Source organism: Natrialba magadii ATCC 43099 (assembly GCF_000025625.1).
Lineage (GTDB): Archaea > Halobacteriota > Halobacteria > Halobacteriales > Natrialbaceae > Natrialba > Natrialba magadii.
In genome coordinates, this window is sequence record NC_013922.1 from 2,208,664 (window position 1) to 2,435,182 (window position 226,519).

Here is a 226,519-nt window from a genome sequence, read left to right on the forward strand (position 1 = left end):
TAACTCCGCGGTTTCTCATTCGTTTTTCGCAGATCAGTAGCAGTAGCGTCGCTTGTGAAGAACAGTTCGCGTACTTTCTCTACGACTACCCGGCTAACGGTAAGTACAGTCTACTCATATAGCGATTCCGTAATGAAGACCTCGTCTTTTTGCAGTTCTCCGTGGGTCGCCCCCTTATGGTAGCGACCAATCAAATTCAGTCCGTTTTCATCATCTTTGGCCTCGCACTACTGGTGGTTCTGATCAGAGCGATTGCACTTCGAATGACTGGTCTCTCACCGGACGTGGCCACATTTCAGGCAGCATCGGCATTTTCGGGAGCGGGGTACACGACCGAAAAAGCAGAGTTTACGGTCTCCGGGTCGAGCAGACGGACTATTGGGCTCTGGTGAATCGCCAGGCAGCGTGGAGTTGAACCGTCACAACTAGGGAGTTGAAGCGGGAAACGGCGGATGCTCTCTGTCCAAAATCTCCCGCTTCACTGGGAAGGTCGTGACGTTGGCTAAAAGTACTGTTGGTGGCCGAGGCGAATCTGCCGCCCCGCAGGGTGGCGGCGGATTCGCCGACTATGCGGTCGTTTCGCTGCATTGTCTGCGGATTTACCTGAACAAATCCTACCGCGAAGCGCTTGACCTCTTGAGCGAGATGCCACAAATATTGGCTAAGATAGGCCCCAAAGCGGCGAATCTCCCGGATCACTCGACGCTAGTAAAGGCGTTTGATAGGATCAAGATGACAGTCTGGCGAGTGCTGCTGCGCCTGTCGGCGTTCACAAAAGCGCAGCTTTTGTGCAACCCACAAAACCGCGGAGCGATTTTGGGACGCAGCTTCACGACCCATCTGGTCATGCAGCGATGGACGCGACGTTTTTCGACCGCGAAAACGCGAGCAAGCACTACTGCCGACGAACGAATTACCGCGTGCAGACGCTCAAAACTACTGCTCTCGTCGATACAACATCACAGGCTGTCCTTGACGTTCACTGCACGACGAGAAAGCGTCACGACACCCAGATCGGCTGGCAACTCGCCCGCCGCAACGCGGGCGAGTTGCTCAACCTCGCTGCAGACAAAAGCTACGACTGGCAACGATTACGCGAGAAACTCCGGGAAAAAGGCGTGAGACCGCTGATCAAGCATCGTGAGTTCCGGCCCATCGATCACGCGCATAACGCACGGATCGATGGGACTCTTTACGGTCAAAGAGCGCTGTCTGAAACTGTCTTCTCGGTGATCAAGCGCACGCTCGGCGACGCCGTGCGTGCGCGAGCCTGGTACCGAGAGTTCCGTGAAATCGTCCTGATGTGTGTCGTCTACAACATCAAGCGTGCCATCAACCAGTGAAATCAACCGCCGTATGGCGATTCACCACGGCCGACTATTGTCATCTGGCTCATTCGAATCGGAAGTATCGGGGTGGTGGGTGCGCTTGCGTCAGTCCTTCTATCGTTCATCAACGCCGAGGGCGAGGACTTTCTTACCCTCATCTACGTTCTCAGTGGCGTTGTCGGGATTATTCTTCTCGCTCGTAGCCGACTACTGAACCGAGCAGTGACACCAGTTATCGAATGGGCACTTGACCAGACGACGGATCTTGCCATTCAAGATTACACGAAAGTTCTCGGTCTTCAGAGTGAATATCGCGTCGCCGAAGTCGAGATCAACGAAGACGAATGGTTGGCAAATGATACAGCCAGCGGATTGAATCTCTCTGACGAAGGGGTGATCCTGCTCGGGATTGAGCGAAATGGTGACTGTATTGGTGCCCCTGGTCCTGATACAGAGATTCAACCGGGAGATACCGTTGTCCTCTATGGGAAAGAAGGTCGATTACAGGAACTCGCATACCGAGACGAAGGAGACGTTGAGGCGCACAAGGAGGCGCGTGACGAACACGAAAAAATCCTCTCTGAACAAGAACAAATCATCGATCAGTAAGCAGGCCGACTGACCCGAAATCCATCGAAAACTCGGTCGAAATCGATCCCTCGAAAACCCCTATGCACCCTTCACTCCCTATTAATCCGCCGCAGGCCCCTCACCGCCGACATAGTCTCGAGTCGCGTCCACGAGCACTTGGCGGTAGCTGCTCGAATCGGGGTCCCGCGTAGCTCTCGGAACCGGTGTTGACCCCTCGAAGAGGTCGCGAGCGCCGAGAAACGAGATGTGGAGCCGGGGCCTTGGACGTGTATATCGCTGCTAATGATTTGTACAGTGACGAAGAACGTACGAGAGGTAATCAATTAGGGGTAACATATATACATCTTTCAATATTGCTTATAGATATGGGTTACGGTGTCGTACTTGCAGAACTATTTGCTTCATCAGCTCGATACGAGATTCTGCGAAAGCTCACACAGTCTCCAAAGACTGTTTCGGAACTAGAAGAGACAGTTAATACGACACGACGGACAGTCCTACGAAATCTGAACCACTCGAAAAAGAAGGGTGGATTCGACAGTCAAATGATCGGATTTACCTTGTGCCTCTCGTAGAAACAGCGGTGAGTGATTTTGTTGAGGAAATCGAACGCGCAGAAAAGCTTCAAGATTTAACTACGATCGCTAGATATGCGCCAGGCTACTTCGAAGAGATCTCTACAGACATTCTTATCGAATGTGAAGTGATTATTCGAGAACCAAGGTATCCGAATGGACCACTCGAGAAAGTTATCGAGATCATTCAATCCGCATCTGAGGTACACACGTTCGTACCGGCCGTTACACAGCAACTCCTTGATGCGCATCGGACAGTCTTGGAGCGGGACCAGCAAGTCGAGTTGATTATCGGATCAGCCGGACTAGAAGGCATTCGATCCAGCAGCATGGTCGATCTTTCTACTACCATTGGCGATGTGACATACGCATACGACGAGTTCACGGAGCCGATTGGCCTCGTCTGTACGGACGATCACGTAATTGTACTAGTTTATGATGATTACAGCACAGTTCACGGCATTGTTTTTGGAAGTCACGAACAATTCCTGACGTGGTGTACATCGCTCTATGAAAAGTATCGCAAAAAGGCATCTATTGTTTCACAGACTGATCGTTGAGCATGATACTCATTCAGTATATCGTCTTCAGACGATATTGTAACCATAATAACTTTATGGATCTAAATTCAAATGGGTATACCTAATGGCGAATCAGAAGAATCGAAGTGGTTTAATAAGAGATTACTGCCGGACTTTTCTGGGAAACTACGACCCCCGTCGTCCATATCAGGTGTTTCTACTCGAGTGCCAGTTGATCAGCCGGTCGACGACAAATCTCGTTATTGCTGCTGCCGTGTTCGTTGTTTTCGTTGCACCAATTGCGTGGGTGTCGGGAGAGACGAGCGGGTCGTCCGAATGGTCAGCCTTCGTTGTTCTCGAGGAAGGGCATACGATTTCAGCCGCCTACTGGTTTCACGGTATCGATATTTATGTCGTTTTGCTTCCGCTGTTCGCGTTCCTTTTCGGTTACGGTACAATTGCGTCAGAACGAGATGACGGGACGCTTACGGTGCTCGGATCACTTCCGATAACTCGGTTCGATATATACATTGGAAAGGCGCTCGCGCGAATATTCGTCTTTTCAGGAGTTGTGTTCGTCGGTGTTCTTGCCGGATCGCTCGGGGTATTCGCAGCGAATCCGATGACGGCGTCACCGCATGCCCACCTCCTGGCGAGTGTTCCGACTGTGCTTTTCGGCACTGCACTCGTCTCCATCGCTATCGCCGTGTCTGCACTTCTCTCCAGTCGGTTACACGCATTGAGTGGCGCGATTGTCGGCTATTTCGGACTGGTATTTGGCGCAGTGTGGACGCTCGGTTCTGCCCCACTGGCAATCGTCGGACATCCGTTTCACGGATATTCAGTGCTGATTGCAACACTCTTCGACACGATGTATCCATCACTCGGGGTCGCCCTCTCGAGCGGAAGCCAGTCACCGGACACCCTGTTGTTGCTGTTCGTGACGAAGCCGGTTGCCATCCTCGTTCTCTTCGCATGGATCTGCGGTTCGCTCGCGATCGGATACCTCGGATTTCGACGAGAGGTGATTCTATCGTGAAGTTGAGTACTTTCGTCGAATCGTCCGGTGGGACTGAGCGGACGACACCAACAAACACAGCCGCACAAGCGCGAATAGCGGCCGCAATCGCGACGATGGAAATTCGCCAGTTTCGATGGTCACGGCTGGTGGCTCTGTTCGTCGCTTTCTTCGGGTTCTCTGCTTGGCGAATTGCAAGCAGTATCCGCCCCGTCGAAGGTGAGGGAGGAAGGGGCAGTCGGTATACGTTCCTCGAATATCCGGAGACGTACGATGCCGCCTACGCCGTGTACGGCTTCATGAGTTATACGTTCCACGTGAATTCGTTCGTGTTCCTCGTTCCGCTGCTGGGCTTAGTACTCGGGTACGGAGCGGTCGTTACTCCTCGAGCGACCGGACAACTCAAAACCGTGCTTTCGTTCCCCTGTTCGCGCGCGGCCATACTACTGGGAACAGTACTCGGCAGAGGGATCATTCTTACAGCCGTGATCGGTACCGGTCTCCTCGTCGGCTGGATAACGATTCTCGTTCAATTCGAGACCGCCCAAGCCGGATTCTACGCCGCGTTCTCCGCGGCGACGATCGGGTACGGATTCGTCTGGTTGAGTATTGGGTTCGCCCTGTCGTCGCTATTCGCGACGCCACGACGAGTGGCGGCTGCGGTGTTCACGGTGTTTATCGGTTTCACGTTCAACTGGCACGAAATCGCCGTTAACGCTCTTGGGTTATTCCCTGACGCGTATAGTGTCGACCCACGACAGGCGTACCTGATCCTTGCTTCGGCCCCCTACGAAGAAATCATTCCGAAGGTCCACCTCGCGCCGCACGAGGATATCGACGGCTTCGGTACCACCGTTGTCGGAACACAGATCGCGGAGGTGGCCACGGTACCGCTACATCTTTCTTGGCCGGTTGCCGTCTGTGTCCTCGGGCTGTGGATTGTCGTCCCGCTGGCATTCACGTACAACAGACTCCGACGGCTATCACTCACGTAATTCACAATGACAGACGATACTCCCGCAATAGAATTCGATTCGGTAACTCGAACGTTCGGTCACATTACTGCCCTTTCAGACCTCTCACTCGAGGTTCGTCCTGGAGAACGATACGGCTTTCTCGGTCCGAATGGAGCCGGAAAAACGACAGCCATCGGCTTGTTGTTGAACTTCCTGCGCCCAACTGATGGAGCGGTTCGCGTTTTCGGTCAGGACGTACAGGCAAACGAACTCGCAGTGAAGTCCCGAACGGGTGCTCTCCCACAGGGATTTACCCCATACTCGAATCTCACGGGATACGAACATCTCGAGTTCGCGTGTTCGGTTCGCGGAGTCGACACTGACCCTGAAGACGTCCTCGAACGCGTTGGATTGCTGGATGCTGCGGAACAAAAGGCAGACGGGTACTCACAGGGTATGGTCCGTCGGCTTGGATTTGCGATGGCGCTTGTCGGCGAGCCCGACCTGCTAATTCTCGATGAGCCGATTGCCGGACTCGATCCGAGCGGCGCAGCTCGCATCCGAGAACTAATCCGCGAACAGAACGAGCGCGGAGCCACTGTGTTCGTTTCGTCGCATCAGCTTGCCCAAGTCGAGACCATTTGTGATCGAGTCGGCATCATCTCTGAAGGGACGATGGTCGCCGAAGCATCCGTGTCAGAACTCCAGGCCCGTATCGACGGAGGGCCACGACTCGTCATCACGTTGACGAACGAGCCGGTATCGGTGCCTGACGCTGTAATGCCAGTCGAGGGCGTCGAAGATGCGTGGATCGACGAGAGCCGAGTGATTGTCAGCTGCGAATCCGCAGGCGTTCGAACCGACGTACTCGTCGCTCTCGAAGAAGCTGGAATCGACGTCATCGATTTCGAGACCGAACGTGCATCACTCGAAGACGTCTTTGCTACGTACGCGGATACGGAAAACGTGTAAGCCGAAAACTCGAGATATGGGTATCAAACACGAGATACCGAGTGTCTCGGGAAGTCAGGTGACGTCTCGAAAGTAGGAGGGAAATCAGTAAAAGAGGACGCCAGCGTCACTCCCTAAGAAGAAATCAATTATTGTACGGAACCCAAGGGTACCCGAGTGATCAACTGTTCCTTCCACGTTCAGTTCGTTCCCATCGAACCACGTATCTTGACTGTGATCGGCGGTCGATTCCGGAATGATGGGGAAATCATTGTTGTAGTATTCAGCTTCCGCAGACGTAAGGGAGTCGTCCGAGCTGTCGACGTGCCACGTCGTGTTGAATGCATCCGGGATATCACAGTCGACTCCCGGCGGAAGATCACTACAGGGGAACCGATCGCCGAACTCCTCGCCGTCACACGTCTCCCCGTCAGCTGTTTCGAAAATGCCAATAGAGTCGTCGATATCGTAATCACCGCTAGTCGGCGTATACTCGATCGCGAGGTTTGTTCGGGCAAGGGGACCACACTCGCTCGATTCGGTTTGAACCCACGTTGCCGCGTCACCGAGGTTGCCGAGTTCCGGTTCCTCAGGGATGTTTATTTCAACATCGTCGCTCTGGTGTAGCGAATTATCACGCAAATGTTCCGCCAGGGTCGTCGTAGTCTCGGTTCGTTCAAGCGTGAAATCATTGCTTTCCAGCCGAGCCACGTCTTGCGCTTCAGTGACTTCGACTCCGCCCATCTCGTCGTAAGAGAGGCTGTAACTGACCTTCGTCGGATCGGCGTCTTCGTCTGCTCCCTCCGGGTTCACTTCGTGTACCGAATGGATTTTAGTGCGGACGATCTCGCGCTCTTTCCGTTTCAAAAATATTATCGAAGCTTCTTCTAGGTCGTCGTACCCGTCAGTATCGAGTGAGACCTCGTTTACTACACCCTCCTGCAGGTCGTCCGTTGCAACAGCACTTCCGGTCGCTCCGAAAAGTGCAACGGCAGATGCGGCGCTCGTTCGTTTAAGTAACGTTCGTCGGTCGATATTGAACCGTCCGTGACTATCATCAGACATTGCATTTTACGAGAATGTTGAGAGTTTAATAAATATAATTCGTGACGAACGACGTTGATCGACGTACGACATGGGCCAGCACTGTGATATCGAGTGTCTCACCCGCAGGACTGACGTGGTGTCTGATGAACGCTCAATTCACGAGAACAGACCGTCTGGATCTCAAAACCGGTTCCTTCGCGCATCGAAGGCAGGATCACCCGGGGCAGTCCACCACTCTTGAATCAGTCCGCCGCAGGCCCTTCTCCACCGACGTAGTCCCGCGTCGCGTCGACGAGCACCTGGCGGTAGCCGCTCGAGTCCGGATCCGCCGCCAGTTCCCGGAACCGACGCTTGAAGCCCTCGAAGTCGACCCCGGGGGCGTCCATCGCGGCGACGCGCGCGAGGTCGTACAGGCGGTGGTCGTCATCGACGAGGTCGTGGCGCTCGGTGAGCGCCAGCGCGAACGCGGCGTTGACGGCCGTGATCTCGGGATCGGCGCTCGCCGAGAGGCGCTCGTGTCCCGGTCGAGCGGGCGTCGGCGGCCGATCGGCGACGGCCATCGCGAGGCTGGACTCGAGGTACGAGAGGAGTTTCTCGCCGGGGCCGACGGCGAGCGTGATGTCGTCGGCGTAGATGTCTTTCATGTGGTTAGCGATCTGGTAGCAGTGAGCGAGTTTGCGTCGTTCGACGCTCTTGCCGGCGAGCGCGAGGTAGAGCACCTCCTCGGTCGACTGCGTGTGGGAGGGGTGTTCTTGCTCGTGGCGGGCCATGTGGGCGAACTCGTGGAGAGCGAGTTCCCGGGCCATGGCGCTCGAGGCGGCCTGTCGGGAGATGTTGAGCACGTGTCGGTCGTCGTAGTGGCCAGCCCAGGTCCGCTCGTCCGGGTCGTCGCGCAACTGGACGTACACCGGCAGCGAGAGGTCGTGTTCGGTTTCGAAGAGGTCGCGGGCGCTGAGAAACGGAGACGTGGGTCCAGGGCCTTGGACGCGTATATCCATGTGTGTAGGTACCAAGGGTTAGGACTGTATGTCTCTTACGCCCGCTCTCGCGGGCCACGATGGCATCGGCAGGCGACGAGTGGACACCGTAACGAGGAGACTCGTTGTGTGGCATTCACTCACGCAAACTGGATATTCAGGTCCGAGAGCGGAGGTACGCGTCGGATTCCGACGCCGACGAAACACTACCCTTTTGACCCCGCTAGCGGTAATGAGGGGTATATGGGCCGACGCAAGAAGATCGTCCAAGAGTGTGAACGGTTGATGGACGAACCGGAGAACATCCGGAACATCGCCATCGCCGCTCACGTCGACCACGGAAAAACGACCCTTTCTGACAACCTCCTCGCGGGTGCAGGCATGATCTCCGACGAGACTGCCGGCGAACAGCTCGCGATGGACACGGAGGAAGACGAGCAGGAACGTGGGATCACCATCGACGCAGCAAACGTCTCGATGACCCACGAGTACGACGACACCAACCACCTCATCAACCTGATCGACACGCCAGGCCACGTCGACTTCGGTGGCGACGTGACCCGTGCGATGCGCGCCGTCGACGGTGCGCTCGTCGTCGTCGACGCCGTCGAGGGTGCCATGCCACAGACCGAAACGGTCCTGCGCCAGGCACTCCGCGAGGGCGTCAAGCCGACCCTGTTCATCAACAAGGTCGACCGCCTGATTTCGGAACTGCAGGAAGGTCCCGAGGAGATGCAGCAGCGACTCGTCTCGGTCATCGGCGACGTCAACGAGCTTATCCGCGGCATGACCGAGGACATGGACGACGTCGACGACTGGACCGTCTCTGTCGAAGACGGCACCGTCGGCTTCGGATCCGCCCTCTACAAGTGGGGTGTCTCGATGCCCTCGATGCAGCGTACCGGCATGGACTTTGGCGACATCATGGAACTCGAGCGCAACGACGAGCGCCAGGAGCTCCACGACCGGACGCCGCTGTCGGACGTCGTGCTCGACATGGTCTGTGAGCACTTCCCGAACCCGGTCGACGCACAGCCACGCCGTGTTCCGCGTATCTGGCGCGGTGACGACGAGTCCGAACTCGCAGAGGGCATGCGCCTCGTCGACGAGTCCGGCGAAGTCGTCTTCATGGTCACTGACATCGGAATGGACCCACACGCAGGCGAAATCGCCTCCGGTCGTGTCTTCTCGGGCTCCCTCGAGAAGGGCCAGGAGCTGTACGTCTCCGGGACCGCGGGCAAGAACCGCGTCCAGTCCGTCGGGATCTACATGGGTGGCGAGCGCGAGGAAGTCGAGCGCGTCCCAGCAGGGAACATCGCAGCTGTCACCGGTCTGCGTGACGCCATCGCCGGCTCGACCGTCTCCTCGGTCGAGATGACGCCGTTCGAGTCCATCGAGCACATTTCCGAGCCCGTCATCACGAAGTCCGTCGAGGCACAGAACATGGACGACCTGCCAAAGCTCATCGAGACGCTGCGCCAGGTCTCCAAGGAGGACCCGACGATCCAGATTACCATTAACGAGGACACTGGTGAGCACCTGATCTCCGGACAGGGTGAACTCCACCTCGAGGTCATCACCCAGCGTATCGAGAAGAACCAGGGCATTCCGGTCATCACTGGTGAACCGATCGTCGTCTACCGCGAGCAGCCACAGCAGGCAAGCCCGGAAGTCGAGGGCATTTCGCCAAACCGTCACAACCGCTTCTACATCTCCATCGAACCGATGGCGGACGACCTCGTCGAGACGATCAAGCTCGGCGAAGCCTCGATGGACATGCCAGAGCAGGAACGCCGTGAAGCCCTGCAGGACGCCGGCATGGAGAAAGACGACTCCCAGAACGTCGAGCACATCCACGGGACGAACATCCTGCTCGACCAGACGAAGGGTATCCAGCACCTGAACGAGACGATGGAACTCGTCATCGAGGGATTCGAGGACGCCCTCGACAACGGCCCGCTCGCAAACGAGCCGGTCCAGGGGACGCTCATCCGTCTGCACGACGCCCGTCTCCACGAGGACACCATCCACCGTGGTCCGGCGCAGGTCATCCCTGCAACCCGTAACGCGCTTCACAACGCGCTGATCCACGGCAAGATCAAGCTGCTCGAGCCGATGCAGGACGCCCGTATCGACGTGCCAAACGACCACATGGGTGCCGCCTCCGGCGAGATCCAGGGTCGTCGTGGCCGCGTCGACGACATGTACCAGGAAGGAGACCTCATGGTCGTCGAGGGTATCGCACCCGTCGGCGAGATGATCGGTTTCGCGAGCGACATTCGCTCCGCGACCGAGGGTCGTGCTTCCTGGAACACCGAGAACGCCGGCTTCGAAGTCATGTCTGACTCCCTCCAGAGCGAGAAGATCATGGAGATTCGCGAGCGCAAGGGCATGAAGCTCGAACTGCCGGAAGCGATCGACTACCTCTAAGACTGGAACTGGACTGGGGCTTTGCCCGCAGTCAATTGGGTTCATTTTTTCGGTCGATGACTGCGATACGGTGAATTGTTGTGCCGTTCTGTGAGCGACTGTACCGTTGACTCTCAAAGTATTATGATCCCGTCATAAACGAGTTGCTGAGTTGACCGAACGTGTCGGACGACAGGACCATATCGTGGCCGTCAGTCGGTGTCCCCGTTTCTGTCGTTGCCGTTCTCAGCATTGCCGTCTTTCTCTGCAACTATCCGGACGTGAACTGCCGTTCGAGTGACGGTAACGGCACAGCCGCTGTATGTAAACGAGAGTTCCGCTTGTACCGCGTCGGACGTCTTCTCGTACAGTTCGTCCAGTTGCGTCGGATCGATGACGGTGTACAGGGGCGCGAGATCAAGTACAGGTGTGTTCGTGAGCGCGGCAACACCGCGAATAACCGTTTCGCTCGGTGACTGGTCGTCGGTAATCTCGTACGTCGATCGTGTGGCCGCCGGTACCGGTTCACCCTCACCGTCGTCACCGTTGCCACCGTCGGAGCGGAGTTCATCAGTCATCGTTAGAGTTCGAACGGGAGTTCACCGCTGAAGTGGTCGCTCTGGTAGTCCAGATGATCGAGGCGTGGTCCGAGCAACTCTCGGACGAGCACAACGAGTGGATTGGTCTCTCCCTCGCCGATCATCGCCGTCTCTGCCTTCGACCCGGTCGCCACCGGTTTGTCCCGCAGCGAAAGCATCACCTTATCGCGGTCGGCGACGATGAGTCGGCTAATCCGTGGATACCGCGACGGCTCGTTCATCCAGTCGAGTTGTGGCTCCCAGATCGTCGTTTCGGGAACGTGTTCACGGAAGAACTGACGGACATCGGCGTTCTGCGATCCGACACAGAACTCGACGCCGCGGTCCATCGCCTGCGTCGCGTGTGGCAGACAGCCCTCGTCGAGGAGATCGTCACTCCTGTAGATGAGAAAGAGTTCATCTTCGGCTCGATCGGCCAGTTCACGGCTGTAATCGTAGACCGCACCCGCTCCTTCGATCACGCCGATCGCGTCCGTATCGGTACTCCGTCTGCCGGCGAACCGCGAGAGAAACTCGTCGATCAGATCGAACGTCAGCCACTCAGGATCGATCGCGTCGTCTCGAGTGGACACGAGATTCTCGTCGGCGTCGTACTCGACCAGCCCTGCCTCCTTGAGCTGTGGAAGCTGGCTGTGGTGCAACGAGAGCGCCGTCCGGTCGAGTTCCCGATCGTAGGTCGTGGCATCGACGACCGTCGTGTCCCGTTCGACGAGTCGATGCGTCAGTTCGTCGACGGTGAGCGGGGCCGACGCATCGTCCAGGCAAGAGAGGATCGCACGGGTCTCTGGATCGGCGATCAGTCGAACCAGCTGTTCCTCGGGCATCGCCATAGATCGCTTTCGGTTGTTGGACAAATAAGAGTATTCGACTATTTTGTTTGTTGTTCAATAATCAATACTATTGTTGCTTGATGGATCTATCAGTGTGTCTGAAATGGAGAACGCCGGTACCGGTGGACTCGAGTATGGCCTCTCAGAGCGTGACTGCTCTCCGTCCCTCAGGCGGTCAGGAGTTTCGCGAAGAAGGGGACCATCGTACAGAGTGCGAGCAAGGCGAACCACCACGGCGAAAGGAAGACGATCATCGTGGCGAACCCGAGGCCGACAATCGAGGCGATGAGTTTCTGCTTGAAATCGATGTACATACTCGGTACTCGTTCTTGTGATCGAATCTCACTCCCGTACTACTACTCTGCCGATTTTGCCAGCCCCTCGTTCGAGCCGCGATACGTTTACCAGTTAACGTCGGATTTTATTAATAACTCGAACGACCATCGAACCATGGGAGTAGCGCAGCACGAAGTGACCGCAGACGACGGAACGACACTGAATCTCTGGGAGCTATCAGCGGATCAATCCGACACCGCCGTCCTGTTCGTACACGGCGCGTTGACGTGTTCTCGCGCGCTGTTCGCTCCACCGGTCGACGGTGACGACTCGTACTCGTGGCTTCACGCGGCGGCCGACGACCGAACCGCCTTCGCGCTCGACATTCGCGGGTATGGGGAGAGCGACCTCCCAGCAGCACTCGAGGAACCACCCGAAGCGAACGGGCCGCCAGTTCGTGCGACTGACGCGGTCCGAGACATTCGGGCGGCGGTCGAGTTCGTGAGCGAGCGGTTCGAGACGGTTCACTTCGTCGGGGTCTCCTGGGGGACGATAACGGGCGGAACGTATCTCGCCGAAAACGATCACGATTTCGCCTCGGCAACGCTGTGTGCGCCGGTTTACAAACCCGAGTACGAGTTCGAAGTCGGCATGCAAGGATTCGGGCTGGAGACGGATCTCGACGCCTACTTCGTTGAGCGGCGCGAGGAGGTCGAAGCGAGACAGGATCCCGATAACGAAGCGCTGTTCGAGGCGGTCTGGAATACGCAGGTCGAATCGAACCAGGGGCTGGAAGACGGCGACGGGTACCTCGCTCAGACTGGTGCGCTCGCCGATGTCCGAGAGGGATGTGAGGGGAATCCGGTGTACGACGCCAGCGAGATCGACTGTCCAACGCTCGTCGTCAGAGGGTCGGTCGACCAGGTCGCTGGTCGTGGCGACGCGCTGGCGCTGTACGACGAACTGTCGCTCCCGAACGACCAGAAGGAGTACGTCGAGATCGGTGGCGGCGACCACTTCGTCATGCACGGAGCGCGCCGCCACACGCTGTACGACGTGGTCGACACGTATCAACGCAGACACGAGGACGAAGCGGTCTGAGGCACTCGGTTTCTCGCTGGATTAGTGTACCACGAGCGCAGCCACGCTGTTCGATGGTAGATGTCTGACTTACCCTGGAGCCGAGTCGCAGGTTGACATATGAACATGATGTGTTTCGTACTAGTAGCGTCTAATTCATTGTTATGGCACGTCACACCACGAGGCGCAGTGTTCTCAAGGGTTCGACTGCAGCAGCTGCGGTCGGAACGACGCTGCTCGCGGGTTGTGTTACCGACGAGGGAAATGGTACCGGCGACCCGGACGAGCAGACGATTCGAATCGGCGCGTTCCAACCGACATCGGGGGACCTGGAATATTACGGCCAATCAGCGCTACAGGGATTCTACTGCGGGCTCGCGTACAAGTACGACGACGTCGAACCGGTCGACACCCTCTCGGCGGGCGAGTACACGGTTGACCCTGCGGACGGGCCGACGTTCGAGATAATCCTCGAGGATACGGCGTTCGATCCGGACACTGCACGGCGCGTGGCGGAAGACCTCGTCGTCGACGAGGATGTCGACATCCTGTTTGGGGGGACGTCGTCCGATAGCGCACGCCGTGTAATCGACACGATCGTCCCGGAGACTGACATTCCGTACCTCTGTGGACCGGCAGCGGATGGGGACATCACCGTTTCGGACGAGTACTGCCACGAACGCGTGTTCCGTGCAAGCGAGCACACCTCGATGGACGCGCGGTCCGGTGCGCGGTACGTCGCCGAGGAGATGGATATTTCGACGGTACAGCTGTTTGGCTCGGACAACGCGTTCGGTCGCGGCGGCGTGGAGAACTACACGGCCGTTCTCGAACAGTCCGACGACGTCGAAATTCTCGAACCGCGCTTTACGGAAGTTGGCTACTCCGAGTTCGAGGGAATGATGGACGAAGCCGTGGACGAAGGGGCCGACGCCGTCGGTGGCGTGTACACGTTCCAGACGCTCCCGCAGTTCATCGGCACCGCGATGGCGTACGACGTACAGATTTTCGGCGGCTTCGCGGAACTGGTCACGACACAGGTGCTTGGCGGTGCAGTCGTGGAGGCACTCGGCGAGGACTTCACCGCGGAAGATATCGAGGAATCCGGCTTGGGCCCGTTCACGACGCGATATCACTGGAACCAGTACGACAACCCGATCAACGACGCGTATATCGACATGAACGTCGAGACCTACGAACAGGTCCCGGACCTCCTCAGCGCCGGCACCTTCACGATCGCCTCCGCGCTGGTGCAGGCGCTGGAGGAGGCCGAAGACGCTAGCTCCGATGCGATCATCGACGCCCTGACTGGTATGACCGTGACGGACACGCCGAAAGGCGAGAACGGCTATCAGTTCCGCGAGGAGAATAACCAGGCGACTTCGGATATGACCGTCGCCTATCCGGTGCCGACGTCCGAGGAGTTCGAAGAGACCTGGGACGCTCCAATCATGCCGGGCGAACCGATCGAAACCGTGGCTGCCGACGAAGCGATGGTGCCGGCCGACGAGCTGGGTTGTGACCGCAGTTAGAGTCAACAATGTTACTCTCGACCACCAATTTGACGAAACAGTTCGGTGGGATCACTGCCGTCGACGGCGTCGATTTCACGCTCGAAGACGGACAGCTCTGTTCCGTGATCGGTCCGAACGGCGCCGGCAAAACGACGTTCTTCAATCTGATTACGGGTGAACTCGAGCCCACGTTCGGGACGATCGAGTTCGACTCCTCCGACGCGGGAACCGTCGAGATCACGGACGCCGATCCGGCGACGACCGCCCGGCTGGGACTCCACCGATCGTACCAGATAACAAATATTTTCCCGACGGTCTCGGTTCTCGAAAACGTCCGAATCGCAGTACAGGCCCACCGTGGCAACGACTCGTGGCGGTTTTGGCGGAACGTCAACAGCTTCGACGAACACTTCGAGGAGGCCCACACCATTCTGGAGCGGATCGGCCTGGACAACGACGCCAACATCGCTGCCCAGAACTTGAGCCACGGTGAGAAACGCAGTCTCGAGATCGGAATCGCGCTCGCCGGTGATCCGGACGTGCTGTTGCTCGACGAACCGACCGCCGGCGTCTCGAGCGAAGATATCGGGCGGCTCACCGACCTCATCGATGACGTCGCCGATGATCACGCGATCATGCTGATCGAACACAATATGGACATCGTGATGGACATCAGCGACCGCGTCGTCGTCCTCGACAACGGCGAACTTATCGCGGACGGGGTTCCGTCTGAAATTCGCGAGAGCGATCGGGTCCAGCAGGCGTATCTCGGCGGGTACGGGCAAGACGACGAAAGTGACGAACCCGCCGACGACTCGGAGACGGGGGTGGCGGCCGGATGAGTGTTCTCGAACTCGAGGACGTTCACACCTACTACGGCGAGAGTCACGTGTTACAGGGAGTTTCTCTCGATGTCGAAGAGCAAGAGATCGTCGCACTGATCGGGCGTAACGGCGTCGGGAAGACGACGACGCTCCGATCGATCCTCCAGTTGACGCCGCCTCGAGAAGGGACGATCCGTTACAGGGGCGAGGAGATCGTCGGGAAGGACACGCACGAAGTTAGCAACGACGGGATCGGCTGGGTCCCCGAAGAGCGGCGGATGTTCGGGTATCTGACCGTCGAAGAGAACATTCGGGTTGCAGTCAAACCGGACGACGACTTCGAGGCCCAGCGAGAGTACGTCTACTCGCTGTTTCCTGCGCTCGACGAGTTCAGCGAGAAGGAAGCGAGGAACTTGAGCGGCGGCCAACAGCAGATGCTCGCCATCGCTCGTGGCATGGTCGGACAGAACGAGTTATTGCTCGTCGACGAGCCGAGTGAGGGGCTGGCACCGATGATCGTCGACCAGGTCGTCGACGCGCTCGAAACGGCCTCGGAAGACACGACGATGATCCTCGTCGAGCAGAACTTCCCCCTCGCGATGGAGCTCGCAGACCGGTTCTACCTCATCGACCACGGGACCGTCGTCGAGTCCGGTTCCACGGAGGGTGTCACGGCCGATGACGAACGAATACGGAGGTATCTCAGCGCATGAGTCGTCGCGAGCGAGCTACCGTGAGAGGGCGACGCCGACAACCAACCCACTGTACAGGAGGTCGAGACGATGACGATTGAACTCACGACCGAGGTTCCGCTGGTAATCGATACGCTCGAACGGCTGTTCCAGCCGAGTACGATCGCACGGATCATCGTCGAAGGCCTCGGCAAGGCGGCCGTCTACTTCGTCCTCGCGGTCGGATTGACGCTCGTCTTCGGTCTGATGGGTGTGCTCAACTTCACCCACGGTGCGATGGCGATGCTCGGTGCGTACATCGGGGGACTCGTCATGGTCCTTTCCGTCTCCGACGGCACGGGTGCACTCGTTCGGATCGCGCTCTTCATGGTCGTGCTGGCGGTAGTCTTTGCACTGCTCACCGGCTTTGGGAGCGCTTTCGAGTACTCGCTGATCCGTCCGATCTACGATCGGACGCCGATGTACCAGATCCTTCTGACGTTTGGCGTCGCGCTGATACTCGAGGAGGTGACGCGGATCGTCGTCCTTTCGCAGGGAATTCAGCCCGAACCACCGTGGTCGGGAGCGATGGCGACGGCGCCGGCGGCCTTCACCGAGCGGTACGATATCCTCGGTGCACCAATCCGCGGCCTGTACGCGTTCGAAATCGTCCTCGGGATCGTAGCCGTTGTTGGCGTCTGGCTGTTCCTCAACCGGACGCTGTACGGGCTCTATATCCGTGCCGGGAGCGAGGACCCGGAGATGGTCGAGGCGCTCGGCATCGACGTTCGCCAGGCGTTTACGATCGTGTTCGGTCTCGGTACGGGTCTCGCCGGTATCGGTGGCGTGTTACTCATGTGGGACCCACTGTGGGGACCAAGCGCCCTGCTCGCCATCGACGTGTTGCTGTACGCGTTCGTCGTGGTCATCATCGGCGGCCTCGGCTCGTTCAAGGGCACGGTCGCGGCGGCAATCCTGGTCGGTATCGCAGACTCGTTCACCACGTGGCTGTTCGCCACCGGGATTGTCACGTTCACCGGGCTCCCGGAACTGACGATATTCGGTTTACTGGTAATCATGCTCATTATCCGTCCACAGGGACTGTACGGCGTCGAGGAGGTGGGGGGCCATTAGCCCGACTGACCGCGATCGTGACCGTGGCCGCGACCGCAACCCCGACCCCGACCCCGACCCCGACCGCAGCCGCGACCGCGAGCGAACCGCAGACGGCGGCGTCGAGACCACATCAGACCAGTCCGCCGAGCAGCGCTCGGCGACGGCCGTGAGTTCCAGCGACGAACACTGGATCAGGTCGTACGGCCGCGACCAGTTCCCACACGTGCTGGTCGTGCTCGGATTCGCGCTGTATCCGATACTGCTTGGCGTCCTCAACCGGACGCCGCTCGCGTCGGAAGCCAGCGCGTTCCTTCCGGGGCTCACCTTCATGATCATCGTCCTCTACATGGGACTGTTCGCGATCAGCTTCGACTTCATCAGCGGCTACACCGGCTACCTCTCGTTCGGCCACGCCGCGTTCTACGGAACGGGAGCGTACTTCGTGGTGCTCGCTGCGAACGGACAGGTCCCAGGCGTCCCGGAAGGGACACCGTTCATGGTTACGATGGTCCTCGGTGCGACCCTGGCGTTCGTCGTTGCGCTCGCCATCGGTGCCGTTTCGTTCCGGCTCACGGGCGTCTACTTCGCGATGCTTACGCTCGGCTTCGCGCAGGTGATGTACGAGTTCATCCGCCACTGGGGGTACGTCAGTTCGAACCCGACTGAGGGGGCGACGATTTCCTCCGGCGCAGACCTGTCGATCGGCGTTCCGTTCGTCGACTCGCTCAACTTCGCTGTCGGCCGCCTCTCCGGGGACAGCTTCGAGAACGTCCTCGGCCTGGGAATCGACGTTTCGGCGACGATGACGTCGTACTACGCGCTCGGCATCGTCGTCCTTCTGTCGTACTTCGTAATGCAGCGGATCATCCACTCTCCCTTCGGCAAAGTCATGATCGCGATCCGCGAGAACGAAGAACGTGCCAGAGCGGTCGGCTACAACGTCTTCTGGTACAAGATGGGTGCGTTCGCGACGAGCGCGTTCTTCGCCGCTATCGCCGGTGCACTGTTCGCCGCGTACGCGGGCGGGGCCTCGCCGGACAATTCCTTCTACTTCCTCGTCACGGCGGACGCGCTGATCATGGCGATCATCGGCGGTATCGGAACGCTCGCCGGACCACTGTTCGGCGCGCTGTTCCACGAGTGGTTCGAAGACATCCTCTCGACGGAGAGCGACGGACTCTCCACGTACCTCGAACAGCTCCTGCCGGAGAGCGTCCTCACCGCCGAGGTCGCGGGACTGACGATCAACGACTTCATCGGAACGTTCCTCGACGGTCGCGCCCCGCTGTATCTGGGGATCATCTTCGTGCTGTTCGTGCTGTTCGTCCCCAACGGACTGCTCGGTTCGATTCGAGATCGGCTCGGCGGGACGGTAAGCAAGCGGTTTCCGGCCGTTCTCGATCGTTACCGGCGATAAATCAGTTCTCTCTTTCCGCGTCCGCCGATCGATGTATCCGTCAGAAAGCGTGCGTCGAGCGATGTATCCGTCAGAAAGCGTCCGCCGATCGCTGTTCCGTCAGAAAGCGTCCGCCGATCGCTGTTCCGTCAGAAAGCGTGCGTCGATCGATGTATCCGTCAGAAAGCGTGCGTCGACCGCTGTTCCCGTGACAACGTGGTCGTCTTTCCGTGTGGCAGGCTTTCGGCTACTCCCGCTCGCCCGCACCGAGCGCCGACTCGCCGACCTTCTCGTGGCCCTCGATAACCTCCTGGCCACCCATATACGGCCGCAGCGCCTCGGGTACCGTGACAGTACCGTCCTCGTTCTGGTAGTACTCGAGTACCGCAACCATCACGCGCGGTAGTGCGAGCCCGGAGGCGTTCAGCGTGTGGAGGTAGTCGGCCGATTCGTGTCGCTCTGGGCGGTAGCGCAGGCCGGCGCGGCGGGCCTGGAAGTCTTCGAAGTTCGAGGCCGAGGAGACCTCAAGCCAGCGGCCGCCTTCGTCGGGCCCGTCGTCCATGTCGTCGGCGGGAGCCCAGATTTCGATGTCGTAGGTCTTGGCCGAGGCGAAGGTGAGGTCGCCGGTACAGAGTTCGAGGATGCGGTAGGGGAGGCCGAGTTGCTGAAGCACTTCTTCGGCTTCCGAGAGTAGTCCCTCGAGGCGGTCGTAGCTGTTCTCGGGTTCGACGAAGTTGACGAGTTCGACCTTGTTGAACTGATGGACGCGAACGATGCCGCGGGTTTCGGTGCCGTGCTCGCCGGCTTCGCGCCGGAAGTTCGGGGTGTATGCCTGGTGTTTGAGCGGAAGGTCGTCTTTGAGGAGGATGTCGTCGGCGTACATGTTGGTGACCGGCACCTCGGCCGTCGGGCAGAGCCAGAGATCCTCGTCCTCGTAGTCTTCCTCGTTGCTGCCGCCGAGTCGGTAGGCGTCGTCGGCGAACTTTGGCAGCTGACCGGTACCGCGCATCGATTCGCTGGTAACCGGCACCGGCGGGAAGAGGTCCACGTAGTCTTGCTCACGGTGGATATCGAGCATGAACTGGATCAGCGCGTGCTCTAAGCGTGCGCCGTCGCCCTTCAGGAAGTAGAAGCCAGAGCCCGTGGTTTTCGCGCCACGAGCCTCGTCGATGATGTCCATTTCCTCGCCGAGGTCGTAGTGGGGGACGATGTCGTCTGGAAGATCACGCATGTCGTCGAAGCCCCAGCGGCGGTCCTCGACGTTGTCGTCTTCGTCCTCGCCGACCGGGACGCTCTCGTCGGGAAGCTGTGGAATCTCGAGGAGCCGCTCGTCGAGTTCATCGCGGAGCTCGGCGGCCTCGGCCTCGACGTCCTCGATTTCGGCTTTGAGCTCCTTCGATTCCGCGATGGCTTCCTCGCGTTCCTCGTCTTTGCCTTCGGCGACGAGTTCGCCGATTGTGTCCGTGATCTCGTTTCGCTCGTGGCGGAGTTCGTCGCCGCGGGCTTTCAGTTCGCGCCAGCGCTCGTCCGTCTCGAGAAGGTCGTCGAGGTCAATGTCCGCGCCCCGGTTCTCGAGTGCCTCGCGAACGGCCTCGGGCTGTTCACGAAGCGTCGTTTGATCGATCATTGCCCGTGGGTTCTTTGTGGCCATCCAAAACCGTATCGGAAGGCGTCGTTGGCTGTGTCTGTCGCCGTGGTCGTTGTCTGTCGCCCGTCGGTTGCCGTCCGCCGTCTATTGCCCGCCGTTCGGAACGAACCCGTCCAACGCGGGAAACGTTTTTTTCGACGCGGCGGGTTTGTCGACGTATGGACCCGTTCGAGGGGGAAGCGGCGGTACCGATCGAGTACGAGCCACGGAGCGTCAAGGACGTTCTCGTCGAGATGAAAGACACCGCGGAGCTGCTGATCGACCTCTCGTACTCGGCGGTGCTCCACCGCAACGAGAACCTCGCGCGGGAAGTGCTTCGACTCGAAGAGCGCATGGACGTACTCGAGTTACAGGCGCGCATGAGCCTCATGCTGGCCGTCCGGAACCCGGACGATGCGGAGCAACTCGCGCCGGTGCTCGGCATCGTCGCCGCGGCGGACGATATCAGCGACGCGGCGGGCGATATCGCGAAGATCGTTCTGGAGGAGGTCGGCCTTCCGGAGGCGATGCGCGCGGCGCTGCCAGAGGCGACCGAGACGCTCGTTCGCGGTGTCGTCGCGTCCGATTCCGAGTACACGGGCCGCACGCTGGTTGATATCGACCTCGAATCCGTCACCGGTGTCCGGGTAATCGCGCTCCGGCGCGGTGACGAGTGGCTGTTGAACCCCGGTCCGGAGACGCAGATCGAGCGCGATGACGTCGCCGCGAACGCTCATATCAGTTCATCACTCAGTCGTTTGTTAAACGTATCGGGACCGTTACCGCGGAAACTGGGCTCACGAGGTGTCCCTCACAGCCACGCGAACTCGACCACAGTCGGATTCAGCGCTGGTGTCGTGCCTGTGTGGCTAAACCACATATCGATCCCCAAAGGGAAACAGTTTTTGAACAGTCTAGTAATTCTGCACCGTATGCTGGATACTAATCACAGCAGTCGATACGGAACTGAAATCGCGATCGCCGATGCTGCCGTCGCCGACGGGATCGAACGTCGGCAGACACTCGAGGAACTCGTGCTCGACCTGCTCGAAGGAGAGTTTGCAGGCGTTATTCGGTCCCACGTCCGAGGTGAGGTATATGGGGGCTGCTGAGCGGACTACTGAGTTCCACGCGGACCGCGTCTTCGAAATCACCGACGACGAATACGTCGCCGTCACCCAGGAAACGTTCGTCGGCCCTGCAATCGAGGAATTTCGTCACTTCGAACCGATCGACGACGAAACGACCGTCTATTATCTCTACGTCACCGACAACTCCGGCCGATTAGTCGGCGTCATGTCCCTCCGGGAACTGCTCAACGCCCCAGAGGACGACGTGGTTGAGGAGCACATGCATACCGACCTCGTGACGATCGACGCCGATGCGGACCCCGAGTACGCAGCCGACGAGATGGCTGATCGGGACTTCCCCGCACTACCGGTCATCGACACCGACGACGTGCTGATCGGCGTCCTCCGTACCGACGACATGCTCGAGGTTGTCGAGGAGGAAGCCACCGAGGACATCATGAAGAGCGCCGGCTTCTCGTTCGCCGACGTCGAGAGCTCCCGGAGTTCGGCGATCCTCGAGTCTTCGATCCCGAAGATCCTCCGACTGCGACTGCCGTGGCTGATCGTCGCGTTGGCCGGCGGTCTGATGGCCGGCGGCGTCATCGAGCAGTTCGAGGACACGCTCGAAGCCGTCGTGGCGCTCGCCTTCTTCGTCCCGGTAATCATGGACATGGGCGGGAACGTCGGCACGCAGGCGTCGACGATTTTCGTCCGCGGTCTCGCACTCGGTCACATCGACGATAGAAACGCGATGCGTCACTTCGCCCGCGAGGGGCTAATCGGCCTCCTCATCGGGCTGATCATCGGTGGCATCGGTGCCGGTGCGGCGTACCTCTGGCAGATCGACGAACCGTACGCACTCGAGTTGGCGACAGTCGTCTTCGTCGGCCTCGTCACCGTCTGTGTGGTCGCGTCGGTCGTCGGCTACGTCATCCCGTGGATTATGAACAAACTCGGCTTCGACCCCGCGGCGGCGTCGGACCCGCTGATCACGACGGTCAAAGACATCACCGCGCTGCTGATCTACTTCGGACTGGCGGCGGTGCTGCTGAGTGAACTGATCTAGGCCATCGCCCCTGCAGGGGCGCTCGTAGCGAAGTACATTTTTTGGAACTGCCGCCGTAGTCGTCGTATGACCGAGCACATCCTCGTCCCAGTCGATGGCTCTCAGCCAGCGACGGCGGCACTCGAGTACGCCCACGAGCGGTTCCCCGAGAACCGACTGACAGTGTTGTACGTCGTCGATCCGATGGCGGACTACAGCCGCGAGCGGTCGTATCCGGGGTATACGGCGGACGACGAGTTCAAGACAGAACACGAGAAGGGAGAAGCGGTACTCGAGAGGGTGCGCGAGCGACTGCCGGACGACGCGACTGTCGAGACTGCACTCGAGGCTGGCAAGCCTTCGAGGGTGATCGTCGAATACGCAGACGACCACGATATTGACGGAATCGTCATCGGGAGCCACGGTCGGTCGGGTGCCGTCCGCTATCTACTTGGCAGTGTTGCAGAACAGGTCGTTCGCCGGGCTGCGGTGCCGGTCACCATCGTTCGTGGCTCGCCCGACGACGAACCCTCAGATTAGACGACGGCGACGACCACCCACGCGAGGCCGATGCCCGCAAGCGAGAGAGCGAGGTTGACGACCGCGTTCGCGACGGCGAGGTGTTTGTCGCCGCGCTCGTAGAGTTGGACCGTTTCGACCGAAAAGGACGAGAACGTCGTGAACGCACCGCAGATGCCGATTCCGACCAGCTGAAACACCGACTCGCTCGCGCCCGCGAACGTCGCGAGCGCGAAGACGAAACTCCCGACAACGTTGACGAGCAGTGTCGGCCAGGGGAACCGGTCACTCGAGAGCTGCCGGTACACAGCATAACGCAGCATCGCACCGATTGCGCCGCCGGTGCCGACGATGTGGGCCGGTTCGGGGTCGAGGGTGACGAGGTCGGAAGTGAGTGCCAGTACCAGTGCTAGCGCCAGTGTCGACAGTTCGCTCACGCCGTCTCACCTCCAGCCGCTGTGGCTTCGGGACTGCGAACCCGACGGGCGAGTTCGCGGCTCGCGAGCACGCCGGTGAAGCCGAGTCCGTAGTTCCCGAGGACGATGGCGGCGAGCAGGAGCGGGTCGGCGGCGAGCGCTGACTGGAGGGCGAACGTACTGTAGGTCGTCAGCGACGAGAGAAAGCCGGTCGTGAAGACGAGCCGCGATTTCCGCTCGACGATTCCCGAGTACTGGGCCTCGTAGGCGATGAAGCCGAGCGCGAAGCAGCCCAGGACGTTGACGAGCAAGACGGCGATGACATCCGGGAAGATTCCAAGTGCAAAAAACCGGAGGTTCGCGCCGGCGAAGCCGCCGATGCCGACCAGCGCGAGCGTTTCGAGTCGAACGAGAGGGTGAGAGTGGGATCCTGCCATGGCTACCGAAGCAGGGACCGTTAGCCGGCCGTGGGGTACAGGCTGAACGCGCAGCGTGGATCCGACTAGCCAATCGGCCGATCGGCCGACCAACCGATTGTCCGGCTAGCCGACCAGTCGAATACTCGAATAGCCGACTATCCGAACAGCCGAAAGCGTCTCGCGTACACAGTCTGCCCACAGCACCGACAGTTGGGTCAGGCGGGCCCCATCGCCCAGTGTCTGTGACGCCCTTCTCAGAGCTAGCCAATGAGCGTTGTGGAACTGTGAGCAGGGGTGTATTCGAGTCCATTGCCGAAGTCCACGTCGCCAGCTACCCTACCCAGCAGCCACGGCGAAGGAAAAGACTCAAGTTTAGACTGACTCTAAAACATTCATGGTCGAGGCCGCCGAGGAGCGACGCGGGTTTGCGCGGGCGTCGTGGGCCAACGTGCTCGGAAACGCGGCGAAGATTATCGTCGAGGGTGCAGTTGGGTTGTTGTTCGGCAGCGTCGCGTTGCTGGCCGACGCGGCCCATTCCGTCGCGGACCTCGTCGCGAGTATCGTCGTCCTCGTCTGGGGACGGAGTACGTTCGACGAACCCGACGACACCCACCCCCACGGCCACGATCGGATCGAACCGCTGACGGCGCTGTTCGTCGGTGCGGTGATCGCCCTGCTAGGGCTGAACCTGCTCTATAGCTCCGTCGAGGGACTCATCACCGGCGTCGATGTCACGTTCAGTCCGCTCCTGCTCGGCGCGCTCGCGTTCGCAATCGTCGATATGTACCTCGTCTACCGCTACACCGAGGCGATCAACGAACACCTGCAGTCGACCGCACTCGAGGCGCTCGCGACTGACTGTCTGAACGATATCTACACTTCCTTCGCCGCCGTCGTCGGCGTTATCGGCGTCTTGCTCGGCCAGCCGCTGCTCGATCCGCTCGCTGGCGCGCTCGTCAGCGTGCTGGTCGTCTATCAGGGCGTCGTGATTGGCCGTGAGAACGTGAACTACCTCATCGGTGCCGCGCCGACGCCAGAGAAGCGCGAGGCGGTGTCCGAGGTCCTTCGCGAGCATCCTGACGCGCACGGAATGCACGACCTGACGGTCTTCTACGACGGCCCCGTCCTCGAGGTCGAAGTCCACGTCGAGGTCGACGGCGACCTCCCGCTCCGGCAGGCCCACGACATCGAGTCCGACCTGGTCGACGAACTGCGGGCACTCGAGGACGTGGGTGACGCGCACGTCCATCTCGATCCGTCGGGGATCGGGGAGTGGAAGGAGCAATCGGACGAGACTGGCCTGTAGTGGCGCGGGTTCCGCCGGAGAACGGCGGACTTGCTGTGATACGTGCTTTTATGTCGTCGTCGGACGCGCATTCGGTATGGCTATCGGAGACGTTCGCGAGGTGACGGTCGGCGACTGTTCGGATCTGTACTACCTGGATACCGGAATGTACGAGACGGAGGGATACGGTGCTGTCTACATCCTCGACGACGAGCGACCGGCGATCGTCGAGACCGGCATCGGAGCCAACTACGACCGGATTCTCGACGCGCTCGCGGAACTCGACATCGCGCCCGAGGATGTCGCGGTCATCGCCGTCACGCACATCCATCTCGATCACGCGGGCGGCGCGGGACTGCTCGCGGAGTCCTGTCCGAACGCCGACGTGTACATCCCCGGCGTCGGCGCGAGCCTGCTCGCTGACCCCGGCAAACTCGTCGCCGGAACGAAAAACGCCGTCGGCGACCAGTGGCAGTACTACGTCGAACCGAAACCGATCCCCGAAGACCGAATCGTCGAACTCGAGGACGGCGACGTGATTGACCTCGGCGAGCACGAACTGCGCGTCCACGCCGCCCCTGGCCACGCGTTCCACCAGGTGGTCTTCGAGGATCCCGCGAACGACGCGGTCTTCACCGGCGACGCGGCGGGGATCTGGATTCCCGACCGTGAGGAAATCGTCGAGACCTCGCCGCCGTCTGACTTCGATCTCGAGCAGTGTCTCGCGGATGCTCGAACGATTGCCGACATCGATCCCGACGTGCTCCTTTACACTCACTTTGGCCCACGGTATGTCGGCGACGACGCTGACCAGGCACTCGATGAGTACGCTACCGTCCTCACCGAGTGGGTGGGGGCGGTCGAGGCGAAGCGGGACGAACTGGATGACGAGGAACTCATGGACCACTTTGCGGCAGCGACCGACCACGGTGACGCCTGGAGCGACGAGAAGGCGAGCGCCGAGGCGGCGATGAACGTCCGTGGCGTCGTCGGCTATCTTGACGACCGGGAGTAAACTGCGAGCACGGACTGACGTCCCTCGAACGAACTCGCCGAGGCTGTCGACAGATCTTCGGCAACAGGTTCTCCAGCGCGAATAAACGGAAATTCGACCGAAATCAGTTTCATCACGTTTTATCGCGTGGGCCTCACTCTCATTGGATATATGAACTGGCGGGACGCCGAACGCGAGTACGACGACGAGGTGATCGGGACGACGACACTCGGACGGATGTTCGAGGAGTCGGCCGAACGGAACAAGAGTCGGCCAGCCCAGCGCTACAAGGGTGGTGTCTACGACCGATCGCTCACCGACGACGTACTGCCGTCGGCTGCTCCGGGTTCGTTCAACGCACTCTCTTACGCCGAGATGCGCGACATCGTTCGCAACCTCGCCGCCGGCTTTCGAGACCTCGGCATCGAGTCAGGCGACCGAGTCGGCATCTTCAGCAACACCCGGATGGAGTGGGCCCAGACCGACTTCGCACTGCTGAGTGCTGGCGCAGTCGTCACCACGGTCTACACGAGTTCCTCTCCCGATCAGGTCTCCTATCTGCTCGACGACCCCGACGCGGACGGCGTCGTTGTCGAAAATCAGGAACTCTTAGAGCGCGTGCTCGAAGTCGAGGACGAACTCGATCTCGAGTTCATCGTCTCGATCGACAACTTCGATGGGTACGACGACCGGGACGATATCCTGACGCTCGCGGAACTCCACGACCGCGGCGCTGGGGCGTTCGACGAGGAAGCCTACCAGACGTGGGTCGACGAACCCGCAATGGACGATCTGGCGAGTCTGATCTACACGAGCGGAACGACCGGCAAGCCGAAAGGCGTCCAGCTCACGCACGGTAACTTCCGGTCGAACGTCAATCAGATTCGCAAGCGCTTCGCGCCGCGGCCGGATCGCGACGACGACGTTCCGGTGATCGATTCGGAGAGTCAGGCGATGTCCTATCTGCCACTGGCACACGTCTTCGAGCGCACGGCGGGACACTTCCTGCTGTTTGCAAGCGGTGCCTGCGTGGCCTACGCCGAGAATCCGGACACGCTGCAGGAGGACTTCAGCACCGTTCAGCCGAACACGGCGACCAGCGTCCCGCGCGTCTACGAGAAAATCTACGACGCGATCCGAGAACAGGCGAGCGAATCGTCAGTCAAGAAGCGCATCTTCGAGTGGGCGACCGACGTGGGTGTCGAGTACCAGCGTGCCGACTCGCCCGGCCCGATTCTGAACGCGAAACGCGCGCTCGCGGACAAGCTCGTTTTCTCGACGGTGCGCGAGGCACTGGGTGGCGAGATCGAGATCCTGATCAGCGGCGGTGGCAGTCTCTCGCCAGAACTCTGTCGACTCTACCACGCGATGGGGCTCCCGATCTTCGAGGGGTACGGCCTGACCGAGACGTCGCCCGTCATCGCGGTCAACCCGCCAGAGGAGCCGAAAATCGGTACGATCGGCCCGCCGGTGGTCGACGTGGACATCTCGATCGACGAGAGCGTCGTCAATCAGGACGCGTTCGACGATCCGGGTGCAGTCGGCGAACTCCTCGTCCGTGGACCGAACGTGACCCAGGGCTACTGGAACAAGCCGTCGGCGACCGACCGGGCGTTCACCGAAGGTGTACAACCCGACGGTGGCGCCGCTCTGGAAGCACCACGCGAGGATGGCGACGCCGACGCCGACGACGACGGTCTGTGGTTCCGCACCGGTGACGTCGTCCACCTGCGCGACGACGGCTACATCTCCTTCCGCGACCGCGTCAAACAGCTCATCGTCCTCTCGACCGGCAAGAACGTCGCCCCCGGTCCGATCGAGGACGCCTTCGCCGCGAGCGAAATCGTCGAGCAAGCGATGGTCGTCGGCGACGGCGAGAAGTTCATCGGCGCGCTGCTCGTTCCGAACACCGAGCACATCCGCGAGTGGGCCGACGAGGAAGGCATCGACCTGCCCGGCGATGCCGAAGCGCTCTGTGACGACGACCGCGTTTGCGAGTACATCCAGCAGGAGGTCGACCGGGTGAACGACGACTTCGAGAAACACGAGACGATCAAGCAGTTCGAACTCGTTCCGCAGGAGTTCACCGAGGAGAACGACATGCTGACGCCGACGATGAAGAAGAAGCGCCGCGTCATTATGGACCGGTTCGAAGACCGCGTCGACCGAATCTACGAGTAGTCCTCACTCGTCGTTTCACGACCGGACCACTCCAGTTGGAAGCCGACGCCGCCAGGTTTTCTCGAGTTGCATCGACTCGCCCCCGCTATTCTGCTCACCCGAACACGTCCATACACGCCGACCACTCGCTGTTAGGCTCGCCTAAAACGATGCACTTTCCAGTAATTAGGCTAGCCTAAAACACGAACAGGCGGTCCTGTTCGGTACGCTATGAGCAACAACACGAACCACCTGCACCATCACCCTTCCTCGACATCGCCGTCTGCTGCGCGAACACGAACCGGCCGGTCCGCCGCGCGCGAGTCCGATGAGATCACCACTACTATAGTAACAACTGCAACTAGTTACACACTGATCACCGAGCAGACTGGCGATCAGGTGTGCAGCGACTTGCAGTGGCTACTATAGCCCGCTCGCCGACGGTGGCACTCACTCTGTCCCGCGATCAATCGATTCCGCTGCTAACGACCACTCGAGTCCCACCGCTGACGCCGGCGAGGTGCACTCGAGTCGGTTGGTTGGCGACGACCTCGCGATTGGCTACCCGACGACCGAGGAGCCGGTCGTCGAGGTCGACCGGATCGATCTTCCAGCGGGCGAGATTACGGCGCTCGTCGGACCGAACGGGAGCGGCAAGTCGACGCTGCTGAAAGCGCTGGCCCGCCAGCATGCGCCCGAACACGGTACTGTCCTCCTCGACGGGGACGATATCGACGATTTCGATAGCAAGCCCTTCGCTCGCCGTGTCGGGATGCTTTCCCAGGAGTACGAGTCGGCCGGTGGGATGACTGCCGAGGAGTTGATCTACTACGGACGGTATCCGCACATGGGGTTTTTCGATACACCGACCGAGTCCGACGAGGCGGCCGTCGAGCGGGCTATCGACCCCGCGGATGTCGGCCACCTGCGCGAAGAGGAGGTCGGGAACCTGAGCGGCGGCCAGAAGCAACTCGTCTGGATCGCGATGGTGCTCGCCCAGGAGACGGATGTGCTTCTGCTCGACGAGCCCACGACGTATCTCGACCTGCAACACCAGCTACAGGTGATGGAACTCGTCCAGACGCTGAACGACGAACGCGGCGTGACGGTGGGACTCGTTCTCCACAATATCTCGCAGGCAGCACGGTTCGCAGACTATCTCGTCGCGATACGCGATGGCGAACTGTACGACTGGGGTCCGCCACGAGAAATTGTGAGCGAACAGTTGCTGGCGGACGTCTTCAACGTTAAAGCGACAGTCGAGCACGATCCCGAGATACGGATTCACCCCGCGCGTGCACTCTCTGATCAATAGGTGCAACCGGACGTGATTCCGGAATCGCTTTTGTCCGTGTCACGAACGGATGGTGGATCAGCGAGCGCCTCCCTGGCGACAAAAAATCGCTATTTCTGGCCACCGACGTTTCAAACGCGGTAGTGGCCTGTGTACTCAGCTGTATACGGTCCTTCGTTTCCGACGAACGCGTAGTAGTCACCGGACTCTTCAACCTCGAAGCTAACTGACCCTTGTCCGTCTGATTCTTCCGTACAGATGATGTCACCGTCGGCTGTCATAATACCAAGACAGAGATCAGAGTCGGCGGCGTCCCACGACACGTCGACAGTTAGCGTTTCTCCGGGAGCGAGTGAATGCGTGCCGTACGCAGTCGCCTCTCCTGGGTCAATCGTTCCGTCGATGTCGTACGTTGCAGCCGGACCGACATCGGCCACACTGTCGACTTCGTCGGTCGTCACGTCGAATTCGTCAGAAGCGGTCGTCCTGTTGTCATGCGCTTCGTGATCGAGCGCCGTCGGCTCGGTGTCGTCCGAACGCGGCACTATCGAATCATCGGAAGACGTGTTCTCGTCGGCGGTAACCGTCACCGACAGTTCCTCGAACTCGGTCTCATCGATCTGTTCGAGCGTGAACTCGTCTCCGTGTTCCACCTCAGCATCGTCCGCATCGACGAGTTCGACGTCGACGTCGATACCATCCGTCGCAGCGACACCACCGCCGCTGAGCGCAATCGCGACCATCGCCACGAGTGCGAGCGCAATCGGGAGTCGGTTTCGTTTCATCGTTGTCATGTGATTGTCTTCGAGACCGGTTCGGAACGGGCTACAGCAGTCTGTGATACCGTTTCGACACTGCTCGTCGTCTCGTCGTTCCGAACCGACCTCAAACGGGTGTTGGGAGAAACACCTGATAATCACCCGTTGGAAAGCCGTTTCGGAACGGCTGAAATACTCGTTCCAGCTGTTGTGACACTGAATTCACAGAAGGAACACGACGTTTCCCATCCCTCGACGTTTTCGCTCGACGAGGTTTTTGCTCTCCAGCCGATCGAGTTTCCGACTGACTGTTGCTTTCGAATGGTCCGTTTGCTCGACGATGAGGCGCTGCTCGAGAACACCGTCAGCGTCGAGTATCTGTTCGTAGATGTCTTGTTCTGCTTGGGAAAGTTTCGCCGCGGTCGTTTCCCACTCGCGTTTTCGTCGCTCGAGGAGGTCGTCAGACGTCGCTGTCGAACCAGGTTCATCTTCACCTCTCGCCGATCTTGTAGTGGTCTCCGCGCCGTCTTCCGATGGTATCTGGGTCGTTCCTGCCCGCCAGTCGAGAAACAGGTAGGCACTGCTCGCACCGAGGACGAACGACGTACCGAGGATGACGCCGACGTCACGATAAGAAAAAAAGCCAGGGAGTCGCGTCGTCTCCGAACCCGTGCCGTCCACAGAAACGACGACCGGTGACGGATGTGCTAACTGCAACCCCAGCACGACCGACGCGACGACGACCGTCGCCGCTACCAACCCGGGACCGAGGCGTGTGCGTAACTTCATCGCTCGTGGCTGATGGTTGCCCCCAGTATGGTTATAAGACTGAGGATTTCACGGTACGTATGAGTCAGTCAATAGATTTTGGCGAGAGAGAACATATACTGTTGCTATAGCCAAAATGAAACAAGATGAAACAAGCACGAAACACGAGTGAAATACGCTGAAACAAATAACTACATAGTATTTCACGCAGAGTCACCGACCACGTCACGAGAACGAACTACCCGACGATGAGAGAAATTCCGCTCCGGTCGATTCTTCGCGGCCGTTCGCCTCGAGTACTGAGTTTACTCCGTGTCGGCGCAGTGGTCGCGCTGGTCCTCTCGAGTGTGAGTCTCGGTGTCAGCGTCGGAATCGATGGACCGATCGACCGAACTCCTGCAGCAGAAGTTCAGGTAACGAACGAAAGCGTTTCACTCGAGTCCGAAACGCTCACCGAACCTGTCGACGTACACACGATGTCAGGCACGCCAGACGAACAGATCAGTATCGCCCGAGACGGCGATACTCTTGCGATTACGGCCGAGTCGCCACCGATCAACGAAAGCGCGCTCGAGGGCGAGCCAATAGCCCCGAACGAAACGCACGTACAGGAAATCGTTCGAGCCAACGAGACCGTACAGTCACTCATCGACAACAGTAGCGACCACGATCTCTCGACACAGATAGCGGTTGATCTGTCGTACGAGGGCGAACGAGAACCCATGTCCGTAGAACGGGGCCAGCCAGCGTTCGACATCACTACAACCAGTGAAAACGAAATCCGTATCTGGCAAACAGCGCCAACAGCTCTCGATACTATCACTGCAACGTTGATTCTCCAGGACGATGGACACGCAACGACAACTGCAGTGACGGTCGATACAGTGAACGAGACGGTGACCGACATCACTGCAACTCCGTCGGAACGTCCTGTCGCTCACGGTGACGCAAGTCAGTGACGGACTGGTGTGGACGAAACGAAGCGGTTCCTTCTGGCGAAGAGCACCGGCGACAGTCAGGTCGTCGTCCAGCGGCCACCGCCGGAGTCCGAATCGCTCAAGTACGACAGTCGTGTATCACGTATCGTGTCGAAGCAGGTCCAGCAGGTCGAAACCATCTTCTGCCACGAAACCGGCGGCGACTACCTGATCGTCGTCCAGCGCGACGGCAAGCGGCTGTTCCGGGCAAAGCTCGGACTCTCCGAAACTTCCGCCGGGCCCCGCCCCGCGAAGTTCCGCCTCAAAGACGGCTCGAGCGAGGAGCCACGCCAGCCCGACGAGTTCGTCGAACTCGCACGCCGCGCGAAGCGAATTCGCATTTCAGAGCAGACCTCCCACACTGGCCGCGAGGAACTCCTCGAGATGCTCTCGGGCTACCAGCTCGAGGAGAAGGCCAAGGCCGTTCGGACCTGCCGCTACTGCGCCTCCGCGGGTCGTTATTCGCCGATCACGACCGACACGGCGGTCAAGGACGACGAAGACTGGATCTGCCAGGACTGTGCCCGCCAGGAACTCGAGCGTCAGTTATCGTACTCCGGCGGCGGTAAGGTCACGGGCGCTGCGAAAGACCGACTCGAGGACCTCATGATCGAAGTGCAGGACCTGGATCGGATCGTCAACCTGTTGCAGGGCCAACTCGACCCCGATCTGACGAAGTTCGATACCATCTCTGCGACGACCGACGAGGTCGATCCCGTCCGGGTCGACTCGCTGAATCTCCACCCCGGCCTCCAGAACCTCCTCGAGGACCGGTTCGAAACGCTGCTCCCGGTGCAGAGCCTCGCGGTCGAGAACGGGCTCTTTGACGGCGACGACCAGCTGGTCGTCTCCGCGACGGCAACCGGGAAGACGCTGGTCGGCGAGATGACCGGCATCAACCGCGTGCTAAACGGCAAGGGGAAGATGCTCTTTCTCGTCCCGCTCGTCGCACTCGCGAATCAGAAACACGAAGACTTCGAGGACGAGTACGGCGACCTCGTCGACGTCTCCATCCGCGTCGGTGCCAGCCGCATTGCGGACAACGGCAACCAGTTCGACCCCAACGCAGACGTCATCGTCGGCACCTACGAGGGGATCGACCACGCCCTCCGAACCGGCAAGGACATGGGCGATATCGGCACCGTCGTCATCGACGAGGTCCACACCCTCAAAGAAGACGAGCGCGGCCACCGCCTCGACGGCCTCATCTCGCGGCTCAAACACACCTGCGAGCAGCGAGCAAAGCGACGAGACGACTACCAGGGTGCCCAGTGGATCTCCCTCTCCGCAACCGTCGGCAACCCCCATCAGCTGGCGGGCGCACTCGAGTCCACCCTGATCGAGTTCGAAGAGCGCCCGGTCCCCATCGAGCGCCACGTCACCTTCGCCGACGGCCAGGAGAAGGTCCGTGTCGAGAACAAACTCGTCAGACGCGAGTTCGACACGGAGTCCTCGAAGGGGTATCGCGGACAGACGATCATCTTCACGAACTCCCGCAGGCGGTGTCACGAAATTTCGCGGAAACTCGAGTACTCCTCGGCACCGTACCACGCGGGTCTCGATTACAAGCGCCGCAAGAAGGTCGAGCGCCAGTTCGGTGACCAGGATCTCGCGGCGGTCGTGACGACGGCGGCGCTCGCAGCCGGTGTGGACTTCCCCGCCTCGCAGGTCGTTTTCGATTCGCTGGCGATGGGGATCGAGTGGCTCTCTGTGCAGGAGTTCCACCAGATGCTCGGGCGCGCGGGTCGGCCGGACTACCACGACAAGGGGACGGTGTACGTTCTCGTCGAACCAGACACCGCCTATCACAATTCGATGGAGATGACGGAGGATGAGGTGGCGTTCAAGCTTCTCAAGGGTGAGATGGAGTCGGTGATGACCCACTACGACGAGAGCGCGGCGATCGAGGAGACACTCGCGAACATTACTGTCGGTGGCAAGGCAGCGAAGGCGCTCAACGACCGGATGCTTGGTGACGTCCCGACGAAGCACGCGGTTGGCAAACTGCTCCAGTACGACTTCATCGACGGCTTTGAGCCGACGCCGCTGGGGCAGGTCGTGACGGAGCACTTCCTCGATCCCAGCGAGGCGTTCATGCTGCTCGATGGTATTCGGAAGGACGCGCATCCGTATGAGCTCGTAGCGGATATCGAGCTTCGCGATGCAGATCTCTGATGCGGTCCGTTGTTTTTGAACCGACTCGTTGACTCGCGAGTTCTTCGCAGTCAGTACGTCGATTCGTGGATTCCGAGCGGTCAGTAGCGGGTGCGATATGAGTTGGCAGAAACAGGTGGGGGAAACGAACGGCGAACGGCAAACAGCGAACGGCGACCGACGAACAGCGGTCAGCGGTCAGTGATCGGTGATCAGTATCACGGAACGAACGCGATCCCGAACAGCGGTCAGCGGTCAGTGATCGGTGATCAGTATCACGGAACGAACGCGATCCCGAACAGCGGTCAGCGGTCAGTGATCGGTGATCAGTATCACGGAACGAACGCGATCCCGAACAGCGAGAGCAGGATGACGAGCAACGAACCGGGGAAGCCGCCGATCGCAACGATCGCGAGCGCAATCGGAGTGATCGCGACGGAGAGCCCGAAGACAGTCTGGGCCAGAAAGAGGACGAGCAGCCCCACGACGGCGTTGACGATGAAGGGGCGAATCGTCTGAATAATGGTCGTTGCGCCGATGAGCGCAGCGAGAACGAGGACCAGCAGGAGGATTTCGAGTCCTGTAACCATAGACAACTCTAGTGTCGCGAGGAACAAAACCGTTCGGAACAGAACGAAACCCTTTATGCAATGCACCCAAAAGTGGGAGGTACGGGATCGTGGGTTAGCCTGGTATACTTCGGGCCTTGGGTGCCCGTGACCCCGGTTCAAATCCGGGCGATCCCATACTTCTGTTGCGAACAACTTCGTGAGGGACACCGCTTTCGTATTGAGCGAGTTGCTCCCTGCCAGTCACAGCGCGTGAGCACCAGGAATCCAACTCGTTGGAACTGTTCTGTGGAGGGGCGCAGTCAGCAGTAGGCCGAACGGTTTACTGCGCCTCCCCTGTACAGTCTGCTGCATGGTCGAGTTTTGGGCACGTCTCCAGTCTTCTCTCAAGCGATGGCTCATCAACGGCATCGCGATCACGATACCGCTCGTTATCACGCTCCTCATTCTGATCGTGGTCGTCGATTTCGTGCTCGGCATTCTCTCCCCGATTGTCGAGGGCATCATCTTCTTGCTGCCGAACGATCCGCCGACCACTGTCGTCCAGTTCGTGACGCTGGCGTCGCTGGTCGGGTTCTTCCTGCTCGTCGGGATCGTAGCGGAGTACACACCGGGTCGCCACATCTCGAAACGGCTCCACGCAACCATGGAGACGATTCCTGGTATTAGTACCGTTTACAAGAGCATCCGTCGCGCGAGTCACATGCTGCTCGACGACGATACGGACCAGTTCGAGGACGTGAAACTCGTCGAGTTCCCGCACGAGGGCGCGTACATGCTTGCCTTTCTTACCGCACAGACACCACCTGTCATCGAGGCGCAAGCCGACGAAGGGAAGATGGTGACGATTATGGTGCCGCTCGGACCGAACCCGACCACGAACGGCTTCGTTATGCACGTGCCCGCGAAGAACGTCTACGACATCGACATCACCGTCGAGGAGGCAATTCGATCGATTGCAACGCTCGGTGTCGCCTCCTCGGAGCTCGGGACGCAGGCAGCTGCGTCCTCGTCAGAACCGGCTGACAATCTGGACACTGAGAGTAGCCGCCACTGACGGCTGTGGGGTCCTGTAACTCGACGACTGGGGTAATGTAACTGTTACAGAATTCAGTATCTATAAGTATCTACCAGTAGTAACCAGTAACATCAGGATGCCGCGGTCGTACTCGATTGGCGAGTTCGCGGACGAACTCGGTGTTCACCCCCAGACCGTCAAACGCTGGTGTCGCAACGACGATCTCGACTACACCCGAACACCCGGCGGCGAACGTCGGATTCCACACCGAGAACTCCGCCGACTCGCAGGCGACACTCGTCCAACAGACCGTGTTGCCCTCTACGCCCGCGTCTCAAGCCACGGCCAGAAAGACAACGGCGACCTCGACCACCAACTCGACCGACTCACAGACTACGCTCACGACCACGGCTGGAGCGTCGAAAACACCTATACCGACGTTGGCAGTGGCCTCAACGAAGACCGCCGTGGCCTCAACTCCCTCCTCGATGACCTACAGGAAGCCGACTACGGACGCATTCTCGTCACCTACGAAGATAGACTCACTCGCTTTGGGTCCTCGTATCTCAAACGGTATTTCGACTGCTACGGCGTCACAGTCACCGTCATCGAAGACGAGACGGACAAATCTGCACAGGAAGAACTCGTTGACGACCTTATCAAGCTCGTCGCCAGCTTCAGCGGCAAACTCTACGGGATGCGCTCATCGAAAAAACAACAGGTCGTCAATACCGTCGAATCAGAGGTAAAACCCGATGAGTGACCACCTTTCACTCCCAATTCGCTTGCCAGACGAGGAGGACAACCGATTCGGGCGACTGGCAACACTCACCCGTCGTGTCGCCAACCATGTCCTCGAAGACCACTGGACGCCAGCCCATCTTGACGGGATTGCTGACGCATCGCATCAAGCGTGGAAATATTTCGATGAACACGAACCGTTCGACGAACTCGGCCTGTATCTCCCCTCGCGGTTTCGACGGTGCATCTTGCAGAAAGTCGGGGAAACGCTCCGGAGTCACGCCGACAAGCGAGACGCCTTTCAGTCCATCCAAAGCGTGTTGCCCGCCCACAAAATCCGACGCATCCACCGTCGTCGCATCAAAGAACAACTCTGGGATGACGGTGACTACCTCTCGTCGGGATACGTGGACATCCTCATCGACCAACTCACCAGCTACTGCGACCGTCATGGCACGCATCCTGCCACGTATTTCGAACTGCAGGACTGTCCAGAGTACGATAGCGGCGTGCTACCGTTTTCTGCGGACGACGGCCCAACGAGCGGCCAAGCCGTCAAATACCAGTATGACGCCGACAGTGAGACGCTGACCATTCGCCTCAAGACACCGGACACGCTGTCGCCGGAGACACGAGGTGACTGGTCGTGGACGGAGTACGAGCGTGACGGCTACGAGGCGTTTCATGACCTCCTCGCTCACGGCGATCTCTCGGCTCCCGAGTTTCAGCCCGCTCGCCGAAAGACCGGTGACACCTATTACGAACTGTCCTTCCCCGTCGAAGTCGACCACGCGGAGACGACTGACGGCACAGACTGCGTACTGGCGCTCGACGCCGGGATGCGAAAAGACATGACTGTCGTGGTGGCCACAGACGATGGCGAGCAACGATCCACGCCACAGTTCATCCAGTTCACAGACCGCGAGAAGATGCGACGACTCCACCGCGAACGTACCCGCCTGAACGACCGCCTTGCCGCGTTGCGCCGTGGCGCTCGCTCGCATACTGACGAGTTCGCCCACATCCACAGTGAGTACGAGCGAGTGAACAGCAAGATCCAGCACAAGCGCGATCAACTAACACACGACGTCGCAAACCAAGTTCTCGCACTTGCACTCGCCTACGACGTAGACGCCATCGTCCACGAGGACTTGCGGTCGCTCTCCCCGCCGAGTGACGAAGGCACGTTGTCGTGGGAATTGTCGTCGTGGGCGCGGCGGGACATCATCAAAAAAATCGAATATCGGGCAGAGTGTGCCGGTCTCGCTGTTGAGCGAGTCTATCCACAGGGAACAAGTCGGTCGTGTCCCCGGTGTGGCTCAACCGGCCACACCTGCAAGTCACCCGACCACCACGAAGAACACTGGTGGGGCGGGCACTTCCGGTGTGACAACGCGCGGTGTGGGTTCGAGGGCGACCGGGACTACATCGGGACACTGAACGTAGCTCGCGTGTTCTTCAGCGAGACGGACGAGCTAGACCACGGTTTCACCTCCTCCTACACGGGGGATTCTGAAATCGTGCTAGCTGGCCGTTCCGCTGGTGAGCAGTCCGATGGACTGCGATCCTCGTCAGAAGCGAGTTCTGACGCTGGCACGCGGCTCACGTTCGGATCTGGCATCGTCGCCTACGAACCTGAACAGGCAGCGGCGACCACTGGTGGTGGGTCGGCTGTCATAGCACCCGCTGTCGCCTTGCCCGAGTCGAATGCGGATGGGAGTGATGGACGCGGCCCAGTCGTCCAACAGTGTACCCGTTTCTTACGGTGTCCTACTGAAAGCTACTGAAAATTGGAACGGTGAACGGGCTGCGCTACGGTGAACGAAAACGCGACACGCGGCCACACACAGACTCCCGTTTCAGTTTCGGTCTGCTTTGCGACCATTTATACCCGATGGCGAACTTAGGACAGTGCAATGGCGCAAGCGGGAAATTCTGAACTTGTCGACGCGTTCGAGCAGTTCTTCCGCAACTACTACGACAACGAAATCAAGCAGCTTGCGCAGCAGTATCCCAACGAGCAGCGCTCGCTTCACGTCGACTGGCAGGACCTCTACCGGTTCGATCCCGACCTGGCCGACGATGTTCTGGCCCAGCCTGAACAACTCCAGCGCTACGCCGAAGAGGCGCTGCGGCTCTACGACCTGCCAATCGACGTCAGCCTCGGACAGGCCCACGTCCGCATCAAGAACCTGCCCGAGACGGAAACGCCCGAGATCCGCGAGATTCGCGCGCGCGATATGAACTCGCTGGTCGAGGTCCACGGCATTGTCCGCAAGGCGACGGACGTCCGTCCGAAAATCGAGGAAGCAGCCTTCGAGTGCCAGCTCTGTGGCACGCTCAGCCGCGTCCCGCAGTCGAGCGGCGACTTTCAGGAACCCCACGAGTGCCAGGGCTGTGAACGCCAGGGCCCGTTCAAGGTCAACTTTGACCAGTCCGAGTTCGTCGACTCCCAGAAGCTCCGTATTCAGGAGAGCCCCGAGGGACTCCGCGGCGGCGAGACGCCGCAGGCGCTCGACGTCCACGTCGAGGACGACATTACCGGCGAGGTCACGCCGGGCGACCACGTCTCTGCGACGGGTGTGCTCAGACTCGAACAGCAGAGCAACCAGGGCGAGAAGACGCCGGTGTTCGACTTCTACATGGAGGGGATGTCCGTCGACATCGACGAAGAGCAGTTCGAGGACATGGACATCACCGACGAGGACAAGAAGCGAATCTACGAAATCTCGAATCGGGACGATGTCTACGAGAAGATGGTCGGTTCCATCGCGCCCTCCATCTACGGCTACGATCAGGAGAAGCTCGCGATGACCCTCCAGTTGTTCTCCGGCGTTACGAAGCACCTCCCCGACGGGTCCCGAATTCGTGGCGACCTGCATATGCTTCTGATAGGGGATCCAGGTACCGGAAAGAGTCAGATGATTGGCTATATCCAGAATATCGCGCCTCGATCCGTCTACACCTCCGGGAAGGGGTCGTCCTCGGCGGGACTTACCGCTGCGGCTGTGAGAGACGACTTCGGCGACGGCCAACAGTGGACACTCGAGGCCGGTGCGCTGGTCCTCGCCGATCAGGGAATTGCGGCGGTTGACGAACTCGATAAGATGCGGTGCGTGACTGGTGACACACTGGTTCATACTGGTGACGGCATTAAGCCGATCCGTGAACTCGCACACGAAGCGGTACCGAGTGGTTCAATTGAAGAACTCAAGAACGGGCGAACGATCCGGGACGTTGATGTGGATGTCTTGACGATGACAGAGGATGGATCTATCGTCAAGCGCGACGTTTCAGCGATCCACGAGTACGACGCACCTGATGAACTTCACGAGATTACGCTAGAGAGTGGGGAACAACTGACAACGACAGCCGATCACCCGTTCTTCGTTCTGAACGAGGGCAACCGGGAGGAACGCCAGGCACAGGATTTGAACGAAAACGATTGGATATTTGTTCCCGACACGATTCCCGCGACAGTGGCCGATGGCGGAGTCAGCGTACTCCCATCAGCCGACGCCGAAACGGAAACGAATCGACTATCTCCTTCGCACGGCGCGATCCTCGGATATATCGCCGGTGATGGCAATATCTTCTATGACCGTGACGAGGGGTGCTATGGCTTCCGCTTTACGAACAACGAGGAAGAATTGCTGAGCGACTTCGAAGAGACGTGTACGAACGCGTTCAGTACCCAGGCTGTTCGCCATCCGAGCGAACAACGAGCTGACGGTGTCGAGACGGTTCGAGTACACGGAAAACAGTACGTCGACGAACTCCTCGATTCAGGTGCGAACCTCGAAAACTACGATGGAAAACGGCTCCCGGAGGCGGTAACAAGCGCGTCTCGCGAGACGAAATCTGCCTTTATTCGTGCGCTCGCGGATTCGGAGGGAACAGTTGACAAGCGCGCTGTCAAACTCTTTTCATCGAGCTATGAACTCTTGCTCGGAACGAAAATGTTGCTCCTCGAGTTCGGAATTTCGAGCCAGATCCAGACACGACCTCGAGATGGCGGACGCGATCTGTTCATTCTTGCAATCACGTCCCGCGAATCGCTGGAAGCGTTCAAGCGTTCCATCGGATTTACACTTAAACGAAAACACCGCGCGTTGGAACGTGCCTGCGAACGGACGACAGGAGACCGGACCATTCTCGACGTACTTCCGGAGTGTGGTGAGCTGTTTGAACAGGCGCGGGGAGCACTTCGCCTCTATCAATCCGAGTGTGGCCTCGAAAATGATTCAACTTACTGCAACTTCGAAAACGGGGACGCAAATGCGTCTCTCCGTCTCTCAAGACCAATACTCGAAGCGTTCGAAGATCGGAAATTAGCTGCGAAAGAACACTATAGTGAGCTTATATCTGAGGCGTCCTGGGAACGACTTGCTGAACTTCGGGAGCAATATCATATCTCCCAGCAGGAGTTAGCTGCCGAGATGTCAATCTCACAGCAACAACTCTCGGCCCAGTGGGGTGGTGATTTTGAACTCCAAGAACAAGTTCGATATCGACTTCGCGACTTGCTCGAGACCCCGGCTTCAGTCGATCTCGATCCGCTTCGAGGGTTAATCGAGAGCGACGTAAAGTGGCGGCGCGTCGAAACTATTCGACGAATCGATTCACGAGAGCACACCGATGCCAGAGTACGGGTTCTCGAACAACGCCTTGCTGATGAAATCGGTGCTGAAACCGTCGACTCAGTTCGTGAGTCGGCTCGGTCTCTGATCGAAACAGAGAACTCGGCTGAAACGTGGGATGAACTCCGAATTCGACTGGAAACGTATGGCATCTCATTCCAGCAGGTCGCTGCGGAGATGGATGTCGCAGGGTCGACCGTCTCACGATGGTTCTCTGGAACCGTAGATGTTGACAACTTCGAGGCCGTTAGATCCGTCTGCGAAGAACTACTTAATGCGAAGCGTCGTCGAATCTCGGAGCTTCTTCAGGAAATCGACCGACGTGATCAACCAAGAGTATACGACCTCACGGTCGAGGGCACGCACAACTTCGTCGCCAACGGCATGGTTGTCCACAACTCCGAAGACCGCTCTGCCATGCACGAGGCCCTCGAGCAGCAGAAAATTTCTGTTTCCAAGGCAGGGATCAACGCCACCCTCAAGTCCCGCTGTTCGCTGCTAGGTGCGGCGAACCCCAAGTACGGCCGCTTCGACCAGTACGAACCGATCAGTGAACAGATCGACCTCGAACCGGCGCTCATCTCGCGGTTCGACCTGATCTTCACCGTCACGGACACGCCAGACGAGGAGAAAGACCGCAATCTGGCGGAACACATCTTGACAACCAACTACGCGGGTGAGCTAACCACTCAGCGCGAGCAGATGACCAACCTCGACGTCAGCCAGGAGGAAATCGAGGAGATGACCGAGCAGGTTGACCCGGAGATCGACGCCGACCTCCTTCGGAAGTATATCGCCTTCTCCAAGCAGAACTGTCACCCGCGGATGACCGAGGAGGCCCGCGAGTCGATCCGGGACTTCTACGTCAATCTCCGCTCGAAGGGGACCGATGAGGATGCGGCTGTGCCCGTTACGGCCCGAAAGCTCGAGGCGCTCGTTCGCCTCTCGGAGGCGAGTGCGCGTGTCCGACTCTCGGATACGGTCGAGCAATCCGACGCAGACCGGGTCATCGAAATCGTCCGCTCGTGCCTGCAGGATGTTGGTGTCGACCCCGAAACGGGTGAGTTCGACGCCGACATCGTCGAAGCCGGGACTTCGAAGTCCCAGCGCGACCGGATCAAGAACCTGAAGCAGCTAATCAGCGATATCGAAGAGGAGTACGACGACGGTGCGCCGGTCGACATCGTCATGGATCGGGCAGAGGAGATCGGTATGGATCACTCGAAAGCAGAGCACGAAATCGAGAAGCTAAAGCAGAAAGGCGAGGTCTACGAGCCGAGTACGGATAATCTGCGGACGACGTAACGAATCGGCTTCGGCTGCTCTCACAGCCACCGATTCCATTCAGTCGAACCGTTCGAGACTACTCCGGTGCTGATTCCCCCTTTGTCTCTGTCTCTGTCTCTGTCTCTGTCTCTGTCTCTGTCTCTGTCTCCGACTTTGACTCTGTCTCGAGTGCACGAAGTTTTTTGACTGTCGCCCGGACCGTTGTGGGGGCGACATCTGCGACATCGGCGGCTGCGACTTGCGTGATGGTCGGCCACGAATCGCGTTCACCGGCAGCGTGGTAGAGACAGGCTGCGGCGACGCCGCTTGGGTTGCTGCCACAGATCTGGTTTGCCTCCTTGAGTGCCGTGACGTGTTCGTATGCGCGTCGTTCGGTGGGCATCTCGAGGTCGAGTTCTGAGGCGAACCGTGGGAGGAAGTGGCTGGGATCGATCGGTCCAGTCTCGAGTCCGAGGTCGCGATTGAGGGCGGCGTAGGCGGCTTTGAGTTCGGCTTCGTCCGCGCAGGCGATGGCAACGATTTCGTCGATCGTCCGCGGGAGCGAATGGACACGACAGATCGCGTAGACAGTTGCGGCGGCAAACCCCTCGAGTGACCGTCCCTGTAAGAGGTTTTCCGACTGCGCGGAGTCGAACAGGGAACAGGCCTGTTCGTGGATGGCCTCGGTTAGTGAGAGTCGAGCGACGATGCGTTTGATCTCGTTGAACGCGCGGACCTGATTGTAGGCAGCTTTCGTCGGGATCTGTGAGCGGGTGTGTTCACGCCGGAGGCGAGTTATCTGGCGGCGCTTCCGGCCGGTGATACGAGTGCTGCGGTCGAACTGCGAGCCGGACCCATAGCCGATGTTCGTCGAGAGGCCTCGGTCGTGTCGCGAGCGTGTAAGTGGGGCACCAGTTCGGCGGCGGTCGGTCGGATCGTCGTCGAACGATCGCCATTCGGGACCGTGGTCGATTGGATCGTCGTCGACGACGACGCCGCAGTCTTCACAGAGCGTTTCCGTTCCTCGCTCCCGGAGCACTCCATCGCACTCCGGACAGCGGGTCGGCGAATCGTTGCTCTCCATTGCTTATATCGCTTCGTATTGTTCTGGGGACTGTCTTATATTTAAAACAATCGAATAATTGGAAACATAACACGATGGTCGAGGAGAGAACACTCTACGATGGCAACGGTCGGTAGTCGTGCATACCGGCAGCAGGAGTGGTACTGCGTGGGTAGCGGTTGACAGCGGTGGAGTGTCTGGACGGGTTACGAGCTGAATGTGATCTCAGCGCCCGTGAGGACTTCCCCGAATAACCAGTCGGCGTGGTCGAGGGCGTACTCGTGGTGCTCGTCGTCAATCGCACCGATACAGTCTTCCACCATGAGCGGCCGGAAGTCTCGCAGACCGGCACTTCCGCCAGTGTGGAGTACGCAAACGTTTGCGAGCGTGCCACAGATAACCAGGTCGTCAATTCCGCGAGCGTTCAGCCAGCCCTCGAGTTCAGTATTATAAAAGGCGTCGTAGGTGTGCTTTTCGACGACGTGGTCCTCCGTGTGGACCTCGAGTTCGTCGACAATCTCGGCCTCCCAGGTGTCCTCGAGGACGTGTTCGCCCCACTGCTCGAACTCGTTGTAGTAGTATGCCCCGTCGAACTGTTCTGGTGGGTGAACGTCTCTGGTGTAGACGATGCGCGCGCCTGCGTCGCGAGCGCGGTCAACGAGTTCAGCGGCTGGCTCGATGACTGTCTCGCTGCCGGGCGCGTACAGCGTCCCGTCGGGGTGACAGAACCCGTTTTGCATGTCGACGACGATCACGGCCGTACGGTCTGGTTCCAGTGTGACGGACATATGTGATGGTACGAACGCTTCTGTCAAAACGTTCGCGGCGGAGATCCGTTCGGCCGACCGTCGGTCTTTTTACGGTTGCTTTCGTACAGGTTGGCAGCTACAAGCTATCCCTGATGAATCCGACGCGAACGCAACTTACGGCGGGTCTTGCCGTCCTCGCAGCACTCGTCCTCCTCGGTGCGGCGATCGGCGGTGTCGCTATCTTTTCGCCGGGCGACGATCCGGGTCCGGGCCCTGATTCGGACTCGGGTGCCGGCGACCACGAACAGAACGGACTCGAGTCAGAGGTCCCACAGGAGGACCGGCCGGACGATCCGGCGACAACTGAGACTATTGGCTACGTCGACGGCTACTGGTACGACGACGAGTTACCAGTCGACGACCGGGACGACGCTGTCGTGGAGTCAGACGAACTGGACGCTGTCGTCGCCCGGTCGATGGCGCGTGTCGAACTCATCCGTAACCTGACCTTCGAGGGCGAGGCTGACGTCGACGTCATTTCTCGCGAGGAGTATCAGGCGGAGCACGGTGACATGTTCGCGAACGTGACCGGTGACGAGCACCTGCAACAGAACGTCAACTACGAGGCGCTGTTCATGGTCGACCGCGAGACCGACGCCACAGATGCGTTCGAATCGCTCTATGGCGGTGCCGTGGACGGCTTCTACGATCCAGCGACCGACGAAATCGTCCTCGTCTCGGACAACCCCGACACTCCTGAACTGGACGAGGTCGTTCTGGGCCACGAGTTACTCCACGCCCTCCAGGACCAGCACTTCGATCTCCGGAGCTACGACCGCGAGACGATCGATCAGGATAACGCCAAAAACGGCCTCATCGAGGGCGACGCGGTCTGGGTCGACACCGCGTACGAACAGCGATGTGAGGCTGACTGGGACTGTCTTCAGCCGGATCGAATCCCACCCGCTCCGGACGATCTCAACTGGGGGCTGTATCTCACCATGTACCAGCCCTACGACGACGGTCCCGACTACGTCGACTACCTGCTCGAACAGGATAGCTGGGACGCCGTCGACGCAGCCTACGACGACCCACCCGCGAGCAGTTCCGAAGTGATCCGCCCAGGCGACGACCGGGAGCCAACTGCAATCGAGGTCGAAGACCAATCGAACGACGAGTGGACCCAACTCGAGTTGGACGACGATGTTGCGAGCGAATCTGTCGGCGAGGCGGGGATGGTCGCAATGTTTGCAGGCGGTGCGTTCGACCCCCAGCGGCCGACCGTGATCGACCGCGCTGACTTCGTTGGCTCCGAGATGGGATACGAGTTCGATCACGCCATCACCGACGGCTGGGCCGGTGACGAACTGGTAACGTACGTCGCGACGAACGACGGGGAGACTGCTGACGATGCCGACGTCGACGTCGGCGACACCGGCTACGTCTGGCAGACCGAGTGGACCTCGACCGAGGACGCCTCGCAGTTTGCCGACGCCTATCTCGAGTTACTCGCGCTGTACGATGGCGAGTCGGTCGATGACTCGCAGGATACCTACGTGATCGACGACGGCTTCCCCGGTGCGTACCACGTCGAGCAGGACGATGAGACGGTCACCATCGTCCGCGCACCGACCGTCGACGACCTCGATGCAATCGACCCAGGCGCTGTCCCGGGGAGTGCGGAGCCGGCTGGATCGAACTCGACGGATTCTGACGCAACTACAGCCAGTACTACCGACGACCAGGAGGGTGCCGTACTCGCGGGGCTCGATCCTGGCTTCGGAACGGTGACGGCCGTCTTCGTGTCCGTCGCGCTCGCAGCAACGGGTGGCTGGCTCGTCATCCTCAGAACACGCGCTCGGCCACGGATCGACTCACTCTCACCCGTTTCGGGCTCGCACGGCGCACGCCGGGTGGCTGTGGCGGGCGAAAAGCCGACGAAGCTTTGATTGCACCGGCGAAAGGCAAAACCGAGACTCGATGACGAAGCGACAGGGGTCGAACTCCCAGCAGGTCGGCAGAGGGCTGCGTACTCGAGTACGAAGTCTGCCGCTGGGGCTCGTCGCTGTGCTCTTTCTCGTCGTTCTTGCGGGGTGTACGCTTCCAGCGTCGCCAGACCAGTTCGGCACTGACCGCGAGTACGGCGACCTCGGCGAGTACTCACCCGAAGACAGGTTTGCGTTCGACGAGGGGGCCACTGCTGACCTCACCGAGACCGAACTCGAGCAGGCTAAATATCGTGCGATGGCTCGTATCGAAGTCATCCGCGGCTTGCGGTTCGAGCACGACGTCGAACTCGAGGTAATCACCCGTGAGACGTACCGCGAGCAACGCGGCGATTCCGGCACCGCGTCGCCGTTCGTCAACGAGTTCTGGCGTGGCACGTTCGTCGTCGACGGTGAGACAGACGTGAATCAGGAACTCGACGCCCTCTACGCTGGGGCTGTACAGGGGTACTACACTGACGACCGAATTGTCATCGTCACCGACGTAGCGGACGATGGCGTCCGGATCGACCGGGATACGCTGGTGCACGAGCTCGTCCACGCGCTGCAGGATCAGCACTTCGGCCTCACACGTGAGGGAGAGACGCTCGACGAGCGCCGTGCCGAACTCGGCCTGATCGAGGGGGAGGCGAACTACGTGCCGGAGCTGTACGACGAGCGCTGTGGCGAGCAGTGGCAGTGTCTCGATGCCACCGTTCCGACGGATGCGTCTACTCCTGACGCAGCCGATGGCACTGGGGGTGAAGCCGATGTCGATGACGATGACGAGGCCAATTCCGATACCGACGCCAACGAGATCAACCCCGGACTCTTCCTCTCCATCTACGCTCCCTACGCCATGGGACCGGAGTTCGTCGCCAGCCTCCACGAGCGCGGTGGCTGGGACGCTGTCGACGCGGCCTACGACGATCGGCCGACGAGCACGGCACAACTGATCGATCCCGAGCGCTATCCCGACGGCGAACCGGTCACCGTCGACGTTCCCGACCGCTCCAGTGCGGCGTGGGAGCCGATCACAGTCGGCGGCGAGAGCGACGAACCGCGAACTGATACCGTCGGCGAGGCGACGCTGTTCGCAACGCTGTGGGCCAACGGCGTCATTGATCGCCCGCTCGCCGCGGGCGCACCCGAGCACTCGCCGTACAACTACTCGGCACCCGAAACTGACGGCTGGGAAGGCGATACGTTTCAGGTGTATCAACAGGTGAACGCGGACGCGGACGCGGACACAGACGCAGATACAGACACAGACGCAGATACAGACACAGACACAGATACAGATACAGACACAGACACTGACGTGGACGTGGACGAGGACGAGGACGAGAGCGGCGGTAGTGACGACGATGACAGCGGTGAGCGCGACGACAACCATGAAAACGACGACTCACAGCACGCCTTCGTCTGGAAACTCACCTGGGACAGCCCCGACGAGGCAACCACATTCGCCGACGCCTACCGGACCCTCCTCGCCACCCACGGCGCAACGCTCGAGGACACAACCTCCCCTACAGCCACCCAGCAAACCGTTCACCACATCCCCGACAATGACCCGTTCGCCGGCGGCTACGCCGTCTCGGTTTCCGACGACACGGTGACTATCGTCGGCGCACCGACGACGGCAGCACTCGAGTCCGTCCACGACACAGTCCCCACACCGATACCTGAATCCACAGCGATCGCTGCTCCTCCGTCCGCTTCCACTGCTGGTAACACAGGACCGTCCGCGAGTCCGGTTCCAGCCGCGCCGTAATCCACGCTCTTCTGTCAGTCGTTCTCCCCGCACGCTCGCTGCCAGTGTACAAATGTCCGCCACAACGACGCCGAAATCGACCGGAGACGGGTAGATTTTTGGCTCCGCGCAGGAAATCGACGCTATGTCAAACCCGTTCGGAACCATCCCTGACGAGGCAATTCTCGAGGGGACCGCGACGGACGCCTACTTCGACCGCACCCGGTCGACACTCGAGTACGCCGGGAAGAACCCTCACGTCGTCGCCGAGGTCACCGCCGACCAGTTCCCGACTGGGTCGTTCGATGTCTTCACGGGCGTCAGAGACGTCGCAACGCTCTTCGAGGGCCGCGCCGTCGACGTCGACGCGCTGCCTGACGGCCACCTGTTCGATGGCGGCCCAGTCATGCGAATCGAGGGCCCCTACCTCGAGTTCGCCGAACTCGAGACGTCGCTGCTCGGCTTTCTCTCTCAACCAAGTGGGTTCGCGACGGCAGCACTCGAGTCCCGACTGGCTGCACCGGAGTCGACCGTCCTCTCCTTCGGTGCGCGCCACGTTCACCCGTCGATTGCGGCGACGGTCGAGCGGGCGGCGTTGCTCGCTGGACTCGATGGCTTCTCGCACGTTGCAGCGGGCGAGATTCTCGACCGGGAGGCGGGCGGCACGATGCCCCACGCGCTCATGTTCTGCTTCGGCGAAGGGAACCAGGCCGAGGCCTGGGAGACGTACGATGAGGCAGTTGCTGCGGACGTTCCCCGGATTGCACTGGTCGACACGTTCTGGGACGAAAAGAGCGAGAGTCTGCTGGCCGCAGAGACGCTCGGCGATGACCTTGACGGCGTTCGAATCGACACCACGGGTTCACGACGCGGCGACTTCCGTCACATTATCCGTGAAGTTCGCTGGGAACTCGACGCACGGGGATACGAGGACGTCGATATTTTCTGCAGCGGCGGGATCGGTCCTGACTCGATGCGTGAACTGCGAGACGTCGCGGACGGCTTCGGCGTTGGCAGCCACATCACCAGTGCCGACTCGGTCGACTTCAGCCTGGATATCGTCGAAATAGAGGGCGAACCGATCTCAAAGCGCGGCAAACTTTCCGGTGTGAAGCAGGTGTACCGGACCGCAGCTGGTGGTCACCACGTTGTGCTGGCTGACCGCGAGGCGCCTGCCGATGCGACGGCGCTACTCGAACCACTCGTCCGCGATGGCGAACTCGTCCGCGAGTTCGACCTCGATGAGGCGAGTGAACGGTGTCTGGCCGACGCCGAGGCGGTTAGCTTCGGCGACCAGAATATCTGATTTGACCCGCTGTTGTGTTTGTTGGTCTGTAGAATCTGAGAATACGCGCTCTCGATCCTGACTTCACTCTTTGACCAGTACGAGAATCGATGCAGAATTCGTTTGATTAGAGCTCTTCGATACTGCCGTCTGCTTCGCGCTCGCGGAACACTTGCCCTTCGAAGAGTGTAACGACAACGTCGTCGTCCTGCCAGGCACCGGGGGCGAGTTTGGCCTTGCGGCAGGTTCGATCGAGATACTCACGTTTGCTCCAGCCGTTTTCGACGGGCACTGTCGGGTAGAGCCAGCCGCCCTCGCCGCCGTCGATGGCAACCCCGTGCGTGCCGAGTTCGAGATCTGCAAGCGGGTCGTCGGTGAGGACGACGTTCTTGACCGTACAGACCGAGACTGTGAGATTCGGTAGTTCGGAGGGACTCACTTCGGAGCTACAGGAGTCCTCGCTCGCGGCTTCGATCGCTGCATCGACGATGACGTGACCGAGTTGCTCACCAGAGCGGTAGCCGCCGGCGCAGCCGCGCAGGCTGCCGCGACCGCGAGTGGACTCGAGACGAACGAACGCACCAGTTCGCTCGTAGAAGCTCTCGCGCATGCTGCCTGGTTGTTCTCGTTGGCCATGTTCGACGTAGGATTCGACGGCTTCACGCGCGAGTTCAACCGCTCGTGCACCGTCTTCGTAGGAAAGGTTGACGCCCTGTCCCTGGGACATACACGTGTACATGAGACAGTCGTCCTAAAACGCTTCCATTCGTTTCGACCGTCAAACCACCGGGTGGTATCATCCTACTGGTGACATGTATTGCGAGTATCGACAGTCGGCTGCGGGTTCGACCGAGGGACTTATTCACCAGTAGCACCTAGAAATGGTGGAGAGAGAGCCTGGCTGCCGCGGCGGCCATGCTGGTAACAGGATGGCTGTACAACGCGGGCCACCCCGCTGGGGTGTCCCGCGCTGACCGTTGGCCAACCCTCTGGGTTGCCCAGCGCTCTTACCGTTGCCCGACTCTCCGAGTCGCGCAACGCTCGCGAGGAAAGTCCCCCCACCTGTTCGGGCAGGTGACCGGACGCAAGTCCGGAGCGGGAGACCGCTGGCTCTGGAACAGAAACGACACGTCTCGGCCTGACCGATGATGCGCGCGAACCCGACCGAGAGGAAGGGGAGCTGACCCGCAGAGGGAGGGCGACTCAGAGCGCCTCCGGCGCGAAAGTCACCTTATGCGAGACGGCGTGAGCCGTCGAGCCCCGTGTGGTCGATCGATCGCGGTTCGAAACCGCGGGTTGCGCACGTCGTAACCGACCGCACGGAGACGGCCGAGGATCGATGGAACGGCGAACCCTCACCGGTGCAAGTCCGCGCCGTGGTAGCCCGAACACCGCGGCCTCGCCGCGACGGCGCGGACGCTCAGCCGAATGCCGGGATGAACAGAAGGGGGCTTACTCCTCTCACCGTCTTACACCCTGTACCGATAGGTATACCCTGTGTCTGGTGGCTCGCTTGTGCGACTCGCTGTCTGTATTCTTTGAGCGGAGTGACGAACCGACAGTCGAAGAACGGGTGGTACGCCAGCGCTACTCTGTCACTTCAACAGAGAGCTGTGTTTCGGTTCGAACGACCGTTACCGCGTACCCGTCGTAGCTAAACGAAACCTCCGGCCGAACGCCGGTTTCGGTCTGTTCTGAGAGCAGCGCATCGAGTGCATCCGGATCAATCGTCTCGTACAGGGGTGGCAGTTCGGTCGGGTCGCGGTCGGCAACAGCCGAAACTGCGTTGATCACCGCGAGTGAGGCGGTGTGATCGACATCGTAGTCGTGCTGTCCCATTGCTGTTGATCCCGCAGTCGAGTTTGTCCGTTGGTGTACTTTCGAATCCATCCCACTTCTTGGAAGATGGGCCACATCGTCTCATAAAAAACTATCTAAATCTCGCACTCATTCTCCCAGTTTGGGAAATAGCCAATGGAAATAATTCAAATTCAAGTGAGCACCATCAACCCCAGAATCAGACTCTGGTGGCAACGACAGCTGGGCTCACTACTCACACAGCAGATATCTAGTATGGGTCATACTACTCACAGCAGCTACGAGAGGCTCGGCCACCGTTCTCACGCTTGTGTTCGGAAAACCGTCCTGACGGAGTCCAACGCGAGCGGTAGCGAGCGTTGGGCACGTCAGGACCGAACGCAAAAGCGGACGCTGAGTAATGCGAAGCGTCCGCGATAAGTAAGCGTCCTGACGGAGATTTGAACTCGCCAAGATGTTCCGGGCGTGCGGCGCAAAGCGCCGTTCCGGGCTGCAACTTGTCTGCTCAAATCTCCGGATACGTTTTGACGCGACAGCTACTCCCGACGCTACGCGTCGCTCGTGATGTTGTCGCGTCAGAAACGTCCTGACGGAGTCCAACGTGAGCGGTAGCGAGCGTTGGGCACGTCAGGACCGAACGCAAAAGCGGACGCTGAGTAATGCGAAGCGTCCGCGATAAGTGAGCGTCCTGACGGAGATTTGAACTCCGGTCCCTGGCTCCGCAAGCCAAGAGGATAGTCCACTACCCTATCAGGACTCATCTCTTCGTAGCCGCGTGGACATTAAAGCCCTTTCGAAAGCGACCGGCGAACGGGCCTGTTTCGGCCGATTGTGCCTGTCTTACTCTCCCACGACGCCATTCCGCGTTTCAACCCACCGTAAAACGCGCTGGCGGCAGCACGAACACCTGTACTCGAGTACCAACCCTGATCGACGCCCGGCTCAACATTCATATAGGATGATAGACCCAATACGTGGTGATCACGATGAAGCAGGAAATCGATACGGTTTGGACTCGAGTGACGCCCGGCGCGCGTGGGACACTCGAGACAGTCAGTCCGTTTGAGGTACCCGACTATCCCGGCGAACGTGATACGCTCGTCACGTCGAGCAGACACCGCCGCGGACGACAGCCCACGCGTGCACATCGAATGGATAACGCTTATGCGCGGGCTACGCATGCACGAGCATAGAATGAGCGATATCGAGGGCGTCTACGAGGATCTCGAGGCCGACGTTTCTCTCGAAGAGTTTCGCGAGGCCGTCGAAGAAAAAGTAGAGCAGATGGGGGGGCTCGCGGACGAGGAGACCGCGGCGATGCTAATCGCCCACGAAATTGGTGAAAGCGAAGTCGGCGGTATCGCCGATATCGAACCCAGCATGGAGGTGGCGAAGTTCGTCGCCAAGGTGCTCTCGATCGGTGAGCGCCGCACCTTCGAACGCGACGGCGAGGACGAAGACGGACAGGTCGTCAACGTCGAAGTCGCCGACGAAACTGGTTCCGTGCGCGCAGCGTTCTGGGACGAACACGCGGAGGCCGCACTCGGGGAACTCGAGGAGGGCCAGGTGCTCCGAATCAAGGGCCGGCCAAAGGACGGCTTCAGCGGTGTCGAGGTCAGCGTCGACGAAGTCGAACCGGATCCGGATACCGAGGTCGACGTGCAGGTTTCGGATACACACACTGTCGAGAGCCTTTCACTCGGTCTCTCGAACGTCAATCTCGTCGGACTGGTTCTGGATACCGGCACCGTCCGCACGTTCGACCGCGACGACGGCTCCGAGGGGAAGGTTTCGAATCTCGTCCTCGGTGACTCGTCCGGCCGCGTCCGCGTGACGCTGTGGGACGAGCAGGCCGATCTCGCGACCGAAATCGAGGCCGGGACGACCGTCGAGGTCGTCGACGGCTACGTCAAAGAACGCGACGGCAGTCTCGAACTCCACGTCGGCAACCGTGGCGCGGTCGAAGAAGTCGACGCCGAGGTCGAATACGTCCCGGAGAGTACGTCTATCGAGTCCATCGAAATCGGACAGGAGGTCGACCTCGCCGGCGTCGTCCGCTCGGCGGACCCGAAACGGACGTTCGACCGCGACGACGGCTCCGAGGGACAGGTCCGGAACATCCGGGTCCAGGACGCGACCGGCGACATTCGTGTCGCGCTCTGGGGCGAGAAGGCCGATATCGACATCGGACCCGGCGACGAAGTCGCACTCGGCGACGTCGAAATTCAGGACGGCTGGCAGGACGACCTCGAAGCCTCCGCAGGCTGGCAGTCGACAATCACGGTACTCGAGTCCGATTCCGACTCCGAGCGCACGACGGGCGGCGATGAGAGCGGCGGTGGCGATGAGAACGCGGGACTCGGTGCGTTTGCCGGCGATGCGTCCGGTGGCTCTGAAACAGCTGACGCGACAAGCGGTGGTGGCGCTGACACGGCCGCGACAACAACAGCCGATGAACACGGCGATGCGGCTGCAGCCGACGACGGCGAGGAAACCGAATTCACCGGCGTCGTCGTCCAGGCTGGCAGCCCGGTCGTCCTCGACGACGGCGAGACGACGATGAGCGTCGACACCGACGTCGACGTGGGCCTCGGTGAGGAAGTCACTGCACGAGGCGTCGTCCGGGACGGCCGGCTGGATGCAAACGACGTGTTCTAAGCAGTCCTCGCGCTGCGAAGCGGCGAGGAAAAGCGTTAAGGGCGTTAGCTTCACCTATGGTTGTATGAACGTCGAACTCCCGTTCGCCCCCGTGGATACGATTATCCGGCGGAACGCGGGCGAGCTTCGGGTGAGTGCCGATGCGTCCCAGGAACTCGCAGCCCGGATCCAGAACCACGGGAGCGAACTCGCAATCGACGCCGCGGAATGCGCCACCGACGACGGCCGAAAGACGCTGATGGCCGCCGACTTCGGCGTCGAAACCGTCGTCGACAAGGACGAACTCGAGTTACCGGTCGCACCGGTCGACCGGATCGCCAGACTGGAGATTGACGATCAGTACCGTGTCTCGATGGACGCTCGCGTCGCGCTCGCTGATATTCTCGAGGATTACGCCGACAACGTAGCAGGTGCGGCAGCGATTCTCGCACACCACGCAGACCGACGCACGATCATCGACGACGACATCGAGACGTACTTCTCGCTGTTCGAGTGACAGCAGATGCAATTCGGCTACAGCGAGGTCTGCCTCGCACACGATCCCGGTCCGCGCCACCCGGAGTCGCCAGACCGGCTGCGTGCCATTCGAGAGCGCCTGAAGAAGAAACACGGCGTCGAGTACGTCGAGGCCGACCCCTGTCCGATCGACGACATTGCAGCGATTCACGACCGCGACTACATCGAATCGGTCAAGGAGTTCTGTGAGGACGGCGGCGGGAACTGGGACCCTGACACGACGGCGGTCGAGGAGACCTGGGACGCGATCTGTGCCAGTGCTGGGCAGGCCTGCTGGGCCGTCGACGCTGCCCTCGCGGGCGATTCAGGTCGCAAGACGCCATTTGCGATCGGCCGACCACCGGGACACCACGCCGTCCCTGACGACGCGATGGGCTTTTGCTTCGCAAACAACGTCGCGATCGCCGCCCAGCACGCACTCGACCACGACGAGTACGACGTCGACCGCGTCGCGATCTTCGACTGGGACGTCCACCACGGCAACGGCACGCAGGACATCTTCGAGGACCGCGACGACGTATTCTTCGTCTCGATCCACGAACAGGGCCTGTATCCCGGCACCGGCGATGTCGAGGAGACCGGCTCCGGTGACGGTGCAGGGACGACGATGAACATCCCGATGCCCGCGGGAACGAGCGACGCTGGCTACCTCGCCGCGTTCGACGGCCCGATTACGGCCGCACTCGAGTCGTTCGATCCGGACCTTCTCCTCATCAGCGCAGGGTTCGACGCACATCGCCACGACCCAATTTCTCGAATTCGTCTCTCGACGGAGGCCTACGCGCTGTTGACCGACCGCGTTCGAACCCGTTCCGACGAACTGGATGCACCGCTTGCGTTTATTCTGGAAGGGGGGTACGGGCTCGACGTGCTCGCTGACAGCGTCTCGATCGTCCACGAGACGTTCGACGGCCGCGAACCGCTCGGGCCGGACGACGACGAGGAGATTGACGAGGCAGTTGAAGACGCACTCGAGGCGGTTCTCGAGGAGCACGAGTTAGATGCCGATAGTGGCCTGTAGCTGTTCTAGCGAATCGTCCCCTCCGTATTATTTCCTTGACAATCCTCGATCGGTCCGTCTCTCGAACTGAGCCGCGTACGGGTCACATCCCTACTGCGACAGCCACACCAGCGAACATGAAGAATCCGCCAATTAGTCTGTAGAACAGCGCACCAGCACTGGACAGGGTCCCCTCCTGGAGGAGCCCGAAAAAGAACACTCGGAGCAGCTTTTCGGGAAACGTCACGACCGCAAGCCCAAACAGAAACAGCAACGCACCTGCAGGATTCATGACAGATACGTCATTCTACCCTTGCATATTTGTTCCTCTATTCGGGCGTCTGTTACTAACCCAAAACTCGAGACGAACTCACGGCCGCGGCTCGAAGTACGTCCTGAGCTCGCGACCGAACTCCTCGAGTAGCACTGCCACATCGTCACCCACCAGCACCTCGTAGTCGGACTCGAGTGCCGTCTCGACGTGTGCGCCGAGGCCGACATCGAAGAGGCGCTGACTCTCGAGAAACTCGCGTGCGCTCGTGAACTCTCGCTCGCGCTCGGTGATGTAGCGGTCGCCGTCGATGAACGGGCCGTACGCGTCGGAATCGTCCGCGTACGCGTCGTAGAATCCTCCGGCGTGGCCCTGCACGTGAACTGGTGGCCCGTCGTGGCGCTCGACTGCGGGGCGCTCGGCGACGGCGAGTTCGGCGAACACGACAGCAGCCTCGTCTGCGAACGCTGCAGCGCGGAAGACGTCGAAGCCGCGGTTATCGAGCCCCTGTGTGATCCCGTCGAGCGATTTCTGAAGCTGGGGGTAGAGCTGGTCTTCCACGAGGTCCGGCGCATCGAATCGGATCGCAACCGGCGTCGTCTGGCGGCGCTCGAGATGCTCGCGAAGGTCCGTCTCAGATAGTGGCTCGGGGTCGGCTGGCTCGAAGCACTCGAGTGCCGGCTCCTCGAGGAACGCGCGGGCGTAGTGCTGGAGTCGGGCGACGTTCTCGGGGGCGCAGACTGCGGCGACGTTGCGGTCGGGATCCGTGGGGTCGATGACGATGAGCGGGTCGGCAAAGGTTTCACGGCCGTGATTCTCGGGGTCGAGTTCGACCGGTGGCTGCCAGTCCGCAGCAGCTTCGAGAAGTGGCCGAAAGCCGCCGTACTCGCAGACGAGCAGTTCGGTCAGGTACCCGCTGAACCCACGCGTTCGGAGGTCGCTGCCGTAGGCACCGATTCCCTTCAGAAACTGCTTCGTGACGCGCACGTCGGCGGCGAGGTCGTCGTCGAGTCGCTGGCGCAGGTATGTCGTGTGGAACGGTGTTCGGTCGACGGCCGACCTGATTTCGGTGGCCGACTCGAGTCGAAAGCAGGGGACGACGTCGACGTCGAATCCTTCGACGGTGCCCTTGACGTAGGGGTGTTCGGCGTACTCCTCGTGGCCCCCGGGGAGGGTGGTGTGGCCAACCTCGAGGCCGTAGGACTCGAGTGTCTCCCGGTCGAGTTCGGGTGGGAACCGAACGAAGACGTCGATGTCGCGGTCGCCGCTGATCCAGGTGCCTCTCGCGGTGGAGCCGACCTGGATGACATCCGCGTCGTTGCATAGCTCGGTCGCTGCGGCTTCGGCGCGGGTGGTGAGCCGATCGGCGACTGCGCGCAGTCGCTCGCGTTCGTCCTCGTCGGGGTCGACGCGGTCTCGGACGGTGGCGACGACGGTGTTGAACTCGTCGCTGGCAGCGTCGCCGCTGTTGCTGCCGTTACTGTTACCGTTGCCGTTGCCTTCGTCTCGAGTTCCTCCGGCATCACGGTCGCCGCCGGTTGCGTCAGCCTCGGCGTCTGCATCAGCGTCGGCGTCTGCATCCTCGTCGCTCATTTTCCCGCATCTACTCGTGCGGTGCGTGAAAGGGTGTCGAACCGCCGGAAGCGAAAACGAAAGCCCTATCAAATGAACCCTCCAATCACAAGTTGAGCCGAAGTAGCTCAGATGGTAGAGCACCTCGCTGTTACGGCGACTCAGGTACTGCCTGTCCGCCGCAGATACGAGGTTGTCCCAGGTTCGAGTCCTGGCTTCGGCGCTGTTTTTCGAATCGTTACTTGCGAGGAGCGATAGCTTCGAGCAAAAATACGAGAGAAAACAGCGAAACAAGGAAGACTCGAACACGCGAGTCGCACGCGGCCGAACATAGTGAGGCCGACCGCCTCGCACCTGTTCGAGTCCTGGCTTCGGCGCTCTTTCACTTTCATCGTTTAGTTGGTTCACCGATCGGTATCTAACTGATGATTTATATCATATACCGCATCGAATAGCGGTATGTCTGATCGGACGACATGGTATGAGTCACTCAACGAACCGCAAAAGCGCGGTCAAGCAACCGAGGCGATCATCCGTTCTGCGTTCGTACTCCGCGACGTTCCGGTTCTCGTTCCAGCCTACGATAACGAACCGTATGATCTGGTCGTCGAAATCGCCGGTAAATTCCTCCGAATTCAGTGCAAAACAGCGTACCAGAAGAGCGAGGGCACGGTCGCGTTTGAGACGGTAAGCACACGCCGCCGGGGGGATGGATACGATCGGACTGGGTACGATGGCCGTGCCGAGTACTTTGCGGTCTACGACCCAATCAACGACAATCGGTATCTCGGACCCGTTTCCGAGGCTGCAACTGGGAAAATGGAAATTCGGTTTCGAGACTCAGCAAACGGGCAACACGCTGGGATCAACTGGGCAAAAGAGTATCTCTTCGACAAACGACTCGCAGCACTGAGGCCATAATTCCGGCAGAGTGTTCCAGTGTCGCTGTTTTTCTCGGGTTTTTGCTCGAAGCTATCGCTCCTCGCAGGTAACGATTCGAAAAACAGCGACACAAGCAGACTCGAACACGCGAATCGCATGCGGCCGAACACGGTGAGACCGACCGCCTCGTACCTGTTCGAGTCCTGGCTTCGGCGTCCACCACTTCTTCGGAATGGGGGCCTCTCTCGCTACACTCGAGTCGATCTGTCGTCAGCTTTCAGTGCAGCTCCTCGAGTGCACTCGCGACGGCATCCGCGACAGCTGCCCACTGCTCTTGCCGAACGTCCATCGGCTGTTCGAGCTGAATCGTTTGCCCAATCGTTCCGACCTCGTTGAGCACGTTCTCGGGTGCTGCACCGGCGTAGCTGCTCGCGTCACTGCTCGCGAGTTCGACCGGCGTCTCGGGCAGGGCCTCCTCGAGTGCAGTGGCGACGAGTGCCCGGTCGTCTTCGCTTGCGGTCCCGCCGACGAGGATGGTGTTGTTCGTGTAGCCGTGGAAGGCGACACTCCACTCGAACTCCCCGTGGCGGATGTCGTCGAGGGCTGGAAACGAGGCGTGGTGGATATCCGTCGAGTGGATGTGCCACCGGTCGAGCGCGCCGCCGACGTCGTTGAAGCCCGCACAGATCCAGGCGAGGCCGTCGGCCGTGTCGGCGACACGTTTTGCCTGCCAGTCGGTTCCGTACTCTATGTAGCCGCCGTGGGGGGCGAGTGCGAGCACGTCGGTATCGACATCACCGCCATCGACACCGTTCTTGACATTGCTATCGCCATCGTCGCCGACAAGATACTCCGCGTACTCGTCGTTGAGACGCGCACTCTGTCGCGTGCCGTAGTTTGGGTGAGCCGCAAGCTGGCCAACTGTCACGGTGTCGCCGCCTTCGGCACCGATGCGGCCGAGACCGCGGTCGGTTAGCCAGAGGTGTTCGCTGTCGTGGTCCGACGCGATGGTATAGATAGCGTTTGCAAAACCGCCGCCATCGTCGTGAAACAACCGAACCTGCTGGCCAATCTCGAGTGTACTCGAGTCGAGGAGCTCACATGGGAGCGAGCAGTAACGATCAGTTGCAGCGCGGGTCGTCCATTCGTCGTCGACCTCCTCGACGGTTCGGTCCCAGTAGGTCGTTTCGCCGTTACAGCTCAGTGGAGTGGTCATGGTCGTTCGTTTGGTCGTGATAGCTGTCGTCTTCGTTCCGGTCCCTGTTTTGGTCGCCGGATCCGAGTCGGCTGCCAGTGCTCGGGAACCGAATCCGGACCCGCCGACTGCAGTTGCCGCGATTCCGGTTCGAAGCAGTTGGCGGCGGCGATAATTGTGCTCCGAATTCGTCTTTGAATGCTGGTTCGTAGCGGGGCGCTTTTTGCACATCTGTTGTTAATTTCCGAAAGTCGCTAGTTGTAGTCGTACTCACACGTTCTCATTGCGGTGTGTCTTTCGAGACCTGCAACCGATCCAGATCGCAGTGAAAAACTGTCGGGATTAGGTGTGGTGCCGTGGTGTCGTGGTGCCGTGGTGTCGTGGTGCCGTGGTGTCGTGGTGTTGTGGTGGCGTGGTGTGTCGCTCCCAGCGAACTGCTCAGCAGCTATGTCGCTGCATCAACACGACGTCGTCGGAGAGTCCAGCGGCGACGCCGAGCGAAATCTCCTTCCAGTAGGCTCGTCGAGCGTCGTAGCTCTGTGCGAGGTAGATGGTTTCCGCAGCGAGGCGGTTGCTGAGCAGTTCCTGGTTGGTTCCGCTCTCGTCATCGGCAAGCGTCGCCGTCACCGAACAGGTTGGCAACGCATCGTTGATCGAATCGCGCACGGCTTCGCGGCGTGCTCGGTCAGCCGTCCCGCCGACGACGATCCCCGTCTCACAGACGCCGCTGAAGTCGACGGCGAGCTCGAACTCCTCGTCGGTGACTGTCGCGAGTTCGGGGTAGGACGACGGCGAGAGTTCGCTCGTCGGGACGTGCCATCGGTGGAAGGCGTTGACTCCGTTTGGGCCCCACCCCTTCGTCCGCCAGCACGTTGCCTCGGCAAGCTCACCGGCGTGTTCGGCCTGCTGGTCGGTCTTTGGCTGGACGGCTCCGCCGTGGGGTGCGAGAAAGAGGAGGTCGGACCCCCGATCGTCCAGCCGTTCGATCAACTCGCCCTGTTCGCGCGCTTCGTCTTCGGAGAGGTCCGGATTTGGAATCATCGTCGAAATCGTGACGTCGATTTCCTTATCGTCGCCAGTATAGGCTTGGAGGAGCTCCGGACAGTCGTCGTTGCCAGGATCAGTCGGCTCGACCGACGCGAGATCGAGCCGCTTGCGTGCAGCGGCCCCACCTCTGATGATGTCGGACGGATTCTCCGGGCGCTCCTCGACGATCGTGTAGATGGCGAACTCGTCGTCGGTGTCGTTTCGGACGAGCCGGACCTGTTGTCCCGCCGAGAGCCCGTGGGCCGAGAGCAGCCGTGGATCGGCCGAGATTGCGGTTTTCTCTCCCTCGAGCGACGGTTGGTTATCAGCGAGCGGACAGAGGATTCCGGTCTCGGACTCGTCGCCGTCGCTGACTCGCGTCGCTGCCTCGTACGAGCCGACGGCGAGGCCGAGCAACGCCGGTGTTCCGACTGCGGCGGTCAACGCCGATCGGCGGGTTAGTTTCGGGGTGTCGATTCGTTCGGTTTTGTTTGTGTCGTCTGTCATTGGTTTGTTTCTGTGAGCATGGGAGATGCCCGTCTCCCTGCGGTTTTCTACCGCTCGATACCTCTGTTCCGTCGCCGTGTTCCCCGCCAGCGGCCAGCGGCTATTGAGCCGGGGCACGCTGCTCGGGTTCGGGCTCATGCCCGGACTGTGTGTCTTCCCGACCGTCGGCGGTCATCGCGGCGTCTGCTGGCGCGTTCGACTGTTGATCGCGTTCGCGCTCGCACCTGGCAGTGCCGTCGCTCGCAGCCTCACGTTCGGGTTCGGACTCGAGTTCGCGCTCGCACACGGCCGCCGGATCGGTTGCGTGGCGCTCAATCTCGTCGTCGAGATCGCGCATGAACTCGGCGACGGTATTCCCCATCACCAGCACCGGCCAGTCCTCTTCGAGCATCTCGTTGAGGACATCGATCGCAGCCTCGGTCTGCTCGTCGTGACAAATTACGGGAAACGACGCCTTTGCTGCGAACAGGTCTGTGTGGCTGCCCGCAACACGGGCCTGCTCGAGTGCATCCTGCTCGAACAGTTCCTCGAGATACTCGTGGAACGACGCTGTCCGGGCGCGACGGTCGCGGCGCAGGTAGACGAACGGCTGAATCTGTTCGCCGTCCTCGACCAGCGACTGTCGGACCATTTCGGTACTCTCGACGTCGTTGACGTCGGCCGCGTTGTAGATGCGGCCGCCGAGGGCGTGCACCCAGTCGACGGCGAGGGCGTCGAGCATCGACGCTCGACGCTCGTCGGACATGGCCGGTTCGCCGATCGTCTCGAGGACGCAGTCGATGGCGTAGACGCACTCGGCTCCCGGGACGTGCTGGTGGCAGTCGGGAACATCGACGTGCGTCACGGTCGCGCCGATCTCCTGTAGTTCACGCTCTAGGTACGAGCGAAGCTCCGGGTCTTGCTCACCGTTTACCACGTGGGTGCCGGGTGGCGCAGCCCGCGCGAACGCTCGGGCGATCGTCTCGCGACTCTTGCCGAGCGTGTCGCGGTGATCCTGACGGATGTTCGTGATGACGAGGACATCGGGTTGGCCGAACGCCTCGTTCATCATTCGCGTCGTGTAGTCCGTGATCCCCTGATTCTCGAGGACCAACGCCTCGGCGTCGGCGTACTTGCGAAGCTCGCGGACGTTCTCGTAGAGCGTGACGCGCTCGCCGCGATCGATAGCGTTTTCGTCCCCGTCGTACAGCGACAGGGGATGGTTACCCGTGACTTTCGCGTAGGCGTCGTACTCGCGGGCCCGAAGGACGTCGTACAGTCGCTCGATGGTACCCGATTTGCCGCGGGTTCCCGAGACGACGATCTTGACGTCGATGTCCGCGAGTCTGCGACGGTGTTCGAGACCGCGGGTGAACGGCGACAGGAGGTGCCGTCCAGCCCGCATAAGCGGTCCAGAGAGGGTCGTGATCGATTGCCGGAGTGCTGTGAGGGGTGGGTTTGACATAGTCTGGTTGAGACGACGTGTCAGAGTGGGAACGCTATCGGTGTGTCACCATACAACGTGTTAGGCGGTGGTGCGTGGGGTGCCATTCGTGTTTAGAGGGGACTCTCAATCGCGTGCTCAGGTGTGTCTACTCCGGAACATCGACTGCTGGACTCGATCCGGTGAACGGAGCCACTCGAGACGGAGCGCCGTGAGGCCACCAGCAACGATGGCAACGACGAGCACGCTCATCTGGAGTGGAACGTGTGTCACGAGCAGCCCGTTCGGGCCAGGAGCGACCGTTGTCCGGAGGGCGATGGCGAAGATCGCGAACGCGCCTGCGGAGAGCCGAATCGATGTCCATCGGTGTTTCTGGGGCATTCGATGCAGGTTGTATGCACCGATGCCGATCAGGATCGCTGTGAAGAACACGTGCATCGCGGAGTCGACCGGGGCCACCATCGCCACGGGGACTGCACCCAGAAGCGAGATGACGAGTCCGGTTGAGAGCAACACGCGTCCGTACAGCAACGTTGTCCGGTGGACGAGCGTCAGCAGGGCGTAGACGATGGCGATGCCGCCGATGTACAGCGGAACGATCGCAGCCGACTGGAGCGCGAACAGTGCGAGTAACGGGAGTGCGATGATCCCGTTGAGCCTGATTCCCCAGCGGCCGTATACACCCTCCGAAACGAGCATCCCACAGAGCAACACGGCCAGGATGAGGCCGAACGACGCGTCGATGAAGAGGTTGGGATCGGTGGTGATCTCAGCCCCTCGTGCGACGGCGATGTCAGATCCCGATGCGTAGAGCAACGGTGGTGTGAGTTCTCGAACGGTAGGCGTCAGCGTGATATTCACGAGACTGACACCGAGTGCGACGAGCCCGATGAGTGCGCCACCGCTTACCAGCACGTCCTCGCGTCGTCGCTCGGAATCGAGCTGGTGGTAGTTGTACGCGGCGACACCCGGGAGGATACTCCCGACGAAGGTAAACGACGAGAGCGCCAGCCCGGGAACGCCGACAGCGGCGAGCCCTCCGAAGACGGCGAGCGGCACGGCCATACTGATCGCCACGCTCGCGAGGAGCAACTGACGACCGAACAACAGTGTCCGCTGTTGGAGCACCGTGAGTCCGACGTACGCAGCAGCAGTACCGAGTACGAACACTGGGAGTGCGAGGAAGTCATACAGTACGTACACTGCGAACAGCGGTACGACGAGGACGCCGGACAACCGGAGTCCGTACGACTGTACGAGGCCGATACCCAGGAGCAATCCGAGCACGGTAAGGGTGACAGCAATGATCATTGTGTCCTCGTTCTGGCACGGGCCGTTCGGAGGTGATCACTGTCACCATCACGGTGCGCGGATAACTGCTGGACCGACGAAAACGACTGGCGTCGGTCTCCTCGACTCGGTTCACCTGCAGCCGCAGCTATCGGACCGCTGCACGGTGCTGGAGGGCTCATACTTCCACCTACAACGAGGATGTTTGATAAAGATTTCTTACTAGTATTTAACCATTCTGGCCGTTGTTTGAGATATTCCTCTTATCGGTATTCCAGTGGTACAAATAGAACGTTTCTATTGGAAATCGCTATGAGATATTCTCATAAAAATAGGATTATGGTGGACAAATAGTCAACGTCACGGTTTTTAGTTGGTCTTCTAATAACAATTCTGGGAGAGCATTGCCAGTCTGGCACACTTGGTCATACTCCAGTCGTCTCTAGCGGCACTAGCGAGTATTCCACCGTCTGGACGCCGTCAATCGCTCGGAGTTTCCCGACAACCGTCGCCAGTTCGTCGCGAGCGGTTTCGAGTACCAGGACGTCGAGACAGGAGTCACCGACGTGGCTGTGGGTGATCGAAGCGATACTGTCTTCGTATTCGTGACGAAGCGCCGTTAGCTCTCGCTCGATAGGCTGAGTTTCGAAATCGGAGAAGACACTGACAGTTCCGGCGAGTTGCTGATTCGCCGGGCGGTCGTCTTCGAATTCAGTGAGGAGAACTCGCGATCCCTCGCGGACGACTTCGCTTCGCCCTGTATACCCGTGGCGCTCGGCGACAGAGTCGAGTCGGTCGATCAGTTCCGCGGGCATGGAGACGCTGATGACGGGCATCTGTAGTTGTGAAACTCTACATAAAAAATATTAATATTTGTTATTCTCTAACGGGCTGGGGCATAATAACTAGTATTAACAACACTGGAGATCATATTCATAACTGACGCATGACTGACGACCCTATTCCAGTGACCGTCCTCAGTGGTAGCCTCGGTGCGGGAAAAACGACCGTCTTGAATCACGTACTGACCGCGGATCACGGCCTCGACGTCGCCGTTGTCGTCAACGACATGGGTGAGGTGAACGTCGACGCCGAACACGTCACCCAGCAGTCCGACCTGGGCGGCGAAGAAGAGGTTATCGAACTATCCAACGGTTGCATCTGCTGTCGCCTGCGAGGTGACATGCTGGATGAAGTCGGCCGACTCGCTGAGCGGCGCGAATTCGACTACCTGCTGGTCGAATCGTCCGGTATTTCCGAGCCGATTCCGGTCGCCCAGACGTTCGCGATGGGCTTCGAAGACGCCGAGTTCGATCCGACCGGCACTTACGAACTGGACACGATGGTGACGGTGGTCAACGCCCACAGCTTCTGGGAGTCGTTCGACTCCGGCACCGCCCTCACAGAACAGGAACTCGAGGGCCAGTCTGGCCGCGTCCCTGAGGAAGTCCTACTCGATCAGATCGAATTCTGTGACGTACTGTTGCTAAACAAGTGTGACCTCGTCCCTGACGACGCGCTTGCAGAGATCGAGTCAGTTCTCGAGCGCCTTCAACCACGCGCAGAGATCATCCGCACGGAGTTCGGGAACATCGACCCGACCGAGATTCTGGGGACCGGAACGTTCGACTTCCAGCGTGCCCAGAACTCGGCGGGCTGGAAACACGAACTCCAGCACGATCATCACCACGACCCACAGGAGGAACACGGTGTTACCTCCTTCGTCTACGAGCGCCGACGGCCGTTCCACCCCGAACGCATCGCCGCATTGCTATCGGACATGCCGGACGAAATCGTCCGCGCCAAGGGGTTTCTCTGGAGTGCGGGCCGCGAAGACGTCTCGATGGGCGTCGACAAAGCCGGTACCTCCGTCCGTGCCGGCCCCGCTGGCACGTGGCTCGCGAACCTTCCGAAGGCCGAACGCGAGCAGTACTTCGCCGCCCGCCCTGGGCTGAAAGACGACTGGCACGAGGAGTACGGCGACCGAATGACTCGGCTGGTCTTCATCGCACGCGAGTTCGATGAAGACCGGCTGATCGACCGGCTCGACGACTGTGTGCTCACCGACGCGGAGATGGAGGACAACTGGTCGCGCTATTCCGATCCGTTCAAACCGGAAGACCGACGTGAGCTTGCGCTCTCCCGGTAACCAGCATGTCTATTCCGGTCACCGTCCTCAGCGGCGAACTCGGCGCGGGAAAGACGACGTTGCTCTCTGGCCTTCTCGAGTCGGCCGACCGCGATGTCGCAGTGTTGGTCAACGACGTCGGCGCGGTCAACGTCGACGCTGATCTCGTGGAGGCTCGCACCGACCTCGCGACCGGCGAGGAAGTCGTCGCACTCGAGAACGGCTGTATCTGTTGTAGCCTCGGCGGCGAACTCTCGCGGGCGGTGATCCAGCTCTGGAAGGAACACGAGTTCGACCATCTCGTCGTTGAGGCCTCTGGCGTCGGCGAACCCGAGCCGATTGCCCGCCAGTTCGTCCGCGGCCCTGCTGGGGGGCCGTACGACCTCTTTGCTGTCGTCACCGTTGTCGACGCGCGGCGATTCCACGACCGGTTCGCCGACGCCGGTTCCGACGAGGCTCCCGCCGTGCAGGGGCCGGACGACTCCGGAACGCGTCCGCTCGCGGATCTCGTTCTGGCACAGGTCGAGTTCTGCGACCTGCTGGTTGTCAACAAGTGTGATCTCGTTTCCGACGCCGAACGCGAGCGCGTGGTCGCCGTTCTCGAGACGCTTCAGCCCCGCGCCGAGGTCGTGACGACCGAACACGGGGTAATCGATCCTGCCGAGATACTGGCTGTCGAGCGATTCGACCTCGAGGCAGTGACCGACGCGGCGGGCTGGAAGCGGGCGATCGAAGCGGATGAGCGCGGTGACGATCACGCCCACGGCGAGGTGGAACACGATCACTGTGTGGACGACAACGACCATGACGAGTTCCATGCCCATGATCGCCCCGAGCACTCTGAACACAACGAACACCCAGACCACTCTGAACGCAACGAACACGACGACCACGAGGGCGGCCACGACCACACCCACCCGCCCGAACGCTACGGCATCACCGTCGACACCTACCACCGCCGCCGGCCGCTCCATCCCGAACGGTTCGCTGCCTTCCTCGCTGACCTCCCCGACGGCCTCGTGCGCGCGAAGGGACTGTGCTGGATCGCCGGACGCGACAAACAGGCCATCACGATGAGCTACGCCGGCAGTGAGACCGCACTCGAGGTGACGGGCCGCTGGATCGCCAGCTTCTCCGCGGACCGCCAGGAGACGTATCGCCAGGGCCAGCCCAACCTCCCGTGGGACGAGGAGTGGGGCGACCGCGAGACACGACTCGCGTTGATCGGCCGCAACGTCGACCTGGACGACCTCGAGGAACGCCTCGACGAGTGCCTGCTCACCGACGCGGAACTGGACGACGACTGGCTCGAGTACGAGAACGCCGCGCCGACAGGCATGGGCGAGACCACGGTGATTTCGATCGAACCGTAGGATCGAGTGTCGCTGTCTGGTCCAAGTGCTCTCCGAGCACGAGACCCTTAGCGGTCAACGTGAGTGCTACTCTGGACCCGGGTCCGGATCCGGATCCGGGTCTGGATACGCCTGCCGCCAGAGCCCGTGCAGAACGAGGGCGATAAACGGCAGCCCGAAGATGACGTACGGGAGCGCGACAAGCAACGGCCAGGGACCAACGACGACCGCGACGGCACCAATGAGAAGGCCACCGAGCGGGGCAACTGCAATCGCTGCAATCCGTCGATCGATTGGTTGTAACTCGAGTACCGTCCCGCGAATCGGGAGGTCGAGCGCCTCGGCGAAGGCGTCGGCGTCCACGACCGGACCGATCTCTCGCGTCGCTTCGTCGTCGCCCCAGCCCATCTGCGCTTCGAGCGTCCGGGTGTCGTACACGCGATCTGGATACCGGTCGGTGACGAGACGCACGTCGCGGATCTCGTGCAGCGGGATCTGCCACTGAGGTTCCTCGACCCACGTATCGTACGCGACCAGTCGGTCGTCGTATCGGTGGTACTCGAGTGGCGCGTGCGAGAGGATGTGCTCGAGCGTTTTGACGGTCAGATAGCCGGCGAGTGCGGCGAGTGCGAGGAAACTGATGCCGACCGTTAGCGCGACTGCGAAGCCGCCGCTGGCGGTGCCGCCCAGCACGGCGAGGGTGATGAACCAGGCGAGAATCACGATGGCGGTGTAGAACGGTGCAGGCTTCACCAGCGTGTGGAGGATGCCGGTGAGAACCACTGTGGGCGTATGTGTTGAAACGCGAGTGTCTGGTTCGCCATCGGGTACGGAAAGGGGTTCGAGTCTCTCTCCGTTTTCACTGATTTCGTTGGCGGTGGTTTCGCCTGCCTCGCCTGCCTCGCCTGTCTCGTCGGACTCGTCCTCGCCGTCCGGACCGGACAGCCAGCCGGTAAGCCGACCACCACCGCCGTTGGTCGCGCGAAACGCCGACCAGTCGACGAGCAACTTGACGGCGACGAACGCGGCGAGAACGATCGCACCGCTGGCTTCCGCCACGATGAAGAGGACAAAAATCAGGAAGAAGGCCTGCCGCGCTGGCGTTTCGATGACGGCGTACGGCGAGGTCTCCTCGTAGCGTCCGCCGCGGAGATAGTCGCGCCAGGTTTCGATGAGTTGCCCGCTGAGCAGCGCGCCGACGCTGAGCCAGACCTCCGGTCGTGCGAGGGCCTCGTCGATTGCCACCTCGGACAGCAGCGCCACGATGAAGAGTGTCGACCAAACGGTCGCGAACAGCACCGCACCGATGAACGGCACGTTCCGCGGATACACCGGCGGCAGCCAGGATACCAGTCGCACGCTCCCGCGCTTTCGTGCCAGATCCGTATTGCCGATACTGACGACACTCGAGTCCCCGCTACTCTCGTCCCCGTCTTCGTCGTCAGTCTCTAGCTCCTCGACGTTCGGTGGCTTCCCTGCGAACAGTGCTTTCCCCGCGGCGAGTGGGAACGCGAGCAGCACCTCGAGCGCATAGATGACGACCAGCGTCGCGGGATCCCAGCCGAACTCGAGAACACCGACCAGCGGCACCAGATTAGCGAGCAAGATTGGGGCAAAGGACGCGGCGGGTGGGAGTCTACCCGTGGCGTCTCGGGGAGCCATTTACGTGACAGGTTGCTCGAGTGGTAGTAAAACGTTCCGGACGGGCGTCCTGACCTGTGTACTCGCAGACAGCGACGAGTCTCGCAGTGCTCGATCCGGTTCGACGGCATCGGCTACCACTCACAGCGGGCATCACTTGCGCTAACTGCCGCTCGCGTCGACCACCGCTTATGGCACTGCAGTGTTGACGTATACGTATGGCAACCGACCGAGACGATCGGCGCAGCACCGACGACCACGGACACGACGTCATCGATCCCCTCTACGTCGGGATTGTAACGGTCTCGAGTTCACGCGCGCAGGCCGACGACGCTGGGTCCGCACCCGACGACCCCGGCGGTGACACCATCCAGGAGTGCTTCGAAGCCGAGGGCCACGAGGTACAAGAGCGGCTGCTCGTCCGAGACGACTATTCGTCGATCCGGACCGCTGTTCGCGGCCTCGTTGCGCGAGCCGATATCGATGTCGTCGTCACGACCGGCGGGACGGGCGTCACCGCGGACGATGTGTCCCCAGAAGCGACATCGTCGCTGTTCGAGCGGGACCTCCCGGGCTTTGGCGAGCGGTTTCGCGCGCTCTCGTGGGAGGAGATCGGCACGCGGACCATTGCCTCGCGTGCGACCGCTGGCATCGCCGTCGACACACCGGTGTTTTGTATCCCAGGGAGCACCGGCGCGTGTCAGACCGCGTGCGAACAGCTGATCGTCCCCGAGTCGCCCCACCTTGCAGGACTGGCGACGCGTCACCAGGCCGACGGCGAAAATCAGTAGTGTGCTACAGTTGCTCGTGAGTAGACGCTGGAAAATATCTTTCGTGCTCGTGCTCGTGCTCGTGCGACCGACACCGTTGAGTACCCACTCTCGCTAGACCGAACCGACCGATGCCCGACTGTGACTACTGCGATGCATCGTTCGACGACGAGGCGTCCTATCTGGCCCACCTCAGTCGCGACCACGCCGGCGAACTCGGACGAATCGACCGCCGGCGCGTCGCCGCAGCAGGTGAACTCGAGTCCCCCTCGCAGTCACAGTCGGGGCCGGGTGGTAGAGATCCGATTATCGTCTACGGGCTCGCGCTCTCGTTCGTCCTGCTCGTGATCGGCTCGGCTGGCTACATCGTCGCCTCCGGGCTGAGTGAGAGCGGTGAGGTCCACGAACACGGTGAGATCACCGTCAGCGTCGACGGCGAGGCGATCGACTTCGAACAGTCCCAGTACTACTACGAGGAACTCGGCGGGACGTTCCACTTCCACCCGGACGACGGCAACGTCTGGCATATGCACCCTGAACGAGTCACGTTCGGCGAAGCGATGTCCGACATCGAGATGCCGATCACCGACGCTGCGATCAGCATCCACGACACGACCTACGACGACAGCGACGACGGAACGAGCGTCGACATGACGATCAACGACGCTCCTGCCGATCCGAACCAGGAACTCACTGAGGGTGATCACATTCGCATCATCGTCGAAACCGACGAGGGCACCGGGCTGCCTGATGCCGCAACCGAGTCGGAGTCGTAACGACGTCTTCGCCCAGCACGCAGCTGTTCACTTTCACTCCGGTAACCGCAATTTAAATACGATCGGGCGCGAATGGCCGTATGCCTCCCAGTGAAACCAAAGAGGAGGCGTGACACCATGAGCGACGTACGACAGCATGCGGACGACATCCACGACCAGTTTTCGGACCACCTCGACGTGAGCGTCGAGGACGTCGAAGAGCGCCTGGCCACGCTCGTCGACGAGTACAAAGTACCAATGGACGAGGCGCGCCGGAGCGTCACCAACCACTACTTAGAGGAGGCCGGCCTCGACCGCGAGGACCTCTCGAGTGGCTCCAGTGAAGCGGTGAACGTCGAAGACGTCGACGAACCCGAGGAGTGGGTCGACCTCACGGCGAAAGTCATCGAACTCTGGGATCCACGAAGCGACTCCGTCGCGCAGGTCGGCCTGCTCGGCGACCCGACGGGAACGATCAAGTTTACCAAGTGGGCCAAATCAGAACTGCCCGCACTCGAGGAGGGCGGGGTCTACTCGCTCCAGAACGTCGTCACCGACGAGTACCAGGGCCGGTACTCGGTCAAACTCAACAGCACGACGATCATCGAGGAACTCGACGAGGAGCTCGAAGTCGGTGACGACACGAGCGAGATCGAAGGCGCGCTCGTCGACATGCAAAGCGGCAGCGGCCTCATCAAGCGCTGCCCGAAGGAGGACTGCACCAGGGTTCTCCAGAACGGGCGCTGTAACGAACACGGCGAGGTCGAAGGCGAGTTCGACCTCCGGATCAAGGCTGTCGTCGACGACGGACTCGACGCGCACGAGGTCATCTTCGACAAGGAGGCGACGGAGGAGCTAACCGGACTCTCCCTCGAGGAGGCCAAGGACATGGCGATGGACGCACTCGACACGACCGTCGTCGCCGACGAAATCGCGGACGACATCGTCGGCACCTACTACCGCATCGAGGGGCCGACGTTCGGCCGCTACGTGCTCGCAGACGACGTCTCCGAACTCGACGGGCCCGCCGATGCTGAACAGTTGCTGATCAAAGCGAGGTCGATGTAACCATGAGCCAGTCAGAACTCACTCGCGAAGTCGCCCGCCGCGTCTTCGCCTCGGAATTCAACGATTCGACGTACACGTTCAAAGAAAGCGACGACGAGCGCGCGCCGAACTTCGCCCTGCTCCCGACGGGCGACCGCGCAAACCGCGTGTTCATCGTCGGTACTCTCACCGAAACCGAGGACGTCGGCGAGGACAGCGAGTACTGGCGCGGCCGCGTCGTCGATCCGACGGGGACGTTCTTCGTCTACGCCGGGCAGTACCAGCCCGAAGCGGCCTCGATCCTGCGTGAAACCGAGCCGCCAGCGTACGTCTCGGTCGTCGGCAAGCCACGGACCTACGAGACCGAGGACGGCAGCGTCAACGTCTCGGTCCGACCCGAATCGATCGCCGTTGTCGACGCCGCGACCCGCGACCGCTGGGTCGTCGAAACCGCAGAACGCACGCTCGACCGCATTGAGGCCTTCGAGGAGTGGGAAGCCGAACAGGAGGCCCCCGAAAGCGCCTCGACTGCGCCGACGAACGAGTACGCCCAGATGGCCCGCGAGCAGTACGACTCGCCGGTCGTCAACTACCGCAACGACGTGATTCAGGCACTCGAGCAACTCGAGGAGACCGAAGCGACGGCTTGACATCCTCCCCGCGCTGAAGCGCGAGGATTCCCACGTTGGGGTATTGTGGTTTACGACGTGACCTGCTCTTGAGGTGCGAACACACCAGTTTTCTTGTCAAACAAGAACGTCGATGGCTGTACCAACCAGCCGTTACTCCTATCTCCTCCGTCACAGGCGAGACTCGGAGATACTTTCTGTCGGATGTTCTCAGCACCGTCCACATCAGCATTCGCTACCGTGCCGCACTGATCACACACGTACAACCCACGTTGCCTTGTTGAACGCAAGATAGCGTCGGGATAGGGCCGTTCATCTACAGATTCACGGCGTCAGAGACAGCTTTGTGACCGCAGAAGATGCAGTAGCTGTCACTTACGGTGTTTGCTGAACAGTCAGAACTATGGTAGCTAGCATCCTCATGTCGATGACGCCGGCGATGCCTCTCCCGGATACGTCCGGAGAAGGGAGCAGGCGGCGAAGTTCACGCATCCGGTACTCTTGTTCCCACCGGCAGAACGAACTGTAGTGCGGTGCCTCGTTGAGATCGAATACGGCAAGGATACCGGGCATCTCGTTGAGGTAGTCCTCGGTCTCGCGGAGGCTCTTCTCCAGTTCGACGCGGTCCAGAATTAACGCGATCTGCACCCACTTGGCGTACCCGTCCGCGCCGTCGCTCCTACCGGTGTGCGACTCGAAGCGAGTGACGAGTTGGCCCCTCGGGCGGTTCCGCGTCGTCTGCGCCCGTGTCGCCGACAGTTCGGTCTACCGACGACAGATTCTATCGTTACTCACACAAATACATATGAAATATTATATAAATAAATAGTAAGTTCACTAAAACTATATTGTTTCCAATGGTTATGGTGCCCTATGGACAGTATTGAGAAACTTGAGCTGCTCGTTCGGTCTCCCGTCAGGATCCAACTTCTCGAACACCTGTCGGCACAGCCTGCAACGGTGAATCAACTTGAGTCCGAGTTCGACGTTCATCGACGAACGATCATCCGAAACCTCGACAGTCTCGAAACGAGTGGATGGGTCGCTGTTCACCAGCGGAACTATCATCTCACGCCTGCCGTCGAACTGTTTCTAACCGAACTCATCGACGTGTTAGACCGCCTCTCCACCGCATCCCAACTCGCGGCCTTTTTCGAGTACGTTCCACCGGAAGACATCGACATCCCGCTATCTGCATTCAAAGACATCACGGTCGTCAGGAGCGATTCGGATAATCCACACGATCCGTTGATGACGGTGCAAGAAGCCGTTTCGATGGCGTCGACTATTCGAATGGTAATTCCAGTCGTTTCACCGATCTATGCGCAGATATACGCGGAGGCGATTGCCGACAATTCGATCGTCGAAACGGTTCTTACTGCTGGTGCGGCTAAAGCGTTACAAGAAGGCTCCAACCAGAAACTAGACGCGATACTTGATGACTCCGACGCTCGCACGTATCTCGTAGACAGAAAAGTGCCGTACGGATTGCTCATCACGGATCAATCCGTGCTCGTCGGTGGCTACGATGACGGCGTTCTCCGAGTCGTGTTGGAAGGAGACTCCCCACCTTTCAGACAGTGGGCGAGGACGGCATACGCGCACCAACAAGAGGTAGCCAAACAACTGGCGTAAGAACTGTTGTCGCGCGCGATACGAGCGATTTGATTTTTCGTTACCGGATGTCCGGTCACTCGCCGGGTATCCACTCCGGTAGAACTAGGCGAAGTCACCAATCTACAGCGACTGTCGACCTGACAGCGGTTGTCGTTTCAACAGTAAATATCATTATATCCTACTATCTTGATTGTGGAACTGAGATGAGAGATAAAAATCAGCTCAGAAGACGAACTGTACTGAAATCAGTTGGCACTGCAGCGGTCGGCGTCAGTCTCGTCGGCGCGACAGCCGGCTCGGCCGTTGGCTCGAACGACGGTGAGTCAGTGACGTTCACCGCGAATCTCGATGAATACGAGTTTGTCACCGAAGCCTCGCTCACCATCACGGAGCGAGACGGACGGTGGGTCACCCGAGAGTCGATGTCGGTGGAAACACCGAAGGAGACACCGGTCCAGCGGTATAACGTGGGCTTAGAGAGCGACCTTCTCGAGGAACTCGAGGGTGACGCCCACGACGACGAGGTGCCATCGGTTGCTGAACTCAAACACGAAGCGAGCGCCGTTGTCGAGGTGGCAACGCTCGAGATGAGTCCGACGGAGTTCGTCACACAGCGGCCGGGAAGCCCCGTAGACGCCGCGGACGCAGGAACAATGGACGACACGTGGAACGGCCTGCTGATGCCGACCGCCTCGCGGTTCTGTGGCGACCTTGCAACGACGGAACTCAACATCAATTGGGAACATCACGGAACGAACCCCGAAACGATGTACAGCGAGTACCACGATCACATCTTCAATAGCTGGAGCGTAGACGGCGCGGAATGTAACTTCCCGGATTACGATGTCTTCGCCACGACGTGGCACGTCGATAGCGAAAGCGACAGCGCGGGCCAGACCGGCAGCGGCGAAGTGGAGTCCAGCTGCGAAGCGAACTACTACAACACCGACTTCCCGATGCCGTACGCTGGCACTCACTACGCCGACCACACGGCCTCGGTGGACATCTCGTACACTGGCTCGGTCACCCGAGACTGGGACCGAAGCCACTCGGGGAACTACAGTTGGGCCCTGGACAAGCCATCTGTAACCACGTGGTGAGGACCAGAACCCTTACGTTTCGACTGCACAGTATCCCACAACCAATGAGCGACCCAGCGTTCACAACCGAGATTCGACTCCTCTCCCGCTCGAGAGCGGTGTGGATCTGCTGGCTCGCCATCGCGGCGTTACTGGTCGCCGCCGTTTTCGGCGCGTCACCACCGCGGACTGTACAGCCGGTTGACGTTCATCCGATACTGTTCGTGCTGTTCGAGAACGTCGAGTCGACGTACGAAGCCGTTATTCGGACGTACTTCACCGCGCTCCTCTTGCTTCCGCTCGTCGCGTTCGTCCACAGCTACGGCGCGATCGTTGAGGAGCGAGAAACCGGCCGACTCCGGGTAGCGCTCACGATGCCGTGTTCGAGACGACGGCTGTACGGGGCGATACTCGCCGCTCGTTCGGTGACGTTTCTCGTCCCCCTGTTCGTCGCGTTGCTGATCGCCGGTATCGCGCTCGCGTCCGCCGTCGGTGCGAACGCACTTCGGCCATACGGCTACGTCGTCCTCGCGGCGTGCCTACTCGCGCTCGCCTGCGTCAGCATCGGCGTCGCGATTTCGGCAGGAGCGTCAACGAGCAACCGTGCGGTCGGAGCCCTGTTCGTCGTCTACGCCGGACTGTTGGTCATCTACCCGATCGGCCTCCTTCGGTCTCCGCTCCCGTATGGGCTGCTCTTTCTCAACCCGCTTTTTGCGTCGACAGCGCTCATGACGAACGCCAGCCCACACATCGGAATGCCCGGTGCGGTCGATGGCTCAGAGACGGGGATGATCGAGCGGGAGACGATTCCGTTCTACCTTTCGGACCCGTTTCTCGTTCTCGTCTTGCTCGGCTGGACGATCGTAGCGGCGTTGATCGGCCGATGGCTGCTCACCCGAACCGACCTCTAGTCCATGTCAATCGTCACACTCGCCCGAACGGAAGTCCGCATCGCCCGTCGCTCGAGATCGTTCTTCGCGATCGTGAGCGCGCTCGTCGTCGCGTCACTCGTGATCGTCTCCATGATGTCGTCGGACGGTTTCGCCAACACGTACTTTCAGAACTATCGAACGATGACCGGCGTGGCGATCCTCGCGTTGAATCTCGCCAGCCCCTCGTGGATCGTCTTTTCGTTCGTATTTCTGGTTCCGTTACTCGGGCTGTTGTTTGGCTCGAGTACGATCGTCGACGACCGCCGGGCCGGCCGAATTCGCACCGCGCTGTCGACACCCTGCGCTCGACGAGAGGTGCTCCTCGGGAAACTTCTCGGGAGGTTCCTGGTGTTCGCGTTCGCAGTCGTCGTCGCACTCGCCGTCGCCGCCGTCGCGGCGTACGTCCGGTTCGGAATCGTCCCGAACGCAGCCTATCTCAGATTCGTCGCGATGACGATCATCTACGGCTGGCTGTTCGTCACACTCGGCGTGTGTCTCTCGACGCTGTTCGAAACGAAGCGGCGAACGGTTGTCGCGACCGTGGCTATGTACGTGCTGTGTACGCCGTTCGGGTGGAATGTGCTCGTCTCGAGCTTGCCACTCCCCTCGCTCGGGCTCCGAGCGATCGAACCGACGACGGCGTACGCGATCCTCGTCGCCGGCAGCTTCGACGACCTCGAAGCGACCCTCAGGGTAACGACCGCGCTGGGTTCCGACGGCGGCAGAAGCTCGGAGGTGTTTCGAATCTGGTCGACCGTGTCCGAACAGGTGCCGATCTACCTGAGTTCGTGGGGGGCCGCGTTGATTCTCGTCGGCTGGATGCTTCTGGCGACGGCGCTCGCATCCCTCGCGTTCTCACGAACCGAACTGAACCCATGACTGCACTCACCACCACCGATCTGACGAAGCAGTACGAATCGACCACCGCACTCGACGGGCTGTCGCTCACCGTCGACACGGGCACCGTCTTCGGTCTCCTGGGACCGAACGGTTCCGGAAAGTCGACGCTAATCGGCCTGCTATTGGACTTCGTTCGTCCCGACTCGGGCGCGACGACGGTGCTCGGCTACGATTCGCGGGCCGATCCCGTCGAAATCCGCCGACGGACCGGAGTCTTACCCGAAGGGTTCACCGTCTGTCCCCACCTCAGCGGCCGCGAACACCTCGAGTTCTCAGTCGCCATGCACGAGTCCGACGACGATCCGACGGCGCTGCTTGAGCGCGTCGGGCTCGCGGACGCCGCCGACAAACGCGCCGACAGCTACTCGACCGGGATGACGCAGCGGCTGGGGCTGGCGATGGCGCTGGTCGGCGAACCGGAACTGCTCATCCTCGACGAACCGTCGTCCGGTCTCGACCCGAACGGAGTGCGATTGCTTCGAGAAATTATCCGTGCAGAGAACGACCGTGGCGCGACGGTGTTCTTCTCGAGTCACGTCCTCTCGCAGGTCGAAGCTGTCTGCGACGAGGTGGCGATCGTAAACGAGGGTCACCTCGTCGCCGACGGTTCGATCGACGAGCTTCGTACCGCCCATGCGGCGGGCATCAGCCTGACCGTAGAAACGGAAGTCGAACCGCACGCAGAGGCCCTCGAGGCTGTCGAGTCACTCGAGACCGTCGAGTCAGTTTCGACGGCTGGCGAGACGCTGACATGTGCGCTCGTCGAGTCGACGGCGCGGACGGCGGTTCTGACGACGCTCGACGACCACGGCGTCGAAATCGTCGATTTCGAAAGCGAAGCGGCGACGCTCGAGGACGTGTTCGCGCGGGTTGCGGTCGGGACCGAACGCAGCGACGGCACCGACTGAGACGGACTGGTGGAAGCCAGTTCACCTCACTCGCCGAGTTCTCGGAGCGTCTGCTGTACCTGGGCGTACACCTTCGGATGCCTTGTTGAACGCAAGGCAGCGTCAGGGTTGGGGTCGCCAGTCAATCGGCAAGACGCTTATCTCCGAGATCAGCTGAGCGAAACTCTGTCCGGATCCAACCTGACATATCCATGTCACACAACGCTCCGTCTTCGTCCAAATCAGGCCGTCAATTCCGTGAACCTCGTCCCATTTCCTGGTTCCGTTCCACCAATTACAGGGATAGAACTTGTGGGTGAGAGACAGCCCTAAAGGGACGGACTTTCTCCGTGATTCTCCGTAACTGCCAGCGCCGATTCGATTTTTCGGTTGGGAGATGCGACGGTGATAGCGCACCTACACCGAGACTCACAGTCGTGTCGCCACACCGATAGACCGCCAGACCACCACACTGCCGCGCTATCAATCTCCTTCCGTTACCTATCACCGGTCCCACTATACCCACTCGGACGATGTACACGAACCCATGCCCGAGCCGAACGAGTCCACGTCCGAGTCGAACGACACCAGAACCGAGCCGAACACAGACCGCACCGATGACCGACCGCAACTTGTCGGCATCAACCACGTCGCCCTCGAGGTCGGCGACATCGAGGACGCACTCGAGTTCTACGAGTCGCTGTTCGCGTTCGACCTCCGAGGGCGGTCGGAGACCACGGCGTTTCTCGACATGGGCGATCAGTTCATCGCGCTGTCGGAGACCGCCGACGCGGCGGCAACTGGGGACGAGAAACGCCACTTCGGCCTCGTCGTCGACGACCTCGACGCCGCCGAGCGCCGGCTCGACGACCAGGGCGTCGACCGCCTCGACGTGCCGGGACTCGAGTTCCGCGATCCGTGGGGAAATCGCATCCAGCTCGTCGAGTACGGTGAGATTCAGTTCACGAAAGCCGAGCACGTGCGTGAGGGGATGGGTCTCGAGCTCGAGAAATCGGCGGACGCGATTGCCGAACTGGCCGAGAAAGGACTTGAACCGGAGTCGTAAGCGCCCGAGTGTCCGAGCGTGCGACGCCGGGCGACGCCAGGCGACGCCAGGCGACGAGCTGGTCGTTCGAACCGAATTCGATCTTCTTGTCTGACGAATCGTTAAGTGGAATGCCCGGTGAGTAACTGACGAGTACGAATGGGCAACAAGAACAAGACGATCTCGTTTCGCGTCAACGAGGACGCGTTCGACGCGCTCCAGGACATCGCCGAGGAGCGCGACATCTCGCTGTCCGCGGTGTTTCGCGACTACGTCGACCAGCTCGTCGAGCACGACGGACAGGTCGCGGTCGTCCCCGAGCGCGACCTCGAGATCAGATCGGCCGAGGGTGCTGGCAGCAGCGATGGCGACGACGCGGATCTCTCGTTCCCGCCGACCGTCGAGGTCCCGAAGAGTTTCATCCGCGAGCACGAACGACTCGAACTCGAGACCAACCACCTTCGTGAGCAACTCGACGAGTACAAGGCCTACGTCACGCAGCTACAGGATCGACTCGAGGACGAGGAAGACGAGGTGCTGTTGCTCGACGATCTCGACGATTTTGACGACCTCGATGATCTCGATAGCGCGGACGTAGACGATTCCTACCAGCTTCGGTAGGTAGTCAGCAGTTTCGGAGTTGCAACGTTGCGAGTCTGATCCCTACTCGTCAGCCGCTACCGGTAGTTAGTCGAACGCCGGGAGCACATCCTCACCGAACGCCTCGATGAACTCTTCCTGATTCGTGTTGACGTTGTGGAGGTAGACCCGATCAACGTCGAGTTCGAGGTCCTGCTCGATCCACTCGCGATGATCGTCCAGGTCCGCGGAGACCCGAACGTTCGCTTCTACCGCTTCGGCACCGATCTGCGCCCCGAGTTCGTCGTAGTCCTCCGGCGTCCGAAGCTCCTGTGTTACCGTCCCCGGAATACACTGGTTTCGCCACTGTTCAACCGCGCCTTCGAGTGCAGCCTCCTCGTCGCTCGCGTAGGAGTGCTGGGCCTTGAGATACACCGGTTTCTCCGGAGCGTGCTCGCGGAAGGCCTCGACGCGAGCCGCGTCGTCCTCGTGATTTGGCGTCGCGATGGTGATCATGCCGTCGGCCCACTCGGCCAGCCATTCGGCAGTCTCCTCGGATAGCGCCGCCCCAATCAGCGGCGGCGGCGTCTCCGGGCGGGAGTACAGCGTCGCCCGCTCGACATCGACGCGGCCATGGTGGGTCACCTCCTCACCATCCCAGAGGCGACGCATGACCGTCGCACACTCCTCGAGGCGCGCGTTTCGTTCCTCCTTGATCGGCCAGTCTACGCCCGTAATGCCCTCGTTGAGCACCTGCCCGCTGCCGACCGCGAGCCAGAACCGTTCCGGATACATCTCGCGCAGCGTCGCCGCTCCCTGCGCGATGATCGCCGGATGGTAGCGGTAGCCGGGCGCGTTGACCGTCCCGAACGCCAGGTCTGTCGCCTCCAGCGCTGACCCGAGCCACGACCAGACCAGTCCAGATTCGCCTTGCTGCTCGCTCCAGGGATGGAAGTGATCCGAGGCGAGCGCGTGCTCGAAGCCCTGCTCGTCTGCAAGTTGGGCGTACTCGAGTACTTCGCTCGGCGCGAACTGTTCGTGGGAGGCGTGGTAGCCGAGGACGTCGGCTGTCATTGCTGGTCACCTGCACCTGCGGGTGGTGTGGGTCGTGTCCGGTTGTTCTGTGAAACGCGACGGGTGCGACGGCTGGTATACGTGGACCAGCGCCGGCGCGATGGCTGCCGGGGGAGCCGTCCTCGGAGTGAAAGCTGTGGCGACAACACGGTGGTGTCGTCTACGGATGGCTACTTAGTTTCTCGACACGCAGGTGCGCAGGTGCATGAAGACGGATCGCTGTGCGAGCGCGCTACCGCGTGAGGTCCTGCTTCGCCTGTCGAATCTCGTCGCGCTTCTCGTCTGCGCCCTCGACTCGTGCGAGACTTTCGGCGGCCTCGAGCGTCCGCACGCCGCTGTCGAGGAAAGAGAGCACGTCCCCCGAGTAGGCATACACCATGTAGTCGTCGCTCATCACGTCCACGATCGCATCGGGGCCGAGTCCCTGCGCTCGTAACTCGAGTAGGTACTCGATGAACTTGCGCTCGGGACAGCCACAGTACGGGTTGTTGTCACAGTCGCAGTCGAGGAAGTCCTCCGTGAAGTCGAGCACCCGATCCCGGGTCGCGTCGTCGAGCTTCTCGAGTCCCGCGCCCTGGAAGAGCATGTCGAGGGTGGCACCCTTGAACGCGCCCTTGGGGATGTTCGTCTCGAGCTGGGAGCTCAGTTGCCGGTGGTTCTTGACGTAGATCTTGTCGGTGATGGCCACGCGTTGGCGGATATACGACAGCGTGGCCGAAAAACGTCTCGGTCGGCGATTGAAGTTCCGATTCAGACCGGGACTGTGAGTGTCCGCTAACCGCGGTATTCGGTACCACGATCACGTACGCGAGTCGTAACGTATTTCAGGTTAACCGGACCTACATACGTCTGCAAGCGTGTCCGGGTTGGGGTAGTGGTTATCCTTCAGCCTTGTGGAGGCTGAGACGCGGGTTCGATTCTCGCACCCGGACTTTGTTGCCGCGAGCAAATTCGCGAGCGGCGCAAATCCGACCGAGATCGAACCCTGCCAGTCGCAGCGGCCGAACGAAGTGAGGCCGACCGTCTGGCTACGGTTCGATTCTCGCACCCGGACGTTCTTCAGCGTTGTCGCGAACGGAGTGAGCGACTGCTCGGCGCAGCACACTGCTCCGGTGAACAAATCCGTGAACCGACGGACTTCTCAGAGATTCGAATCAGACGAGTCGCGCGCAGCGAGAGCGCGGTCGCTTCGCGACCGTGATTGCGAACAGCGCAGCCGTGAGCGAGCACGTCTCGGCGTGGTTCGATTCTCGCACCCGGACGTTTTTCTCGCGAACACGTCACAGCAGCATCACTGACCTATTTTTACTCACCAACGAACGTGCGCATATGCCACGGATTCCACCTGTCGACCCCAAGGAGTTCCCGGCCGACAAACGTGACCTGCTCGACACACTGTCCGACAAAGACATCCCACCCGAGGAGCGCGGCCACTCACTCGAGGGCGGCACGCTGAACGTCTACCGAACGATGGGCCAGGACCCCGCCTTGCTCGAGCAGTTCCGTGCCTACGGCTCTGCGGTCTGGCGCGAGAGCGGCCTCTCTCCCCACGAACGCGAGTTCGTAATCCTCGCGACGGCGTACTACGCCGACTCGGCCTACGAGTGGCACCAGCACGTCCGCGTCGCACTCGACGAGGGGATGGACCCCGAGCAGATTCTTGCGGTCTCCCGCGAGGAACAGGACCGACTCGAGTACAACCACGCAGCGATTGTCGATTACGTCGCGGCGTTCGTCACAGGAACGGTCGACGACGCGACGCACGACCGGTTGGCGGAGTGCTACGATGACGAGACGATTTTGGGGATTGGAATGCTCTCGGGATGTTATCTCGGCCTCGCGCGACTACTGGACGCGCTCGCGGTCGAGTGTGAAGCGCCGTTCGTTGGCTGGGATCTCGAGAACTGCTGAGGCGGGTTCGGTTCGGTTCGAATCGTGTTGCAATGCGACCGGATCAGTCTGTCCGCCAGACTGGTCGTCCTCCTGTACTTACACCAACATGTGGAAAACCATTATGATACCGATCGGTCATAGGGCACCCCATGGGAGACGATACCATGAACGTCGACCGTCGCGGTGTGCTCCGTGGCGTCGGCGGCGGGGCGATCGTACTGGCGGGACTGGGCGGCGCTGGCAGTGTCAGCGCACAGGATGCAATCACAGTCACGGCGGTCTGGACCGACGACGAGGAAGAAGACTTCCTCGCTGTGGTCGACTACGTCGAGGACGAGACCGACATCGACATCTCGTATGCGCCACGAGACACCGAAACGCTCCTGACAGAGACGCTGATGGACTACGAGGCCGGCATCGCGACGGCGGATATCGTCGTGTTGCCGACCGAGGGACGTGTCCGACGGGACGGCGAAGCGGGGCACCTCGAACCGGTTGGTGACCTGTGGGACGAAGACGAGTACTCGACCGAGCACGCGGTGGTCGAGGCGAACGGCGAGGTCTACGCCGCTCCGTTCGGGATGGACCTCAAGCCGGGCTTCTGGTACCGCCAGTCGTTCTTCGATGAACACGGACTCGAGGAGCCCGAGGATTACGACGCCTTCCTCGACCTCCTCGACGAGATCGACGGCATCGAAGGCGTCGAGGCACCGCTCGCGTCCGGGAACGGCGACGGCTGGCCGCTCAGCGACGTCACGGAGGCGTTTATCCTTCGGCAGGACGACGGCGCACAGCTCCAGCAGGACCTCATCGAGGGCGATGCCGAGTTCACCGACGACCGCGTCGTCACGGCCTTCGAGGAACTACAGGAACTCTTGCAGGCGGGCTACTTCAGCGAGGTCCGTGATTTCGGTGTGCAGTACGAGTTCTTCTGGGAGAACGAGACGCCCCTGTACTTCATGGGGTCGTGGACACCAGCCTTCGGCGCAATCGAGGATCCAGACGACCTCGAGTACTTCATGCTCCCGGGTACCGATGCGATGGTGACCAGCATCAACTGGTTCACCATCCCCGCGTACACGGAGGCGACTGACGCGGCCAGAACCGCCGTCGAGGAAATCATCTCTCCCGACGGTCAGGAAGTCTGGACCGAACGCGGCGGTTTCGTTCCGTCATCGCTCGAGGTGCCGGCAGACGCGTTCGACCACGACATCATGCAGGAACTGTCCGAACACGCTGACGAGGTCGAACTCGTCCCCGACCTCGACGACGCGGTCGGCGATCCGTTCCAGGCCGAGTTCTGGTCGCAACTGCTCGGTCTCTGGGCCGAACCAGACCAGGACGTCACCGGCATCACCGAGTCGCTCGACGGCGTCTTGCAAGAAACCGTTCAGGAGGACGACCCATAGCGTGTCGAAACTCGAGACCGACGGCGGCACCGACACTGATACGACCACCACAGGCACCGACGCCGAGGGGAACACCAGCAGCGGGACCTCCCTCGGTCTCGAGAGCGGACCGAACAACGAGGCCGGACGCGACGCTCACAACGGCGGGGTACTCGAGTCCATCCAGATCGTTGGCCAGGAGATCCGGCGCAGTAGTGCGAACGCCATCGCGGTGGACCTGCTGTACGTGTTCACGATTGGGTTTTTCGCGAGTCTCGCGATTCGTGGGTTCTGGCCGGCGCTGATCGCAGCGTTTCCGATTGCGGTGTTGCTCACGTTCGCCTGGCTCTCTTCACGACTGTTTTTCCTGACGAACGTGCTCGCAATCGTCGTCGCAATCGCAGCGACGAGAGCTGGTTTGTTGGCGCTGTGAACTGCTAAACAGGGTCGCTGTACGAGCTGCCGACACTGGATATCGGGGTAGGGTTGCTGGTAACCGCTCACTGTCAGTCCGCGACCGCGGCAACCATCCCCCGCTTGTAATACCGTTCTAACAGCAGGAACAGGATCACCGGCACGGCCATCGTCATAATCGAGCCAGCGGCGATCATCCCCCACTCGACCTGTGCGCGCCCCGTCATCAGTGGGAGCACCTGTGGCGCGAGATAGAGCTCCGGCGAGCGCATGAACACCAGCGGGAAGAAGAACGCGTTCCAGACCCAGGTAAACTGAATCACCGCTACCGAGACGAGCGCGGGCGTCGACAGCGGCAGGATGATCGTCCGAAAGATCTGGTACCGCGAGGCCCCGTCGATTCGCGCGGCCTCCTCGAGTTCCTCCGGAATTCCGAGCAGATAGTTCCGCAAGAAGAGGACGACCCAGCCCAGCCCCCACCCGATGTGGATCAGGATCAGCCCCATGTAGGTGTCGAACAGCCCGAACTCGCGCAGCGCGTTGTAGTTGCCCATCGCGACGAGTTCGGGCGGTGCGGCCATCACGAGCAGTATCAGGAAGAAGAGTGTCGTCTTCAGCGGGAACTCGAAACGGGCGAAGGGGTACGCCGCCATCACCCCGAGGAGCATCACGATGAGCACGGCTGGAATCGTGACGATGAACGTGTTTCGTAGCGCCCGGCCCATCGGCGCGGTGCTGTAGTCCCAGGCCTGATAGTAGTTCTCGAGTGTGACCGTCATCCCCTCGACGTGCCACCAGCCGCCGATAATCTCCGAGAGCGGCCGGAACGAGGCCATGAACAGGCCGATGAAGGGAACGATCCAGAGGAGCGCGACGGTAATCGCAACGAGATACGTGAGCGCGCGCCTACTCGAGGGGATGGTCTCGGCAATTCGGGTCCGCCAGTCGAGGTCGGCTTCTGGAGCTGTTTCGGGTATCTCCTCGGTTCGCAGGTAGTGATCGCGCTCGCGGTTGCTGGCCGTCTCTGATCCCGTGTCGATGCCGGTCGGTTTGAGTGGGTCGTCGTCTGTCATTTCGATCACCGCATGCGAGCGATGTAGAGTGCGAGTGGGGCGACGATGAACAGCTGGAGCAGTGCGACGACCATCGCCATCCCGTAGTCGATTTCTGGGCGGAACGCGGCCCGGTACACCTCGATCCCGAGCACGGAGTAGGCGTGGTTCGGGCCTCCGGCGGCGCCGCCAGCCGCGTAGACGATGTCGAACATCCGCATCACCCAGATGATGCCCATGATGACGACAACGGCAGTCACTGGTTTGACTAGCGGCCAGATGATGTCCCAGAACCGTCGCCACGCCCCGGCACCGTCGACCTTTGCTGACTCGATCAGTGATGGGTCGATAGCGGACAGCGCCGAACTGTACAGGAGCATACTGAACCCGGTATGGACCCAGATGCCGCCCGCGATGAGGGCGTAGATTGCAACCTGTGGTGACTGGGTCCAGTTACGCACCAGGTGGTCCTGTCCGATCACACGCAGGACCTCGTTGAAGATGCCGGCCTGTGGGTCGTAGACGAACATGAGAACCAGACCGATCACGATCGGTGGGACGGTAAAGCCCGCAAAGACCGTTGACCGAAGGATGCGCCGGCCCTTCAGATCGGCGAACAACAGCGCGAGTGCCAGCCCGAGGAACGTGCTCGCCGGGACGTGCAGGACGACCCAGAGGAGGTTGTGTGTGAGCGCCCCCATCGGATACTGGAGCTCCTGCATATTCGACCAGTTGACGATGAGCGGGTCAGTGAGCGACCGAATCCAGTTGTCGAGGCCGACGAAGTGCTCCATCGTGAAGGTGTCCCACGAATAGAAGCTTCCGATCGCAGAGTAGACGATCGGGCCGACGGAAAAAATCGCAAAGAGCGTCAGCCCGGGAACCAGAAAGACCACGATTGCGATTGCCTTGTCGCGGTCGACGGCCAGTCCGTTCGCTTCGTCGGTGTCTGCGGTGACCGCGTCGAAGTGGTCTCGGAGGCTCATAGCTCTGGTTCCTGTGGTCCGTTAGCCAACCAGTTCGCCGTTCTCGTCGTACAGGTAGGCGTCCTCGTCGTCGAACGTGAGGTAGACGCGCTCGTCGCGCGAGACGGTTCCGTCGGCCAGCTTCGCGTTTACGAGCTGGTCGTTGACGATGACGTTGACGAGGACGTACTCGCCGAGCGGTTCGACGGTGTCGACCTGCCCTTCGATCACGTTCTTGGCTGGCGGGCGCGAGGTCGAGATGGTCAGGTCTTCCGGGCGAACACCCAGTTCGACCTCGCCCTGTACGTCGCTTGCCACGACGCTGGTGGCGCCACTGCCGTCTTCAGCCCCTGACTTCTCGGTTCCGACCGTCTCGTCGCCTGTCTCGCCCACTCGAACCACGTTGTCCAACTCGACAGCCCCTGCCTCACCGAAGTCGATCGAACCGTTCCGACGCGTGCCCTCGAACAGGTTCATCGGTGGCGAGCCGATAAACCGGGCCACCCACGCAGTCCGCGGGCGTTTGTACAGCTCCTGTGGGGGCGCGACCTGCTGGATCGTCCCCTGGTTCATCACCACGACCCGGTCGGCCATGCTCATCGCCTCCTCCTGGTTGTGGGTCACGTAGACGGTCGTGATGTCGAGCTCGTTCTGGAGTCGCTTTAGCTCGACACGCATCTCCTGGCGAAGCTTCGCGTCGAGATTCGAGAGCGGTTCGTCGAGCAAAAACACCGATGGTTCCCTGATAATTGCTCGCGCGAGCGCCACGCGCTGGCGCTGCCCACCCGACAGCGCCGCCGGCTTCTTCTCGACTTGATCTTCGATGTGTAACAACGTGGTGACCTCCTCGACCTTCCGATCACGCTCGTCGGGTGGGACGCCCCGAACCCGCAGCGGATAGCCGATGTTCTCCGCCACAGTCATATGCGGATACAGTGCGTAGTTCTGGAACACCATCGCCACGTTTCGACTGCTCGGCGACCACCCGTCCACTCGTTCGTCACCGAAGTAGATCTCTCCCTTTGAGGGCTGCTCTAGCCCCGCAATCAACCGCAGTGCCGTCGTCTTCCCACAGCCCGACGGGCCGAGAAACACCAGAAACTCGCCATCGGCCACCTCAAGCGTTAGCCGGTAGTTCGCGATGGTCTGCCCACCGTCGAAATACTTGCTAACGTCATCCATGACAATCGATGTCATTGGGGAGTGCGTACGTTCGAATCCTCCATTAATCCCGAACCTACCAGCACGGGCTCTGATACGTCCAGAATGACGGAGTGTCACTGTAGGAACGGTACACGTAGATACTCGTTGAAACTCCTTTGGCTCCGAAATTGCGGCGTCGTCTCGTCCCACTCTTGTCGTGACCTCCAGTCAAATCGATCCAATCGCTACTCGAGACTCGCCGTTCCGCGATAGCACGTCAGAAGGCGAAATCGGTCACTCGGGTGGCTCGATAGTTTGTGGCTCGTTGTCGCCGCAGCCGTGGTCATAAATCGGCTGGACGTCCCGGTCGCGATCCATCGGTTCGTCGATTGTCTCGTGGGTCACGTCCTCGACGACGTAGTGCATGGAGATGTGTGTTAGTTCCTCACCGTGGTCTTCCTCCCAGGTCTCGCACAGGTGTTCGGCGAGTGTTTCGGCCACGATATCGTCAGGACCACCACGTCTGACGCTGCTCATGTAGAAGCGTTCCCGATAGGTATCGAACTGTTTCTGGAGTTCGTCGTATGGTCTTTCATGCGTCAACTGACGCTCATTATTTGCGTCTACCATCTCTCCGTTTTCGGTCTCGGCTGGGAAGACGTAGTATCGGTCAACGGTTCGTGGATGGGGTGCGAAGACGGTCCAGTCGGGCTGGCTGACGCGGATTGCATCGGCCCTGTCGTCGATGCGTTCTTTTGGACCGTCCTCCTCGTCGATGGACTGCGCGACAGGCAGATGCGACAGTGTCGGGACGACGAGGAGGGAAATGATTGCGACGACCAGTACGAGCGTGTAAACGGTGGTTCTGGCACGTCCGAGCGTCTCCGAGTCGACCTGCGCTTTGGGGAACCGAGAGCCAAGCCGTTCGAGCTCGGTTCGGGCGTGGATGAGTCGAGACCGGCCGTGGGTCACAGAGCGAACGAGAGCCTCTAGCCTGTCCCAGACCGGCGCCTGCAAGAACAGGAGCAGGCCAGCAATCGCGACGTACGCGAACGCACCGATCCGAACAGTAATCGCGAACGAGGCGTGCCCGGCGATGAACATGAGGACGAAGAACGTACGTGCGTTCCCCCGGAGGAGGATGAGAAGCCAGGCAAACAACAGCATATAGTACCACGTCAGCCCACCATACTGTAGGAGCGTCGGGAAGTTCCGCATGAAATCCCCGAGAAGGAAGGTCGTATTGTCGAGCCCCATAATGAGCGGGGTGGCCTCCCCACTGGTCCAGAGCTCGGATTCTCGCTTGTGGTAGCCGTTGAGGACATACATGTAGACGACTTGCGCCAGGATGGCCGCGGACGCGAGGCTCGTGATCCCCAATCTGGGCGAGGAGTCAGCGTGGAGGGCGTCGACCGACCAGCGTTCCCCCAGTGGGAGGAACATCGCCCAGAGCAGGAGCATCCGGAAGAGCGTGTCCGCAAAGCTGAGTACCAGCGGGTTGTGGTGATCGAGCGAGACGACCAGGAGAAACGACAGGACGGTCGCAACCCTCGTTTTGTAGCCGATGATCAGTTGGATCGCGATCAGTATCGTGAGGATGAACAACGCCGCGATCACGGTCGAATCCGTCGTGAAGTAGTAGACCGAAATCGCGTTGTCCGCTGCCATCTCCGTGGCCAGTGACTGCGGAACGACGCCTGACTCTGTATAGAAGAACGTGAAGTTCCGGGCACGCAGTAGTACGTCCGCAATGATGAGTAATCCGGCGGCGATACGAAACGCTGCGAGCGCCCGCGTATCGATTCGAACCGCGTCCGGATCGATGTACGTGGACTGACGAAGGAAGCCTCGAACACGCGATGAGAGTGTACGGAGTGAGTGCATACCCGACGTGAAACAGTTCAACCCACAACCGACTGCCTCATATATATTCACTCACCACAGCTGTCCGATTCTCGCGTTTCGAGGATCACTGCCAGACCGCCCGTCGAGCATTCGATTCGCGGTTAACCACGAACGAGACGTACAGCGAATCCGGTTTATACGCTGATTAGGCTCTCTATAGTACCACTGTCCGTCACTGCTTTCCCGAACGACGGACGACGAACGACGGACGACGGACGACGAACGACGAACGACGGACGACGAACGACGAACAACTCGCTACGCTTGTCGTCTTGCTCACGCGAAAAGTGCCGCCTCCCGGATTGTGAACAACGCCCAGAAATGCTCGCTTCGCTACGCCTTTCTGGCCTCGTTCAAATCCGGTCAGAATGCATATTTACGGCTCGCGGTGTTGCTCGCCGCAAAAGTATGCCGCCTCCCGGATTTGAACTACCGAAAGACTCGCTGGCGCTCGTCTTTCGACTTCCCGCTCGCTACACTCGCGGGAACGGGGACAGATCGATCTTCAGTCGAGTCCGACAGCTTCTCGAGTATAACTCGCGTGGAAAAGGGATGCCGCCTCCCGGATTTGAACCGAAATCAGACGTGCTCGCTTCGCTGCGCGCGGCTGATAGGGTTCACAATCCGGTCAGAATGCATATTTACGGCTCGCGGTGTTGCTCGCCGCAAAAGTATGCCGCCTCCCGGATTTGAACCGGGGACAGCTCGATCTTCAGTCGAGTGCTCTCCCAGTCTGAGCTAAGGCGGCTCGCACTCGTAGTTCAGGCCATGGTATAAAAAAGGATTTCGAATTGCATCCGGCCGTTACGTGGTTTCTGTGACAGTGTTCCTCTCACATAACAACCAACTGTAGGGCCCATCACCATCCGTAATGGCAAGGCTACGCCGCAAGAAAGGTCGGTGTAACGGCTGTCTGTTGGATATACAGATATTCAAGACACGTTTTTCCGCACTCGGCGGTAATATCGTGTTATGGGGGCGCTTACCTCGAGCCAATCAGACTACGAACTCTCGGCGGATACTATCCTCGAGTTACTGGCCAACCGTCGGCGTCGGTACCTCCTGTACGCCCTTCGGGGTCAGGACGGGCCGATTGAACTCTCGACACTCGCCGAGCAAGTCGCCGGCTGGGAACACGACGTTCCGCCCGAGGAGGTCGCAAAGAACGAATACAAAAGCGTCTACGTCTCGTCCGTCCAGTGCCACGTCCCGAAACTGGCGGACGCTGGCGTCGTCGACCACGACGAGGACAACCACACCGTGGTCCTCGCGGACAACTTCGAGCAACTCGAGCCGTACCTTCGTATCGTCGTCAAGGACGAACCGGAGAACTCGACGCTGCATACAGCACTCGAGCGGGAAGCCGGCGAGGGCTTCTTCAGCCAGATCAGAGAGAACGTCGCGCGGCTCAAGCAGTGACCACTGCCAACTGATCACAGCCCCCGATTCGGCTCCGTGACGTGTCGCTTTCTCGCTGTTGATAGCGTGTACTCGAGTCGCTGCTGGCTGTAATTTCGTTTCACCCTGTTTTCTCAGCGTGCTGTGAGCTATCGCTGGGTGGGTGGTGATGGAGTGGGGCTCGGGCGGGTTCGAACCTCGCCCAGACGGTTGGCCTCACTTCGTTCGGCCGCTGCGACTGGTCTGGTTCGAATCCGCCACTCGCGTCACAGTGCTGGCGCTCACGAATTGTTCGCGACAGCAATAGTGGGCTCGGGCGGGTTCGAACCGAAATCAGACGTGCTCGCTTCGCTGCGCGCGACTGATAGGGTTCGATCCGCCCTCACGACAGATTTCTGCCGCTCACGAATTGTTCGCGGCAGAAATATGGGCTCGGGCGGGTTCGAACCACGGTCGCAGCAAAGCTGCTCCCTGATTAGAACCCGCCTCGCGCTACGATTCACTCCTCACGTTCGTTCGTCGTAGAATCGTAGTGGGCTCGGGCGGGTTCGAACCACCGACCTCGGCCTTGTAAAGGCCGCGTCATAACCAGCTAGACCACGAGCCCGTATCCGGAACAAGACCCCCCGTCCGAATAACCTTTACTTTCTCGTGTCGCACCGAAGGTATGGTTCTCGAGCGGGTCTGGAAAGGCCTCCTTGCCGTCGCCGTACTCCTGCTCATTGTCATATTGGCCCTCCAGACCGGTCTCATCGCCGACCCATGGGCGGACGACACCCGAACGCTCCACGTGCTCGACGAGGACGACGACCCCAAAGCGATCATCGAAGTCGAACTCGCGGATACGCCGATGGAGCGCTACACCGGGTTGAGCGACCACGACTCTCTGGCGGACGGCGAGGGAATGCTGTTCATCCATGCAAGCGAAGGCGAACGAACCTACGTCATGCGCGACATGGACTTCGACATCGACATCATCTTCATCGACGCCAATCGCGAGATCACGTCGATCGAACACGCCCGCGCGCCAGAGCCGGGCGAGGATGGCGAGGCACTCGAGTACACTGGCCATGGCGAGTGGGTGCTCGAGGTGCCACGGGGCTACGCGAATCAGACTGGGATGGAACCTGGTGACGAGGTTGAACTCGTCGCGGAGTAATCTTCGAACCGATGTGTTTCGATTCGTAGCAAACTCTTATTGCCAGTCGGCTCACAGGTGCGTATAATGGCCGGCGTCGACTGGGATGAAGACGATCCGTTCGAGGAGCAACGCGAGCAGGCAGAGAGTCCGATGCGACGGCTCATATTCGATTTCGGCCGTCCGTACTGGTTTTCGATGACTGTCGGACTCATTTCGAGCGTGTTCGCGCGTGCGCTGGATCTGTTGCCGGCGCTGTTACTCGCGGTTGCGATCGACTCGATCTTTGGCGAACAGGCGTTTCACGAGCAGGTGCCACTGTCCGTGCTGCCGGAGGCGTGGCTGCCGACGACGCCGGAAGAGCAGTTCGCGTTCGTCGTCATCGCTATCGCTGGTTCGTTCGTCCTCGGCGCGGTGTTTCACTGGCTGCGAAACTGGGGGTTTAACTCCTTCTCACAGGATGTCCAGCACGACGTGCGAACGGCGACGTACGACAAGATGCAGCGCCTCGATATGGAGTTTTTCTCGAACAAGCAGACCGGTGAGATGATGTCGGTGCTCTCGAACGACGTCAACCAACTCGAGCGCTTCCTCAACGAGGGGATGAACTCGGCGACCCGGCTAATCGTGATGGTGTTCGGGATTACCTTCCTGCTGTTCTGGCTCAACCCGCAACTGGCGCTGGTTTCGCTCGCGCCTGTTCCGTTAATTGCGATCTTCACCTACATTTTCGTCCAGAAAATCCAGCCGAAGTACGCCGCCGTCCGCTCCTCGGTCGGGAAGGTCAACTCCCGACTCGAGAACAACCTCGGTGGCATCAACGTGATCAAGTCCTCGAACACCGAGGAGTACGAGTCCGACCGCGTCAACGATGTTTCGCGCAAGTACTACGATACTAACTGGGAAGCCATTTGGCTCCGAATCAAGTTCTTCCCGGGCCTGCAGGTGATTTCGGGGATCGGTTTCGTCCTGACGTTCCTGGTCGGCGGTTACTGGGTACTCATGGGCACTGCACCGGGGCCGTTCACGGGGACACTCGAGACCGGTGTCTTCGTCGCGTTCATCATGTACACCCAGCAACTCGTCTGGCCGATGGCCCAGTTCGGACAGGTCATCAATATGTACCAGCGCGCGGAGGCCTCGAGCGAACGGATCTTCGGCCTGATGGACGAACAGGGGCGCATCGAGCGCGACGAGGATGCCAACGATATCGAGATCCGAGACGGTCGAGTCGAGTACGACAACGTTAGTTTCAGTTACGAGGACGAACTGCACGATACCGACGAAGATGCAGACGGGACTCCGGCCGAGGACCTGATCATCGACGACATCAGTTTCGACGTCGACGGTGGCGAGACAGTCGCACTCGTCGGCCCAACGGGTGCCGGCAAGTCGACCGTCCTCAAACTCCTCCTCCGGCTCTACGACGTCAACGAGGGGGCGATCCGCATCGACGGACAGGACGTCCGCGACGTCTCGCTTGCCAGTCTCCGCCAGTCGATGGGCTACGTCGGCCAGGACTCGTTCCTCTTCTACGGCACCGTCGAGGAGAACATCACCTACGGCACCTTCGGCGCGGACCGCGAGGATATCGTCGAGGCCGCCAAAGCCGCTGAGGCCCACGAGTTCATCCAGAACCTCCCCGAGGGGTACGACACGATGGTCGGCGAGCGCGGCGTCAAACTCTCGGGCGGTCAGCGCCAGCGCGTCGCCATCGCCCGCGCGGTCCTCAAGGATCCTGACATCCTCATCCTGGACGAGGCGACCAGCGACGTCGACACGGAGACCGAGATGCTCATCCAGCGCTCGATCGACGACCTGACTGAGAATCGAACCACCTTCGCCATCGCCCACCGTCTCTCGACGATCAAGGACGCCGATCAGATCCTCGTCCTCGAGGACGGCCGAATCGTCGAACGCGGTACCCACGCCGAACTACTGCAGAACGAAGGCCTCTACTCGCATCTCTGGGGCGTTCAGGCCGGCGAAATCGACGAACTCCCACAGGAGTTCATCGAGCGCGCCCAGCGTCGCCACGCGCGCACAGAAATTAGTGACGACTAATTCGGCGATAACCACCTCCGCGATAACTACCTCAGCGACGACGCAGCGACAACTTAGTTCGCCCTCAGAACGACTCCTGCTCGCGCTGGCCTTCCTGGTCCGGCGCACCCTCGTCCTGCCTCTCCTCACCCACCGCGGGCGGCGTTCGGTCGCTGTAGTTTTTCCGCCCGATCGCCTCGTCGCCGACCATGTTCATGATCGCCTGTTCGACTTCCCCGTAGTCCCGATACTCCTCCTCGTTCAGCGGCCCGATGATCTCCTCGAGTGTCGCCGTTTTCTCATTCATCTCGAGTTCCGTGTCGCCGTGTGTCTCGAGTAACTCGTCTTGGCTGATCGGATACTCCACCGACTCGAGTTCGTCGCCGAGGTCGCCCAGTTCGACGCCGAGTTCGCGGCTGTCGTCGGTCATAGTGGCCTTTCGTCGATGGGGCGGAAACCGGTTGACCTTGCGTTCGCCACGGTGGCGTATGTGGTGTTTCCGGACCCTGAGGTGCCGTGTCACGTGTCACGAGTTACGAGTTACGAGTCACGAGTCACCGACGGTTTCATGTCCGAACGCCGAGCCTATGCTGCTATGGACATCGCCAGCGCCACCTGGACCGACGTGGGGGAACTCGAGGCCGACCTCGCGGTCGTTCCCGTCGGCAGCACGGAACAGCACGGCCCGCACGCACCGCTCGGAGCCGACGTACTCACCGCCGAGGCAGTCGCCGACGCCGGACTCGAGCGCACTGATCGTGACGTGCTCCGAGCGCCAGCGATTCCGATCGGCGTCGCGGAGGAACACCGCCAGTTTCCGGGCACGATGTGGGTCTCGCCGGACACCTTCCGCAGCTACGTCAGCGAAGCCGTCCAGAGTCTGGCCCACCACGGCGTCGAACGCGTCGTCCTCGTCAACGGCCACGGCGGCAACGTCGACGCGCTCCGAGAGGTCGGTGCGCGGCTCACGCGCGACGGCGACGCCTACACCGTCCCGTTCACCTGGTTCAACGCAGTCGGAGAGCACTCTGCTGATATGGGCCACGGTGGGCCACTCGAGACGGCCCTCCTTCGACACGTCGAACCCGAACTGGTCCGCGAAGACCGCATCGAAGAAGCGCGCGACGGCGCTGCCGATGGCTGGGGCGAGTGGACGAGTTACGTGAACCTGGCCTACGATTCCGCACAGTTTAGCGAAAACGGTGTCGTCGGGGATCCAGCCGAGGGCGACGCGGAGCGAGGCGAGAAGCTACTCGAGTTGGCGGCCGAGTCGCTGGTGCGGTTGCTGGATGCGGTTGCGGAGCGGGATGTGTCGGTGGCCGATAGCCGGTAGTTGTCGTCTGTAGCGGGTAGCGCGCAGCTAGTAGCGGGTAGCAGGTGGCGGGTATCGCGGCTGGTGGCGGGTATCGCGGCTGGTGGCGGGTATCGCGGCTGGTGGCGGGTATCGCGGCTGGTGGCCGGTATCGCGGACGGATCTGAAACGACGTTATTCTTCGTCGCCGTCGTCATCCTCTTCGTCGCCATCGTCAGCCGCCTCCTCCTCTTCGTCGGCGTCTGCATCAGGGCCGGCGTCCTCGAGTGCCCCGCGCAGCGCTGGAATCGTCGCGGTGAGGTCACCGACCTGCTCGCCGGCATCGCTGATATCTGCGATGGTCGCTTCGAGATTAGCAATCTCTTCTTCGAGGTCCTCGGCATCGTCGAAGGCATCGGCGCGCTGGCCCATGGTGAACCACTTCTTCGCGTCGCGGAGGTGCTCTTCGGCGTCGCCGGCGTCGAGTGCTGAGTTGAGTGCGTTGAGCATGCCGAGGACGTTATCTGCGTCGGCCTCCCAGACGTCGTCCGAGTCGGGGAGGGCGTCCCAGGCGTCCGCGAGCGAGGATTCGACGTCCTCGCGCATTTCGTTGGCCGCTTCGCCGAAGAGTTCCTCGTCGTCGCCGAGTGTCGCTTGGCTCATGTCACCACGTTCACGGTCACCGAGGTTAAAAGGTCGCCCGAAAGTGAAAGTGAAAATTGGCGGGAGCGAATCGGTACCGTCCGAACGGCGAGCACGTTTCGAAAGGAAGGTCATCTGTTGTGTGGGTATCGCTTGATCACTCCGTTCGGGTCGCCCGTGTCGTGTCCCGTTCAGTCTCCCGCGTCGCGGCCACTCACGGAAACCACTTTCATCATCGGGTAGCCGTCTTCCATCGCCATCTGCGTCACGACCTCTCGGCCTTCGTACTCGATTACGATTTCGACCTCGAGAAACCGTCCCGTCAGTTCAGTGTAGTCGGCCGCCGACCCAGCGAGTTCGGACTCGAGTTCGTCCGTGCGAACGTCGACAGTCACGTCGACGCAGTGGGGTTGGTTCTCGATGGATGCTTCCATCGCGCGGGCGAGGCTTGGAGCGCTCTCGGGTGCGACGGGCGTGCCGGCGAACTGGTGATAGAGCGTGCCGAACTTGATGCCGGCCTCGAAGCAGGCGGTTTCGGCGGTTGTCGGGGCTGTTGGGGCTGTCGGGGCTGTCGATGCTGCTGCCGTTTCCGAGTCGGCTGGCTCGGATTCGTCGTCGCTCTCGCTCATAGTCACGGGTTCGCGGGCGGGATGGAAGGCCGTTGCGCTCCGCCGTTCCACTTCATCTGGCCGCGGTGTGACACCGACGTACGTCCCGGTCCAGAACCGCATGGTTCTTATCGACGCTTTCCCTCACACCGAACGAATGGCACAGTCGGTCCTGCTTACCGGGGCTGCGGGGCGCGTCGGAACGGCGATCCTCGCCGACCTCGCGGACGAACACGAGTGGCGGCTGATGGATCGCGACCCGATGACGGAGGACCATCCTGGCGAATTCGTCGTCGCGGATATCACCGACGAGGAAACCGTCCGCGACGCGATGGAGGGCATCGACGTGGTCATCCACCTCGCGGGCGACCCGCGTCCGGAAGCGCCCTGGGATAGCGTCCTGACGAACAACATCGACGGCACGCAGACGATTTTCGAGGCCGCAGTCGACGCCGACGTGGAGAAGGTTGTCTTCGCATCCTCGAATCACGCCGTTGGCGCGTACGAAACCGAAGAACGCACTCCCGAGATGTACCGCGCGCACGACGACTACTTGCTCGACGGCACGGAACTCCCGCGACCGGGGAACCTCTACGGCGTCTCCAAGGCCGCCGGCGAGTCGCTCGGGCGGTACTACCACGACGAACACGGCCTCTCCGTCGCCTGCGTTCGGATCGGAAATCTCACGAAGGGCCATCCACCAATCGATTACGAGCGCGGGCAGGCGATGTGGCTCTCCTACCGCGACTGTGCACACCTGTTCGACCGCTGCATCCGCGCGGAGTACGAGTACGAAATCGTCTATGGCATCTCCGACAACGACCGCAAATACTACTCGATCGATCGCGCGAAAGCGGTGCTGGGCTACGAGCCACGGGACAACTCAGCCGAGCACAACTGAGGGCGGTTTTTCGGACGGAATCGAAATTGGATGGCGTTTGAGAGCTTTTGCTCCCGTAGTGATTTGCTCCCGACAAAGCCGTTGGATCACCTGTTGAAGGCCGTTGGATCGCCTGTTGAAAACAGATGGATCGCCTGTTGAAAACAGATGGATCGCCTGTTGAAAACAGATGGATCGCCTGTTGAAAACAGATGGATCGCCTATTGTGGCGTGAAACTGCAGTTCGCTCCTCCGTGAGTCTGCTTGTCGTCTTTGTTTCCCGCCGGATCAGGGTTCGTCTCGACGTTCGGCGGTCGCGTTTGTCGCCTCGCGCACCGCCTGTTCGAACGCGTTGCTCGTGATACCGTATCGCGTATATCCGGCGGCTGTTCGTGTCCGCGAGACGGCGACGACAGGCTCACGGTCGACGTAGAGTCTCCAGTCGTCGCCGTTCTCGACGTCGACTCCTCTGAACTGGATCTCTACGCCGTGGCTCGACTCGAGTCGCTCGACGACTGGCGGAACGAGTACGTGATCCTGGAACTGTGGCGGCCGATACGGCGAGAGGTCATGCGCTCGAAACTCCTCGACAGCGTTGCGCCACCACGCGGGAAGCTCGGAGACATCGATGTCCGCGTACGGCTCGTCGCGGTCCAACCAGCCAGGGGCACGCTCGTCGCCGTCGCGTTCGATATTGCGGTCGTCCTCGGCGGTCATCGTGCCGTTACAGGCCCACGTAGAGTTCGCCGTCGATCTCTCGAACGTCGTAGGTCGGGAGGCGATACTTGTCACTGGCCGTGTGTCGCCCGTCCGTGACGTCGAACTCCCAGCCGTGCCACGGGCAGGCGACGATCTCGTCCTCGCAGCTCCAGACGAGGTCTTCGTCCTCGTCGACCTCGAGCGTGCCGCTTAGCAGCCCTTCGCAGGCCGGACCGCCCTGGTGGGGACAGTAGTTCGAGAGTGCGTAGAGGTCGCCGTTCGAGTTGAAGACCGCGACCTCGCGCCCCTCGACGTCCGCGATGATCCGTTCGCCTTCCTCGAGTTCGTCCGCGGAAGCGACGTGATGGAGGCCGTCGGTTTCGGGGTTTTGTGTATCGTTCGTCGCCATATTAGTCGAAGTCGTACACCCGTTCTGCCGTTTTCCCGTAGATATTCTGAATCTCCTCGCTCGAGAACTCCGAGCGAAGGATCTTCAGCAGTTCGTCAGTGTTGTCGAAGTCGAAGTGCGGATAGTCCGAGGAGAACATGAGATTGTCCTCGCCCTCGAACAGCCGGGTGATCTGGTTGAGATACTGCGGGTCGTCGGCGCCTTCAACCGGCTGGCTCGTCAGGTAGAACTGATCCTTGAGGTACTCGCTCGGAAGCTTCTCGAGCATCGGTGCGTCCCACTTCGCGCCCATGTAGTCGTGATCCATCCGGCGCATGAAGTATGGGTACCAGCCGAGTCCGGCCTCCTGGATAACGAACTCGAGATCGGGGAACCGTTCGGGAACGCCCTGTGTGATCATGTCAGCCAGATTCGTCTGGTGCATCATGTTGTGCGAGGTAGCGTGAACTGGTAGTGCGCGGTTCATCGACTTCCAGGTCGAGGGGAACCGAGTCATCATCGTCCCGCCGGCGTTGTGCATCTTGATCGGCAGGCCGGCTCGCTCACAGGCCTCGTACAGCGGGTAGTAGCGCTCGTTCCCCAGGGTCGGATCGACCGAGCCGCTGGGAATCATGACGGCGACGATCCCGTCTTCGTCGGCCCGACGGTCGACCTCTTCGGCGGCCTCGACCGGCTTCTGCGGTGCAACGATCGCTGCGCCGTAGACGCCGTTGTCCGTGTCGATCACTTCGTCGAGCAGCCAGTTGTTGTACGCCGTCGCCAGCGCGGCGGCCAGATCGTCGTGGTGGACGGCCCCCAGATAGAGGTTCTGAGTCGGGGTCGCGATTGCCTTGTCCCATTCGATCAGGTCTTTTCCCTTCTGGATGTCGTCGGCCGTTCGGACGGTTTCGGAGTCGGCTTTTCCCATCGTCACGGAGTACACCATCCCGTGAGCGGGATAGACGCGCCCGAGATAGCCGTAGTCGTCGCCACCCTGGGTGTTCAACATCTCGTCGAACGGACTCTCGAGGTACGGAAAGATATCTTCCTGCCGTTCGGTCAGGTGGAAGTCCGTGTCCACGATGACCTCGAGGTCGTCGATAGACCGGATCCGATCCGCCTGTTGTGTCGTCGAACTCATCGATTCTATCATGGTCGATAGTGCATAAATAACGAAGGGCGATTTCCGCGCGTGAAACGCTATACCGGTCGAATAGCCTCTTTTAGAGACAGTCGTTGATCTTCGTCGCACCGTAAACGCCCTCGAGACGACGGGTAGCCGCTTCGTCGACGGGACCGGCCCCCGGAGAGTAGTCGACCAGCATCTGTTCGCTGCTAGAGAACGATTAACTACTCTGTTTCCCAGTAGAAAACGACTTTGCGTTCGAGTTCGCAGGTAGCATATCGATGACTGACTGGAAACCGGGCGGTCCGGAGCCTGGAGACGATGAATCGACTATCAAGAGCGTCGATACCTCGTTCGCTATTGTTACAGCCCTGAAAGAGCGTGACAGTGCTGGCGTGACCGAGTTAGCGGACGCGACCGGACTCTCGAAGAGTTCGGTCCACAAACACCTGCGGTCGCTGTTGAAACACGATTTCGTGGTCACAGACGGCGACGAGTACCGACTCGGACTTCGGTATCTCGATCTGGGTGCTCACGTGCGAGCGCAGATACCGGGGTCGTCAGAGATCAAACGCAAACTGCGCGAACTCGCAGAGCAGGCTGGTGAAAGCGCCCAGTTCGCCGTCGAGGAGCGCGGCAAGGCCGTGGTCCTCTACCGGGAGGTGAGCCACGGCGGCGTCTACTCCCGCGGGCGCGTCGGCCGACGGTTCTACATGCACCAGACCGCTGCCGGAAAAGCACTGCTCTCACAGTTTTCCGAGCAGTGGGTCCGTGAAATCGTTGCCCGACACGGGCTCCCGGCAACGACTCCTCATACCATCACTGACGAGGACGCGCTGTTCGAAGAACTCGAGGAGGTACGGGAACGCGGCGTCGCGTTCAACAGCGAGGGAAGCACCGAGGGCCTTCGATCCGTCGCTGTGCCGGTTTCGGGACCCGATGGCGACGTTCTCGGGGCGTTCGCCGTCGCCGGGCCAACACACCGACTCGAGGGGGAGCGGTTCGAGACGGAGATTCCGGACCTCCTCCGTAGCATCGTCAACGAACTCGAGTTGAACCTGGCGTATTCGTGAGGACGGCAGACTGCCTGGCGACGTCCGCTTCGATGGCTCGCTGGTCGCGTCTGCAGGCGTCGTTCGCTCTCCAGGACGACGAGAGCAGTTGGAGTGGCTGACACAGGGGCCGCAACTGGACGGCTGACCAGGCTGTTGCCCGCATGCGCTGGCGTGTGCTGACCCCGCCCAGCACGACTGCGACCCGTGGTCAGTCGTGCTGTCTCCCCTTTCTCTCCACAACCGCTCTCTGTGCACCCTCAGAACAGTCCTTCCACATCCGACTCCTTCGCTTGTCGCCGATCGACGTGTCCCGCTAGCCGCTGGGCGACAATTCCGCGGTGAGCATCCTCGCGGACGAAATCGAACAGCAGCGAGATGAACGCGCTGTCGTCCTCGCCCGCCGCCAGATCGTGCTCGGCGTACTCGAGTCCCTGCTCGATCACTCCCGCCTCGTAGCCGAGTTCGCCGGCGAGGACGAGCGCGGCAATCGCCGTCGCGTCGAAGCCGAGGTCGTCGCGCGTCGGCACGTCGCCTTCGTGTTCGATGCGGACGGGCGGACGCCGTTCGACGAGTTCGGGGTCGGCGGCGAGTGCGGCGAGGAACGAGCGCAGGGGCGGGAGTCGAACGTTGCGATAGGTGTCCGGGAGATCGGCGAGGTACTCGAGTGCGCTTTCGGCCAGCCCAACTGCGCCCTCCCAGTTTTGCGTGTGCGCGTGGTGGACGGCGGCGGTGGCCTGGATGAGGCCGTGGAGTAGTTGTTCATCGTCGGTGCCACTGTCTAGGTCGAGCCAGTGGTCTTCCCAGGCGTCGTGGGCGGCGTGGTAGAAGCCGTCGTTGTAGATGGCGATGCCGGCCCGGAGGTGGTCGCGCATAGGTGGCTGTCTGCTGGTCAGTAGTCGGGGGAGAGTGGAGAGGGTGTCGGTGGCTGGTTCTTCTGACGGCGGTATGGTGCTGTCTAGTCGAGCGGACTGGTGACAACTGCTGAATCAGGGTTTTGACTGGCGGCAGGAACTGAAAGTGCCGGATACGTACCGCCTCCGGCGGGGCGGGCAGACAACTGTCGAAACGGAGAGTGCGGCCAAACCATGACGGAAACTGGACGCCGGGATGCACTCTCTGACCGGTTACTCACCGCCACCGGTGAGGCGGTACTCGATCCGAGCACGGAATCGCATATTATTATGCGCGCAGTTCCGACTGTTTAGGCTCCCGTTGTGTCGGGCGAAATGGTTCTATGGCCACCCTAAGAGTTCTCTCGACGGATTCGACCGGCAGATTCTGTTCGACTGCGAACGTCGGTGTCGGTCACTCGCTCTACTCGTCGTCCCAGTTCCAGCGGAACTGGCCGTCTCGCTGAACGACCTCGCCGTCGATTTCGAGCTGCGACTCCTCGCTCACGTCGGTAATCATGTCGACGTGGACCGCCGAATCGTTGCCCGTCTCTCCCTCCGGCAGGCAGGCGTCGTAGGCCCGGCCGAGCGCCAGGTGGATCGTATCGCCCATCTTCTCGTCGAAGAGGATGTTGTCCGTATAGCGGTCGATGCCGCGGTTCATCCCAATTCCGAGTTCGCCCAGGCGGCGCGCACCCTCGTCTGCGTCGAGAATGTCGCCAATGACGGCTTCGCCCTGGTCGGCGTCGTAGTCGACGACCTCACCGTCCTCGAACTCGAGTCGGACGTTCCGGACGGCCTCCCCGCGGAGCGTCATCGGCACGTCGAAGGTGACCTCGCCTTCGGTGGCGGCGGGCGCGGTGAAGACCTCGCCGCTCGGGAGGTTGTGTGAGTCGTAGGCGACCGAGGCGGCGCTGTTGACTGCCGTTCGGCCCTCGATACTCATCGTGAGGTCGGTTCCCTCGGAGACGAGTCGGACCTCGGAGCCCTCGTCGAGGAGGTCCTTCATGTTCGCCATCTCGTCGGCCAGTGACTCCCAGTCGCGCAGGATGGCGTCGTAGGCGAACTCCTGGTACTCCTCGTAGGCCATGTTAGCCTGCTGGGCGAGCGAGCGGTTGGGGTGGACGGTCGACACCCAGCGTGTATCGTAGCGCGCCTCGCGGATCTCGTCGCGAGCCTGGCGGTGTGCAGTACGGGTCTCGCCGGGGACGTCTGCCGTCGCGCTCGTGTTCCGTCCGCCGCGAATCGAGAGGTAGACGTCCGTTTCCTCCATGAGCGCGCGTTCGTGACTCGGGTTCTCGTCGAACTCGTCGTCGTGGGCTCGGAGGTACGCGCGTGTGACCTCGCCGGAACTGTAGGTCGCGAGGAGGTTCGCGCCGCGCTCGCCGAGCTTCTCGGCGACAGCGACGGCGAGTTCGTGAGCGTCGGGACCGACAGAGAGAACGACGTTGTCGCCGGCCTCGACGCGGGCGCTCCAGTCTACCAGTACCTCCGCGTGCTCGCGAATGCGTTCGTCCATACCGGCACGTGTGAGTGGTTCCATAAAGTCGTCACCGTTTGGCTCCACGCAGCCCGGTGAGTCGACGGTCATGGGTACAGTCAGGTCGATGCTTCGGCCGCTGCGGAGTCGTTTCGCGAGCGGACGAACGAGACGACCGCGTAGACGACAGGTGTGTCGAGAATCGCAATCGCGAGCTTCAGCAGGTACTGTCCGATAATCAGGCCGATGACACCCTCGAAGCCGGGGTAGAAGCCGACGCCGAGGGTCAGCGGCGCGATCGCGAACGCGATCGAGACGAAGATCACCGTGTCGATCGCTTGACTGCTCGCCGTCGAGGCGATGTTTCGCAGCCAGAGCTTCTCGCGGCCGGTCCGATCTCTGATCCAGTGAAAGATGAGCACGTCCCAGTTCTGGCTGACGACGTAGGCGAGCAGACTCCCGATGACGATGTTCGTCGAGGCACCGAGTACGTTTTCGAACTCGCTCGCGACTGCCGGATCCTGTGCCGGCGCGGCGATCGTCGACCAGACGAGCACGAGCACCACGAAGTTCAGCGCGAAGCCGACGTTGACGACGACCTGTGCCGCTCGCCGTCCGTACAGCTCAGCATAGCAGTCACTCGCCAGAAAGGTCAGCGCGTACGCGAGCGCTGCACCCGGCAACACGAGTTCCGCACCCGTCACTGGGAGTGCAACCGGCAGGGAGAACTCGAGTACCTTCGCGGCCGTCACCTGTGCGGTGACGAGTGCGGCGACGAAGAGGCCGATCAGCGAAACCTGCGGTATGGTGGGTGTTGGTGCCGGTGGCGATGGTGTTGCTCCCGACCGCTGCTCGTGTGTCGGGGTCGCTGCATCGTCGTTTCCCTGCTGGTGTTCCATACCCGCGGGCTCTCTGGCGAGTGATCCTAAACGATGCTATTCGCACGGCCCGCGGCTGGCGGCGACGACGAAGCGCGATCTGCCGCGGTGCGGACAGCCGCTCGACGATGGTGGGACGGGTTGCGAGCGCCAGCCGACAGTTGGGGTGAACCTACGTACCCGCTAATGAAGACATTCGATACCGAAGTCGTTCGGTACTGCCGCTAAGAACAACTGTCTGTCGCCATCTCGGCACACGGCCCGAACATCATCGGCCTCTGGTCTGTTCAAATCGTTTTCGTGTTGCAACTCGAGTAGTGTCCGAAAACGCGCGTTAGATTGCCTGAAACTCCGTTCTATTGCCTGATACGCCATAGATAACAAATAGCCGCTGTCGTGGTGTGAGCGTATGGGTGAAACATGGACGATCTGACCGGGTTCCAACGGGACCTCCTGTACGTCATTGCAGGAGCGGACCAGCCGTCCGGCCAAGATGTAAAGGACGAGATCGAGACATACTACAGCGCCGAGATCAACCACGGGCGGCTGTATCCCAATCTCGACACGCTCGTGAATAAAGAGCTCGTCGAGAAAGGAGAACTCGATCGACGAACAAACTACTACGCGATCAGTGACGAGGGTCGACAACGAATCGAAGACCGACGAGAGTGGGAACGCCAGTACGTCGATGTTTGAGGGTGCGGTGAGTTGAGGGCCTGCGGGCCTGCATGCTTGCGGACTCCACCCAGACCAGGAGACCGACGCGGACGACCGCGGTAAGCCAGTGTCAGTGCCCGCAACCGAGCGACGATTACACTGATATCCTGCGTCAGCAGCCGACTCAAGACCGTGGGCGTCGCGCTAGTCTCGACTCTACGGTTCGTTCGTCGGTACCGTCGCTCCGATTAGCGACACTGCTGGATTATAGCGACCGGGAATTTCCGCTGATCTGGGTAGTCTCTGCCCATATCATGGCAATCTGTTGCCGTCGTTTCCGGCTTTTTCAACAGTGGCCCGTACTCGAAGTACCGAGGTCTTGGGTAGTTGCGTCAGATCCACGTCTCCGGCCTTTCACCTTCTGTCCTCTTCTGCTTCCTGTCGGTGCGAGCGATACCGTTTCCCATGCAATGCCACTGTCGGTACCGTACCGGGTATAAGATCTGGCGCTGGTGGTTCGACAGTGGGGTTATCTGGAGATGTCGGAGGTTACGGTGGCTGTGTGCGGTTGGCCAGAGCTGTGGCTGTGGCTGTAGTTGTAGTTGTGGCTGTGGGTGTCGCCGTAGCTTTTGAACTGACCTGTCGTGTGGAGATCGCGTAGTGTCCGGGCGGCCGGTAGGTGGTGGCGGTGGTAAACTGTTGCCGACCCGGACAGTTTCCTCTTCCGTGTGAGGGATTATTAAACCAACTGTCTTGTGTGCATCGTTGATACAGATAGAACAAGCCCACAGGCATCGTAGCCACTGATCGGCAGTGCGTATCCGACCGAGGGCACCGCGGTTCGAAGCGGACGTGATGAGCGCGGAACCCAGACAGTGTGTTCGGTGTGCAAACAGTTTCAGTTGCTACACGAACTCACGGAGAAAGCCCGCGACTTCAATCGTGAGCGGATGTCAAGATAGCTGGTTCGGTCTGCCATGGGATGTGATACTGTGGGACAAACTTATTGACGGGTGCGGACGTATCTCTGGGCATGCGGTTCGTGATTATCAGCGCTGGCAGGGTCGGCCTTCGGACGGCGCGCGTCCTGCGCGAAGAAGGCCACGATGTGACGATCATCGAACGTGACGAGGCGAAAGTCCGGCGCGCTCGGACCCAGTCGTTCACTGTCATTGACGGCGACGGCTCTCGTGAAGCAGTTCTCGAGGAAGCAGGGGTTGCGGATGCCGATGCGGTCGGTGCGCTGACAGGCGATCTGAACGTCAACTTCACTGCCTGCATGATCGCCAAGCATCACGGCTGTCGGACGGTCATGCGTATCGACGAAGCCTACCGCGAGGGAATCTACCGCAAGTATGCAGAGGAAGTCGACGAGGTGATCTACCCCGAACGACTCGGTGCGATCGGTGCGAAGAACGCCCTCCTCGGCGGCACGATCCGCGCGATTGCGGATATCGCCCAGCACCTCCAGATCGTCGAACTGACGATCACCGACGAGGCACCCGTCAACGGCTACACCATCAGCGAGTTGCAACTGCCTGCTGACGCGACCGTCCTCGCGTTCGGGAAGGACGAACAGCCACTCGAGATTCCCTCCGAGGACGAGTCGCTCGAGGTCGGCGACCGACTCGTCGTGCTCGCCGATTTCGACGTGTTGAGCGAGGTCAGGCAGCTGCTGGTCGGTGATGGATCGAACGAGACGACGACGATTGACGCGGATACTACGACCGGAGGACTCAACTAATGGTTACTGCATTCGTTATGATCAAAGCGAACACCGGTGAGGCGGATCGACTGCGAACAGACATCACGGAACTCGACGGCGTCGAGTCGGCACATATCGTCGCCGGCGATGTCGACCTCATCGCCAAAGCGATGGTCGACACACCGGCCGCAGTCAAGGAAATCGCAGCGACACAGATTCAGGGAATCGAAGGCGTCGAGGACACGCAGACGTATATCGCGATGGACTGATCCGCTTTCCCGAGCGCAACGGAGCGCGTTGTCCAACCGGTGTCCGCTCGTCTACGGCCCGCGATCTGACCGCTTATCGGCCCCTCACAGCGGAACGTTTCCGTTCCCCTGGCCGTCCTCGCGTCCCTGCTCCGTTCCGGACGCCCCATCGGCCGCCTGCTGTCCGCGACTCTGTGCACTCTCTAACAGCGTCGCCGCCGGCCCCTCGTACTCGTAGCCGGGAATAATCCCCTGGGCGTACGTCCCCTCGACGTACTCGATCAACGCCTTCGCATCCGCGACTCCGTTGGCCGCATCCCACGCGGTGAACTCGAGTACCACCGTCACCGTCTCGTCGTGTCGCTCGACCTGCGGCTCTTCGTGAGTGTCCGTCTGTGTGACGGTGAAGACATCTTCGAGTCGCCGTTCCAGTGTCTCGAACCAGCCGTCTTCGACGACGGGAGCGACGGTTTCGTCTGCGACGGCGGCGTCGAGGGTTGGGAGTGTGACCTCGACGGAGACGTATCCGTCGCGCGGTTCCGGGGCGTCGGTTGCAGTGACGTGTGCGTCGAATTCAGTGGTGGTGAGTGCGTATTGTTCGCCGTTATCGGTCGGCTCGAAGGCGTCGTGTGCGCCGAGTTCGCGGTCGACGGCGTCGGGGAGCGATGTCATCGTGGTTCAAACGACGGTCGTTGACGAAAAGGGTGTTACGTTCGGTGTGCTGTGGGCGACTGCTGTGACGGCCCGCCCACAGTACCCCCTCAGCACAGACGACATACCGCGCGGGAATTCCCGATCCGTTTCCTCGACCGGTGCTGTCACGAATGTGAACCAGCCGGTTGGCTCCGAGAGTCACCGATAGGGAACTGTTACAGACACCAATCGCAAGCAGGTGCGGGGCTGTTTCACGATGTCAGCCATCGATTACCCGTGGAAACGACGTGCATTACTACAACCGATACCGACGTGTTTCGTTGGCATGGATCTCGATAGATACGCTGCTGAACGTCGCCGCTTTGCACGCCTCCTCGGAACTGATGGTGATCTCGGTTCTGGCCTCCCGATCGGTGCTGTCTCAGACCAGCGTCCGTCTCCTGCCCGCGACGACGACAGCGACGATTCGACACCCCGTTCGCACGCGCCGGCTGCCGACGACGAAACAGACGACAGTTCGGACGAACGTACACGTGACGCGTCCGAGTCGCGTTCGTACTCGAGTACCGAGCAGTAGCTACTGGAGCCGAGCGACGGCCGCTAGGTGAAGGATTTCTTTTTACCAGTTGTGGCGGACACGGGTAGCGTGGCCTACGCCGAGTCGTCGACGTCACTGAGAACCGTATCGAGTGCCGTCGCAACTTCTTCGAAATCTTTCAGGGTGAGGCCGTCGGTCGTGATGATGACGCCTTTTCGCTCGGTGGTGACCCGGAGTAGAAAGCCGTTGTCGAAGACGCGGATGGTGTAGTTGTACTCGCCGAGTTCGGACCGCTCGTAGGCGGTCTGGACGGTTTTGAAGCCGCGCCACTCGTGGCCGATGAACGTCGAGAGGTCGGCGTCGCGCTCGAGGTCCTCGCGGAGATAGAGCTGTTCGTAGTCGTCGCGGGTGAAGTAGGTGACCGACCGGAGACTGTCGCCGATCGCGGTTCGACAGGTCGTGATAATCCGTTCTGCAGCCGCGGACGTGAGGAGCCCCGTGGTCATACTACCCGGTACCTCAACCTCGGATACCTTAACAGCGGTGGACACGGAAGCCGTGAGAACGGAGTCATCGGTAAGGCCAGGAGAACAGCGTACCATCCCAGGCGCTGTTCGTGACGAGGTTTCGAGCACCCAATTAGTCGAGATGCGACCAGATACGTGTTTGCAACTCGGTGGAGGCGTACAGGTCCCAGTGGGGCGACAACCGGAGTGCTGCGGTTGCGTCTCTCGTTCGATTGTCGCCACGGTCGTCTCGCGTATCAGCTTCGAGCCACCTAGCGATGATCGCAAGGACAGTTGGAGCCAGGTCAGGATCGATCCCGCAATCGAACGATCCGACGGTTGGCCCTTCCTGGGCGGCAATGGCCCGTTCGACTGCCTCGTCGGACCTCGCCGATCCGTCGGCGGTAAGATACGGGTTCAAGACGTGACCGGCCAGCGCCTTGAGCGCGTTCCCACGCAACACGGTCGGTTCGGTCGAGTCCTCGATTGCCTCGAAGAGGAATTCCCGATCGGCCGCATCGAACGGCTCTTGAACGACGTTTTGGGCCACACCAGTCGAGGGGTTCTTGATCACGTTGTACGTGTGACGTTCCCAGCATTCTTTTGCCGCGCGCAGACGCACACCTTTGTCCCCTGCGCGGACGAGAAGAGCGACATCTGCTCGGCGAATGACTGTATCGATATTGGATCGAGTCCCGCCCCTGAACCCGTGCTCCCGGTAGATGTTGGCGACGACATCCGTCGCGTGGTGTTCCGGTGAGCCGTCGTACTCCTCACGGAGCGACAGCGTTCGGCCGTCTCGTTCGTACAACCGTCCGACTGTCCCGTCTTCGGGGTCGAACTCGAGAGTGAGCAGTCGGTCGATACCCTCTGGAGGCACATCGAGCACCGGCCTGGGATCGAACACCATCTGATCGGGTTCGGAAATCATCTTCTGACCGGTTTTCACGACGAGGTTTCCACACGTTGACGAGATGGTTACCTGTCCGAGACATGCTCGGAGTTCGTTTCGGAGCGTAAACGTATCACTATTCTCACCACCCGATTCGTCTGATTTCACGTCCTTGACACACCCCGAACCCGGTAATAGCTGTCCAACTTCCGTGGCCAGATCTCGGAGCCAACCCGGCTTCGAATCTGGTTCGCTGGAAGCTGCCAGACCGTACGATGTGGCATCTTCAAGCACCGAGTCAGTACCGTCTTCGCGCGGCAGTTCGACCGTTACCGTCGTCCACCGCTCCATCCTGTTTGTCGAACCCATTCTCTTCACACTTCGTTGTGTGCATTATTATATGAATATAATGGTGTCCACCGCTGACGACATTCAACTCGGTAGCTAGATCGACTCGATCGCCTGCTCCAGATCCGCGATGATGTCGTCGACGTCCTCGATCCCGACCGAAATGCGCACGAGATCGTCAGTCGTCCCGCTCGCCAGTTTCTCCTCTTCGGTCAACTGCTGATGGGTCGTGCTCGCCGGATGGATGATCAGCGACTTCGCGTCGCCGACGTTCGCCAGCAGGCTGAACAGCTCGACCTCGTTGCAAACCGTCTCCGCGGCGTCGTAACCCCCTTCGAGACCGAAGGTGATCATGCCGCCGTAGCCGCCCTCGAGGTACTTCGTCGCGTTCTCGTGGGTCTCGTGGCTCTCGAGTCCAGGGTAGTTCACCCAGGAGACATCGGTGTGATCCTCGAGGTACTCCGCGACGGCCATGGCGTTCTCTGAGTGTTTTTCCATTCGCAGCGGAAGGGACTCGAGTTTCTGGAGCGTGACCCAGGCGTCGAACGGTGATTGCTGGTTGCCAAGGTCGCGAAGCCCGCGGGTGCGTGCGGCGATCGCGAAGGCCTGCGCGCCGAACGTCTCGGAGAAGTTGATGCCGTGATAGGCCGGATTCGGCTCGGCCAGTTCGGGGTAGTCGCCCTCGTCCCAGGGGAACGAGCCGCCGTCGACGAGGATGCCGCCGACCGTCGAGCCCGCACCGTGGATCCACTTCGTCGTCGAGTTCCAGACGAGGTCCGCGCCGTGCTCGAGTGGCCGGCACAGGTAGGGTGTCGCGAACGTGTTATCGACGAACAGCGGGACGTCGTGTTCGTGCGCGATATCGGCAATCCGCTCGATGTCCGGGGTAACAAGTGCGGGGTTGCCGATCGTTTCGAGGTGAACGAACGCGGTGTCGTCGTCGATCGCCTCGCCGTAGGCGTCGTAGTCGAGCGTGTCGACGAACTTTGTCTCGATACCGCGCTTTGCGACGGTGTGTGTGAGGTAGGTGTACGTTCCGCCGTACAGCGAGGCAGACGAGACGATGTTGTCGCCGACCTCCGCGAGGATGAACGTCGCCAGGTCGAACGCGGCCATCCCCGAGGAGGTGGCGAGCGCGCCGACGCCGCCCTCGAGTTCGGCGATACGCTCCTCTAGCATTGCGTTCGTCGGGTTCATGATCCGCGAGTAGATGTTGCCGAACTCCTCGAGTCCGAACAGCGCCGCAGCATGGTCCGTGTCCTCGAACTCGTAAGACGTCGTCTGGTACAGTGGTGGCGCACGCGCGCCTGTCGTCGGATCTGACTCCTGGCCGGCGTGGATACTGCTCGTCGCGAACTGCCGTTCGTTGCTGTCGTCTCCCATAGGAGAACCTCACAGCGAGCAGACGTAAAGCTGGGAGTAGCTGCAATATCGGTCGACATAGATGACAGTTGCCACCGACACTCGACATTCGACACCCGACTGAAACCCCACAATCAAAACTCGAGTACCCCACAGCGAGGTCACAAGCGTGGCGCACAGTTTCAAGTGCGCAGTCGCGAATGACTCGGCTGATGACGGACGACGGGCCGACCGACGGGGTCGTACAATCCGACGACGATGCTAGTGGCTCCGACTCACCGGTACCGCGATCTGCAATCAGTGACGAACTCGATGTCCCCGACTGTCCGCCGGATCCCGACGAGGCGGCTCACGTCCTCCCCGACGAGAAACTCTCCTATCCCGAGTTCGCGTTCGACGACGGCGAGATGGCTGCGAACGGGAGCTTTGAGCTCGGGCAGTCACTTGACCGCGACGAACTGGGTGACTGGCTCGCGGACCTCGCTGCCGGCCTCGAAAGCCACGATGTCGCTGTCTCGACGACCGATGAAATCGCTATCTTCGGCGTTGGGAGCGGTGACGCTGCGATTTCGTTCGAACCCGACGGCACCGAGACCGGTACTGGTACTGAAACTGGCACTGGTACCGAGTCCGGCACTGGCACCAATGCCCACACGGGAACCCTCGAGGTAACGTTCTCGCTAAACGCGAAACTGATGACGTTCTCGGACGACCCCGACGAACGCCACGCGGGCGCTCGCGCTGGCGAGGGGTTCATCCCGCTCGAGATGCTCACGTCCGACGCAGCGCCGTCGTCGTTTCGGTGCTACAACTGGATCGACGATCCACTCGGTGGCTCGACCGCGGATCCGACCACCAACTCGAGTTCCGACCCCGACCAGTAGCCCGACTGCCGGCCAGACCACCGACTCGGATGACGACACCTGATGCGCTCGACCCGGCCGCAGAAGACTCGTCTCAGCAGCTACTCGAGTAGCGACTCCCCAGTCATCTCCGGCGGCTGGTCGATCCCAATCAACTCGAGCATCGTCGGCGCGATATCGGCCAGGGTACCGCCCTCGCGGACGGCTCGACCGCCGTCCGTCCCGTCGCTCGCGACGTAGACCAGCGGCACCTCGTTGTAGGTGTGTGCTGTGTGTGGCTCGTCTTCGGTTCCCATATCGTCGGCGTTGCCATGGTCCGCCGTGATGAGCACGTCAGCACCGGCGGACTCGAGTGCGTCCGTGAGCCGACCCAGTTGTTCGTCGACGGCTTCGACGGCTGCGATGGCGGCTTCGTAGTCGCCCGTGTGGCCGACCATGTCGGGGTTGGCGTAGTTGAGCACGAGCACGTCCGGATCGTCGCTCTCCACGATCGAGATTGCGGTGTCCGTCACCTCGGGCGCGCTCATCTCCGGCTGCAGGTCGTACGTCGGCACGTCCGGACTCTCGACGATTTCGCGGATCTCGCCGTCGAACTCGACCTCGCGGCCGCCGTTCAGGAAGTAGGTGACGTGTGCGTACTTCTCGGATTCGGCGATCCGAAGCTGCGTGTTGCCCGCGTCTGCGAGCACCTCGCCGAGCACGTTTTCGGGCTGGTTCGGCGGGTACGCGATCGGGAGGTCGAACGTCTTGTCGTACTGAGTCAGCATGACGACCTCGGTGTCTGGCGGGCTGGTTTCGAACTCGTCCGCCCAGTCTTCGGGGCGGATGTCCGCGAGCATGCGGGTGAGCTGGCGTGCGCGGTCCGAACGGAAGTTGAACCAGACGACCGAATCGCCGTCCTGCAGTGCTGGCTGGTCAGTCACGAGGGTTGGCTCGACGAACTCGTCTGTCTCACCGCGGTCGTAGGACTCCTCGACTGCCGCTACTGCGGAGTCGGCTTCATACTCTGCCCGCCGGTCGACGATTGCATCGTACGCCCGCTTCGTTCGCTCCCAGTTCTGGTCGCGGTCCATCGCGTAGTACCGCCCCGAGACCGTCGCGACGTGACCCGTGCCGTGTTCAGCGACGACGGACTCGAGTTCCCGGAGATACTCGCGGCCGCCGGTCGGTGAGGTGTCCCGACCGTCGGTGATCGCGTGCGTGACAGCCTCGACCTCGCGGTCCGCGGCGAGTTCGATGAGGGCGTGGAGGTGCTCCTGGTCTGCGTGGACGCCGCCGTCGCTGACGAGGCCGACGAAGTGGATGCGGCCATCATTGTCGCGCGCGTTCTCGAAGGCGGTGTTGATCGCGTCGTTCTCCCGGAATGAGCCGTCCGCGATGGAGTCCGAAATCCGGGTGTACTCCTGGTAGACGACGCGGCCGGCCCCGATGTTCAGGTGGCCGACTTCGCTGTTTCCCATCTGTCCATCCGGCAGGCCGACGCGGCGGCCGGCGACCTCGAGTTTGCCGGTCGCGCCGGCCGCTGCGAGCCGGTCGAAAGTCGGCGTCTCGGCGGCGGCGACGGCGTCCCGCCCGTTGTCGGTGCCGAGTCCCCAGCCGTCGAGTACGATCAACGCGGCGTCCATGTGTATGTGTGGGCGATACCCGGCCGGGAGTAACTAGCTGTCGCTGTTGGCGAGTGCTACCGTTCTGAACGGAGACAGCTGATCGGTAGCCAGCTGTCGAAGAATAAACAGGGAATCCTCAGCATTCCGAGTCGTGGTCGAACGTCGCCCCACAGTCGCCACAGATGGTGCTCTTTCCGGGTTTGCACCGCTGGGCGAACACCGCACCGCAGTCGTCACAAATCATGTAGAGTCGATGCGCCGGGTCGACGCCGGCCTCGAACTCGAGTTGGATCCAGGCGTCCGGATTCTCGTCTTCGTAGAGTGTCACGCCGCCGTTCGTCTGTCGCCAGTTGACTGCGTGTTCCTCGCGCTCGCCTGTCTCCATACCTCGGTGTGACATCGGGACAGTGAGTTCCATGCGACTATCTCATATAATTTTTCTGATGATATTTTACCCGCCCTCGAGTTAACAGGCTGCGTATATCTCGGTACAATCGGTGGTCAAGGAGTGCCCGCGCTTACGACCGCCGACCACGACCACTGGCTTTTTGCGCTCACGGCGGGAGCCAACGGGCATGACACTCGATCCGGTCCACTTCGACGGCATCGCGCAACTCGCCAGACGGATCGACCACGGCGCTGACGAACGCGACCGCCGCGAGTTCGCCAAAACCGTCTGGGAGTCGTTCCTCGACCCCCTCCGTCACGACGGACGGACGGTACTCGAGCCGGTCGACGAACAGGCCCGCCGGCTGGTCGACTGCGAGGACGTCGCCCTGCAGGACCGCCAGTTCCCGACCGTCCACGGCCTCGACGCGGGGACGATCAACCCGACGACGTTCAAGAACGGGCTCGTCATCGACATCGCGCAGGCCGCGATGAGCACGACGCCGAGCGACCTCGACCTCCATCGCTCCCGGACGACGGTGATGACGGTCCACTCGAACGACGAGACGATGACCGTCGACGAGGAGTGGGGCAAGTTCGACGAGGGCTACAGCCGCAGTCGCGCCGTGAAGATTCCACCGCTGCCCCGGTTCGCCGAGGGCGTCGTCCACGCGCTCGCGCTCTACCTCGCCGAGAGCAAGCACGCGCTCGCCTACGCCGAGGACGTGTCGGACCTGCTCGTCTTAGACGGCCCGCTCTATCCGCGCGGCCTGCTCCGCTGGGCCGACCAGCACCCCGACCTCGCCGACTTCCTGCTCGAGGACCCGCGACCGACGACGGTACTCGAGAACTACGTCCGACTCGTGGAGTCGTTCGTCGACCGCGGCGTCCCCCTGATCGGCTTCGTCAAGAACCCCGCGACGCGGGTTATCACGCGGACGCTGAAGCGCAATCGGGACGTCAACGTCAGCGTTCCCTGGGCCGACGACAGCGCGCTGTTCACCCGCCTCCTCGAGCGCGGCGAGTTCGTCGACGACATCGAGGGCACCCGCTGGGAGCGAGACACAGATGCGCTCACGTACACGAACTGGTTCCGCTCGCGCGGCGGCGTCGACCGCCCGCTATCGATCGAGGGCGACGCACTTGGTGTCGAGCGCCGCCTCGACCGCGAGCAGTACGAGGTCACCTTCTTCGTCGTCTACGACCCGCGCGAGGACCTCATGTTCCGCGTCGAGGCTCCCTACGCGTTCACCCGCGATCCGGAGACGCGCGAGCGCCTCACGATGCAGGTTTTGCAAGACGTGGCGGTTTCCCACGGCCCGCCGACCATCGTCGAGAAGGCCGACGAACTCGCCCGGATCAGCGCCACGGAGAAGCGCTCGCTCAGGGAGACACTCGAGTCCCAGTTCGAGACGTCACAGCGCCGGACGTACGACGATCACCGGTGGGAAGAAGAATACACATGAGTTACTGAAAACAATCAATACTTATGTCCTACATATTCTACAAATTCCTCTACTGGAATATAACGATAATATTTATCCCACTCATAATGGAAAAACAATTGATAAAATCCATGTATGGGTAATGTATCTTGTGATTTCACAGAGGTCTATGCAGATTTCTCATTTGAACATAGTAACTTAGAAGATAGTAACACCTATGGTGCGAAGCCAAAAGATGTTATCGGAATTCACTTTGACTCTCAGTATTACTCAAGGATAAATAACACTTCCTACCGGGGTAGTTATGTCTGCACTCCACGCTTTGACTCTTCGTGTGGGGATTATAGTCCAACAGGTATTGGTTTCGAATATGATGATGATGCACACGATGATGCATCTACAACAACAGATAGTATGAGTAGTTACTGCGGTGTAAAACTTTACAAAGAAGACACGTCTTCCCCGCCTGAAACTCGCCACGTGTCTTTTGCTTATTCACATAATTATGGATCTGTGAGCTTTAATGGGTTTAGTGTTGGATTCCCTAAGGGGGTCTCAATAGATTGGGTAGAGGAAGAGAGGTTTTGGGATGAATCATATTCAATTGATTATTCAGAAGTTGACTATGATTGTGACGATTGGGAACCCACTGAAGATAATTAGGACATAGCCTAAGTAAGTAGAAGTGTAGGACACACTCCGTTCCATAAATTATTTACGCCCATATACAGTCATAACTGTATGATTCCAAGACGTAAATTTCTCCAATGTGGTGTAGTTTCGTTTTCTGGAAGTATAATTGCCGGATGTTCTGAAAGTACTGAGACCAGCAACCCTGAAGGCCAGTCTGTGACTGAACCGCATGAATATCCTGTTTTAGAAGCATCATTAATTGATGAACGTCGTCCTATTGACGTTTACGTATTCCTGAATGATGAACTGGATGATACTATTTTTCGATGGGATGAACTCAGTGATTCAACTGTGGCGAGATTACGCAGTCTCATTGAAAGAGGTGAGGATCTCCTTGTCTTCCAGTCACGTATATCATTCAATTCTGATGCAACAACTGGATTCCCACTAAGGATAGAGTTCACAGAAGATCACACAATTGTCAGTCCACGGTATAGTGATAGTAACATTTCGAAATGGCAGGGTCCGTCAAGTTGGAACTCCGAAACGGGAACTGTTCTTATTCGCGGTTACGATTCGATTCCACGTAGTGCAGCGGACCGCGTCAAACTAAAATTCGAAATTGATAATCAGGAATGAAATAGATTGCATGCGTGATTTCACCAACTACCTCTGACAACGTTCTCTTGTCCTTTACTAACACACATCGTGTAAATTGTAAACGTATTTGTGTCTGTTATCACCGTTACGCTCGTCCACGACACCCACTTCCACGGGCGCTTCTTTGACGCCCAGGAAGACGACCTGAACCTTGCACGCTACTATACAGTGGTCCAGGATGTCCTCCACGACCACGATCACTCGCTGTTCGTCGGCAACGGCGACGACCTCGCGCCGTCCATGCTCGGACTCGAGTACGAGGGCGAGCACATGATCGAGGCGATGAACGAGATGGACGTCGACGTCGTCGGCGTCGGCAACCACGAGTACGACTTCGGGGCCGAGGTCGCGACCGAGCGCTTCGAGGAGAGCGAGTTCCCGTGGGTCGTCGCGAACCTGCTCGACGAGAACGGCGACGCCGTCCCCGGCACCGAGCGCTGGAAGACGTTCGAGGCGGGTGACCTGACGGTGGGCATCTTCGGCCTCGTTTCGCGGAACTTCCACTCGCTGACGGACTACCCACAGGAGTGGCAGGTGCTCGACTACGTCGAAGGCTCACAGGAGGCAGTCGACGCACTCCGCGAGGAGGGTGCCGACGTGGTCGTGCTCGCCTCGCACGTTTCGACTGGGATCCACTACACGCTCGCCGAAGCCGTCGAGGGCCTGGACGCTATCGTCGGCTCGCACTCCGGTGTCGTCTTCGACGAACCCGACATCGTCGGCGACACGGTCATCAGCGAGTTCGGCGACGAGTTCGACCACGTCGGCGCGATCACGCTCGATGCCGACGGCGAACTGGTCGACTGGGAACGGACCGACCTCCTGTTGCCCGAGTGGGACCCCGAACCGGCCGTTGACGAGTACGACGAAATCTCCGTCCGCTACACCGACGACATCGAGGAAGACGAGACGCTTGCCGACATCGCCGACTCGTGGTCGGCCGAACTCGAGGCCGAACTTGGACAGACGGCCTTCGAGAGCGAGGTCGAACTCGACGCGACGTTCGACAACTACGCGGTTGAGACCAACTGGGGGAACCTGATGACCGATACGATGCGCTCGGTCGGCGAAATCGGCGATATCGAGGTCGACATCGCCGCCCAGAACGCGGGCGGCATTCGTGGTGACTCGACCCACGGTCCCGGCGAGATTCCCGGCACCGCCGTGATGGATATCCTTCCGTTCCCGAACGAAATCGAGGTCGTCGAAGTCACCGGCGAGCAGGTCCGTGACTACCTCGAATCTGAAGTCCGTTCGCACCCGGCCGACCAGTTCGGTGCCCAGCCCGCGATCCAGGTTTCCGGCGTCTCCTACGAGTGGTCCGGTCACGCTGACGACGTCTGGGTCGACAACGTCTTCGTCGGCGGCGAACCGATTGACGAGGAGGCGACCTACTACCTCGCACACAACGACTACTCGATCGGCAACTCGGACATCCTCTCCGAAGGCGAGCTCGTACTCGAGTCCGGTCAGTTCCAGGGGCCGTATCTTCTGGACCAACTCGAGGAGAAAGACACTGTTGCCCCCGAGCGTGAGAACCGGATGATTCGGGTGGACGAGGAAGTTGCTGCGGCGACCGTCGCCAATGATGCGGAGACGATTACGCTGACGATCGACGTACCGCCGGGTGCCGCCGAGATCGCCGAGGACTCGTTCCGTGCGGTTATCCGGACGGGTGACGATCTCGAAGCGACGGGTGCGAGTTCCGACGGGGAGACGGTCGATGTGACGTTTAACGCGGACGAGCTGGTCGCCCTCGCAGACCAGGTCGACGAGCCGGTGCTTCGCCTGTTCGGCGAGTACGAACCGGACCAGGACGCCTGGGACTACGAGTTCGAGGTGCCGTCCTCGGACGGCTACGACCGGTTCAAGCTCAAGGCGGACGTGAGCACGAGCGCGGTGCTCGGCGAGGAGTCGGACGGTGACGAGTCAGCGGATGAGGGAGCGGATGACGACGGAGACGCGGCTGCAGACGATGGTGGTGATGCCGATACCGGGGGTGCGGACGCGGATGACGATGAAACCGACGCAGACGACGGACTCCCCGGCTTTGGTCCGCTCACCGCACTCGGTGGCGGTGCCGCGGGAACGTACCTCTACGCGCGCCAGCGATCTGGTGACGACGCGGCGTCAGAGCAGGTGGGCAACGACGGTCCGGACGCGTAATCGACCGGCGTAATTCACCGCTGCTGACCGTTTACGAACGGTTCAACCGGTCTACTGCGCTTCTCGCAGTAACTCAATCAACACTTACCCAACCGATCTGCCTATGACACGCACTGGATCCGGCCCCACGAAGACCGACGGGACCACAGCCGCCCGCAGTACATCGCTCGCCGTCGCCAGCGTCGGCGTACTCGCCGCGCTCCTCGTACTCGCCGCGATCGGAACGCCCATCGCGGGAACAGCCCTCGTCGGCCCCGCCGCGGCCGGCGATCAGTACGCGACCCTCACGCCGACGCCGTACACCGTCGACGCCGAACCCGGCGAGGAGTTCACTGCCGAGGTCCTCCTCTACACCGAGGGCGGCCACGACGGCGAAGGCGTCAGCGAGGTCTCACTTATCGCACAGTATCATCCCGACATCCTCGAAATCACCGAGATCGAACGCGGACCGTGGCTCGAGCAAGGTGAGGAGGCAACGGCTGCGATCGAGACCGAACAGGTGCTCGCACACGACGATGGGACCGCCATTTTCGAGCAGTGGCGCGAACCGGCCGGTGACGGAGCGACGGGCCACGGCGAACTCGTCACGGTGACTGGCGAGATCGCAGCGGACGCGCCCGACGTGGAGACGGCAATTTCGTTCGACGAGACGAGGATCGAACTGATCCGCGACTGGCCACTTCCAATCGACGCACAGGGTATCGAGGTGACGATCGGCGACGGTGATGACGGTGACGGTGCTGGCGACGAGCAGGACGCCATCGAGCCGTTCGATCACCCGGACCCTGCGGATATCGACCGCGAGTCACTGGATACTGGGACCAGTGATGACAACGGCGCTGGTGGCAGCACCGACGCCGACGACGCTGACGACGGCAGCAATACTGCCACCGGGAGCGACGAGCAGCCGGCTACTGACGACGATGGAACTGATTCCGTTCCTGGATTCACCGCGTTCCTGACCGGCACGCTCCTCGCGGGGGGTTCGCTCGTTCTGGCCCGACACACCCATCGCTCGAATCGGGGTCGCGGTCAGCAGTAGGAAAGCCAAGCGGCCGCCGTTCGGCCACTTGTGAGTGTTGTTTTGTTCCTTCGCTCCAGCCCCGCTCCAGTCTCGCTCCAGCCCCGTTCCAGTCCCGCTCCAGCCCCGCTCCAGATCCGCTACAGACCTGTCTCTACTTCCGCTTTCTCAACCTCGAACTCGACGCTTGCCGGATCGACGCCGATCCGTGCGAACTGGGTCCGAACGTGCTCCTTGGCGGCCTCGAGTGCCTGATCGCGCGTATCGAATCCCCGCGGCATCGGTGACTCGAACGCGAGGTTGACCTCGCGGCCGTTGACCAACTGACTCGACCCACCGCTGACGACCTCGTAGAACTCGTCACAGACCCAGACGTACGCGGCGTCCTCGTTCGGCGCACCCTTGAACGTCGGCGCCTGCTCGCCCCGTTCGTACAGCGTTCCCGTTAGCTCGGTCCCACCTGCACGACCGCGTACCATGAGCATACGTTCACTACGGGCCGGGGATGCAAAAGCTTCCTGCACGGTTTCGCTATCAGAGGCAACGTCTGTCATGGTGACTGGCGATCAATTGCCTGTTCATCCCACCATATCCATATCTCTCCGGTCCGGCCGACCAGCTGTTCCCTTCGGGTCTCCACCACCTTCGTCCACGCTGGTTGTCGCGAACGGGTCGGGTAATCTCTGACTACAGAGAGCATCGAACTGTTTAGCAAGCCCGTCCGGGCGTTGTAACCGATACGGTGACCGGACAATCAGTTGGTGAAGACACTCTCTCGTGCCCATACGTCCGCTCTATGGCCCGAATTTCGGCACCTGTCCCGGTAATGGACGCATTCGGCTAGTAATATCATATGTGGTCCCCAAATCGTTTTGGAAATGTGCTTATCCCCCTTGCAGCGGTTGTTTCGGGTGATGAGTTCCGACGTTCACTTCGGCGATACTGGGGAGCCGGATTCGTTAGCTACTGTTCCACCCGAGCACTACGACGTGCTCCGACACCCACGCAGTGTCCGCGTCCTCTCGCTACTCTCTGCTGCGGACGACTGCACGTGCACGCTGTCGGAACTAACGACGGCGCTCGTCGAGCAAGCCAGTGCGGACGCCTCGACCGGCCGTCTCCGTCACGAGATTCGTATCGACCTCGTTCACCACCATCTGCCACGTCTCGACGCGCACGGGCTCGTCGACTGGTCGCCGGCCAATGCGGACGCAGACACGGATGCAGACGCGGACGCAGACGCAGACGCAGACGCAAACGCAAACGCAAACGCAAACGTGGACAGCGACGACGGCACCGCCACCCTCATCGAGGAGCCACCAATCTCGCCGGACATCCTCTCACTGCTCTTCGAAACCGGATCGGGTGCCGAAGAAACACTTCTCGACCGACTCGTCCACCCTGTCCGTCTGGAGCTACTCGAGTACGTCGAGAACGCCGACGAAACGATGTCGGTGGACGAACTGGCGACGGCACTCGCGACGACGCTGTCGGTCGGCCCGACCGACGCCTACGAGGCGACGATCGAGCTCCACCACAACCACCTGCCGGCGCTCGCCGAGATCGGTGCGATCGAGTACGACCGCGAGGCACAGCAGGTAGCGCCGTCGACTTCGTCGACGCCTGTGCGCTAAGTAGATAGGTCGCGTGCAGCGTTTGGTAGTGGATAGATCGTGGTACCCGACTGGGTAACTGCACGACTCCACAGGAACCCGAGCGACTGTGCGCGCTGCACAGACGACCCGGCTGTCAGTCACTCGCTGACTGACTCTTCCCGTCGGGACGCATATGATGGCAGAGCACGAACGATTGCCACATGTCTGGTCCCGACATGGCGGTCCCCCACCGCTTGCGGCTGTTTTCATCGTTCTCTGGAGTGATCGCTCGTCGTCGGTCCGTGCGTACAGTCTGTCTCGCCGTTGTGCTCGTGGTTGGGGGCTCACTTCTCGTTGGAGGCATGGCGATCAGCCCTGCGGCTGGTGCTGATCAGGTTGCGATTCTGTCGACGGAGGATGGGGACGAAGACGAAGACGAAGACGAACACGAAGACAGGGACAGCGACAGGAACGGCGCATACCACGTCGAACCCGGCGAGGAATTCACGATCGATCTCACCCTCTATGCGGAGGGCGGCCACGGCGACGACGGCGTCGTTGCCCTCGCGGTCGTCGCGCAGTATCACCCCGACTATCTCGAGGTGACCGATATCGAGCGCGGGCCATGGCTCGAACAGGGCGACGCGGCCGACGTCGCCACCGAACAGACGTTCGCTCACGACGAGGGAACTGCCACCCTCGAACAGTGGCGCGAGCCCGCTGCCGGCGGTGCAACCGGCATGGCCACCGTCGCCACGGTGACCGTCGCCGTCGCATCGGACGCTCCGGACGGCGAGACGACACTCGAGTTCGGTGAGACAGATATCGAACTGGAGAGCGACTGGCCGGTTCCTGTCGTTGGTGGCTCGACGCCGATCGTGATCGGTGACGGTGGCGAGGAACTCGAGTCGTTCGAGCACGACGAGTCAGCGGCTGATTCCGATCTCGGTGACGGTTCGTCGGGCGACGAGTCCCAGAGTGGGGATGAGAGTGATACCGGTACCGATACCGACACGACCACCGGCGAAGACGGAGATGAAGACGAAGACGGAGATGAAGACGGAGATGAAGCCGGATTCGTGACCGGACTCGCCTCGAACGGGCTGGCGCTGGCGCTCGTGCCCGCAGTTGCTGTCGGTGCCGGCCTCACACTGCTGTGTGCACTCGTGGCGGTTCGCCTCCGTGATCACCCGTCGCGCTGAACACGCAGCCTGGGAGGGAAACGCGTTTTAGGAACCGGTCAGATGAAGTGAGTATGACCGATCTGGGTGACTTTGGCGATTTCGACGCCGGCACCGATGCCGACGGCGATGAGGCTGACGCCGGCAGCGCTGCCGACGCTGATGCGTCCGCGGACGGAGCGACCGGGCGCGGTTCATCGACTGCGCACTCGAGTTCGACCGGGTCCGGGTCCGGGTCCGACTCTACCGTTGACTCCCCCTCGAGCGACGACACTGACGCGTTCGAAACGACGGCCGTCGAACCGAGCGGCGACGACGTCGGCATCGGCGCACTCTGTGTCTCCCAGGGGCTGCGGATCGCCGAAGACAGCGACGACACCGAGTTGCGGGCCTACGTCACCCGCGGCAACCGCTCGTCGGTCCGCATCGGCAGCTACCTGCTCGCACCGTATCCGGACGGGGCCGGCGAAACCCTGTTCTGTCGTATCACCGGACTCGAGTACACCCAGCAGTATCACGCAGACGACGCGACGGAGATTCACGCGCGCCGTGCGATGCGCTCGGACGGTATCGAGGAGGCCGATTACAAGTTCGTCGCGAATCTCGAACCGGTCGCTATCCTCTACGACGATAGCGCGGAGCAGGGCTCCGCGGACAGCCGGACGCAGTCCGGCGACGACGGCGAACTCAAGCGCCGGATGACCGACCGGGTCCCGAAACCCCAGACGGTGATCCGTGAGGCCGACGACACCGAGGCGATCAAGACCGGGCTGAAGATGCCTGACGACGGCGTCTTCCTCGGGCATCTCTCGGTCGGCGGCGAGAAGGTCCGGACGGCTGCCTCGCCGCCCACCATCGACTACCGGCTGAAGGACGACTACGAGGCCGGCGATCCGCTCGTCTTCCGGCACACGCTGATCGCCGGCGGCACGGGATCGGGGAAGACCCACGGGGCGAAGAACGTCCTCCGGCAGTATCTCGCCGAGGAGCGCCGGTACCCCATGGAAGACGGCCGCGAGGTTGGCCCCGCCGTCGTCCAGTTCGACCCTCAGGACGAGTACGCCCAGATGCACGACGACAACCCTGACCTGGACGACGAGTTCGCCCGCCGACTCGAGCGCGAGGGCGTCGCCCACGGCGGAATCGACGACACGACCGCGTTTGTCCCCAAGGTGGGGTCGTCGTCCTACGCTGCGGGCCACCACCGTGCGGAGCAAGTTCAATTTACGATCCCGTTCTCGATGGTCCACGAGAATCCGTGGCTGGTCGCGAGCAGCGGGCTGAACGACAACCAGTACGGCGCGCTCGTTAGCGTGCTCCTGCCGCGCTTCCGCGAGCAGTACGGCAACGACGCGACCTACGACGAGTTCACGCGATTCCTCGACGACCCCGCGCTGCGCGAGGAGCTAGACGAGTCGGGCCGGGTTCATGAGGCCACCTTCGACGCCGTCCGCCGGCGTGTGCTCGGCTTCGGGCACGTCTTCGACCAGGACGCGCGGCCGATTACCGATCTGGTCCACGAGTTCGTCCGCCCCGGCGGGCTGACCGTGGTGCCGACCTACCACATCAACGACACGCGGGCGACGGAGACGATCGTGCTCGCGCTCTCCTCGCTGTTGATCGACCAGAAGCTCTCGAACGACCCGACCTACGACCGGATCAAGGAAACGCCGCTCGTCCTCGGCATGGACGAGGCGCACAACTTCCTCACCGACGCGGACTCGGTGCAGGCCGGGAAGGTCATCACAAAGTTCACCGAGGCCGCGAAACAGGGCCGCAAGGAGCGACTCGGACTCTTCCTCATCACGCAGGACCCGCAGGACATCCACGACGCCGTGTTCAAGCAGATCAACACCACTATCGTCCTCAACCTGGGCGACGAGGATGCGATCAAGAGCGTGAACATCCCGAGCAACCTCGAGTCGAAGGTCCCCTACATGGAGAAGGGGCAGATGGTCGTCTACTCCCCGGACAACTCCGAACCCGTCGAGTTGATCGGGCTCTCGAAGTGTTTGACGCGACACGGTCGGGACTGACTCACTCCGTGCGAAGCGCCGACTCGAGAAACGGCCCCACAGTCTCGGCGACAGTCTCCGTCTGGCCGACAAAGAAGTGATCCGCAGGGAGAGTAACGATCTCGATTCCGTCTCCGTCTCTGTCTTCGCCTTCACCTTCGTCTTCGTTTTCATCACCAGCCTCATCCTCACCAGCTAGCTCCTGTGCCCGCTCGACCACTGGCTCCCACTCGGCCGTCGTATCCCGCTCACCGACAACAATTCTGACTGGGCAGGTAATGGACTCGAGTGCCGCCGTGGCATCCAGGTCGTCCGCGAGTGTCGCGGTCGGTGCGAGTGCGGCGATAGCCACAACTCGTGGATCGTCCGCGCCGTTGAGGCTGGCCGGTGCGAGCAGGCTGAGACTCGCGCCGAAACTGAAGCCGAAGACACCGACGCGCTCGTAGCGGTCGGCGGCCCAGCGGATGGCGTTTCGCACGTCCTCGCGCTCGCCGTAGCCCTCGTCCCACGCGCCGTAGTCGAACCGGAGGCAGGCGATTCCGTTCTCCTGCAGGCGCTCTGCGACGGCGACGAGTCGACTATCGCTTCGCGAGCCGCCGTGTTGGGGATGGGGTGGACAGGCGACGACGATCGAGTTCGGACTCCCGTTCGCCCCGTCCGCTGGCTCCGTGAGCGTCCCGCGTACATCTCGGCCGCCGGGCACGAGCACGTCACTGTCAGTCATGGCCGGTCGTTCGCACCGCCGGCTAATCAAATCGGCGAGAGACGACATACCGGCCGCAATTTCGTCTCAGTCTGTCGTTGATGTGATGTTTTTAAGGGTGACGAGCGTTACGTAGGAGTATGGGCATCCTCTCTCGGACCTCCTACGTCATCCGGTCGAAGATCAACTCCCTGCTCAACCGGGCTGAGGACCCGACGCAGACGCTTGATTACTCATACGAGCAGATGCGCGACCAGCTTCAGGAGGTCAAACGCGGCATTGCCGATCTCACCACCCAGAAGAAACGTCTCGAGATGCAAAAGCGGCGTCTCGAGGAGAACGTCGAGAAACACAACGAACAGGCACGAACCGCGGTACAGCAGGACCGCGAGGATCTGGCTCGACGTGCACTCGAGAAGAAGAAAACGAAGATGAACCAGATCGAGGATCTGGAGCGCCAGATTTCGGAGCTCCAGAACCAGCAAGATCAGCTCATCGACCAGAAGGACGAACTCCAGAACCGCATCGAGGAGTTCCGCACGAAGAAGGAGACGATGAAGGCCCGCTACGAGGCTGCAGAGGCCAGTTCGACCGTCTCCGAGGCGATGACTGCGACCGGCGAGGAGTTCGAAGACGTCGGTCGCGCCATCGAGCGCGCCGAAGAGCAGACCGAGGACATGGAGGCCCGCGCGGCCGCCCTCGACGAACTCCACGAGACCGGCGCGTTCGACGACGTCATGTCCGACAAGGACAAGATCGACCGCGAACTCGAGGACCTCTCGACGGGCAGCGGCGTCGAAGCCGAACTCGAGACGCTGAAGTCAGATATGGGGAAGGGTGAGGCCGCCGCGGATACTGAGCCAGCCGAGACCGACGTCGAAACGGACGCCGAAACCGAAACCGACGCCGAGGCAGCCGCCGAACCCACCGGTGACGTCGACCTCGACGAGTCAGACATCGACACCGATGTCGACGATTCCGAGATCGAATCCGAACTCGCGGAACTGCAGGACGAGGAGAACACGTAACGACACTCGCTGTCACTGCCACTGTCACCACCACAGCCACCTGCTCCGTTCTAGTCCTACGTCGGCGTCCCGATAACCGCAATCTCGTAGGATGCAATATCGTCTGGTGACTCGAGTAGGAGCACTTCGAACGCCCACTCGCCGCCCTGGTCGAGGTCGCCGGTAGTGTCGAGGTAGCGTCCGAGTTGCTCGCCGGCGTCGTTGTAGACCCGAACGCGAATCTCGGCGATTTCGACCCGATCGTCGGTGTTTTCGACGGTTCCCTGTACAGTTGAGCCGCGGAATCCCTCCTCGAAGACGTACTCGTGATCGACGATCGAGAGGCGATCGAGTGGCGTTACGCCCTCTTGGCTCTCCAGTTCGGCGAGCGCTTCAGCGGTTGCCATCTCCTCGACGGAGCGCTCCTCGGCGTCGTCGGGGACGTCGACCGTGCCGTCCTCGTACGTTGGGCCGGTTTCGACGCCGACGCCGATGCCGAGACCGCCGTTGGTACAGCCGGCAAGAGAGGCCGTCAGTCCGAGTCCGAGCCCGAGCGCCCCGAGAACGCGGCGCCGAGAGGAACCGCGTCGCGGTTGCCGGGCGGATGAGTCTGTCCGAGTCATCGCTGTCCTCGCGTCCCTGTCTGGCGTACCAGCAGTCGTTCGCCGTGACCCGACATGGGCCTATGGACACCCTCGATGCCTTTCAGTGTAGACCCTGAACCGCCAACTCTTCACCCAGTCCGACGTTTGTCATCGGTCCGCTCTGCATTGTGGGCGCTGTTCGACGAGCGGACCCAAATAACCGGGATCGAAGATATGCAACGTGGGTCCTTATTGTCACGTCTGCCGAACGCGTTCCTATGGCGGCTCCGGAGGCGGATGAGACGCTCGAGTCGTATGGGTCTGATATCGGTCGTCGAACGAACTCGTGGACGCGACTGCAGGAGTGGGTGCTAGTCGACGGCGATCGGTTGGTCGTTGCAGCGCTCATCTCGCTCGGGGTGTTCGTCGGCTCCGTGTTGTTGAACGAGGTCGGCATCATCTCGTTCGTCAACGACGATTCGCTCACCCGGACGGCCAGTGGGTTGATCGCGGGTACGTTCTCGCTCGTCACACTCGTCGTTTCGATCAACCAGCTGATCCTGTCACAGGAATTCGCCCCCGCCGGCGATGCGCGCAGTCAGATCGAAAACGTCCTCTCGTTTCGCGCCGACGTCGCCGAGGCGGCGGACGTACCGGCGTCACCGGCCTCCCCAGCGCGGCTGATCGAATTGCTTGCCGAGTCGATTCAGACGAACGCACGAGAGCTCACAGACGCCGCCGAAATGCCCGATGACGAAGAGCAAGCGGAGCTACTCGACCAGTTCGCCCAGAGTCTCTCCGAGAGCAGCGACCGGCTCGACGAGACACTCGAGCAATCGAAGCTCGATGCCTTCACCGCGCTTTCGGCGGCGATCAGGTACGACGCTCCCTGGCACCTGTACGTTGCACGCCAGCTCCGTGGTCGACACAGCGATTCGCTGTCGGACGAGGCAGTCGAGGAACTCGATAGTCTGATCGAGGACCTGACGCTGTTTGCGACTGCTCGCGAACACTACAAGACGACGTACTTACAGCGTGAACTCACGCGATTTTCGCAGTTGACGATATACACGGGCGTCCCAGCGATTCTGTCGTCGATCCTCATCGGACTCATCTACGCGGATTTTGCCGGTCCGAGCCTCACTGTCGCCTACTTGCCGTACGTCGTTAGTGCGCTCATCGCGGTCATCGTGACGCCGCTCGCGCTGCTCACGTCGTACATCCTCCGAACCGCCACAGTCACTCGTCGAACGGTGTCGACCGGGCCGATGATCCCACAGAAGGATCCCGATGCTGGCCCGTTCTCGACTACTGTCGACGACAAGTCAGAGTGACGGTTGCATGACCGACCCGAGCCCTGACGCTGTTGCCAACCTGCTATTTATACCGACCGTCGTACTCACCCACAGGTGATGGGCTTCTGGGATACGGTGCGTGCCAGCACCGACGAGACGATCAACGTCAGAGACGACTTGAGCGCTGGCACGAACGTGACACTCCACTTTCTGTTCCTCGGCGGCCTTGCGTGAATTTCCGGACAGCCATTTCTCTTCCCCAGCCTCGGCCCCTCCGCGTATCTTCTCGCAACCGGCGAGACAGAACGGGCGGAAGGGGCGTATCACGTCATCGGCGGTCACGCCGTTGCAGCAGTCTGCGGGCTCATCGCGTACGTCCTCTTCGCCGACGGTATCATCGTCGTCGACGCCTTCGAACACGGCGAGCCCTTCTCGAGTGAGGTCGGTCGACTCGTTATCAGCGGCATCGTCGCGATGTTGCTCACAACAGTTGGCATGCTCTGGTCGAATACGAACCATCCCGCAGCCTGTGCGACGACGCTTATCGTCGCGCTGGGGCTCATGTCGACGCTTCTCGAGGTGACGATCATCGTCATTTCCGTCGCGCTCCTCGTCATCTTCCACAACACTATCGTCGACCACGTACAGGAGCTCTACGGTGTTAAACCCGAAGATCCTCGATAGCCTCTCGAAGGCGACCGATATCGCCGTTTTCGACGTCGAACAGCCCGTCGACTTCTGGCCAACCGTTTTACCGGTCGACGTGGTGGATCCGCTACAGTCGATGAGCAACTCGAATGCGGGCGACACTGACGGTGGGTCGGCGAGCGGGCCGGGTGATACGGAAAGCACCGAGCGCCTCGGTGGGGTGAAACTGTGGCTCTTGCTTCGGGTTAACCGACTCGTGCTCACTGGTGTGACCCTCGCAATCGTCTTCGTGGTTCTGGTCGTCGTTAGTCAAACCGGCCTGACGCCACTTCGGGAAATCGTTGCCAATCAGGACGGGCTGGGGTTCTTCTTCACCTCGTTCATCGGTGCGATTATCACCGGCACTTCCATCGTCGTCACGATCAACCAACTCGTGCTCTCACAGGAACTCGGAGCAGTGGGAAGTCAACGCAGCCGGATGCAGGAGTCGATCGAGTTTCGACAGGATACCGAGGCCACAGTCAGTGAAGACATCAGCCCGCCCGAACCGGCCGGCTTCCTCTTCGAACTCGTCGACGGTGTGCAGGAGCGAGCGAACGAACTCGAGTCCGCCGTCGAGGACGAGCGCGACGAGGAGCTACGGGAGGCAATCCACGACTACACCGGTGACGTCCGCGAGAACGCGATACACGTCAAGGAGGACCTCGAAGAGGCGCAGTTCGGCACGTTCGCGGTGATCTGGGGCGCGCTCAGGTACAACTATTCACGGAAGATTTACGACGCGCGCAAAATCCGTGTCGACCACCAGGACTCGCTTACCGAGGAGGCAAACGAACGACTCGAAGAGATGATCGAGACGCTCAAACTGTTCGGACCGGCTCGCGAGCACTTCAAGACGCTGTACTTCCAGTGGGAGCTGATCAACCTCTCGCGGTGGCTGCTCTACGTCTCCGTTCCCGCGCTGGCGGTGATGGCGATCCTGATCATGTACGTCGACGCGAGCACGTTACCTGGAACCACACTCGGCGTCGACAACCTCGTCTGGATTACGAGCGCGGGCTTCGTGGTCGGCATCTCCCCGTTCGTGTTGTTCATCGCGTACATTCTTCGAATCGCGACGATCGCAAAGCGGACGCTCGCGATGGGGCCGTTCATCCTCCGGGAGTCCGAACGGGAGGAGGATCTGGGCTGAATTGCCTCGCTGGGTTCTGCTTCGATTCCCGTGACAACACGTTTGCCAGAACAGTTGCCGGTCAGCCACTGACGGCTGGTCACAAGGCACATGTACATCTACCGTCTTGTGAGCAGTAGCTATGGACATTCACGGCGAGACAGCGTTCGTTACCGGCGGGAGCGTCGGTATCGGTCGACGGATTAGTCTCGAACTCGCGAGCCACGGCATTACGGTCGTCGTCGCGGATCTCGAGGAATCGGCGCGCCAGGAGACGGTCGCCGAAATCGAGGCTGCAGGTGGGTCAGCGACCGAAACCCACCTCGATCTCACCGATCCCGAGAGCGTTTCCGCGGCGATCGAGACGGCCAGAGACCAGGTTGGCCAGCTCGACATCCTCGTCAACAACGCCGGTATCGCGGGACCGACAGCACCGATCGAGGATGTCTCTCTCGAGGAATGGGACGAGACGCTGTCGGTCAACCTCCGCGGTCCGTTCCTCTGTACGAAGGCAGTGCTCGAAGAGATGAAGAATCGAGAGTACGGCCGCATCATCAACATTTCCTCGGCGTCGGGCAAGCGGGTGGTGCCCGAACGGAGCCCGTACACGAGTTCGAAAGCGGGGATTCTCGGTCTCACGCGGACGGCGGCAGCAGAGGGTGGACCACACGGCGTCACGGCGAACGCAATCTGTCCGGGGTCGGTCGAAGGGCCACGGATCGAGGCCGTTATCGACAAGGAAGCGGTCACCTCCGAAAAATCACGCGAGCAAATCGTCGCCGAGAAGGAAGGGAAGACACTCACCCACTCGTTCGTCACGCCGAAAGATGTCGCACAGACTGTCTCGTACCTCTGTTCAGATGCGGCGGACCGAATTACGGGTCAGGCACTCAACGTCTCCGGCGGGAAAGTGACGTATTGAGTGCTGGAGTGTGAATCTATACGCCAACTGCCACAATGTCGTCAATTGTCACTGACGAGATCCTGCCCACAGAGCGGTGAGCAGCACGACGGCGATGACGGTAACGGTCACGCCGGCTCCAAATCCGGGGAGCGGGGACGACTCATCGCCGCTTCCGTCGGTTTCCGACCCCGTTGCGTTGTTCTCGCCATTTGCCGTATCCGTACTCGTCGCGTTATTCCCGACATCATCGGTTCCCGTATCCGATGGTCCGGTCCCGTTCTCGTCGTTCGGTGTGGCGTTCGGATCGTCGTCCGACTCCGCGACGGTGACCGCCTGCAGCGTGTCGATCTCTGCAGTGAACTGATACGCCGTCGCCGTTTCGTCGCTCACTCTTGTTTCTGATTGCTCCCACTCACCGTCCGCGACCTCGAAAAGCGCGATCGACTCAGGTTCGAGGCCCTGTGCCTCCAGGTACGCTCGGTCGACGCTGAACGTAACGGTCGCCTGCGCCCCCTGGACCGGGTCGTCGCGTAGCGTCAGCTGTGACAGCGGGTCGGCATCGACGGGCGACGATGGGTCCATGTCGGGGGGTGCGTTTGCAAAGGTAAGTGAAACATCTCCGTCGATATCAGATACTGTGATCTGATCGAACCGAATCGCGTCGGCCGTGCCCGTCGTCGGGTGCAACGTGACGGTGTCGGCTGGGTCGGCGTCCGTAACGTCGGCCGCAATCCCGGTTGCGGTTCGGTCGTACGTTATCGAGGCGTCCGCGCACGTTCCAGTTCGGATCGTGACCGGCTCTTCGAGCGATGGCAGCGCCGTTCGCTCCGGATTATCGGCGTCGCTCGACAGAACGTCCCACGCGTCGACCGTTCCTGGCGTATAGAAGTCCGGATCCGGGTGGTCGTGGTTCTCGTGGTTCACTGTCGCCTCGTGGTTGAACGCTGGGTGCACCGTGACGGCGAATTCGTCGTCGAGTCCGCCCTGGATCGCACCGCCGCCGGTTCGGTCGCCGCGCTGTAGCCACGTGGCGCTCGCCCAGCCGTCGCCGCGGTGGAACTCGTCGAGATTCGTCACGTCGTCGTACGCGTCGTTCCTGACGACCCACTCGGAGTCGTCGGGCAGACCGGCGAGGTCGAACGTCGCGTAAGTTGGATCGCCGTTTCCGTCGAGCTGTCCGTGGATCATGACGAGGCTCACTCCGTTCGGCCCCTCGTGGAGGAAGAGAACGCTCGTATCGTCTTCCTGGAGGTGGGTCGTTCCGTACGAACTGTAGAGGTTGTCGTCCGTCTCCGGGTGCGTTTCGTGATCTCGGTAGTCGTAGAACGCTTCGATCGTCTCACCGGACTCGAGTGGTTCGATCGGCTGGCAGAACTCACCCTGCTCGACGACGTACGTCTCGGCGTCCGGCGGCGAGACCGACGATGAGTGGTGCGACGAGTCAACAGGTAGTTGGCCCGCCCCTGCAACGCCGGCAACGGCTACCAGTCCGACGGCTACGAGGAGGATAGCTGCGAGACATCTCATGGCTCGGTACGATGGCCACTGCTCGAGATGCTGCCGTATCGTTCTGACGGGTGTCGCACCGGGACCCAGGATGTGACACGTCGTCCAGCCGTTTGACGTCCGAAGAGTCCGTCTACTTCCATCACGCTCCGTCTCGGGGTGGTGTCCTATAGTTAGCTGCCCGTTACTTCGAGCTATGTGATACATTCCGGACGCCGGTGCCGGATCGTGTCCAGCGTGACTGAACGGTTGCGTGGCTGTCTCCACCGGCGACACCGGACTCACGACCGACTTCGCACTGACCGCTGTCTGTCAGTGTAACTGATGACCTAGTCTACAAATGTCAGATGAGGTCACTGAAACGTCGATAATCGATAGTTGGCAGTCCCCTGTCTGTGTCCTACAGCGGGGCCCCAACCAACACCAGTTTCGCACGCTCGTCACCGCGGTTGTGCAACTGACGGCTTTCCTCCGGATCGAGCCGGATCGCCTCGTCCGTCGAGAGCGTCACCGTCTCGTCGTGGTCAGTGAGATCCACGTCGATTTCTCCCTCGACGACGTAGTACACCTCCTCCTGGTCGGTGTGTGTCTCGTCGTGCTCCTTGCCCTTGCCGTCGGGCTCTAGTTCGAGAATCGAGAGGCCGAGTTCGCTTGTTCCCAGTTCGTCCTTGAGGAACCACATGCCGCCGAACTCGTCGGGAACGACTGACTCTGGATCAGTTTTCGCTGCGGTGTCGTAGCCCATACTCGATGCTCCATTTCCGGTCCCTAAATTGGTGTGGGTACCCGGTGTGGGTCGCCTGTTTTGGCCCGTGTCGCCTGTTTTGGCCCGTTTTCGTGGCTCATACCGACCCCGACACCAACTTCGCCACCGACGCCACCACTGACACTAACCCCACTACCGACGCCACCACTGACACCAACACTGCCACCAACGCCACCACTGACACCAACACTGCCACCAACGCCACCACTGACACCGACACTAACACTAACACCAACACCAACGGCACCACTGACACCAACACCAACACCAACGGCACCACTGACACCAACACCAACCTATACCACCATCCCCTACACCCACCAACAGCCGTGATCGTCGTCATCTGCGGGCCCCCAGGTGCCGGAAAAACAAGTATCGCCACCCGTCTTCGCCAGGCACTGGTACTCGAGTACCCTACCCACACAATCTCGCTCTTTCACTCGGATGACTACTCACGACGTACGTACGAGCGGCTTTATGAGGAGGTGCGTGAGACAGGGTGCGATGAGATTGCGATCGTCGACGGGACGTTTTATCGGCGACGATGGCAGACGCGATTTCGGTCGCTATCGGACGTGCGGGTTCGGTTCGTGTACGTGACGGCGAGTCTCGAGACGTGTCTGGCGCGAAATCGCGCCCGTGCTGAAGCGGACCGGATCGACGAGCAGGGGGTGCACGTGGTGTATCGCGAGTTCAGCGAGCCGGCTGCGGACGTGCGAATCGATACGGACGAGTGTTCGGTGTCGGAGGCGGTCGAGCGAGTGGTGGCTGCAGTCCGGACGTGGATGTAGGGTTCGGACGTGGATGTAGGGTTCGGACGTGGCTGTGAGGTTCGGTCGCGGGTGAAGTCCAGCCGTGCAATCCGGATGGGGACCAATCTGATTCGTGGGCTCAGGGAAGGAGACGGTCTAGCAACGGAATTTCGTGTGGTAGTTGTCCTGGTGTCTCGTTCGCTGGAAGGGCGTCCCAGCCGAGGGTATCGGTACTGGGGTCGGCGTCGGTTTCGAAGCCGGCCTCGGAGACGGGTGGTTGCTCACGGTACTCGGCTGGCGGGGCGTCGTGTGCGTAGACGCCCTCGGGGTGGTCTATCGTCCAGACGTGTAGCATGCAGGGTGTGCGACACGGCAGCCTGACCTCGCCATCGGCAAAGCGTTGTTCGTAGACGTGCTGGTAGTACCACCACGCGAATCGGCCGGGGAGGCCGGCGTGGTAGTGCCAGGGAGAACAGCGGTCTTCGTGGTCGTCTGGTGGGGTGCCGTGGCCATGGCCATGGCCATGGTCGTTGTCGTCGTCGTGATCGTGACCAGGGCCATACCCATCCTCTTGCGTCTCGTTGTGGTGTGGTGCGTCATCGTGGTGCGGTCCGTCATGTCCGTGACCGTCGTCGTTTCCATGACCGTCGTCGTATCCATGACCGTCGTCGTGTCCATGACCGTTGTCATGTCCATGTTCCCACTCCCCATCGAACTCGTCTGCGACGTCCGGACCGTGGTGTTCCCAGGATGGGTGCTCGGCGATTTCGTCCCTGTCGTCTCCGTTCTCCGCTCGTTCGTCATACACTGCCGGCGGTGGCTCGACCGGTTCGCCGTCGATCGTCGCAATAAACATGACGCCGATCGAGCGCCAGGAGTCGTTGTCTACCAGCACCGATTCCGGTCGCTCCGGATCCAGCATCGCCTCGTCACCGATATACTCCGGATGCAGCCAGTGTGACCAGCCATCCTCGTCGGCCACGTCGAGCGTATCGAAGTATGGTTTGAATCCCGCCTCGAGTAACGCGCCGGCGTCAGGATACTCGCTCTCGAGTGTCTGCTCGACAGCCTCCCGTAGCTCGATCGTCACCGGATGGTCATCAGCACACCCGTCCGTGCTCGCGCCCGCACAGTAGCCCATACTCGGTCTGATCGTCGCGTCGGGACACCGATCGAGTGCGTCCCGAAGCCCCGCTTCCCCGGTGGTTTCAGTTGCACCTGTGCCACTCACTCTCCCCGCTCCGAGCACCGGGACCGCTGCCGCGCTCCCCGATGCTTTCAGTACTGTTCGCCGAGAGACGTGCTCTTGTTTCTGGTCGTCCTCACTCATGCCAGCATCACCACAGCAACTGGCGTTGTAAACTATGTTGGCGGTCCAAGAGACCGTCTTTTCTATCGAAAGCGCGTGTCAGCAGAAATGGCTACACGACGTCCGTCGACGTAGTGAGTCGACTACTCGAGTCGGGCGCCGGTTCCCGGCACGTCGAGTGCGGCGAGATCGATCGTGCCGTTCGGCATCGGGACGCCGTCGTAGGGGTCTTCTGCGAGCAGCAGCGAGCCGTCGAGGTCGGCGTAGTCGAGCATCGGGGCGAGGTGGCAGGCTGCCGCGATGGAGGCGTTCGACTCGTTCATACAGCCACACATCACCTGCATGCCGTGGGCGCGGGCGGTGTGAATGATGCGCTTTGCTTCCTGCAGGCCGCCACACTTCATCAGTTTCAGGTTCGCGATGTCGTACCGACCTGCGATCTGGGGCACGTCGTCGACCGTGATACAGGACTCGTCGGCTGCAATCGGCAGCGCCGCGTTCTCGTAGACGAAACGCTGGCCCTCGACGTTCTCCGCGGGGATCGGCTGCTCGACGAACTCCAGGTCGAACTCGGCGAGACGCTCGATCTTCGAGACGGCTTCGCGAGGCGTCCAGGCTTCGTTGGCATCGACGTAGAGGCGCGCGTCCGGCGCGACTTCCCGGAGCGTTCGGATAATCTCGATGTCACGGTCGGTACCGAGTTTGACCTTCAGGGTGCCGTAGCCGCGCTCGACGGCGGTTTCGGTCTTCTCGCGCATCGTCTCCGTGTCGTCGATTCCGATGGTGTAGGAGCTCTGGATCGTCTCCTCGGCATCGAGTCCCCAGTACCGGTACAGCGGCTCGTCGTGGCGCTTCGCGACGAGGTCGTGCAGCGCGATGCTGACTGCACAGCGGGCCGACGGATTGCGTTCGACGGTTTCGCGCATCCGGCGCTCGATGCGGGCGAGTTGCTGGGGATCGTCCTCGTCCTCGACGACGGCAAGCAGATCCGGCAAGAGCGCTTCGACCGTATCGAGCGTCTCACCGTAGTGTTCGGACGGCCCTGCGCCGCCGATGCCCACGTTGCCCTCGTCGTCCTCGATGTGAACCGTGACGGTCTCCGTTTCCGTCTTCGTTCCGCGGGAAATGGTGAAGGGGTACTCGAGTGGCAGCGTGCGCCGCTGGAAGCTCGTCTCGAGGCTCATAGCAGCACCTCCAGGACCTCGTCGGTGTCCTGACGGATGACGTCGACGGCGGGTGCGCCGAGCTCGTCGGCGTAGGCGTCGACGGCCTCGCGGGCTGCCTCGTCGTCGTCGAGTTCGGCCGTGTTGAGTGCGCCGGCGACGATTTCGGTCTCTGTCTCGGAGACGGGTGCAGCGAGGTCCTCGTAGAGGTCGACGTAGGTCTGGATCGGTGGGAGCGAGACCGATTCGTAGCCGTGGATGGCCTCGCGGCCGGCCTCGTCACAGAGGACGAGTTTGTCTGCCATTGCGCCGTGGAGAATGCCACAGGTGACCGCCGAGTAGGCCGGGTGGACGATGCTGCCCTGGCCCTCGACGAAGAGGTAGTCGTGTTCGTCGCCCTTCTCGAGGATCATCTCTTCGACTGCGCCGGCGGTGAAGTCCGAGACGACGCGGTCGACCGGGTTCCCCCAGCCTTCGATCATGATGCCGGTCTGGCCCGTCGGGATGATGGCCGCGTCGTAGCCGGCGTCTCGAGCGTCGCGAGCGAGTTCCATCGAGACGGTCATCTTGCCGACCGCACAGTCCGTGCCGACGGTGAGGATGACTTCCGCGTCGACCTCGTCTGCGATGCCCTGACTCACGGTCAGGTCTTCGGGCGGTTTGCGCACGTCCTGTAGCTCACAGCCGTGTTCGTCCGCGAGCGCGCTGAATTCCTCGTCCTCCGAAAGGAAGTGGTGCAGTCCCGAGATGACGTCGCAACCGGACTCGAGTGCGGTCCGAATATCGTCGCGCCAGCTCTCCTCGAGGCCGCCGCCGATAGGAGCGATACCGATGATGAGTGCGTCGAGGTCGTCGTCCGCGAGGGCGTCCATGCTTTCGACGATTGGGGCGTCCTGGACATCAGGGACGTAGTCGGTTACCTGGTCGCCGGCCGTGTCACGGTCGAGGACCGCGGCCACGTCGTAGTCGGCGTACCGGAGGATACCGATCGCCGTCTTGGCCCGCCCGGGGAACTGTTCGTGTGCGAGAATTGCGACGCGCATACCGACGAATGCACTGGGGGGTACTTAATCTTGGAGTTCGCAGCAGGCGATGACTGTTTCCTCCCGTCGTGTCTCCCGTGAGCTGTCGTTTCCGTAACTCGACTGGACTCCGACCACCACAGTCGACTGGCTGCTCGCCACTACAGCACTGACAGTTCAGTCGTCCAGAACGAGCCGTAGGCGTCCTCGAGTGCATCCTTCGGATCGCCGGTCGCGTCGACGGCTGCGGTCGCGTCCGGCTCGAGTTCCGACTCGTCGGCGAGCGTCTCGATGACGCCGCGCTGGCCCGTCAGAAAGAGTCGCGCGTCGGGTTCGTCTGCGAGGACGTCCGCGAGTGCGTCACGGCAGTCGTCGAGGTGGTCGTCGATCTGTCCGTCACGAATCCGCTCGAAGCGGGCCTGCGAGAAGCCGCCCTTGGAGTGACTGCCCTTCACGTCGCTCTCGAAGCCGCGGTAGGCGACGCGCTCGTCGCCGTCGTAGACTCCGACTGCGAACAGGTCGGTTCTGACGAGCGCGAGCACCGAGCGGCCGGTCGGCAGGAACCACTCGCGCTCGAGTGTGAAGCGGTCTCGCCAGCCAGATTCGAAGTTATTGGCGCGGGTGGCACTTGCGCTTGCGCTGGCGCTGGCGTTGGCATTGGCGTTGGCGCTGGCGTTGGCGTTGCGATTGCTGTTTCTAGTGTCACTGCGACCACCAGCACTCGAACCTAACTCGCCCGGCAACACCGGCGGCTCGAGTACCACCGAAACCAGCCCAGCGTCGTCGACACAGAGCAGACACGGCGCGGCCTCGTCGACGAGTACAGTTCGTTCGCCGAGCACAGCCGCGAGATCGCTGTCGAACTGCGGCCCGTGTCGCTCGCGTTGGCCCGCCGACCCAAGGTCGTCCTCAGCCGACACCACCGCCGTCAACGCACCTTCCGGCTCCGTCCGCACCGACTCGAGCCGATCGAGCACTTCCTCGAGTCGTCCACCGCGAAGCGTCTCCTGACGGGTGTACTCGAGTCCCGTCGTCGCCGCGTCGTCGTCTTCCAGGCGCTCGAGTTCGCCCTCGAGTTGCGCGATGCGGTCTTCGAGCCGGTTGACCGCCGCTTCGGCCTCCTGTTTGGCCGTTGCGGCGTCGGCTCGGCGCTCGGATTCGGCCTCGTAGCGCGCTTTTAGACTGTCCCGTTCCTCCTCGAGTTCGTCGATGCGCTCCTTTAGCGACGCGCGGCCGAGCAACTCATCGAGCATCTGACCGAACAGGCGACCCGAGAGTACTTCTAAACCTAGGTTCCGGCACCCGGGAAGTCGTCCTCGAGACTCGAGTCGGCCCCGTCACGGTGCTGGTTCCTGCCCATCTGACCTCCCTGTCCCAGCCCCGGGAAGAACGACAGCAACTGCGTGGCACACTCACGGCGTGCGAGTAGTACCTCCCGCAGGGAGGGTGGATTTCTGATTTCGGTGTCTGAGAGCACTGATTCGGGAAGGGCGAGCGTGTCCGTCGGGACGGCAGCGTCGCCGTGGACAGGGAAGTGCTGGGTTTCGAGTTTCATCACGAGCGGTGTATCGAGCGGTTCGACGCCGTCACCGGTTGCGTACACCGCTTCGTTGATCCGCTCGTGCTGATCGCTGTGCATGAGTGCGTGGTCCCCGTCGGTCGGAGTCACGTAGAGTCGCCCGAGGTAGTAGTTCCGCGAGAAGGCCTCGAACATGACACTAGTACCCATGGTCTGGAGTGGCATAACTATTATCGGACAAGCTTATCCCGGTCCGCTATCAGCGTCTTTTCAGGTTCCCCAGCACGTGTCGCCCGCTCCTGTTTCACGGTTCATACTGTTTTCAGCCGCTGATTTCAGTTCTGCACGGCCGAATCTGGGGAGTTCGTTTCGCGTTTGCACAACCGTTTAACCGTTCAGAACGCGCGGTATCGATCACCGTTGGTGATTGAACGGTTCGAACGAAGGTTCGACTTTTTAGGGTGTTAGGACAGAGATGAGGTGAATACGATGAGTACTACTCGGGTCGTTGGTTTCGTCTTCCTCGCCGTCCTCGGACTAACGGTTGCACCCATTGCGGGTGCAGCCATCGTTCCTGCAACACCCGACGAAATGGGCGACGTAGACACACAGTCCCAGACAGTCACGAATTTGGCCGCCGAGACTGCAACGAGTGATGCGGACGCCTCGGTGACAGACTCGGACTCAGACTCAGACCCGGACTCAGACCCTGACCCAGGCCCAGGCACAAGCGCAGATTCGGACTCGGACTCGAGTACGAACCCGAACACAACAGTCGGTGACTTCGTCCAGTCGACAGCCGCAGACGCCGAGCACACAGTCAATGATGGACTGTTCGACGTGACGTACGACGCGGCCGACAACGAGTCGAAAGCACAACTCGTCGAGGAGCGCACGGCATCGTTCGACGACCGACTCGCCGAACTCGAGGCCGAGCGTGCAGAACTGCGCGACCGGAAGGAGGACCTCTCCCCGGCTGCGTATCAGGCACGGTTGACGCGGTTGACTGTCGAAATTGCCTCGTTGAACGACTCGATCGAGCGAACGAAGCCGAAAGGCGTCGCGGCTGGTCACGATCCGACACGGTTCGAAACGCTCCAGGAGAACGCGTCGGCGCTTGCCGGTCCGGAAGTTGCGACGACCGCGCAGGGACTGCCCGGCTTCACGGATCATCCCGGTGTGGGTGGCGGTCCGCCGGCGCACGCGGGTTCAGACAGCCACACCCAAAAACCGGTTCAGGCGGAGTCGAATAGTTCCACGCCGTCACACGAAAACGCTGCTGGAGATGATGCTCGCGGGCAAGGGAACGGACAAGGTGAGCAGCATTCCGGGCAGGGAGTCGGTGACAGCGATGCACAGCGCGACGTTTCCCCTGGTCAGTCGGGAAATCACACTGATTCTGGCGCATCCGACGAATCTGGCGATGCGTCCGATTCTGGTGCTAATTCTAGTTCTGGTTCTGGCTCTACCTGAACCTGATTTGTCGAACAGGCGTACCGATGGCTGAGCCACACAGCTGTTACTCCTATCCTGTGACGGACTCGGAGTTACTGTCGGAGTAGATACACCACCGTCGCGACCCAGAATGTCCCTGCAAAGGCGTAGATCGCGTCACCGGCCGGGTTCACGGAACCGAACTGAACCGATGCCAGCAGGTACGACAGAGCGGCGACTACCAGGGGACCGCCAACGTACGGAATCCAGTTCGCCACCGGGCTGGCACCTGAGTCGGTGTTCGCGCGTACATCGCGAACGAGGACTGCCGGCTTGACCTCCTCCTCCGCGTTCACGCGGAGGAGGAGGTCAATTGCCTGTCCGGCCTCGCCACGACTGAACAGGAAGGGAACGAACGGGAGGAACAAAAAGAGAAGAAGCGTATCCAGAACGACCCAGGCGGCAATGCTCACGGCGATACCGAACAGCAAGCCGGCGAGCGCAGTGGATGTTCGAGCTGAGAGTGACACTGAAACCACGGGCGTGGCAGATGGCGGCTACTGCGAGGATGCGAGACAACGGATAGGATGTGACCGCACACTGTAACATTGCATTGGTCTACCGCAAGCGGTGTGCAGTGCGAGTGGAGACCCTCTCTAGAGGTCGACGTACTGCCCTTCCCAGTCCCGGCGCGCCTCGAGTTCCCGACGGCCACGACGGGTGAGCGTGTAGAAGTTCGTCCGCCGGTCGCGGTGTCCCTTCTCGACGAGTCCCTTGTCGACGAGCGTATCCAGGTTCGGGTAGAGACGGCCGTGATGGATTTCTTTCTCGTAGTAGTTCTCGAGTTCCTCCTTGATTGCCAGTCCGTGGGGTTCCTCCTCGCCAGCGATGACGTATAGCAGGTCACGCTGGAATCCTGTCAGGTCGTACATTGGGAAAGTACCACCTGCACTTACTGTCGAATTTTAATAAGGGTGTCGGGTTGTTTCGAACGAAACTGGGGTATTACCAGCGAATATAGTCGTTTCATTGAGTTTCGATTGATAACACCCATGACTGATTCGACGTGAAAACACACATAATGAGCCGTTCATGTTTACGGTTCGTCGTTTCCAGAACCGAATATTTGATCGCGGTCTGACGACACACTCACACGTACAGTAAGCACTCCACGTTCAAATCGACTCGGCCTGTCCGCGACAGACGAACCAGCAGCTCAGCAATGTAGTAAACAGGAAAGCAAATCGCGTGACGGGAAAAACGTCACGCGATTGCTTGCCGCCCTGAATTGGTCCCCGCTGACGCTTCGGCCCTCCAAGCGAAGCGTCACCAGAAAGATTCTGCTGGGACCACTTAAATGTGACGACACACTCCCGTTTCGTGATGTGTTCCACCCGCCTCCAGCAGACCGCGGGGGTCACATGTGTTCTTCCTCGAGTACCCAGCCAAGCGCACGCTTGTAGTAGGTAAACATCTGCTCGACGCCGTCGTGATTCATCTCGTCGCTCTCGAGGTGCTCCGTCAGGAACTCGTACTGCTCGCGAATCTCTTCTTCATCACGCATACGATAGCATACACCCGACAGACAAAAAAGGTCGCCGGGATAGCAGGGCGACCAGTGATACAGCCCGTTGTAGTTTGGTACGGGTGATCGCTCCACCTGTCAGAGCGATCACCGACAAAGCGCTACAACGACCCGTATAAGCCGAGACGAGTTTCCAAGCAACCCGATCACACTCCGCACCGAAATCGATGCTGATTGCCCGTTCGTCCGCATCGACGTCGACCGTACTCGAGTTCGGTCGACTGGCTCCTGGGCACAGGATGGAGTGGCGATCGGGTCAGTCTGTGGTTGGCGGGTGAATGGGTGTGAGAGCGTCGGAACCCGCAACCGCTCGTCCCGGTAACGCAGTAACGATTTGTTAGCGTTTCCGTGGCTCTCCGTTCTCGTCCGCTGTCGTCGTTTCAGCTAGTAGTCATTCGTTTGTTTTCACAACAGTCAGCAACCGCGACGGATGAACGGGGACGTGATCAGCCACGTTGTGGCTGCTCGCTACTCGTCGCCGCCAGTTGCATCTGTGAGGAGACTATTCGCAACTTAATTGTAGGCTCAGTGCAATGTTCGTGTGTGAACCGTCGGATTGCCCTTGGTTTCGTTCTCGCCCTCCTCCTCCTGGGCGTCCTGATTCGCGTTGTCGGCGGCCAGGCCGTCGCCGGAGAGTTCTCGAGTGCCGACTATCGGTTTCTCGGACTCGCGGTCGGATCGGGGCTGCTTGCACTGGCCTTTCGTGCGCTCGTCTGGGACCAGTTCCTCTCGGTCGTCGACGACACGCTGCCGCGGATACGAATCGTCGCGCTCTTTCTAAGTGCGATGTTCATCAAATACGTCACACCCTACGGCCAACTCGCGACCGAGCCGTTCGTGGCCTATCTCGTGTCACAGCGCGGCGAGATGGCCTTCGAGGACGGGCTAGCCAGCGTGTTGTCTGCGGATCTGCTAAACTACGTCCCCTACTACACCTACGGGTTCGTCGCACTCGGTGTGATCCTCGTCACTGGCGCGCTCGGGACGGATCTCTCCTTCCAACTGCTCGCGTTCACCGGCCTGTTCTCGGTCGTTGTCGGCGTCGTCTTCGTCACGATTCGTCGCCCATCGGTCGTCTATGCGCTAGTCCTGTGGCTGACCGCCGGGATCCGGAGACTCCTCTCTCGGTTCTCGACTCGGTTCGAAGACCGATTTGCGAAACAGACCGTCCGTTCGCGACTTGACGGCTTCTACGGAACGATCGACACGATATCAGCAGACCGGATGGCCCTCATCGCCGCTATCGTCTTCGCTCACCTCGGCATGCTCTTTCTCATGTTGCCGGTCTACCTCGGCGGACTCGCACTTGGCTACCGGCTCGCACTACCGGTCGTCGCACTCGCCGTCGCGTTCGGAAAACTCGGCACAGTCATCCCCGCCCCCGGCGGTACCGGCGGCGTCGAAACGATGGTGACCGGCGTCCTCGCGACACTCGGCGGCCTCGAACTCGCCACCGCGCTCACGGTCGCACTCATCTACCGGCTCAGCACCTACTGGCTCACCGTCGGTGTTGGCGGGCTCTCCGCAGCCGCAGTGTTCCTCCGTGGCCCGCAACCGGAAGCGAACCCCGATTCGTAGTTCGCCCACAGACGGTACGGGAAACGACACTCTGCAACACCGGTGTTGACCACGACTCCGTGAGGACTTTTTGTACCCCCACCGTAGATGCCCGCATGAAGATTCGGGGCGAACGCAAGTGCAGGGACTGTGGTACTCGCTGGTCCTACTACGAAACCGGCAGCATCGACTGCCCAGGTTGTGGCAGCCTCCGCAGTGTTGGGACCGACGACCGAACCGAGCACACCGATCTACAGGTCCCGTTCGACCTCACACCCATCCGCTCCGACATCGACGACACGTCGACCGGCGACCTCGCCGACCGCGCCCGCGATCGCTGTCGCGAGTACGTCCGCCAGCGCGGCTTCGTCAACGCCGGCGACCTCCGCGACCTCGACGACACCTACCTCGCCGCCATCGAACTCAGACACGTCGCCGACGTCGTCACTCGAGAACTCGAGTACGGTGCCTCGCTCGACGACCGGGACGAACTGTACTTCCTCTCGTTGCTCCGGGACGCCGACACCGGCGAGCGCCCGCCGGTCGACGACGTGCCACCCGGGCTGCAGGCGGCACGCGGTCTCGCTATGGCAAACGCCGTCCAGGAGTATCGCCGCGACGTTCGCACGTGGCTCGAGGAGGGAGAGACGGGACGAACACAGGAGGAGTTGGCGAAATCGGAACGGCAGGTACTCGAGTCCCTCGGCGAGCACGTCAAGCGGATCCGACTCCTGGATGGTGACATCGAGCCGGAAACTGCGGATCGGCTGGTCGAAGCGACCCGCGACCTGGCAGACGGGCTTCGCGGTGACGAGGTGGTACTGGGGCGGGCGCAGGATCGGTTGGAGCGACTCGAGGCAGAAATCTGACGCTGACTTTCCCCGTGCTCAAGGCAGCGAAACGTCGATTCCTTCCTGCAGACTCGCGGCTTTGACGGTGTTGTACAGCAACATCGCGCGCGTCATCGGACCGACACCGCCTGGCACCGGCGTGATCGCGCTCGCCTGTTCTTTCGCGCTCTCGAACTCGACGTCGCCGACGAGTTCGTACCCCTTCTCGGTATCTGCATCGACACGATTAACGCCGACGTCGATGACGACCGCGTCGTCGCCGATCATCGAGCCGTCGATCAGTTCCGGTACGCCGACCGCTGCGACGACGATATCCGCACTGCGAGTCTTTTCGGCCAGGTCGTCCGTTCGGGAGTGACAGACCGTCACCGTCGCGTTGCCGTCGTCGGCCTTCTGGATCAACAGATTCGCGAGCGGCTTGCCAACGATATCCGAACGGCCGACGATCGTCACGTCTTTGCCCTCGATCTCGACGCCAGCGGACTCGAGTAGCTTCTGGACGCCGTGGGGGGTGCAGGGACGGAAGCGGGCGTCGCCGGCGACGAGGCGACCGACGTTCTCGGGGTGGAAGCCGTCGACGTCCTTGGCAGGGTCGACGCGACGGATGACCTCGCGGTAGTCGACGTGGTTCGGGACGGGGGCCTGGACGATGTAGCCGTGGACGTCGTCGTTCTCGTTGAGCGCGGCGATTTCGTCGTACAGCGTCTCCGGGGAGGCGTCGCCGTCGACGTCGACGTGGTAGCTCTCGATGCCGACCTCCTCGCAGTCGCGCTGTTTCATGTTCACGTAGGTTTCGCTGGCGGGGTCGTCGCCCATCAGCACCGTCGCTAGCCCGGGACGCGCGCCCGCATCAGCGAGCGTCTCGATAGCGTCGGTCAGGTCCTCGCGAATCTCGCTCGCGACGGCGTTGCCGTCGATGATCTCGGTCATTACTCGAGTTGCCGGCTGGGATGCTCATTAATGCTCGGGTTTGTGCCCAACACTACACCCGTTCCGGCCAAATATATACAAGTATGTGGTCATATTCTGTGGTGGGGGCCCCAATACGGACACCAGTACACGGAGCCGGCAACCGGCCCACGACGCCCCATCTGTTTTGGCACCCGGGAAAATACGTGCAAGCGAGTATGGAGTACACGACGCTCGGAAACACCGGAACGACCGTCTCGAAGCTCTGTTTTGGCACCTGGCGCTTCGGCAAGAAGCACGGCGACACCGTCGAAACTGACCGCGAGGAGGCCCACGAACTGCTCGATGCAGCCTGGGAGAACGGCATCAACTTCATCGACACGGCGAACGTCTACGGCGACCCCGACGGCACCAGCGAGGAGTGGATCGGTGAGTGGCTCACAGACCACGACCGCGAGGACTTCGTCATCGCCTCGAAGGTCTACTTCTCGTTCGACGGCTGGGGCGAATCCGGCCCGAACGACTCCGGACTCGGGCGCAAGCACATCCGCGCCCAGATCGAGGGCACCCTGGAGCGACTCGGGACCGACTACCTCGACCTCTACTACATCCACCGCTGGGACGAGGACACCCCGATTCGGGAGACCATGTCCGTCCTCACCGAACTCGTCCGCGAGGGGAAAGTCCACTATCTCGGTGCCTCGACGATGGCCGCCTGGCAACTGACCAAGGCGCTCTGGACCAGCGACGTGGAGGGACTCGAGCGTTTCGACGTCACCCAGCCGATGGTCAACGCCGCCCATTACGACGCTGTCGGCGACTACCTCGACGTCTGTGCCGACCAGGAGCTGGCAGTCTGTCCGTACTCGCCGCTTGCCGGCGGCTTCCTCACCGGCAAGTACGAGCGTACCGAGGACGGCGGCGTCGAGGCTCCCGACGGCTCGCGGGGGAATCTCGACGACCTGTTCGAAGATCGCTACGCGACCGACCGCGCGTGGGACGTCCTCGATGCCGTCGAATCCGTCGCGAGCGAGGTCGAGGCCACGCCGGCACAGGTCTCGCTGCGCTGGCTCATCGAGCAGGAGCGGTTCACGTGCGTCCCTATCGTGGGCGCGCGCTCGCCGGACCAACTCGAGGAGAACGCCGGCGCGGTGGAACTCGAGTTGACCGACGAGCAGTTCGAGCGGATCGACGAGGCTCGTGGTGGGATTCAGTAGCCGGCTCGAGGGCCAAAACGTGGAGAGTTAGAACAGCGGTGTCGTCACCACGAGCGCGTCAACGAGAATCGCGACGAGCACAGCACCGAGGAAAGCGTTGGAGGCGTGGAACGCGCGGAACGCCGCGGCCTCGGTCTGTTCGAAGTGGAGGACGATGGCGGCCCAGAGGAAGACGCCACCGAAGATGACGACCGTGCCGGCGTAGAGCGCGCCGAGGTCGGTGATCCAGGCGAGTGCGACCGTGCTAGCGAGCGTCGCGGCGAGATAGTAGATGATGTGTTTTCGCGTCTCTGTCTCGCCGCGGACGACGGGCATCATCGGGAAGCCACCGCGGGCGTAGTCGTCCTTGTACGCGAGCGCGAGGTTGTAGAAGTGCGCCGGCGTCCAGAGGAAGATGACGCCTGCGAGGGCGAGTGCGGGCATGCCGATTTCGTTCGTCACGGCGGCCCAGCCGATCAGTGCCGGCAGCGCGCCAGCGAGCCCGCCAATGACCGTGTTCTGGACCGTGTTCGGTTTGAGCAACAGCGTGTAGACAACGCTGTAGAACAAGATTGCGGCGAGTCCGAGGGCGGCCGCGAGCATGTTAATCGTCAGGAAGACCGACAGCGACGCTGTCGTCAGGAAGAGCCCGAACAGCATCGCGTTGCGGACCGGAATCAACTCCGTGGCGAGCGGTCGGTCCGAGGTTCGGGACATTCGCTTGTCCACGTCGCGCTCGAGGACGTGATTGAACGTTCCCGACGCGCCGATTGCGAGCACACCGCCGCCGAGCGTGGCGAGGATGACGTCGAGCGTAAGCGCGGGGCCGGCCGCGAGCGCCATCCCTGCCGCCGCGACGAGACATAGCAACCACATCAGCCGCGGCTTCATCATCTTGAAGTACGCAAAGGCGGTGAGTCGAGCGCGAGCGAGACGGCTCTCGGGCAGAGAGCGTCCAGTCGTCGTGTCATCGGCGGCTGGTGTTGGTTCCGGTTCCGGACTCGATGGCTCATCCGTTGGCACTTCCGTCGGCGCACCGAACTCGAGTCCATCGTCGGTCTCGGAACCGGTCGCGAGTTCGAGGTCCCAGGCGAGCGCGAGAACGATTGTCGTGAAGATTGCGAGGCCGAGCCCAAGGTGGAGCCCTGGAACGACCGCAGCGGGGCCGAGAACCGCCGTTGCAGCGCCGACACCGATCTGGACGGCGTACAGCAACGCACCAGCGAAGATAGCGACCCGAACGCGACGCGTAACGTCGCCGAACAGGGTTGCGATAGTCGTCGCAGCGACGAGGAGGCCGACGAGAACGGCCGCCAGCCGGTGACCCCAGGCGACGACGAGCTGGGTCTGATTCAGCGGATCGGCCGGCGCGTGACAGGTCGGCCACGTCGAACAGGCCGCGGCAGCGTCCGTCAGCGAGGTCGTCGCGCCGACGATCAACAGGAGGTAAACGCCGAGCGCAGTCGCTGCGAGCAGTCCTGAAAAGCGGCGGCGTGTCCGGATCGGACGGGGAAATGACTCAGATTCGGTTGCCACGGCTACTCGTCTATACCCTTCCACTCCGTATATTTATGGCTCCCGTTTTTGCCGGCTGTGCTATCGGTTTCCCACGCCGTCGTAGGCGAACGTGTTCGAGATGGGGACCGTAGTTACGTGTAGTTACATGCCCATATCGTCGGCCGCCTCAGGAATCGGCAGGTCGTGCTGTGAGACGCCGAGCAATTCCGCCACGTGATCGAGCGCCATATCGAAGCCGTAGTAGCGCTCGAGTTCGTCGCCATCTGCGGTCGGTCGCACCTTGAGCATGGCGTAGCCCTCGATATTCTGAGCGATGGCCGCGGTTCCAGCCGCACGCGGCGTTGCAGTCACGACCGCATCGTCGTCATCGACGCCGGCGACGAACTCGAGTCGGCGCTCGGTTTCGGTTTCGTCGTAGGTGGCACGGATGCCGTTGGCGGTGGCGGTTGTCGTATTCGTGCTGGCGGAAGCGGTGTCCGTGTCAGCGTCCTCGGTCATACCCCTACTCGTGGGCCAGTCACCGGGAAAGTATCGGTTCGTCTGCGATGGAGTCACAGGCTGGTGACACGAAAGCGGGGGAGAACTGTACGACGTCGTGACATCGTGACATCGTGGCGAACAGCGAACGTGCGACCACGAACCGATATTCCTTTTTTCCCACCGGCTGACGGTTCTCGCGTGACAGGAGCCGAGTCACGGTCGTCCGCCTCGCCCTCCGGTCCTATCGCCGAGTTTCGACTAACTCGAGTCATGGCGCTCCAGTGGCTCGTCGTCTCAGTCGTCGGCTTCTTCGCGCTCGGCTACTGTCTCGCTCACCTGCATGCGCTCTTCCGGGGCGAACGGCTCGAACAGGTCATCGTTCCCGCTCTTCCACCAGGGACGTTTCTGTTCTGGCTCGGGCTCGCAGCACTCGTCCTCGGATTCGTCGTTGTCCTCCACGAGGGCTGTCACGGCCTCTTTATGGCCCGTTACGGCAGCGACCCGTCCTACGGGATCGGCTTCTCCTACGCGCTCTTTCCGTACGCCTACGCAGCCGTCGGCGACGAGTGCTTCACGCGGAATCAACTGTTCGCCATCCTCGTCGCGCCGTTCGTCGTGATTACGGTGGGCGGTCTCGCGATCATGGCCGCCGCGCCGGAACACGTGCTCTCCCTGCTACTCATCCTCGCACTCGCAGCGAACGGTGCTGGTTCGGTTGGCGACCTCTGGATGGCCGCCGTCTTGCTCCAGTACCCGAGTCGCGTCCGGGTCGACGCCCTGCCGGACAACGACGTGCAGGGGTTCGCGATTTACGATCCTGAATCAGGGCCGACTCAGGGCTCCGAAACGCGACACCTCCCCGGAATGACACACCTTTCGCGCATCGCTACAGGAGCAGTCGCGACGCTCGCACTCCTCGGGACGACTGCCATCGCCCTCGTCCTCGTCTCGCTCGCTGCCGGTTCCGGTACCGTCGAAATAGTCACCGACCGCCTGCTTCTCTTCCGACACGAAGTCGACTCGAGTGGCGTCGCGCGATTCGAACTCGGCGAGGCGCTATTCGCGGGTGTCAGTCTCGCTGGCGGGCTCTGCTGGGCCGGCCTCGGCGCGGTTCGTGACCACGTCGTGCGGTGACCGGCCGCTTGTGAACCGTAACGCTCGTGCACCAATCCCGTCGAGAAGAGCATATGAGCAAGTGGCTCCAGAGCGGACGTCGGCGTGATATCTGTGTCCTTCTCGCAGCAGCGGCTCCCAGTAGCGAACCGGACGATAACGAGGTCGACGACACTGACGGGACAGACACCCGAGGCGAACTGCGCGGCCAACAGCTCAAGTCCCAACTCGAGTCCCACTACGACGACCGAATCGAACCGAAGTCGTTCTACGGCACGCTGTCGGCACTCGTGGACGCGGGATTCGTCGAGAAGCGAACTGAAGGCCTACACGACGTGTACGCGCTCACGGAGGCGGGCGAGCGGCGGTTGTACGACCATTACGAGTGGATGGGGGCGTGTCTCGACGCCGACGACTGATCGGGAGAGAAGCGGCGGTTATGTGGATCGGTCCTGACCGATCAGGAAGCCAAGCACCCCGCCCGGCAGCGTGAACGGCCACGTGACGGCCAGCAACGCGAGGACCGAGAGGAGTTCCCCCGTCCCGCCGACGCCGGATCGCCACCGCTCGCGCCGGAAGCCAACGCCGAGAACGAACCCAACGGCCGGCAGGACCCAGACGGCTGTTCCGAGAAGGTCACCAGTGACTGTGGAGAGTTCGATGCCGACGAGTGGAATTTCGTGGACGGTCGTGAGTGAAACACCCGCGAAACTCCCGTCGTAGGCGGCCGTTGCCAGGAGAACGCCCGACCAGACGCCGACGACCGCCCATGCGGCGCGGGTCGTCAACTGTACCGTCCCGCGGGTGGCCAGAAGCCCACCGAACGCGAGCGCCAGCGCGCCGGCGAAACCAACCGGGATTCGGAACTGCTCGGGAAGAACGGGCGGTGAGCGCTCGACCGTAACGGTCGTCAGCAGATACTCCGTCTCCTCAACTGTAGCGGTCGGTGGACCGGTCTCGGACAGCCCAGTCATCGGGACTGCCGCCTCGCTCTCGTATCGCGGCCAGTCGTGGCCACCACCCTGATCGGCGTGGTGCCAGCCGCCGGGGAGGTCCTCAGCCGACTCGAGTGTCGCGACTGCAGACCCCACAGCCGTTCTCGTCTCTGGCGGCAGGTCCTCCACCGGAACGGCCGTCGCAGCATCCGCCGTGATCGGCGTCTCACTCGCACGCAGTTCGTGTGCGTCGCCAGCGTGGTGCGGCCAAAGGTAGAACGGGTTGCATAACAGCCCGATTCCGAAGAGAAGCAGGAGGGCAACTCGAGTACGCGTGGACATCGCTCGTTTTCTGCAGTACGTTCGTGTAAGATAGCTGTATCGAACAGGCTGTGAGAGCGACGGTGGCGGACTCGAGTACGAAACGGACCGGCGGAGTGGGAAAGAGAGACGACAGCCGTGAGAAAGAAGGGTTCTCGGGACCGCTCAGTTATCGAGTACCTGGTCGCCAATCGTGTTCCGCAGCACTTCGCTCGTGCCCTCGTAGATCTCGTTTAGCTTGGCGTCGCGGTAGAACCGCTCTGCGGGGAAGTCCTTGGTGTAGCCGTAGCCGCCGTGGATCTGGATCCCCTCGTTTGCGACCTCGCGGGAGATTTCGCTGGCGTAGAGCTTCGCCTGCGCGGCGTCCTTGATGTAGTTCTCGCCGCGGATCTTCTTGTCTGCGGCCTTGTGCATCAGCATCCGGGCCGCCTGGATCTTCGTGTCCATATCCGCGAGTTTGTGTTTGATCGACTGGAACTCGCCGATCGGCTGGCCGAACTGCTCGCGCTCGCCGGCGTAGTCGCGGGCCTCGTCGAAGGCCGCGCGAGCGATACCGATACTGCGTGCGGCGATGGTGATCCGGCCGCCGTTCAGGGTCTTCAGCGCCTGCACGAAGCCGTCGCCCTCGGCACCGAGGAGGCGGTTCTCGGGAATCCGAAGGTCGTCGAATCGGAGTTCGGCCGTCGGACAGCCCTTGTCGCCGAGTTTCTCCTCGGTATTCTCGACGATGAAGCCGTCGTCCTCCTCAGGGCGGACGACGAACGAGGAGATTCCCTTGTTGCCGGCGTCGGCGTCTGTCTTCGCGAAGACCGTGACGGTGTCCGAGACGGAACCGTTCGAGATCCAGAGCTTGCCGCCGTTGAGTACGTACTCGTCGCCGTCTTTCTCTGCAGTAGTCTCCATCGCTGGGACATCGCTACCCGCGCCCGCCTCCGAGAGCGCGAACGCGCCGATGTCCTCTCCGGCTGCGAGCGGCGTCAGGTACTCCTCCAGCTGGGCGTCGTCGCCGAACTCGTAGAGCATGTTCCCCGCGAGCGAGGTGTGAGCCGCGACGACGGTCCCGAGACCACCGGAACCACGCGAGATCTCTTCGAGTCCGATCGCGTAGGAGTGGTAGTCCAGACCGGCTCCGCCGTACTCCTCGGGGAACGGCATCCCCATCAGCCCGAGGTCGGCCATCTCGTCGACGAGATCCTGCGGAAACTCGTCCTCGTGGTCGATCTCGTCCGCGACGGGAACGATCTCCTCGTCGACGAACTCCGAAACCATCTCCCGAATCTGTTGCTGCTCGGCCGAGAGCGCAAAGTCCATACCTGCGCTATGGCGGGTCGATTCTTTACTGTTACCTCTCGGATTCCGGTTCACGGATGGCCGATTGTTTCGCGTTTATTCGGAGTCGTACACGAATGCCCGCCGGATTCGTGGTGACCCGTTGGAAAGTAGTCAGACGGCGTCCGGCCCTGCCTCGGCCAGCGATCCCAGCGCCCCATCGATCGAATCGTCACCCGAGAGCAACTCGAACGTCTCGCCGGTCAGACGGTCGTACTCGAGTACCCTCACGAGCACGCTTGCTACGTCTTCGCGAGGAATGTCGCCGTTGCCGAGTTCGAAGTCGGTGCCGACCCGGATTTCGCCGGTTCCGGGCGCGGTCGTCAGTTCGCCGGGGCGGACGATGGTGTGTGAGAGGTCGCTCTTCCGGAGGTACTCGTCGGCCTCGGCTTTTGCAATCAGGTAGTCCTGAAGGGGCTCTGGACCGGATTTGGGATCGTCTGTCCCCATCGAACTGAGCATGACAAAGCGACCGATTCCCTCGTCTGCTGCGGCGTCGACAAGTCGGATCGCACCGTCGCGGTCGACGCCGTAGACGTCCTCGCCGCCGGAACCCGCGGCGAAGATAATCGCGTTACAGCCGTCGACGGCGTGTTCGACGGAGTCGGTCAGGTCGGCAACGACGGCCTCGACGGCTGCTCCCATCGATTCCATCTCGTCGACCTGGCTGTCTTTACGGACCATCGCGCGAACGTGGTATCCCTCGCGTTCGCGTTCAGCGAGTTGCTTCGTTACGTGTTGGCCAACCTGTCCGTGTGAGCCGGCGACAAGGACTGTTTCAGTCGTAGTCGGGTTGTCGGTATCTGACATACGTACTCAGTTGAGACCGGGAGAGAAAGTGATGGGGGGCTGACGTGCCAGGGCGACGGTCTAGCCCGGCAGCATCGCCAAATTCCGTTCTACGACCTCCAACAGAATAGAACGGTACGACCGCGGCGTTTTTCCGGGATGGGGACGAAAGAGAATCCAGTAGATGACCACGGGCCAGCACGAATTCACAACCGACGCCGACCTGGAGTGGTGTTACGACGCAGTACATGGCGTTTCGCGGACTTTCTCGATAACGATCGACCGGCTCGAAGAGCCGATGTCGAAACACATCTGCCTGGGATACCTCCTCTGTCGAATTGCAGACACGATCGAGGACGCGGGCCACATTCCACCTGCCGAACAGACCGAGTTACTCACCGAATACGATCGGCTCCTCGACCCCGAATCGGAGCAGTCCGTCGAGGCATTTATGACGGACGTCGAGCCCTGGATTCCCGAGCCAGCGGAGCGATCGAACGACTGGGACGTCGTGGCCGAAACGCCACGCGTCCTGCGAACGTTCGAATCACTCGACGAGGAACCGCGCGAGATTATGCGCGAACCCGTCCGCGAACTCGTCGACGGGATGGCAATGTTCACTGACCGGTACGCCGACGAAGGCGGCCTTCGACTCCAGACACTCGAGGAACTCGAGGAGTACTGCTGGTACGCCGCCGGCACGGTCGGAACGCTGATCACTGGTCTCGTCGCCCGCGGCGCGTCGAAAGAGCGCGCCGCAGAGATGCGCGATAACGCCCGGTCGTTCGCGTTGCTCTTGCAACTCGTCAACATCGCCAAGGACGTCGAGTCAGACTACCACGAGGAGAACAACGTCTACCTGCCCGCAGAGTGGCTCGCGGAGGAGAACGTCGACCTCGACGCCGTCACCGACGAGGAGAACCACAACGGTGTGACGAACGTGGTCGAACGCGTTACCGGGCGCGCAGAAACGTACCTCGACGACGCCCAGCGCTACCTCGAGGTCGTGCCGGAGCAACACGGCAACCGCCTCTCGGCGTGGGCGATTCCGTACCTTCTCGCCGTTGGGACGATGCGCGAACTCCGCGAGCGACCCGAGGACGTCGTCGAGGAGGGCGACGTGAAGGTCCCGCGCGCGGAGGTCTATGCACTGCTCCAGCAGTTCGAAGAGGACATGTCCCGCTCTCGCCTCGACGAACTGCGGGCCACGATGGCAGAACAGCCGCTTCACCAGTAGCGTCGTCGTCCGACGCGAAACAGGCGATACGGGAGATCGCTGGCGCGGCTCAGGGACGAGGACGTCCGTCGGCGCTGGTCTGTCTATGCTGTGTTTCTCTCTGTTTTCCGTCTCCCTCCAGTGCAATCTCCCGACCGACCAGCGACAGCGCATACCCGAGCACGGCCGTCCCTCCTGCAGTCGGAAGGAAGACGATGAGGCTGAGGACGTAAATCGTGCCAGACGTCGGAAACGGCGCTAACGCAGCGACGGCACCAAGCGGTGCCAGTAGACAGGCCACGCCGTACAGCCAGGCACTCCGCTCTCCCCGTGCGAGTGCATGTCCGAACGGCAAGAACAGCACGACCGACAGACCGAACGCACCGATCAGAAGCGCCTCGAACAGGAATCCAGCCAGCCAACCCGTCCCGGCAAGCAGCCCCACTGCGACCACTCCGAGCAGCGTCAGCGTTCGCCGGGAGTGATGGACACCGAGGCGGCGACAGAGCGCGACACAGCCAGTTCGTCCGACGGTTCCAACCCAGCGGCTGCGGCCAGCCAGTTCTCGTGATCGACCAGCACCGACAGTACTGGTCGCAACCGCCGCGAACCCCACAATCACCACCGGGACGACGCCAGCCAGCACGGTGTGCTCGAGTACCACCGGCCCGAACGCGACTGCTGCTGCGGTCCAGGAGGCGGCTGTGTTCGTGAGTCCCGACTGGGCGTAGGTGACGTAGGTCCGACTGGGGAAGTCGTCACCCGCTGCCTCTTCATCCTCTCCGGATCCACCGCTCACCCATGTCAGCGTTCCGTTCTCGATACTCCCCGCTGCCGGACTGTTCGTCACCGTATAGTCGTCCGGCAGATGAATCGACACTCGCTCGGCGACGAGTTCGTACCGCACCGGGCTGTCGCCAGCGTAGAAGTACTCGAGTACCCATCCGTCGCCAACCACACCCTGTCTCGCGACGTTGGGGACGGTGTACTCGACGCGAACGGTCTGGTCGTCAATGGTTGCGGTGACGTTTTGTGCCTCGTCGTCGACGGCGCGGTACCGGTTCTGACTGTCATCGACGGTGGTCGCGAGCGCGTGCTCGTCAGTCTGGTAGTGGGCAGCAGCCGTTTCATTGACCGGGACCTGTGCGACCCACTGGGAATCACCGCTTTCGTCGACGTAGATGTCGAGCGTTCCTGGCTCGGTTGCGCCGTCGAGTGTGTCGGAGCCACAGACGCCACAGATGGGTGACGGTGGTGGCGCACCGGCAGCGAGTGCGACGACTGCGAGACAGAGGACCGAGAGGGCGACGACGGCGGTTGCGACGCGGGGAGGTGAACGCATACGAGATAGTCATTGGCAGTGATAATAGTAGTTCGGACGACAGGAAGTGCATCAACGTGAGGACAAGTTTCAAGACTCGACAGTGAGAGCTACGGACGAGCGGTGACTCGCGTGAGTAAGGAACAGTTCGTAACCGAACCGAACGAGGCGGGTTCGGCGAACGAGTGGGACGGGGAGCCGAGTGGGCAAACAGCGTGCGATCACGAGGAGCGCCCGCCAGCGGTGCGGACGGCAATCGAAGAGCGGGCCAGGGAACGAGAGGGTGAGCGGAAGAGTAAGAGTGAGAGTGAGAGTGAGAATAAGAGTGAGAACGAGTGCAAAAGCAAGAACGACGCCGGAGACGACACGTCGGAAATGATCAGCCTCGGCATCGGACTCGGCATCGAACTCCCCGTCATCGACGAACCAGACGAGGTGTTCGCGGTCAAGTCCACCGACCGCCCGTCGACCGACCTCCGTTCTAACTCCCGACTCGACGCAGCCCAGCGCGAGCGACTGGAAGACGCCGACCTGGATCCCGACGCCGTCGCCAACAAGGAGTACTCCTACCAGCAACTCCTCGAGACCGACATCGACGAGGCGTTCGCCGACGACCTTCGCAGACGGCTCTCCCTCCCGTGGTCGTTCCAGACCGACAGCGACCTGGATCTCGACCGTCGCTCCGACGAGGTCCGCGGCCTCGGCGCGGCCGAGCGCGCGTGGATCGCAGCCAGCGGAACGGACGACTGGCAGCGCTTCGAGCCACAGTCACTGACTGAGCGAGCGGGGGACTCGAGTACAGACGCAGAATCGCGGTCAGATGCGAACGCCGCTGGTGGGTCCGGTGCCGACGGAGAGAGCGGCGACAGCAAACGGCCGTATCCACGGCCAACCCCGATCACCGCCGTGACGGGTGTTGGACCGGAGGATGCGGCAGTGCTCGCGGAGGCAGGCGTTACCTCTGCAGAGCGTCTGGCGACGATTCGAGCGGTGACGGTCGCCCGGTTGCTGGATCTGGACGTGCTCCACGTTCGGTCGTGGCGTCATAATGCGCGCGAATTGCTTTCGTGATTCGTGATTCGTGACTTTGGAGCTTGTACAACCTCGGCCGTTTCGTAATTATAGGCTCTCGTTCGCCAGTCCTGTCTCTGCTCAAACACGCTCGCTGTACAGTCACGCATCAATGGTTACTACTCAAATGAGTAATATCGATAATCCGGACCATCAGAGATTTATAGCGGCCTGTTGGACCATCTAACAGATGATTCCGATCGACGATTCCCCAATCGTTCGTGACGGTAAGACACTGATCCTCGCGATGGACCACGGGCTCGAACACGGCCCGGTCGACTTCGAAGACGTCCCGGAGAAACTCGATCCGTCGACGGTCTTCGAGACGGCGACCCACGACGCCGTCACCGCGATGGCTGTCCAGAAGGGAATCGCCGAGGGCTACTACCCAAGCTACGAGGACGACGTCAACCTGCTGTTGAAGGTCAACGGCACGTCGAACCTCTGGATGGGCGAGTACGACTCGGCGGTCAACTGCTCGGTCGACTACGCGGCCGAAATCGGTGCCGACGCCATCGGCTTCACCCTCTACGGCGGCTCGAACCACGAAGTCGAGATGGCCGAAGAGTTCCGCGACGTTCAGGAAGACGCCCGCGAGCACGACCTTCCGGTCGTCATGTGGTCGTACCCGCGCGGACAGGGACTCAAAAACGACACGAAACCCGAGGTCATCTCCTACGCGACCCGACTCGGTCTCGAGCTCGGTGCCGACATCGCGAAGGTCAAGTACCCCGGTAGTTCCGACGCGATGGAACACGCCTGCAAGGCCGCCGGCGACATGAAGGTCGTCATGAGCGGTGGGTCGAAGACCTCCGACTACGAGTTCCTCTCGACCGTCGAGGCAGCCGTCAACGCCGGCGCAACGGGACTTGCCGTTGGCCGCAACGTCTGGCAGCGCGAGAACCCAACCCAGATCCTCGACGCACTCGAGAAGGTTATCTACGATGAGGAAACGGCAGACGCCGCACTCGAGGCAACCGAATAGGATGACGATGTCCGACCCGGTCGTCGAGGACGTCGTCACGACGGTGAGCCACTCCGCACCGGAGATCCGACGTGGACTTGTCGGTCGCCGCGACGCCGTCGACGAGGAGAATCCAAGCGGTGAGACGCAGGTTGAAGCCGACATCTGGGCGGACGAATTGCTCGCCGACCGACTCTCGTCGATCGACGGCGTCAGTCAGTACGCGAGCGAGGAGCGCGAAGCGATCATCGACTGTGGTAGAGACGCGGCTTCGACGGACGGCTACACCGTCGCCGTCGATCCACTCGACGGTTCCTCGAATCTCACGTCCAACAACGCGATGGGGACCATCATCGGTGTCTACGACGCGCCGCTGCCAGCCCGCGGTGAGAACCTCGTTGCGGCGGCGTACGTGCTCTACGGCCCGATCACGACGATGCTCCTCGCAACCGAGGACACCGTCTCGGAGTACGAACTGACCGACGGCAACCATCGCCGTATCCGCGAGGATATCACACTCCCCGACGACCCGGTCGTCTACGGCTTCGGCGGCCGCGTCCCTGACTGGACCGACGAGTTCACGGAGTACGCCCGGACGATCGAGACCGAACTCAAACGCCGCTACGGTGGTGCGATGATCGGCGACGTCAACCAGGTGCTGACCTACGGCGGCATCTTCGGCTACCCGGGGCTCGAATCCCGGCCTGAAGGAAAGCTCCGCCTGCAGTTCGAGGGTAACCCGGTCGGTTACATCGTCGAGCAAGCGGGCGGACGCTCCTCGAACGGCGAGCAATCGTTGCTCACCGTCGACCCAAGCGACGATATCCACGAACGGACACCGGTGTTCGTCGGCAACGAGTCACTGATCGATCGACTCGAGATGCAGTTGTCCTGAGCAGGGACTGAAATCGGAACCGGATCAAAGCCGACACTGGAACCGGAAGTGAACTACCCCTGCCTACTCGCCGCCGTTGGCGGCTCCTTGAGGCAGGGGCTTCCTGCTTCCACGACGCGCTTTGCAGGAACAACCGCAGTTCCCGTAGGGAGCGCAGTCTCCACAGGCGTTAATTCGGAGTGACCGACTCCTAGTTTCGAGAGTCCGCGAGAAAGAACGTTCCACGCTGCGTTTGCGTCTCTGTCCACCTCGAACCCACAGGCCGGACAAGAATGTTCACGCACCCAGAGCGGTTTGTCGGTTTTGACGCCACACTGGGCGCACTCTTTGGTGGTGCCGTCAGGGTCAACATCCACGAAGTGCGTGCCTTCTCGCTCGCACTTGTATTCGAGCATATCGGTGAAAGTGCTCCACGCCGCTGACGCCGTATTGCGACTGTTGCGCGGCGATTCGAGCATCCCTTTCACGTCAAGGTCTTCAACGGCCACGAGATCGTACTCCCGAGCGTAATAGTTCGAGAGTGTGTGCAGGAAGTCACGCCGCTTGCGCTTGATGTCGAGATGACACTCGGCAACTGCCTGCCGCTGTTTTTCCCAGTTGTTCGACCCGTGCTCTTTGCGCGAGAGGTTTCGTTGCTCCCGTTCAAGCCTGTCGCGGTCTTCCGAGAGGTCAAGTGAACCAACTGCCGTGCCGTCAGTGTCGTGGGCATACTTCAGAATTCCCACGTCGATGCCAACCATCTCGTCCGCGTCAACATCCTCCAGCGACGGTTTGGCAGGTTCATCTTTATCATCAACGGTGAATGAGGCGTACCACTCTCCAGTTGGTTCTTTCTTGAGCGTGACTTCTTTGACTGTTTCATCTTCGGGGATTTGTCGGTGACACTCAATCGGTATATCCGCGAGTTTCGACAACGAGAGGACAGTCTGACCGTTCTTCTTGTCGAACTCGAAGCCAGACTGGACGTATGTGAAACTGCGGAACTCTCTCGGTGCCTTCCAGTTGAGACTCCCGACGTTGTACCCCTTTTCTTTCAGTTCAGATAGTGCCGTGATACTGTCTTCAATCCGCATGACTGCGGCCTGTGCAACCGTTGAGTACAGGTCATTCAGTTCATCCCACCAGTCTTTCAGGTCGGTGAGTTGATCGCGGACCTGTCGCACTCGTTGGTTGAGCGTTCCTGCCGAGTCGGGAATCTTGTTAAAATCCCTGAGAGCGTGGTTGTAGAGTTGCCTACAGGTATCGCGGTGATGGTCCAGCGTTTCACGCTGTTCGGCGGTTGGTTTGAGCCGGAACCTGTAGGCGTAGTGCATCAGTTATCCCTCACGTTGTTCGATAAGCTCGTCCAGTTTCTCTTGGACGAACGAGGAGAGATTCAAGTGGTTCTCCTCGACCCACTCAGCTTGATCTTCACGGATTGTGATGTTCTTCCGTTCCACGGTGTGTATTATACGCAGTATGTGCATAACTGTATCGGTTCGTGGGCCTGTGGGCCAGCAACAGGAAGGTGAAAAAGGCGAAGACGGCGCTGTATCCCCGCCCTACTCGCTCCCTTTGGTCGCTCCTTGAGGACGGGGGCTTAGCGCCTGAAATTAGCTAAAACCAAACGACACTGCCCCTCTCGCTCTTCTTCATCACCCTCGGTTTTCGGCACTATCGTCGACGCGAGACGCGAGACGTGAGACACGCCCCACCAGCAACACCAAGCTGTGCTACCACGGTCGCGTAATCGAAACATACCCTGCAACGCCGAGAAACAGCACCGCGTAGAACACCCAGCGCGGCCAGCCAGTCTGCAAGAACAGCAGCGTCAGCAACAGGACGAACGCGCCGATGAGAATCGCGTCAGCGATAACTCGTCCGATCCCGCCGAGGATCGCCCTGCCGCTTGGAGTCGACCGCGTACTCGAGTGTGACGAGCCGTCGCTCACTGTGTCCTCCGTGTGTGCAGCGGTGAGTCGTTCGAGACAGTCACTGGTAGGATGGTCAGTGCAGTCATCGCCGATGCGAGTGGTACAGTCCTCGCCGAATCGATCATTGCGATCAGTCGCCGTTCGCAGCGCTCAGAAGTGATAGCCATGGAGTTCAGTCAATCTGTACGCACCAACCCCCCAGACGTAGCTCTGGCCGGGCCACCAGGTACGAGCGTTGTTGAAACCAGCGATGAGGACGTCCTCATCTGTCCCCTCTGGATCGGCGTGAAAGCTCACCGATCCACTGTCACCGTCGGTCAGATCCATCTCCCCACCCCACCGAATCTGACCGTATCGGCAGAAGTTATCCGTAAAGCAGGTCACCGCGTCGATCCCCTGAATCGAACCCGTCGTGTGGCCGGTCATCGCGCCAACCTTCTCGAGTCGTTCACCGCGAGCCATCAGGTCCGCGAGACCGAACTTGGTGTACTGTCCGCGTACTCGCAGCGGCGGCTGCGTGTCGATCAAACTGACCGGTTCGATGTCGCCCGTCGGTTCGATGGTGGCGAAGTCTTCGACCGGGTGTGCACTCGAAACAGTGCCAAGCGAAACGTGGTCTGAATCTTGGACAGGGAGTGCGACGGATTCACCGGTCGGATCGGGGTTGCCTTCGAAGGCGTGTTCTGCGGTCACGAAGAACGCTTGCTCCTCGTCGGGGCTGTACAGTGCCGGCCCGAGCGTTGCTAAACTCGTCGGCGTCTCACACGCAACCCCGCTCGGAACGTACCCATCGTGGACCTGCTCGACGATACGCGGCTCGAACGAGTCGTACCCGCCCTCGTTGTCATCGACGTTTTCGAGATCCTCTGCGTCCTCGATGTCACCGACGTCTTCCAGGTCGTCGATTCCGTCGTCGTCGAAGATGGCTTCGATCTCGACCGGAATGCCGGTTGTGAGCTGGTCGAGAAGGTCACGAACGGAATCCCAGTCTCGCGAGATGCCGACCGAGACGGTGGCGGTCTCGCTCTGATAGGTGCCAGGGACGACCGCGCTCCCAAGATAGCCGGTGAACGCGAGCTGTGCCAGTCGCTCGTTTAGCTCGATCGCGGACTCGAGTGCCGCGTACCAGCCCGCAGGGACGTAGCGTGTCCGCTCTGTCAGCGACCAGGGATCGTCCGGATTTTCCCTGACGAGCGCGGTCACGATCGGCACATCGCCGTCGTCGGCACTCAAGAAATCCTCGACGCCGAGGAACTGTGCCATGCCGACGGCGTAGCCACCGGTCGCGAGCGTTCGGATGAACTCACGACGATCCATTCCCGCATCGAGACGATCCCGAATCGTCGCGAGCCGCCGAACTCCGCGTTCTGTCGTATCTCCTGACATGTACTTGAGAGTCGGTGCCGTCTTCGATTCTATTTCCGCACGTCAAAGCTAATATTCACGTACAGAGGTTATTGCAGCACGTATCTGCAGGATAGAGAGAGTTATGAATAGCCGTTGTGCCTGCAGTTGTCGCCACGGAAATACACACTGGACTTGCAAACTGATACGAATGCAACGAGGGTGACACTCACTCGTGATATAATGACTGGACGACTGAACGCGAACGTTCGTGTCACCATGGGGGATACTCTGAATCGTCTCCGTGCTGGTGACCGCGGAGACAACCGCCGAACCGACACACCTCCGACCGGTTCGTGACACCCGCCGTCGCACGTTCCTCCCCAACTCGTCCGCTCGTGGCGTGTGCCGCCCTGCCGCGTCGCCGGGTGTTCGACACCGGTGTTCCTCTTACCTCCGTTTCACATCCCTTAGTCTCCTATTCTCCTATCTCTCCATCCCTCCATCTCTCCACCCCTCCACCCTTTCATCTCTCCATCCCTCCATCTCTCCATCCCTCCATCTCTCCACCCCTCCACCCTTTCATCTCTCCATCCCTCCACCCCCGGACCCCCTGCCCCTCTCGATCATCTCGGCCCTCTCGACCACACATGTTACGTTCCTCACTGGTACTCGAGTCACACTGGTACTCGAGTACCCACGAGTTCCATTCATGCACACCCCGAGGCAGTCGTCGCATTTGGCACTCATTACTGGAGTGTAATCACTGATGGGGGAGACGATACGGCTCTCATAACAATACCCGTTATCGGGGACACATCGACTGGAAGCCGGTTGCTCCCGGTGGGAGACGGCGAACGGTCGGTGTTATGTAACGGGTACAGCGACCAACACAGTCGTTCGCTACCAGTGGTCCACGCCCATCCGGTTCGATTCCGGGCGGGAGCGTATGCAATCCGACGCCGTCTACTCGGTACCGCGGCTGACCGCTACCGTTACGACGAGCGATCTCGACCGCTTCCTCTGGGTGCTCGTCGGTGTGTCGCTCGTGGGAGATGTCGTGACGACGTTTCTCGGTCTGCATCTTGGCCTCTCCGAGTCGAATCCGATCGCACGAAGCGCTATCGACGGCTACGGCCTCGTTGGGATGCTCGTGCTGAAAGCTGCGGCTGTCGGCGTCGGACTGTGTTGTCGGCCGCTCTTGCCCAGAGTGTATCAGCCGATCGTTCCTGCTGGACTGGCGCTTCCGTGGCTCATCGCGAGCGGGATCAACATCTATATGATTTCGACGGTGGTCTGAGCTGGGTTCGAGTCGACAGTTGTTAGCCGGTGTGCTCGCCGTTCGAGAGGTGACTACTCGTCGACGGATTCGCGTTTCAGCGAGAGCGCGGTCCGGTCGAACTCACAGACCAGGTCGTCGTCCTGATTGAACACTTCAACGTGCATGGTGACGACGCCGCGTTCGCCGTCGCTCGTTTCGTGTTTGTCCGTAACAGTCGACTGGACACGGAGGGTATCGCCGTGGAACACGGGATGGGGGTGTTCGACGTTGTCGTACGAGAGGTTCGCAACGATGGTTCCATCGGTCGTCTCGGGGATCGAGATACCGACGGCGAGACTCATCGTGTAGAGCCCGTTGACCAGTCGCTCGCCGAAGTCGGTGTCGGCTGCGAACTCGTCGTCCAGGTGCAGCGGCTGCTGGTTCATCGTCATATCACAGAACCGCTGGTTGTCGCTCTCGGAGACAGTTCGTCGTCGCTCGTGTTCGATCGTTTCGCCGACCGTGAACTCCTCGTAGTACAGCCCGGTCATACGTTCGACGTGGAGGGGTTGGATCAAAAAGATAGTGTAGCGTCCCGGAAGTTGTACAGCATCCGATAGTTGGAGGGAGTTGTGCAGCATCCCGGGAGTTGTGCAGCACCCCGGTAGCTATGGATCGCGATCGGATTAGGCCTCAGTTCTGTCCAACCCACCCATAGCGCTCCGCTGCTCGCGTTCGCCGTAGACCTCCGGCTCTCACGCCACCAGCCCCAGCCTCACTCCACCAGGTCTGTCTCCTCGCCAGCGTCCTGTTGTACCCAGATCGTCTTCGTGTTCACGAACTCCCGGATACCGTCCCGGGCGAGTTCGCGACCGTACCCCGAATCCTTCACACCGCCGAAGGGCAGCCGCGGATCGGACTTGACGAGTTCGTTCACGAACGCAAGTCCCGACTCGAACTCACGGGCGACACGCTCGCCGCGTTCCAGGTCATCGGTCCAGACGCTCGCGCCCAGCCCGAATCGAGTGTCGTTAGCCTTCTCGATCGCAGCCGCCTCGTCTGGAACCCGGAACACCGTTGCGACCGGTCCGAACAGTTCCTCCTGGTCTGCGGGTGCGTCTTCAGGAACGTCGGTCACCACCGTCGGCGGGTAAAATGCCCCCTCGCGGTCCACCGGCTCGCCGCCCAGTCGGATCTCGCCACCCTGTTCGACGGTTTCCTGTACCTGTTCGTGCAGTTGGTCGAGCAGATCCGGTCGCGCCTGCGGTCCGATATCCGTCTCCTCGTCGAGCGGATCGCCAACGACCTGGGCGTCCATCTCCTCCGTAAAGCGGTCGACAAACTCGTCGTAGACGTCCTCGACGACGATGAACCGCTTCGCCGCGATACAGGACTGCCCCGAGTTCAGGAGCCGAGCCTGGACTGCCGTCTCGACTGTTTCCTCCATCGGGGCGTCCTCGAGTACCACGAACGGATCGCTGCCGCCGAGTTCGAGGACGGTCTTTTTGAGTTCGCTGCCGGCAGTTTCGGCGACCGCACGGCCTGCGCCGTCGCTTCCGGTGAGCGTCACACCCTGAATGCGGTCGTCCTCGATCACCGCCTCGATTTCACTGGAGTCGATCAGCAGTGTCGTAAAGACGTCCTCCGGAAAGCCAGCCTCGTGGAAGATATCCGCAATCGCACGTGCGCAACCGGGAACGTTCGAGGCGTGTTTCAACAGGCCAACGTTCCCCGCAGCGAGGTTCGGAGCAGCGAATCGAAAGACCTGCCAGAACGGGAAGTTCCACGGCATGATCGCGAGGATTGGTCCGAGGGGCTGGTGTGCGACGACGGTTCTGGCGTTCGGATCACTCGCGACTACCTCGTCCTGGAGAAACTCGGCTGCGTGCTCGCCGTAGTAGTCACAGACCCACGCACACTTCTCGACCTCGGCGCGCGCCTGCTCGATCGGCTTCCCCATCTCTCGTGTCATCAGTTCGGCGTACTCCTCGGTGTTCTCTCGAAGCACGTCGCCAGCGTTCACGAGCAACCGCTGGCGCGTCTCAATTGGCACGTCGCGCCACTCCTCGAAGGCGGTCTGTGCGCGTTCGAGCCGCTCACTGCGTTCGCTCGCGTTCGTTTCGTCGTACGTCTCGATCACGTCGCCGGTCGCCGGATTCGTGCTCTCGATCGACATAGAGAACGCGACCACAGACAACGGCTTTAAATGAACGGGCACCTGCGACTCGTACATCTGTCACTGCCACCGTACAAGGAACCGACAAGCGAGCGTTTCAGTAGCACAGTGCAAAGCAAGTATTGCACGAATTACGGTGGAGTAACAAGGGTTATGATGGTGGGTCGGAAACGCACACATCTACACCCGCCGGCGGTCTCAGCGCACCCAACGACAGCGTGATCCACCCACGCACTCGCTGATACGCTGTTCGATCGTCTCCTCACGCGGGTACAGCCACTTTCACCATCACTATGACCGCAGCCGAACCGACAACGGAACCCGAAGAAGAGGAAAGCGCAGTCGAAACAGCCCGTCGCCAACTCGAGCGCGCGGCCGCACACCTGGATGTCGACGAGGGCATCGTCGAGCGGCTTCGCCACCCGACCAGCGTCTATCGAGTCACGATCCCACTCGAGCGCGACGACGGCACCCGCGAGATGTTCACCGGCTATCGCGCCCATCACGACAGCGTTCGCGGCCCCTACAAGGGCGGACTGCGCTATCACCCTGCCGTCAACGAGGAGGAGTGTGTCGGCCTCTCGATGTGGATGACCTGGAAATGTGCCGTTATGGATCTCCCCTTTGGCGGCGCGAAAGGGGGTGTTGTCGTCGACCCGAAGGATCTCAGTACGGACGAAAAAGAGCGACTCACCCGTCGCTTCGCAGAGGAGCTCCGACCCGTTATCGGTCCGATGAAAGACATCCCGGCACCGGACATGGGAACCGACCCCGAGACGATGGCCTGGTTCATGGACGCCTATTCGATGCAGGAAGGCGAAACCACGCCGGGCGTCGTGACCGGCAAACCGCCAGTTATCGGTGGCTCCCAGGGCCGTGAGAAGTCGCCTGGCCGGAGTGTCGGAATCATCACCGCGGAGGCGGTCGACTACTACGACTGGGAACTCGACGAGACAACTGTTGCCGTGCAAGGGTTCGGTAGCGTTGGCGCGAACGCCGCCCGCTACCTGGACGAACGCGGCGCTTCCATCGTCGCTGTTTCCGACATCGACGGTGCCATCTACGACCCTGATGGCCTCGACACGAACGACGTCGAAGACCACGACGAAACTCCAGGGATGGTCTCGGGCTACGATGCCCCACAGTCGCTTACCAACGAGGAACTGCTCGAACTCGACGTCGACGTGCTCATCCCCGCCGCAATCGGGAACGTGCTCACTGGCGACAACGCACGCAACATCAACGCCGAGATGATCGTCGAGGGCGCGAACGGCCCGACGACCTCGACGGCCGATCAGATCTTCGAAAATCGGGATATTCCGGTCATTCCAGACATTCTGGCGAACGCGGGCGGCGTCACCGTCTCCTACTTCGAGTGGCTTCAGGACATCAACCGCCGCGCCTGGAGTCTGGAGCGCGTCCACGAGGAACTCGAAACCGAGATGCTCCGCGCCTGGGGCGCGGTCTGTGAGGAGTACGAACGCAACGACGTGACCTGGCGCGACGCGGCGTACATCGTTGCACTTCAGCGCATCGCCGAGGCACACGAGGCGCGCGGTCTCTGGCCGTAGACGCTCGCTGTCTCTGTATCCGCATCCGAATCCACATCTGACCGGACCCCTTTCTGGACCTGAAACAGATCTGAAGCGGAGCTATAGTAGCCACTGCAAGTCACTGCACACCTGATCGCCAGATGACTCGGCGATCAGTGTGTAACTAGTTGCAGTTGTTACTATAAAACCCACACCCGAACCACAGACACAGTCCCCCTATTCAGACTGTAAGTGTCGTTCCAGTTCGACCTGTGCTGGCACGTGACCGAACTCGGCGCGACGATTTCTGTCGACTCGCTCGCGGGGACCCACCCCCGTCGTTCAGACTGTACTCGAGTAGCACCCATACCGGCACTCGAGTCGCAACGCGAACCCACGTACCGACGCAACGACGATCGGGAACAGTAACGAGTGTCAGCCGGCGTGGGGTGTCAGTCGGCGTGAACGGAGTTACGACGGGAACGAATCACTAGTTACGAAAACGACGACAGATCCGTCTCAACATCACGACCTCGTGATGAATCGCCACCGTTCGCAAGCTGGTCGTAGGAGGGAAGTTCCTCGAGTGAGGCGTCACGTCGGACCGCCTTGACGATGTGTTTTGGATCCGTCACCAGTCGGTGCAGAAGATAACTCCCTTGCGAGCGACCGCCACCGGTCTTTTCGGACTCGATCACGCCGAGGAATGCCTGTTCCTTGAGCTGCCGGTAGAGTCCGTTCTCCGTAATCGGATCGTTCGCGACCAGCTCACAGATACCGACGTAGCGCTGGTAGATTTCCCGCGTCTTGTACGTCTCGCGATCACCGGTGATGATGCGACTCGCGAGCGAGTACAGCGCGAGTTTGGCGTGCACCGTCGCACCGCTGGTCAGTTCCTCGATGCGGTTGATCTCGGCGACCTCTTGAGCCTGCTGGATATGGTCCTCGGAAACCGTTTCCGACCCGGTGCGGCGGGCCAACTCGCCAGCTTCCTTCAGAATCTCGATTGCCTTGCGCGCGTCTCCGTGTTTCTTCGCCGCGAGTGCAGCACAGAGTTCGATCGTCCCGTCCTCGAGTACGTCCGGCTGGAAGGCATCCTCGCGGTTGCGCATAATTTCGCGAAGCTGGGAGGCGTCATAGGGGTGGAAGAACAGTTCGCGGTGACCGAAGCTGCTGTCGATGCGCTCGTCTAAGGTTTCGCGGTACTGAACCTTGTTACTGATGCCGATCACGCCGATGTAGGCGTCCGTCTTGCGCGCTTCGCGAGCGCGAGAGAGTTGCATCAGGATGTTGCTGTTGTCGAGTTTGTCAATCTCGTCTAAAATGACGATGACAGCGTCGAAGAAGGACTCCAGAATACGCCAGATGTGCTGGTAGTACTCCATCGTGCCAACACCGCGAAGCGGGATGTGGTCCTGGTAGCCGGTCTGTTCTTTGAGACTCAGGGCGAGCTGGCGGGTCGCTCGCGTCTCGGTATTCGCTTCGGAGCAGTCGACGTAGAGGACGCCACAGTCGATTTCGTTGCTGCTGGCGGCGTCCTGCGCTCGCGTGGCGACGTGGCGAGAGATGAGACTTTTCCCGGTCCCGGTTTTGCCGTAGATCATCACGTTGTTCGGTGGATCGCCGCGCGTGATCGCGCCGACTTCGGCGGCAACTGACTGAATCTCGTTGTCCCGACCGACGATCCGGTCTTCGTCGGGCACGTGTCCAACGTGCAGGAGTTCCTTCCGATTAAAAATCGGATCGTGAGATTGAAAGAGCGGGTCCCCACCGGCCGTATCAGCCATGCTTCCATTCTGGGAGACAGGCGTTATAAAACCACGGGAAAGAATTCAGACTGATAACGACCCGGAGACCGTTCCAATTCGGACGTAATTCCGCTGTAAGCGGCAGTCCGTTGGAATTCGTGTGATCAACGCCCGATCGGACAGGCCCACCCCCGATTCAGAGTGAAAGTGCGTGAAAGACGAGGGTGAGAAAAGAGCTGTGTCGGTACCGAGGTCCCGACAAAATGTAGGCGGGGCTGGGGTTCTGTCTCAGGTCTGTAGTTCTGTATCGTATTCTCCATCTCTGTTTCGTCTCGATAGAGTAACTAGTATAGAAATAGTCTATAAACAGTCTAGAAGCAGTCTAGAAGCAGTCTATAAACAGTCTAGAAGCAGTCTAGAAGCAGTCTATAAACAGTCTATAAAAATAGTATAGAAAACTAGTCTAGAAAGAGTTCTAGCTATAGTTTGAATGTTATGGTGGCGGCATGTATTTCTGGGAAGAGGGGAAGAAAAACCAGGTCACTACTACCGCTGGACACCCCTCTCTGACCTCGTTGGACCTCAGAAAGGCCGTTGCTCTCACACTTTGTACTGATTCTCGGTTTTCCGCGGACCGTTTCCCGCCTCCAGCGTCTCTCCCCCACCCCACACCACTGGGCAGATACACTCTGAACAAGGGGGGTCCCTGGGTGTCTCAACCCCACTCAAACCGACTTCCCACTTGTAGCCACTCTACAGCCTGCTACGGGGAGTTTCAAACACATCCACTACGTTCCTGGAGCAATCTGTGTGGAACCCACACAGCACCACCCCGTATTCAGAGTGAAAATCTCGTTCCTGTTTTCCGCGTCTATGCATGTCACTTTTCACTTTGAACGAGGGGTGTCTACCTTCGTCCTGGACCATCGACTTTCGGTGGTGGCGTGACGCCAGTTTCTGCCGAATCGTTTCCAGTCCGACCTCGTGGCCAGTCCCATACCTTGACATAATCGGTACGCACACAGGTGGATATGGTACCAATGGTACGACGCAGTATTCTCTTCACTCCCGGTGATCAACCGGAAATGCTCCGCAAAGCACCCGATGCAGGTGCCGACACTATCGTCTTCGATCTCGAAGACGCGGTCGCACCAACCGAAAAAGAGTCTGCCCGGGAAACGGTTCGAGCGGTTCTAACCGATCCAGCATTCGATCCTGAATGCGAGGTCTGTGTACGGGTAAACGCTCCCGTCGATGAACTGACGGCCGACCTCGAAGCCATCGTTGGGGATCTCGACACAGACATCGATACAGCTACAGACGCCGATACAGCCACAGACACCGATACAGCTACAGACGCCGATACAGCCACAGACACCGATACAGCTACAGACGCCGATACAGCCACAGACACCGATACAGCCACAGACGCCGATACCGACACGCACACCGGCACAGGCACCGATACAGCCACAGCCGCCGATACAGCCACAGACACCCACTCCGGCACAGACACCACCAACCCACCGACCGACCTCCGTCTCGATAGCGTTATGCTCCCCAAGGCCGACTCCGCCGACGACATCCGCACGCTCGCCGCGGAACTCGAGTCCCACGGCCTCGACCTTCCTATCCTGGCACTGATCGAAAACGCCCAGGGCGTCCTCGAAGCGCCGGGAATCGCGGCCGTCCCCGAAACTGCCGCCCTCCTGTTCGGTGCCGAGGACCTCTCGGCCGATCTCGGTGCGACACGAACCGACGAGGGCACGGAAGTACTCTATGCACGTGAACGAGTCGTCGTCGCAGCCGCTGCACACGACTGCCAGGCGATCGATACAGTCTTCACCGATTTCGGCGACGAGGACGGACTCATCGAGGAAACCGAGTTCGCGATTCAACTCGGCTACGACGGCAAGCTGGCGATCCACCCCGCGCAGGTCGAGCCGATCAACGAGGCGTTCACGCCGACAGCAGAGGCACTCGAGTGGGCCACGGCGGTACTCGAGGCCAAACAGGAGGCGGACGCCGAGGGGCGAGGCGTCTTCGAGGTCGACGGTGAGATGATCGATGCGCCATTGATCGCGCAGGCAGAGCGGATTCGTGAACGAGCGGACGCGGCTGACTCCTGACCCCTGACCCCTGACTCGTCTCGCAGGCCTGAGACTTGCAAGAGATATTAAGACCACTATAATCCTTATATTGTGTTTTACTTACTATGGATGATGTTCGTCACGCTTATTTTCGGTTCTGCGGAATAGCCGTCTAATGGCAGCAGACACGAATCCGTTCGAGAGTCTGCAGTCGCAAATCGACGATGCGGCGGCACACCTCGATATCGGCGACGGCGTGATCGAGCGGCTCAAGCACCCTGAGCGCGTGCTTGAGACGAACCTCACGGTCGAACTCGACAACGGCGACCTCGAACGGTTCAAAGCCTTTCGCTCGCAGTTCAACGGCGACCGCGGGCCATACAAGGGAGGTATCCGCTATCACCCAGCGGTCTCTCGGGACGAGGTCAAGGCACTCTCGGGCTGGATGGTTTATAAGTGTGCAACGGTCGGCATTCCCTACGGTGGCGGGAAGGGGGGAATCGTCGTCGACCCAACCGAGTACTCCGAGAGCGAACTCGAACGTCTCACCCGCGCGTTCGCGACCGAACTGCGCCCGCTGATCGGTGTCGATCGAGACATTCCTGCACCTGACGTCAACACCGGCCAGCGGGAGATGAACTGGATCAAAGACACCTACGAAACGCTCGAGAATACCACCGAACCGGGCGTCATCACGGGCAAGAATATTACCAGTGGCGGCAGCAAGGGTCGCGTCGAGGCAACCGGCCGTTCGACCGTTCTCGCCGCCCGTGAAGCGTTCGATTACCTTGCGAAGGATCTCGGGGGGGCAACCGTCGCCGTGCAGGGGTACGGCAACGCCGGCTGGATCGCGGCCAAACTCATCGACGAGATGGGTGCCACTGTCGTCGCCGCGAGCGACTCGAGTGGCGGTATCTACAATCCGGATGGCTTCGACCCGGTCGCTGCGAAAAAACACAAGAACGAGACCGGAAGTATCGTCGGCTACGAGGAGAGTGAGGAGGAAATCACGAACGAAGACGTGCTTACGATGGACGTCGATCTGCTCATTCCCGCCGCACTGGAGAACGCAATCGACGGAGAACTCGCCGAGGAGGTCTCTGCTGACGTCATTTCGGAGGCCGCGAACGGACCGCTGACGCCCGAAGCCGACGCGGTGATGGAGGAGAAGGATGTCTTCGTGATTCCGGATATTCTCGCGAACGCGGGTGGCGTCACCGTTTCCTACTTCGAGTGGATCCAGAATCGCCAGCGCTTTGCCTGGTCAGAAGAGCGTGTGAACGACGAACTCGAGACGATCATCGTCGACGCGTTCGACGCACTCGTCGAAACGTACGAGGAACACGATCTGAATAACCCACGGACTGCCGCGTACGTTGTTGCGTTGCAACGCGTTGCTGACGCGTACAACGAAGCCGGCACGTTCCCATAACGAGCGTCCGACACCGCTGTTCTCGTGCACCTCGACTGTTGTTGCTGCGGTGTTGCAACTGTTCGGAACCGCGTTCGAATCTGACGCTGACTCGATCTCTGTTACTGACTCTCGATACCTTTTTCGACGTTGGGTCGAACGAGGGAGACGGACAGATATACGTGGGTCTCGGGGATCGGCTGGGCCGCTATCGCGACAGTGCTCGCGCAAAGCTTCGGCAGGCATTCGAAGAAGAGCACACGCCACACCAGGTCGCCGCCAGTTTCGCACTCGGAATCTTCGTCACGGCCATGCCGACTGGTGGACTGGGACTCGGGCTCTTCGTCGTCTTTGGACGCCTCTGGCCGTGGGTTTCGACACCGGCGCTGTTCGCCTCTGCGGCGGTGCTCAATCCGTTCGTTAAATCGGCGGTGTACGTCTCGAGTATCACGCTCGGTGGACTCGTCCTCGGAACGGATCCAGTCGTCTCTTACGAGACGGCAGCTGAATCGGCCAGCGTGGCTGTTCGTCAGTTACTCGTCGGAAACACGATCATCGCAGTGGGTCTCGCTGTGGTGAGTTACGTCGTTATCCGATGGTTGACGGTTGCCGAGCGTGCACGCCAGGCCCGCCCGACGACTGTGTCAATGAGAGCGGTCGTTCTTCGCGCGTTCAGGCGGAAGTAGCTCGGCCCGCGACTTGTCAGACCCAGCGGAGACCGTAGTCGACAGCCGTATTGATTGGTTTGGTGACAGTCCCCAATCCAATAAACACTTATGAACCAACGTGAGATTCTCCCCATGGACCTGAATCGTCGAACCATGCTGGGTGGTATCGGTACCGCCAGCCTCACCGGACTCGCTGGGTGTCTCAATCTCGTTGGACTCGCGACTCACGAGGCAGCACCAGCAGGTGTCGACGAATCCGTCCGGTCGGAAACTGGATACGAACAGACACGGATCGACGACCTCGTCGTCCGTGAGGAAGTCGGTGCCAGCATCGCGACCGAAGAGGTCGTCGTGACGAACTACATGACCGAACACGAGAAAGCGGTCGATATGGGCCCACTTGGCCGTCAGCGCGGTGCCGTCTTCACCGTGCTCTCGACACCACAGGTTTCCGTCCTGGGCCAGCAAGTCAACCCGATCTCTGAGATGTCTACGGGCGAACTCGTCGAACTGGTTGCGAGCAACTACGACGATCTCAGCAGCGTCGAACTCGAGGAGGAAACCACAGTGACTGTCGTCGATCAGTCCACCACACAGTCTCGTTTTTCGGCGGCGGCATCCTTCAACGGAGCCGACGTCGATGTTGCACTCCATCTCACCGAGGCGGTCGAAGCGGGTGAGGACCTGCTCGTGACTATCGGCGTCTATCCACGGGATCTAGACTGGCAAGAAGAGGAGAACATTTTCGCGCTCATGGACGGCGTCGTTCCTGCGATCGACGAGGGGACGGGCGAAGCTGATGGGAGTGATGACAGAAACGACGATGGCGATGGTGACGGCGGCGCAGACGACGGTGACAGCCAGGACGATACTGATGGCGACAACGACGAGGCTAGTGACGGTGATGACGAGGCTGGTGGCGGTGATGACGAGGCTGGTGGCGGTGATGACGAGGCTGGTGACGATGGCGACGATAACGAGGGTGACGACGGCATCCTCTCCACGATCAGCTAGTAACGCTCCTCAGACGACTCTCGCTTGCGTACGGGCGATTGCCGGCGCGTACCGGACGCCGACGACCCGACGACACCGAGCAACGTGAGAGTTCTGAGGAAGGATTACCAGCCGCGATCGTCGTCGGTCTCGTCGTCGTTCCTACTGGTATCGCTCTCATCACTCTCGTTACTCTCGTCACTCTCGTCACCGTCCTTACTGCCTGATCTATCAGTCCAATCGGACTCACTAGAGTCGGTGACATCCCAGTTGCTCGTGGATGCAGTGTCACCCCAGAAGCCGGCGTCGTCGGCAGAGCATCGGTCTTCGGGCGTCGTACTGCTCTCCCGGTTCATGTCTGCGTTCGTACCGTCTCCGCTTTCTGTCTCGCTCGCCTGACTGTCCGTTTGTCCGGTCAAGTTCCAGCCCTCGCTCGCGTCGACGGTTTCCCCGGCACCACCAACGCCGTTTTTCCCTTCGCGAGCGATTCGGCGTTGTTCGGGAATCAGATCGAGGTCGGCGTTGGTATCGCCCAGAACGAGCAGTGCGTAGTACTGGAAGTAGGTTCGGATTGGCATCTGAACGAGCGCGAACACTGCGATCACAGACACGACTCCGACGAGACCGATTACGACGGCGAGATACACTCCGATGCCACCCATTACGTATGCGAGCACACCGAGGATCACGAACGGAATCGCGACGGCAAGCGCGCCAATCGCGACAACGAAGCCGACGACAATATTGAGAACGAACTGGAGGATCCACACTAACGCCAGATAGACGGCGTAATTTCCCCAGTTCGAGGTAACAGTCGGCCAGAATCGCCGCCAGCCGCTCAGTACACCTCGTTCCTCGAGAAGCATGACGGGCGCGACGAACTCCGAAGTAAAGCGCATCACGAGCGCGTAGGCGAGGTACAGTGGGATCGCGAAGACGCCCGCGAGTGCAAGTGAACTTACGTCCGGAATTCCATCGAACACAGCCAACACCGCGAGTCCGAAGACCCCACCTAGAAGGAGCAATGCGACCGCTCTGAAGCCGAACAGCCGCAGTCCGCGGCCGAGATTCGCTCGGGTGTAGCGCCGGATGTGGACCGAATTCGACCGAAGCGATTCGATGAAGACGAACTCCATGATCGCACCGACGATCGCAAACGCGATCCAGAGGAGGAAGCCGGCTACGATCAACAGTCCGAGAGCAGCGATCACTTCGTCAGGAACGGTGTCGACGCCAACGTCGGTCTCGACTCCCGGCGTCGGCTGGTCGAGCAACGGTTCGACGTCGCCAACCGGCACGCCGCCGCCCGCACCGAGGCCGCCACCGACGAAGAGGACGACGAGCGCCAGCTTGAGCCACCGACCGACCCGGACCGGCACCAGCAACTCTCGCGTCACGTCGATCGCATCACCGAGATCGTCTACAGCGTCCATGCTAGGTCTAGGTCGTACTCTCAGAGCAACGATGAAAACAGTACTGCTTAGATGCGCCCGCACGGTACTGCATGGACCAATATAGTCGTCCACACCTCTGTTTCCGTGACGATCGAACGGCCGAACAAGTGTTGTGGGTGATACGTCTCGGTAGAGACACTTCGAGACGCATTTAACTCCGAGCCCACACCATCTCTAGTAATGGATCTCCGCCAGCTCGCACGCGGCACGGTCGAGTGGGGACGCATCGAGCGCGTCATCCGCACGCTGGCGGAACGACACGACCGCGAGGCCGTCCGCGTCGAGTTCCTCGAAGCCGACAACTGGCTCTCGACTCCCTGTGTTATCGACGAGGAGTGGTTCGTCAAGATCGTCACCCGCCAGAACGCGCTCGTTCACGCCCTTCTGACGACCGGCCGCAACGTCGGTGCCGTCTCCTCCGGCACTGAGGGCTTCTTCGACCGCTTCGACACCCCTCGCGAAATGGTCGAACACGAGTACGACGCCACCCAGCGCATGCGCGCTATCGGTATCAACGCCCCTCAACCGATCGAGGCCTTCGAAGTCAACGGTCTCGGTGTACTGGTACTCGAGTACCTCCCCGAGTTCGAATCGCTGCGGACGGTTTCGGACCGAGAAGTTGCCGCGCGCGCGCCGGAACTGTTCGAGATGCTCGCAACGCTGCACGAACACGGACTGGCCCACGGCGACCTCCGCGACGAGAACATCCTGCTGTGTGACGACGACCTGTACTTTATCGATGCGACCAGCGTCCACGGGGATCGTGTTGCGGAGACGACGGCTTACGACCTCGCCTGTGCGCTCGCGATTCTGGAACCCCGAATTGGCGCTCGTAAGGCCGTCCTCGCCGCCTCGTCGGTCTATGGACCGTCGGAACTGCTCTCGGCGCGTCGCTTCCTCGACTTCGTCCGACTCCGACCGGATCACGAGTTCGACTCGACCTTGCTCCGGAGTGAACTCGAGAAGGCGGCGGATCTAAGCGATCAGTAAGGCCAGTTCGAACGTACCACGATCCACGGCCACTCTCTCTCTCTCTTCCGTCGGAAGTCTTTCACGTTCACCACTCAAAGCACGACTAATGGACAACGGGACGGCAGCCGCCCTCCTCGCACTCGTTCTTGGATTCCCGCTGGTCGTCGTGGCTGCGTTCACTGCAGGAATTCCAAGCTCACTCGCCGTGTTCGGCCTCCTTGGTTCCCTCGCTCTCGCGTTCGTCGTCGCCGGGCAGGTTGCCGACGACAACACACAGCCGGCGGCCGCGTCAACTGCTGCCGATACGCTCGACACCACTGCCAGCGAGGCAACCGATGCGTCGAGCGACACCGAACTCGAACTCGAGTCCCTTCGCGAGCAGTACGCCCGTGGCGAGCTCACCGAGCGTGAATTGGATCACGAACTCGAGCGCGTGTTCGAGCCGACCCCTCCGAGGCTGCTGGTTCCAGCGGGAGTGACCGGTCTGACTCGCCAGAGTCAGACCGACAATCAACGACGCCACAGTCTCGCCACAACGACGACGCGGTGAGAGAACTCGATCAGAACGGAGTGGCGTCCGAATCGGAACTCGATCTTGGATGCTTGAACCCAGACTGGAACCCGAATCTGGTGCCGATACCGATGTCGATGCTGATACCGACGCCGATGCCGCTACCGATGTCGATGCTGATACCGACGCCGATGCCGCTACCGATGTCGATGCCGATGCCGATGCAAACCTGGGCACCCACCAGCTTCGAGATGCTGCCACCAGCAGCGTTTTTACGTCGCTCGTTGTCCACTCGAGTATGAGCCAGCAAGCAACAGAGCAGGTGAACCAACACTACATCGGTGGTGAGTGGACCGACGGCAGCGGCTCGGAAACGTTCGAAAGCGAGAACCCGGCGACAGGGGAGGCGCTGGCAGTGTTCCAGCGCGGTACGGAAGACGATGTCGACGCTGCGTTGGCTGCAGCGAACGACGCGTTCGAGGAGTGGCGAGAACTCTCCCACATCGACCGCGCGGAGTACCTCTGGGACATCTACCACGAACTGCGCGAGCGCCACGACGAGTTGGGTGAGATCATCTCCAAGGAGTGTGGCAAGGAGATCTCCGAAGGGAAAGCAGACGTCGCTGAGGCCTGGCACATGGTCGAGTGGGCGGCAGGCAACGCGCGCCACCCACACGGGGACGTGGTACCGAGCGAAGTCGGCTCGAAAGATGCGTACATGCGCCGGAAACCTCGTGGCGTTATCGGCTGCATCACGCCGTGGAACTTCCCGGTTGCAATTCCGTTCTGGCACATGGCCATTGCCCTCGTCGAGGGCAACACGGTCGTCTGGAAGCCAGCCGAACAAACGCCATGGTGTGGCCAGATCATCGCCGAGATGTTCGAGGACGCCGGCATTCCGGACGGTGTCTTCAACATGGTTCAGGGCTTCGGTGACGCCGGTGCGGCCATCACGGACGACGAGCGCGTCAACACAGTCCTGTTCACCGGCTCTGCCGAGGTTGGCCAGGAAATCGCCAGCAAGGTCGGCGGCGAACCCGGCAAGCTCGCAGCCTGTGAGATGGGCGGCAAGAACGGCATCATCGTCACCGAGGAAGCCGACCTCGACATCGCCGTTCACTCGGCGATCATGTCAAGCTTCAAGACGACCGGCCAGCGCTGTGTCTCGAGCGAGCGCCTGATCGTCCACACCGACGTCTACGACGAGTTCAAGGAGCGCTACGTCGACATTGCCAAGGATGTCGCCGTCGGCGACCCACTGCAGGAAAACACCTTCATGGGGCCGGCCATCGAGCCAGAGCACGTCGAGAAGATCAAGAAGCACAACGAGTTGGCAGAACAGGAAGGCGCAGACGTGCTCGTCGACCGCTTCGAACTCGAGGACGACGAGATTCCTGAGGGCCACGAGGACGGCAACTGGGTCGGCCCGTTCGTCTACGAAATCGAGTACGATACCGACCTGCGCTGTCTGAAAGAGGAGTGTTTCGGCCCACACGTCGCACTACTCGAGTACGACGGCGACATCGAGGACGCAGTCGAAATCCACAACGACACGCCGTACGGGCTTGCCGGCGCCATTATCTCCGAGGACTACCGCCAGATCAACTACTTCCGCGACCGCGCGGAGATCGGGCTTGCGTACGCGAATCTACCGTGTATCGGCGCAGAGGTCCAGCTTCCGTTCGGCGGCGTGAAGAAGTCCGGAAACGGCTACCCGTCCGCGCGTGAGGCCATCGAGGCCGTTACCGAGCGGACTGCGTGGACGATGAACAACTCCAAAGAAATCGAGATGGCACAGGGCCTCTCGGCTGACATCGTCACTCGAGACGACTGAGTCGAGCGCTGTTTTTTGGCTGTATGGGGTTGCTCGCGAGCCGATCGTACTCGAGAAGGTGGACCTGTCCCGTTCGTTGGAGAGGCAGTGGCCGTCTACGGAGAAGGGAAAGGGCGAAAGGGCGAAAGGGAGGATGCGGACGAGGAGACGGAGTGGACTGCTCGTCCCGGGCACGAGCAGTCCCGGACCGGAGACGCGCTTGCCGGGCGTGACGTGAAAAGCGTCAATACCGGCACCAATGCTTTGGGTCGACGGAACAAAAAGTCAGCGGTCGCCCCCTCGGAACTATGTTAGTGTCTCACTCGCGTGGCATGTTGAGGTGGGGCTGTTGTCGGTGAGCTGTGGCAGAGAACGGCCTTTAGCGTCGGTCGCGGCAACTAAAATAGTAGGAAATGTATCACGAACTCGGGCTCGTGTCTAGGCGCTGTCTATCCCCGGAGCCAGCGTCACTGTGTCGTCTGGAGATCTCGTTCGAGTTCGTATCGAAGGTTCTCGAGTTCGTCGTCGAGATTGCGTTTGAAGAACTGTTCGACGCCGGGCAGTTTGCCGTCGACGACGAAGTGGTTGTCCAGACGCGTTCCAGTTTCGGTTTCGACGATTTCGTGCTCCCCAGTGACGTTCAGGACGGTAGACTTACCGACGAACTTGACGTATTCAGGCGGCTTGCGGGTGACGTCTTCAGTTTCGACGGTGACAGTGCGACGAACCAGTGGAATCGGGAGTTTGAGGTGCCAGGTGACGTGGCGTCCGGTGCTGTCGGTCACCGTGTACTCGTCGACGACGCTGATCGATCGAGCGCGATTCGCCGGGTCGGCGATAAAGTCCCAGACGCGCTCGGGGGGAGCAGCAACTTCGAACGACCGATCGACCCGTACAGTCATGCCACTATCTGCGTGCGTTGTGGGTAAAAAGACCGTGGACGGGCGTTGTCGGTTCGAGATCGAAGGTAGCACAACACAGAGTCACTGTTGTGTTGCAACCTGTTGCTCGGTTCGAACCAGTGAGCGGATCGTTGTAGCGTGTTCCCGGTGGGCGCTCCGACAGGGCAGCGATAACCGGGAACGAACTACAACGGACCGTCTGACAGGCCCAGAGGCGGATACGGCGTGTTGAACTGGCTCAGGCTGTCGAGGAGCGAACCGTTACTTTCCACGTGGTCGACCGTGCTCGCCCCCACTTTTCGATATCGACGTCGTCGGATTTCTCCGCGAGGTGTGGAAGGCGTGCGCCGACCTGTTTCGACGAAAGTCCGATCGCATCAGCGATGTTTTTCGCCCGGAAATACCGTTCGCCACGGGCAGCGCTCTCGCGTAGATACGAGATGATCCGCTGTTCTTCGTCGGAGTAATCGGTCATCGTCCGTGTAACCACTAGGCGGTCGGCGCTCTTAACTCTTGACGGCCGAACCGGCGAATTAGTCCGCTACTGTCCCAGAACAGCACCATTGATCAGGATAATTCAGTCGAGCGATTCGTCTGAGTTGCCGACCGATCAGTCCCAGTACAGGTGGATCGCAACAACCGCGAGCGCGCTAAAGAGGACGGCACCGGCAAACCCCCAGGCTGCTTCGATATCCGTGACCATCAACAGTGCGCCAAGCACCGCGACCGCGCTGAGTGCGAGCGCCAGTCCAACGCCCTTGTCTGTCGTCGACTCCGTGTGCGTAGCCATGCTCGACAGGTTGTCGATGGGGTCTCTTAATTGCACTTATTCCGGCCAGCGGGAACGAGTGACACGGACGGGGAGGAACTCGCGAGGCGCGTGCCGTTATCGCTCTCAGTTGATTGTCGTGTGCTCGGACTCCTCGTTCAGCGCGAGGTTCGCGGCAATTTCGGCGTTTCGCATCGCGTACTGGGCCGTTTGCTGGAGGCTGACGAGCACCTCGCGGACGCGCAGCAGTTCCTCGTTCGACATCTCCGGCAAGTCGTCGAGAATTTCCTGCTCTCGGTCTGCGATCTCGTGGAACAGCGCTCGAACCTCGTTCGACTTGTCGTAATCCCGTTCGACCGCTGACTCGACCGCCAGCGAGGTAATCTCGTCGACCAGTTCGTTCAGTTCGCGGATATCCCGCATGACCGAGCCGTCGACGTCGAGCGTGTGGCCGTTCGTCTCGATGACAATCTCCGCGATGTCCTCGCCGTTGTCCGCCGTCAGTTCGAGGTTCTTCGCGATCGAGCGGTAGCCAATCAGCGGGAAGCCGCTGTTGAGACCGACCGCACGCGCGAGGTTTGGATTCTGGTAGGCAGTAAAGATCAATCGCAGGAGAAGGACGAAGATCTTGTTCGCCTGGCGCTCTCGGTTGAGCGCCCGCTGGGCGAGATCCGGGTTCCCGTGGGCAAGCGCCTTGATGCCCTCGCCGCGCATCGTCTGTCCGGTCCGCTCGAGTCGCTCGAGGAGATTGTCGAGCGTGAAGTCCTCCGGATCGACCGAACACCGAATCGAGATACTCTCCGGTGTCTCCTCGATCACACCCAGCCCCATCAGCTGGGTTTCGGCCTGATAGACCGCGTTGATGTGGGCCGACTCGAGTGCACCCTCCTCGCGCTCGATGCGGATCACGCGCCGACCGAGGACGTACTGGGCGACGATGGCGCGCTCGACGGCCCCGGCATCGAGGTTGTCGGCGTGGATGATCGCCTCTGTCTCTTCAGAGCTTGCGGACTCGGGCATCACCGTCAGCGTGCCCTTCCCGCTGGTCCGCAGCGACACCTCGTCGCCCTTTTCGACGCCGTGTTCGGACGCCCACTCGGCGGGGAGCGTCATCGCCAGCGTGGACGGCCCAAGCCGTTGTACTTTCCGCGTTTCCATGCGCAGTCCGTAGGACCGAGCCGACCTTAATATTGACTATACACCCATTATGTGTGACGGCCGTCGTTATATGAGTCTGATTTTGACCCCGCTTTGCCGCCACTCCTTAAACACGGCTCCGCCTCAAACAACCTTCACGAGCCGAGTGGTGAACCGCCCTGTCCGCACGCGCTGCCAGCCCCGAAGTTCCTCGTTGACCGCTTCGTCGTCCGTATCGACGCGCAGTGTGGCTATCTCGGCCAGTTTCTCCTCGTCGGCGACGACGACGATGTCGTCGGCCCGCTCGAGTACGGCCGGCGAGAGCTGGTGGTTACCCCGACCAAAGATGACCCCCTGGCCGCCGATCGGCGAGACGACGACGGTGGCGGGTAACTCGAGTACGTCGAGGATGTCGGCTTCGGCGGCGTCGCTTGCGAGGAGGTGGCCGTCGGTGTCTCCGTCACCCTCGACCTCGCTGTCCGTACTCCCAGCCCGCCAGACATCCACCCCGAGCGGCGACGGTTCGATTCCGAGTTCGGACTCGATCTCCCCGACCGTGCCACCGGGTCCGAAGACGTACGTCCGCCCCGGTTCGACCTCGCGCGCGAAGCCTGCTGCCAGCGCGTCGACGGAGCCACTCGAGAGCTGCTTGCTTGACTGAACATCTGGCGCGACGGGGACCGGGACGACGGCCTTCAGTTCCGAGCGCACCTCGCCTGCGCGGTAGGCGTCCTCGTCGATGTCGTTGACCTCGCGGGACTCGACGCGGTCGAATTCGGCCGCGATTCGGCCGGCGTCTCGCGGCGTGACCGCGAAGACGGAGGAGTAGATCTTGACGCCGGCGGGGACGCCGAGCATTGGTGTCTGTTCCTGTTCCTGTTCCTGTGCCTGTGCCTGTTCCTGTTCCTGTGCCTGTGCCTGTGCCTGCTCTTGCTCCTCGAGCACCCCCGCCACATCGACGGCCGTCCCATCCCCACCGACGAACAGCACGAGATCCACGCCGGCCTCGAGGAGCGCGCGGACGGCGCGTCGCGTATCGGCTGCGGTGGTCTCGGCGTCGGCTGGGTCGACGGTTGGGTCGGGCGGCGTGTCGACTGACTTCCCAACGCGTTCGGGCTCGTCTCTGGGGTCATAGACGACCCGTGGCTCGAGACCAGCATCGCGCGCAGCGAACTCACCCATAATCCCCGCGGCGGTGTAGACCGGGATGTCCGGCGCGTGCCGAGAGAAGGTTGTGAGCGCGTCTCTCGCTCGCTCAGGGGCGCGTGGCTCGGCACCGCGCTCGCGAGCCTCGGTGAGTTTGCCGTCGGTGCCCTTGAGTCCGACCCGTCCGCCCATTCCCGCGATGGGGTTGACGACGACGCCGAGTGCGTCCATACGCGAACTACGGCGGGTCGTTCAAAAAGCCGTCCGATCGGTACCCTGCAAGCAGCCACTGGGGTATCATCCCGCTCGCTTTGCTAGCCATCACAGCAACCGGCAAAACCAGCGTCGCTGCGTCGTTTCTCAAAAATTAAGAGGGATCGGGATAGAACGCCGTCTATGAACGAACTGACCTACGTCCTCGACGCCGAACCAGCGATGCCGATGAGCGGCTGGGTGGCCCTGATTTTGAGCCTCCTGATCACCGTCGGCTGGATCGTCTACTTCTACCGATAACCGAGTCTGGTCGACACAGGCCCGGTTGCAGACGTTCGTATCCGTAGTCCTGCTACTCGGTATCCGAGAGCTACGCGCCCTACTCTCGGCTCTCGACCCGATCGCGGAGCCACGCCGCCGCCTCCCGGACAACGTCCTCGTCAGTACTCTCGATCGCAACCCGAACCGACTCGCCCGGATAACTCCCCACCGACACGTCGAAGGTCGCCCGAAGCTCCTCGATCCGGTCGAGCAGGGCACTCTCCGGTTCGTCAGCCACGACGACCTCACGATACGTCGGTGTGCCCGAAAACTCGTCGGCCACCGTCTCGAACATCGCCTTCATCTCCGTAGGGACACCAGGGAACACGTAGACGGACTCGAGTACCGCGCCGGGCGCGACGCCGACCTCGTTGTGCAGGGCACGCGCGCCAGCGGGGAGGTCGGTGGTCCCGTCGGTGAGGTCGTCCCGGGAGTAGCCCTCGTCTGCGAGCCAGGTGCGGGCTTGCTCGTGGTCGGTGAGGTCTCGTCCGAGCGCGGCGGCGACGCCGGCCATCGTCACGTCGTCGTGTGTCGGACCGAGGCCGCCGGTGACGATCACAGCGTCGTAGGCTGCCCGGTACTCGTTGACAACGCGGGCGATGTCGGAGATGCGGTCTGGGAGCGTCGTTATGCGCTCGACGGTGACGCCGCGCTCGGCGAGTTGTGCACAGAGCCAGGCGGCGTTCGAGTTGATCGTTCGTCCGGCAAGCAATTCGTCACCGACCGTGACGACCGCGACGTTCATGTCGTGGGGTTAGGGGTGATAACTGAAATGCGTCCCGTAACCTATTACCCATAAGTCATATCTATTAGGCGACTAATCAGTTTCTCGGTCACTCAAGATAACCACAAGATTCAATTCTGATAATTAGCAATGGAGGGACAATGTCTCGTCGGACGGAACGAACGGATACAAACTCGACTGCGGTTCTTTCGGCACTCGGGAGCAAGTACAGTGCCGAAATTCTCTGCGCGGCGGGGACCCCAAAGTCGGCACAGGCGTTGAGCGAAGATATCGAAATTCCGATTGCTACCTGCTATCGGCGCATCGAGGAACTCGTCGATGCAGGCCTACTTACCTGTGAGGGACGACAGCTCTCGGAGGAGGGACGGCGCACGAACATCTATCGGCGAACGGTCGACGAACTCGAGGTCGACTTCTCCGATGAGCAGCCGTCGTTCTCCCAGAAGCGACGGACCGAGGCGAAAAACAGGTTGCAGGATAAACTCGAGAACTGACGAGGGTACGGTTCTCAGCTGTTCACAGTGCCGTCGTCGGAGTTGTGACACTGGTTCTGGTTGAGCGGCTGTCACACTATCCACGGCCATCCCGACCAGCCGCTCGTTCGACCAGACTTAAGTATTCTCTCGAGAATACCCAAATATGATTGAACGCACACTGGAAGACGACCGTGATGGGGCGGCTGCCGAGACACACGACATCGTCGGCCGCACGCGCACGCTCCACGTCGGTCGTGATCGTCCGATCAGAATCAGCACAGGCCATCGCATCCTCCATCACGACGGCAAGTGCGCACGACCCCACGGTCACAACTATGAGGTGTCGGTGACCGTCGAGGGAACGCTCACCGAGGAGGGCTGGGTCGCGGACAAGGGTGATATTACTGCAGTAATAGACGAGTGGGACCACAAGTTCCTGCTGCAGGCGGGCGACCCCCTCGTCGAGGCCTTCGAAACCGCCGGTGACGAAGACGGACTCGTCGTCCTCGAACACCCGCCGACCGCCGAAGTGATGAGCGTCCTTCTCGAGGAGAAACTGCTCACCGAACTCGGCGAGAACGTCACCGATGTCGCCGTTCGGGTGAACGAAACGCACGAACTCTGTGGCGGGAGCCACCTCTGATCGCGATGCCGGTCTCCAACACAGTCGATCGAGAGACGCCCGCTGACACGGACGCCGAGTCAGCAGTCGACGGCCTCCCCATCAACGAACTGTTCTACTCGCTGCAGGGCGAGGGCGTCCTCGCGGGCGTCCCGTCGGTCTTCGTCCGCACCAGCGGCTGTAACCTCCGCTGCTGGTTCTGTGACTCCTATCATACCTCCTGGGAACCCACGCACGCCTGGATGGAACTCGATGCGATTCTCGACGAAATCGAGTCCCACGATGCCGACCACGTCGTCCTCACCGGCGGGGAGCCGTTGCTGCACGACGCCAGCGTTGCGCTTCTCGAGGCACTCGACGAACGGGGCTACCACACAACTGTCGAGACGAACGGGACGATCTACCGCGACGCGCCGATCGACCTCGCCTCGATTAGCCCGAAACTCGCGAGCAGTACGCCGACGCCCGAACGAGATCCGCGAAGCGAGGTTCCAACGGACTCTCAGAACGGTGAGCCCCAATCGCCAGGAGCCGCAAATCAGGGCGACGGCGAGTGGGAGGACCGCCACGAGGCAAACCGCATCGACATGGCTGCGCTCGCCGCACTCGTCGAAGAGTACGGATTCCAGTTGAAGTTCGTCGTCACCGACGCGGACGACATGCCCGAAATCCTCGACCTGCTCGCCGACCTGCGAGAGGCAGCCGACGTTCCGATTCGCGACGACGACGTGCTCTTGATGCCCGAGGGTGCGACTCGCGACCGCCTCGCCGAAACCCGAACACGCGTCGCCGACCTCGCGATGGAGTACGGCTTTCGATACACACCACGACTGCACGTCGACCTCTGGAACGACGCCCCCGAGACGTGAGTGTAATGACTGAGATGAGTGAGAGTGACAGATGACCACTGAAACACCACAAACTGACGCACACAACGGAACCGAGACCGACGCGACAGACACGAACAACCGCGCCGTCGTCCTCCTCTCCGGTGGCATGGACAGCGCCACCGCCGCCGCCGAGGCGCGCAGCCAGGGCTACGACATCTACGCCCTCCACACCTCCTACGGACAGCGCACCGAAACGCGGGAACTCGAGTGCGCCCGCCAATTGGCCGACGAGTTCGAGGCGAACGATTTCCTCCAGATCGAGACCGGCCACCTCTCGGCAATCGGGGCCTCGAGTCTGACCGACGACGAGATGGCTGTCGCGGACGCAGACATGGACAGCGACGAGATTCCCTCCTCGTACGTTCCCTTCCGGAACGCGAACCTGCTCGCGATGGCGGTCTCCTACGCGGAGGCAAACGACTGCGAGGCGGTTTTCATCGGCGCGCACAGCGAGGATTTCTCGGGGTATCCCGACTGCCGACCCGAGTTCTTCGAGGCGTTCGAGCGGGTCGCCGACGTGGGGACGAAACCGGAAACCGAGATTTCGATCGAAGCGCCGTTCGTCGAGTGGTCGAAGACGGATATCGCGGCCCACGGCACCGAACTCGGGGTTCCCTACGAACACACCTGGAGCTGTTACCGGGACGACCAGCCAGCTTGTGGAACCTGTGACGCCTGTGCGTACCGGCTGCAGGCGTTCCAGCGGATCGGCGTTCGCGATCCGATCGAGTACGCCGAGCGGCCATCGTACGTCGAGGAAGCCTGAACGCTCGCTGTCAGAACACAAACATTCTTTCTCCGGTCGGTCGTATCCTCGTTCCACTGTATGACTTCGGCCCTCCCGGTTATCGAGTGGTTTCGCGATGACGACGCCACTGGTAACGGAGACGGCAACGATGACCGGGACGGAAACGGCAGTTGGAACGGAAACGGCAGCGGGGACAGAAACGGCAACAGTAGCGGGGACGGCAACAACGGCTGGACACTCCCCGAGGGCCGCCGCCGCGAGTTCGTCGCCCTCGCAATCGGACTCCCGGTGTTCGCCTGGCTCGTCTCGAGTGACACCGGCTCGCTCGCACCGACGGCACACTGGCTTCCCGTTCTGATCGGCATCTGCTGTGGCTTTCTCTACGCCGTTCACGTCCGAGATGTAGTGATCGACGCGATTCCCGATGGCCTCAGCGGTTGGACCGCGCTGTCGCTATTCGGCGGTGGCGCTGGCCTCTCGCTGCTCGACGTGTTTCACATCGCGACGCCGACAGTGGTGTTCATCCTCGTGGCCGGCGGAACGATTCTCGCGATCTATTCACTACGGCTCGTCTCACCACTTCACGAGGGACTGCAGCCGGCGCGCCGCGGCGTCGATCCACCGCCTGCACTGGAGTGAGGTGCGGTTGGGACTCGAGTACGTCCCACTGACACGTACTGCTGTTCGCCTGTCTCTCACGTCCGTTTTCCCTCACCCACACAGCCAATCATATACGAATCAGAACAGTCTGCCAGTATGAACAGAGCTGGGAGAGAGTGACGAACCGTGATTACCACGCCGACTCGAGTACCCCCACGATCTCATCACCAGAGGGCTCGAGTCCCGGCGGAGCGTTCGCCATGAAGCGATCCGCGAGAACCGTCTCCGCGACGGCCTCGAACTCGTCGGATTCGGGGCCGTCCACGTCCCGCAGACGGGTCGGCAGCGAGAGCGCATCCCGAACCTCGCGCACCCGCTCGACCACTGCCGCACCCGGGTCCGCGGCGTCACCCACGCTGAGTGCGTCCCCCAACTGCCGCGCCCGCGCGTCGACCCCGTCCTGTTCGAACAGGTACTCGAGTACGTGCGGGACGACGACGGCGTGGGCCGCCCCCTGCTGGACGGGGTAGGTGCGCGTCAGCCCGTGGCCGAAGGCGTGAACGATCGAGAGCGTCGTCCCCTCGGGCCGCGAGATGCCGTACTGCACCAGCAGGATGCCCTCGAGAATCCGCTCGAACGTTTCGGTGTCGCGCTCGCCCTGACCGTACGCGCGCAGGCCGGACTCGAGTGCGCCGAGACCGCGGGCGGCCGTCGCGTCGGTGACCGGCGTCGCGTTGGCAGCGTAGATCGTTTCCAGGCCCTTGTCGAAGCCGTTCATGGCGGAGCCGGCGAGTACGGATTCTGGCGTGGTTGCGACGATATCGGGGTCGTAGACCGCCGTCGCGGGCATCAGTTCGGGTGCGGAGATGCCACCGCCGATTTCTTCGTCAATACGTCCAGTGTCGTCGGTGTCCGGGGCTGCGGTCACGCCGGCGACCTGCGAGAGCTCCGCCCCGGCGAGCGTCGTCGGAATCGTGACGACTGGGACCAGTCCCGACTCGGGGACGGTGATCGTTCCTGACTCGGCGAACTCGCCGGCGATTTCCTCGTGCGAACGGTCATCCGCCGCGAGCGCCCCGATTACTGTCGCAACGTCGAGACTACTGCCGCCGCCCAGCGCGACGAGTGCGTCACCCTCGACTTCTCGTAGGCGCTTGAGTCCGTCAAACGCCGTCGAGAGTCGCTTCTCCGGTGTCGTCTCGTCGAAAATACCGGCGAGCCTGTCTCCGATGCCGTCTTGGACCGGGTCGATCACCTCAAGCGTGCTCCCGACTGTCGAACCGCAGACGACCAGCCCCCGCTCACAGCCGAGGGACTCGAGTTCGCTCGCCAGTTCGCCCACACTTCCCTGACCGAAGCGGATAGTCGGCGGGGAGTAGTCGAAGCGGAATGGGGTGGGTGCTGGTACTGGTACTGGTACTGATGCTGGTGCGTGCGTGTTTGAACTACCAGTCTCCGAGCCGTCACCGGCAGTCGGGCGCTCACTCATCGGTCGACTCCATTTTGGGGCTGTCGAACGGTGGTAGTCGTGATTCGGCCGCGTTCGTCCCTGGCTCGTGCAGTACGAGCGAGGGTTCCGTTTCTTGTGGTCTTCGGGGTCTTCGCGACTCTCTTGGTTCTCGTCGGACGTGAAGTCCCATCCGGTGGTTGAGGCTGGATAAAGTCGGTGGCATAGTAACTGTAGGATTTCGCCCTTTGAGACGTTTGTCCACGGTCGTGCTACCTGGTTACGCCGGTGTTACCGGCGCTTTCGTCCGTCTCGTCACTTTGCTGAAAGTAGTGCGAATAGTTAACATCCCGTGTCCGAAACAGCGTGGCATGACCTGTCCGTTTCTGGAGTATCGGAGTGAGGCAAACGACCGCCAGTTCGACGAATCGCGCGCCTACTGCGGGGCCGCAGAACGGTTCGTTCAGCCGATGCGCGCCGATATCTGCAACGACCGCTACGAGCTGTCACACGACCAGCACTGCGAAATCTACCTCGAGCACGCAGACGAGGCACCGACTGGGAACGAGAACACAGGGCACGCTGCCGGTGATGATGCATGAGCTACGAGAACTATCTCGCCGGCGACCCGGTCATCATCACCGCCGCGCTTACCGGTGGCGTGCAAGGCAAGGAGGCGACGCCACACCTCCCCGAGACGCCCGAGGAAATCGGAACGGCAGCAGCCGAGGCCGAGGAGGCCGGTGCATCCGTCGTTCACGTCCACGCGCGAAAAGACAACGGTGAGCGCACGTTCGCGACCGAGCGTTTCCAGGAAATCGACGACGAAATTCGACGACAGGCGGACGACGTGATCATCCAGCACTCGACGGGCGGCACCGGTGCGTCTGACGAGGACCGCCACCTCCCGCTTCGGACCGATCCCGCGCCGGAGATGGCCTCGCTCGATATGGGACCGATGAACCGGTACGACCACCTGACCAGCGAGAACACCCGCGGCCTCGTCGACTCGCTCCACGAGGAAATGGTCGAGCGCGGCATCAAACCCGAACTCGAGATTTTCAACGACGGTCACATGAACGAGACCTACGGGCTACTCGACCGGCGCGACCTGGCTGACCCCGTTTACGGAACGCTCATCTTCGGTCCCGGGACGCTCACGCCCCCAAAACCGCGAAACTTCATCAATGCGATCGATAACCTCCCCGAGGGCGCACAGTTCAACACGCTCGGCTTCGGCCGCCACCAGCTTCCGTTCGTGACGATGGGCATCCTCTTTGGCGGTCACGTTCGGGTCGGTTTGGAGGACAACATCTACTACGAACGCGGCGAACTCGCGACGAGCAACGCACAGCTCGTCGAGCGGGTCGCCCGGATTGCCGACGAACTCGGCCGTGAGGTCGCAACGCCGTCACAGGCGCGTGAAATTCTGAACCTCTGAGTGAGTATGGGGGATGGGCTACTGGCCGTAGCAACACGTATCCCATCAGAAACCGGAACAAGAGACGAACCGAGACGACACCACCGATGAACGTAGCACTACTCGACACCGAACTCGAGTTCGACGAGTCCGTCGTCGCCGAATCGCCCGCAGAGATCCGCGACCAGGTCCAAGAGTACGAGCGCGGCGACCGGCGCACGTTCGACCTCGACGTGACGTATCTCGACGGACTCACCGGCGACGTGATGGCCGCGATGGTGGCGATTCCCTACGGCGAGACGCGGACGTACGGCGATCTCGCAGCCGATCTCGACACGAGTCCCGTCGCCGTCGGGCAGGCCTGTGGCCGCAACCCCGCCCCGATTGTCGTCCCCTGCCACCGTGTCGTCGGTAGCGACGGCGCGCTCACCGGCTACTCGGCGGCCGATGGTGTTGTGACGAAACGGCGGCTACTCGAGTTCGAGGCGCGCGAGAGTGGGCGGGCGGTGCAGACTGAACTGCCGGTCGAGTTCGAGTGATCTCGTGGACTACTCCACGTCGTCGTGCGTGAGCAGCGGCCGCTCGCGCTCGCCCGCTGGCGACTCGTCGGTGATCACCTCGAGTAAGTTCCCGTCCGGATCGAGGAAGTAGAACCCCTCGAACTCGTCCCAGTCGTAGGGACCCTGCTTCGGGAACTGCGTGCCGAGTTTACCCATTATCCGCTCGTACTCCTCGCGGTCGGTCTCGAAGGCAATGTGTGCCTTGTCGAGCGGGTGGTCCAGTCCGCGCTCGCCCCAGCCGTCGGCGCGGCCGGTTTCGGCCAGCGTGACGACGGTGTCACCGACCTGGAACATGGCGTGGTCGCCTGTGAAGTCCGAGGGCGGGCGGCGAACCTCGAGTCCGAGTTCGTCACGGTAGAACTCGTAACAGGGGGTGAGATCGTCGACGTCGATGTTGATGTGGTCGACTGCATCCATAGGTGTAGTCAGGTCCGCGGTTCTGCTTCCGTCTCCGCTGACTCGCCGACACGTTCTGCGTAGTTTCCGATCACGTCGTCCTCGGTGTCGATGAACTCGTTCGTCCAGACCGCGTCGGGATCAATCTCGCCCTCGAGGAGGTCCGTCTCCGTGAGCGTCTGCCCAAGCGTCTGCCAGCGCTCGCCGTCGTGCAGTCCCCAGCCCTCCGATCGAGTACGGTCAGTGAACTGGAGGTCGGTCGCCGCCGTCTCGAACTTGCGCTGCTCGACCGGGCGATTCCGCTCGAGTGTCGCGTTTCGCTCGACGAGCACGTCGATCGCCGCGTCGGGATCGGTCGTCGCGGCTTCCCAGCCACGGGCCGTCGCTCGCAGGAACGAGCGGACCGTCTCGGGCTCCTCGCTGGCGAATTCGGGACTCGTGACGAGCATCATGCCGTAGACGCCGAGGTGGTCCCCGATCGGGAGTTCGTCGGCCTGTCGGTCGTGCTCGGCCTCGAGTTCGTAGCCGTTCGTCACGACGCCGACGGCGGCGTCGACGCGCCCGTCGAGCAGTTTGTGCTGGACGCGGTGGTGGGTGTGGTCGTCGACGCCGAGCAGGTCGACTTCGTCGCTGATGCCCTCGTCCTCGAGTAGCTGCGCCGTCAGAATCCTCGTCTTGGTCGCCGACGGCGCGATGGTGCAGCCCCGAAGTTGGTCGGGGTCGGTCAGCGCCTCGCCGAACTCGTCCCGGAAGGTGTAGATCGCGGCTGGCGTCTTCCCGGTGACGGCGGCGACGGCGAGCGGGTCGAGGCCGCGGCTCTGGATCGAGAGCACGGCGCTCGCGCCCGCGAGAGCGAACTCGGCACGTCCCTTCGCGGCCTGCTCGGCAGCGAAGGGCGAGCCGTGGCCTTCGACGAACCGTACGTCGAGGCCTTCGTCCTCGTAGAAGCCGCGGTCACGTGCGAGGAAGTAGGGAGCCTGAAAGCCGTTAGGTTCCCAGTTGAGCTGGAAGTCCACAGTCGCGTTCGTCATCGCGAGGACACCTCCAGTCGGAACAGGTCGTCCGGAATGTGATCGACGCCGAGCGTCTCGGGGCCGGCGACGTCGAGCAGGTGGTCGAACAGCCGCTCCATCGCGTCGACTGTCTCTCCGTCCCAGTCGGTGACGACCATCTCGCGCCAGTGGTCGCGAATGCCGTGGACGACGGTCGGGTCGTTCTCGTACATCAACTGGTCGCCGAGTTCGTCCCAGAGCCCGTCGTCCGTCTGTAACTGCTCGACGGCGTCCGCGTAGGCGCGTTTGAACCCGCTGACGGCGTTGGGATTTTCGGCGAGGTAGTCCTCACTCGTGAGGAACGTCGAGATCGGCAGCGTCTGCTCGACGCCCGAAAGCTGCTGGACGAGGTCGGCCATCGGCACTGCCTCACGGTAGGGACCAGTCTCGACGATTTCGGGGATGATCTGCCAGAACTGGAGGGCGGCGTCGATATCGCCGTCGCGCAGCATTCGGGTCAGCCCGACCTTCGATCCCGCCTCGACCGACGTAGCCTCGTCCTCGGGATCGAAGCCGTGGAACTCGCGGCAGGCGGCCCGGGTGAGAATCCAGTTCTTGTCAAGCCGGCGGACGACACCAACCCGATGGCCGGGGAGGTCCGAAATGTCCTCGATCGGCGACTCCTCGGGGACGACGAGGCCGCCGACGGTCCGCCCGTAGGGGTGGAACGCGACGATCGGCGCGCCGTTCGCTCGCTCGCGTGCCGTCGAGATGTAGTCGATGTCGATCAGGTCCGCGTCGCCACCGTGCAGTTTGGCCTCGACGGTTTCCAGGCCGTCCTCCAGTTCGTCCGAGACGAGTTCGACGTCGAGGTGGAAGCCGTGGTCGTGGTCGAAGCCGAACCGCTTGATGGTGTAGAGCATGTAGCGGGGGCTTCCGTTGTGCTCGAAGCGGGCGCGGAGGACGGGACGGTCGCCGTCACGGTCACCGCCGGTATCTGCACGGTCTGTGCGCTCCGAACTATCGTGCAACTCGTCCAGTGCCGCTTGCTGGGTCTCGATGTCCATTGCTGTGCCTGCGTCGGTGCCTGTCTCGGTCTCGGTCTCGGTATCGGTCTCGGTATCGGTATCAGAACTCATTGTTTCGACGGTGCCACGATCGTTCCAATCTCCGCCTCGCTGTCGATCAACTCCCGATCCTTCATCCACTCGAGTTCCCCGTCCAGTTCGGACGGCTCTGCGAACTCGGGTACCTCGTACTCGGGTACCCGCACCGATTCGCGGATCGCCTCGAGGTCGACGTCCGCGAAGAGGTCCGGCGCGACCTCGGCGTCGGACTCGAGCATCGCGAGATACTCGTCGCGAAACGACTGTGGGTCGTCGTTGATCGCATCCACGGCGCGCTCGTAGGCGCGCATGAACGCGTCGAGGTCGTCTTCGGCGAGGCTATCGCCCGCCACGACGCCGATGTGATTCTCGAACTCGAGTAGCCGCTGGAAGCCGAGGTGCTCGGCGAGGGTGCTGTGGGGGTCGAGCAGCGTTACAGCGTCGACCTCGCCATCCCGAAGTGCCTGCAGGCGGTCGGTCGGCATCCCGTGATGGGCGAGTTCGATTTCCTCTGGCTCGAGGTGCTCCTCGAGTGCTTTGACGGCGGTGTACTCCTGGCCGGTGCGGCGGTTGACGCCGACGGGCACGCCGGCGAGATCGGTCGGCGACTCGATGTCCGTTTCTGGTCGCGTATAGAGCGTATAGGGCAGGTCGGCGAACGCCCCGTGTGCGACGATCGTTCCATCGTCGAGCGACCAGGTTCGGCGGAGGCTCTCCCACTTGCAGACCGGGTAGAGGTCGACGTCGTCGTCGCCGGTCAGTGTCCAGTCTGCCGGCACGTACTTCCAGTCGACCTGCCGCCGGTCTCGTTCGAAGAGGTCGACCGTGAGCCCTTCCGCCTCGAAGTAGCCCCACTCGGCTGCCACCCGCTGTGGCAGCATGAACGAAAAGGGAAGGTGAAAGACTCGGATCTCGTCACGTGTGTCACTCTGTGCCATGCAGTACACTGCACGATAACGGTCGGCATAAAACGTTTCTAGGAATCCTTTATACGCTCGTTGGCGGCGAATACAGTCATCGGATCCTGAACCAAGATTCACGTAGTAGACGGGTGGAGGCAACAGTGGTTGGTGACTGGTGACATGGACCACAGACAGACGGCCGATGTCGTCACCGAGGAGGTCGCAGACGGCGTCTTTCTCGGGACGCTCTCGATGGGCGAGCGGGCGAGCATGAAGTACTGGCAAATCGACCCAGGGGCGTCGCTGCCGACGCACGAACACGAGCACGAACAGATCGGCTACGTTCTCTCGGGAACACTGACGGCGATCCTCGAGGACGAGGAAGTACTCCTCGAGGAAGGCGACGCCTACAGGTTCCCGAGCAACGAGTATCACGGGGCTGAAAATCGAAGTGGCGAGCCAGCGGTGGGGTTGGGAGTGCTCGCACCGCCGCGGAATCGGCCGGAGTGGCGAGATCGATAGGAGCAGGCGGGGTCTGCGGTGTGCACCCTCAGTCGGTCTCCGGCCGTCGCCGTCGCTCGCGCTCGATCGTCGTCACGTAGATCCCCGCGAGCACGATCAGACCGCCGAGGACCGTAATCGCATCCGGCACCTCTGCCAGTAGCCCCAGCGCGAGCAGCGTCGCCCCGACGGGTTCGCCGAGCCAGGCCACGCTGACGACGACCGACTCGAGATGCTTGAGCACCCAGTTGACGATCGTGTGCCCGAAGATGCCGGGACCGATCGCCATCCCGAGGAAGAGCAGCCACTCCCGCGGCGGGTAGGCGACGATATCGTGCCCTTGCGCGCCGACGAGAAGCAAGAGCGTCACCGCGCAGGCGGTGTAGACCACGGTGACGTAGGGAAACAGCGAGACGCGCTGGCGGATCGATCGACCGGCGAGCACGTAGCCCGCGACGGTGATCGCACCCAGAATGGCGAGTGCGTTGCCGTACATCGTCGCGTCCGAAATTGGGGCCTCGCCGGCGTCGCCGAGTGACATCGCGGTCGCACCGATCATCGCGATGGCGATTCCGATCACCGTCTCCCGGTTGACTCGTTCACCGAGGACGAGCGCCGCGCCGATAGCGACGAAGATTGGCTGAGTCTGGACGAGAGTCACGCTCGCGGCGACGCTCGTGTGATTCAGGCTCTCGAACCAGGCTGCAAAGTGGATTGCGAGCGCGATGCCGGCGACGATTGCGAAGCCGAGGTCGTTCCGTGAGAGGCGGCCGAACTCGTCGCGGTACCAGTAGAGAGCGATCGGTGCGACGATCACCGTGGTAAACAACACGCGGTAGAAGGCGGCGACCGAACTCGGGGCGTGACTCCAGCGGACCAGAATGGCGCTGGTACTCGCGGCGAAGATGGCGAACGCGAGCGCGGCGTACGGCGTTACCTCGAGGTCCGACCTGTTCACGTCGTCCTGACTCGACTGTGAGAGTAAACCTGTTCCGAAAGCCGAACATTACAGACTATCCGCAGCCGAACATTACAGACTATCCACAGCCGAACGTCACAGGCAGTCCACAGCCGAACGTCACAGGCAGTCCACAGCCGAACGTCACAGGCAGTCCACAGCCGAACGTCACAGGCAGTCCACAGCCGAACGTCACAGGCAGTCCACAGCCGAACATCACATATTGTTTACTCGGCCGGCATCCGGTTGCCGCGATAGATCTCCGCAATCTCGCGGCTGACATCCGACAGCCCGATGATGTCGTCTTCCGTCAACTCCTCGCCGTCCCACTCGTCGAGGTAGGAAACGGCATCCTCGCGGTCCGCAAATGGCCGTGGGTTAATCCCCATCGTTTCGCCGCTCACCGCATCCTCGTTGGTGACGATGACGAAGTACGCCTCTGTCGCATCGATGAGTTCACCGGTTTCGAAGTCCGTGACCCAGGCGTCCGTGATCGAGTCGTCGACCGGAGGCACGACATAATAGGCGAACAGGCATCCTGGCGTGTCGAACACCGCCCCCTCACCGTTCTCGTGTGCAAGCTGGCCCTTCCAGGCCGGATAACCCGCCGGCGTCATATTGCACACCGCACAGGCCTGATCGTCCGTGAACTCGATCGGCTCGCCGCCGTCGTGCTCTACCATCCGCGCCTCGTATGGATGACGATCGTTGCCGTTTTCGTCCTCGTCGTCATCACCGAAGCCGCCGAGACAGCCGGCAAGCCCGACAGCCGTTCCCGCACCCAGCGATCCGAGCACTGCCCGCCGAGCGAACGACTCGTCTGCACGGTCCGCGCGATCAGTCATAGATAGCCCTACTCGTGGGGCGCTCAAAACGGCCGTGGTTCAATTCTCGATTATTACCGCTCTCAGACGACTCACGCACCGACCACACGGGCTCAGACTCGCGTCCGTCCACGCGTTTCGTTTCCTTGTCCGGTCTCGAGTACCCGCCTCGTCTCACGATGTCGCTGACGAAACATTCCTTCGAAGCCAACGACCGAAAACGGTGTTGCAAGCGTGCCGAGCGGGCCGAACGGGAGCCGATAGTCCACTCGGTCGATGATCGTCGTCTGCTCGTCGTCGCCGGCGAACGTGTGGCTGTGCTCCCAGTGCTCGAACGGGCCATCGTCCATCGTATCCCGGAATCGTGCGATGCCGTCCCCGCGCGTTCGCTCGGTGATCCGCGAGGTCCAGTGCTGGCGCGGTCCCTGTCCAAACGGCTGGAGCGACAGCGAAATCTCGGTGCCGGCCTCGAGAGTCACTGACTGTGGGTCTCCCCGCCGTTCGCCGTCGGGACCGATCACTGCCTCGACGCGCAGCCCGAGCCAGTCGGGTGTCAGCGCCTCGAGTCCCGCAACGGTGCTGTGAAATTCCCAGACGGACTCGAGTGGTGCCCGGATGGTTGTTCGCCGTTCGTAGGTGGCCATGACAGTCGGTACGTCGTCCAGCACAAAATCCGTGTGGGCGACCGGTCGTCCTGCAGTGCTAGCTGCAAACACGCCCTATACCAGCGAACAGCCTACAGCCACGAACACCCTACACCCGCGACGGCCGCGGCGCCGCCTTCTGCAACGCCGTCTCCGCAATATTCCCACCGTAATCCGCACTCCGCGAGAGCGAATCCAAAATCAACCCCAGCGACTGCGCCTGCACCGGCTCGAGTTCCCGCAGCAGATCGTCAATCTGGCGTGTATGCTCGTCGATTGCCAGCACCGACTCGAGTGCAGCGTGGCCCAGTTCGGTCGCCGACTCGCTGTCTTCGGCAAACAGTGCGTCCAGCGCCTGCTCGAGAATCGTCGCTGCATCCTCGTGGAGCGCACACAGGCCATCCGCCACGTCAGCCGGAATCTCCTCGAGCTTGCGTGCGAGCTGGGCGATTTTCACCGCGTGGTCGGCTACCCGCTCGAGCTGGCGGGCACTCGAGTGGAAGTCGAAGCAGTCCTCGCGGGAGACGCCGAGGCCTTCGGCGGCGCGAGGAGAGCGAAGCGTCGCACGGAAGATGCGCGAGACGACGAGAAAGAGACGGTCGACGTCGTCGTCGCGTTCGATCACGTCGGTGGCTATGTCGTCGTCGTTCTCGACGAGGGCGGTGACCGAATCCTCGAGCATCGACGTGGCGATCAGGCGCATGCGCGTGACAGCGTTGACGATCGAGAGCTCCGCGGAGTCGAGCAAGTCCTGCACCACGACGTGGTCGGTTCCCTCCTCGACGACTTCGACGCCGACGAGCCCCTGAACGGCGCTGCGGATCGCTCGCCGCTGGTCGGTCGTGATGCGGTTTGCCTCGAGGCGAATAACATCGAACCCCCTGACGTACATCGTGAAGACCGCTCGGACGAGCTCTGTGCCCTCAAGGGTCGCTACGTCCAGCGTCCCTTCCTGATGGTCGACGTCGGTTTGGGGTGTCACGAGGAGTGTCTCGTCGTCGGCGTACAGTTCGACTGTGTCGCCGCTGCTGACGTCGTTTTCGGTCGCCCACGTCTTCGGAAGCGAGACAGTGTACGTCGAGCCGCCAGTCACCTGGACTTTTCGCGTCTCCATGGGAGGAGTTGCCGATAGAGAGACCATAAATCTGTCTGTGACTATATAGATAGACAAAATATGGCTTTAGTGGGCTCAGATATCGACTATAGTGGTGAGTATTGGACCCTATTACACCCTAGTTCTATCGAACTCTATTGTGAACTCTATATTTCTATATACACTGGCGAAATAGGAACCGTTTTACTCAGTCGACCGGATGCTGACGTATGGCCGACGAGTCTTCGACCGGGCCGATGCGGCTACGAATGTCGGGCGTGGGAGTTGTCGGTGGCGGCGTCCTCTTAGTCGGGACGGCCGCAATCGCCCCGTTCTGGTTCGCTGCATCCATCGTGGTCATCACTGGCGTCATCTGGATGGCGTTCGGCGATGGAACCGATGCGTTCCAGGGCTCGGTCGGTATTCTCGCCGTCGGCGGTATCGGGTTCTTGGAGGCGCTTCCCGGGATCGGTCTGGGGCTCGATCCTGTGGCGCTCTCGGGACTCGCAATCGCGTTCGGGTGTTTCGACGTGATTGCGGGACTCGTGCTCGGCCGCTTCTCGAGTGCTAACGATCCCTCGTGAGCCCTCCCGTACAGGCGACTTCCGGTGTAGCCTCGAGATGCCGCTCGGATTTTCCACGCTGGATTCACCCTGGCTGGCCCTTGTACTCGTGGTCTACGTTCGGCTATAGGGGCGTTCATATCGCTCCAAACGGCTCGTGAGGAGACTATATAATCAAGTACTCAGATATATAGTTATTAGCATGGTTTTTATATCCACCATTGGAACCACCGGTCGATGGCACCAAGCCAGAACTTGCGTGGACGCGGACTGAGTCGACGATCGGCAATCGCGACGATCGGAAGTATCGGCGCACTGTCGCTAGCTGGCTGTCTCGGTGGAGACGAGGACGGACTCTCCGGGACGATTCAAGCCTCTGGCTCTAACACGGTAGCACCGATTACGCAGATTGCCGCCGAGGACTTCGAGGCCGAGTACTCAGGCGTCGGTGTCAACGTCGAACCAGAGGGGACCGGGGCTGGATTCCAGGAGTTCTGCCGCGCGAACTCCGCGTTCCAGAGCGCGAGCCGAGAGATTACCGAGGAGGAGATCGATCTCTGTGGCGAGAACGACGTCGAGTACACTCACTACACCGTCGGACAGGATACACTCGCAGTCGGTGTCAATGAGGACAACGACTGGTGTGAACAGATCACGCTCGACGAACTCAACCAGATCTGGGAGTTCGAATCAGATGTCCAGCAGTGGAGCGACGTTCGCGACGAGTGGCCGGACGAGGATATCGCACTGCATGCACGAGACTCCGCATCGGGGACGTTCGACTACTTCACTGAGAATATTAACGGCGAAATGGGGAACATCCGCGACGACTACTCCGCAACGAGCCAGACTGACGAAATCTGGGACGCTGTCGCCGATAACGAGTACGCCCTCGGCTGGGGTGGTGTCGGCCACCTTCGGAGTCTCCAGGAACAGGACGGCACCCTGAAAACCGTCGCGGTAGAGAGCGAGCTGGATGGGGACTTCTACCCACCGGAAGAGCAGTACATCGAAGGCGGGGAATACTCGCCGCTCGCCCGTCCACTCTTCTTCTACTTCAATCACGCCGAACTCGAGGAGAACCCGGACCTGATCGCCTCGTTCGCGCGGTTCTACATCAACAACCAGCACGAGTTCGCGACGACCGTCGACTTTTACCGAGCGACCGACCAGGACATCGTCGACAACCACGATCAGCTCGATTCGGTGATCGAATCGATCGGCGAGGATCCCGACGAGATCACGGTCGAACGCCAGGATCCCTGAACTGACTGATTGACGATCGCTTTTCACTGCACCCATGAGTACAGAGACACCATCCGGGCCGGGTATTTCGGGCGATGACAGCCTCGAGGCCGCCCACGAGAAGAACAGGCGTGTTCGACGAGTGCTGTTCGGCTGTGCGGCGGTTACCGTCGTGACCACGGTCGCCATCTTCCTGGTCCTGTTCGACAACGCGGCCAGTTACTTCTTCGGCGCACGAATCAGCGAGGTGTTGTTCGGCGGCGACTCGATCGTCCGAACGGTCACGTTCACCGAATTCTTTACCGGGACTCGGTGGGCACCCGATCACGCCACGCCCGCACACGGCGTACTGCCGATCGTCGCCGGAACGCTTACAATCACCGTCGGTGCCGGATTGGTCTCCATTCCGATCGGCACCGCTACGGCGCTGTACCTCTCGGAGTATGCGACGACAGGCACCCGAAATCGGCTCAAACCGGTGCTGGAGGTCCTCGCTGGCATCCCTACTATCGTATACGGGTACTTCGCGGTCTCGTTCGTGACGCCGGTCATCGTGAGCGGAATCGCCACGTACGTCGTCAATCCGACTGGTTCGTGGTTCGACTCGATCAGCTACCTCGCTCCGTTCGTCCTCGACCCTGTGGCCGAGTGGATGATGGGCGTGAGCGTCGGCCGTTACAGCCTTCTTGGGGGGATCCTCGTCGTCGGCACGATGACGATTCCAATGGTGTCCTCGATCAGTGAGGACGCCATGCAGGCGGTTCCTGACGACCTCAGAAACGGCGCGTACGCGCTCGGTGCAACGAAGTACCAGGTTGCGACACGTATCGTTCTCCCCGCTGCCGTGTCAGGCATTTTCGCCTCGTACATCCTCGCGCTCTCGCGGGCGATCGGTGAGACGATGGCCGTTACGCTGGCGGCCGGATTTAACGCGAATCTGACGGCGAACCCCTTCGCCGAGATCATGACGATGACCGCCTATCTGGTCTCGATAGCTCGCGGCACGTCCGCGGTCGGCACCGTCGAGTACCAGAGTCTGTTCGCAGTCGGCCTGCTGTTGTTCCTGATGACCCTATCGATGAACCTGCTCAACGACCGGTTGAAACGCCGATTCCAGGAGGAGTACCGATGAGCACGAAACGAGAGACCGACTTCCTCGAGGATGTCGATCTTAGCCGGGAGAAACTGCTGAACCGCGTCTTCTACGGCACGCTCGTCGTTGCCTCGCTGTTCGGACTCGTGATGCTACTCCTGCTGATCGCCGACGTGGTCTGGGAGTCCTATCAGGCGTTCGTGACCTTCGATATCGACCTCGGCAACTACCTCACCGCCACTTCTTCATCGCGCGCCGAGCGTGCCGGTTTCGGGGCGTCGATACTCGCCTCGCTCTGGTTGATGGCGCTGACGGCCGTCCTGGCCTTTTTCATCGCTGTCGGCTGTGCGATCTACCTGGTCGAGTACGCCCCGGAGAACCGCGTCACCCGGCTGATCGAGGCAAACCTCGCGAACCTCGCAGGCGTCCCCTCGATCGTCTACGGGCTGCTTGTTCTGGCGCTGATCGTCAACGACGCCGGACTCGGATCGGTTATCCTGGCAGGTGCTATCGCCCTGGCGTTGCTCATCGTGCCGATCATTATCGTTGCCTCGATCGAGTCAATCCGTGCGGTGCCGAGCAGCGTCCGCGACGGCTCATATGCCATGGGCGCGACGAAGTGGCAGACGATCCGTCAGGTGGTGCTCCCGAAAGCGATGCCCGGCATCCTCACTGGAACCATTTTGGCGCTCGCCCGCGCCATTGGCGAGACGGCGCCGTTGATCATGGTCGGCACGATGCTGCACGCGACGCGCTACCCGTCGGGGCCGCTCTCGTCGTTCAGCGCGATGCCGACGCAGATCTACAACTGGACGTACCAGGCCGACCGGATGTTTAACGGGCTGGCGGCACTCGGAATCGTCGTCTTGCTGTTGTTCCTGGTCGCGATGTACGCCCTCGCGGGCTACCTGCGGAAACGATACGAAACCGACGGCGGCTCGATTAGCAATGTCTAGCAACACGTCAAACGAACGGCTGACTGACGAATCGACGACCGAAACGGATAGCACGCCGAACGACGCGATCATCGAAACCGAGATCAGCGTTGATCGCGGCGCGAGTCGCGCCACCGGAGGCGCCGAAACGATCGTTCGGGCGGAAGGGCTTGATGTCTACTATGGTGACGATCAGGCGCTCGACAACGTTACGATCGAGATTCCCGAACACCGCGTGACGGCCATGATCGGTCCCTCGGGCTGTGGCAAATCGACGTTCCTGCGGTCGATCAATCGGATGAACGATCGAATTCCGGCCGCACGCGTCGATGGCGACCTCTACTTCCGCGGGAAGAACGTCTACGACGACGACGTCGACCCCGTCGCCCTTCGCCGAACGATCGGCCAGGTGTTCCAGTCGCCGAATCCGTTCCCGAAGTCGATCTACGACAACGTCGCCTACGGCCTGCGCGTCCAGGGAAAAGCCGCCGAGGTGGACCTCAATGCGGCAGTCGAACGCGCACTTCGCGGAGCCGCGCTGTGGGACGAAGTCGAGGACCAGCTCGACGAGTCGGGCCTCGACCTCTCGGGGGGCCAGCAACAACGGCTCTGCATCGCTCGGGCGATCGCAACCGATCCCGAGGTCATCCTGATGGACGAGCCAACATCGGCGCTCGACCCTGTCGCCGCCTCGAAAATCGAGGACCTCATCGACGAACTGGTCGACGAGTACACAGTCATCATCGTCACCCACAACATGCAGCAGGCGGCACGCATCTCCGACAAGACGGCCGTCTTCCTCACCGGCGGTGAACTCGTCGAGTTCGGCGACACTGCGACGATTTTCGAGGACCCCGACGACGACCGTGTCGAGGACTACATCACCGGTAAGTTCGGATAACTATGTCACGAGACGCCTACCAGCAACAACTGTACGAACTGCGTGAGAACATTCTCGAGATGAGTGACGTTGTCTGTCAACGGGTTCGGCGTGCGCTCGAAGCCTACGAGACAGGTGACGACACGCTCGCCGGGCGAGTGATCGAGGGCGACCACGAAATCAATCAGCTGTATCTCGACCTCGAGAGTGACTGCGTTGAATTGCTCGCCCTCCAGCAGCCGGTCGCGGGCGACCTGCGCTTCATCGCCTCGTCGTTCAAGATTATCACCGACCTCGAACGAGTCGGCGATCTCGCCGTGAACTTAGCGGAGTACGCGACCCAGTCAACCCACGAGCGCTACCCGGACGTCGACGTCAGCCATATCGGCACCGAGACGGTTCTGCTGCTCGAGGATGCGATACAGGCGTATGCGACAGACGATTCGGCAGCGACTCACGAGATCGCTGCGACAGATGACGAGATCGATGCGCTTTGCGAACGAGCCAGCCGGACCGTCGTTCAGGAGTTACTGACAGCTGACCCGTCGGACGAGAAGCTCCTCGAGGATGTCTCGCGGATACTGCTTACGATCCGCGATCTGGAACGGGTTGGCGATCACGCCGTCAACATTGCCGCGCGAACGCTGTACATGGTCGACAACGACGAGACGCTACTCTACTGATGAAACACGAAGAGCTGACACTCGGTCTGGCCGATCCCGTCGAACGGAAGATCCAGATGGCCGGTAACTCGACGTTCGTCGTCTCACTGCCGAAGTCGTGGGCAGTCGAACAGGACCTCGAACCCGGCATGTCGATGTACCTCTATCCCCACGCAGACCGACTGGTCGCTGCACCTGAGACTGCCTCCGTTCAGGATCGAACCGTGACGATCGACGCGGACACCGCCGCTGGTGACATCGCGTTGCGCCGCGTCGAGGTTGCGTACAAGACCGGCTTCGACCGGATCACGGTCACCAATCTCGAGGAGACTGACTCGCGGCTCCGTCGGATGATCGAACGTTCCACAAGTCGGCTTATTGGTCTCACCATCCAGGAGGATACCGGTGACAGCCTGACGATCACGAACGTGCTCGATGCCAGCGACGTGTCTCTCCCCCAGACGATCACCCAGGCACAGCAACTCGTCACCGAAATGTATACCGACGCGATCACAGCACTCGTCACCGGCGACGAAGACCTCGCTAACCGTGTGCTCACCCGTGACGACGATATCAATCGTCTGTTTGCGTTCGTCTGCCGGGGGTTTCACCGTGGCCTCGAGGACGTCCACGAGGTAGAACAACTCGGCACCGACCGGGTCGCAGCGTTCCGCGAATACCGAGTTGCTCGCAGTCTGGAGCGTATCGCTGCCCACGCGGAACGTATCGCGGCGGTTGCGACACAGCAAGCAGCACCGCCCGAGGAGTCGTTCGCTGAGCAACTCGAGTTGGTCGCCGCTGACGTCCGTGCTGTTCTCGAGTTGGCGCTCGAGGGAGACGCCGAGTCAGCGTACGAAACGGCAACTGCCGTCGAACCGAAGCTAGACGACCTCGATCAGTCCCTCTACAGCGGAACGGTCCCAAATGCGTATCTGTACGGTGCAGTCATCAGGCGACTCCGGCAAACGACGACGAACGGTCGTTTCATCGCCGACACGATGACTGAATCGACACTACTGGACCGTGGTCTTGCCGAAAGAGGATCACACTCATGAACCCAACGACACTCGGTTTCGTCTGCGTACAGAACGCTGGCCGGAGCCAGATGGCGACTGCGTTCGCTGAACGGGAACAGCGGGCGCGAGGACTCGAAGACCACGTTCGTATCCGTACCGGCGGAACTGATCCCGCTGGCAGCGTTCACGATGTCGTACTGACGGTCATGGACGAGGTCGGAATTGACATGTCCGATCGGCAGCCACGAGAAATCACTCCTGGGGCGATCGAAACCTGCGATATCGTCATCACGATGGGCTGTTCTGCAGACGGGGTCTGTCCTGCTACCTGGCGCGGTGACGCTCGAGACTGGGACCTGACTGACCCACACGGGCGAGCACTCGAGGACGTCCGCGAAATACGCGAGGCAATCAGAACTCGCGTTGAAGCGTTGTTCGACGAACTCGAACGGCAGACACAGGATTGAGTTCCCCGAGCGGTGTGAGTGGTCTTCTCCACAAAGTACTGTCCAGCCTTCGACGTCACAGCGGGCTTGTCATCACTGGATCGCACTCGTTTTGACAGCTGGAATACGTGCCCTATGCCCGTCAGCTGGCGCTAACGACTCTCTTACGTCAGGGCCGAAGTATCCCGAGTGCTGATTCGACGCGGTCCGTGAGAGGCCGCGATGCCCAGTACCGATCGCTTCCCCAGACAACGTCGGCATCGGCATCGAATCCCACGTATGGGTCGGTCGTCGCCCGGACGCCGACGTACAGGTAGCCATCGTCACCGTGGAACCCGAGTATCTGTGGCGTCCGGCCACGAACTGGATACGAACCGATGTCGTCGGTTGTCCGGCTATCGATCAAGTAAACGGTCGACAACGGTGGCCGTGCGGCGACCGCAACGAGCTCACCCGTCGCCCGGATCGCTGGTTGATCCAACGTTGCGTCGAACTGTCTACTGAGCCGACCGCCATCTGATTCGAGCACGAGGAGTGTACTCCCGATTGTCGTCGAACGAGTGTCACAGACAAGTGCTGCCGTTCCATCGTTTGCGATTGTGCCGTTGACTGGCCGGGAGACACGTTGTTTGGTGACGATTGTTCCGTCGTCGATTACGAACGCATACGAATCCGAGCCATCGATCACTCGTCCGAACACCAGTCGCCACTTTTCGTCCGGTGACTCGACAGCGCGGCAGTGGAACTCTTGACCACCGATATCACGAATCTCGGTAGTTGGCGATGCTGGTACGGCTGCGGGGTCGAAGTCTGGCGGTTCGGTCGATCCGCGACGAAACAGCCGTTTTCGGAGCATACGATCGATCGAACGGGCAACAGGGAGTGTTTCACTATGTTCGTTACGTTCGAGTCGATACCCCGATAGAGTACTCTATAGTAGCACAGCAACACACGCCTCACTCATTGACAACCAGATAGCTGTGTTCCGGCACGTCCGTTTCCCTCCCAAGTTATATAAAAAATATAAGAGGTATTTAGGAAGGCATGCGGACTGACTGGTGATGACAAAACGACAGTCACGTTCCGGTGGATGGTCCTCGAGACGAACATTCGTACTGGCGACCGGCGCGATCGGCACGTCGGTCCTCGCGGGCTGTCTTGACGGAGACGACAGTGACAGTCAAGCGGGTGCAGGATTGGGTGGCGGTGGAGGCAACGGCGACAGTGAACCCGAGGACGAAATGCTCTCTGACTCGTTCGACCCGCAAAACCCCGACTGGGAGAACAACAACTATCTCGGCAGTCAGATGGTCGAACACGACTTCATTCGGGGATCGGAGTTCGACCTCGAGCAGATGGCAGACCGCGGCCGGACCGAGGCAGTGTACGGGCGGGAACCGGTCGAGCATCCTGACGATCCATCGGAGTGGATCGATCCCGATCCGATTGTGTACGCCGACTTACCCCGGGAGGATAGCGAACAGGCCTATGCTGACCAGCTGGAACCGATGATCGAAAAGCTCGAGGCAGAGACGGGCCGGGACGTCGAATTCCAGACCATCGAGAGTTACGCGGCGGTCGTTGAGGGGATGCGCTCGGAGCGGATCCATATCGCGAACTTCGCGACCGGCAACACGCCGTTCGGTGTGAACATGGCCGGCATGGTGCCGCTGGCGATGGGGGTCGCGGGGGACGGCGAGTTCGGGTACCGGCTCCTGGCGATCACTCGCGCGGACATGGACGAGATCCAGAGCGTCTCGGACTTTACCGACTTCCGAGCGACACACACCGAAGAATCGTCGAATTCCGGGAATCAGGCGCCGTCTGCGCTGTTCGACGAACACTTTGGGCTCACGGTCGGGGAGAACTACGATCCCGAGATGTCCGGAGGACACGAACAATCTACTCGAGGAATTGCCTACGGGGACTACGACTGCGGCCCAATCTGTAGTACCTGTATGGAGCAAACAGTCGACGCCGTCGACAACATCGACTGGGACGACTTCAAGGTCGTCTCGGCGGCTGATCCGTTCCCGCCCGGACCGGTCGGCTACCGGTACAACCTTCACGAGGATATCATCCAGGGCGCCCGTGAGACCTTCCTGAACACGGACTGGTCGGGAACCGTGTTCGGCGAAGAGGCAGGCTACCCGACCTATGAGGAGGTTGACTACGTGAACCATTGGCACGACGTAATGGTCAATCAGCAGTACAACGGCGTCGAGTACGACGAAGCGAACCTCTAAACCATACCCACCCAGTTATCAATGCTCGAAGTTACGAACTTGCGAAAAGTGTACCTGACCGGTGACGAAGCGTTGACCGGCGTCTCGACCGCGATCGAGGGGAACGAGATCGTCGCGATGATCGGGCCGAGCGGTGCCGGAAAGTCGACGTTCATTCGGTGTATCAATCAATTGACCGAGCCGACCGACGGTGAGGTCACCCTCGACGGAACCGAACTCACCGCACTCGACAGCCGGGAGATGAAAGCGGCACGCCGGAACATCGGAATGGTGTTCCAGGAGTACAACCTCGTCGAACGGCTCACCGTCATGGAGAACGTTCTCTCCGGCCGGCTCGGCTACGTTTCGAACTGGGCGGCCTTGCACCGGAAGTTCCCACAGGAAGATGTCGAACTGGCCTACGACATCCTCGAGACGGTCGGACTCGGTGGGATGGAGAACAAACGGGCAGACGAACTCTCTGGTGGCCAGCGCCAGCGCGTCGGCATCGCCCGCGCCGTCGTCCAGGAGCCGACGATTTTGCTCGCCGACGAACCGACCAGCAGCCTCGACCCGGAAACCTCACACGCCGTGATGGAACTACTCACAGAGATCGCAGCCGAACAGGACATTCCCGTCCTGATCAACATCCACGAGGTCCACCTGGCCGTCGAGTACGCCGATCGAATCCTCGGCTTACACGACGGCACGCTCGTCTTCGATGGCCCGACCACGGATCTCGACGAGAACGCGAAAGACGTCATCTATCGCGGCGAAGCCATCGCAGGCGAGTCCTCGAGCAACTTCGTCGACGAGTCCGACACCGTCACTGACGACGCAGAGCACACCGAACGATCCGCGATCACGGGGGACTGAGATGGCGACCGGAGACGGACACGCCGACGTCGGATCGACGGACCAGACGTGGCGACGACCGACTGCGTTCGGCAGTCACCGGCTGAAGTGGGCTGTCTACATCGGAGCGACGCTGTTCGTTCTGTGGTCACTCGTCTCCCTGCTGTCGGGCGTCAGTCTCGGCCGAGTGCTGACTGGCGTGAACAACGGCGTCTTGCTCCTCGAGGCGATGGTACCGCCGAACACCGCGAGCGAAAACGTCGACCGAGTCGTCGGATATATGGGCGAAACGATCGCGATGGCGTTCGTCGCGACGTTTACTGGCGTCCTCATTTCGGTTCCGATCGCGTTTGGGGCGGCAGAGAACATTGCACCTCGGCCGATCTACTACCTGAATCGGGGGATCATCAGCATCACGCGGGCGATCGACGAACTCATCATCGCCATCATCGCCGTGAAAGCCGTCGGTGTCGGGCCGCTGGCAGGTATTATCGCCATCAGCTACCTGACGATCGGCTTCTTCTCGAAGCTGTTCGCCGAGGATATCGAGGATATCGACATGGGGGCAAAAGAGGCCATCGACGCTACCGGTGCCTCGCGCTTCCAAACGCTCGTCTACGCTGTCATCCCGCAGGTTGCGCCGCGGTTCATCGGTCTCACAGTTTACCGCTGGGATATCAACATCCGTTCCTCGACGATCATCGGAATCGTCGGCGCGGGTGGCATCGGGACGTTGCTCCTGCGGGCGTTCGAGCGCTACGAGTTCGACTTCGCCGCGTTGATTCTCCTCTCGATCATCGCCGTCGTTCTCGCCGGTGAACTCTTCAGCGCGTACATCCGACGGAGGGTCCAGTAATGGGCGCTGAATCGAGTCGCCGCTGGCAACGTTTCGAACCGCGACAGCGCGTCACGCGGATCGCCGCGTTTCTCGTCGCGATGGGAACAGTCGTCGGCTCGTGGCTCTACATGGGGCTCGACACACAGTACATCCGGACAGCACCCGCTGAACTGATGGACCTCGCAGTCCGGATGTTCCCGCCGGCGTGGGCCTACACCCCGGAGACCGTGATGCCGCTGCTCGAGACGGTTCACATCGCCGTCGTTGGGACGATCATCGCCGTCACCGCGTCGCTCCCTGTTGCCTTCCTAGCGGCCGAAAATACGACCCCCAACCGGGTGACGTACGCGATTGGCAAGCTGATCGTCACCGTCACGCGGTCAGTTCACGTCATTATCTGGGCAATGCTGTTCGTCGTCATGCTCGGTCCCGGCGCGTTCGCCGGGATGGTCGCGATCGCCGTCCGATCGATCGGCTTCGTCGCTAAACTGCTGGGCGAAGAGATCGAGGAGATCGAACTCGACCAGGTCGAGGCGATCCGCGCGACCGGTGCCTCCTCGGTTCAGGTCCTGCTCTACAGCGTTCTCCCCCAGATTAAGCCCGCGCTGGTCGGCATCGGCGTCTATCGCTGGGACATCAACGTCCGCAGCGCGACGATCCTCGGCGCGGTCGGTGCCGGCGGGATCGGCGTCCAGCTGTTTAACGCCGTCGACGCCTTCCAGTGGTCGTCCGTCCTGATGATACTGATTGCCATTCTCGGTATCGTCCTCGTGAGCGAAACGATCTCGGCACGGGCCCGGGCGGTGGTCCGCTAACGATGGCGTCGATCGACCGGCTTCGATCGAGGCGATCGGTGATTGGGACGATCGGTGCTGCACTCACGCTCGGGGCGGCAGGGTACGGCAGCGCCCGCTCAACCGATCGCGCTGAGGAACCAGCCACGGAATCCGCTCGAACGGCGACGCCAGACGAGCGAGACGGTACAGTGCCCACCGACGAACCGAGCGACATCGCCACGACCGGGGTCGACCCCGAGGCAACGAGTGATCCCGACGCGACGAACGAAGCCGCAGAGACAACAGCCGACGCTTGCGACTGTCCAGGCTGAACCCACGATTGCGACTACAACAACGGACACAATTTCACAATGACCACACGATCCACACAAAAGACAACGAATGAACCGACGATCGAACCGGATGGAGAACAGGCACTGCTGTTCGACATGGACGGCGTCATCCTCGAGGGATACGGAACCGATCCCGACGTACACACCCGCGCACTCCACGACGCAGTCGTCGACCTCGGTCTCGAGGCACCCCTCGAGTCGCTGTCGGCTCTCGAGACGTACGAGTACACTGAGGCGTTCCAGACGACCTGTGAAGACCTGGACCTCGACCCGGCCGACTTCTACGCACTCCGCGAAGAGTACAGCTCGAAACGGGCAACCGAGCGTATCCGTGACGGCGCTCGCGGTCTCTACACCGATGTCGACGCCCTCGAGGAACTCGAGTGCACGCACTCAGTCGGGTTGGTGAGCAACAACTACGATCCGACGGTCTCGTTCGTCGTCGAGTACTTCGGCCTGGAGGCGTTTTCGTTCGTCCGCGGCCGGGATCTCGGTGTCGAAGGATTCCGGCGACGGAAACCAGAGCCGTACTATATCGAGACGGCACTCGAGGCTCTCGGGCTCGACAACGGGATCTACGTCGGCGACCGCGAAACAGACCTGCTCGCCGCACAGAACGCAGGGCTCGTCCCGGTTCTGATCCGGCGACCACACAACGAGGCGCTCGAGCCCTCGGTCGACAGCTACCTCGAGATCGACTCGATCGAGGAGTTACTCGAGTTGCTCTGACTTTCACGCCGATCAGATCGGGCATCCTGATAGACCGGCGACCGAAGCTGATCTGTTTTTACCGGTCCACGTTCGTGCGCTCGATCGAGCGGTTGATTTGGGTATGTACTGGTCAATCCGTCCCGTCGGTGCCGACGAATCCAATCGGAACGTATCGAAGCCGTGAACAGCGACGAGTAGTCCCAAGCAGGTTTGTGAGCCGATCTCTCGAAGCGATCGTTCTATCATAACTGGTGCTACCGACGAGACGAACTGCGGTCGCTCACGTGTCGGTCGTGGCATAATTCAGTCGGTTCTACGGATGTCATGGCAATCTATGACCGGTATATAGTGAACGATACCAGTGCATATGACACCTCAAACATATATGCTAAAATTATAATTTTATTTGTAACTCGACTTGTCCAATACTTTCGATGGCAAAATTCACACGACCGGTATCCAGGAGAGGGGTTTTAACGAGTGGTGCAACTGCAGTCGGAGTGGCGGTTGCTGGTTGTATAAGTGACGATACAGACGGAGCCGGCCAGAGCGGCGAGTCTGGGGGTGGATCGGGCAATGGATCCAGCGAAGAAACGTACGAGGTTGGATACGGAGACTATCGAACGACAGTAAACGCGTCGGCGTTTCCGGACGAACTACGAATTTACGCGGTCCAAACCGGTTGGTCGAATTGGGACGCCGTAATGGAGAACTTCGAAAGCGAGTACGGTGTTCCCCTCTACGACGCACAGGGATCGTCTGGCGAGGCACTCACCGACGCACGGTCAAACGCCGGTAATCAGACACATTCAGCGTTTAACGGCGGCTACTCGTTCGCTCTCGAGGCGATGAACGATGGCCTGACGACGGATTATAAGCCCGCCAACTGGGACGTGGTCCCTGACGAACTCAAAACCGACAATGGTCACGTCGTTTCGACTCGACAGATGACGACAGCGGTCACCTACCGTGTTGACATTTATGAGGAACGCGGTCTCGACGCACCCGAGACCTGGGAAGACCTCAAACACCCAGACATCGCACAAGATCTGGCCTTCACGCCACCTCATACAGCTAATGGACTTGCGTCGGCACTGTCGGTCAATAGAGCCTACGGCGGTTCGATGGCGAATCTAGATCCTGTTATCGAGTATCACGAGGAAATCGCCGACCACGGCGCAGACATTCGTCGAAACATCGAGGGAGACGTTACCAGCGGCGAGATATCGACCGTCATTGAGTACGATTACTCGGGACTGAACATGAAGTACAACATGGATGAGATCGACGAGGAACAACTCGAGGTCGCAATATTGACCGGTCCGAGCGGCAGGGAGGGGGCGATGAACGTTCCGTACGGGTTTGGACTGCTCGAGGGGGCACCAAATCCCGAGGCGGCGAAGTTGTTCATGGACTACGTGCTCTCGCTAGAGGGTCAGGAGCTGTTCTTCGACGCGTTCGTCCGCCCGATTCGGGCCGACGAACTCGAGCAACCCGAGGAATTCCCCGATCAGTCCGACTACGACGCAGCCGAGTTCGCCCTCGATCAGGAGGAACTGGTCGCAAACCAGGAGTCGATCCAGCAGGAACTCACCGAACGAACCCCGCTACCGGGCGCACAGTAGGCGATGTCGAGACAATTTCCGAGCCGCGACCAACTTCGTCAATCGATCGGGCGGACGCGATCGATGGCGTTTCCGACGACAGAGCGCGACCGTGAACGGCGTCGGATAATCATCATGTGCCTTCCATTTTTCGTGCTCGCGACGTTCGCTGGATTCGTCCCGCTGATCGTGATGGCTCGAATGAGCCTCTCGGCGGAGAACTTGGAGAACGCCGGCTGGAGTCTCGCCGCGTGGGAGACGCTACTCACGGAGCCGGTGTACCGTGAAATTGCCTGGAACACCCTCTGGTTCGCGACCGTTGCTACCGTGGTGAGCGTTGCGCTCGGGGTAGTGATCTCACATGTCCTCGAGAAGTACTCGCTACCCTTGGAGAACGTCCTCGTGGCGGCAGTGTCGTTCCCGATCGCACTACCTGGGATCGTGGTGGCGTTTATGGTCATCGTACTGTTGGGCCGGCAGGGGCTGGTCACCAATGCGGTCGCCGTCTTTACTGGCTCAAGTGCGATCGATCTCGCGACGGCGACGACCGTCTTCGGGCTCTTTCTGGGGTACGTCTACTCGCTGGTGCCACGGGCAACGATGGTGTTACGAGGGACGTACGCAGAAGTCGATACGCGCGCTGAAGAGGCCGCTCGCTCGCTGGGTGCGACCCCGCTCGAGACGTTCTACCACGTTACGCTCCCTGAGATCCGACCGGGAATCGTCGCGGCGTTTATCCTCACGTTTCGGTCCGCGCTTGCAATCTTCGGCACCGTGTTGATTCTGCAGGCGCTTGCTGTCGTGACGCTCCGGATCGATTACGAGATCGGTGTCGGATTCAACACCCAGATAGCCGGGGCGATCGGGTTGGTGTATGCTCTATTCTTGATCGCGTTCACGTTCGTCGGACTGCGATTCGTATCGAAGGGAACGGTGGAGATCTGATTACAGATGACTGAGTACGATACCAACTCGAAAGCGGAGATGGAAACGAGACAGGAGGAGTTGCGATCGGGGACTGGTTCCAAGTGGACATCAACTCGGCGTTCAGCGTCGGAACGGATCGGGCGGCCCACCCTCGTCTGGATCGTCTACCTGACCGTGGCGATTCTCGTAGTCCCGATCCTGGTGACCTTCGTTGCTTCGTTCGCAAGTACGGCGACAGGAGTTGTTCCCCGTGGGTTCATTACGTTCGAACACTGGCGACACGTCCTTGGTTTCGGAGAGTACGGTGTTCGCTCGAACGCCATTCCGGGACTGACGTTTAGCGTGCTGGTCGCGACGGGTGGAATGATCTTGAACGTGATCATTGGCGTTCCGATCGCGTACGCGCTCTCCCGATACGAGTTCGCCGCACATAATTGGGTGAACACGCTCGCGATCCTCCCGGTCGTTCCAGGTGTTATCCTCGGAATCGCGTTCCTGCGAACCTATCCCGATTATCGGGGCTCGGCACTCGTCCTGATCGTCGGCTATTGTTTGCTCAAGTCGCCGTACATGGTCCTTACGGTACAGAGTTCCTTCCAGTCGATAGACATCGTGAAGCTCGAGGAGAGCGCTAGATCTCTCGGCGCATCGTGGCCCCGAACCTTCCTGACTGTTATCGTTCCACACGCGAAACGCGGCATTCTCGCGGGCTGTATCATCACCTGGACCCTCGCCGCCGCGGAGTTCAACTTCACCTATATGGTTCACACCGGCGACCCGGAGCCGTTCTCGATGTTCCTGTTCAGAAACATCTCGAACGCCCCCTATCTCCAGTCCGCCGCGGCGATCTCGATTTACTTCTGTATCGTCGTCGGTGCGATCCTGATACTACAACTGCTCGGCAATCGTGGCTTCACGACTCTCAACGACGATCGATGAGTACAATCATGCACTCCGATACCAATAATCGAATCGACTGTACCGGACGGACAAATACCTGCAGTATCTTGGGAGAGGATCGCCTGTGAGCAGCGTCCGTCTAGAGTCGATCCGAAAGGTCTACGGCGAAGAGGTCGCCGTCGACGGAATCGACCTCGAGATTCAGGACGGCGAAACGCTCGGTATCGTCGGCCCCTCCGGCTGTGGGAAGACGACCACGCTCCGGACGATCGCCGGCTTCGAAACGCCGACCGACGGCCACGTCACCTTCGATGGGATCGACGTTACACACGTCCCACCGGAGAAGCGAAATGTTGGACTAGTGTTCCAATCGTACGCCCTCTTCGAGACGAAAACGGTCCGCAAAAATGTCACGTTCGGCCTACAAATGCGCGACGTTCCGAAAGCAGAACGACGAAAACGGGCGGACGAACTGCTCGAATTGCTCGATATCGCCGATCTGGCAGACCGAAATCCTGCGACGTTGTCGGGTGGGCAACAACAACGCGTCGGACTGGCTCGCGCTCTCGCAATCGAACCTCATGTTCTCTTGCTGGACGAGCCAATGACTGGTCTCGACGCGGAACTGAAACTCAAGCTTCGCGACGAGATCGGATCGCTACTCGACGAGCTGGACGTGACCGCACTGTACGTGACTCACGATCAGGAGGAGGCGATGGCGATGTGTGATCGAATCGCTGTGCTCAACGACGGACAAGTCGAGCAGGTTGGGACGCCGGATCGCATCTACCGGCAACCTGCCAACGAGTTCGTAGCCACGTTCGTCGGAACGTCGAACATACTAACGGGCACCGCACGAAACGGTCGAATAGATCTTGGATTTACCGAACTCGTGACCGATATACAGGAGACTGGCGAGGTTACGGTCGCGGCTCGGCCTGAAGACTTCTCGCTCGGCGGTCCGGTTGATGCGACTGTCCTTGAGACGACGTACCTCGGTCAGCGAATGGATCTTCGAGCGGAACTCCCCGATGATAGTGTGGTCACCATCCACGTCGACGGCGATGCCGACTACCGGGCTGGTGATGTTGTCGGCGTCGAGATTGATCCCGAAAAGATACAGATCTTCTCGACTGGCACTCGCGAGCGCACCACCGCCGTAACGTAGCCGAGCTATTAGACTGGATTGATGACGCGAAACCTCCACAACAGAGTCGAAACGATCGCGCCGCTCGACGATCCGCGACTGGTCGGATGACTCGAAACCATCCTCGAGGCGTTGCTTCAGGACACCGAGAACAGGTGGGTCATGCAGTCAGACGGAACCTACGAACGAGCCCGCGACGAGTCGTCGACGTCTGTCGACGTCCACAAGCAGTGGATGGAGGTCATCGGTTCAGATCAGCGTCCATTCTGATACGGACTGTTGTCACTCCACCGGAGAGTGTTTGATCGGTTTCACGTCGAAATAGCTGTTACTGAACTACCGCGAGCAACCGCTCGAGTCTGTGTCGTCCCTGTCGCACGCGGGTCCCCATCGTGGCACACGCCGCAAGCACTGGATACGTGTGTTCACAGTCTGCGTAGAGATACGCCTCGAACATACCAATATCTCCTATCGTTAGTTCGCGGCGTCTTCGAATCCGATCCTGACGTTTCGCGGAACTCTCGTCACAGGCCCTCTGTAACTCGAGTAGCCGTCCCCTCGAGAGTCGAAGCGCGTTGAACTCGAGGCTGTCCAGTGGTTGGGTGAGAATCGAATCGAGATCGTCCTGAATAGCCCGCAGCTCTCGACCTGCCGAGTCGACTGCCTCTCGCTCGCGTTCGATCGCCTCGATGAGTTGGTGTCGCAACGTCACCGACTGGCCAGACATCTCGAGCAGCGGCTGTTTCAGCTGTGGGGTGAGTACCGAGTGTGACTCGAGTGCAGCTGCGAGTTCCGCACTGAACTCGCCAGCGACGTGTTCGGACAGCGACTCGTCGTAGCTGTCCTCGTAATGTGGGACGTTCATGATCGTCTCTTCGTACAGCGTTCTGACCCTCGAGAGCCCCTTCGTTGCAGTCCCCGAGACGTGCATCGTCGATCCGTTCGACCCCGCCGCACTTCCGTTTGCGTCGAGGGCCTGAAGCCGGTTATTGAACCGATCGAAGGCGCGTTTTTCAGCTATCAACACCTCATGTTCTCGGTCGATAACCCGACGGGCGGCGTCGATCGTCCGAAGGGGCGCTGGTTCAGTCACGGTTACGGCTACTCTCGGCGTCTCGATCCTAAACGTATCTAATAGTAAGAATGACCCGTACGTAGTACAATGAACGGCACAGTTGGCACACGATTCCAACACCGTTGAACCGTGTTGTGACAACACCACCGACAGTCACGAGGCGACTCCTGTCCGCTCGCAAAGAAGCATAGTCGACAGACCGGGGACTACTCATCGATCTTGTCGATGGATTACTGCAACGGGTACCGCCATTCGGCGTCACGGTCGGCGAGCGCAGCGAGGATAGACACCGATGATCGTCGCCAAATGTTACAGACCTGATTGCCGAGTGTGGCGACGCCTGGGTACTCGGGTACTCGAGTGCCTCGGGTAACACGTATAGATGCTCGTCTTTTCCAGGAGTTGTTTGCCACCGTTCTCGACTACTCCCCACTGCTCAATAGTCACCACGATCACACAATACACCAACTAGAAGCGTCTTTGGGCCGCGTCGACATCCACTGATCTGTCCGCACCGACACGAACCGCGGCACGAGAGACAAGCCACTGCCACTCATGACAGACAGTTACCGCGAGCGAACTGGCGAGCGCGTTACCGGAACCAATACCGACATCGACACCGATACCGACACCGATACTGATTCTGACACTGAAACAGATACTGAATCGGCGTCCAAACCGACGACACGTCCCGAACACGACGACGAGACCGACCGTCGCCAACCAAACGCTCGCGTTCTCCCCAGTTCTCCATCACCGGCATCAGCTTCCGATGTACACATGTCCTCGAGCGACGAAACACGTGAGTCTGACCCCAGAACAGCACTCGAGCGAATCGTCGTCCAGTACGAAGACGGGCCGAACCAGTGGACGCTCGTGCCACAGGAGGGGACAGCTGAGGAACGGCTGACGGCGTGGCTCTCGGCGGACGAGGATCTCTTCGTCGATCGATTGGCGATGCGGTAATCCCAGTCTTGTCATTCCGGAACGGTCGTACTACGCAGCAACTCGCCGAGCTGAGAACGACCGCAGGTCAAGGCCAAGGTCAAGGTCAAGATCAAGGTCGGGGCCGAGATCACGGTCGAGTACCCTGCAGTCGATATCGTCCGCTCGTCGCGTTCGGGTAACCCAGACGTGAGACTTACTTGAGTCGCTCCTGCAAGAACGATGGGTGTGCTGCCGTTACACCGTCGATATCGAGCATCTCATCCGAGATGAACTCGCCGAGTTCGTCGCCGTCCGCGGCGCGCACCTCCGCCATCAGCATGTGGTCACCACTCGAGCTGTATAACGCTTCAATCTCCGACAGTTCCTTGAGCGCCTTCGTCGCCTCGACGTAGCGTTCGCTCGCCACGTCGAGTCCGACCAGCGCGATAGTCTTACTCGAGAGCTTCTTCGGATCGACGTCGGCCGAGTAGCCGACGATGACGCCGTCGTCCTCGAGTTGGTTGATGTACTTTCTGACCGTTGGTTTCGAGACGTCGGCCCGGTTGGCGATCTCGGCGTAGGACGCCTGGGCGTCCTGCTCGAGAACCTCCAGGATCCGATCTTCCGTCGCCTGGGTACTCATGTGCGATACTTTTGCTCGGATGGGAAAATATCTTTTGTATACGAAAAAGGTCGGATAGGCTAGCGGTAGGTGGGTCAGAGCGGGCGCTGAGGCGGCGTATCGCCGGGTTTATTCGGGTGCTGTTCGGACCCTCACGAACGAATGGTCGATCCGAACGTCATCGCCGCCGCGGTCTGGTACGTCTGCGGGGGGTTGATCCTGTATCTCGGTTACCTCATCGCGGTTCGCGGCCGTGCTGACCTCCACGCGGAGTACGACGAGTCGGTCGACCCGGCGTACGTGTCTCGCTGGGCTGGCGGCACTGCGCTGGTGATGGGCGGCCTCGTCGTCGCCTACGCAACCCACCAGTTGCTGTACGGCTTCGACCCGTTCTTGCTCGGGGCCCTTATCGTCGCGCTACTCGTGTTGAGTTACGTCACGAAACTGTTCGCACGCGGGTATGGGTATCGCGGTGAGTAAGTGCGTACGGTGATCCTGCGGTGAGTAAGTGTGTACGGTAACCCATCGGTGCGCTAATAGGTGACGCGGTTCAACGAACGTGTATGTCCCCTCCAGCAGACGGTCGGGTCCCCACTCGCCACTATCTGGTGGTCGTTCTCGTTCCGCTTCTGGTTCTTCTCGCAGGCTGTACGGGGCCGCTCGCCAGTGACCTCTCAGCAAGTGATCTCGAGACGGAGTTTGACGAGACCACCCCACCTGCCGAGGTGAGCGCGACCGTCGAAATCCGCGAAGAAATCGACGGCGACGTTCGCGAACGCACAGAGGCAGTCTGGCTGCGCGACGATGGTGCCGTCCGAACCGATCCGGTCAGCGATTCGAACGGCGATCCGGGAACCCTCACCGTCAGCGACGGGGAAACCCGCTGGCATCACGACCGCGCCACCGGTTCGACGACAGCGATCGAGGTCGATCCGGACGCGTCGTCGTGGCTCGACGGCCTCTACGGCCAACAGGAGCGCTACCTCGCGGCGTACGACCTCACCGAGGCGACGGAGACGACCGTCGAGAACCGCGACAGCTACCACCTCACGTTCGAGCCACCGGCGAACGAAACTGTCGACCAATCCGTCGCGATTCTCGTCGGCGAAACCGCCTACGAACTCCCGCTCTCGACCAGCGAAGAGCCATCGGAACTGGGCGTCGACCGCGTCGAGGTCTGGCTCGACCAGGAGACCCTGTTCCCGGTCAAACACCAGATCTCGGGAGACGACCTGCTCCTCGAGACGACCTACACGGACCTCACGATCGACAGTGAGTTCGACGATGACCTGTTCGAGTTTACGCCGCCGGCTGCAAACGGCGGCGAGGGCGAAACCAAGAGCGAGGGTGAAACCGAACCGTCGCCACCGGACGACGAGAACGACACCGATTTCCTCCCGCTGCCGACGATCGAGGATCACGAGTCGATCGCCGACGCTGAGGAAACCGTTCCGTTCGCGGTCGCAGAACCGCGCCCGAGTACACTCCCCGACCGTGTCGTGTTCGACGGCGTCACGAGCTACGAGTTCCCCGACGAGGACCGCACGCAGGTTTCGGTCTTCTACCGAGGCGGGGGCGACGGCACGATAACGGTCACGACGAGTGACGGTCCGCGAGAATTCGCGACGAACGGCCACGATGTGCCCGTCGGAGACGCCACCGGCTCACTCGAACAGACCCCGCAGGGCACGGAACTGCAGTGGACCTGCGGCGAGCAGTACTATTCAGTCTATGTCGACACCCAGTTCGGCGACGACACCGCACTCGAGATCGGCCAGCAACTCGGCTGTCGCTGACCGAACTGTCCAGTTTTGTGTCTTGTCCGTCCCGCTCTCCTGTACGGCACCTCCCGACCGACTGAGACCGCGTACTCGAGTAGCCTGTCGTCTCGCACACCTGAGCAGCTGTTGTTCGGTGGTGGACGGTGGATACAAAAAACGAACGCGAGTCTCTCTCTCTCTCTCACTCTCTGCTGTCCGAACCGAAATACGACTCGACGACGGCTACTTGTGCCGTTCGAGCAGGTCGTAGCTGCGTTCCCACTCGGCGTCGTCGTCGAAGTACCGCTCTGCGAGCGGCTGGTCGGGCAGTTCGCCGACTGCCTTCTTCTCCTGGGTGTAAGACGGTCGATCGTCGTCGATGTAGTAGCGGCCGGTGAGGACGGTGCCCTCGTTGAGCACGTCTTCGGTCTCGCGCATCATCTCGGCGGCTTCGGCCCGATCGTGGACGTCGAAGTCGTAGTCGTCGGACTCCTGGACGTCGACGTAGGGCACGTACTGGCGCGCGTCCTTGTTCCAGGTTGGACACTGGGTCAGGAAGTCGATGTGTGCGAAGCCGTCGTGTTCGATGGCCTCCTTGATGATCTCCTTGGCCTGGTTCGGGTTGACCGCGGCCGTGCGGGCAACGTAGCTCGCGCCGGCGTTCAGCGACATCGACAGCGGGCGAAGCGGCGTCTTCGCGCTGCCGGATGGCTGGGTCTTCGACTTGTGGCCCTTGGGGCTGGTCGGGGAGGTCTGGCCCTTCGTCAGCCCGAAGATCTCGTTGTTGAACACGATGTAGGTCATGTCGTGGTTCTCGCGGGCCGAGTGGATGAAGTGGTTGCCACCGATCCCGTAGCCGTCGCCGTCACCGCCGGCGGCGACGACCTCGAGGTCGGGGTTGGCCAGTTTCGCGGCGCGAGCCACGGGCAGTGCGCGACCGTGGATCGTGTGGAAGCCGTACGTGTCGAGGTAGCTGTTCAGTTTGCCCGAACAGCCGATCCCGGTAACGGTCAGCACTTCCTCGGGGGTTTTGCCGACCTCCGGGAGGGCCTGCTTCAGCGCCTTCAGGACGCCGAAGTCGCCACAGCCCGGACACCAGGTCGGCTGCGGTTCGACACCGGGCGTGTACTCGTCCCGGTCGATCTCTCGTTCGTCTCCGATTGCGTTGAAAGCACTCATGGATCTGTGTTAGTCACCTGCAGCGGGTTCGATTCGGACCTGTGCGGTCGGTTCGCGCTCTTCCTCGGCAACGTTGACCTCGTAGCCCTCGACGACCTCGGCGGGCTCGAACGGGTTGCCGTTGTACTTGAGGAGGCTGGTGAGCTTCTCGCCGAAGCGGCCCAGTTCCTTCTGCAGCAGGCCGCGGAACTGTGCGCTGGCGTTCATCTCGACGACCATCGCCTCGTCGACGCTCTCTAAGAACTCCGTCACTTCCTGCTCTGGGAACGGCATCATGTCCGAGACGCTGAGCCCGCGGACGGAGTGGCCGTCCGCGTTCAGGCGATCGACTGCCTCTTCGACGGCACCCTGGCTCGATCCCCACGTGATGATACCGTACTCGGCGTCTTCCTCGCCGAAGTAGGTCTGCGTGGAGTCGCGTTCCTCGTCGAGTTCGGTCCGGATCGCCTCGAGCTTCTCGAGACGCCGGTCCATCTGAGCGACTCGGTTGTCGGGGTCCTCGCTGATGTGGCCGACTGGGCTGTGTTCGTTACCCGTCGCGAGGTAGCGCCCGTTCTTCTGGCCGGGCAGCGAGCGCGGTGCGACGCCGTCCTCGGCGGTTTCGTAGTTGAAGCGCTTGAACTTCCCGGAGTTGTCGTGTGCGGCCTCCTTCAGCTCTTCTTCGGTCAGCGTCGAGCCCAGATCCGGCGACGGCTCGCGGTCGAAGAACTCGATGTCGACGTTCTTGTTCTCGCCGGAGAGCTTCTGGTCGTAGATGAGCATGACCGGGATCTGGTAGTCCCACGCGAGGTCGAACGCGAGGCGGGTCTGCTCGTAGGCTTCCTCGATGTTCCCGGGCGCGAAGACGACGCGCTGGGAGTCGCCCTGACTCGTGTAGAGAACGTGTTCGAGGTCGGCCTGCTCGGGCTTCGTCGGCATCCCGGTCGACGGACCGGCACGCATCGACTCGACGAGCACCAGCGGCGTCTCGGTCATCTCGGCGAGGCCGAGCGGTTCGCTCATCAGCGCGAAGCCACCGCCCGAGGAACCGGACATCGCCTTCACGCCGGCGTGGCTGGCACCGACGGCCAGCGCAGCAGCAGCGATTTCGTCTTCGACCTGCTCAGAGATCCCGCCCATGTCTGGGAAGTTCTGGCTGAGGATGGTGAAGACGTCCGTCCACGGCGTCATCGGATAGCCGGCGATGAAGCGACAGCCGGCGTCGATCGCGCCGTAGGCGATCGCGTTCGATCCCGAGAGCAGTGCCTGCTCGGTGTCGTGCTCGCCAGTTGGCACGCGAAGGTCGTGTTCGAACTCGTACTCTTCGTTGACGTCCTCGTAGGCCTCGTGGAGAATGTCCAGGTTCGCCTCGAGTACGTCGCCGCTCATAGCGTCTTCCATGAGGTCCTCGATGTGCTCGAGGTCCATGTCGAGCAGCGCGGCGGTCGCGCCGACACCAGCGGTGTTGCGCATGACCTCGCGGCCGTGTTCCTTGGCGAGGCCGCGCAGGTCGAGCGGGAAGACGTGCCAGTCGTTCTCCTCGGCGCGTTCGTCCAGGTTGAGTGCCTCGACATCGTCCTCGCTGACGAGACCCTCATCGTAAATGATGACACCGCCTTCGCGGAGTTCATCCAGGTTCTCCGAGAGGGGCTTGATTTCCTCGTTGCCGTAGTAGGCCTCTTCCTGCGGGTTGCGGGCGAAGGAGTCACCCAGCGCGAGCAGGAAGTTGTAGCCATCCCCACGTGACTGTACCTCGTGTTCTGCGGCTCGGATCTCGACGTACGTGTGGCCGCCCCGGATCCGCGATGGATAGTGGCGGTGTGTAAATACGTTGAGCCCCGAACGCATCAGCGCTTTTGCGAAGTTCTGGCTCGTCGAGTCGATTCCGTCACCGGAACCCCCTGCGATTCGCCAGATAAGTTCGTCGTCGCTCATAGTAAATCAGTGGCCGGTGGGCCAACCGTAGCGGAGATTTGCCCCACTTGCCCTAAAGCCTTTGCTATAGATTACCAAGGATCTATCGTGAAGAATCTATACTCGCCGGCCTAACCCCTACGAACAATCATTACTAAGTGGGCGTAACTGTGCAGAATTGTCCACATTTTCACCCCCGATACAGTCCGATACGTGACACTATTTGCGCTGTTGAACGAGCACACGTACACACTCATCATCGGAGCAGCCTGTACACACCGTACCCAAGACCCACACCAATCACGACTCCAGCAAGCGACCCAAGACGGACGCCATCGTCCTGCCCGACTGTCTGCACGACCAGGACGAGAGTACACGCATATTCGACCCCCGCAGTCCCGAGTATCAGTCTGAACTGCAGGTCCGTCACGGCGATTCGTTCGAAGAGACCCAGTAGCCTTAGTATCATAACACCAACACAAATAAATTAGTACGTTCTTTGATGAGTCTCCTCCAATCTCGCACCGAGTAGTTCATTGGCGGACAGTTCGGCGCGGTAAACACGCATGGACACCAACCACGATACATCTGACCACGCCGCACCGGACCACGCCGCACCCGAACACGCCGCACCCGAACACGCCGCACCCGAACACGCCGGCCAACTCCACCACGTCGAACTCTGCACCACGGACCTCGAGTCGTCGGTCGACTTCTGGGACTGGCTGCTCCGTGCACTCGAGTACGAACCCAAAAACGAGTGGGCGGGTGGCCGCTCCTGGATCAACGGGCCGACATACATCGTCGTCAAAGAGACCGACACAGACGATCCGTTCGACCGACGCGCGCCGGGACTGGACCACCTCGCGTTCCACGCGGCATCCCGAGCGCAGGTCGACGAACTCACCGCAGGCGTCCGCGAGCGGGGTGATTCGAGCGTTCTCTACGACGACCAGCATCCCTACGCTGGCGGCTACTACGCGCTCTACTGTGAGAGCCCAACGGGGATTACCGTCGAAGTCGTCGGTCCGGAGTAACTGCTGCGCCAGCTCGCGGCCTCTTCGTGGTGTTCACGGACGGGCCCTGTATCCCTGAGTTCCGACCGACGTCGAGACTACGACTCGAGTACCGTCGACGGCGAAACCGGCTCCAGACCCAACTCGGCGGCGTACTCCTCGAGGAACGTCGCCCGCTTACCGATCTCTCCGGGACGGTGGGAGTCAGAGCCGATCGTCACCGGCACGTCGTACTCGCGCAGCGTCGACAGAAACGCCGACGACGGGTGGACGATCTCGGCATCCGTGAGTGCTCGACCCGCGTTGAGTTCTGGGATGGTACTCGAGTCCGCGAACGCCTGGGCGACTCGGCGGTAGTGGTCCGTGGTTGCGCGGCCGCGAAGCGGCGGGGTGCGTTCGATCAGGTCGACGTGGGCGGCGATGTCGAACAGTTCTGACTCGATGAGCGAGACGAGGGTGTCGAAGTAGTCGTCGACGACGGCATTGAGCTCGTCGTCGGTCCGCTCTGTGAACGCCGAGGGTATCTGGACGTTATCGCCGTCGACGGTGTGGACGCTGCCGATGCTGTAGTCGAAGCCGGCATCGTCGAGAAAGGCCTCGATTTTGGTCTCGTCGCGCGGATTGTAGTCCATTTCGACGGCGTCGTAGATGGAGACCGACGTTTCCTCGCGGACGCGCTCGATGCCCTCGCGGCGGCGTTCGTAGGTGAGATCGAGGTTGAAGCCGTACAGTGTGCGCATGCTGTCAGCACCGGTACGGTCGGCGACGTTGCAGTGGTCTGCGAAACCGATTCCGTCGAGATCGGCGGATTCGGCGGCGCGGACCATGCCTCTGAGAAAGCTCCCGTCCGAGTAGTTCGAATGGACGTGGAAGTCGTGCATATCGGAGACACGGCGAACGATGGGTTAGGTGTTGTGACCGATGCAAGTGCGCGCGTGCTGTACGCCGTGTCGCGTTCTCAAACCCCAGAAAAGCCTGTAACCGGCGCGAGCCTACTTGTTTTGCGGCCTACTCGTTTTGCGGGTTGCTCGGATGGTAGTCGGTGTCGTACTCGCCGGGCTGGTCGTCGACGCGGTCGGGATTGAGCCGACCCGAGAGCAGCATGAAGTCGACCAGCGTCAGCGCGAGCATCGCCTCGACGACCGGCACGCCACGGGGCGGGAGAACGGGGTCGTGCCGACCGATGACCTTCTCCTCTTTCAGTTCGCCGGTCTCCCAGTCGGCAGTCTGCTGGCTTTTCGGAATCGAGGTCGGTGCGTGGAGGGTGACCTCGCCGTAGATCGGTTCGCCCGAGCTAATGCCGCCCTGGATGCCGCCGTGGTCGTTCTCGACGGGCGTCGGATCCCCGTCCGAATCGAACTCCCAGTCGTCGTTTCGCTCCTTTCCGGTCCACTCCGCGGCCTCTGTTCCGAGGCCGAACTCGAACGCCGTCGTCGCCGGCACTGCCATCATCGCCTGCCCGAGTCGCGCCGAGAGCGAGTCAAAGCGGGGCGCGCCGAGTCCGACGGGGACTCCCTGCGCCTCGAAGTAGATCGAACCGCCGATCGAGTCGCCCTCCTCCTGGTACTCCTCGATCAGTTCCTGCATTTCGGCGGCCGTCTCGGGGTGTGCACAGCGCACGTCGTTCTCCTCGGAGTGCTCTAGCATCTCCTCGAAGCTGACCTCGGGCGCTTCGATATCGCCGATCTGGTTGACGTGGGCCTTGAGTTCGATGCCCTCGCGGGCGAGCAACTTCTTCGCGATTGCACCCGCTGCGACCCAGTTGACCGTCTCCCGCGCCGAGGAGCGGCCGCCGCCGCCCCAGTTTCGCGTGCCGAACTTTGCTGAGTACGTAAAGTCCCCGTGCGACGGCCGCGGCGCGGTGATGAAGGGCTCGTACTTGCCCGAGCGCGCGTCCTTGTTCTGGATCACGAGCCCGATTGGTGTGCCGGTGGTGTAGCCGTCCTGAATCCCGGACTTGATCGAGACATCGTCGGGTTCGCCGCGGCTGGTCGTGATCATCGACTGACCCGGCTTGCGCCGGTCCAGGTCGGCCTGAATATCCTCCTCGGAGAGCTCGAGGCCGGCGGGGCAGCCGGAGATGGTACACCCCATCGCCTCGCCGTGGCTCTCACCGAACGTGGTCACCTGAAAGAGGCGACCGAACCGATTGCCGTTCATTGGCTCCCCCTCGGAGACGCGGACACTTAGCCCTGCAGGATCCCTGCGAATTTTCGCCGCTGCTGGCGTTCGGGTAGACTCGACTCGAGTCGGGTGCCATCCCTGACAGTCACCACTCAGTACCCACCACCATCAGGAAACCACCACCACCCAGCACCTTACCCGCGAAGCGAATCCAGCCGCACCGCCGCGAGCGGCACGAGCATCTCCTCGCGCGTGAGCCCACCGTGCAGGCCGATCTGGTCCCCAACCGCGCTCTCGTCGGTGCCCGGCAGCGGCCACGACAGCCCGCGATTGCGGTGGATGACGAGCAGGTCGCCACAGCGCGATTCGAACAGCGACGACGGCACCCCGGGGCCGAACAGGTCCCCCTCCAGTGCCACCTCACGAGTGACGATCATCGCCTCGTCTCCGAGGTGGGTCTCGAGTCGCTCCCGAACGTCAGCGATTCGATCGGGCTGTACGTGGAAGTGGACGTTTCGCGGACTGCCGGTCGGCAGCCGCGGCTCGCCGTGTTCGTCGCGTCGGAACGACTCACGAATGGCCGGCCAGTCGTCCCACGTCCCCATCTCGATGTTCTCCGAGGGTACGGTATCGACGAGTCCGTGATCCGCCGTCACCAGTAGGAGCGTCCGCTCGGCGGCGGAGGACTCGAGTGCCCCCACGAATTCCTGCTGGAGCTGCGTCGTGATCGTGGCGAGTTCGTCCTGATACCGGTCGGCTGTCGTCCCTTCGACGTGGGACACCGCGTCGATGGTCGGTTCGTAGGCGTAGATGTACGTCGGCATCCGCGTCGGTGTCGACGTTGCGGTTGACGACGGCCCCGATCCAGACGACTCACACACCTCTCGGATGGTCGCCGCGAGGTCTGTCGGGTCGTCGTACCCGATCCGCTCTGCGCCGGCCGTGCTGGCGCGGCTGTACCCCGAGTCCGCGTACGCCTCGGGCTGAATAACGTAGCTGTCGATTCCCTCGTCGGCTGCCCGTGCGTACAGCGTCTCGGCGTCGAACAGCTCACGCGGGTCCGCGTCTGGCGCGACGGACTCGAGTGGCTCGCCGCTCGTCGTCAGGAACGGAAGCGTCGTGATCACCTGGTCGGCTGATTCGAGGTACTGATACCAGCCGAGAAGGCCGTGTTCAACGGGCAGCGAACCGGTCTGGAGGGTCGTAATCGCTGCGGCGGTTTCGGAAGGGTAGATCGAGGTGAGCGGCGTGACGGTTCCCTGGTCGGTAATCCGGGCGAGCAGGTCGTGGTCGCGATAGTCGCGCTTCCAGTGTTCGTAGCCGAAGCCGTCGAGGAGGAACAGGACGACGGTGTCGATGCCGTCGAGGTCCACGCCATCGAAGACGGATTTTGGGAGTCGGTGCTCGAACGTGTCTGAACTCGAGTGCGAAAGCAGCGAGAGCGCGGTTTCGGGAACGTTGGCGACGCAGTAGTCGTCGTACGCGGGGAACCAGTACTCACCCCGACCGGCATCTTCATCTGTACCGGTATTCCCGTCGCCCCTGGTGAAATCGCCACCTGCCCGTTGTGTCGTGAACAGCTGTCGTTCCACCGACTCCTGAAGCATAGCCCGTCGTTCGACACACGGCCAATAAGTCCTGCCGGTGGTCTGCGACGTTGTCACATATCGCCGTTACGCCGAGCGTACTCGAGTAGACCTGTCTGTATCAGTCAGGCGTCTCGCTCAACCGACACACCCAGCTCCGCCAGCATCTCGAAGAAGCCGGGGAACGAGACGTCGACGTGCTCCGCGCCGCGAATCGTCGTCTCGCCCTCCGCGACCAGCCCCGCCAGCGCGAGCGCCATGATAATCCGGTGGTCGCCCCGGCCCTCGACGGTCGCGCCCTCGAGTACCGACTCGTCGCCGTGGACCGTCAGCGAGTCCTGTTCTTCGGTCGTCTCGACGCCCAGTTTCCCGAGTTCCTCGGCCATCGCGCTCACGCGGTCGGTCTCCTTGTAGCGGACGTGTTCGGCGTTCGTGATGTGCGTG

The 226,519-nt window shown here is 61.1% G+C and carries 219 protein-coding genes, 6 tRNA genes, 1 other RNA gene and 6 pseudogenes (2 of these 232 running past the window's edge); 129 read left to right on the plus strand and 103 right to left on the minus strand.

Annotated features, from left to right (window positions below):
* From NMAG_RS10330 to NMAG_RS10345, 3 genes and pseudogenes are all read left to right on the plus strand, one after another.
* Positions 1-3 carry the final stretch of a 30S ribosomal protein S7 gene (locus tag NMAG_RS10330; RefSeq protein ID WP_004267301.1) on the plus strand. The gene continues 606 nt to the left of window position 1, outside the view, so only the last 3 of its 609 coding nucleotides appear in the window; its start codon lies off the left edge, out of view; its stop codon occupies positions 1-3.
* Between the two features lie 456 nt (positions 4-459).
* A pseudogene (locus tag NMAG_RS20935) lies at positions 460-1,343 on the plus strand (IS5 family transposase).
* Between the two features lie 75 nt (positions 1,344-1,418).
* Complete coding sequence (locus tag NMAG_RS10345; protein WP_004267299.1) at positions 1,419-1,937, plus strand: TrkA C-terminal domain-containing protein; 519 nt, start codon at positions 1,419-1,421, stop codon at positions 1,935-1,937.
* A gap of 81 nt (positions 1,938-2,018) precedes the next feature.
* Here the strand turns inward: NMAG_RS10345 and NMAG_RS22775 are convergent.
* Positions 2,019-2,128, minus strand: a pseudogene (locus NMAG_RS22775) (DUF5781 family protein); the annotation flags it as partial.
* 374 nt (positions 2,129-2,502) lie between these two features.
* Between NMAG_RS22775 and NMAG_RS10350 the strand changes: the two are divergent.
* The 4 genes from NMAG_RS10350 (at position 2,503) to NMAG_RS10365 (ending at position 5,961) form a co-directional block, all read left to right on the plus strand.
* The gene (locus tag NMAG_RS10350) at positions 2,503-3,054 is read left to right on the plus strand and encodes a transcriptional regulator FilR1 domain-containing protein (RefSeq protein ID WP_012996640.1); all 552 of its coding nucleotides are present in this window, start codon (positions 2,503-2,505) and stop codon (positions 3,052-3,054) included.
* A gap of 85 nt (positions 3,055-3,139) precedes the next feature.
* Positions 3,140-4,054, plus strand: coding sequence for an ABC transporter permease (locus NMAG_RS10355; protein WP_012996641.1), 915 nt, complete (start codon positions 3,140-3,142; stop codon positions 4,052-4,054).
* Positions 4,051-5,028: an ABC transporter permease subunit gene (locus NMAG_RS10360; protein ID WP_004267295.1), complete on the plus strand. Its 978-nt coding sequence runs from the start codon at positions 4,051-4,053 to the stop codon at positions 5,026-5,028. The genes NMAG_RS10355 and NMAG_RS10360 overlap by 4 nt, the downstream gene beginning before the upstream one ends.
* Positions 5,029-5,034: 6 nt before the next feature.
* Positions 5,035-5,961, plus strand: coding sequence for an ABC transporter ATP-binding protein (locus NMAG_RS10365; RefSeq protein ID WP_004267294.1), 927 nt, complete (start codon positions 5,035-5,037; stop codon positions 5,959-5,961).
* Positions 5,962-6,045: 84 nt separating this feature from the next.
* Here NMAG_RS10365 and NMAG_RS10370 read toward each other — a convergent pair whose 3' ends face one another.
* Both NMAG_RS10370 and NMAG_RS10375 read right to left on the minus strand, forming a co-directional pair.
* Positions 6,046-7,005 carry a hypothetical protein gene (locus NMAG_RS10370; protein ID WP_004267293.1) on the minus strand — a complete coding sequence of 320 codons (960 nt, stop codon included), beginning with the start codon at positions 7,003-7,005 and terminating at the stop codon, positions 6,046-6,048.
* A 224-nt stretch (positions 7,006-7,229) separates the two neighbouring features.
* The gene (locus NMAG_RS10375; protein WP_004267292.1) at positions 7,230-7,985 is read right to left on the minus strand and encodes a DUF5781 family protein; all 756 of its coding nucleotides are present in this window, start codon (positions 7,983-7,985) and stop codon (positions 7,230-7,232) included.
* Positions 7,986-8,207: 222 nt separating this feature from the next.
* On the opposite strand from NMAG_RS10375, the gene NMAG_RS10380 reads away from it, so the two are divergent.
* A complete protein-coding gene (locus tag NMAG_RS10380) occupies positions 8,208-10,394 on the plus strand; it encodes an elongation factor EF-2 (RefSeq protein WP_004267291.1) in 2,187 nt (728 codons plus the stop codon).
* A 191-nt stretch (positions 10,395-10,585) separates the two neighbouring features.
* Here the strand turns inward: NMAG_RS10380 and NMAG_RS10385 are convergent, their stop codons facing one another.
* The 3 genes from NMAG_RS10385 to NMAG_RS22105 form a co-directional block, all read right to left on the minus strand.
* Entirely contained in the window at positions 10,586-10,951 is a 366-nt protein-coding gene (locus NMAG_RS10385; protein WP_004267290.1) for a HalOD1 output domain-containing protein, read from the minus strand.
* Between the two features lie 2 nt (positions 10,952-10,953).
* On the minus strand, positions 10,954-11,802 hold the full coding sequence (locus NMAG_RS10390) for a DUF7344 domain-containing protein (protein WP_004267289.1): 849 nt from the start codon (positions 11,800-11,802) through the stop codon (positions 10,954-10,956).
* A gap of 167 nt (positions 11,803-11,969) precedes the next feature.
* A complete protein-coding gene (locus tag NMAG_RS22105; protein ID WP_004267288.1) occupies positions 11,970-12,116 on the minus strand; it encodes a hypothetical protein in 147 nt (48 codons plus the stop codon).
* Positions 12,117-12,252: 136 nt separating this feature from the next.
* On the opposite strand from NMAG_RS22105, the gene NMAG_RS10395 reads away from it, so the two are divergent.
* The 6 genes from NMAG_RS10395 to NMAG_RS10420 all read left to right on the plus strand — a co-directional run bounded on the left by NMAG_RS10395 (position 12,253) and on the right by NMAG_RS10420 (position 18,700).
* A complete protein-coding gene (locus NMAG_RS10395) occupies positions 12,253-13,179 on the plus strand; it encodes an alpha/beta hydrolase (protein ID WP_004267287.1) in 927 nt (308 codons plus the stop codon).
* A gap of 143 nt (positions 13,180-13,322) precedes the next feature.
* Positions 13,323-14,690, plus strand: a complete 1,368-nt coding sequence (locus NMAG_RS10400; RefSeq protein ID WP_004267286.1) for an ABC transporter substrate-binding protein — start codon at positions 13,323-13,325, stop codon at positions 14,688-14,690.
* Positions 14,691-14,698: 8 nt separating this feature from the next.
* Positions 14,699-15,514 carry an ABC transporter ATP-binding protein gene (locus tag NMAG_RS10405; RefSeq protein ID WP_004267285.1) on the plus strand — a complete coding sequence of 272 codons (816 nt, stop codon included), beginning with the start codon at positions 14,699-14,701 and terminating at the stop codon, positions 15,512-15,514.
* Positions 15,511-16,209, plus strand: a complete 699-nt coding sequence (locus NMAG_RS10410) for an ABC transporter ATP-binding protein (RefSeq protein ID WP_004267284.1) — start codon at positions 15,511-15,513, stop codon at positions 16,207-16,209. The genes NMAG_RS10405 and NMAG_RS10410 overlap by 4 nt, the downstream gene beginning before the upstream one ends.
* A 69-nt stretch (positions 16,210-16,278) precedes the next feature.
* Positions 16,279-17,301 (plus strand): branched-chain amino acid ABC transporter permease, encoded by a 1,023-nt coding sequence (locus NMAG_RS10415; protein WP_004267283.1) that lies wholly within the window; start codon positions 16,279-16,281, stop codon positions 17,299-17,301.
* Positions 17,302-17,449: 148 nt separating this feature from the next.
* Positions 17,450-18,700, plus strand: a complete 1,251-nt coding sequence (locus NMAG_RS10420; RefSeq protein ID WP_004267282.1) for a branched-chain amino acid ABC transporter permease — start codon at positions 17,450-17,452, stop codon at positions 18,698-18,700.
* Positions 18,701-18,926: 226 nt separating this feature from the next.
* On the opposite strand, the gene serS is transcribed toward NMAG_RS10420, so the two are convergent.
* Positions 18,927-20,306 carry a serine--tRNA ligase gene (gene serS, locus NMAG_RS10425; RefSeq protein ID WP_004267281.1) on the minus strand — a complete coding sequence of 460 codons (1,380 nt, stop codon included), beginning with the start codon at positions 20,304-20,306 and terminating at the stop codon, positions 18,927-18,929.
* 179 nt (positions 20,307-20,485) lie between these two features.
* Here serS and NMAG_RS10430 point away from each other — a divergent pair.
* From NMAG_RS10430 to NMAG_RS10440, 3 genes and pseudogenes are all read left to right on the plus strand, one after another.
* Positions 20,486-21,031, plus strand: a pseudogene (locus tag NMAG_RS10430) (potassium channel family protein); the annotation flags it as partial.
* A 373-nt stretch (positions 21,032-21,404) separates the two neighbouring features.
* Positions 21,405-22,442 carry a magnesium transporter gene (gene mgtE / locus NMAG_RS10435; RefSeq protein ID WP_004267279.1) on the plus strand — a complete coding sequence of 346 codons (1,038 nt, stop codon included), beginning with the start codon at positions 21,405-21,407 and terminating at the stop codon, positions 22,440-22,442.
* Between the two features lie 66 nt (positions 22,443-22,508).
* Positions 22,509-22,961, plus strand: a complete 453-nt coding sequence (locus NMAG_RS10440; protein WP_004267278.1) for a universal stress protein — start codon at positions 22,509-22,511, stop codon at positions 22,959-22,961.
* Here the strand turns inward: NMAG_RS10440 and NMAG_RS10445 are convergent.
* On the minus strand, positions 22,958-23,377 hold the full coding sequence (locus tag NMAG_RS10445) for a fluoride efflux transporter FluC (RefSeq protein WP_004267277.1): 420 nt from the start codon (positions 23,375-23,377) through the stop codon (positions 22,958-22,960). The genes NMAG_RS10440 and NMAG_RS10445 overlap by 4 nt on opposite strands.
* Positions 23,374-23,793 (minus strand): fluoride efflux transporter FluC, encoded by a 420-nt coding sequence (locus NMAG_RS10450; protein ID WP_004267276.1) that lies wholly within the window; start codon positions 23,791-23,793, stop codon positions 23,374-23,376. Before NMAG_RS10450 ends, NMAG_RS10445 begins: the two co-directional genes overlap by 4 nt.
* Positions 23,794-24,169: 376 nt before the next feature.
* On the opposite strand from NMAG_RS10450, the gene NMAG_RS10455 reads away from it, so the two are divergent.
* The 4 genes from NMAG_RS10455 (at position 24,170) to NMAG_RS10470 (ending at position 29,529) form a co-directional block, all read left to right on the plus strand.
* On the plus strand, positions 24,170-25,081 hold the full coding sequence (locus NMAG_RS10455) for a cation diffusion facilitator family transporter (RefSeq protein ID WP_004267275.1): 912 nt from the start codon (positions 24,170-24,172) through the stop codon (positions 25,079-25,081).
* Positions 25,082-25,157: 76 nt separating this feature from the next.
* Positions 25,158-26,075 (plus strand): MBL fold metallo-hydrolase, encoded by a 918-nt coding sequence (locus NMAG_RS10460; RefSeq protein WP_004267274.1) that lies wholly within the window; start codon positions 25,158-25,160, stop codon positions 26,073-26,075.
* Between the two features lie 150 nt (positions 26,076-26,225).
* Entirely contained in the window at positions 26,226-28,235 is a 2,010-nt protein-coding gene (locus NMAG_RS10465; protein ID WP_012996643.1) for an AMP-dependent synthetase/ligase, read from the plus strand.
* Between the two features lie 499 nt (positions 28,236-28,734).
* Entirely contained in the window at positions 28,735-29,529 is a 795-nt protein-coding gene (locus NMAG_RS10470; protein WP_004215626.1) for an ABC transporter ATP-binding protein, read from the plus strand.
* A gap of 110 nt (positions 29,530-29,639) precedes the next feature.
* Here the strand turns inward: NMAG_RS10470 and NMAG_RS10475 are convergent, their stop codons facing one another.
* Both NMAG_RS10475 and NMAG_RS10480 read right to left on the minus strand, forming a co-directional pair.
* Entirely contained in the window at positions 29,640-30,302 is a 663-nt protein-coding gene (locus tag NMAG_RS10475) for a hypothetical protein (protein ID WP_012996644.1), read from the minus strand.
* Positions 30,303-30,488: 186 nt separating this feature from the next.
* Positions 30,489-31,055 carry a helix-turn-helix transcriptional regulator gene (locus tag NMAG_RS10480; RefSeq protein ID WP_004215624.1) on the minus strand — a complete coding sequence of 189 codons (567 nt, stop codon included), beginning with the start codon at positions 31,053-31,055 and terminating at the stop codon, positions 30,489-30,491.
* Between the two features lie 227 nt (positions 31,056-31,282).
* Here NMAG_RS10480 and NMAG_RS10485 point away from each other — a divergent pair, with 227 nt between their 5' ends.
* Together NMAG_RS10485 and NMAG_RS10490 are read left to right on the plus strand one after the other, a co-directional pair.
* Positions 31,283-31,993 carry a hypothetical protein gene (locus tag NMAG_RS10485; protein ID WP_004215622.1) on the plus strand — a complete coding sequence of 237 codons (711 nt, stop codon included), beginning with the start codon at positions 31,283-31,285 and terminating at the stop codon, positions 31,991-31,993.
* 126 nt (positions 31,994-32,119) lie between these two features.
* Positions 32,120-34,186 (plus strand): DEAD/DEAH box helicase, encoded by a 2,067-nt coding sequence (locus NMAG_RS10490; RefSeq protein ID WP_004215621.1) that lies wholly within the window; start codon positions 32,120-32,122, stop codon positions 34,184-34,186.
* A gap of 311 nt (positions 34,187-34,497) precedes the next feature.
* Here the strand turns inward: NMAG_RS10490 and NMAG_RS10495 are convergent, their stop codons facing one another.
* Positions 34,498-34,755: a pro-sigmaK processing inhibitor BofA family protein gene (locus tag NMAG_RS10495; protein WP_004215620.1), complete on the minus strand. Its 258-nt coding sequence runs from the start codon at positions 34,753-34,755 to the stop codon at positions 34,498-34,500.
* Positions 34,756-34,838: 83 nt separating this feature from the next.
* Here NMAG_RS10495 and NMAG_RS10500 point away from each other — a divergent pair.
* The 5 genes from NMAG_RS10500 to NMAG_RS10520 all read left to right on the plus strand — a co-directional run bounded on the left by NMAG_RS10500 (position 34,839) and on the right by NMAG_RS10520 (position 42,438).
* Positions 34,839-34,911, plus strand: a tRNA-Pro gene (locus tag NMAG_RS10500).
* 175 nt (positions 34,912-35,086) lie between these two features.
* Entirely contained in the window at positions 35,087-35,791 is a 705-nt protein-coding gene (locus tag NMAG_RS10505) for a DUF502 domain-containing protein (RefSeq protein ID WP_004215619.1), read from the plus strand.
* A 97-nt stretch (positions 35,792-35,888) separates the two neighbouring features.
* Complete coding sequence (locus NMAG_RS10510) at positions 35,889-36,515, plus strand: IS607-like element ISNma20 family transposase (protein WP_012996646.1); 627 nt, start codon at positions 35,889-35,891, stop codon at positions 36,513-36,515.
* Positions 36,508-38,280, plus strand: coding sequence for a zinc ribbon domain-containing protein (locus tag NMAG_RS10515; RefSeq protein ID WP_012996647.1), 1,773 nt, complete (start codon positions 36,508-36,510; stop codon positions 38,278-38,280). The genes NMAG_RS10510 and NMAG_RS10515 overlap by 8 nt, the downstream gene beginning before the upstream one ends.
* A 129-nt stretch (positions 38,281-38,409) precedes the next feature.
* The gene (locus NMAG_RS10520) at positions 38,410-42,438 is read left to right on the plus strand and encodes an LAGLIDADG family homing endonuclease (RefSeq protein WP_004267271.1); all 4,029 of its coding nucleotides are present in this window, start codon (positions 38,410-38,412) and stop codon (positions 42,436-42,438) included.
* A 58-nt stretch (positions 42,439-42,496) separates the two neighbouring features.
* Here the strand turns inward: NMAG_RS10520 and NMAG_RS10525 are convergent, their stop codons facing one another.
* The gene (locus NMAG_RS10525) at positions 42,497-43,483 is read right to left on the minus strand and encodes a transcription initiation factor IIB (RefSeq protein WP_004267270.1); all 987 of its coding nucleotides are present in this window, start codon (positions 43,481-43,483) and stop codon (positions 42,497-42,499) included.
* 185 nt (positions 43,484-43,668) lie between these two features.
* Positions 43,669-44,250, minus strand: coding sequence for a cysteine hydrolase family protein (locus tag NMAG_RS10530; protein ID WP_004267269.1), 582 nt, complete (start codon positions 44,248-44,250; stop codon positions 43,669-43,671).
* A 113-nt stretch (positions 44,251-44,363) separates the two neighbouring features.
* Here NMAG_RS10530 and NMAG_RS10535 point away from each other — a divergent pair, with 113 nt between their 5' ends.
* The 3 genes from NMAG_RS10535 (at position 44,364) to NMAG_RS10545 (ending at position 49,255) form a co-directional block, all read left to right on the plus strand.
* Positions 44,364-46,160: an Hvo_1808 family surface protein gene (locus NMAG_RS10535; RefSeq protein ID WP_004267268.1), complete on the plus strand. Its 1,797-nt coding sequence runs from the start codon at positions 44,364-44,366 to the stop codon at positions 46,158-46,160.
* 31 nt (positions 46,161-46,191) lie between these two features.
* The gene (locus tag NMAG_RS10540) at positions 46,192-47,970 is read left to right on the plus strand and encodes an Hvo_1808 family surface protein (RefSeq protein ID WP_004267267.1); all 1,779 of its coding nucleotides are present in this window, start codon (positions 46,192-46,194) and stop codon (positions 47,968-47,970) included.
* A 124-nt stretch (positions 47,971-48,094) separates the two neighbouring features.
* Complete coding sequence (locus NMAG_RS10545) at positions 48,095-49,255, plus strand: nicotinate phosphoribosyltransferase (RefSeq protein WP_004267266.1); 1,161 nt, start codon at positions 48,095-48,097, stop codon at positions 49,253-49,255.
* A gap of 106 nt (positions 49,256-49,361) precedes the next feature.
* Here NMAG_RS10545 and NMAG_RS10550 read toward each other — a convergent pair whose 3' ends face one another.
* Positions 49,362-49,961, minus strand: coding sequence for a TIGR00296 family protein (locus NMAG_RS10550; RefSeq protein ID WP_004267265.1), 600 nt, complete (start codon positions 49,959-49,961; stop codon positions 49,362-49,364).
* A gap of 287 nt (positions 49,962-50,248) precedes the next feature.
* On the opposite strand from NMAG_RS10550, the gene rnpB reads away from it, so the two are divergent.
* An RNA gene (gene rnpB / locus NMAG_RS17465) (RNase P RNA component) lies at positions 50,249-50,692 on the plus strand.
* Between the two features lie 129 nt (positions 50,693-50,821).
* Here rnpB and NMAG_RS10555 read toward each other — a convergent pair.
* Entirely contained in the window at positions 50,822-51,073 is a 252-nt protein-coding gene (locus NMAG_RS10555; protein ID WP_004267264.1) for a HalOD1 output domain-containing protein, read from the minus strand.
* Between the two features lie 663 nt (positions 51,074-51,736).
* Positions 51,737-51,809: transfer RNA gene (locus NMAG_RS10560), tRNA-Arg, on the minus strand.
* Positions 51,810-52,246: 437 nt separating this feature from the next.
* On the opposite strand from NMAG_RS10560, the gene NMAG_RS10565 reads away from it, so the two are divergent.
* From NMAG_RS10565 to NMAG_RS10575, 3 genes are all read left to right on the plus strand, one after another.
* Positions 52,247-53,710, plus strand: coding sequence for a single-stranded DNA binding protein (locus NMAG_RS10565; protein WP_004267263.1), 1,464 nt, complete (start codon positions 52,247-52,249; stop codon positions 53,708-53,710).
* Positions 53,711-53,774: 64 nt separating this feature from the next.
* Entirely contained in the window at positions 53,775-54,206 is a 432-nt protein-coding gene (locus NMAG_RS10570) for a histone (RefSeq protein ID WP_004267262.1), read from the plus strand.
* A gap of 6 nt (positions 54,207-54,212) precedes the next feature.
* A complete protein-coding gene (locus tag NMAG_RS10575) occupies positions 54,213-55,247 on the plus strand; it encodes a histone deacetylase family protein (protein ID WP_004267261.1) in 1,035 nt (344 codons plus the stop codon).
* 82 nt (positions 55,248-55,329) lie between these two features.
* Here the strand turns inward: NMAG_RS10575 and NMAG_RS10580 are convergent, their stop codons facing one another.
* Positions 55,330-55,518, minus strand: coding sequence for a hypothetical protein (locus tag NMAG_RS10580; RefSeq protein WP_004267260.1), 189 nt, complete (start codon positions 55,516-55,518; stop codon positions 55,330-55,332).
* A 78-nt stretch (positions 55,519-55,596) separates the two neighbouring features.
* Positions 55,597-57,090: a CCA tRNA nucleotidyltransferase gene (gene cca, locus NMAG_RS10585; protein ID WP_004267259.1), complete on the minus strand. Its 1,494-nt coding sequence runs from the start codon at positions 57,088-57,090 to the stop codon at positions 55,597-55,599.
* Positions 57,091-57,186: 96 nt separating this feature from the next.
* On the opposite strand from cca, the gene NMAG_RS10590 reads away from it, so the two are divergent.
* Positions 57,187-57,292: transfer RNA gene (locus NMAG_RS10590), tRNA-Asn, on the plus strand.
* A gap of 236 nt (positions 57,293-57,528) precedes the next feature.
* Positions 57,529-57,990, plus strand: a complete 462-nt coding sequence (locus NMAG_RS10595) for a group I intron-associated PD-(D/E)XK endonuclease (protein ID WP_004267258.1) — start codon at positions 57,529-57,531, stop codon at positions 57,988-57,990.
* A gap of 238 nt (positions 57,991-58,228) precedes the next feature.
* On the opposite strand, the gene NMAG_RS10600 is transcribed toward NMAG_RS10595, so the two are convergent.
* The 5 genes from NMAG_RS10600 to NMAG_RS10620 all read right to left on the minus strand — a co-directional run bounded on the left by NMAG_RS10600 (position 58,229) and on the right by NMAG_RS10620 (position 64,228).
* Entirely contained in the window at positions 58,229-59,167 is a 939-nt protein-coding gene (locus NMAG_RS10600; RefSeq protein ID WP_237076780.1) for a poly-gamma-glutamate hydrolase family protein, read from the minus strand.
* A 417-nt stretch (positions 59,168-59,584) separates the two neighbouring features.
* A complete protein-coding gene (locus tag NMAG_RS10605) occupies positions 59,585-60,679 on the minus strand; it encodes a poly-gamma-glutamate hydrolase family protein (protein WP_004267256.1) in 1,095 nt (364 codons plus the stop codon).
* Positions 60,680-60,779: 100 nt separating this feature from the next.
* A complete protein-coding gene (locus NMAG_RS10610) occupies positions 60,780-62,123 on the minus strand; it encodes a Mur ligase family protein (protein WP_012996649.1) in 1,344 nt (447 codons plus the stop codon).
* A 117-nt stretch (positions 62,124-62,240) separates the two neighbouring features.
* A complete protein-coding gene (locus NMAG_RS10615) occupies positions 62,241-63,413 on the minus strand; it encodes a poly-gamma-glutamate biosynthesis protein PgsC/CapC (RefSeq protein ID WP_004267254.1) in 1,173 nt (390 codons plus the stop codon).
* A gap of 404 nt (positions 63,414-63,817) precedes the next feature.
* Entirely contained in the window at positions 63,818-64,228 is a 411-nt protein-coding gene (locus NMAG_RS10620) for a CopG family ribbon-helix-helix protein (RefSeq protein ID WP_004267253.1), read from the minus strand.
* Between the two features lie 110 nt (positions 64,229-64,338).
* Here NMAG_RS10620 and NMAG_RS10625 point away from each other — a divergent pair, with 110 nt between their 5' ends.
* On the plus strand, positions 64,339-65,541 hold the full coding sequence (locus NMAG_RS10625; RefSeq protein ID WP_004267252.1) for a GTP-binding protein: 1,203 nt from the start codon (positions 64,339-64,341) through the stop codon (positions 65,539-65,541).
* Positions 65,542-65,546: 5 nt separating this feature from the next.
* Positions 65,547-66,893, plus strand: a complete 1,347-nt coding sequence (locus NMAG_RS10630; RefSeq protein ID WP_004267251.1) for a GTP-binding protein — start codon at positions 65,547-65,549, stop codon at positions 66,891-66,893.
* 66 nt (positions 66,894-66,959) lie between these two features.
* Here the strand turns inward: NMAG_RS10630 and NMAG_RS10635 are convergent, their stop codons facing one another.
* Positions 66,960-68,534 (minus strand): DUF6498-containing protein, encoded by a 1,575-nt coding sequence (locus tag NMAG_RS10635; RefSeq protein ID WP_012996650.1) that lies wholly within the window; start codon positions 68,532-68,534, stop codon positions 66,960-66,962.
* A 197-nt stretch (positions 68,535-68,731) separates the two neighbouring features.
* On the opposite strand from NMAG_RS10635, the gene NMAG_RS10640 reads away from it, so the two are divergent.
* The 4 genes from NMAG_RS10640 to NMAG_RS10655 all read left to right on the plus strand — a co-directional run bounded on the left by NMAG_RS10640 (position 68,732) and on the right by NMAG_RS10655 (position 71,735).
* The gene (locus tag NMAG_RS10640) at positions 68,732-69,304 is read left to right on the plus strand and encodes a MogA/MoaB family molybdenum cofactor biosynthesis protein (RefSeq protein ID WP_004267249.1); all 573 of its coding nucleotides are present in this window, start codon (positions 68,732-68,734) and stop codon (positions 69,302-69,304) included.
* Between the two features lie 110 nt (positions 69,305-69,414).
* The gene (locus NMAG_RS10645; protein WP_004267248.1) at positions 69,415-70,059 is read left to right on the plus strand and encodes a hypothetical protein; all 645 of its coding nucleotides are present in this window, start codon (positions 69,415-69,417) and stop codon (positions 70,057-70,059) included.
* Positions 70,060-70,176: 117 nt separating this feature from the next.
* Positions 70,177-71,106 (plus strand): replication protein A, encoded by a 930-nt coding sequence (locus NMAG_RS10650; RefSeq protein WP_004267247.1) that lies wholly within the window; start codon positions 70,177-70,179, stop codon positions 71,104-71,106.
* 2 nt (positions 71,107-71,108) lie between these two features.
* Positions 71,109-71,735 carry an RPA family protein gene (locus NMAG_RS10655; protein ID WP_004267246.1) on the plus strand — a complete coding sequence of 209 codons (627 nt, stop codon included), beginning with the start codon at positions 71,109-71,111 and terminating at the stop codon, positions 71,733-71,735.
* 50 nt (positions 71,736-71,785) lie between these two features.
* Here the strand turns inward: NMAG_RS10655 and NMAG_RS20945 are convergent.
* Both NMAG_RS20945 and NMAG_RS10660 read right to left on the minus strand, forming a co-directional pair.
* Positions 71,786-71,989 (minus strand): annotated as a pseudogene (locus NMAG_RS20945) (RNA-guided endonuclease TnpB family protein); the annotation flags it as partial.
* A gap of 193 nt (positions 71,990-72,182) precedes the next feature.
* Positions 72,183-72,386: pseudogene (locus NMAG_RS10660) on the minus strand (IS5/IS1182 family transposase); the annotation flags it as partial.
* Between the two features lie 201 nt (positions 72,387-72,587).
* Between NMAG_RS10660 and NMAG_RS10665 the strand changes: the two are divergent.
* The 7 genes from NMAG_RS10665 to NMAG_RS10695 all read left to right on the plus strand — a co-directional run bounded on the left by NMAG_RS10665 (position 72,588) and on the right by NMAG_RS10695 (position 78,795).
* Positions 72,588-73,349, plus strand: coding sequence for a helix-turn-helix transcriptional regulator (locus tag NMAG_RS10665; RefSeq protein WP_004267244.1), 762 nt, complete (start codon positions 72,588-72,590; stop codon positions 73,347-73,349).
* 185 nt (positions 73,350-73,534) lie between these two features.
* Positions 73,535-74,431 carry a hypothetical protein gene (locus NMAG_RS10670; RefSeq protein ID WP_004267243.1) on the plus strand — a complete coding sequence of 299 codons (897 nt, stop codon included), beginning with the start codon at positions 73,535-73,537 and terminating at the stop codon, positions 74,429-74,431.
* Positions 74,432-74,475: 44 nt separating this feature from the next.
* Positions 74,476-75,321, plus strand: coding sequence for an ABC transporter permease subunit (locus NMAG_RS10675; RefSeq protein ID WP_004267242.1), 846 nt, complete (start codon positions 74,476-74,478; stop codon positions 75,319-75,321).
* Between the two features lie 3 nt (positions 75,322-75,324).
* Positions 75,325-76,221, plus strand: coding sequence for an ABC transporter permease (locus NMAG_RS10680; RefSeq protein WP_004267241.1), 897 nt, complete (start codon positions 75,325-75,327; stop codon positions 76,219-76,221).
* Entirely contained in the window at positions 76,218-77,150 is a 933-nt protein-coding gene (locus NMAG_RS10685; protein WP_004267240.1) for an ABC transporter ATP-binding protein, read from the plus strand. Before NMAG_RS10680 ends, NMAG_RS10685 begins: the two co-directional genes overlap by 4 nt.
* 526 nt (positions 77,151-77,676) lie before the next feature.
* A complete protein-coding gene (locus NMAG_RS10690) occupies positions 77,677-78,195 on the plus strand; it encodes a VOC family protein (protein ID WP_004267239.1) in 519 nt (172 codons plus the stop codon).
* Between the two features lie 138 nt (positions 78,196-78,333).
* Positions 78,334-78,795 (plus strand): CopG family transcriptional regulator, encoded by a 462-nt coding sequence (locus NMAG_RS10695; protein WP_004267238.1) that lies wholly within the window; start codon positions 78,334-78,336, stop codon positions 78,793-78,795.
* 66 nt (positions 78,796-78,861) lie between these two features.
* Here the strand turns inward: NMAG_RS10695 and NMAG_RS10700 are convergent, their stop codons facing one another.
* Positions 78,862-79,827: a TIGR03885 family FMN-dependent LLM class oxidoreductase gene (locus NMAG_RS10700; RefSeq protein ID WP_004267237.1), complete on the minus strand. Its 966-nt coding sequence runs from the start codon at positions 79,825-79,827 to the stop codon at positions 78,862-78,864.
* A gap of 232 nt (positions 79,828-80,059) precedes the next feature.
* Positions 80,060-80,515, minus strand: coding sequence for a DUF5814 domain-containing protein (locus tag NMAG_RS10705; protein WP_004267236.1), 456 nt, complete (start codon positions 80,513-80,515; stop codon positions 80,060-80,062).
* A gap of 172 nt (positions 80,516-80,687) precedes the next feature.
* Here NMAG_RS10705 and NMAG_RS10710 point away from each other — a divergent pair.
* The 4 genes from NMAG_RS10710 to NMAG_RS10725 all read left to right on the plus strand — a co-directional run bounded on the left by NMAG_RS10710 (position 80,688) and on the right by NMAG_RS10725 (position 83,541).
* A tRNA-His gene (locus NMAG_RS10710) sits at positions 80,688-80,759 on the plus strand.
* A 397-nt stretch (positions 80,760-81,156) separates the two neighbouring features.
* A complete protein-coding gene (locus NMAG_RS10715) occupies positions 81,157-81,738 on the plus strand; it encodes a carboxymuconolactone decarboxylase family protein (protein WP_012996651.1) in 582 nt (193 codons plus the stop codon).
* A gap of 131 nt (positions 81,739-81,869) precedes the next feature.
* Positions 81,870-83,129 carry an ABC transporter substrate-binding protein gene (locus tag NMAG_RS10720; protein WP_004267234.1) on the plus strand — a complete coding sequence of 420 codons (1,260 nt, stop codon included), beginning with the start codon at positions 81,870-81,872 and terminating at the stop codon, positions 83,127-83,129.
* Between the two features lies 1 nt (position 83,130).
* Positions 83,131-83,541, plus strand: coding sequence for a hypothetical protein (locus NMAG_RS10725; protein ID WP_004267233.1), 411 nt, complete (start codon positions 83,131-83,133; stop codon positions 83,539-83,541).
* A 73-nt stretch (positions 83,542-83,614) separates the two neighbouring features.
* Here the strand turns inward: NMAG_RS10725 and NMAG_RS10730 are convergent, their stop codons facing one another.
* The 5 genes from NMAG_RS10730 to NMAG_RS10750 all read right to left on the minus strand — a co-directional run bounded on the left by NMAG_RS10730 (position 83,615) and on the right by NMAG_RS10750 (position 89,335).
* Entirely contained in the window at positions 83,615-84,595 is a 981-nt protein-coding gene (locus tag NMAG_RS10730) for a carbohydrate ABC transporter permease (protein WP_012996652.1), read from the minus strand.
* 5 nt (positions 84,596-84,600) lie between these two features.
* Positions 84,601-85,560, minus strand: a complete 960-nt coding sequence (locus NMAG_RS10735; protein ID WP_004267231.1) for a carbohydrate ABC transporter permease — start codon at positions 85,558-85,560, stop codon at positions 84,601-84,603.
* Between the two features lie 21 nt (positions 85,561-85,581).
* A complete protein-coding gene (locus NMAG_RS10740; protein ID WP_004267230.1) occupies positions 85,582-86,721 on the minus strand; it encodes an ABC transporter ATP-binding protein in 1,140 nt (379 codons plus the stop codon).
* A gap of 255 nt (positions 86,722-86,976) precedes the next feature.
* Complete coding sequence (locus NMAG_RS10745; RefSeq protein ID WP_004267229.1) at positions 86,977-88,566, minus strand: HTTM domain-containing protein; 1,590 nt, start codon at positions 88,564-88,566, stop codon at positions 86,977-86,979.
* A 695-nt stretch (positions 88,567-89,261) separates the two neighbouring features.
* Positions 89,262-89,335, minus strand: a tRNA-Phe gene (locus NMAG_RS10750).
* Between the two features lie 224 nt (positions 89,336-89,559).
* Here NMAG_RS10750 and NMAG_RS10755 point away from each other — a divergent pair.
* Positions 89,560-90,006, plus strand: a complete 447-nt coding sequence (locus tag NMAG_RS10755; RefSeq protein WP_004267228.1) for a DUF7344 domain-containing protein — start codon at positions 89,560-89,562, stop codon at positions 90,004-90,006.
* A 512-nt stretch (positions 90,007-90,518) separates the two neighbouring features.
* On the opposite strand, the gene NMAG_RS10760 is transcribed toward NMAG_RS10755, so the two are convergent.
* Positions 90,519-90,592 (minus strand) — tRNA-Val (locus NMAG_RS10760).
* Between the two features lie 60 nt (positions 90,593-90,652).
* Between NMAG_RS10760 and NMAG_RS10765 the strand changes: the two genes are divergently transcribed.
* Positions 90,653-91,144 (plus strand): DUF192 domain-containing protein, encoded by a 492-nt coding sequence (locus NMAG_RS10765; protein ID WP_004267227.1) that lies wholly within the window; start codon positions 90,653-90,655, stop codon positions 91,142-91,144.
* Positions 91,145-91,210: 66 nt separating this feature from the next.
* On the plus strand, positions 91,211-93,187 hold the full coding sequence (locus NMAG_RS10770; protein WP_004267226.1) for an ABC transporter ATP-binding protein: 1,977 nt from the start codon (positions 91,211-91,213) through the stop codon (positions 93,185-93,187).
* Positions 93,188-93,251: 64 nt separating this feature from the next.
* Here NMAG_RS10770 and NMAG_RS10775 read toward each other — a convergent pair whose 3' ends face one another.
* Complete coding sequence (locus tag NMAG_RS10775) at positions 93,252-93,596, minus strand: DUF5789 family protein (protein WP_004267225.1); 345 nt, start codon at positions 93,594-93,596, stop codon at positions 93,252-93,254.
* 165 nt (positions 93,597-93,761) lie between these two features.
* Between NMAG_RS10775 and NMAG_RS10780 the strand changes: the two genes are divergently transcribed.
* On the plus strand, positions 93,762-94,499 hold the full coding sequence (locus NMAG_RS10780) for a creatininase family protein (RefSeq protein WP_004267224.1): 738 nt from the start codon (positions 93,762-93,764) through the stop codon (positions 94,497-94,499).
* Between the two features lie 153 nt (positions 94,500-94,652).
* On the opposite strand, the gene NMAG_RS10785 is transcribed toward NMAG_RS10780, so the two are convergent.
* Both NMAG_RS10785 and NMAG_RS10790 read right to left on the minus strand, forming a co-directional pair.
* Positions 94,653-95,120, minus strand: coding sequence for a DUF5790 family protein (locus tag NMAG_RS10785; RefSeq protein ID WP_004267223.1), 468 nt, complete (start codon positions 95,118-95,120; stop codon positions 94,653-94,655).
* 170 nt (positions 95,121-95,290) lie between these two features.
* A complete protein-coding gene (locus NMAG_RS10790; RefSeq protein WP_012996654.1) occupies positions 95,291-95,728 on the minus strand; it encodes a dihydroneopterin aldolase family protein in 438 nt (145 codons plus the stop codon).
* A gap of 136 nt (positions 95,729-95,864) precedes the next feature.
* Between NMAG_RS10790 and azf the strand changes: the two genes are divergently transcribed.
* A complete protein-coding gene (gene azf, locus NMAG_RS10795) occupies positions 95,865-96,608 on the plus strand; it encodes an NAD-dependent glucose-6-phosphate dehydrogenase Azf (RefSeq protein WP_004267221.1) in 744 nt (247 codons plus the stop codon).
* Positions 96,609-96,875: 267 nt separating this feature from the next.
* Here azf and NMAG_RS10800 read toward each other — a convergent pair whose 3' ends face one another.
* The 3 genes from NMAG_RS10800 to NMAG_RS10810 are packed head-to-tail and all read right to left on the minus strand — an operon-like array spanning position 96,876 to position 98,815.
* On the minus strand, positions 96,876-97,304 hold the full coding sequence (locus NMAG_RS10800; RefSeq protein ID WP_004267220.1) for a hypothetical protein: 429 nt from the start codon (positions 97,302-97,304) through the stop codon (positions 96,876-96,878).
* 7 nt (positions 97,305-97,311) lie between these two features.
* Complete coding sequence (locus NMAG_RS10805; RefSeq protein WP_004267219.1) at positions 97,312-97,695, minus strand: Rieske (2Fe-2S) protein; 384 nt, start codon at positions 97,693-97,695, stop codon at positions 97,312-97,314.
* 1 nt (position 97,696) lies between these two features.
* Positions 97,697-98,815 (minus strand): amidohydrolase family protein, encoded by a 1,119-nt coding sequence (locus tag NMAG_RS10810; RefSeq protein ID WP_004267218.1) that lies wholly within the window; start codon positions 98,813-98,815, stop codon positions 97,697-97,699.
* A 266-nt stretch (positions 98,816-99,081) separates the two neighbouring features.
* On the opposite strand from NMAG_RS10810, the gene NMAG_RS10815 reads away from it, so the two are divergent.
* Positions 99,082-99,873 (plus strand): IclR family transcriptional regulator, encoded by a 792-nt coding sequence (locus NMAG_RS10815; protein WP_004267216.1) that lies wholly within the window; start codon positions 99,082-99,084, stop codon positions 99,871-99,873.
* A gap of 239 nt (positions 99,874-100,112) precedes the next feature.
* On the opposite strand, the gene NMAG_RS10820 is transcribed toward NMAG_RS10815, so the two are convergent.
* The 3 genes from NMAG_RS10820 to NMAG_RS10830 all read right to left on the minus strand — a co-directional run bounded on the left by NMAG_RS10820 (position 100,113) and on the right by NMAG_RS10830 (position 103,124).
* Positions 100,113-100,727: a DUF309 domain-containing protein gene (locus tag NMAG_RS10820; RefSeq protein WP_004267215.1), complete on the minus strand. Its 615-nt coding sequence runs from the start codon at positions 100,725-100,727 to the stop codon at positions 100,113-100,115.
* Between the two features lie 442 nt (positions 100,728-101,169).
* On the minus strand, positions 101,170-102,264 hold the full coding sequence (locus NMAG_RS10825) for an aminopeptidase (RefSeq protein ID WP_049916277.1): 1,095 nt from the start codon (positions 102,262-102,264) through the stop codon (positions 101,170-101,172).
* 80 nt (positions 102,265-102,344) lie between these two features.
* Complete coding sequence (locus tag NMAG_RS10830; RefSeq protein ID WP_004267212.1) at positions 102,345-103,124, minus strand: queuosine precursor transporter; 780 nt, start codon at positions 103,122-103,124, stop codon at positions 102,345-102,347.
* A 399-nt stretch (positions 103,125-103,523) separates the two neighbouring features.
* Here NMAG_RS10830 and NMAG_RS10835 point away from each other — a divergent pair, with 399 nt between their 5' ends.
* From NMAG_RS10835 to NMAG_RS10845, 3 genes are all read left to right on the plus strand, one after another.
* Complete coding sequence (locus NMAG_RS10835) at positions 103,524-103,799, plus strand: PadR family transcriptional regulator (protein WP_004267211.1); 276 nt, start codon at positions 103,524-103,526, stop codon at positions 103,797-103,799.
* A gap of 994 nt (positions 103,800-104,793) precedes the next feature.
* The gene (locus NMAG_RS10840) at positions 104,794-105,504 is read left to right on the plus strand and encodes a potassium channel family protein (RefSeq protein ID WP_004267210.1); all 711 of its coding nucleotides are present in this window, start codon (positions 104,794-104,796) and stop codon (positions 105,502-105,504) included.
* The gene (locus NMAG_RS10845; RefSeq protein WP_004267209.1) at positions 105,504-105,734 is read left to right on the plus strand and encodes an Lrp/AsnC family transcriptional regulator; all 231 of its coding nucleotides are present in this window, start codon (positions 105,504-105,506) and stop codon (positions 105,732-105,734) included. The genes NMAG_RS10840 and NMAG_RS10845 overlap by 1 nt, the downstream gene beginning before the upstream one ends.
* An 84-nt stretch (positions 105,735-105,818) precedes the next feature.
* Here the strand turns inward: NMAG_RS10845 and NMAG_RS10850 are convergent, their stop codons facing one another.
* Positions 105,819-106,385 carry a DUF5813 family protein gene (locus tag NMAG_RS10850; protein ID WP_004267208.1) on the minus strand — a complete coding sequence of 189 codons (567 nt, stop codon included), beginning with the start codon at positions 106,383-106,385 and terminating at the stop codon, positions 105,819-105,821.
* A gap of 307 nt (positions 106,386-106,692) precedes the next feature.
* Between NMAG_RS10850 and NMAG_RS10860 the strand changes: the two genes are divergently transcribed.
* Complete coding sequence (locus NMAG_RS10860) at positions 106,693-106,944, plus strand: hypothetical protein (protein ID WP_004267207.1); 252 nt, start codon at positions 106,693-106,695, stop codon at positions 106,942-106,944.
* 74 nt (positions 106,945-107,018) lie between these two features.
* Here the strand turns inward: NMAG_RS10860 and NMAG_RS10865 are convergent, their stop codons facing one another.
* The 3 genes from NMAG_RS10865 to NMAG_RS10875 form a co-directional block, all read right to left on the minus strand.
* Complete coding sequence (locus tag NMAG_RS10865) at positions 107,019-107,411, minus strand: DUF7522 family protein (protein WP_004267206.1); 393 nt, start codon at positions 107,409-107,411, stop codon at positions 107,019-107,021.
* 133 nt (positions 107,412-107,544) lie between these two features.
* Positions 107,545-108,672 carry a hypothetical protein gene (locus tag NMAG_RS10870; protein ID WP_012996655.1) on the minus strand — a complete coding sequence of 376 codons (1,128 nt, stop codon included), beginning with the start codon at positions 108,670-108,672 and terminating at the stop codon, positions 107,545-107,547.
* Positions 108,673-108,747: 75 nt separating this feature from the next.
* Positions 108,748-110,034: an O-acetylhomoserine aminocarboxypropyltransferase/cysteine synthase family protein gene (locus NMAG_RS10875; protein WP_004267204.1), complete on the minus strand. Its 1,287-nt coding sequence runs from the start codon at positions 110,032-110,034 to the stop codon at positions 108,748-108,750.
* A 191-nt stretch (positions 110,035-110,225) separates the two neighbouring features.
* Between NMAG_RS10875 and NMAG_RS10880 the strand changes: the two genes are divergently transcribed.
* On the plus strand, positions 110,226-110,897 hold the full coding sequence (locus NMAG_RS10880; protein WP_004267203.1) for a hypothetical protein: 672 nt from the start codon (positions 110,226-110,228) through the stop codon (positions 110,895-110,897).
* An 80-nt stretch (positions 110,898-110,977) separates the two neighbouring features.
* Here the strand turns inward: NMAG_RS10880 and gpmI are convergent, their stop codons facing one another.
* Together gpmI and NMAG_RS10890 are read right to left on the minus strand one after the other, a co-directional pair.
* A complete protein-coding gene (gpmI, locus tag NMAG_RS10885) occupies positions 110,978-112,501 on the minus strand; it encodes a 2,3-bisphosphoglycerate-independent phosphoglycerate mutase (protein ID WP_004267202.1) in 1,524 nt (507 codons plus the stop codon).
* Between the two features lie 118 nt (positions 112,502-112,619).
* Positions 112,620-112,868 (minus strand): hypothetical protein, encoded by a 249-nt coding sequence (locus tag NMAG_RS10890; protein ID WP_191219378.1) that lies wholly within the window; start codon positions 112,866-112,868, stop codon positions 112,620-112,622.
* Between the two features lie 190 nt (positions 112,869-113,058).
* Between NMAG_RS10890 and NMAG_RS10895 the strand changes: the two genes are divergently transcribed.
* The 5 genes from NMAG_RS10895 (at position 113,059) to NMAG_RS10905 (ending at position 118,816) form a co-directional block, all read left to right on the plus strand.
* Complete coding sequence (locus NMAG_RS10895) at positions 113,059-114,336, plus strand: DNA double-strand break repair nuclease NurA (RefSeq protein ID WP_004267200.1); 1,278 nt, start codon at positions 113,059-113,061, stop codon at positions 114,334-114,336.
* A 114-nt stretch (positions 114,337-114,450) separates the two neighbouring features.
* Positions 114,451-114,978, plus strand: coding sequence for a hypothetical protein (locus NMAG_RS21635; RefSeq protein ID WP_012996657.1), 528 nt, complete (start codon positions 114,451-114,453; stop codon positions 114,976-114,978).
* A 78-nt stretch (positions 114,979-115,056) separates the two neighbouring features.
* Complete coding sequence (locus tag NMAG_RS20950; protein ID WP_012996658.1) at positions 115,057-115,587, plus strand: hypothetical protein; 531 nt, start codon at positions 115,057-115,059, stop codon at positions 115,585-115,587.
* A 90-nt stretch (positions 115,588-115,677) separates the two neighbouring features.
* Positions 115,678-117,774: a bifunctional metallophosphatase/5'-nucleotidase gene (locus tag NMAG_RS10900; RefSeq protein ID WP_012996659.1), complete on the plus strand. Its 2,097-nt coding sequence runs from the start codon at positions 115,678-115,680 to the stop codon at positions 117,772-117,774.
* Positions 117,775-117,877: 103 nt separating this feature from the next.
* Complete coding sequence (locus tag NMAG_RS10905) at positions 117,878-118,816, plus strand: hypothetical protein (RefSeq protein WP_004215614.1); 939 nt, start codon at positions 117,878-117,880, stop codon at positions 118,814-118,816.
* Between the two features lie 119 nt (positions 118,817-118,935).
* Here the strand turns inward: NMAG_RS10905 and NMAG_RS10910 are convergent, their stop codons facing one another.
* The gene (locus NMAG_RS10910) at positions 118,936-119,280 is read right to left on the minus strand and encodes a DUF7113 family protein (RefSeq protein ID WP_012996660.1); all 345 of its coding nucleotides are present in this window, start codon (positions 119,278-119,280) and stop codon (positions 118,936-118,938) included.
* A gap of 429 nt (positions 119,281-119,709) precedes the next feature.
* Here NMAG_RS10910 and NMAG_RS10915 point away from each other — a divergent pair, with 429 nt between their 5' ends.
* From NMAG_RS10915 to NMAG_RS10925, 3 genes are all read left to right on the plus strand, one after another.
* Positions 119,710-120,429 (plus strand): DUF7344 domain-containing protein, encoded by a 720-nt coding sequence (locus NMAG_RS10915; protein WP_004215610.1) that lies wholly within the window; start codon positions 119,710-119,712, stop codon positions 120,427-120,429.
* Positions 120,430-120,752: 323 nt separating this feature from the next.
* Positions 120,753-121,592, plus strand: coding sequence for a hypothetical protein (locus NMAG_RS10920; protein WP_004215609.1), 840 nt, complete (start codon positions 120,753-120,755; stop codon positions 121,590-121,592).
* 53 nt (positions 121,593-121,645) lie between these two features.
* Positions 121,646-123,607, plus strand: a complete 1,962-nt coding sequence (locus tag NMAG_RS10925; protein WP_004215608.1) for an ATP-binding protein — start codon at positions 121,646-121,648, stop codon at positions 123,605-123,607.
* A gap of 1 nt (position 123,608) precedes the next feature.
* On the opposite strand, the gene NMAG_RS10930 is transcribed toward NMAG_RS10925, so the two are convergent.
* On the minus strand, positions 123,609-124,310 hold the full coding sequence (locus tag NMAG_RS10930; protein ID WP_004215607.1) for an alpha/beta hydrolase: 702 nt from the start codon (positions 124,308-124,310) through the stop codon (positions 123,609-123,611).
* Between the two features lie 119 nt (positions 124,311-124,429).
* Here NMAG_RS10930 and NMAG_RS10935 point away from each other — a divergent pair, with 119 nt between their 5' ends.
* Positions 124,430-125,317 (plus strand): PspA/IM30 family protein, encoded by an 888-nt coding sequence (locus NMAG_RS10935; protein ID WP_004215605.1) that lies wholly within the window; start codon positions 124,430-124,432, stop codon positions 125,315-125,317.
* A 56-nt stretch (positions 125,318-125,373) separates the two neighbouring features.
* Here NMAG_RS10935 and NMAG_RS10940 read toward each other — a convergent pair whose 3' ends face one another.
* Complete coding sequence (locus NMAG_RS10940; protein WP_004215604.1) at positions 125,374-125,919, minus strand: FxLYD domain-containing protein; 546 nt, start codon at positions 125,917-125,919, stop codon at positions 125,374-125,376.
* A gap of 239 nt (positions 125,920-126,158) precedes the next feature.
* On the opposite strand from NMAG_RS10940, the gene NMAG_RS10945 reads away from it, so the two are divergent.
* The 4 genes and pseudogenes from NMAG_RS10945 to NMAG_RS10960 all read left to right on the plus strand — a co-directional run bounded on the left by NMAG_RS10945 (position 126,159) and on the right by NMAG_RS10960 (position 129,916).
* Positions 126,159-127,214 (plus strand): hypothetical protein, encoded by a 1,056-nt coding sequence (locus NMAG_RS10945; protein ID WP_004215601.1) that lies wholly within the window; start codon positions 126,159-126,161, stop codon positions 127,212-127,214.
* Between the two features lie 78 nt (positions 127,215-127,292).
* Positions 127,293-127,859, plus strand: a pseudogene (locus NMAG_RS10950) (HPP family protein).
* 100 nt (positions 127,860-127,959) lie between these two features.
* Entirely contained in the window at positions 127,960-129,015 is a 1,056-nt protein-coding gene (locus NMAG_RS10955; RefSeq protein ID WP_191219379.1) for a hypothetical protein, read from the plus strand.
* Between the two features lie 121 nt (positions 129,016-129,136).
* Positions 129,137-129,916, plus strand: coding sequence for an SDR family NAD(P)-dependent oxidoreductase (locus NMAG_RS10960; RefSeq protein WP_004215597.1), 780 nt, complete (start codon positions 129,137-129,139; stop codon positions 129,914-129,916).
* Positions 129,917-129,964: 48 nt separating this feature from the next.
* On the opposite strand, the gene NMAG_RS10965 is transcribed toward NMAG_RS10960, so the two are convergent.
* Together NMAG_RS10965 and NMAG_RS10970 are read right to left on the minus strand one after the other, a co-directional pair.
* A complete protein-coding gene (locus NMAG_RS10965; protein ID WP_004215596.1) occupies positions 129,965-131,425 on the minus strand; it encodes a PGF-pre-PGF domain-containing protein in 1,461 nt (486 codons plus the stop codon).
* Between the two features lie 379 nt (positions 131,426-131,804).
* Positions 131,805-132,149, minus strand: a complete 345-nt coding sequence (locus tag NMAG_RS10970) for a cupin domain-containing protein (protein WP_004215595.1) — start codon at positions 132,147-132,149, stop codon at positions 131,805-131,807.
* Between the two features lie 92 nt (positions 132,150-132,241).
* On the opposite strand from NMAG_RS10970, the gene NMAG_RS22710 reads away from it, so the two are divergent.
* Complete coding sequence (locus NMAG_RS22710) at positions 132,242-132,961, plus strand: ATP-binding protein (protein ID WP_004215594.1); 720 nt, start codon at positions 132,242-132,244, stop codon at positions 132,959-132,961.
* A gap of 100 nt (positions 132,962-133,061) precedes the next feature.
* On the opposite strand, the gene NMAG_RS10980 is transcribed toward NMAG_RS22710, so the two are convergent.
* From NMAG_RS10980 to NMAG_RS11000, 5 genes are all read right to left on the minus strand, one after another.
* Positions 133,062-134,252, minus strand: a complete 1,191-nt coding sequence (locus tag NMAG_RS10980) for a twin-arginine translocation signal domain-containing protein (RefSeq protein WP_004215593.1) — start codon at positions 134,250-134,252, stop codon at positions 133,062-133,064.
* 122 nt (positions 134,253-134,374) lie between these two features.
* Positions 134,375-135,415, minus strand: coding sequence for a dipeptide epimerase (locus NMAG_RS10985; RefSeq protein ID WP_004215592.1), 1,041 nt, complete (start codon positions 135,413-135,415; stop codon positions 134,375-134,377).
* Positions 135,412-136,437: a DUF1611 domain-containing protein gene (locus NMAG_RS10990; RefSeq protein WP_004215590.1), complete on the minus strand. Its 1,026-nt coding sequence runs from the start codon at positions 136,435-136,437 to the stop codon at positions 135,412-135,414. Before NMAG_RS10990 ends, NMAG_RS10985 begins: the two co-directional genes overlap by 4 nt.
* Before the next feature lie 140 nt (positions 136,438-136,577).
* Positions 136,578-137,669 (minus strand): Vms1/Ankzf1 family peptidyl-tRNA hydrolase, encoded by a 1,092-nt coding sequence (locus NMAG_RS10995; RefSeq protein ID WP_004215589.1) that lies wholly within the window; start codon positions 137,667-137,669, stop codon positions 136,578-136,580.
* A 35-nt stretch (positions 137,670-137,704) separates the two neighbouring features.
* Positions 137,705-138,130 carry a DUF5802 family protein gene (locus NMAG_RS11000; RefSeq protein ID WP_004215588.1) on the minus strand — a complete coding sequence of 142 codons (426 nt, stop codon included), beginning with the start codon at positions 138,128-138,130 and terminating at the stop codon, positions 137,705-137,707.
* Between the two features lie 294 nt (positions 138,131-138,424).
* On the opposite strand from NMAG_RS11000, the gene NMAG_RS11005 reads away from it, so the two are divergent.
* Positions 138,425-139,408, plus strand: a complete 984-nt coding sequence (locus NMAG_RS11005) for a hypothetical protein (RefSeq protein WP_004215586.1) — start codon at positions 138,425-138,427, stop codon at positions 139,406-139,408.
* Positions 139,409-139,482: 74 nt separating this feature from the next.
* Here the strand turns inward: NMAG_RS11005 and NMAG_RS11010 are convergent, their stop codons facing one another.
* The 3 genes from NMAG_RS11010 to NMAG_RS22110 all read right to left on the minus strand — a co-directional run bounded on the left by NMAG_RS11010 (position 139,483) and on the right by NMAG_RS22110 (position 140,933).
* Positions 139,483-139,899 carry a hypothetical protein gene (locus NMAG_RS11010; RefSeq protein ID WP_012996665.1) on the minus strand — a complete coding sequence of 139 codons (417 nt, stop codon included), beginning with the start codon at positions 139,897-139,899 and terminating at the stop codon, positions 139,483-139,485.
* Between the two features lie 126 nt (positions 139,900-140,025).
* Positions 140,026-140,301 (minus strand): PadR family transcriptional regulator, encoded by a 276-nt coding sequence (locus NMAG_RS11015; RefSeq protein ID WP_004215584.1) that lies wholly within the window; start codon positions 140,299-140,301, stop codon positions 140,026-140,028.
* A 485-nt stretch (positions 140,302-140,786) separates the two neighbouring features.
* Complete coding sequence (locus NMAG_RS22110; protein ID WP_004215583.1) at positions 140,787-140,933, minus strand: hypothetical protein; 147 nt, start codon at positions 140,931-140,933, stop codon at positions 140,787-140,789.
* 564 nt (positions 140,934-141,497) lie between these two features.
* Here NMAG_RS22110 and NMAG_RS11020 point away from each other — a divergent pair.
* Positions 141,498-142,532 (plus strand): lysylphosphatidylglycerol synthase transmembrane domain-containing protein, encoded by a 1,035-nt coding sequence (locus NMAG_RS11020; protein WP_004215582.1) that lies wholly within the window; start codon positions 141,498-141,500, stop codon positions 142,530-142,532.
* A 95-nt stretch (positions 142,533-142,627) separates the two neighbouring features.
* Complete coding sequence (locus NMAG_RS11025; RefSeq protein WP_004215581.1) at positions 142,628-143,380, plus strand: DUF7117 family protein; 753 nt, start codon at positions 142,628-142,630, stop codon at positions 143,378-143,380.
* Positions 143,381-143,398: 18 nt separating this feature from the next.
* Here the strand turns inward: NMAG_RS11025 and folD are convergent, their stop codons facing one another.
* Entirely contained in the window at positions 143,399-144,292 is an 894-nt protein-coding gene (folD, locus tag NMAG_RS11030) for a bifunctional methylenetetrahydrofolate dehydrogenase/methenyltetrahydrofolate cyclohydrolase FolD (protein ID WP_004215580.1), read from the minus strand.
* A gap of 197 nt (positions 144,293-144,489) precedes the next feature.
* Here folD and NMAG_RS11035 point away from each other — a divergent pair, with 197 nt between their 5' ends.
* Positions 144,490-145,488: an aldo/keto reductase gene (locus NMAG_RS11035; RefSeq protein WP_004215579.1), complete on the plus strand. Its 999-nt coding sequence runs from the start codon at positions 144,490-144,492 to the stop codon at positions 145,486-145,488.
* Between the two features lie 27 nt (positions 145,489-145,515).
* Here NMAG_RS11035 and NMAG_RS11040 read toward each other — a convergent pair whose 3' ends face one another.
* Together NMAG_RS11040 and NMAG_RS11045 are read right to left on the minus strand one after the other, a co-directional pair.
* Positions 145,516-147,003 (minus strand): heme o synthase, encoded by a 1,488-nt coding sequence (locus NMAG_RS11040; RefSeq protein WP_004215578.1) that lies wholly within the window; start codon positions 147,001-147,003, stop codon positions 145,516-145,518.
* A gap of 123 nt (positions 147,004-147,126) precedes the next feature.
* Entirely contained in the window at positions 147,127-147,483 is a 357-nt protein-coding gene (locus tag NMAG_RS11045; protein WP_004215577.1) for a DUF7111 family protein, read from the minus strand.
* Positions 147,484-147,735: 252 nt separating this feature from the next.
* Here NMAG_RS11045 and NMAG_RS11050 point away from each other — a divergent pair, with 252 nt between their 5' ends.
* Positions 147,736-148,599: a DUF3267 domain-containing protein gene (locus NMAG_RS11050; RefSeq protein ID WP_004215575.1), complete on the plus strand. Its 864-nt coding sequence runs from the start codon at positions 147,736-147,738 to the stop codon at positions 148,597-148,599.
* Between the two features lie 53 nt (positions 148,600-148,652).
* Positions 148,653-148,997 (plus strand): PadR family transcriptional regulator, encoded by a 345-nt coding sequence (locus NMAG_RS11055; RefSeq protein WP_004215574.1) that lies wholly within the window; start codon positions 148,653-148,655, stop codon positions 148,995-148,997.
* An 18-nt stretch (positions 148,998-149,015) separates the two neighbouring features.
* Here the strand turns inward: NMAG_RS11055 and NMAG_RS11060 are convergent, their stop codons facing one another.
* The 3 genes from NMAG_RS11060 to NMAG_RS11070 all read right to left on the minus strand — a co-directional run bounded on the left by NMAG_RS11060 (position 149,016) and on the right by NMAG_RS11070 (position 151,973).
* The gene (locus NMAG_RS11060; protein WP_004215571.1) at positions 149,016-149,855 is read right to left on the minus strand and encodes a hypothetical protein; all 840 of its coding nucleotides are present in this window, start codon (positions 149,853-149,855) and stop codon (positions 149,016-149,018) included.
* 144 nt (positions 149,856-149,999) lie between these two features.
* Positions 150,000-151,145, minus strand: coding sequence for an acyl-CoA dehydrogenase (locus NMAG_RS11065; protein ID WP_004215570.1), 1,146 nt, complete (start codon positions 151,143-151,145; stop codon positions 150,000-150,002).
* Between the two features lie 132 nt (positions 151,146-151,277).
* Positions 151,278-151,973: an SDR family oxidoreductase gene (locus NMAG_RS11070; protein ID WP_004215569.1), complete on the minus strand. Its 696-nt coding sequence runs from the start codon at positions 151,971-151,973 to the stop codon at positions 151,278-151,280.
* Between the two features lie 163 nt (positions 151,974-152,136).
* On the opposite strand from NMAG_RS11070, the gene NMAG_RS11075 reads away from it, so the two are divergent.
* A complete protein-coding gene (locus NMAG_RS11075) occupies positions 152,137-153,189 on the plus strand; it encodes a phytoene/squalene synthase family protein (RefSeq protein WP_004215567.1) in 1,053 nt (350 codons plus the stop codon).
* A gap of 49 nt (positions 153,190-153,238) precedes the next feature.
* Here NMAG_RS11075 and NMAG_RS11080 read toward each other — a convergent pair whose 3' ends face one another.
* Positions 153,239-154,510 (minus strand): disulfide oxidoreductase, encoded by a 1,272-nt coding sequence (locus NMAG_RS11080; protein WP_004215566.1) that lies wholly within the window; start codon positions 154,508-154,510, stop codon positions 153,239-153,241.
* Positions 154,511-154,621: 111 nt separating this feature from the next.
* On the opposite strand from NMAG_RS11080, the gene NMAG_RS11085 reads away from it, so the two are divergent.
* From NMAG_RS11085 to NMAG_RS11095, 3 genes are all read left to right on the plus strand, one after another.
* On the plus strand, positions 154,622-155,560 hold the full coding sequence (locus NMAG_RS11085; RefSeq protein ID WP_394295565.1) for a helix-hairpin-helix domain-containing protein: 939 nt from the start codon (positions 154,622-154,624) through the stop codon (positions 155,558-155,560).
* Positions 155,561-155,750: 190 nt separating this feature from the next.
* Positions 155,751-156,545: a class I fructose-bisphosphate aldolase gene (locus NMAG_RS11090; RefSeq protein ID WP_004215564.1), complete on the plus strand. Its 795-nt coding sequence runs from the start codon at positions 155,751-155,753 to the stop codon at positions 156,543-156,545.
* Position 156,546: 1 nt separating this feature from the next.
* Entirely contained in the window at positions 156,547-157,419 is an 873-nt protein-coding gene (locus tag NMAG_RS11095; RefSeq protein ID WP_004215562.1) for a class 1 fructose-bisphosphatase, read from the plus strand.
* Positions 157,420-157,472: 53 nt separating this feature from the next.
* On the opposite strand, the gene NMAG_RS11100 is transcribed toward NMAG_RS11095, so the two are convergent.
* The 4 genes from NMAG_RS11100 to NMAG_RS11110 all read right to left on the minus strand — a co-directional run bounded on the left by NMAG_RS11100 (position 157,473) and on the right by NMAG_RS11110 (position 160,718).
* Positions 157,473-158,732, minus strand: a complete 1,260-nt coding sequence (locus NMAG_RS11100) for an RNA-guided endonuclease InsQ/TnpB family protein (protein WP_004215561.1) — start codon at positions 158,730-158,732, stop codon at positions 157,473-157,475.
* Positions 158,733-158,735: 3 nt separating this feature from the next.
* Positions 158,736-158,858: a hypothetical protein gene (locus tag NMAG_RS22655; protein ID WP_255568263.1), complete on the minus strand. Its 123-nt coding sequence runs from the start codon at positions 158,856-158,858 to the stop codon at positions 158,736-158,738.
* Positions 158,859-159,131: 273 nt separating this feature from the next.
* A complete protein-coding gene (locus NMAG_RS11105) occupies positions 159,132-159,350 on the minus strand; it encodes a hypothetical protein (protein WP_004215559.1) in 219 nt (72 codons plus the stop codon).
* 132 nt (positions 159,351-159,482) lie between these two features.
* Complete coding sequence (locus tag NMAG_RS11110; RefSeq protein ID WP_004215558.1) at positions 159,483-160,718, minus strand: hypothetical protein; 1,236 nt, start codon at positions 160,716-160,718, stop codon at positions 159,483-159,485.
* Between the two features lie 907 nt (positions 160,719-161,625).
* Between NMAG_RS11110 and NMAG_RS11115 the strand changes: the two genes are divergently transcribed.
* Positions 161,626-161,976, plus strand: a complete 351-nt coding sequence (locus tag NMAG_RS11115) for a DUF5658 family protein (protein WP_004215557.1) — start codon at positions 161,626-161,628, stop codon at positions 161,974-161,976.
* Between the two features lie 53 nt (positions 161,977-162,029).
* On the opposite strand, the gene NMAG_RS11120 is transcribed toward NMAG_RS11115, so the two are convergent.
* Positions 162,030-162,488, minus strand: a complete 459-nt coding sequence (locus NMAG_RS11120) for a MaoC family dehydratase (protein WP_004215556.1) — start codon at positions 162,486-162,488, stop codon at positions 162,030-162,032.
* Positions 162,489-162,712: 224 nt separating this feature from the next.
* The gene (locus tag NMAG_RS11125) at positions 162,713-164,113 is read right to left on the minus strand and encodes an NAD-dependent succinate-semialdehyde dehydrogenase (RefSeq protein ID WP_004215555.1); all 1,401 of its coding nucleotides are present in this window, start codon (positions 164,111-164,113) and stop codon (positions 162,713-162,715) included.
* A gap of 293 nt (positions 164,114-164,406) precedes the next feature.
* Between NMAG_RS11125 and gdhB the strand changes: the two genes are divergently transcribed.
* A complete protein-coding gene (gdhB, locus tag NMAG_RS11130; RefSeq protein ID WP_004215554.1) occupies positions 164,407-165,684 on the plus strand; it encodes a glutamate dehydrogenase GdhB in 1,278 nt (425 codons plus the stop codon).
* 455 nt (positions 165,685-166,139) lie between these two features.
* Here the strand turns inward: gdhB and NMAG_RS11135 are convergent, their stop codons facing one another.
* The gene (locus NMAG_RS11135; RefSeq protein ID WP_004215553.1) at positions 166,140-167,432 is read right to left on the minus strand and encodes a Cdc6/Cdc18 family protein; all 1,293 of its coding nucleotides are present in this window, start codon (positions 167,430-167,432) and stop codon (positions 166,140-166,142) included.
* 1,001 nt (positions 167,433-168,433) lie between these two features.
* Between NMAG_RS11135 and NMAG_RS11140 the strand changes: the two genes are divergently transcribed.
* The 4 genes from NMAG_RS11140 (at position 168,434) to NMAG_RS11155 (ending at position 172,576) form a co-directional block, all read left to right on the plus strand.
* Complete coding sequence (locus NMAG_RS11140) at positions 168,434-169,522, plus strand: HpcH/HpaI aldolase/citrate lyase family protein (RefSeq protein ID WP_004215552.1); 1,089 nt, start codon at positions 168,434-168,436, stop codon at positions 169,520-169,522.
* 136 nt (positions 169,523-169,658) lie between these two features.
* Positions 169,659-170,915 carry a Glu/Leu/Phe/Val family dehydrogenase gene (locus tag NMAG_RS11145; protein WP_004215551.1) on the plus strand — a complete coding sequence of 419 codons (1,257 nt, stop codon included), beginning with the start codon at positions 169,659-169,661 and terminating at the stop codon, positions 170,913-170,915.
* 161 nt (positions 170,916-171,076) lie between these two features.
* Complete coding sequence (locus tag NMAG_RS11150) at positions 171,077-171,580, plus strand: DUF2062 domain-containing protein (RefSeq protein WP_004215550.1); 504 nt, start codon at positions 171,077-171,079, stop codon at positions 171,578-171,580.
* A gap of 114 nt (positions 171,581-171,694) precedes the next feature.
* Positions 171,695-172,576 carry a DUF6517 family protein gene (locus NMAG_RS11155; RefSeq protein WP_012996667.1) on the plus strand — a complete coding sequence of 294 codons (882 nt, stop codon included), beginning with the start codon at positions 171,695-171,697 and terminating at the stop codon, positions 172,574-172,576.
* A 104-nt stretch (positions 172,577-172,680) separates the two neighbouring features.
* On the opposite strand, the gene NMAG_RS11160 is transcribed toward NMAG_RS11155, so the two are convergent.
* Positions 172,681-173,988: a DUF7544 domain-containing protein gene (locus NMAG_RS11160; RefSeq protein ID WP_004215548.1), complete on the minus strand. Its 1,308-nt coding sequence runs from the start codon at positions 173,986-173,988 to the stop codon at positions 172,681-172,683.
* Between the two features lie 201 nt (positions 173,989-174,189).
* On the opposite strand from NMAG_RS11160, the gene NMAG_RS11165 reads away from it, so the two are divergent.
* Both NMAG_RS11165 and NMAG_RS11170 read left to right on the plus strand, forming a co-directional pair.
* Positions 174,190-174,999, plus strand: coding sequence for an RIO1 family regulatory kinase/ATPase domain-containing protein (locus tag NMAG_RS11165; protein WP_004215547.1), 810 nt, complete (start codon positions 174,190-174,192; stop codon positions 174,997-174,999).
* 88 nt (positions 175,000-175,087) lie between these two features.
* Positions 175,088-175,531, plus strand: coding sequence for an SHOCT domain-containing protein (locus NMAG_RS11170; protein WP_004215546.1), 444 nt, complete (start codon positions 175,088-175,090; stop codon positions 175,529-175,531).
* A 10-nt stretch (positions 175,532-175,541) separates the two neighbouring features.
* Here NMAG_RS11170 and NMAG_RS21645 read toward each other — a convergent pair whose 3' ends face one another.
* Positions 175,542-175,784: a hypothetical protein gene (locus NMAG_RS21645; RefSeq protein WP_148221912.1), complete on the minus strand. Its 243-nt coding sequence runs from the start codon at positions 175,782-175,784 to the stop codon at positions 175,542-175,544.
* A gap of 6 nt (positions 175,785-175,790) precedes the next feature.
* Between NMAG_RS21645 and NMAG_RS11175 the strand changes: the two genes are divergently transcribed.
* Positions 175,791-177,326: an aldehyde dehydrogenase family protein gene (locus tag NMAG_RS11175; RefSeq protein WP_049939282.1), complete on the plus strand. Its 1,536-nt coding sequence runs from the start codon at positions 175,791-175,793 to the stop codon at positions 177,324-177,326.
* A gap of 446 nt (positions 177,327-177,772) precedes the next feature.
* Here the strand turns inward: NMAG_RS11175 and NMAG_RS11180 are convergent, their stop codons facing one another.
* The 6 genes from NMAG_RS11180 to NMAG_RS11205 form a co-directional block, all read right to left on the minus strand.
* A complete protein-coding gene (locus tag NMAG_RS11180) occupies positions 177,773-178,207 on the minus strand; it encodes a CoxG family protein (protein ID WP_004215545.1) in 435 nt (144 codons plus the stop codon).
* A 238-nt stretch (positions 178,208-178,445) separates the two neighbouring features.
* Positions 178,446-178,682 carry a DUF7123 family protein gene (locus NMAG_RS11185; protein ID WP_004215543.1) on the minus strand — a complete coding sequence of 79 codons (237 nt, stop codon included), beginning with the start codon at positions 178,680-178,682 and terminating at the stop codon, positions 178,446-178,448.
* Between the two features lie 135 nt (positions 178,683-178,817).
* Positions 178,818-178,997 (minus strand): DUF7525 family protein, encoded by a 180-nt coding sequence (locus NMAG_RS11190; RefSeq protein ID WP_004215542.1) that lies wholly within the window; start codon positions 178,995-178,997, stop codon positions 178,818-178,820.
* A gap of 105 nt (positions 178,998-179,102) precedes the next feature.
* On the minus strand, positions 179,103-180,134 hold the full coding sequence (locus tag NMAG_RS11195; protein WP_004215541.1) for a phosphate signaling complex PhoU family protein: 1,032 nt from the start codon (positions 180,132-180,134) through the stop codon (positions 179,103-179,105).
* A gap of 123 nt (positions 180,135-180,257) precedes the next feature.
* Positions 180,258-181,490: an ATP-NAD kinase family protein gene (locus NMAG_RS11200; protein ID WP_004215540.1), complete on the minus strand. Its 1,233-nt coding sequence runs from the start codon at positions 181,488-181,490 to the stop codon at positions 180,258-180,260.
* A gap of 361 nt (positions 181,491-181,851) precedes the next feature.
* Positions 181,852-182,538: a competence/damage-inducible protein A gene (locus tag NMAG_RS11205; RefSeq protein ID WP_004215538.1), complete on the minus strand. Its 687-nt coding sequence runs from the start codon at positions 182,536-182,538 to the stop codon at positions 181,852-181,854.
* Between the two features lie 140 nt (positions 182,539-182,678).
* Here NMAG_RS11205 and NMAG_RS11210 point away from each other — a divergent pair, with 140 nt between their 5' ends.
* From NMAG_RS11210 to NMAG_RS11230, 5 genes are all read left to right on the plus strand, one after another.
* Positions 182,679-183,032 (plus strand): winged helix-turn-helix domain-containing protein, encoded by a 354-nt coding sequence (locus NMAG_RS11210; protein ID WP_004215537.1) that lies wholly within the window; start codon positions 182,679-182,681, stop codon positions 183,030-183,032.
* A gap of 145 nt (positions 183,033-183,177) precedes the next feature.
* Entirely contained in the window at positions 183,178-183,657 is a 480-nt protein-coding gene (locus NMAG_RS11215; RefSeq protein WP_004215536.1) for a 6-pyruvoyl trahydropterin synthase family protein, read from the plus strand.
* Between the two features lie 5 nt (positions 183,658-183,662).
* Positions 183,663-184,505: a 7-carboxy-7-deazaguanine synthase QueE gene (locus tag NMAG_RS11220; RefSeq protein ID WP_004215535.1), complete on the plus strand. Its 843-nt coding sequence runs from the start codon at positions 183,663-183,665 to the stop codon at positions 184,503-184,505.
* A gap of 31 nt (positions 184,506-184,536) precedes the next feature.
* Positions 184,537-185,292, plus strand: a complete 756-nt coding sequence (queC, locus tag NMAG_RS11225; protein ID WP_004215534.1) for a 7-cyano-7-deazaguanine synthase QueC — start codon at positions 184,537-184,539, stop codon at positions 185,290-185,292.
* 60 nt (positions 185,293-185,352) lie between these two features.
* Positions 185,353-185,913 carry a hypothetical protein gene (locus NMAG_RS11230; protein ID WP_004215532.1) on the plus strand — a complete coding sequence of 187 codons (561 nt, stop codon included), beginning with the start codon at positions 185,353-185,355 and terminating at the stop codon, positions 185,911-185,913.
* 151 nt (positions 185,914-186,064) lie between these two features.
* Here the strand turns inward: NMAG_RS11230 and NMAG_RS11235 are convergent, their stop codons facing one another.
* Positions 186,065-187,363 carry an iron-containing alcohol dehydrogenase family protein gene (locus tag NMAG_RS11235; protein ID WP_012996669.1) on the minus strand — a complete coding sequence of 433 codons (1,299 nt, stop codon included), beginning with the start codon at positions 187,361-187,363 and terminating at the stop codon, positions 186,065-186,067.
* Between the two features lie 329 nt (positions 187,364-187,692).
* On the opposite strand from NMAG_RS11235, the gene NMAG_RS11240 reads away from it, so the two are divergent.
* The 3 genes from NMAG_RS11240 to NMAG_RS11250 all read left to right on the plus strand — a co-directional run bounded on the left by NMAG_RS11240 (position 187,693) and on the right by NMAG_RS11250 (position 189,280).
* Complete coding sequence (locus tag NMAG_RS11240; protein ID WP_004215530.1) at positions 187,693-187,923, plus strand: hypothetical protein; 231 nt, start codon at positions 187,693-187,695, stop codon at positions 187,921-187,923.
* Positions 187,920-188,762, plus strand: coding sequence for a BKACE family enzyme (locus NMAG_RS11245; protein WP_004215529.1), 843 nt, complete (start codon positions 187,920-187,922; stop codon positions 188,760-188,762). The genes NMAG_RS11240 and NMAG_RS11245 overlap by 4 nt, the downstream gene beginning before the upstream one ends.
* Before the next feature lie 86 nt (positions 188,763-188,848).
* Positions 188,849-189,280, plus strand: coding sequence for a methylated-DNA--[protein]-cysteine S-methyltransferase (locus NMAG_RS11250; protein WP_004215528.1), 432 nt, complete (start codon positions 188,849-188,851; stop codon positions 189,278-189,280).
* Positions 189,281-189,289: 9 nt separating this feature from the next.
* On the opposite strand, the gene NMAG_RS11255 is transcribed toward NMAG_RS11250, so the two are convergent.
* The 4 genes from NMAG_RS11255 to NMAG_RS11270 form a co-directional block, all read right to left on the minus strand.
* A complete protein-coding gene (locus NMAG_RS11255) occupies positions 189,290-189,718 on the minus strand; it encodes a VOC family protein (protein WP_004215527.1) in 429 nt (142 codons plus the stop codon).
* Between the two features lie 8 nt (positions 189,719-189,726).
* Entirely contained in the window at positions 189,727-190,728 is a 1,002-nt protein-coding gene (locus tag NMAG_RS11260; protein ID WP_004215526.1) for an ABC transporter substrate-binding protein, read from the minus strand.
* Complete coding sequence (locus tag NMAG_RS11265; protein ID WP_191219380.1) at positions 190,725-191,756, minus strand: ABC transporter substrate-binding protein; 1,032 nt, start codon at positions 191,754-191,756, stop codon at positions 190,725-190,727. Before NMAG_RS11265 ends, NMAG_RS11260 begins: the two co-directional genes overlap by 4 nt.
* 68 nt (positions 191,757-191,824) lie before the next feature.
* Positions 191,825-192,733: an ABC transporter substrate-binding protein gene (locus NMAG_RS11270; protein ID WP_004215523.1), complete on the minus strand. Its 909-nt coding sequence runs from the start codon at positions 192,731-192,733 to the stop codon at positions 191,825-191,827.
* A gap of 144 nt (positions 192,734-192,877) precedes the next feature.
* Between NMAG_RS11270 and NMAG_RS11275 the strand changes: the two genes are divergently transcribed.
* Complete coding sequence (locus NMAG_RS11275) at positions 192,878-193,219, plus strand: cupin domain-containing protein (protein WP_004215519.1); 342 nt, start codon at positions 192,878-192,880, stop codon at positions 193,217-193,219.
* A 28-nt stretch (positions 193,220-193,247) separates the two neighbouring features.
* On the opposite strand, the gene NMAG_RS11280 is transcribed toward NMAG_RS11275, so the two are convergent.
* The 4 genes from NMAG_RS11280 to NMAG_RS11295 all read right to left on the minus strand — a co-directional run bounded on the left by NMAG_RS11280 (position 193,248) and on the right by NMAG_RS11295 (position 196,738).
* The gene (locus NMAG_RS11280; RefSeq protein ID WP_004215518.1) at positions 193,248-194,156 is read right to left on the minus strand and encodes a DMT family transporter; all 909 of its coding nucleotides are present in this window, start codon (positions 194,154-194,156) and stop codon (positions 193,248-193,250) included.
* Positions 194,157-194,383: 227 nt separating this feature from the next.
* Positions 194,384-195,001 (minus strand): nitrous oxide reductase accessory protein NosL, encoded by a 618-nt coding sequence (locus NMAG_RS11285; RefSeq protein WP_004215517.1) that lies wholly within the window; start codon positions 194,999-195,001, stop codon positions 194,384-194,386.
* A gap of 92 nt (positions 195,002-195,093) precedes the next feature.
* Complete coding sequence (locus NMAG_RS11290; protein ID WP_004215515.1) at positions 195,094-195,624, minus strand: SRPBCC family protein; 531 nt, start codon at positions 195,622-195,624, stop codon at positions 195,094-195,096.
* 109 nt (positions 195,625-195,733) lie between these two features.
* Positions 195,734-196,738, minus strand: a complete 1,005-nt coding sequence (locus NMAG_RS11295) for a phosphate uptake regulator PhoU (protein ID WP_004215514.1) — start codon at positions 196,736-196,738, stop codon at positions 195,734-195,736.
* Between the two features lie 209 nt (positions 196,739-196,947).
* Here NMAG_RS11295 and NMAG_RS11300 point away from each other — a divergent pair, with 209 nt between their 5' ends.
* The 8 genes from NMAG_RS11300 (at position 196,948) to NMAG_RS11335 (ending at position 203,578) form a co-directional block, all read left to right on the plus strand.
* Positions 196,948-197,301, plus strand: a complete 354-nt coding sequence (locus NMAG_RS11300; protein WP_004215513.1) for a hypothetical protein — start codon at positions 196,948-196,950, stop codon at positions 197,299-197,301.
* 216 nt (positions 197,302-197,517) lie between these two features.
* On the plus strand, positions 197,518-198,546 hold the full coding sequence (locus NMAG_RS11305; protein WP_004215512.1) for a PstS family phosphate ABC transporter substrate-binding protein: 1,029 nt from the start codon (positions 197,518-197,520) through the stop codon (positions 198,544-198,546).
* Between the two features lie 34 nt (positions 198,547-198,580).
* A complete protein-coding gene (gene pstC, locus NMAG_RS11310; protein ID WP_004215511.1) occupies positions 198,581-199,657 on the plus strand; it encodes a phosphate ABC transporter permease subunit PstC in 1,077 nt (358 codons plus the stop codon).
* Positions 199,654-200,574: a phosphate ABC transporter permease PstA gene (pstA, locus tag NMAG_RS11315; RefSeq protein ID WP_004215510.1), complete on the plus strand. Its 921-nt coding sequence runs from the start codon at positions 199,654-199,656 to the stop codon at positions 200,572-200,574. The genes pstC and pstA overlap by 4 nt, the downstream gene beginning before the upstream one ends.
* Positions 200,567-201,454 carry a phosphate ABC transporter ATP-binding protein PstB gene (pstB, locus tag NMAG_RS11320; protein ID WP_004215509.1) on the plus strand — a complete coding sequence of 296 codons (888 nt, stop codon included), beginning with the start codon at positions 200,567-200,569 and terminating at the stop codon, positions 201,452-201,454. Before pstA ends, pstB begins: the two co-directional genes overlap by 8 nt.
* A 2-nt stretch (positions 201,455-201,456) precedes the next feature.
* The gene (gene phoU, locus NMAG_RS11325) at positions 201,457-202,116 is read left to right on the plus strand and encodes a phosphate signaling complex protein PhoU (protein WP_004215508.1); all 660 of its coding nucleotides are present in this window, start codon (positions 201,457-201,459) and stop codon (positions 202,114-202,116) included.
* Positions 202,116-203,150 (plus strand): PhoU domain-containing protein, encoded by a 1,035-nt coding sequence (locus tag NMAG_RS11330; protein ID WP_004215507.1) that lies wholly within the window; start codon positions 202,116-202,118, stop codon positions 203,148-203,150. The genes phoU and NMAG_RS11330 overlap by 1 nt, the downstream gene beginning before the upstream one ends.
* Positions 203,147-203,578: an arsenate-mycothiol transferase ArsC gene (locus NMAG_RS11335; RefSeq protein ID WP_004215506.1), complete on the plus strand. Its 432-nt coding sequence runs from the start codon at positions 203,147-203,149 to the stop codon at positions 203,576-203,578. The genes NMAG_RS11330 and NMAG_RS11335 overlap by 4 nt, the downstream gene beginning before the upstream one ends.
* 148 nt (positions 203,579-203,726) lie before the next feature.
* Here the strand turns inward: NMAG_RS11335 and NMAG_RS11340 are convergent, their stop codons facing one another.
* Entirely contained in the window at positions 203,727-204,413 is a 687-nt protein-coding gene (locus NMAG_RS11340) for a hypothetical protein (RefSeq protein ID WP_004215505.1), read from the minus strand.
* Between the two features lie 205 nt (positions 204,414-204,618).
* Between NMAG_RS11340 and phnD the strand changes: the two genes are divergently transcribed.
* The 10 genes from phnD to NMAG_RS11390 all read left to right on the plus strand — a co-directional run bounded on the left by phnD (position 204,619) and on the right by NMAG_RS11390 (position 213,914).
* Positions 204,619-205,803: a phosphate/phosphite/phosphonate ABC transporter substrate-binding protein gene (gene phnD, locus NMAG_RS11345; protein WP_004215504.1), complete on the plus strand. Its 1,185-nt coding sequence runs from the start codon at positions 204,619-204,621 to the stop codon at positions 205,801-205,803.
* Between the two features lie 21 nt (positions 205,804-205,824).
* Positions 205,825-206,658 (plus strand): phosphonate ABC transporter ATP-binding protein, encoded by an 834-nt coding sequence (gene phnC / locus NMAG_RS11350; RefSeq protein ID WP_004215503.1) that lies wholly within the window; start codon positions 205,825-205,827, stop codon positions 206,656-206,658.
* Between the two features lies 1 nt (position 206,659).
* A complete protein-coding gene (phnE, locus tag NMAG_RS11355; protein ID WP_004215502.1) occupies positions 206,660-207,493 on the plus strand; it encodes a phosphonate ABC transporter, permease protein PhnE in 834 nt (277 codons plus the stop codon).
* Positions 207,493-208,290 carry a phosphonate ABC transporter, permease protein PhnE gene (gene phnE / locus NMAG_RS11360; RefSeq protein WP_004215501.1) on the plus strand — a complete coding sequence of 266 codons (798 nt, stop codon included), beginning with the start codon at positions 207,493-207,495 and terminating at the stop codon, positions 208,288-208,290. Before phnE (NMAG_RS11355) ends, phnE (NMAG_RS11360) begins: the two co-directional genes overlap by 1 nt.
* Positions 208,291-208,292: 2 nt before the next feature.
* Positions 208,293-208,583, plus strand: coding sequence for a hypothetical protein (locus NMAG_RS11365; RefSeq protein ID WP_004215500.1), 291 nt, complete (start codon positions 208,293-208,295; stop codon positions 208,581-208,583).
* Between the two features lie 39 nt (positions 208,584-208,622).
* Positions 208,623-209,333 (plus strand): HAD family hydrolase, encoded by a 711-nt coding sequence (locus NMAG_RS11370; RefSeq protein WP_004215498.1) that lies wholly within the window; start codon positions 208,623-208,625, stop codon positions 209,331-209,333.
* A 416-nt stretch (positions 209,334-209,749) separates the two neighbouring features.
* Positions 209,750-210,940 (plus strand): extracellular solute-binding protein, encoded by a 1,191-nt coding sequence (locus NMAG_RS11375; protein ID WP_012996670.1) that lies wholly within the window; start codon positions 209,750-209,752, stop codon positions 210,938-210,940.
* Between the two features lie 63 nt (positions 210,941-211,003).
* Positions 211,004-211,864: an ABC transporter permease gene (locus NMAG_RS11380; RefSeq protein ID WP_004215496.1), complete on the plus strand. Its 861-nt coding sequence runs from the start codon at positions 211,004-211,006 to the stop codon at positions 211,862-211,864.
* A gap of 6 nt (positions 211,865-211,870) precedes the next feature.
* Entirely contained in the window at positions 211,871-212,785 is a 915-nt protein-coding gene (locus NMAG_RS11385) for an ABC transporter permease (protein WP_004215495.1), read from the plus strand.
* Positions 212,786-212,870: 85 nt separating this feature from the next.
* On the plus strand, positions 212,871-213,914 hold the full coding sequence (locus tag NMAG_RS11390; protein WP_004215494.1) for an ABC transporter ATP-binding protein: 1,044 nt from the start codon (positions 212,871-212,873) through the stop codon (positions 213,912-213,914).
* Positions 213,915-214,221: 307 nt separating this feature from the next.
* On the opposite strand, the gene NMAG_RS11395 is transcribed toward NMAG_RS11390, so the two are convergent.
* Positions 214,222-214,986, minus strand: a complete 765-nt coding sequence (locus NMAG_RS11395; RefSeq protein WP_004215492.1) for a DUF7260 family protein — start codon at positions 214,984-214,986, stop codon at positions 214,222-214,224.
* Positions 214,987-215,523: 537 nt separating this feature from the next.
* On the opposite strand from NMAG_RS11395, the gene NMAG_RS11400 reads away from it, so the two are divergent.
* Positions 215,524-215,934, plus strand: a complete 411-nt coding sequence (locus NMAG_RS11400) for a DUF7511 domain-containing protein (protein ID WP_004215491.1) — start codon at positions 215,524-215,526, stop codon at positions 215,932-215,934.
* 175 nt (positions 215,935-216,109) lie between these two features.
* Here NMAG_RS11400 and lrpA1 read toward each other — a convergent pair whose 3' ends face one another.
* Positions 216,110-216,538: an HTH-type transcriptional regulator LrpA1 gene (gene lrpA1 / locus NMAG_RS11405; RefSeq protein WP_004215490.1), complete on the minus strand. Its 429-nt coding sequence runs from the start codon at positions 216,536-216,538 to the stop codon at positions 216,110-216,112.
* Between the two features lie 141 nt (positions 216,539-216,679).
* Between lrpA1 and NMAG_RS11410 the strand changes: the two genes are divergently transcribed.
* Together NMAG_RS11410 and NMAG_RS11415 are read left to right on the plus strand one after the other, a co-directional pair.
* Positions 216,680-216,997 carry a hypothetical protein gene (locus NMAG_RS11410; protein ID WP_004215489.1) on the plus strand — a complete coding sequence of 106 codons (318 nt, stop codon included), beginning with the start codon at positions 216,680-216,682 and terminating at the stop codon, positions 216,995-216,997.
* Between the two features lie 83 nt (positions 216,998-217,080).
* On the plus strand, positions 217,081-218,313 hold the full coding sequence (locus NMAG_RS11415; RefSeq protein WP_012996671.1) for a LolA family protein: 1,233 nt from the start codon (positions 217,081-217,083) through the stop codon (positions 218,311-218,313).
* Positions 218,314-218,520: 207 nt separating this feature from the next.
* Here NMAG_RS11415 and NMAG_RS11420 read toward each other — a convergent pair whose 3' ends face one another.
* Together NMAG_RS11420 and NMAG_RS11425 are read right to left on the minus strand one after the other, a co-directional pair.
* The gene (locus NMAG_RS11420) at positions 218,521-219,456 is read right to left on the minus strand and encodes a thiamine pyrophosphate-dependent enzyme (RefSeq protein ID WP_004215487.1); all 936 of its coding nucleotides are present in this window, start codon (positions 219,454-219,456) and stop codon (positions 218,521-218,523) included.
* A 9-nt stretch (positions 219,457-219,465) separates the two neighbouring features.
* Entirely contained in the window at positions 219,466-221,370 is a 1,905-nt protein-coding gene (locus NMAG_RS11425) for a 2-oxoacid:acceptor oxidoreductase subunit alpha (RefSeq protein WP_004215486.1), read from the minus strand.
* A 545-nt stretch (positions 221,371-221,915) separates the two neighbouring features.
* On the opposite strand from NMAG_RS11425, the gene NMAG_RS11435 reads away from it, so the two are divergent.
* On the plus strand, positions 221,916-222,386 hold the full coding sequence (locus tag NMAG_RS11435) for a VOC family protein (protein ID WP_004215482.1): 471 nt from the start codon (positions 221,916-221,918) through the stop codon (positions 222,384-222,386).
* Positions 222,387-222,463: 77 nt separating this feature from the next.
* On the opposite strand, the gene NMAG_RS11440 is transcribed toward NMAG_RS11435, so the two are convergent.
* From NMAG_RS11440 to aroA, 4 genes are all read right to left on the minus strand, one after another.
* The gene (locus NMAG_RS11440) at positions 222,464-223,246 is read right to left on the minus strand and encodes a PHP domain-containing protein (RefSeq protein WP_004215481.1); all 783 of its coding nucleotides are present in this window, start codon (positions 223,244-223,246) and stop codon (positions 222,464-222,466) included.
* Positions 223,247-223,373: 127 nt separating this feature from the next.
* Positions 223,374-224,525 carry a chorismate synthase gene (aroC, locus tag NMAG_RS11445; RefSeq protein WP_004215480.1) on the minus strand — a complete coding sequence of 384 codons (1,152 nt, stop codon included), beginning with the start codon at positions 224,523-224,525 and terminating at the stop codon, positions 223,374-223,376.
* 158 nt (positions 224,526-224,683) lie between these two features.
* On the minus strand, positions 224,684-226,096 hold the full coding sequence (locus NMAG_RS11450; protein WP_004215479.1) for an alkaline phosphatase family protein: 1,413 nt from the start codon (positions 226,094-226,096) through the stop codon (positions 224,684-224,686).
* Positions 226,097-226,200: 104 nt separating this feature from the next.
* On the minus strand, positions 226,201-226,519 hold the 3' end of the coding sequence (gene aroA / locus NMAG_RS11455; RefSeq protein WP_004215477.1) for a 3-phosphoshikimate 1-carboxyvinyltransferase. The gene runs 980 nt beyond the window's last position; the window shows 319 of its 1,299 coding nt (coding positions 981-1,299); its start codon lies off the right edge, out of view; it ends in the stop codon at positions 226,201-226,203.

Excerpts from the sequence above, each read along its gene's own strand:
- NMAG_RS10355 (WP_012996641.1), top strand. The coding sequence starts at position 3,140 with ATGGCGAATCAGAAGAATCGAAGTGGTTTAATAAGAGATTACTGCCGG.
- NMAG_RS10365 (WP_004267294.1), top strand. The coding sequence starts at position 5,035 with ATGACAGACGATACTCCCGCAATAGAATTCGATTCGGTAACTCGAACG.
- NMAG_RS10370 (WP_004267293.1), bottom strand. The coding sequence starts at position 7,005 with ATGTCTGATGATAGTCACGGACGGTTCAATATCGACCGACGAACGTTA.
- NMAG_RS10375 (WP_004267292.1), bottom strand. The coding sequence starts at position 7,985 with ATGGATATACGCGTCCAAGGCCCTGGACCCACGTCTCCGTTTCTCAGC.
- NMAG_RS10380 (WP_004267291.1), top strand. The coding sequence starts at position 8,208 with ATGGGCCGACGCAAGAAGATCGTCCAAGAGTGTGAACGGTTGATGGAC.
- NMAG_RS10385 (WP_004267290.1), bottom strand. The coding sequence starts at position 10,951 with ATGACTGATGAACTCCGCTCCGACGGTGGCAACGGTGACGACGGTGAG.
- NMAG_RS10390 (WP_004267289.1), bottom strand. The coding sequence starts at position 11,802 with ATGGCGATGCCCGAGGAACAGCTGGTTCGACTGATCGCCGATCCAGAG.
- NMAG_RS22105 (WP_004267288.1), bottom strand. The coding sequence starts at position 12,116 with ATGTACATCGATTTCAAGCAGAAACTCATCGCCTCGATTGTCGGCCTC.
- NMAG_RS10395 (WP_004267287.1), top strand. The coding sequence starts at position 12,253 with ATGGGAGTAGCGCAGCACGAAGTGACCGCAGACGACGGAACGACACTG.
- NMAG_RS10400 (WP_004267286.1), top strand. The coding sequence starts at position 13,323 with ATGGCACGTCACACCACGAGGCGCAGTGTTCTCAAGGGTTCGACTGCA.
- NMAG_RS10405 (WP_004267285.1), top strand. The coding sequence starts at position 14,699 with ATGTTACTCTCGACCACCAATTTGACGAAACAGTTCGGTGGGATCACT.
- NMAG_RS10410 (WP_004267284.1), top strand. The coding sequence starts at position 15,511 with ATGAGTGTTCTCGAACTCGAGGACGTTCACACCTACTACGGCGAGAGT.
- NMAG_RS10415 (WP_004267283.1), top strand. The coding sequence starts at position 16,279 with ATGACGATTGAACTCACGACCGAGGTTCCGCTGGTAATCGATACGCTC.
- serS (WP_004267281.1), bottom strand. The coding sequence starts at position 20,306 with ATGATCGATCAAACGACGCTTCGTGAACAGCCCGAGGCCGTTCGCGAG.
- mgtE (WP_004267279.1), top strand. The coding sequence starts at position 21,405 with ATGGGGGCTGCTGAGCGGACTACTGAGTTCCACGCGGACCGCGTCTTC.
- NMAG_RS10440 (WP_004267278.1), top strand. The coding sequence starts at position 22,509 with ATGACCGAGCACATCCTCGTCCCAGTCGATGGCTCTCAGCCAGCGACG.
- NMAG_RS10450 (WP_004267276.1), bottom strand. The coding sequence starts at position 23,793 with ATGGCAGGATCCCACTCTCACCCTCTCGTTCGACTCGAAACGCTCGCG.
- NMAG_RS10455 (WP_004267275.1), top strand. The coding sequence starts at position 24,170 with ATGGTCGAGGCCGCCGAGGAGCGACGCGGGTTTGCGCGGGCGTCGTGG.
- NMAG_RS10460 (WP_004267274.1), top strand. The coding sequence starts at position 25,158 with ATGGCTATCGGAGACGTTCGCGAGGTGACGGTCGGCGACTGTTCGGAT.
- NMAG_RS10465 (WP_012996643.1), top strand. The coding sequence starts at position 26,226 with ATGAACTGGCGGGACGCCGAACGCGAGTACGACGACGAGGTGATCGGG.
- NMAG_RS10475 (WP_012996644.1), bottom strand. The coding sequence starts at position 30,302 with ATGACAACGATGAAACGAAACCGACTCCCGATTGCGCTCGCACTCGTG.
- NMAG_RS10480 (WP_004215624.1), bottom strand. The coding sequence starts at position 31,055 with ATGAAGTTACGCACACGCCTCGGTCCCGGGTTGGTAGCGGCGACGGTC.
- NMAG_RS10485 (WP_004215622.1), top strand. The coding sequence starts at position 31,283 with ATGAGAGAAATTCCGCTCCGGTCGATTCTTCGCGGCCGTTCGCCTCGA.
- NMAG_RS10495 (WP_004215620.1), bottom strand. The coding sequence starts at position 34,755 with ATGGTTACAGGACTCGAAATCCTCCTGCTGGTCCTCGTTCTCGCTGCG.
- NMAG_RS10505 (WP_004215619.1), top strand. The coding sequence starts at position 35,087 with ATGGTCGAGTTTTGGGCACGTCTCCAGTCTTCTCTCAAGCGATGGCTC.
- NMAG_RS10510 (WP_012996646.1), top strand. The coding sequence starts at position 35,889 with ATGCCGCGGTCGTACTCGATTGGCGAGTTCGCGGACGAACTCGGTGTT.
- NMAG_RS10515 (WP_012996647.1), top strand. The coding sequence starts at position 36,508 with ATGAGTGACCACCTTTCACTCCCAATTCGCTTGCCAGACGAGGAGGAC.
- NMAG_RS10520 (WP_004267271.1), top strand. The coding sequence starts at position 38,410 with ATGGCGCAAGCGGGAAATTCTGAACTTGTCGACGCGTTCGAGCAGTTC.
- NMAG_RS10525 (WP_004267270.1), bottom strand. The coding sequence starts at position 43,483 with ATGGAGAGCAACGATTCGCCGACCCGCTGTCCGGAGTGCGATGGAGTG.
- NMAG_RS10530 (WP_004267269.1), bottom strand. The coding sequence starts at position 44,250 with ATGTCCGTCACACTGGAACCAGACCGTACGGCCGTGATCGTCGTCGAC.
- NMAG_RS10535 (WP_004267268.1), top strand. The coding sequence starts at position 44,364 with ATGAATCCGACGCGAACGCAACTTACGGCGGGTCTTGCCGTCCTCGCA.
- NMAG_RS10540 (WP_004267267.1), top strand. The coding sequence starts at position 46,192 with ATGACGAAGCGACAGGGGTCGAACTCCCAGCAGGTCGGCAGAGGGCTG.
- NMAG_RS10545 (WP_004267266.1), top strand. The coding sequence starts at position 48,095 with ATGTCAAACCCGTTCGGAACCATCCCTGACGAGGCAATTCTCGAGGGG.
- NMAG_RS10550 (WP_004267265.1), bottom strand. The coding sequence starts at position 49,961 with ATGTCCCAGGGACAGGGCGTCAACCTTTCCTACGAAGACGGTGCACGA.
- NMAG_RS10555 (WP_004267264.1), bottom strand. The coding sequence starts at position 51,073 with ATGGGACAGCACGACTACGATGTCGATCACACCGCCTCACTCGCGGTG.
- NMAG_RS10565 (WP_004267263.1), top strand. The coding sequence starts at position 52,247 with ATGAGCGATATCGAGGGCGTCTACGAGGATCTCGAGGCCGACGTTTCT.
- NMAG_RS10570 (WP_004267262.1), top strand. The coding sequence starts at position 53,775 with ATGAACGTCGAACTCCCGTTCGCCCCCGTGGATACGATTATCCGGCGG.
- NMAG_RS10575 (WP_004267261.1), top strand. The coding sequence starts at position 54,213 with ATGCAATTCGGCTACAGCGAGGTCTGCCTCGCACACGATCCCGGTCCG.
- NMAG_RS10580 (WP_004267260.1), bottom strand. The coding sequence starts at position 55,518 with ATGAATCCTGCAGGTGCGTTGCTGTTTCTGTTTGGGCTTGCGGTCGTG.
- cca (WP_004267259.1), bottom strand. The coding sequence starts at position 57,090 with ATGAGCGACGAGGATGCAGACGCCGACGCTGATGCAGACGCCGAGGCT.
- NMAG_RS10595 (WP_004267258.1), top strand. The coding sequence starts at position 57,529 with ATGTCTGATCGGACGACATGGTATGAGTCACTCAACGAACCGCAAAAG.
- NMAG_RS10600 (WP_237076780.1), bottom strand. The coding sequence starts at position 59,167 with ATGACCACTCCACTGAGCTGTAACGGCGAAACGACCTACTGGGACCGA.
- NMAG_RS10605 (WP_004267256.1), bottom strand. The coding sequence starts at position 60,679 with ATGACAGACGACACAAACAAAACCGAACGAATCGACACCCCGAAACTA.
- NMAG_RS10610 (WP_012996649.1), bottom strand. The coding sequence starts at position 62,123 with ATGTCAAACCCACCCCTCACAGCACTCCGGCAATCGATCACGACCCTC.
- NMAG_RS10615 (WP_004267254.1), bottom strand. The coding sequence starts at position 63,413 with ATGATCATTGCTGTCACCCTTACCGTGCTCGGATTGCTCCTGGGTATC.
- NMAG_RS10620 (WP_004267253.1), bottom strand. The coding sequence starts at position 64,228 with ATGCCCGTCATCAGCGTCTCCATGCCCGCGGAACTGATCGACCGACTC.
- NMAG_RS10625 (WP_004267252.1), top strand. The coding sequence starts at position 64,339 with ATGACTGACGACCCTATTCCAGTGACCGTCCTCAGTGGTAGCCTCGGT.
- NMAG_RS10630 (WP_004267251.1), top strand. The coding sequence starts at position 65,547 with ATGTCTATTCCGGTCACCGTCCTCAGCGGCGAACTCGGCGCGGGAAAG.
- NMAG_RS10635 (WP_012996650.1), bottom strand. The coding sequence starts at position 68,534 with ATGGCTCCCCGAGACGCCACGGGTAGACTCCCACCCGCCGCGTCCTTT.
- NMAG_RS10640 (WP_004267249.1), top strand. The coding sequence starts at position 68,732 with ATGGCAACCGACCGAGACGATCGGCGCAGCACCGACGACCACGGACAC.
- NMAG_RS10645 (WP_004267248.1), top strand. The coding sequence starts at position 69,415 with ATGCCCGACTGTGACTACTGCGATGCATCGTTCGACGACGAGGCGTCC.
- NMAG_RS10650 (WP_004267247.1), top strand. The coding sequence starts at position 70,177 with ATGAGCGACGTACGACAGCATGCGGACGACATCCACGACCAGTTTTCG.
- NMAG_RS10655 (WP_004267246.1), top strand. The coding sequence starts at position 71,109 with ATGAGCCAGTCAGAACTCACTCGCGAAGTCGCCCGCCGCGTCTTCGCC.
- NMAG_RS10665 (WP_004267244.1), top strand. The coding sequence starts at position 72,588 with ATGGACAGTATTGAGAAACTTGAGCTGCTCGTTCGGTCTCCCGTCAGG.
- NMAG_RS10670 (WP_004267243.1), top strand. The coding sequence starts at position 73,535 with ATGAGAGATAAAAATCAGCTCAGAAGACGAACTGTACTGAAATCAGTT.
- NMAG_RS10675 (WP_004267242.1), top strand. The coding sequence starts at position 74,476 with ATGAGCGACCCAGCGTTCACAACCGAGATTCGACTCCTCTCCCGCTCG.
- NMAG_RS10680 (WP_004267241.1), top strand. The coding sequence starts at position 75,325 with ATGTCAATCGTCACACTCGCCCGAACGGAAGTCCGCATCGCCCGTCGC.
- NMAG_RS10685 (WP_004267240.1), top strand. The coding sequence starts at position 76,218 with ATGACTGCACTCACCACCACCGATCTGACGAAGCAGTACGAATCGACC.
- NMAG_RS10690 (WP_004267239.1), top strand. The coding sequence starts at position 77,677 with ATGCCCGAGCCGAACGAGTCCACGTCCGAGTCGAACGACACCAGAACC.
- NMAG_RS10695 (WP_004267238.1), top strand. The coding sequence starts at position 78,334 with ATGGGCAACAAGAACAAGACGATCTCGTTTCGCGTCAACGAGGACGCG.
- NMAG_RS10700 (WP_004267237.1), bottom strand. The coding sequence starts at position 79,827 with ATGACAGCCGACGTCCTCGGCTACCACGCCTCCCACGAACAGTTCGCG.
- NMAG_RS10715 (WP_012996651.1), top strand. The coding sequence starts at position 81,157 with ATGCCACGGATTCCACCTGTCGACCCCAAGGAGTTCCCGGCCGACAAA.
- NMAG_RS10720 (WP_004267234.1), top strand. The coding sequence starts at position 81,870 with ATGGGAGACGATACCATGAACGTCGACCGTCGCGGTGTGCTCCGTGGC.
- NMAG_RS10730 (WP_012996652.1), bottom strand. The coding sequence starts at position 84,595 with ATGACAGACGACGACCCACTCAAACCGACCGGCATCGACACGGGATCA.
- NMAG_RS10735 (WP_004267231.1), bottom strand. The coding sequence starts at position 85,560 with ATGAGCCTCCGAGACCACTTCGACGCGGTCACCGCAGACACCGACGAA.
- NMAG_RS10740 (WP_004267230.1), bottom strand. The coding sequence starts at position 86,721 with ATGGATGACGTTAGCAAGTATTTCGACGGTGGGCAGACCATCGCGAAC.
- NMAG_RS10745 (WP_004267229.1), bottom strand. The coding sequence starts at position 88,566 with ATGCACTCACTCCGTACACTCTCATCGCGTGTTCGAGGCTTCCTTCGT.
- NMAG_RS10755 (WP_004267228.1), top strand. The coding sequence starts at position 89,560 with ATGGGGGCGCTTACCTCGAGCCAATCAGACTACGAACTCTCGGCGGAT.
- NMAG_RS10765 (WP_004267227.1), top strand. The coding sequence starts at position 90,653 with ATGGTTCTCGAGCGGGTCTGGAAAGGCCTCCTTGCCGTCGCCGTACTC.
- NMAG_RS10770 (WP_004267226.1), top strand. The coding sequence starts at position 91,211 with ATGGCCGGCGTCGACTGGGATGAAGACGATCCGTTCGAGGAGCAACGC.
- NMAG_RS10775 (WP_004267225.1), bottom strand. The coding sequence starts at position 93,596 with ATGACCGACGACAGCCGCGAACTCGGCGTCGAACTGGGCGACCTCGGC.
- NMAG_RS10780 (WP_004267224.1), top strand. The coding sequence starts at position 93,762 with ATGGACATCGCCAGCGCCACCTGGACCGACGTGGGGGAACTCGAGGCC.
- NMAG_RS10785 (WP_004267223.1), bottom strand. The coding sequence starts at position 95,120 with ATGAGCCAAGCGACACTCGGCGACGACGAGGAACTCTTCGGCGAAGCG.
- NMAG_RS10790 (WP_012996654.1), bottom strand. The coding sequence starts at position 95,728 with ATGAGCGAGAGCGACGACGAATCCGAGCCAGCCGACTCGGAAACGGCA.
- azf (WP_004267221.1), top strand. The coding sequence starts at position 95,865 with ATGGCACAGTCGGTCCTGCTTACCGGGGCTGCGGGGCGCGTCGGAACG.
- NMAG_RS10800 (WP_004267220.1), bottom strand. The coding sequence starts at position 97,304 with ATGACCGCCGAGGACGACCGCAATATCGAACGCGACGGCGACGAGCGT.
- NMAG_RS10805 (WP_004267219.1), bottom strand. The coding sequence starts at position 97,695 with ATGGCGACGAACGATACACAAAACCCCGAAACCGACGGCCTCCATCAC.
- NMAG_RS10810 (WP_004267218.1), bottom strand. The coding sequence starts at position 98,815 with ATGAGTTCGACGACACAACAGGCGGATCGGATCCGGTCTATCGACGAC.
- NMAG_RS10815 (WP_004267216.1), top strand. The coding sequence starts at position 99,082 with ATGACTGACTGGAAACCGGGCGGTCCGGAGCCTGGAGACGATGAATCG.
- NMAG_RS10820 (WP_004267215.1), bottom strand. The coding sequence starts at position 100,727 with ATGCGCGACCACCTCCGGGCCGGCATCGCCATCTACAACGACGGCTTC.
- NMAG_RS10825 (WP_049916277.1), bottom strand. The coding sequence starts at position 102,264 with ATGGACGAACGCATTCGCGAGCACGCGGAGGTACTGGTAGACTGGAGC.
- NMAG_RS10830 (WP_004267212.1), bottom strand. The coding sequence starts at position 103,124 with ATGGAACACCAGCAGGGAAACGACGATGCAGCGACCCCGACACACGAG.
- NMAG_RS10835 (WP_004267211.1), top strand. The coding sequence starts at position 103,524 with ATGGACGATCTGACCGGGTTCCAACGGGACCTCCTGTACGTCATTGCA.
- NMAG_RS10840 (WP_004267210.1), top strand. The coding sequence starts at position 104,794 with ATGCGGTTCGTGATTATCAGCGCTGGCAGGGTCGGCCTTCGGACGGCG.
- NMAG_RS10845 (WP_004267209.1), top strand. The coding sequence starts at position 105,504 with ATGGTTACTGCATTCGTTATGATCAAAGCGAACACCGGTGAGGCGGAT.
- NMAG_RS10850 (WP_004267208.1), bottom strand. The coding sequence starts at position 106,385 with ATGACATCGCTCCCCGACGCCGTCGACCGCGAACTCGGCGCACACGAC.
- NMAG_RS10860 (WP_004267207.1), top strand. The coding sequence starts at position 106,693 with ATGGATCTCGATAGATACGCTGCTGAACGTCGCCGCTTTGCACGCCTC.
- NMAG_RS10865 (WP_004267206.1), bottom strand. The coding sequence starts at position 107,411 with ATGACCACGGGGCTCCTCACGTCCGCGGCTGCAGAACGGATTATCACG.
- NMAG_RS10870 (WP_012996655.1), bottom strand. The coding sequence starts at position 108,672 with ATGGGTTCGACAAACAGGATGGAGCGGTGGACGACGGTAACGGTCGAA.
- NMAG_RS10875 (WP_004267204.1), bottom strand. The coding sequence starts at position 110,034 with ATGGGAGACGACAGCAACGAACGGCAGTTCGCGACGAGCAGTATCCAC.
- NMAG_RS10880 (WP_004267203.1), top strand. The coding sequence starts at position 110,226 with ATGACGGACGACGGGCCGACCGACGGGGTCGTACAATCCGACGACGAT.
- gpmI (WP_004267202.1), bottom strand. The coding sequence starts at position 112,501 with ATGGACGCCGCGTTGATCGTACTCGACGGCTGGGGACTCGGCACCGAC.
- NMAG_RS10890 (WP_191219378.1), bottom strand. The coding sequence starts at position 112,868 with ATGGAGACAGGCGAGCGCGAGGAACACGCAGTCAACTGGCGACAGACG.
- NMAG_RS10895 (WP_004267200.1), top strand. The coding sequence starts at position 113,059 with ATGACACTCGATCCGGTCCACTTCGACGGCATCGCGCAACTCGCCAGA.
- NMAG_RS21635 (WP_012996657.1), top strand. The coding sequence starts at position 114,451 with ATGGGTAATGTATCTTGTGATTTCACAGAGGTCTATGCAGATTTCTCA.
- NMAG_RS20950 (WP_012996658.1), top strand. The coding sequence starts at position 115,057 with ATGATTCCAAGACGTAAATTTCTCCAATGTGGTGTAGTTTCGTTTTCT.
- NMAG_RS10905 (WP_004215614.1), top strand. The coding sequence starts at position 117,878 with ATGACACGCACTGGATCCGGCCCCACGAAGACCGACGGGACCACAGCC.
- NMAG_RS10910 (WP_012996660.1), bottom strand. The coding sequence starts at position 119,280 with ATGCTCATGGTACGCGGTCGTGCAGGTGGGACCGAGCTAACGGGAACG.
- NMAG_RS10915 (WP_004215610.1), top strand. The coding sequence starts at position 119,710 with ATGAGTTCCGACGTTCACTTCGGCGATACTGGGGAGCCGGATTCGTTA.
- NMAG_RS10920 (WP_004215609.1), top strand. The coding sequence starts at position 120,753 with ATGGCGATCAGCCCTGCGGCTGGTGCTGATCAGGTTGCGATTCTGTCG.
- NMAG_RS10925 (WP_004215608.1), top strand. The coding sequence starts at position 121,646 with ATGACCGATCTGGGTGACTTTGGCGATTTCGACGCCGGCACCGATGCC.
- NMAG_RS10930 (WP_004215607.1), bottom strand. The coding sequence starts at position 124,310 with ATGACTGACAGTGACGTGCTCGTGCCCGGCGGCCGAGATGTACGCGGG.
- NMAG_RS10935 (WP_004215605.1), top strand. The coding sequence starts at position 124,430 with ATGGGCATCCTCTCTCGGACCTCCTACGTCATCCGGTCGAAGATCAAC.
- NMAG_RS10940 (WP_004215604.1), bottom strand. The coding sequence starts at position 125,919 with ATGACTCGGACAGACTCATCCGCCCGGCAACCGCGACGCGGTTCCTCT.
- NMAG_RS10945 (WP_004215601.1), top strand. The coding sequence starts at position 126,159 with ATGGCGGCTCCGGAGGCGGATGAGACGCTCGAGTCGTATGGGTCTGAT.
- NMAG_RS10955 (WP_191219379.1), top strand. The coding sequence starts at position 127,960 with ATGAGCAACTCGAATGCGGGCGACACTGACGGTGGGTCGGCGAGCGGG.
- NMAG_RS10960 (WP_004215597.1), top strand. The coding sequence starts at position 129,137 with ATGGACATTCACGGCGAGACAGCGTTCGTTACCGGCGGGAGCGTCGGT.
- NMAG_RS10965 (WP_004215596.1), bottom strand. The coding sequence starts at position 131,425 with ATGAGATGTCTCGCAGCTATCCTCCTCGTAGCCGTCGGACTGGTAGCC.
- NMAG_RS10970 (WP_004215595.1), bottom strand. The coding sequence starts at position 132,149 with ATGGGCTACGACACCGCAGCGAAAACTGATCCAGAGTCAGTCGTTCCC.
- NMAG_RS10980 (WP_004215593.1), bottom strand. The coding sequence starts at position 134,252 with ATGAGTGAGGACGACCAGAAACAAGAGCACGTCTCTCGGCGAACAGTA.
- NMAG_RS10985 (WP_004215592.1), bottom strand. The coding sequence starts at position 135,415 with ATGAGCCTCGAGACGAGCTTCCAGCGGCGCACGCTGCCACTCGAGTAC.
- NMAG_RS10990 (WP_004215590.1), bottom strand. The coding sequence starts at position 136,437 with ATGCGCGTCGCAATTCTCGCACACGAACAGTTCCCCGGGCGGGCCAAG.
- NMAG_RS10995 (WP_004215589.1), bottom strand. The coding sequence starts at position 137,669 with ATGCTCGATGAGTTGCTCGGCCGCGCGTCGCTAAAGGAGCGCATCGAC.
- NMAG_RS11000 (WP_004215588.1), bottom strand. The coding sequence starts at position 138,130 with ATGTTCGAGGCCTTCTCGCGGAACTACTACCTCGGGCGACTCTACGTG.
- NMAG_RS11005 (WP_004215586.1), top strand. The coding sequence starts at position 138,425 with ATGAGTACTACTCGGGTCGTTGGTTTCGTCTTCCTCGCCGTCCTCGGA.
- NMAG_RS11015 (WP_004215584.1), bottom strand. The coding sequence starts at position 140,301 with ATGTACGACCTGACAGGATTCCAGCGTGACCTGCTATACGTCATCGCT.
- NMAG_RS22110 (WP_004215583.1), bottom strand. The coding sequence starts at position 140,933 with ATGCGTGATGAAGAAGAGATTCGCGAGCAGTACGAGTTCCTGACGGAG.
- NMAG_RS11025 (WP_004215581.1), top strand. The coding sequence starts at position 142,628 with ATGAAGATTCGGGGCGAACGCAAGTGCAGGGACTGTGGTACTCGCTGG.
- folD (WP_004215580.1), bottom strand. The coding sequence starts at position 144,292 with ATGACCGAGATCATCGACGGCAACGCCGTCGCGAGCGAGATTCGCGAG.
- NMAG_RS11035 (WP_004215579.1), top strand. The coding sequence starts at position 144,490 with ATGGAGTACACGACGCTCGGAAACACCGGAACGACCGTCTCGAAGCTC.
- NMAG_RS11045 (WP_004215577.1), bottom strand. The coding sequence starts at position 147,483 with ATGACCGAGGACGCTGACACGGACACCGCTTCCGCCAGCACGAATACG.
- NMAG_RS11050 (WP_004215575.1), top strand. The coding sequence starts at position 147,736 with ATGGCGCTCCAGTGGCTCGTCGTCTCAGTCGTCGGCTTCTTCGCGCTC.
- NMAG_RS11055 (WP_004215574.1), top strand. The coding sequence starts at position 148,653 with ATGAGCAAGTGGCTCCAGAGCGGACGTCGGCGTGATATCTGTGTCCTT.
- NMAG_RS11060 (WP_004215571.1), bottom strand. The coding sequence starts at position 149,855 with ATGTCCACGCGTACTCGAGTTGCCCTCCTGCTTCTCTTCGGAATCGGG.
- NMAG_RS11065 (WP_004215570.1), bottom strand. The coding sequence starts at position 151,145 with ATGGACTTTGCGCTCTCGGCCGAGCAGCAACAGATTCGGGAGATGGTT.
- NMAG_RS11070 (WP_004215569.1), bottom strand. The coding sequence starts at position 151,973 with ATGTCAGATACCGACAACCCGACTACGACTGAAACAGTCCTTGTCGCC.
- NMAG_RS11075 (WP_004215567.1), top strand. The coding sequence starts at position 152,137 with ATGACCACGGGCCAGCACGAATTCACAACCGACGCCGACCTGGAGTGG.
- NMAG_RS11080 (WP_004215566.1), bottom strand. The coding sequence starts at position 154,510 with ATGCGTTCACCTCCCCGCGTCGCAACCGCCGTCGTCGCCCTCTCGGTC.
- NMAG_RS11090 (WP_004215564.1), top strand. The coding sequence starts at position 155,751 with ATGATTCCGATCGACGATTCCCCAATCGTTCGTGACGGTAAGACACTG.
- NMAG_RS11095 (WP_004215562.1), top strand. The coding sequence starts at position 156,547 with ATGACGATGTCCGACCCGGTCGTCGAGGACGTCGTCACGACGGTGAGC.
- NMAG_RS11100 (WP_004215561.1), bottom strand. The coding sequence starts at position 158,732 with ATGCACTACGCCTACAGGTTCCGGCTCAAACCAACCGCCGAACAGCGT.
- NMAG_RS11110 (WP_004215558.1), bottom strand. The coding sequence starts at position 160,718 with ATGTCAGGAGATACGACAGAACGCGGAGTTCGGCGGCTCGCGACGATT.
- NMAG_RS11115 (WP_004215557.1), top strand. The coding sequence starts at position 161,626 with ATGCAATCCGACGCCGTCTACTCGGTACCGCGGCTGACCGCTACCGTT.
- NMAG_RS11120 (WP_004215556.1), bottom strand. The coding sequence starts at position 162,488 with ATGACCGGGCTGTACTACGAGGAGTTCACGGTCGGCGAAACGATCGAA.
- NMAG_RS11125 (WP_004215555.1), bottom strand. The coding sequence starts at position 164,113 with ATGTCGATCGAGAGCACGAATCCGGCGACCGGCGACGTGATCGAGACG.
- gdhB (WP_004215554.1), top strand. The coding sequence starts at position 164,407 with ATGACCGCAGCCGAACCGACAACGGAACCCGAAGAAGAGGAAAGCGCA.
- NMAG_RS11135 (WP_004215553.1), bottom strand. The coding sequence starts at position 167,432 with ATGGCTGATACGGCCGGTGGGGACCCGCTCTTTCAATCTCACGATCCG.
- NMAG_RS11140 (WP_004215552.1), top strand. The coding sequence starts at position 168,434 with ATGGTACGACGCAGTATTCTCTTCACTCCCGGTGATCAACCGGAAATG.
- NMAG_RS11145 (WP_004215551.1), top strand. The coding sequence starts at position 169,659 with ATGGCAGCAGACACGAATCCGTTCGAGAGTCTGCAGTCGCAAATCGAC.
- NMAG_RS11155 (WP_012996667.1), top strand. The coding sequence starts at position 171,695 with ATGGACCTGAATCGTCGAACCATGCTGGGTGGTATCGGTACCGCCAGC.
- NMAG_RS11160 (WP_004215548.1), bottom strand. The coding sequence starts at position 173,988 with ATGGACGCTGTAGACGATCTCGGTGATGCGATCGACGTGACGCGAGAG.
- NMAG_RS11165 (WP_004215547.1), top strand. The coding sequence starts at position 174,190 with ATGGATCTCCGCCAGCTCGCACGCGGCACGGTCGAGTGGGGACGCATC.
- NMAG_RS11170 (WP_004215546.1), top strand. The coding sequence starts at position 175,088 with ATGGACAACGGGACGGCAGCCGCCCTCCTCGCACTCGTTCTTGGATTC.
- NMAG_RS11175 (WP_049939282.1), top strand. The coding sequence starts at position 175,791 with ATGAGCCAGCAAGCAACAGAGCAGGTGAACCAACACTACATCGGTGGT.
- NMAG_RS11180 (WP_004215545.1), bottom strand. The coding sequence starts at position 178,207 with ATGACTGTACGGGTCGATCGGTCGTTCGAAGTTGCTGCTCCCCCCGAG.
- NMAG_RS11185 (WP_004215543.1), bottom strand. The coding sequence starts at position 178,682 with ATGACCGATTACTCCGACGAAGAACAGCGGATCATCTCGTATCTACGC.
- NMAG_RS11190 (WP_004215542.1), bottom strand. The coding sequence starts at position 178,997 with ATGGCTACGCACACGGAGTCGACGACAGACAAGGGCGTTGGACTGGCG.
- NMAG_RS11195 (WP_004215541.1), bottom strand. The coding sequence starts at position 180,134 with ATGGAAACGCGGAAAGTACAACGGCTTGGGCCGTCCACGCTGGCGATG.
- NMAG_RS11200 (WP_004215540.1), bottom strand. The coding sequence starts at position 181,490 with ATGGACGCACTCGGCGTCGTCGTCAACCCCATCGCGGGAATGGGCGGA.
- NMAG_RS11205 (WP_004215538.1), bottom strand. The coding sequence starts at position 182,538 with ATGAACGTCGCGGTCGTCACGGTCGGTGACGAATTGCTTGCCGGACGA.
- NMAG_RS11210 (WP_004215537.1), top strand. The coding sequence starts at position 182,679 with ATGTCTCGTCGGACGGAACGAACGGATACAAACTCGACTGCGGTTCTT.
- NMAG_RS11215 (WP_004215536.1), top strand. The coding sequence starts at position 183,178 with ATGATTGAACGCACACTGGAAGACGACCGTGATGGGGCGGCTGCCGAG.
- NMAG_RS11220 (WP_004215535.1), top strand. The coding sequence starts at position 183,663 with ATGCCGGTCTCCAACACAGTCGATCGAGAGACGCCCGCTGACACGGAC.
- queC (WP_004215534.1), top strand. The coding sequence starts at position 184,537 with ATGACCACTGAAACACCACAAACTGACGCACACAACGGAACCGAGACC.
- NMAG_RS11230 (WP_004215532.1), top strand. The coding sequence starts at position 185,353 with ATGACTTCGGCCCTCCCGGTTATCGAGTGGTTTCGCGATGACGACGCC.
- NMAG_RS11235 (WP_012996669.1), bottom strand. The coding sequence starts at position 187,363 with ATGAGTGAGCGCCCGACTGCCGGTGACGGCTCGGAGACTGGTAGTTCA.
- NMAG_RS11240 (WP_004215530.1), top strand. The coding sequence starts at position 187,693 with ATGACCTGTCCGTTTCTGGAGTATCGGAGTGAGGCAAACGACCGCCAG.
- NMAG_RS11245 (WP_004215529.1), top strand. The coding sequence starts at position 187,920 with ATGAGCTACGAGAACTATCTCGCCGGCGACCCGGTCATCATCACCGCC.
- NMAG_RS11250 (WP_004215528.1), top strand. The coding sequence starts at position 188,849 with ATGAACGTAGCACTACTCGACACCGAACTCGAGTTCGACGAGTCCGTC.
- NMAG_RS11255 (WP_004215527.1), bottom strand. The coding sequence starts at position 189,718 with ATGGATGCAGTCGACCACATCAACATCGACGTCGACGATCTCACCCCC.
- NMAG_RS11260 (WP_004215526.1), bottom strand. The coding sequence starts at position 190,728 with ATGACGAACGCGACTGTGGACTTCCAGCTCAACTGGGAACCTAACGGC.
- NMAG_RS11265 (WP_191219380.1), bottom strand. The coding sequence starts at position 191,756 with ATGGACATCGAGACCCAGCAAGCGGCACTGGACGAGTTGCACGATAGT.
- NMAG_RS11270 (WP_004215523.1), bottom strand. The coding sequence starts at position 192,733 with ATGGCACAGAGTGACACACGTGACGAGATCCGAGTCTTTCACCTTCCC.
- NMAG_RS11275 (WP_004215519.1), top strand. The coding sequence starts at position 192,878 with ATGGACCACAGACAGACGGCCGATGTCGTCACCGAGGAGGTCGCAGAC.
- NMAG_RS11285 (WP_004215517.1), bottom strand. The coding sequence starts at position 195,001 with ATGACTGATCGCGCGGACCGTGCAGACGAGTCGTTCGCTCGGCGGGCA.
- NMAG_RS11290 (WP_004215515.1), bottom strand. The coding sequence starts at position 195,624 with ATGGCCACCTACGAACGGCGAACAACCATCCGGGCACCACTCGAGTCC.
- NMAG_RS11295 (WP_004215514.1), bottom strand. The coding sequence starts at position 196,738 with ATGGAGACGCGAAAAGTCCAGGTGACTGGCGGCTCGACGTACACTGTC.
- NMAG_RS11300 (WP_004215513.1), top strand. The coding sequence starts at position 196,948 with ATGGCCGACGAGTCTTCGACCGGGCCGATGCGGCTACGAATGTCGGGC.
- NMAG_RS11305 (WP_004215512.1), top strand. The coding sequence starts at position 197,518 with ATGGCACCAAGCCAGAACTTGCGTGGACGCGGACTGAGTCGACGATCG.
- pstC (WP_004215511.1), top strand. The coding sequence starts at position 198,581 with ATGAGTACAGAGACACCATCCGGGCCGGGTATTTCGGGCGATGACAGC.
- pstA (WP_004215510.1), top strand. The coding sequence starts at position 199,654 with ATGAGCACGAAACGAGAGACCGACTTCCTCGAGGATGTCGATCTTAGC.
- pstB (WP_004215509.1), top strand. The coding sequence starts at position 200,567 with ATGTCTAGCAACACGTCAAACGAACGGCTGACTGACGAATCGACGACC.
- phoU (WP_004215508.1), top strand. The coding sequence starts at position 201,457 with ATGTCACGAGACGCCTACCAGCAACAACTGTACGAACTGCGTGAGAAC.
- NMAG_RS11330 (WP_004215507.1), top strand. The coding sequence starts at position 202,116 with ATGAAACACGAAGAGCTGACACTCGGTCTGGCCGATCCCGTCGAACGG.
- NMAG_RS11335 (WP_004215506.1), top strand. The coding sequence starts at position 203,147 with ATGAACCCAACGACACTCGGTTTCGTCTGCGTACAGAACGCTGGCCGG.
- NMAG_RS11340 (WP_004215505.1), bottom strand. The coding sequence starts at position 204,413 with ATGCTCCGAAAACGGCTGTTTCGTCGCGGATCGACCGAACCGCCAGAC.
- phnD (WP_004215504.1), top strand. The coding sequence starts at position 204,619 with ATGACAAAACGACAGTCACGTTCCGGTGGATGGTCCTCGAGACGAACA.
- phnC (WP_004215503.1), top strand. The coding sequence starts at position 205,825 with ATGCTCGAAGTTACGAACTTGCGAAAAGTGTACCTGACCGGTGACGAA.
- phnE (WP_004215502.1), top strand. The coding sequence starts at position 206,660 with ATGGCGACCGGAGACGGACACGCCGACGTCGGATCGACGGACCAGACG.
- phnE (WP_004215501.1), top strand. The coding sequence starts at position 207,493 with ATGGGCGCTGAATCGAGTCGCCGCTGGCAACGTTTCGAACCGCGACAG.
- NMAG_RS11365 (WP_004215500.1), top strand. The coding sequence starts at position 208,293 with ATGGCGTCGATCGACCGGCTTCGATCGAGGCGATCGGTGATTGGGACG.
- NMAG_RS11370 (WP_004215498.1), top strand. The coding sequence starts at position 208,623 with ATGACCACACGATCCACACAAAAGACAACGAATGAACCGACGATCGAA.
- NMAG_RS11375 (WP_012996670.1), top strand. The coding sequence starts at position 209,750 with ATGGCAAAATTCACACGACCGGTATCCAGGAGAGGGGTTTTAACGAGT.
- NMAG_RS11380 (WP_004215496.1), top strand. The coding sequence starts at position 211,004 with ATGGCGTTTCCGACGACAGAGCGCGACCGTGAACGGCGTCGGATAATC.
- NMAG_RS11385 (WP_004215495.1), top strand. The coding sequence starts at position 211,871 with ATGACTGAGTACGATACCAACTCGAAAGCGGAGATGGAAACGAGACAG.
- NMAG_RS11400 (WP_004215491.1), top strand. The coding sequence starts at position 215,524 with ATGACAGACAGTTACCGCGAGCGAACTGGCGAGCGCGTTACCGGAACC.
- lrpA1 (WP_004215490.1), bottom strand. The coding sequence starts at position 216,538 with ATGAGTACCCAGGCGACGGAAGATCGGATCCTGGAGGTTCTCGAGCAG.
- NMAG_RS11410 (WP_004215489.1), top strand. The coding sequence starts at position 216,680 with ATGGTCGATCCGAACGTCATCGCCGCCGCGGTCTGGTACGTCTGCGGG.
- NMAG_RS11415 (WP_012996671.1), top strand. The coding sequence starts at position 217,081 with ATGTCCCCTCCAGCAGACGGTCGGGTCCCCACTCGCCACTATCTGGTG.
- NMAG_RS11420 (WP_004215487.1), bottom strand. The coding sequence starts at position 219,456 with ATGAGTGCTTTCAACGCAATCGGAGACGAACGAGAGATCGACCGGGAC.
- NMAG_RS11425 (WP_004215486.1), bottom strand. The coding sequence starts at position 221,370 with ATGAGCGACGACGAACTTATCTGGCGAATCGCAGGGGGTTCCGGTGAC.
- NMAG_RS11435 (WP_004215482.1), top strand. The coding sequence starts at position 221,916 with ATGGACACCAACCACGATACATCTGACCACGCCGCACCGGACCACGCC.
- NMAG_RS11440 (WP_004215481.1), bottom strand. The coding sequence starts at position 223,246 with ATGCACGACTTCCACGTCCATTCGAACTACTCGGACGGGAGCTTTCTC.
- aroC (WP_004215480.1), bottom strand. The coding sequence starts at position 224,525 with ATGAACGGCAATCGGTTCGGTCGCCTCTTTCAGGTGACCACGTTCGGT.
- NMAG_RS11450 (WP_004215479.1), bottom strand. The coding sequence starts at position 226,096 with ATGCTTCAGGAGTCGGTGGAACGACAGCTGTTCACGACACAACGGGCA.